Origin of the sequence: Frigoribacterium sp. VKM Ac-2530, assembly GCF_015350835.1 — a bacterium.
Lineage (GTDB): Bacteria > Actinomycetota > Actinomycetes > Actinomycetales > Microbacteriaceae > Frigoribacterium.
Genome location: NZ_JADKSE010000001.1, coordinates 532,571 through 761,206, shown reverse-complemented (window position 1 = coordinate 761,206; position 228,636 = coordinate 532,571). Strand labels below are relative to the sequence as shown.

Annotated in this window: 213 protein-coding genes, 4 tRNA genes, 3 pseudogenes and 1 riboswitch (2 of these 221 only partly in view); of the genes and pseudogenes, 155 read left to right on the top strand and 65 right to left on the bottom strand. The window is 72.6% G+C overall.

From position 1 onward, the window contains the following. From ITJ48_RS16590 to ITJ48_RS03485, 3 genes are all read left to right on the top strand, one after another. Positions 1-254: the 3' portion of a glycoside hydrolase family 16 protein gene (locus ITJ48_RS16590; RefSeq protein WP_194612414.1), read on the top strand. It extends 682 nt beyond the left edge of the window; the window shows 254 of its 936 coding nt (coding positions 683-936); its start codon lies off the left edge, out of view; its stop codon occupies positions 252-254. Positions 255-267: 13 nt separating this feature from the next. After that, positions 268-1,032 (top strand): YqjF family protein, encoded by a 765-nt coding sequence (locus ITJ48_RS03490; RefSeq protein ID WP_194612413.1) that lies wholly within the window; start codon positions 268-270, stop codon positions 1,030-1,032. A gap of 220 nt (positions 1,033-1,252) precedes the next feature. Then, positions 1,253-1,561, top strand: coding sequence for a hypothetical protein (locus tag ITJ48_RS03485; RefSeq protein ID WP_194612412.1), 309 nt, complete (start codon positions 1,253-1,255; stop codon positions 1,559-1,561). Positions 1,562-1,826: 265 nt separating this feature from the next. On the opposite strand, the gene ITJ48_RS03480 is transcribed toward ITJ48_RS03485, so the two are convergent. Together ITJ48_RS03480 and ITJ48_RS03475 are read right to left on the bottom strand one after the other, a co-directional pair. Beyond that, positions 1,827-2,105: a hypothetical protein gene (locus tag ITJ48_RS03480; protein ID WP_194612411.1), complete on the bottom strand. Its 279-nt coding sequence runs from the start codon at positions 2,103-2,105 to the stop codon at positions 1,827-1,829. Positions 2,106-2,169: 64 nt separating this feature from the next. Then, a complete protein-coding gene (locus tag ITJ48_RS03475) occupies positions 2,170-2,721 on the bottom strand; it encodes a hypothetical protein (RefSeq protein ID WP_194612410.1) in 552 nt (183 codons plus the stop codon). 91 nt (positions 2,722-2,812) lie between these two features. On the opposite strand from ITJ48_RS03475, the gene ITJ48_RS03470 reads away from it, so the two are divergent. After that, on the top strand, positions 2,813-3,376 hold the full coding sequence (locus ITJ48_RS03470) for an SMI1/KNR4 family protein (protein WP_194612409.1): 564 nt from the start codon (positions 2,813-2,815) through the stop codon (positions 3,374-3,376). 52 nt (positions 3,377-3,428) lie between these two features. Further along, a complete protein-coding gene (locus tag ITJ48_RS03465) occupies positions 3,429-4,154 on the top strand; it encodes a 3-keto-5-aminohexanoate cleavage protein (protein ID WP_194612408.1) in 726 nt (241 codons plus the stop codon). A gap of 82 nt (positions 4,155-4,236) precedes the next feature. On the opposite strand, the gene ITJ48_RS03460 is transcribed toward ITJ48_RS03465, so the two are convergent. Continuing rightward, positions 4,237-4,536, bottom strand: coding sequence for a hypothetical protein (locus ITJ48_RS03460; protein ID WP_194612407.1), 300 nt, complete (start codon positions 4,534-4,536; stop codon positions 4,237-4,239). A gap of 136 nt (positions 4,537-4,672) precedes the next feature. On the opposite strand from ITJ48_RS03460, the gene ITJ48_RS03455 reads away from it, so the two are divergent. The 5 genes from ITJ48_RS03455 to ITJ48_RS03435 all read left to right on the top strand — a co-directional run bounded on the left by ITJ48_RS03455 (position 4,673) and on the right by ITJ48_RS03435 (position 8,963). Beyond that, positions 4,673-5,326: a phosphoribosyltransferase gene (locus ITJ48_RS03455; protein ID WP_194612406.1), complete on the top strand. Its 654-nt coding sequence runs from the start codon at positions 4,673-4,675 to the stop codon at positions 5,324-5,326. Beyond that, the gene (locus tag ITJ48_RS03450; protein WP_370544759.1) at positions 5,323-6,066 is read left to right on the top strand and encodes a Type 1 glutamine amidotransferase-like domain-containing protein; all 744 of its coding nucleotides are present in this window, start codon (positions 5,323-5,325) and stop codon (positions 6,064-6,066) included. Before ITJ48_RS03455 ends, ITJ48_RS03450 begins: the two co-directional genes overlap by 4 nt. Beyond that, entirely contained in the window at positions 6,063-6,749 is a 687-nt protein-coding gene (locus ITJ48_RS03445) for a uracil-DNA glycosylase (RefSeq protein ID WP_194612405.1), read from the top strand. Before ITJ48_RS03450 ends, ITJ48_RS03445 begins: the two co-directional genes overlap by 4 nt. Before the next feature lie 136 nt (positions 6,750-6,885). Further along, positions 6,886-7,497, top strand: coding sequence for a GNAT family N-acetyltransferase (locus ITJ48_RS03440; RefSeq protein ID WP_194612404.1), 612 nt, complete (start codon positions 6,886-6,888; stop codon positions 7,495-7,497). Positions 7,498-7,529: 32 nt separating this feature from the next. Further along, positions 7,530-8,963 carry an amidase gene (locus ITJ48_RS03435; RefSeq protein WP_194612403.1) on the top strand — a complete coding sequence of 478 codons (1,434 nt, stop codon included), beginning with the start codon at positions 7,530-7,532 and terminating at the stop codon, positions 8,961-8,963. A gap of 79 nt (positions 8,964-9,042) precedes the next feature. On the opposite strand, the gene ITJ48_RS03430 is transcribed toward ITJ48_RS03435, so the two are convergent. Genes ITJ48_RS03430 through ITJ48_RS03410 form a run of 5 tightly spaced genes read right to left on the bottom strand, consistent with a single transcriptional unit; the run spans position 9,043 to position 14,102 of the window. Then, the gene (locus ITJ48_RS03430; protein ID WP_370544758.1) at positions 9,043-9,906 is read right to left on the bottom strand and encodes an ABC transporter ATP-binding protein; all 864 of its coding nucleotides are present in this window, start codon (positions 9,904-9,906) and stop codon (positions 9,043-9,045) included. Next, positions 9,903-10,676 carry an ABC transporter ATP-binding protein gene (locus ITJ48_RS03425; RefSeq protein WP_194612402.1) on the bottom strand — a complete coding sequence of 258 codons (774 nt, stop codon included), beginning with the start codon at positions 10,674-10,676 and terminating at the stop codon, positions 9,903-9,905. Before ITJ48_RS03425 ends, ITJ48_RS03430 begins: the two co-directional genes overlap by 4 nt. Further along, the gene (locus ITJ48_RS03420) at positions 10,673-11,626 is read right to left on the bottom strand and encodes an ABC transporter permease (protein ID WP_194612401.1); all 954 of its coding nucleotides are present in this window, start codon (positions 11,624-11,626) and stop codon (positions 10,673-10,675) included. The genes ITJ48_RS03425 and ITJ48_RS03420 overlap by 4 nt, the downstream gene beginning before the upstream one ends. Continuing rightward, complete coding sequence (locus ITJ48_RS03415) at positions 11,623-12,576, bottom strand: ABC transporter permease (RefSeq protein WP_194612400.1); 954 nt, start codon at positions 12,574-12,576, stop codon at positions 11,623-11,625. Before ITJ48_RS03415 ends, ITJ48_RS03420 begins: the two co-directional genes overlap by 4 nt. Further along, positions 12,573-14,102, bottom strand: coding sequence for an ABC transporter substrate-binding protein (locus ITJ48_RS03410; RefSeq protein WP_194612399.1), 1,530 nt, complete (start codon positions 14,100-14,102; stop codon positions 12,573-12,575). Before ITJ48_RS03410 ends, ITJ48_RS03415 begins: the two co-directional genes overlap by 4 nt. 321 nt (positions 14,103-14,423) lie before the next feature. On the opposite strand from ITJ48_RS03410, the gene ITJ48_RS03405 reads away from it, so the two are divergent. Continuing rightward, entirely contained in the window at positions 14,424-14,873 is a 450-nt protein-coding gene (locus tag ITJ48_RS03405) for an SIP domain-containing protein (RefSeq protein ID WP_194612398.1), read from the top strand. A gap of 92 nt (positions 14,874-14,965) precedes the next feature. Continuing rightward, entirely contained in the window at positions 14,966-15,937 is a 972-nt protein-coding gene (locus tag ITJ48_RS03400) for a siderophore-interacting protein (protein ID WP_370544757.1), read from the top strand. Positions 15,938-15,975: 38 nt separating this feature from the next. Here the strand turns inward: ITJ48_RS03400 and ITJ48_RS03395 are convergent, their stop codons facing one another. From ITJ48_RS03395 to ITJ48_RS03385, 3 genes are read right to left on the bottom strand one after another with little or no spacing between them, the layout of a single operon-like run. Then, positions 15,976-16,797 (bottom strand): SDR family NAD(P)-dependent oxidoreductase, encoded by an 822-nt coding sequence (locus ITJ48_RS03395; RefSeq protein WP_146900030.1) that lies wholly within the window; start codon positions 16,795-16,797, stop codon positions 15,976-15,978. After that, entirely contained in the window at positions 16,794-17,150 is a 357-nt protein-coding gene (locus tag ITJ48_RS03390) for a Fe-S oxidoreductase (protein ID WP_194612397.1), read from the bottom strand. Before ITJ48_RS03390 ends, ITJ48_RS03395 begins: the two co-directional genes overlap by 4 nt. After that, complete coding sequence (locus ITJ48_RS03385) at positions 17,147-18,547, bottom strand: NAD(P)/FAD-dependent oxidoreductase (protein WP_194612396.1); 1,401 nt, start codon at positions 18,545-18,547, stop codon at positions 17,147-17,149. The genes ITJ48_RS03390 and ITJ48_RS03385 overlap by 4 nt, the downstream gene beginning before the upstream one ends. A 171-nt stretch (positions 18,548-18,718) precedes the next feature. On the opposite strand from ITJ48_RS03385, the gene ITJ48_RS03380 reads away from it, so the two are divergent. After that, complete coding sequence (locus ITJ48_RS03380; RefSeq protein WP_123546355.1) at positions 18,719-18,889, top strand: CsbD family protein; 171 nt, start codon at positions 18,719-18,721, stop codon at positions 18,887-18,889. Positions 18,890-19,006: 117 nt separating this feature from the next. Here the strand turns inward: ITJ48_RS03380 and ITJ48_RS03375 are convergent, their stop codons facing one another. The 6 genes from ITJ48_RS03375 to ITJ48_RS03350 all read right to left on the bottom strand — a co-directional run bounded on the left by ITJ48_RS03375 (position 19,007) and on the right by ITJ48_RS03350 (position 25,207). Further along, the gene (locus tag ITJ48_RS03375; protein WP_194612395.1) at positions 19,007-19,828 is read right to left on the bottom strand and encodes a crotonase/enoyl-CoA hydratase family protein; all 822 of its coding nucleotides are present in this window, start codon (positions 19,826-19,828) and stop codon (positions 19,007-19,009) included. Further along, positions 19,825-20,652, bottom strand: coding sequence for an arginase family protein (locus tag ITJ48_RS03370; RefSeq protein ID WP_194612394.1), 828 nt, complete (start codon positions 20,650-20,652; stop codon positions 19,825-19,827). Before ITJ48_RS03370 ends, ITJ48_RS03375 begins: the two co-directional genes overlap by 4 nt. 46 nt (positions 20,653-20,698) lie before the next feature. Then, on the bottom strand, positions 20,699-21,775 hold the full coding sequence (locus ITJ48_RS03365; protein ID WP_194612393.1) for a DUF418 domain-containing protein: 1,077 nt from the start codon (positions 21,773-21,775) through the stop codon (positions 20,699-20,701). Beyond that, a complete protein-coding gene (locus ITJ48_RS03360; protein ID WP_194612392.1) occupies positions 21,772-22,494 on the bottom strand; it encodes a PspA/IM30 family protein in 723 nt (240 codons plus the stop codon). Before ITJ48_RS03360 ends, ITJ48_RS03365 begins: the two co-directional genes overlap by 4 nt. A gap of 130 nt (positions 22,495-22,624) precedes the next feature. After that, complete coding sequence (locus ITJ48_RS16530) at positions 22,625-24,673, bottom strand: TPM domain-containing protein (protein ID WP_194612391.1); 2,049 nt, start codon at positions 24,671-24,673, stop codon at positions 22,625-22,627. A 126-nt stretch (positions 24,674-24,799) separates the two neighbouring features. Beyond that, complete coding sequence (locus ITJ48_RS03350) at positions 24,800-25,207, bottom strand: hypothetical protein (RefSeq protein ID WP_194613422.1); 408 nt, start codon at positions 25,205-25,207, stop codon at positions 24,800-24,802. Positions 25,208-25,289: 82 nt separating this feature from the next. Between ITJ48_RS03350 and ITJ48_RS03345 the strand changes: the two genes are divergently transcribed. Together ITJ48_RS03345 and ITJ48_RS03340 are read left to right on the top strand one after the other, a co-directional pair. Continuing rightward, positions 25,290-26,183, top strand: coding sequence for a DMT family transporter (locus ITJ48_RS03345; protein ID WP_370544756.1), 894 nt, complete (start codon positions 25,290-25,292; stop codon positions 26,181-26,183). A 182-nt stretch (positions 26,184-26,365) separates the two neighbouring features. Next, complete coding sequence (locus ITJ48_RS03340; protein ID WP_192041912.1) at positions 26,366-26,581, top strand: hypothetical protein; 216 nt, start codon at positions 26,366-26,368, stop codon at positions 26,579-26,581. A 137-nt stretch (positions 26,582-26,718) separates the two neighbouring features. Here the strand turns inward: ITJ48_RS03340 and ITJ48_RS03335 are convergent. Then, positions 26,719-26,790: transfer RNA gene (locus ITJ48_RS03335), tRNA-Arg, on the bottom strand. An 88-nt stretch (positions 26,791-26,878) separates the two neighbouring features. On the opposite strand from ITJ48_RS03335, the gene ITJ48_RS03330 reads away from it, so the two are divergent. From ITJ48_RS03330 to ITJ48_RS03220, 23 genes are all read left to right on the top strand, one after another. Further along, positions 26,879-27,568: a pyridoxal 5'-phosphate synthase gene (locus ITJ48_RS03330; protein ID WP_194612389.1), complete on the top strand. Its 690-nt coding sequence runs from the start codon at positions 26,879-26,881 to the stop codon at positions 27,566-27,568. Between the two features lie 94 nt (positions 27,569-27,662). Beyond that, positions 27,663-28,448 carry a gamma-glutamyl-gamma-aminobutyrate hydrolase family protein gene (locus tag ITJ48_RS03325; RefSeq protein WP_228506193.1) on the top strand — a complete coding sequence of 262 codons (786 nt, stop codon included), beginning with the start codon at positions 27,663-27,665 and terminating at the stop codon, positions 28,446-28,448. Positions 28,449-28,544: 96 nt separating this feature from the next. Next, positions 28,545-30,209 carry an arginine--tRNA ligase gene (gene argS, locus ITJ48_RS03320; protein ID WP_194612388.1) on the top strand — a complete coding sequence of 555 codons (1,665 nt, stop codon included), beginning with the start codon at positions 28,545-28,547 and terminating at the stop codon, positions 30,207-30,209. Positions 30,210-30,216: 7 nt separating this feature from the next. Continuing rightward, a complete protein-coding gene (locus ITJ48_RS03315) occupies positions 30,217-30,984 on the top strand; it encodes a DUF2993 domain-containing protein (protein WP_194612387.1) in 768 nt (255 codons plus the stop codon). Between the two features lie 96 nt (positions 30,985-31,080). Next, positions 31,081-32,484: a diaminopimelate decarboxylase gene (gene lysA / locus ITJ48_RS03310; RefSeq protein ID WP_194612386.1), complete on the top strand. Its 1,404-nt coding sequence runs from the start codon at positions 31,081-31,083 to the stop codon at positions 32,482-32,484. 83 nt (positions 32,485-32,567) lie between these two features. After that, positions 32,568-33,902, top strand: coding sequence for a homoserine dehydrogenase (locus ITJ48_RS03305; protein WP_194612385.1), 1,335 nt, complete (start codon positions 32,568-32,570; stop codon positions 33,900-33,902). Continuing rightward, a complete protein-coding gene (gene thrC, locus ITJ48_RS03300; protein WP_123546331.1) occupies positions 33,902-34,984 on the top strand; it encodes a threonine synthase in 1,083 nt (360 codons plus the stop codon). Before ITJ48_RS03305 ends, thrC begins: the two co-directional genes overlap by 1 nt. A gap of 13 nt (positions 34,985-34,997) precedes the next feature. Continuing rightward, positions 34,998-35,951, top strand: coding sequence for a homoserine kinase (thrB, locus tag ITJ48_RS03295; protein ID WP_194612384.1), 954 nt, complete (start codon positions 34,998-35,000; stop codon positions 35,949-35,951). A gap of 260 nt (positions 35,952-36,211) precedes the next feature. Then, the gene (rho, locus tag ITJ48_RS03290; RefSeq protein WP_194612383.1) at positions 36,212-38,509 is read left to right on the top strand and encodes a transcription termination factor Rho; all 2,298 of its coding nucleotides are present in this window, start codon (positions 36,212-36,214) and stop codon (positions 38,507-38,509) included. Continuing rightward, positions 38,509-39,591 carry a peptide chain release factor 1 gene (gene prfA / locus ITJ48_RS03285; RefSeq protein ID WP_123546327.1) on the top strand — a complete coding sequence of 361 codons (1,083 nt, stop codon included), beginning with the start codon at positions 38,509-38,511 and terminating at the stop codon, positions 39,589-39,591. The genes rho and prfA overlap by 1 nt, the downstream gene beginning before the upstream one ends. Then, complete coding sequence (gene prmC / locus ITJ48_RS03280) at positions 39,588-40,475, top strand: peptide chain release factor N(5)-glutamine methyltransferase (RefSeq protein WP_194612382.1); 888 nt, start codon at positions 39,588-39,590, stop codon at positions 40,473-40,475. The genes prfA and prmC overlap by 4 nt, the downstream gene beginning before the upstream one ends. A gap of 38 nt (positions 40,476-40,513) precedes the next feature. After that, on the top strand, positions 40,514-41,191 hold the full coding sequence (locus ITJ48_RS03275) for an L-threonylcarbamoyladenylate synthase (RefSeq protein WP_194612381.1): 678 nt from the start codon (positions 40,514-40,516) through the stop codon (positions 41,189-41,191). Further along, positions 41,188-42,468 carry an MraY family glycosyltransferase gene (locus ITJ48_RS03270; protein WP_370544755.1) on the top strand — a complete coding sequence of 427 codons (1,281 nt, stop codon included), beginning with the start codon at positions 41,188-41,190 and terminating at the stop codon, positions 42,466-42,468. The genes ITJ48_RS03275 and ITJ48_RS03270 overlap by 4 nt, the downstream gene beginning before the upstream one ends. Further along, the gene (locus ITJ48_RS03265; RefSeq protein WP_123546321.1) at positions 42,465-42,890 is read left to right on the top strand and encodes a hypothetical protein; all 426 of its coding nucleotides are present in this window, start codon (positions 42,465-42,467) and stop codon (positions 42,888-42,890) included. The genes ITJ48_RS03270 and ITJ48_RS03265 overlap by 4 nt, the downstream gene beginning before the upstream one ends. Before the next feature lie 240 nt (positions 42,891-43,130). After that, positions 43,131-43,937, top strand: a complete 807-nt coding sequence (atpB, locus tag ITJ48_RS03260; protein WP_123546319.1) for a F0F1 ATP synthase subunit A — start codon at positions 43,131-43,133, stop codon at positions 43,935-43,937. A gap of 71 nt (positions 43,938-44,008) precedes the next feature. Continuing rightward, the gene (gene atpE / locus ITJ48_RS03255; protein WP_043594505.1) at positions 44,009-44,242 is read left to right on the top strand and encodes an ATP synthase F0 subunit C; all 234 of its coding nucleotides are present in this window, start codon (positions 44,009-44,011) and stop codon (positions 44,240-44,242) included. 20 nt (positions 44,243-44,262) lie between these two features. Further along, positions 44,263-44,823: a F0F1 ATP synthase subunit B gene (locus tag ITJ48_RS03250; RefSeq protein ID WP_123546317.1), complete on the top strand. Its 561-nt coding sequence runs from the start codon at positions 44,263-44,265 to the stop codon at positions 44,821-44,823. 2 nt (positions 44,824-44,825) lie between these two features. Continuing rightward, positions 44,826-45,620 (top strand): F0F1 ATP synthase subunit delta, encoded by a 795-nt coding sequence (locus ITJ48_RS03245; protein WP_133737670.1) that lies wholly within the window; start codon positions 44,826-44,828, stop codon positions 45,618-45,620. A gap of 58 nt (positions 45,621-45,678) precedes the next feature. After that, on the top strand, positions 45,679-47,316 hold the full coding sequence (gene atpA / locus ITJ48_RS03240; protein ID WP_194612380.1) for a F0F1 ATP synthase subunit alpha: 1,638 nt from the start codon (positions 45,679-45,681) through the stop codon (positions 47,314-47,316). A gap of 44 nt (positions 47,317-47,360) precedes the next feature. Further along, positions 47,361-48,260, top strand: coding sequence for a F0F1 ATP synthase subunit gamma (locus tag ITJ48_RS03235; protein ID WP_194612379.1), 900 nt, complete (start codon positions 47,361-47,363; stop codon positions 48,258-48,260). 39 nt (positions 48,261-48,299) lie between these two features. Further along, the gene (gene atpD, locus ITJ48_RS03230) at positions 48,300-49,760 is read left to right on the top strand and encodes a F0F1 ATP synthase subunit beta (protein ID WP_192041898.1); all 1,461 of its coding nucleotides are present in this window, start codon (positions 48,300-48,302) and stop codon (positions 49,758-49,760) included. Between the two features lie 2 nt (positions 49,761-49,762). Further along, entirely contained in the window at positions 49,763-50,023 is a 261-nt protein-coding gene (locus tag ITJ48_RS03225) for a F0F1 ATP synthase subunit epsilon (RefSeq protein WP_123546308.1), read from the top strand. 29 nt (positions 50,024-50,052) lie between these two features. Next, positions 50,053-50,868: a peroxide stress protein YaaA gene (locus ITJ48_RS03220; RefSeq protein WP_194612378.1), complete on the top strand. Its 816-nt coding sequence runs from the start codon at positions 50,053-50,055 to the stop codon at positions 50,866-50,868. Here ITJ48_RS03220 and ITJ48_RS03215 read toward each other — a convergent pair. After that, positions 50,838-51,398: a methylated-DNA--[protein]-cysteine S-methyltransferase gene (locus ITJ48_RS03215; protein WP_228506191.1), complete on the bottom strand. Its 561-nt coding sequence runs from the start codon at positions 51,396-51,398 to the stop codon at positions 50,838-50,840. The genes ITJ48_RS03220 and ITJ48_RS03215 overlap by 31 nt on opposite strands. Positions 51,399-51,588: 190 nt before the next feature. On the opposite strand from ITJ48_RS03215, the gene ITJ48_RS03210 reads away from it, so the two are divergent. The 9 genes from ITJ48_RS03210 (at position 51,589) to ITJ48_RS03170 (ending at position 68,339) form a co-directional block, all read left to right on the top strand. Next, positions 51,589-52,164, top strand: coding sequence for an FHA domain-containing protein (locus ITJ48_RS03210; RefSeq protein WP_194612377.1), 576 nt, complete (start codon positions 51,589-51,591; stop codon positions 52,162-52,164). After that, on the top strand, positions 52,161-52,955 hold the full coding sequence (locus ITJ48_RS03205; RefSeq protein WP_370544754.1) for a PP2C family serine/threonine-protein phosphatase: 795 nt from the start codon (positions 52,161-52,163) through the stop codon (positions 52,953-52,955). Before ITJ48_RS03210 ends, ITJ48_RS03205 begins: the two co-directional genes overlap by 4 nt. Positions 52,956-53,138: 183 nt before the next feature. Then, positions 53,139-54,569: a serine/threonine-protein kinase gene (locus ITJ48_RS03200; RefSeq protein ID WP_194612376.1), complete on the top strand. Its 1,431-nt coding sequence runs from the start codon at positions 53,139-53,141 to the stop codon at positions 54,567-54,569. Further along, positions 54,566-60,388 (top strand): Ig-like domain-containing protein, encoded by a 5,823-nt coding sequence (locus tag ITJ48_RS03195; protein ID WP_194612375.1) that lies wholly within the window; start codon positions 54,566-54,568, stop codon positions 60,386-60,388. The genes ITJ48_RS03200 and ITJ48_RS03195 overlap by 4 nt, the downstream gene beginning before the upstream one ends. A 46-nt stretch (positions 60,389-60,434) precedes the next feature. Further along, positions 60,435-61,406, top strand: a complete 972-nt coding sequence (locus ITJ48_RS03190; RefSeq protein WP_123546296.1) for a MoxR family ATPase — start codon at positions 60,435-60,437, stop codon at positions 61,404-61,406. Between the two features lie 50 nt (positions 61,407-61,456). Beyond that, a complete protein-coding gene (locus ITJ48_RS03185; protein ID WP_194612374.1) occupies positions 61,457-62,854 on the top strand; it encodes a DUF58 domain-containing protein in 1,398 nt (465 codons plus the stop codon). Further along, a complete protein-coding gene (locus ITJ48_RS03180) occupies positions 62,851-65,214 on the top strand; it encodes a transglutaminase domain-containing protein (protein WP_194612373.1) in 2,364 nt (787 codons plus the stop codon). The genes ITJ48_RS03185 and ITJ48_RS03180 overlap by 4 nt, the downstream gene beginning before the upstream one ends. A gap of 8 nt (positions 65,215-65,222) precedes the next feature. Continuing rightward, the gene (locus ITJ48_RS03175; RefSeq protein WP_194612372.1) at positions 65,223-67,274 is read left to right on the top strand and encodes a zinc-ribbon domain-containing protein; all 2,052 of its coding nucleotides are present in this window, start codon (positions 65,223-65,225) and stop codon (positions 67,272-67,274) included. Positions 67,275-67,376: 102 nt separating this feature from the next. Then, the gene (locus ITJ48_RS03170; RefSeq protein ID WP_194612371.1) at positions 67,377-68,339 is read left to right on the top strand and encodes a hypothetical protein; all 963 of its coding nucleotides are present in this window, start codon (positions 67,377-67,379) and stop codon (positions 68,337-68,339) included. On the opposite strand, the gene ITJ48_RS03165 is transcribed toward ITJ48_RS03170, so the two are convergent. Then, on the bottom strand, positions 68,320-69,348 hold the full coding sequence (locus ITJ48_RS03165) for an asparaginase (protein WP_194612370.1): 1,029 nt from the start codon (positions 69,346-69,348) through the stop codon (positions 68,320-68,322). The genes ITJ48_RS03170 and ITJ48_RS03165 overlap by 20 nt on opposite strands. A gap of 38 nt (positions 69,349-69,386) precedes the next feature. On the opposite strand from ITJ48_RS03165, the gene ITJ48_RS03160 reads away from it, so the two are divergent. The 20 genes from ITJ48_RS03160 (at position 69,387) to rbfA (ending at position 90,763) form a co-directional block, all read left to right on the top strand. After that, the gene (locus ITJ48_RS03160) at positions 69,387-69,866 is read left to right on the top strand and encodes an OsmC family protein (RefSeq protein ID WP_194612369.1); all 480 of its coding nucleotides are present in this window, start codon (positions 69,387-69,389) and stop codon (positions 69,864-69,866) included. 156 nt (positions 69,867-70,022) lie between these two features. Beyond that, positions 70,023-70,586, top strand: a complete 564-nt coding sequence (locus ITJ48_RS03155; RefSeq protein WP_194612368.1) for an FKBP-type peptidyl-prolyl cis-trans isomerase — start codon at positions 70,023-70,025, stop codon at positions 70,584-70,586. 2 nt (positions 70,587-70,588) lie between these two features. After that, positions 70,589-71,575 (top strand): FKBP-type peptidyl-prolyl cis-trans isomerase, encoded by a 987-nt coding sequence (locus tag ITJ48_RS16585; RefSeq protein ID WP_194612367.1) that lies wholly within the window; start codon positions 70,589-70,591, stop codon positions 71,573-71,575. A 44-nt stretch (positions 71,576-71,619) separates the two neighbouring features. After that, positions 71,620-72,699: a 1-deoxy-D-xylulose-5-phosphate reductoisomerase gene (dxr, locus tag ITJ48_RS03145; protein WP_194612366.1), complete on the top strand. Its 1,080-nt coding sequence runs from the start codon at positions 71,620-71,622 to the stop codon at positions 72,697-72,699. Between the two features lie 129 nt (positions 72,700-72,828). Further along, positions 72,829-74,160 (top strand): site-2 protease family protein, encoded by a 1,332-nt coding sequence (locus tag ITJ48_RS03140; protein WP_194612365.1) that lies wholly within the window; start codon positions 72,829-72,831, stop codon positions 74,158-74,160. Positions 74,161-74,261: 101 nt separating this feature from the next. Further along, entirely contained in the window at positions 74,262-75,410 is a 1,149-nt protein-coding gene (gene ispG, locus ITJ48_RS03135) for a flavodoxin-dependent (E)-4-hydroxy-3-methylbut-2-enyl-diphosphate synthase (protein ID WP_194612364.1), read from the top strand. A gap of 307 nt (positions 75,411-75,717) precedes the next feature. Further along, entirely contained in the window at positions 75,718-76,635 is a 918-nt protein-coding gene (locus tag ITJ48_RS03130) for a MetQ/NlpA family ABC transporter substrate-binding protein (RefSeq protein ID WP_194612363.1), read from the top strand. Positions 76,636-76,716: 81 nt separating this feature from the next. Beyond that, positions 76,717-77,796: a methionine ABC transporter ATP-binding protein gene (locus tag ITJ48_RS03125; protein ID WP_194612362.1), complete on the top strand. Its 1,080-nt coding sequence runs from the start codon at positions 76,717-76,719 to the stop codon at positions 77,794-77,796. Positions 77,797-77,798: 2 nt separating this feature from the next. Then, the gene (locus ITJ48_RS16015; RefSeq protein ID WP_123546270.1) at positions 77,799-78,458 is read left to right on the top strand and encodes a methionine ABC transporter permease; all 660 of its coding nucleotides are present in this window, start codon (positions 77,799-77,801) and stop codon (positions 78,456-78,458) included. 29 nt (positions 78,459-78,487) lie between these two features. Further along, complete coding sequence (locus ITJ48_RS16010; RefSeq protein WP_370544753.1) at positions 78,488-79,522, top strand: AAA family ATPase; 1,035 nt, start codon at positions 78,488-78,490, stop codon at positions 79,520-79,522. A gap of 5 nt (positions 79,523-79,527) precedes the next feature. Then, entirely contained in the window at positions 79,528-80,409 is an 882-nt protein-coding gene (locus tag ITJ48_RS03115; protein ID WP_194612361.1) for a DUF58 domain-containing protein, read from the top strand. Further along, positions 80,402-80,881, top strand: coding sequence for a hypothetical protein (locus ITJ48_RS03110; protein ID WP_194612360.1), 480 nt, complete (start codon positions 80,402-80,404; stop codon positions 80,879-80,881). Before ITJ48_RS03115 ends, ITJ48_RS03110 begins: the two co-directional genes overlap by 8 nt. Continuing rightward, positions 80,872-81,873 (top strand): VWA domain-containing protein, encoded by a 1,002-nt coding sequence (locus ITJ48_RS03105; protein ID WP_194612359.1) that lies wholly within the window; start codon positions 80,872-80,874, stop codon positions 81,871-81,873. Before ITJ48_RS03110 ends, ITJ48_RS03105 begins: the two co-directional genes overlap by 10 nt. Then, positions 81,870-82,934: a VWA domain-containing protein gene (locus ITJ48_RS03100; RefSeq protein WP_370544752.1), complete on the top strand. Its 1,065-nt coding sequence runs from the start codon at positions 81,870-81,872 to the stop codon at positions 82,932-82,934. Before ITJ48_RS03105 ends, ITJ48_RS03100 begins: the two co-directional genes overlap by 4 nt. Next, complete coding sequence (locus ITJ48_RS03095) at positions 82,931-83,755, top strand: hypothetical protein (protein WP_194612358.1); 825 nt, start codon at positions 82,931-82,933, stop codon at positions 83,753-83,755. Before ITJ48_RS03100 ends, ITJ48_RS03095 begins: the two co-directional genes overlap by 4 nt. Positions 83,756-83,822: 67 nt before the next feature. Next, the gene (locus tag ITJ48_RS03090; RefSeq protein ID WP_194612357.1) at positions 83,823-85,586 is read left to right on the top strand and encodes a proline--tRNA ligase; all 1,764 of its coding nucleotides are present in this window, start codon (positions 83,823-83,825) and stop codon (positions 85,584-85,586) included. Positions 85,587-85,738: 152 nt separating this feature from the next. Continuing rightward, positions 85,739-86,725, top strand: a complete 987-nt coding sequence (gene nusA, locus ITJ48_RS03085; protein WP_192041874.1) for a transcription termination factor NusA — start codon at positions 85,739-85,741, stop codon at positions 86,723-86,725. Between the two features lie 178 nt (positions 86,726-86,903). Beyond that, entirely contained in the window at positions 86,904-87,209 is a 306-nt protein-coding gene (locus ITJ48_RS03080; protein WP_123546256.1) for a YlxR family protein, read from the top strand. 95 nt (positions 87,210-87,304) lie between these two features. Further along, entirely contained in the window at positions 87,305-90,112 is a 2,808-nt protein-coding gene (infB, locus tag ITJ48_RS03075; protein ID WP_194612356.1) for a translation initiation factor IF-2, read from the top strand. Positions 90,113-90,208: 96 nt separating this feature from the next. After that, the gene (gene rbfA / locus ITJ48_RS03070; protein WP_194612355.1) at positions 90,209-90,763 is read left to right on the top strand and encodes a 30S ribosome-binding factor RbfA; all 555 of its coding nucleotides are present in this window, start codon (positions 90,209-90,211) and stop codon (positions 90,761-90,763) included. A gap of 22 nt (positions 90,764-90,785) precedes the next feature. Here rbfA and ITJ48_RS03065 read toward each other — a convergent pair whose 3' ends face one another. Further along, the gene (locus tag ITJ48_RS03065) at positions 90,786-91,655 is read right to left on the bottom strand and encodes an A/G-specific adenine glycosylase (RefSeq protein WP_194612354.1); all 870 of its coding nucleotides are present in this window, start codon (positions 91,653-91,655) and stop codon (positions 90,786-90,788) included. A 56-nt stretch (positions 91,656-91,711) separates the two neighbouring features. Here ITJ48_RS03065 and ITJ48_RS03060 point away from each other — a divergent pair, with 56 nt between their 5' ends. The 10 genes from ITJ48_RS03060 to ITJ48_RS03015 all read left to right on the top strand — a co-directional run bounded on the left by ITJ48_RS03060 (position 91,712) and on the right by ITJ48_RS03015 (position 99,867). After that, on the top strand, positions 91,712-92,275 hold the full coding sequence (locus ITJ48_RS03060; protein WP_194612353.1) for a hypothetical protein: 564 nt from the start codon (positions 91,712-91,714) through the stop codon (positions 92,273-92,275). A gap of 35 nt (positions 92,276-92,310) precedes the next feature. Beyond that, a complete protein-coding gene (truB, locus tag ITJ48_RS03055) occupies positions 92,311-93,210 on the top strand; it encodes a tRNA pseudouridine(55) synthase TruB (RefSeq protein WP_194612352.1) in 900 nt (299 codons plus the stop codon). Further along, the gene (locus ITJ48_RS03050) at positions 93,207-93,575 is read left to right on the top strand and encodes a hypothetical protein (RefSeq protein ID WP_133737651.1); all 369 of its coding nucleotides are present in this window, start codon (positions 93,207-93,209) and stop codon (positions 93,573-93,575) included. Before truB ends, ITJ48_RS03050 begins: the two co-directional genes overlap by 4 nt. Before the next feature lie 58 nt (positions 93,576-93,633). Next, positions 93,634-94,071: a hypothetical protein gene (locus ITJ48_RS03045; RefSeq protein WP_123546244.1), complete on the top strand. Its 438-nt coding sequence runs from the start codon at positions 93,634-93,636 to the stop codon at positions 94,069-94,071. Positions 94,072-94,076: 5 nt separating this feature from the next. Further along, positions 94,077-95,012 carry a bifunctional riboflavin kinase/FAD synthetase gene (locus ITJ48_RS03040; protein WP_194612351.1) on the top strand — a complete coding sequence of 312 codons (936 nt, stop codon included), beginning with the start codon at positions 94,077-94,079 and terminating at the stop codon, positions 95,010-95,012. 24 nt (positions 95,013-95,036) lie between these two features. Further along, positions 95,037-96,671, top strand: a complete 1,635-nt coding sequence (locus tag ITJ48_RS03035; protein WP_194612350.1) for an SDR family oxidoreductase — start codon at positions 95,037-95,039, stop codon at positions 96,669-96,671. Beyond that, positions 96,668-96,868 (top strand): hypothetical protein, encoded by a 201-nt coding sequence (locus ITJ48_RS03030; RefSeq protein ID WP_194612349.1) that lies wholly within the window; start codon positions 96,668-96,670, stop codon positions 96,866-96,868. The genes ITJ48_RS03035 and ITJ48_RS03030 overlap by 4 nt, the downstream gene beginning before the upstream one ends. A 104-nt stretch (positions 96,869-96,972) precedes the next feature. Beyond that, positions 96,973-97,557, top strand: a complete 585-nt coding sequence (locus ITJ48_RS03025; RefSeq protein ID WP_123546234.1) for a GDSL-type esterase/lipase family protein — start codon at positions 96,973-96,975, stop codon at positions 97,555-97,557. A 136-nt stretch (positions 97,558-97,693) separates the two neighbouring features. Then, positions 97,694-98,074 carry a DUF6804 family protein gene (locus ITJ48_RS03020; protein ID WP_194612348.1) on the top strand — a complete coding sequence of 127 codons (381 nt, stop codon included), beginning with the start codon at positions 97,694-97,696 and terminating at the stop codon, positions 98,072-98,074. A gap of 161 nt (positions 98,075-98,235) precedes the next feature. Continuing rightward, positions 98,236-99,867, top strand: coding sequence for a stealth conserved region 3 domain-containing protein (locus ITJ48_RS03015; protein ID WP_194612347.1), 1,632 nt, complete (start codon positions 98,236-98,238; stop codon positions 99,865-99,867). 50 nt (positions 99,868-99,917) lie between these two features. Here ITJ48_RS03015 and ITJ48_RS03010 read toward each other — a convergent pair whose 3' ends face one another. Next, positions 99,918-100,403 (bottom strand): NUDIX domain-containing protein, encoded by a 486-nt coding sequence (locus ITJ48_RS03010; RefSeq protein WP_194612346.1) that lies wholly within the window; start codon positions 100,401-100,403, stop codon positions 99,918-99,920. 58 nt (positions 100,404-100,461) lie between these two features. On the opposite strand from ITJ48_RS03010, the gene ITJ48_RS03005 reads away from it, so the two are divergent. Together ITJ48_RS03005 and ITJ48_RS03000 are read left to right on the top strand one after the other, a co-directional pair. Continuing rightward, positions 100,462-101,268 (top strand): oxygenase MpaB family protein, encoded by an 807-nt coding sequence (locus tag ITJ48_RS03005; RefSeq protein ID WP_370544751.1) that lies wholly within the window; start codon positions 100,462-100,464, stop codon positions 101,266-101,268. Positions 101,269-101,505: 237 nt separating this feature from the next. Further along, the gene (locus ITJ48_RS03000) at positions 101,506-104,649 is read left to right on the top strand and encodes a GH92 family glycosyl hydrolase (protein WP_194612345.1); all 3,144 of its coding nucleotides are present in this window, start codon (positions 101,506-101,508) and stop codon (positions 104,647-104,649) included. Positions 104,650-104,742: 93 nt separating this feature from the next. On the opposite strand, the gene ITJ48_RS02995 is transcribed toward ITJ48_RS03000, so the two are convergent. The 4 genes from ITJ48_RS02995 to rplU all read right to left on the bottom strand — a co-directional run bounded on the left by ITJ48_RS02995 (position 104,743) and on the right by rplU (position 107,857). Beyond that, the gene (locus ITJ48_RS02995) at positions 104,743-105,708 is read right to left on the bottom strand and encodes a phosphodiesterase (RefSeq protein WP_192169164.1); all 966 of its coding nucleotides are present in this window, start codon (positions 105,706-105,708) and stop codon (positions 104,743-104,745) included. 217 nt (positions 105,709-105,925) lie between these two features. Beyond that, positions 105,926-107,101 carry an alcohol dehydrogenase catalytic domain-containing protein gene (locus tag ITJ48_RS02990; RefSeq protein WP_194612344.1) on the bottom strand — a complete coding sequence of 392 codons (1,176 nt, stop codon included), beginning with the start codon at positions 107,099-107,101 and terminating at the stop codon, positions 105,926-105,928. A gap of 135 nt (positions 107,102-107,236) precedes the next feature. Beyond that, a complete protein-coding gene (gene rpmA, locus ITJ48_RS02985; RefSeq protein WP_194612343.1) occupies positions 107,237-107,506 on the bottom strand; it encodes a 50S ribosomal protein L27 in 270 nt (89 codons plus the stop codon). Positions 107,507-107,545: 39 nt separating this feature from the next. After that, positions 107,546-107,857: a 50S ribosomal protein L21 gene (gene rplU, locus ITJ48_RS02980; RefSeq protein WP_123546218.1), complete on the bottom strand. Its 312-nt coding sequence runs from the start codon at positions 107,855-107,857 to the stop codon at positions 107,546-107,548. Between the two features lie 88 nt (positions 107,858-107,945). Here rplU and ITJ48_RS02975 point away from each other — a divergent pair, with 88 nt between their 5' ends. Beyond that, positions 107,946-108,620: a hypothetical protein gene (locus ITJ48_RS02975; protein ID WP_194612342.1), complete on the top strand. Its 675-nt coding sequence runs from the start codon at positions 107,946-107,948 to the stop codon at positions 108,618-108,620. Between the two features lie 19 nt (positions 108,621-108,639). Here ITJ48_RS02975 and ITJ48_RS02970 read toward each other — a convergent pair whose 3' ends face one another. The 6 genes from ITJ48_RS02970 to ITJ48_RS02945 all read right to left on the bottom strand — a co-directional run bounded on the left by ITJ48_RS02970 (position 108,640) and on the right by ITJ48_RS02945 (position 117,085). Further along, complete coding sequence (locus ITJ48_RS02970) at positions 108,640-109,092, bottom strand: DUF779 domain-containing protein (RefSeq protein ID WP_194612341.1); 453 nt, start codon at positions 109,090-109,092, stop codon at positions 108,640-108,642. Further along, complete coding sequence (locus ITJ48_RS02965; RefSeq protein ID WP_194612340.1) at positions 109,092-110,633, bottom strand: aldehyde dehydrogenase family protein; 1,542 nt, start codon at positions 110,631-110,633, stop codon at positions 109,092-109,094. The genes ITJ48_RS02970 and ITJ48_RS02965 overlap by 1 nt, the downstream gene beginning before the upstream one ends. A 54-nt stretch (positions 110,634-110,687) precedes the next feature. Beyond that, positions 110,688-112,007, bottom strand: a complete 1,320-nt coding sequence (locus ITJ48_RS02960) for a GAF domain-containing protein (RefSeq protein WP_194612339.1) — start codon at positions 112,005-112,007, stop codon at positions 110,688-110,690. 144 nt (positions 112,008-112,151) lie between these two features. Continuing rightward, entirely contained in the window at positions 112,152-112,487 is a 336-nt protein-coding gene (locus ITJ48_RS02955; protein ID WP_370544750.1) for a TraR/DksA family transcriptional regulator, read from the bottom strand. Further along, positions 112,484-113,506, bottom strand: a complete 1,023-nt coding sequence (locus tag ITJ48_RS02950) for a glutathione S-transferase family protein (RefSeq protein WP_194612338.1) — start codon at positions 113,504-113,506, stop codon at positions 112,484-112,486. The genes ITJ48_RS02955 and ITJ48_RS02950 overlap by 4 nt, the downstream gene beginning before the upstream one ends. Positions 113,507-113,563: 57 nt before the next feature. Further along, positions 113,564-117,085: a DNA polymerase III subunit alpha gene (locus tag ITJ48_RS02945; RefSeq protein ID WP_194612337.1), complete on the bottom strand. Its 3,522-nt coding sequence runs from the start codon at positions 117,083-117,085 to the stop codon at positions 113,564-113,566. A 170-nt stretch (positions 117,086-117,255) separates the two neighbouring features. On the opposite strand from ITJ48_RS02945, the gene ITJ48_RS02940 reads away from it, so the two are divergent. After that, complete coding sequence (locus tag ITJ48_RS02940) at positions 117,256-118,632, top strand: aromatic acid exporter family protein (protein WP_194612336.1); 1,377 nt, start codon at positions 117,256-117,258, stop codon at positions 118,630-118,632. A 180-nt stretch (positions 118,633-118,812) separates the two neighbouring features. Next, entirely contained in the window at positions 118,813-120,177 is a 1,365-nt protein-coding gene (locus ITJ48_RS02935) for a glucose-6-phosphate dehydrogenase (RefSeq protein WP_370544749.1), read from the top strand. Positions 120,178-120,244: 67 nt separating this feature from the next. Here the strand turns inward: ITJ48_RS02935 and ITJ48_RS02930 are convergent. The 7 genes and pseudogenes from ITJ48_RS02930 to ITJ48_RS02900 form a co-directional block, all read right to left on the bottom strand. After that, positions 120,245-122,065 (bottom strand): annotated as a pseudogene (locus ITJ48_RS02930) (glycoside hydrolase family 15 protein); the annotation flags it as partial. Between the two features lie 25 nt (positions 122,066-122,090). After that, positions 122,091-122,777 (bottom strand): nicotinamide riboside transporter PnuC, encoded by a 687-nt coding sequence (gene pnuC, locus ITJ48_RS02925; protein WP_194612333.1) that lies wholly within the window; start codon positions 122,775-122,777, stop codon positions 122,091-122,093. A gap of 70 nt (positions 122,778-122,847) precedes the next feature. Then, a riboswitch (FMN riboswitch) is annotated at positions 122,848-122,987 on the bottom strand. Between the two features lie 55 nt (positions 122,988-123,042). Continuing rightward, on the bottom strand, positions 123,043-123,369 hold the full coding sequence (locus ITJ48_RS02920) for a DUF6504 family protein (RefSeq protein WP_123546198.1): 327 nt from the start codon (positions 123,367-123,369) through the stop codon (positions 123,043-123,045). 73 nt (positions 123,370-123,442) lie between these two features. Beyond that, positions 123,443-124,723 carry a type II toxin-antitoxin system HipA family toxin gene (locus tag ITJ48_RS02915; RefSeq protein ID WP_194612332.1) on the bottom strand — a complete coding sequence of 427 codons (1,281 nt, stop codon included), beginning with the start codon at positions 124,721-124,723 and terminating at the stop codon, positions 123,443-123,445. After that, positions 124,720-125,067 carry a helix-turn-helix domain-containing protein gene (locus ITJ48_RS02910; RefSeq protein WP_194612331.1) on the bottom strand — a complete coding sequence of 116 codons (348 nt, stop codon included), beginning with the start codon at positions 125,065-125,067 and terminating at the stop codon, positions 124,720-124,722. Before ITJ48_RS02910 ends, ITJ48_RS02915 begins: the two co-directional genes overlap by 4 nt. A gap of 97 nt (positions 125,068-125,164) precedes the next feature. Then, the gene (locus ITJ48_RS02905) at positions 125,165-126,217 is read right to left on the bottom strand and encodes an App1 family protein (RefSeq protein WP_192041848.1); all 1,053 of its coding nucleotides are present in this window, start codon (positions 126,215-126,217) and stop codon (positions 125,165-125,167) included. 44 nt (positions 126,218-126,261) lie between these two features. Continuing rightward, positions 126,262-126,984, bottom strand: coding sequence for an SOS response-associated peptidase (locus ITJ48_RS02900; RefSeq protein WP_194612330.1), 723 nt, complete (start codon positions 126,982-126,984; stop codon positions 126,262-126,264). Positions 126,985-127,122: 138 nt separating this feature from the next. Between ITJ48_RS02900 and ITJ48_RS02895 the strand changes: the two genes are divergently transcribed. From ITJ48_RS02895 to ITJ48_RS02875, 5 genes are all read left to right on the top strand, one after another. Further along, the gene (locus tag ITJ48_RS02895) at positions 127,123-127,770 is read left to right on the top strand and encodes a TetR/AcrR family transcriptional regulator (RefSeq protein WP_123546190.1); all 648 of its coding nucleotides are present in this window, start codon (positions 127,123-127,125) and stop codon (positions 127,768-127,770) included. Positions 127,771-127,902: 132 nt separating this feature from the next. Further along, a complete protein-coding gene (locus ITJ48_RS02890; RefSeq protein WP_194612329.1) occupies positions 127,903-128,808 on the top strand; it encodes an ABC transporter ATP-binding protein in 906 nt (301 codons plus the stop codon). Beyond that, positions 128,805-129,533 (top strand): ABC transporter permease subunit, encoded by a 729-nt coding sequence (locus ITJ48_RS02885; RefSeq protein WP_194612328.1) that lies wholly within the window; start codon positions 128,805-128,807, stop codon positions 129,531-129,533. Before ITJ48_RS02890 ends, ITJ48_RS02885 begins: the two co-directional genes overlap by 4 nt. After that, on the top strand, positions 129,530-130,273 hold the full coding sequence (locus ITJ48_RS02880; RefSeq protein ID WP_194612327.1) for an ABC transporter permease: 744 nt from the start codon (positions 129,530-129,532) through the stop codon (positions 130,271-130,273). The genes ITJ48_RS02885 and ITJ48_RS02880 overlap by 4 nt, the downstream gene beginning before the upstream one ends. Beyond that, the gene (locus ITJ48_RS02875) at positions 130,270-131,202 is read left to right on the top strand and encodes an ABC transporter substrate-binding protein (RefSeq protein ID WP_194612326.1); all 933 of its coding nucleotides are present in this window, start codon (positions 130,270-130,272) and stop codon (positions 131,200-131,202) included. Before ITJ48_RS02880 ends, ITJ48_RS02875 begins: the two co-directional genes overlap by 4 nt. A gap of 51 nt (positions 131,203-131,253) precedes the next feature. Here the strand turns inward: ITJ48_RS02875 and ITJ48_RS02870 are convergent, their stop codons facing one another. Then, positions 131,254-131,910, bottom strand: a complete 657-nt coding sequence (locus ITJ48_RS02870) for a DedA family protein (RefSeq protein WP_194612325.1) — start codon at positions 131,908-131,910, stop codon at positions 131,254-131,256. Between the two features lie 52 nt (positions 131,911-131,962). Continuing rightward, positions 131,963-132,811, bottom strand: a complete 849-nt coding sequence (locus ITJ48_RS02865; protein ID WP_194612324.1) for an aminotransferase class IV — start codon at positions 132,809-132,811, stop codon at positions 131,963-131,965. Positions 132,812-132,822: 11 nt separating this feature from the next. On the opposite strand from ITJ48_RS02865, the gene ITJ48_RS02860 reads away from it, so the two are divergent. From ITJ48_RS02860 to holA, 5 genes and pseudogenes are all read left to right on the top strand, one after another. Further along, positions 132,823-134,247, top strand: coding sequence for an anthranilate synthase component I family protein (locus ITJ48_RS02860; protein ID WP_194612323.1), 1,425 nt, complete (start codon positions 132,823-132,825; stop codon positions 134,245-134,247). Positions 134,248-134,351: 104 nt separating this feature from the next. Further along, positions 134,352-136,982, top strand: a complete 2,631-nt coding sequence (leuS, locus tag ITJ48_RS02855) for a leucine--tRNA ligase (RefSeq protein WP_370544748.1) — start codon at positions 134,352-134,354, stop codon at positions 136,980-136,982. A 97-nt stretch (positions 136,983-137,079) separates the two neighbouring features. Further along, complete coding sequence (locus ITJ48_RS02850; RefSeq protein ID WP_194612322.1) at positions 137,080-137,781, top strand: ComEA family DNA-binding protein; 702 nt, start codon at positions 137,080-137,082, stop codon at positions 137,779-137,781. Further along, a pseudogene (locus tag ITJ48_RS16580) lies at positions 137,676-139,604 on the top strand (ComEC/Rec2 family competence protein); the annotation flags it as partial. The gene ITJ48_RS02850 and the pseudogene ITJ48_RS16580, both read left to right, overlap by 106 nt. Positions 139,605-140,303: 699 nt before the next feature. Continuing rightward, the gene (holA, locus tag ITJ48_RS15995; protein WP_314101473.1) at positions 140,304-141,338 is read left to right on the top strand and encodes a DNA polymerase III subunit delta; all 1,035 of its coding nucleotides are present in this window, start codon (positions 140,304-140,306) and stop codon (positions 141,336-141,338) included. A 118-nt stretch (positions 141,339-141,456) separates the two neighbouring features. Here the strand turns inward: holA and rpsT are convergent, their stop codons facing one another. Further along, positions 141,457-141,717 (bottom strand): 30S ribosomal protein S20, encoded by a 261-nt coding sequence (rpsT, locus tag ITJ48_RS02840; protein ID WP_123546174.1) that lies wholly within the window; start codon positions 141,715-141,717, stop codon positions 141,457-141,459. 302 nt (positions 141,718-142,019) lie between these two features. Here rpsT and ITJ48_RS02835 point away from each other — a divergent pair, with 302 nt between their 5' ends. The 5 genes from ITJ48_RS02835 (at position 142,020) to hemW (ending at position 147,661) form a co-directional block, all read left to right on the top strand. Further along, the gene (locus ITJ48_RS02835; RefSeq protein ID WP_194612320.1) at positions 142,020-143,165 is read left to right on the top strand and encodes a pyridoxal phosphate-dependent aminotransferase; all 1,146 of its coding nucleotides are present in this window, start codon (positions 142,020-142,022) and stop codon (positions 143,163-143,165) included. A 73-nt stretch (positions 143,166-143,238) separates the two neighbouring features. Continuing rightward, positions 143,239-143,592, top strand: coding sequence for a DUF4190 domain-containing protein (locus ITJ48_RS02830; protein WP_194612319.1), 354 nt, complete (start codon positions 143,239-143,241; stop codon positions 143,590-143,592). A gap of 230 nt (positions 143,593-143,822) precedes the next feature. Then, positions 143,823-145,676 carry a translation elongation factor 4 gene (lepA, locus tag ITJ48_RS02825; protein WP_194612318.1) on the top strand — a complete coding sequence of 618 codons (1,854 nt, stop codon included), beginning with the start codon at positions 143,823-143,825 and terminating at the stop codon, positions 145,674-145,676. A 3-nt stretch (positions 145,677-145,679) separates the two neighbouring features. Then, complete coding sequence (locus ITJ48_RS02820; protein WP_194612317.1) at positions 145,680-146,432, top strand: DUF1990 family protein; 753 nt, start codon at positions 145,680-145,682, stop codon at positions 146,430-146,432. Positions 146,433-146,434: 2 nt separating this feature from the next. Further along, entirely contained in the window at positions 146,435-147,661 is a 1,227-nt protein-coding gene (gene hemW, locus ITJ48_RS02815) for a radical SAM family heme chaperone HemW (RefSeq protein WP_194612316.1), read from the top strand. Positions 147,662-147,779: 118 nt separating this feature from the next. On the opposite strand, the gene ITJ48_RS16575 is transcribed toward hemW, so the two are convergent. Next, positions 147,780-148,289, bottom strand: a complete 510-nt coding sequence (locus ITJ48_RS16575) for a DUF4870 domain-containing protein (RefSeq protein ID WP_194612315.1) — start codon at positions 148,287-148,289, stop codon at positions 147,780-147,782. Positions 148,290-148,544: 255 nt separating this feature from the next. On the opposite strand from ITJ48_RS16575, the gene hrcA reads away from it, so the two are divergent. From hrcA to leuA, 11 genes are all read left to right on the top strand, one after another. Continuing rightward, complete coding sequence (gene hrcA, locus ITJ48_RS02805; RefSeq protein ID WP_194612314.1) at positions 148,545-149,567, top strand: heat-inducible transcriptional repressor HrcA; 1,023 nt, start codon at positions 148,545-148,547, stop codon at positions 149,565-149,567. A gap of 95 nt (positions 149,568-149,662) precedes the next feature. Further along, positions 149,663-150,778: a molecular chaperone DnaJ gene (gene dnaJ, locus ITJ48_RS02800; protein ID WP_123546158.1), complete on the top strand. Its 1,116-nt coding sequence runs from the start codon at positions 149,663-149,665 to the stop codon at positions 150,776-150,778. A gap of 2 nt (positions 150,779-150,780) precedes the next feature. Beyond that, positions 150,781-151,530: a 16S rRNA (uracil(1498)-N(3))-methyltransferase gene (locus tag ITJ48_RS02795; protein WP_194612313.1), complete on the top strand. Its 750-nt coding sequence runs from the start codon at positions 150,781-150,783 to the stop codon at positions 151,528-151,530. Positions 151,531-151,627: 97 nt separating this feature from the next. Next, positions 151,628-152,032, top strand: coding sequence for an HIT domain-containing protein (locus ITJ48_RS02790; protein WP_194612312.1), 405 nt, complete (start codon positions 151,628-151,630; stop codon positions 152,030-152,032). After that, positions 152,022-153,152, top strand: a complete 1,131-nt coding sequence (locus tag ITJ48_RS02785) for a PhoH family protein (RefSeq protein WP_370544747.1) — start codon at positions 152,022-152,024, stop codon at positions 153,150-153,152. Before ITJ48_RS02790 ends, ITJ48_RS02785 begins: the two co-directional genes overlap by 11 nt. After that, positions 153,149-153,610 carry an rRNA maturation RNase YbeY gene (gene ybeY / locus ITJ48_RS02780; protein WP_192041828.1) on the top strand — a complete coding sequence of 154 codons (462 nt, stop codon included), beginning with the start codon at positions 153,149-153,151 and terminating at the stop codon, positions 153,608-153,610. Before ITJ48_RS02785 ends, ybeY begins: the two co-directional genes overlap by 4 nt. 7 nt (positions 153,611-153,617) lie before the next feature. Continuing rightward, a complete protein-coding gene (locus tag ITJ48_RS02775) occupies positions 153,618-154,934 on the top strand; it encodes a hemolysin family protein (RefSeq protein ID WP_194613311.1) in 1,317 nt (438 codons plus the stop codon). Next, a complete protein-coding gene (gene era / locus ITJ48_RS02770; RefSeq protein WP_228506190.1) occupies positions 154,931-155,869 on the top strand; it encodes a GTPase Era in 939 nt (312 codons plus the stop codon). Before ITJ48_RS02775 ends, era begins: the two co-directional genes overlap by 4 nt. Before the next feature lie 106 nt (positions 155,870-155,975). Continuing rightward, the gene (locus ITJ48_RS02765; protein ID WP_194612310.1) at positions 155,976-157,247 is read left to right on the top strand and encodes a sensor histidine kinase; all 1,272 of its coding nucleotides are present in this window, start codon (positions 155,976-155,978) and stop codon (positions 157,245-157,247) included. Continuing rightward, positions 157,244-157,915 carry a response regulator transcription factor gene (locus tag ITJ48_RS02760; protein WP_194612309.1) on the top strand — a complete coding sequence of 224 codons (672 nt, stop codon included), beginning with the start codon at positions 157,244-157,246 and terminating at the stop codon, positions 157,913-157,915. The genes ITJ48_RS02765 and ITJ48_RS02760 overlap by 4 nt, the downstream gene beginning before the upstream one ends. A 189-nt stretch (positions 157,916-158,104) precedes the next feature. Continuing rightward, complete coding sequence (gene leuA, locus ITJ48_RS02755; protein ID WP_194612308.1) at positions 158,105-159,865, top strand: 2-isopropylmalate synthase; 1,761 nt, start codon at positions 158,105-158,107, stop codon at positions 159,863-159,865. An 86-nt stretch (positions 159,866-159,951) separates the two neighbouring features. Here the strand turns inward: leuA and ITJ48_RS02750 are convergent, their stop codons facing one another. Beyond that, positions 159,952-160,614, bottom strand: coding sequence for a trimeric intracellular cation channel family protein (locus ITJ48_RS02750; protein WP_123546142.1), 663 nt, complete (start codon positions 160,612-160,614; stop codon positions 159,952-159,954). A gap of 34 nt (positions 160,615-160,648) precedes the next feature. On the opposite strand from ITJ48_RS02750, the gene recO reads away from it, so the two are divergent. Both recO and ITJ48_RS02740 read left to right on the top strand, forming a co-directional pair. After that, the gene (gene recO / locus ITJ48_RS02745; protein ID WP_192041824.1) at positions 160,649-161,416 is read left to right on the top strand and encodes a DNA repair protein RecO; all 768 of its coding nucleotides are present in this window, start codon (positions 160,649-160,651) and stop codon (positions 161,414-161,416) included. Then, the gene (locus ITJ48_RS02740) at positions 161,413-162,258 is read left to right on the top strand and encodes an isoprenyl transferase (protein WP_194612307.1); all 846 of its coding nucleotides are present in this window, start codon (positions 161,413-161,415) and stop codon (positions 162,256-162,258) included. Before recO ends, ITJ48_RS02740 begins: the two co-directional genes overlap by 4 nt. On the opposite strand, the gene ITJ48_RS02735 is transcribed toward ITJ48_RS02740, so the two are convergent. Together ITJ48_RS02735 and ITJ48_RS02730 are read right to left on the bottom strand one after the other, a co-directional pair. After that, entirely contained in the window at positions 162,255-162,929 is a 675-nt protein-coding gene (locus tag ITJ48_RS02735) for a hypothetical protein (RefSeq protein WP_194612306.1), read from the bottom strand. The genes ITJ48_RS02740 and ITJ48_RS02735 overlap by 4 nt on opposite strands. Before the next feature lie 32 nt (positions 162,930-162,961). Continuing rightward, entirely contained in the window at positions 162,962-163,924 is a 963-nt protein-coding gene (locus tag ITJ48_RS02730) for a LysR family transcriptional regulator (RefSeq protein WP_228506189.1), read from the bottom strand. 81 nt (positions 163,925-164,005) lie between these two features. Between ITJ48_RS02730 and ITJ48_RS02725 the strand changes: the two genes are divergently transcribed. The 5 genes from ITJ48_RS02725 (at position 164,006) to ITJ48_RS02705 (ending at position 168,903) form a co-directional block, all read left to right on the top strand. Then, a complete protein-coding gene (locus tag ITJ48_RS02725; RefSeq protein WP_194612304.1) occupies positions 164,006-165,070 on the top strand; it encodes an aminotransferase class V-fold PLP-dependent enzyme in 1,065 nt (354 codons plus the stop codon). 132 nt (positions 165,071-165,202) lie between these two features. Continuing rightward, a complete protein-coding gene (locus ITJ48_RS02720; protein ID WP_192041819.1) occupies positions 165,203-166,588 on the top strand; it encodes a glycine--tRNA ligase in 1,386 nt (461 codons plus the stop codon). 451 nt (positions 166,589-167,039) lie between these two features. After that, complete coding sequence (locus ITJ48_RS02715) at positions 167,040-168,005, top strand: hypothetical protein (protein WP_194612303.1); 966 nt, start codon at positions 167,040-167,042, stop codon at positions 168,003-168,005. Then, positions 168,002-168,739, top strand: coding sequence for a DsbA family oxidoreductase (locus tag ITJ48_RS02710; RefSeq protein ID WP_194612302.1), 738 nt, complete (start codon positions 168,002-168,004; stop codon positions 168,737-168,739). The genes ITJ48_RS02715 and ITJ48_RS02710 overlap by 4 nt, the downstream gene beginning before the upstream one ends. Beyond that, the gene (locus tag ITJ48_RS02705; protein ID WP_194612301.1) at positions 168,736-168,903 is read left to right on the top strand and encodes a hypothetical protein; all 168 of its coding nucleotides are present in this window, start codon (positions 168,736-168,738) and stop codon (positions 168,901-168,903) included. Before ITJ48_RS02710 ends, ITJ48_RS02705 begins: the two co-directional genes overlap by 4 nt. Here ITJ48_RS02705 and ITJ48_RS02700 read toward each other — a convergent pair. After that, positions 168,893-169,426, bottom strand: a complete 534-nt coding sequence (locus ITJ48_RS02700) for an aminoacyl-tRNA deacylase (RefSeq protein WP_194612300.1) — start codon at positions 169,424-169,426, stop codon at positions 168,893-168,895. The genes ITJ48_RS02705 and ITJ48_RS02700 overlap by 11 nt on opposite strands. A 15-nt stretch (positions 169,427-169,441) precedes the next feature. Between ITJ48_RS02700 and dusB the strand changes: the two genes are divergently transcribed. The 10 genes from dusB (at position 169,442) to ITJ48_RS02650 (ending at position 181,857) form a co-directional block, all read left to right on the top strand. Continuing rightward, on the top strand, positions 169,442-170,599 hold the full coding sequence (gene dusB / locus ITJ48_RS02695) for a tRNA dihydrouridine synthase DusB (protein WP_194612299.1): 1,158 nt from the start codon (positions 169,442-169,444) through the stop codon (positions 170,597-170,599). Positions 170,600-170,703: 104 nt separating this feature from the next. Next, positions 170,704-171,975 carry a deoxyguanosinetriphosphate triphosphohydrolase gene (locus ITJ48_RS02690; RefSeq protein WP_370544746.1) on the top strand — a complete coding sequence of 424 codons (1,272 nt, stop codon included), beginning with the start codon at positions 170,704-170,706 and terminating at the stop codon, positions 171,973-171,975. 55 nt (positions 171,976-172,030) lie between these two features. Next, complete coding sequence (gene dnaG, locus ITJ48_RS02685; RefSeq protein ID WP_123546118.1) at positions 172,031-173,941, top strand: DNA primase; 1,911 nt, start codon at positions 172,031-172,033, stop codon at positions 173,939-173,941. Between the two features lie 163 nt (positions 173,942-174,104). Further along, positions 174,105-175,730, top strand: coding sequence for an ABC transporter substrate-binding protein (locus tag ITJ48_RS02680; protein WP_194612298.1), 1,626 nt, complete (start codon positions 174,105-174,107; stop codon positions 175,728-175,730). A 127-nt stretch (positions 175,731-175,857) separates the two neighbouring features. After that, positions 175,858-176,937, top strand: a complete 1,080-nt coding sequence (locus ITJ48_RS02675; RefSeq protein WP_369878212.1) for an ABC transporter permease — start codon at positions 175,858-175,860, stop codon at positions 176,935-176,937. Between the two features lie 2 nt (positions 176,938-176,939). Further along, positions 176,940-177,980 carry an ABC transporter permease gene (locus ITJ48_RS02670; RefSeq protein ID WP_370544745.1) on the top strand — a complete coding sequence of 347 codons (1,041 nt, stop codon included), beginning with the start codon at positions 176,940-176,942 and terminating at the stop codon, positions 177,978-177,980. Continuing rightward, entirely contained in the window at positions 177,977-179,725 is a 1,749-nt protein-coding gene (locus tag ITJ48_RS02665) for an ABC transporter ATP-binding protein (protein WP_194612297.1), read from the top strand. The genes ITJ48_RS02670 and ITJ48_RS02665 overlap by 4 nt, the downstream gene beginning before the upstream one ends. Positions 179,726-179,730: 5 nt before the next feature. Next, positions 179,731-180,639, top strand: a complete 909-nt coding sequence (locus ITJ48_RS02660; RefSeq protein WP_370544744.1) for an ATP-binding cassette domain-containing protein — start codon at positions 179,731-179,733, stop codon at positions 180,637-180,639. Next, positions 180,636-181,640 (top strand): NAD(P)-dependent oxidoreductase, encoded by a 1,005-nt coding sequence (locus ITJ48_RS02655; protein ID WP_194612296.1) that lies wholly within the window; start codon positions 180,636-180,638, stop codon positions 181,638-181,640. The genes ITJ48_RS02660 and ITJ48_RS02655 overlap by 4 nt, the downstream gene beginning before the upstream one ends. A 144-nt stretch (positions 181,641-181,784) precedes the next feature. Next, positions 181,785-181,857: transfer RNA gene (locus ITJ48_RS02650), tRNA-Asn, on the top strand. Positions 181,858-181,973: 116 nt separating this feature from the next. Here the strand turns inward: ITJ48_RS02650 and def are convergent. Then, a complete protein-coding gene (def, locus tag ITJ48_RS02645) occupies positions 181,974-182,540 on the bottom strand; it encodes a peptide deformylase (RefSeq protein WP_194612295.1) in 567 nt (188 codons plus the stop codon). 40 nt (positions 182,541-182,580) lie between these two features. Here def and ITJ48_RS02640 point away from each other — a divergent pair, with 40 nt between their 5' ends. The 9 genes from ITJ48_RS02640 (at position 182,581) to ITJ48_RS02600 (ending at position 190,639) form a co-directional block, all read left to right on the top strand. Then, entirely contained in the window at positions 182,581-183,501 is a 921-nt protein-coding gene (locus ITJ48_RS02640; RefSeq protein WP_370544743.1) for a DMT family transporter, read from the top strand. Positions 183,502-183,606: 105 nt separating this feature from the next. Then, positions 183,607-184,848 carry a glycosyltransferase gene (locus tag ITJ48_RS02635; protein WP_370544742.1) on the top strand — a complete coding sequence of 414 codons (1,242 nt, stop codon included), beginning with the start codon at positions 183,607-183,609 and terminating at the stop codon, positions 184,846-184,848. Positions 184,849-184,882: 34 nt separating this feature from the next. Continuing rightward, positions 184,883-184,956 (top strand) — tRNA-Ile (locus tag ITJ48_RS02630). Positions 184,957-185,016: 60 nt separating this feature from the next. Further along, complete coding sequence (locus ITJ48_RS02625; RefSeq protein ID WP_192041807.1) at positions 185,017-185,346, top strand: hypothetical protein; 330 nt, start codon at positions 185,017-185,019, stop codon at positions 185,344-185,346. Positions 185,347-185,425: 79 nt separating this feature from the next. Beyond that, positions 185,426-186,565, top strand: a complete 1,140-nt coding sequence (locus ITJ48_RS02620) for an LLM class flavin-dependent oxidoreductase (protein ID WP_194612293.1) — start codon at positions 185,426-185,428, stop codon at positions 186,563-186,565. A gap of 10 nt (positions 186,566-186,575) precedes the next feature. Continuing rightward, positions 186,576-187,208: an FMN reductase gene (locus tag ITJ48_RS02615; RefSeq protein WP_194612292.1), complete on the top strand. Its 633-nt coding sequence runs from the start codon at positions 186,576-186,578 to the stop codon at positions 187,206-187,208. 117 nt (positions 187,209-187,325) lie between these two features. Then, positions 187,326-188,156 (top strand): DUF1684 domain-containing protein, encoded by an 831-nt coding sequence (locus tag ITJ48_RS02610; RefSeq protein ID WP_194612291.1) that lies wholly within the window; start codon positions 187,326-187,328, stop codon positions 188,154-188,156. A gap of 81 nt (positions 188,157-188,237) precedes the next feature. Next, positions 188,238-189,896 (top strand): bifunctional 3'-5' exonuclease/DNA polymerase, encoded by a 1,659-nt coding sequence (locus ITJ48_RS02605; RefSeq protein ID WP_194612290.1) that lies wholly within the window; start codon positions 188,238-188,240, stop codon positions 189,894-189,896. Between the two features lie 206 nt (positions 189,897-190,102). Further along, positions 190,103-190,639, top strand: a complete 537-nt coding sequence (locus ITJ48_RS02600) for a DUF3145 domain-containing protein (protein ID WP_194612289.1) — start codon at positions 190,103-190,105, stop codon at positions 190,637-190,639. 185 nt (positions 190,640-190,824) lie between these two features. Here ITJ48_RS02600 and ITJ48_RS02595 read toward each other — a convergent pair whose 3' ends face one another. From ITJ48_RS02595 to aceE, 6 genes are all read right to left on the bottom strand, one after another. Then, the gene (locus ITJ48_RS02595) at positions 190,825-192,063 is read right to left on the bottom strand and encodes a beta-ketoacyl synthase (RefSeq protein WP_194612288.1); all 1,239 of its coding nucleotides are present in this window, start codon (positions 192,061-192,063) and stop codon (positions 190,825-190,827) included. A 103-nt stretch (positions 192,064-192,166) separates the two neighbouring features. Continuing rightward, complete coding sequence (locus tag ITJ48_RS02590) at positions 192,167-192,415, bottom strand: acyl carrier protein (protein ID WP_056054313.1); 249 nt, start codon at positions 192,413-192,415, stop codon at positions 192,167-192,169. Positions 192,416-192,495: 80 nt separating this feature from the next. Further along, positions 192,496-193,506, bottom strand: coding sequence for a beta-ketoacyl-ACP synthase III (locus ITJ48_RS02585; RefSeq protein WP_194612287.1), 1,011 nt, complete (start codon positions 193,504-193,506; stop codon positions 192,496-192,498). Beyond that, positions 193,503-194,423, bottom strand: a complete 921-nt coding sequence (locus ITJ48_RS02580) for an ACP S-malonyltransferase (protein WP_194612286.1) — start codon at positions 194,421-194,423, stop codon at positions 193,503-193,505. Before ITJ48_RS02580 ends, ITJ48_RS02585 begins: the two co-directional genes overlap by 4 nt. A gap of 110 nt (positions 194,424-194,533) precedes the next feature. Continuing rightward, positions 194,534-195,733, bottom strand: coding sequence for a CdaR family transcriptional regulator (locus ITJ48_RS02575; protein WP_133738084.1), 1,200 nt, complete (start codon positions 195,731-195,733; stop codon positions 194,534-194,536). A 37-nt stretch (positions 195,734-195,770) separates the two neighbouring features. Beyond that, entirely contained in the window at positions 195,771-198,515 is a 2,745-nt protein-coding gene (gene aceE / locus ITJ48_RS02570) for a pyruvate dehydrogenase (acetyl-transferring), homodimeric type (protein ID WP_194612285.1), read from the bottom strand. 245 nt (positions 198,516-198,760) lie between these two features. On the opposite strand from aceE, the gene ITJ48_RS02565 reads away from it, so the two are divergent. Continuing rightward, on the top strand, positions 198,761-199,234 hold the full coding sequence (locus ITJ48_RS02565) for a peroxiredoxin (RefSeq protein ID WP_123546080.1): 474 nt from the start codon (positions 198,761-198,763) through the stop codon (positions 199,232-199,234). Between the two features lie 88 nt (positions 199,235-199,322). Beyond that, positions 199,323-199,398, top strand: a tRNA-Val gene (locus tag ITJ48_RS02560). 117 nt (positions 199,399-199,515) lie between these two features. On the opposite strand, the gene ITJ48_RS02555 is transcribed toward ITJ48_RS02560, so the two are convergent. Beyond that, the gene (locus ITJ48_RS02555) at positions 199,516-200,001 is read right to left on the bottom strand and encodes a BON domain-containing protein (RefSeq protein ID WP_194612284.1); all 486 of its coding nucleotides are present in this window, start codon (positions 199,999-200,001) and stop codon (positions 199,516-199,518) included. Between the two features lie 334 nt (positions 200,002-200,335). Between ITJ48_RS02555 and ITJ48_RS02550 the strand changes: the two genes are divergently transcribed. The 8 genes from ITJ48_RS02550 (at position 200,336) to ITJ48_RS02515 (ending at position 207,724) form a co-directional block, all read left to right on the top strand. Further along, a complete protein-coding gene (locus ITJ48_RS02550) occupies positions 200,336-201,844 on the top strand; it encodes an AarF/ABC1/UbiB kinase family protein (RefSeq protein ID WP_194612283.1) in 1,509 nt (502 codons plus the stop codon). 87 nt (positions 201,845-201,931) lie between these two features. Then, positions 201,932-202,537 (top strand): DoxX family protein, encoded by a 606-nt coding sequence (locus tag ITJ48_RS02545; protein ID WP_228506188.1) that lies wholly within the window; start codon positions 201,932-201,934, stop codon positions 202,535-202,537. Between the two features lie 47 nt (positions 202,538-202,584). Next, positions 202,585-205,281, top strand: a complete 2,697-nt coding sequence (locus tag ITJ48_RS02540) for a cation-translocating P-type ATPase (protein ID WP_370544741.1) — start codon at positions 202,585-202,587, stop codon at positions 205,279-205,281. Then, positions 205,278-205,988, top strand: a complete 711-nt coding sequence (locus tag ITJ48_RS02535) for a VIT family protein (protein ID WP_194612281.1) — start codon at positions 205,278-205,280, stop codon at positions 205,986-205,988. Before ITJ48_RS02540 ends, ITJ48_RS02535 begins: the two co-directional genes overlap by 4 nt. Positions 205,989-206,058: 70 nt before the next feature. After that, positions 206,059-206,391 (top strand): cupin domain-containing protein, encoded by a 333-nt coding sequence (locus tag ITJ48_RS02530; RefSeq protein ID WP_194612280.1) that lies wholly within the window; start codon positions 206,059-206,061, stop codon positions 206,389-206,391. Positions 206,392-206,535: 144 nt separating this feature from the next. Next, positions 206,536-207,087 (top strand): universal stress protein, encoded by a 552-nt coding sequence (locus ITJ48_RS02525; RefSeq protein WP_194612279.1) that lies wholly within the window; start codon positions 206,536-206,538, stop codon positions 207,085-207,087. Continuing rightward, entirely contained in the window at positions 207,084-207,311 is a 228-nt protein-coding gene (locus ITJ48_RS02520; protein ID WP_194612278.1) for a three-helix bundle dimerization domain-containing protein, read from the top strand. Before ITJ48_RS02525 ends, ITJ48_RS02520 begins: the two co-directional genes overlap by 4 nt. Continuing rightward, entirely contained in the window at positions 207,308-207,724 is a 417-nt protein-coding gene (locus ITJ48_RS02515) for a cytochrome c oxidase subunit 4 (protein WP_194612277.1), read from the top strand. The genes ITJ48_RS02520 and ITJ48_RS02515 overlap by 4 nt, the downstream gene beginning before the upstream one ends. Positions 207,725-207,769: 45 nt before the next feature. On the opposite strand, the gene ITJ48_RS02510 is transcribed toward ITJ48_RS02515, so the two are convergent. Beyond that, entirely contained in the window at positions 207,770-208,051 is a 282-nt protein-coding gene (locus tag ITJ48_RS02510; protein ID WP_194612276.1) for a hypothetical protein, read from the bottom strand. 53 nt (positions 208,052-208,104) lie between these two features. After that, positions 208,105-208,859, bottom strand: a pseudogene (locus tag ITJ48_RS02505) (SDR family NAD(P)-dependent oxidoreductase). A 182-nt stretch (positions 208,860-209,041) separates the two neighbouring features. Here ITJ48_RS02505 and ITJ48_RS02500 point away from each other — a divergent pair. Then, positions 209,042-209,587 (top strand): universal stress protein, encoded by a 546-nt coding sequence (locus tag ITJ48_RS02500; protein ID WP_194612275.1) that lies wholly within the window; start codon positions 209,042-209,044, stop codon positions 209,585-209,587. Further along, positions 209,584-209,949: a hypothetical protein gene (locus ITJ48_RS02495; protein ID WP_194612274.1), complete on the top strand. Its 366-nt coding sequence runs from the start codon at positions 209,584-209,586 to the stop codon at positions 209,947-209,949. The genes ITJ48_RS02500 and ITJ48_RS02495 overlap by 4 nt, the downstream gene beginning before the upstream one ends. 12 nt (positions 209,950-209,961) lie before the next feature. On the opposite strand, the gene ITJ48_RS02490 is transcribed toward ITJ48_RS02495, so the two are convergent. Further along, positions 209,962-210,315, bottom strand: a complete 354-nt coding sequence (locus ITJ48_RS02490; protein ID WP_194612273.1) for a DUF1003 domain-containing protein — start codon at positions 210,313-210,315, stop codon at positions 209,962-209,964. A gap of 514 nt (positions 210,316-210,829) precedes the next feature. Between ITJ48_RS02490 and ITJ48_RS02485 the strand changes: the two genes are divergently transcribed. Next, positions 210,830-211,507: a BON domain-containing protein gene (locus ITJ48_RS02485; protein ID WP_194612272.1), complete on the top strand. Its 678-nt coding sequence runs from the start codon at positions 210,830-210,832 to the stop codon at positions 211,505-211,507. Between the two features lie 76 nt (positions 211,508-211,583). On the opposite strand, the gene ITJ48_RS02480 is transcribed toward ITJ48_RS02485, so the two are convergent. Beyond that, complete coding sequence (locus ITJ48_RS02480; protein WP_194612271.1) at positions 211,584-211,898, bottom strand: SHOCT domain-containing protein; 315 nt, start codon at positions 211,896-211,898, stop codon at positions 211,584-211,586. 114 nt (positions 211,899-212,012) lie between these two features. On the opposite strand from ITJ48_RS02480, the gene ITJ48_RS02475 reads away from it, so the two are divergent. From ITJ48_RS02475 to ITJ48_RS02465, 3 genes are all read left to right on the top strand, one after another. Next, entirely contained in the window at positions 212,013-214,541 is a 2,529-nt protein-coding gene (locus ITJ48_RS02475; RefSeq protein ID WP_370544740.1) for a phosphoketolase, read from the top strand. Between the two features lie 135 nt (positions 214,542-214,676). Then, on the top strand, positions 214,677-215,084 hold the full coding sequence (locus tag ITJ48_RS02470) for a pyridoxamine 5'-phosphate oxidase family protein (RefSeq protein WP_194612270.1): 408 nt from the start codon (positions 214,677-214,679) through the stop codon (positions 215,082-215,084). A 72-nt stretch (positions 215,085-215,156) separates the two neighbouring features. After that, complete coding sequence (locus ITJ48_RS02465; RefSeq protein ID WP_194612269.1) at positions 215,157-215,597, top strand: pyridoxamine 5'-phosphate oxidase family protein; 441 nt, start codon at positions 215,157-215,159, stop codon at positions 215,595-215,597. Between the two features lie 48 nt (positions 215,598-215,645). Here the strand turns inward: ITJ48_RS02465 and ITJ48_RS02460 are convergent, their stop codons facing one another. Beyond that, positions 215,646-216,191, bottom strand: a complete 546-nt coding sequence (locus tag ITJ48_RS02460) for a hypothetical protein (RefSeq protein WP_194612268.1) — start codon at positions 216,189-216,191, stop codon at positions 215,646-215,648. A 171-nt stretch (positions 216,192-216,362) separates the two neighbouring features. Here ITJ48_RS02460 and ITJ48_RS02455 point away from each other — a divergent pair, with 171 nt between their 5' ends. Beyond that, complete coding sequence (locus ITJ48_RS02455) at positions 216,363-217,256, top strand: universal stress protein (protein WP_194612267.1); 894 nt, start codon at positions 216,363-216,365, stop codon at positions 217,254-217,256. Positions 217,257-217,283: 27 nt separating this feature from the next. Here the strand turns inward: ITJ48_RS02455 and ITJ48_RS02450 are convergent, their stop codons facing one another. From ITJ48_RS02450 to ITJ48_RS02440, 3 genes are all read right to left on the bottom strand, one after another. Beyond that, a complete protein-coding gene (locus ITJ48_RS02450; RefSeq protein WP_194612266.1) occupies positions 217,284-217,910 on the bottom strand; it encodes a response regulator transcription factor in 627 nt (208 codons plus the stop codon). Further along, the gene (locus ITJ48_RS02445; RefSeq protein WP_194612265.1) at positions 217,907-219,625 is read right to left on the bottom strand and encodes a GAF domain-containing protein; all 1,719 of its coding nucleotides are present in this window, start codon (positions 219,623-219,625) and stop codon (positions 217,907-217,909) included. Before ITJ48_RS02445 ends, ITJ48_RS02450 begins: the two co-directional genes overlap by 4 nt. Before the next feature lie 152 nt (positions 219,626-219,777). Continuing rightward, complete coding sequence (locus ITJ48_RS02440) at positions 219,778-219,921, bottom strand: SDR family oxidoreductase (protein WP_228506358.1); 144 nt, start codon at positions 219,919-219,921, stop codon at positions 219,778-219,780. Between the two features lie 394 nt (positions 219,922-220,315). Here ITJ48_RS02440 and ITJ48_RS02435 point away from each other — a divergent pair, with 394 nt between their 5' ends. Continuing rightward, positions 220,316-221,902: a Na+/H+ antiporter gene (locus ITJ48_RS02435; protein ID WP_194612264.1), complete on the top strand. Its 1,587-nt coding sequence runs from the start codon at positions 220,316-220,318 to the stop codon at positions 221,900-221,902. A 186-nt stretch (positions 221,903-222,088) separates the two neighbouring features. Here the strand turns inward: ITJ48_RS02435 and ITJ48_RS02430 are convergent, their stop codons facing one another. Beyond that, positions 222,089-222,478, bottom strand: coding sequence for a hypothetical protein (locus tag ITJ48_RS02430; RefSeq protein ID WP_194612263.1), 390 nt, complete (start codon positions 222,476-222,478; stop codon positions 222,089-222,091). Between the two features lie 328 nt (positions 222,479-222,806). On the opposite strand from ITJ48_RS02430, the gene ITJ48_RS02425 reads away from it, so the two are divergent. The 3 genes from ITJ48_RS02425 (at position 222,807) to ITJ48_RS02415 (ending at position 228,329) form a co-directional block, all read left to right on the top strand. Next, complete coding sequence (locus ITJ48_RS02425) at positions 222,807-223,412, top strand: hypothetical protein (protein ID WP_194612262.1); 606 nt, start codon at positions 222,807-222,809, stop codon at positions 223,410-223,412. A gap of 45 nt (positions 223,413-223,457) precedes the next feature. Continuing rightward, entirely contained in the window at positions 223,458-224,861 is a 1,404-nt protein-coding gene (locus ITJ48_RS02420; protein ID WP_194612261.1) for a LamG-like jellyroll fold domain-containing protein, read from the top strand. A gap of 240 nt (positions 224,862-225,101) precedes the next feature. Further along, positions 225,102-228,329 (top strand): hypothetical protein, encoded by a 3,228-nt coding sequence (locus tag ITJ48_RS02415; RefSeq protein ID WP_194612260.1) that lies wholly within the window; start codon positions 225,102-225,104, stop codon positions 228,327-228,329. Between the two features lie 108 nt (positions 228,330-228,437). Here the strand turns inward: ITJ48_RS02415 and ITJ48_RS02410 are convergent, their stop codons facing one another. Further along, positions 228,438-228,636, bottom strand: the 3' portion of a protein-coding gene (locus ITJ48_RS02410; RefSeq protein ID WP_194612259.1) for a GlsB/YeaQ/YmgE family stress response membrane protein. Its footprint extends 83 nt past the window's final position; the window shows 199 of its 282 coding nt (coding positions 84-282); the start codon falls outside the window, past its right edge; it ends in the stop codon at positions 228,438-228,440.

Here is a 228,636-nt window from a genome sequence, read left to right as displayed (position 1 = left end):
TCCGCTTGTCCGACGGCTTCCACGTCTTCGCTGTGACTCGCACCGCCGACGCCGTCACCTGGACGATCGACGACGAGGAGGTGCAGCGCGTCGACCGCGCATCCACGCCGGACGGGCTGCGGTGGGTCTTCACGCAGCCGTTCCACGTGCTGTTCTCCCTCGCCGTCGGCGGCCGCTGGCCGGGCTCGCCCGACGAGACGACGCCCGCTAAGAGCCGCATGGTCGTCGACTGGGTGCGCGCGACGGAGGGGTAGCTAGCGTGGCGTCATGACCGCCTCCCCGCGCGACGCCTCCCCGGTGTCCGCCACCGCGCCTCCTCTGCTCCGTCGCCCCTTCGTGCGTCAGCACTGGGGCGGCCTGGCGTTCGCGCACTGGCGGGTGGAGCCCGAGCGGGTCGCGCCCCTGCTGCCGCCCGGCACCCGGCCCGACGTGCACGGCGGGTCGACGTGGGTCGGGCTCATCCCGTTCCGCCTCTCGGGCAGCGCGTTCGGGCGGTTGCCCGCGGTGCCGTGGGCGGGCTCGTTCCTCGAGACGAACGTGCGGCTGTACTCCGTCGACGACCTCGGCCGCCGCGGCGTCGTGTTCCGCACCCTCGAGGCGCAGAAGCTGCTGCCGGTGCTCGGCGCACAGGCCGGCCTCGGCCTGCCCTACCGCTGGGCGTCGATGACCAGGCGAGAACGAGGAGGCGTCGTCGAGTACGCCTCCCGCCGCCACGGCCCCGGAGCCCGGCCGTCCAGCCGGCTCTCCGTCCGCCCGCTCGCCGACGAGGTGGTCGGCGACCCCCTCGCGGACTTCCTCACCGGCCGGTGGGGCATGCACGTGGCCCGCGGCGGACGCACCCGCTACTGGCCGAACGAGCACGCGGCGTGGACGCTGCGCCGCGCCGAGCTGGTCGACCTCGACGACGAGCTCGTCGCCGACTCGGGCCTGCCCGGGGTCACCGACCGCGCACCCGACTCGCTGCTCTGGTCGGACGGCGTCGACACGGTGTTCGCGCCTCCTGGCGGCCGGTGGGAGGCGCCCCGTGCCTGACCGAGGAAGCACGGCCGCGAGATGATCTTCGAGACGCGAGCCTAGGCAGAGGCCACGGACATGTCGCGGTGCGCCGCCGCAGTGACCTGGGGAGAGACGAGTTCAGATGCTCGAACGCATGCGGCCGGTGATCGGCCTGGTGGTGCTGACGGCATGTGTGCTCGTGTCGGGCTGCGCCGTCCACCGCGATGGTCCGGGGGACACGGACTGCGTTCCGCGGATGAGCGTCTCGTCTGATGAGGTCGTCCGAGGCAAGGTCGTGACGCTCGTCACGGCCGATGTCTGCCAGGTGGCGCTCCCGTCTGGTGGCTGGCGAGTGTCTGCGGGGCACGTGGGCGACGGGACGGCGGTCATCGTCGCCGACACTGACGAGGCACTCGACGGTTCGTTCGAGGTCTCCCTCGAGCTGCCGGCTGACTTCCCGACGGGCGACGCGTGGATCGGCATCGAGAACTGGGACTACTCGACGTGCGACGACGCCGGCAGCTGCGCTGGCCCCTCGACCACCTTCACGGTCCTCGCGGCCTAGCTGTCAGGGAGTCGACGATCGGGTGTTCTGGCTCGCAACCGCCCAGAGGGAGCGGCTGGTAGCCCGCAGCCCGCGGGATCGCCATGCGACGACGGCACCGATCGTCTCCAGTGCTGGTGACCCACGAGCACCCAGCCGAACAAAGCACCATCGTCCGCTGTGGCCGAGTAGACGAACGGGAGCGCGCCAGCGGCGAGCCTGAGCGCGATCGTCCCCAGGGGCAGACGTCGCCGAGGTCGGTCGCCAGTCGCGGCTCCCGCTCCGCTCACCTGGAGTCCTTCTCCCGTGGAGCTGTCGCTTCGTGCCCCGTCCTTCCGCGGACAGCCCGGCGATGTCGGCCTGCCCACCTCGCGAAGAGAACGGCACCGATGAGGAAGGCGACGACGCTTCCCACTAGGAGCGCCCAGCGCCAGGCAGCCGATCCATCGTCCTGGGCGAACTCGAAGAGCAGGATGATCGCGCTGACCGCGACGACGGCGTAGCCCATGCCCGCGAGGCCCTCCCACCAGAGCGGCTTGGCACCCACCGGGGTCCGGTCGTACATACCTGGACCCTAGGCGCAGTTCCGGAACCCCGCTGCTGTCCACCAGGCAGCGCGACCGAACCGATCAGGCGCGCTTGTACAGATCCCGGGCGATGCTGTGCAGCGATGCGTCGAGTGCTCTCCCCACGGTGTCGTCGGTCATGTGGCGCGCATCGACCGGCTCCATGACTGCCGGGTCTCGATCGGTGGCATGGCGAACAGCCGAGGAGACGATCGCGAGGTCGTCACCAGAGACGCGGAACCAGGCCTCGTGCTCTCGCGGTGCACCAGGACCATCGCCGTCCTCGCTCCAGGCGGGCCAGTCGATCCGTCGTGCCCGGACAGCCGACAGAGTCAGTGGGGTCAGCTCTCGCTCCCCGAAGATGCTTCGCCGAAGGAGGCGGAGGTCGTCGGCCCAGCGCAGCAGTTCGTCGACGCCCAGTGGCATGTGATCCGTGAACTCCCGGCGGTCCATGCTCGCGACGACGTCCCGCATCGACAGCTCGACCGTCAGCAGGTCCTGGTCCGACAAGAGGACGACGATCTCGCGGTCCTCGTCCAGTGGCGTTCCGGCTTGGTCATCGGCATCGTCGGCGAGCAGCATCACGAGGGCTTCATCGGGACTGAGGACGTGCATGCGCTCACCTTGGCACGCAGTCGGTCTCATGACCGGCCGGATGTCCGATCGCCGACCGGCTGTCGAACGAGGTCGCACCTATGCTGACCGCGTGTCTGCTGCCGACGTCGTCCAGCTCCTGCGAGAACGACGTGTCGTGCTCGAGAGGGGGCTCTCCGAGCGTGAACTGGCTCGGGCCGAACGCCGATACGGCGTGCGCTTCGCCCAGGACCATCGCGAGCTCCTGCGCTTGGCGCTCCCCGTCGGCGACGGCTGGTTGAATTGGCGGGCAAGAGCAGACGAGGGTGTCCGCAAGGCCGTCCGGTGGCCTCTCGAGGGCATCCTGTTCGATGTCGAGAACGAGGTCTTCTGGCCTGCGTCCTGGGGTGAGCGCCCCGACACCGTCGCGGTGCGCTCCGCGATCGTCGGGCATCACGTCAGCACGTGGCCTCAGCTCGTGCCCTTGTACTCCCACCGGTATCTGCCGGCAGCCCCGTTCGGGCCGGGTGCCCCCGTTCTCTCCGTCCACCAGACGGACGTCATCGTCTACGGCGCGAACCTGCTGGACTACGCGGCCCGCGAGTTCGGCACGACGCGGTCGCTCCCTGTGCCAGACCTCGTGACGGACGGGTTGTCACCGTGGTCGCTCCTGGCCGTCGGGGAGGACGTCCCCTAGGGCGGAGAGGCCCGGCGCGGCGACGCGTGCCGTCGAGGGGTAGACAAGGCGGGTGCCTCATCTCCAGGCGGCCCCGGCCGGTCCTCTCGCGAACACTGCAGTGCCCCGGACCCCCGACGAGATCGCGCGGGAGGCGGCCGCCTGCGTGGCCGCGGGCGCGACGCTCTTCCACCTGCACGCCTACGACGACGACGGTGAGGAGACCCTGGAGGCCTCGCACGTCGCGGCGGTGCTCCGTGCCGTCCGGCTGGCCTGCCCCGGGGTGCCGCTCAACATGACGAGCTTCGCCGAGATCGAGCCCGACCCGTCTCGACGGCTCTCGCTCGTCGCGGCCTGGACCGCCCTGCCCGACCTGGTCGCCGCCAACCAGGGCGAGGAAGGCATCGACGAGCTCAGCGCATCCCTCGTCGACCGTGGGGTCCAGGTCGAGGCCTGCCTGCTGTCGCTCGACGACGCGCACCGTTTCGCCCGCGCTCCCCGGTGGGACCGCTTCGCCCGGGTCGTGATCGAGCCCCTCCTCGACGACGAGGCGGCTGCGCTCGCCCTCGACGAGCAGATGGAGGCGGTCGTGACGGCCGCCGGGATCGGCCTCGAGCAGCTGCACCACGGCATCGGTCCCGCCACGTGGGCGGTGCTCCGCCGGGCTGCGGGGCGGGGTCACGGAGTGCGGGTCGGCCTGGAGGACGTCGACACCCTGCCGGACGGCACGGTCGCGACGTCGACCGTCGCGCTCGTCGCCGCCGCCCGCTCACTCGTCACGGAGGCGCGCAGCCGTTGACGCCTCCTCGGCCGCGCGGTTGGCCGTCGAGGGCGCCGGCGCCCTCGCGGACCGGCGTCGACGGTGGGCTGACGCGTCGTGGTCAGCCGACGTTGTTGTCGGGGTGCAGCGCCTCGAGATCGACGTCGTGGTCGATGATCGCCTGGACGGCCTCCGGGCTCGCGTCGAGCGCCGCCGAGAGGTCCGCGACGGGCACGTGAGCATCGACGGCGTCCTCCAGGGCGGAGACGGCGGCCGCGGCCGCGTCGTGGATGTCCTCGGCAGGGCTGGCGAGGAACGCCTCGACCTCCTCGCGTGCGGCATCGGCGAGGGACCCTTGCTCATCGGTGAGCGCTGCCGCAGTGAGGTCGACGGAGGGCAGTGAGGGGGTGGAGTCGCTCATGAGGCTGATCCTAGAGCTCACCGGCCCGCAGGCGACGTCGCACGACGCGGATCGGCTCGCCGGGGCGCCTCAGGCGCCCGAGTCCCGACGGGCGACGGGCGTCGCCGACTGCGCCACGGCCCGGTACGGTTGCGGGATGGTCTCCTCACCCGACGCCCCGTCCGACCTCGACCCCTCGTCGGCCGGAGGGGCCCCCGTCGCGGTGGAGGACGACGTGGCGGGCGACCCCGACGCCGCCGCTCCTGCCGCAGCCGCCGCCTCCTCTGCCTCTGCCTCTGCCTCCGGTCCCGCACCGTCGGGCGAGCGCGAGGTCCTCGGCTGGCTCGAGTTCGGCGAGGCCGCCCGGCACCTCGCCCGCGACGTCGTCGCGGCCGACTTCACGCCCGACGTGATCGTCGCCGTGGCCCGCGGCGGCCTCGTGCTCGCCGGCGCCATCTCGTACGCCCTCGACACGAAGATGTGCGGGTCGATCAACGTCGAGTTCTACACCGGCGTCGACGAGCGCCTGCCCGAGCCCGTCCTGCTGCCGCCGACGCTCGACGCCCCGGCGCTGGCGGGCAAGCGCGTGCTCGTCGTCGACGACGTCTCCGACTCGGGCCGCACCCTCGCCCTCGTCCGCGACCTGCTCGCCGAGGTCGCCTCCGAGGTGCGCACGGTGTGCCTCTACAGCAAGCCGCAGACCATCCTCGAGCCCGACTTCACCTGGAAGCGCACCTCCCGGTGGATCACCTTCCCCTGGAGCGCCCTGCCTCCCGTGACCCGCGACGCCGGACAGGGGGACGCCTCGTGAGCATCCACCTGGTGGGCGGCGGCTGGGCGCCCGACGAGCCCGGGCTCTACGACCTCTTCGTCGCCGAGGCGGCGGCCCGCGGCCGCGCGGTCGGGCGCGACGTCCCCCGTGTCGGCGTCCTCGTCGTCGTGGCCGACGACTCGCCCTCCGAGGAGTGGCGCACCGGGTTCCCCGCCCTCATCGCGTCCGGCGGCCGCTGCGAGGTCGTCACGACCGTCGTCGAGGCCGGCGACGTCTTCGACACCCGGGTGCTCAGCGACGTCGACGGCCTCGTCGTCGGCGGCGGGCTGACGCCGGCCTACCTCGAGGCGGTGGCTCCGCTGGTCGACCAGGTGCGCCTCCTCGTCAGCGACGGCCTGCCCTACGTCGGGTTCTCGGCCGGTGCCGCCATCGCGGCCGACCGCGCCCTGCTCGGCGGCTGGCTGATCGGCGACGTCCCCGTCTGCCCGCAGGACGCCGCGGAGGACCTCGACGAGGTCGAGCTCGGCGAGGGCCTCGGCCTCGTCGACCTCGCCGTCGACGTGCACGCCGCCCAGTGGGGCACGCTCACGCGCCTCGTCGCCGCGACCGAGGCCGGCATGGTCCGAGGAGGCGTCGCGATCGACGAGCACACCGCCCTCGTCGTCGGGGAGGGTGCGCTGACCGTGCTCGGCCGCGGCAGCGTCTGGCGCGTCGAGCCGCAGGTCGACGAGCAGGGCGACGTCGTCGGCGTGTCCGTCGGCTCGCTGGGCGCGGAGTGATCGCCCGCCCGCTCGCCGACCTGGTCCACCCGAGCTGGGCCGAGGCCCTCGCCCCCGTCGCGCCGCTCGTCGCCGACATGGGCGAGTACCTCCGCGCCGAGGTGCGCGCCGGTCGCGGCTACCTGCCCGCCGGCGAGGCCGTGCTCCGCGTCTTCACGACGCCGCTCGACGAGGTGAAGGTGCTCGTCGTCGGCCAGGACCCCTACCCGACTCCCGGCCACCCGATCGGGCTCTCGTTCGCCACCGCGCCCGACGTCCGGCCCGTGCCGCGCAGTCTCGCGAACATCTACCGCGAGCTGCACGACGACCTCGGCCACCCGCCCGTCGCGCACGGCGACCTCACCTCGTGGGAGCGCAACGGGGTCATGCTGCTCAACCGCGTGCTGACGGTGCGTCCCGGCGAGGCCGGCTCGCACCGCGGCAAGGGCTGGGAGCCCGTCACCCAGCGGGCCGTCGAGGTGCTCGCGGCCCGCGGCGGACCGCTCGTGGGCCTGCTCTGGGGGCGCGACGCGGCCTCGCTGGTGCCGATGCTCGGCGACGTGCCCACCGTGCAGTCCGCCCACCCGAGCCCGCTCTCGGCGTCGCGCGGCTTCTTCGGGTCGCGGCCGTTCAGCCGGGTCGACGAGCTGCTCGTCCAGCAGGGCGGCACGCCCGTCGACTGGCGCCTGCCCGAACAGCCCTGAGGCCGCCGGCGCGATCCAGGAACCCTCGGGCCCCGAGTCCTGCACCGTGCAGGGTCCAGGACTCGCGGTCCCCCCGTTGCGCGACGCAGGACGGATCTTCCTGAATGAGGAGGCGGTGGCGTGCCAGAGTGGGGACGTGCTCGAGGAGGAATACCAGCAAAGGCGGCAGCTGCCCCGGCGACTCCGTCCTGCGCCGACGCCCGAGCCCGAGTTCTCGTTCGAGATCAGGCCGCTCGAGCCCGCCGACCTGCCGTACGTCCGCGAGATCCACTCCCACTACGTCGCGAACTCGAGCGTGACGTTCGACGAGAAGGCCACGACCCTGGCCGAGTGGCGGCGCAAGGCGGCCGTCGGCCAGAAGCTCGGCATGCCGTTCCTCGTGGCGGTCAGCCCGGCCGGCGAGGTGCTCGGCTACGCGCACGCGACGCCGTGGGGCGGCAAGGCCGCGTACCGGTACACGGTCGAGACGTCGATCTTCCTCCGGGCGGCGGCGACCGGTCGGGGGCTCGGTCGAGCCCTGCTGGAGGCGCTGGTCGAGGCCTGCAGGGAGGCCGGCATCCGCGAGATGATCGCGGTCATCGCCGACGCCAAGGCCGACGCCTCGATCGCCCTGCACGCGCGGCTCGGCTTCGTCGAGGTGGGCCGGATGGGCCGGGTCGGCTTCAAGTTCGGCCGCTGGCTCGGCACGGTCACGATGCAGAAGTCGCTGAAGAAGCGTCGCCGTCGCGACGTCGCACCGCGCGCCTGACGGCCGTGCGCCCTGCGCCTAGGCTCGGGGACGTGTTCGAACTCCACCACCTCAGCGCCCAGGAGCAGTGGGACTGGCTCCGCCGCGGCGAGGTCACGCCCCGTGAGCTGACCGACCACTACCTGGCGCGGATCGACCGGCTCGACCCCGGCGACGACGGCGTCGGTGCGTTCGTGGCGGTCGGGGCCGACGCCGCGCGCGACCGGGCCGACGAGCTCGGGCGCGCCGGCCGCAGCACCGCCCCGCTGTGGGGCCTGCCCCTGGCCGACAAGGACCTCACCGACCGCGCCGGCCTGCCGACCGGTCTCGGCTCGCGGCTCTCCCGCGGGCGCGTCGCCGAGCAGGACTCGGAGATCTCCGCGGTGCTGGGCGAGGCGGGCGCGGTCAGCCTCGGCAAGACCGCGACGCCCGAGTTCGGCCTCACCGGCTACACGGAGCCCGTCGTCGGTCCCGTCACGCGCAACCCCTGGCGGCGCGACCTCGGCGCGGGCGGCTCCAGCGGGGGAGCGGCGGCTGCGGTGGCCGCCGGGCTGCTGCCGTTCGCTCCCGGATCGGACGGCGGGGGCTCGATCCGGATCCCCGCGGCCATGACCGGGCTCGTCGGCCTCAAGCCCTCGCGCGGCCGGGTGCCGGCGCAGTCGGGCATCACGAGCCTCGGCGGCCTCGCCGTCGGCGGCCCGATCGCCCGCACCGTCGCCGACGCCGCGATGCTGCTCGACGCCATGGTCTCGCCCGACGGCCGGGCGCCGCGCGACCACTTCGCCCTGCGGGCGCCCGGCTCGCCCGACGGGGCGTGGCTCGGGACCGCCGTCCGCGGCGAGGGACGCTTCCAGCTCGGGGTGCTGACGGCCAGCCCGTGGGACGACGCGTACGACGTCCGGGTCGACCCGCGCCTCCTCGGGGTGCTGCGCGACACCGCCGACCAGCTCGACGCGCTGGGGCACGGTGTGGAGGACGCGACCCTGCCCGGCTCCGGATACCCCGCCCTGTTCCGGACGATCTGGCAGGCCGGCGCGGCGGGCATCCCGGCCGAGACCGACGACGACTTCGCCCTGCTCGAGCCGATGACGGCGTGGCTCGTCCGCCGGGGCCGCGAGCTCCGCGCCCGCGAGCTGGGAGCTGCACTGGCCGGCCTCAGCGCCTTCGAGCAGAGCGTCATCGCGGCCTTCGACCGCTTCGACGCCGTGCTGACGCCGTCGCTCGCCCTGCTGCCGCCGGCCCTCGGCTGGCACGACGCCGACGACCCCGAGCGGGCCTTCGAGCAGCAGTGCCTCGTGTCGCCGTTCACCTCGTTCGTCAACGTCGCGGGCCTACCGGCGATCACTCTGCCGGTGGCCGAGGTCGACGGGCTGCCCGCCGGCGTCCAGCTGATCGGCCGGCCGGGCCGCGAGGACGTGCTGCTCGCGATCGGCGCGCAGCTCGAGCGGCGCCTGCGCTGGCACCGGCGGCACCCCGACTGCTGGTGAGGGGCGCGACCGAGAACCCACTGATTAAGAGTCAGTTGCTTCGCCAGCAAGCGTCTCGGTGAAGGCTCTGTCCCTCCAGTCAGGACCTGTCGAGCGTCGGCACCGACGCGATGAGCCGCTTCGTGTAGTCGTGCTGCGGCTGCCCCAGCACGTCGGCGGTGGCGCCCTGCTCGACGATGCGCCCGCCCTGCAGCACGGCCACCCGGTCGCTGAGGTGCTGCACGAGCCCCACGTCGTGGGAGACGATCAGCAGCGACAGCCCGAGGTCGTCCCGCAGCTCGGCCAGCAGGCCGAGGATCTGCGCGCGCACGGTCACGTCGAGCGCGCTCATCGGCTCGTCGCCGACCAGCAGGTCGGGGCCGTGCACGACGGCACGGGCCAGGGCGACGCGCTGGCGCTGGCCGCCGCTCAGCTCGTGCGGCCAGAGGTCGACGCCCCGGGGATCGAGTCCGACACGGTCGAGCACCTCGGCGACCATGCGCTCGTGGTTGCCCGGCACGTGCAGCAGGCGCAGCGGCTCGGCCACGACGTCGCCGATCCGCATGCGGGGGTCGAGCGAGCTGTACGGGTCCTGCAGCACGACGCCCGTGCGGCGGCGCAGCCAGCGGAGGCGCGACGCACGGTCGGGTCGCACCTCGCGTCCGTCGAACGTCACGGTTCCGGCGGTCGGCCGGTCCAGCGCGAGCAGGATGCGCACCAGGGTCGACTTGCCCGACCCGGACTCGCCGATCAGGGCCACGCTCTCGCCCCGCCCGACGTCGAGGTCGGCCTCGACGAGGGCGTGCCGCACCGGCCCCGGCTGGAACGGCGACCGGCGGGGGAGCGTGAAGGTGCGCGAGAGCCCGCGGCCGCTGAGCAGCGGCCCGGCACCCGCGCCGCCGGCGTCGTGCCGTGCGTCCGTCGCGGCGCCTCCGTCGACGTCCTGTGCGTGCGAGTCGGTCACGGTGCCCTCCAGGTCGTCGCCCGCGTGGCCTCGACGAGGCCGCGCGTCACGGGGTGGGCAGGCGAGCCGAGGAGGCGCGCGACCGGCCCGCTCTCGACCACGCGTCCCCGGGACAGCACCGCCGCCTCCTCGGCGACCTGCGCCAGCACCGCGAGGTCGTGGGTCACGAACAGGAGCGAGGCCCCGCGCTCGTCGACCAGCCGGCGGAACAGCGCGAGCACCTCGGCCTGGGTCGTCACGTCGAGCGCGGTCGTCGGCTCGTCCGCGAGCAGCACGGCCGGGCGGGCGATGAGCGCCGTCGCGATGACGGCGCGTTGCCGCTGGCCGCCCGACAGCTGGTGCGGCCACGAGTCGGCGACCGACTCGTCGAGCCCGACCTCGCCCAGGGCCTCGACGGCCCGGCGGCGCGCATCGGCCCGCGAGACGCGGCCGTGCAGGCGCAGCGGCTCGGCCACCTGACGCCCGATGGTCATGACGGGGTCGAGGGCCGTGCGCGGGTCCTGGAACACGGCCGCGATCGTCGCTCCCCGCAGCGGGGCGAGCTGCCGGTCGGAGAGGCCGACGAGCTCGCGGCCGTCGAGGCGGATGCTGCCCGTCACGACGGCCTGCGGCGGCAGCAGGCCGAGGACGGCGAGCGTCGTCAACGACTTGCCCGAGCCGGACTCGCCGATCAGGCCGAGGCGGGCGCCGTCGGCCAGGTGCAGCGAGACGCCGTCGACGACGCGTCGCCCGTCGATCGTCACGGTCAGGTCGTCGACGTCGAGGCTCACGAGGTCACTCCGGGGGAGGCGGCGGGGGAGTCGGCAGGGTCGGGCGCGGCCCCGGGCGCGGCCCCGGGCGAGGCCGGGGTGACGGGGTCCACGGGCAGGGCGGCACGGCGCCCGCCCCCGCGGAGGCGGGGGTCGGCGGCGTCGCGCACCGCGTCGCCCAGCAGGTTCAGCGCCAGCACGGTCAGCGTGATGGCGAGCCCGGGCCAGACGATCGTCCACGGGTGCACGCCGAGGAACTTCTGCAGGTCCGCGAGGAGGCGCCCCCACGAGGCTGTCTCGGCCGACGCCCCGTAGCCGAGGAACGACAGCCCCGCCTCCGCGAGGATCGACGTCGCCATCGCGAGCGACAGCTGCACGACGAACACCGGCGCGATGTTCGGCAGCACGTGCCGCAGCAGCACCGTCGCGGTCCCGGCGCCCGAGGCGCGGGCGGCGGTGACGTAGTCCTCCCGGGCGACCCGGCGGATCTCGCTGCGGGAGACGCGGGCGATCGTCACCCCGTAGCCGAGGCCGGCGGCGACCACGACGACCCCGAGGGACCCGCCGAACGCCGCGGCGAGGGCCATCGCGACGAGGATGGTCGGGAACGCCACGAGCACGTCGATGAGCACGGCGACCGACTCGCGCACGATCCGGGCGGTCAGCGAGCCGAGGGCGGCGAGGCCGAGCCCGACGACGAGCGCGAGGAGGCCGGCGGAGACGGCGACGACCACGGTGGTGCCGCTCGCCGACATCACGTAGCTGGCGATGTCGCGGCCGACGGCGTCGGTGCCGAACAGGTGCGCGCCCGACGGGGGCAGCCAGGCCGAGTAGGGATCCGTGCGGAACGGGTCGGCCGGGGTCCAGAAGCGGCTGACCGCCGCGGCGAGGGCGACGAGGGCCAGCCAGGCGACGGCCGCCGCGCCCTGGGGTCGGCGCAGCAGGGCGCGCACGAACGAGCCGCGCCTCATCGCTCGACCTCGCGCAGCCGGGGGTCGAGCCGTCGGTGCGCGACGTCGACGAGCAGCCCGACGAACAGGACGATCGCGGTGAGCGTCATCAGCTCGCCCTGGACCTTGGTCAGGTCGCGGCGGCCGACGTCGGTGACGAGCATCCGGCCGAGGCCGGGCAGCGTGAACAGCTGCTCGACGACGACGGCGCCCACCACGAGCCCGACGACCTGCAGGCCGAGCACGCTGACGACGCTGAGCATCACGTTCGGCAGGCCGTGCCTCAGGAGCGCGCGGTCGAGCGTCATGCCCTTGGCCGCGGCGGCGCGGACGTAGTCCTGGTCGAGCGCGCCGATGGCGGCCGACCGGGTGAAGCGCAGCAGCACCGCACCCTCGATGATCCCGATCGTGAGGGCAGGCAGAACGAGCGAGCGGAGCGCCCGCCCGGGGTCCTGCCAGCCGTCGAGGGGCCAGCCCTGGGTGGGCAGCCAGCCGAGCGTGACGGCGAAGAGGGCGATGAGGAGCATGCCGAGCCACACGGCCGGCACCGCGGCGAGCAGCTGCGAGCCGACGCCGACGACGAGGCCGGCCGGTCGGCGGTGCCGGGCGGCCGCCCAGACGCCGGCGGGCACGCCGATCAGGAGCCCGAAGACCAGCGAGAGCCCCGCCAGCGGCAGGGTCACGCCGAGCTTCTCGGCGATCTCGCCGGCGACGGGGCTGCCCGTCACGAGCGACTCGCCGAGGTCGAGGCGCAGCAGCCCGGCGGCCCAGTCGAGGTACTGCGCGACGATCGGCCGGTCGAGGCCGAGCTGCTCGCGCAACGCGGCGACCTGGGCGGGCGAGCCCGTCGTGCCCGCGATCGCCTGCGCCACGTCGCCCGGCAGGAGGCGGAGCGTCGCGAAGATCAGCACGCTCGCGACCACGAGCCCCAGGGCGAAGAGGGCCGTGCGTCCGAGCAGGAAGCGGGTCACTCCGAGACGGCCAGCGCGGACAGGTCGAGGCGGGTGCTGGTGGACGACGTCGGGAAGCCCGTCACGCCGTCGCGCACGGCCGTCAGCGTCGTGGCGGTGTACAGCCACTCGGCCGGGGCGTCCTCCGACACGATCCGGGCGGCCTCGGCGAGCTTCGAGGCGGCGACCTCGGGGTCGGTCGCGGCCAGCGACTCGGCGTACAGCTGCTGGACGGGAGCCGAGTCGTAGCCCCAGTAGTAGGTCGGGTCGGCCCAGTTCGAGAAGTCGTGGGTCTCGGCGTGGTTCACCATGCTCAGCTGGAAGTCGCGCGTGCCGCCGTCGGCGGGCGGCGCGAGCACGTCGTTCAGCCAGGTCGTGAAGTCGACCTGCTGCACCGTCAGCGTGACGCCGACGTCGGCGAGCTGGGTGGTGAGCACGTCGCCGATGGCGGCGGGGTAGAAGTTCGCGTACTCGAGCGTGAGGTCGAGGTCGTCGGCGTGGCCCGCCTCCGCCAGGAGCTGCTTCGCCTGGTCGGGGTCGTAGGCGTCGACGTCGGTCAGGTCCTCGTAGCCGGGGTCGAGCTCGGGGATCGGTCCGCCCTGGTCGACGGCCGAGCCGCCGACGGCCGCGATCAGCGCGTCGTTGTCGACGGCCATCCGGATCGCCTGGCGCACCCGCGGGTCGGTGAAGGGGGCGACCGCGTTGTTGAAGGCGAGGGTGTACTTGTCGGTCGTCTGGCCCTTCTCGACCGTGATGCCGTCGACGCCGTCGAACTGGGAGGCGAGGGTCGCGTCGACCGCCGTCTGCACATCCAGGTCGCCCGAGAGGGTCGCGTTGATCGCGGCCGAGCCGTCCGTCACGTAGCGGAACACGACCCCGGCGACCCCGGCGACGCCGGCCGCCTCGCCCCAGTAGTCGGCGTTCCGCTCGAGGCGCAGGCTGTCGCCCTGGGTCCACGAGGCGAGCGTGAAGGGCCCGGTGCCGTTGGCGGTGGTCGAGAGGTCGTTGGTGGCCGCCTGCTCGAGGACGAGCCCGGCGCGGCCGGTCAGCGCGAACAGCAGGGCCGAGTCGGGCTGCGACAGCGTGAGCACGACGGTGTCGTCGGCGGGGGAGCTGATGTCGGCGACCGAGGCGAGGTCGGCGTGGCCCGCCAGCGACTCGTCGTCGGCGACCTGCTGCAGCGACCACACGACGTCGGCCGCGGTCATCGCGGCGCCGTCGTGGAACGTCACGCCGTCCTGCAGCGTGAACGTGTAGGTCAGGCCGTCCGCGCTGATCGTGTGCTCGCTGGCCAGCACGTCGACGATCTCGTTGTCCTGCGTGCGGCCGACGAGGCCCTGGTAGACGTTGTCGATCAGCACCTGGTCGAGGGCGATGCCCGAGGTGGTGCGGACGTCGAGGTCGGAGGGCTCGAGCACGAGGCCCACGGTGACCGTCGCGTCGGCCCCGCCGCGCGGGGCGTCGGAGCCGCCCGCGGTGCACCCGGCGAGCAGGGCGAGGGAGGCGGCGGCGGCGACCACGGGGACGAGGAGGCGGGAGGGGCGCATGACGGTGGAGGTGCCTTTCGGGAGCGGTTCGGGTCGGCGTGCACCGTCGCTCGTGGCGACCTGCACGCTCCGGTCGAAGGAGGACCGTCGTCGCTTGTGGACGTCGGACCACGGCTGGCACGTCGTCGCTGCCGGACTGACGCGCCGCCCCTCGCCCCCAGGTCGCTGCCGGACCCGTGGACGTCAGAGAATCTACTACACGGGGGTCGGCCCGGCACCGGGCCGCGCGTGCGCCCGTGCGCGGGCGGTGCCTGTGCACCTGCCGCGAGCGCAGGCCGCCGAGTGGCGGATGAGGCAAGCCTCACCTACATTGGGCGGGACATGATCCTCGACTTCGCCGACCCGCCCCTCCCGTACGACGCGATCCGCGTCCTCTTCGCGGGCGACGCCTCCTCGGTCCCCACCCTGCGCGCCATGCTCGCGGCCCTGCCGATCTGCGCTCGGGGCCAGGTGTTCGTCGAGGTCGACACCGCGGCCCAGATCGAGGAGCTGCCGTCGCCCGGCCGCGTCACGGTCACCTGGCTCGCCCGCGACCGTCGTTCGGGCGCGCCCGGCAGCGGGCTCTCCTGCGCGTCCGGCGAGGCGGTCGAGCGGGCCGTGCGCGCGTGGCTCGCCGAGATGTACGTCGACGCCGAAGCGCTGGCCGAGGCCGAGCACCTCATCTGGCTCGGGGGCCCCGAGGGCTTCGCGTGGGACCTGCGCCGCGACCTGCACGACATGGTCTCGCCGCACCGGGGCGTGACCTCCGACCGGGGCGCGACCGCCGTCTGAGCGCGCGCCTCCCCGGCTCGTGGTCGACACCTGTCGTTCGACGTCGAGACGGCTCCCGTCGACTTAGGTAAGGCATGCCTTAGGCTCGACCCGTGACGATCACGACAGAGGCCCCGCCCGAGGCCCGCCCGAAGCCCGCCCACCGCCCGTACCGGGTGCGCGTCGCGGCCCTGCAGGCCCTGAGCCCGCACTTCGTCCGCGTGACCTTCACCGGCGACGACCTCGCCGACTTCGGCGTCGACGGCCTCGACCAGCGGATCAAGCTGGTGCTGCCCCTCGAGGCCACCGGCTACGACACGTTCCCCACCGACGACTGGTGGCCCTCCTGGCGGGCGCTGCCGGCGCACGAGCAGAACGCCTTCCGCACCTACACGGCGCGCGCCGTCCGGCCGCAGCTCCGCGAGGTCGACGTCGACTTCGTCAGCCACGGCGACCAGGGAGCCGCGGCCTCCTGGCTCGCCCGCACCCGCGTCGGCGACGAGGCGATGCTGATCGGTCCCGACGCGACGAGCGGGGTCACCGGCAGCGGCGTCGAGTGGGCGCCCGGTCACGCCTCCACCGTGATGATCGCCGGCGACGAGACCGCCGTGCCCGCCATCTCGTCCATCGTCGAGTCGCTGCCGGCCGACGCCCGGGGGTGCGTGTTCCTCGAGGTGCCGACCGCCGACGACGTGCTGCCGCTGGTGGCACCGCCCGGCGTGACCGTGCACTGGCTGCCGCGGGTCGGAAGCGGGTCGACGGCTGCCGACGCCGCAGCGGACGCTCCCGCCGCCTACGGTGCTCCGCTGCAGACCGCCGTCCGAGCCTGGACGGCCCGCTACGTGACCGCGTGGCACCGCGGCGTCGACCTGGAGGAGGTCGACATCGAGCACGACATCCTCTGGGACGTCCCCCAGGGCGAGGCGCCGCACGGCGCCGCCCTGCAGGGCGAGCTCTACGCCTGGCTCGCAGGCGAGGCCGGCGCGATCAAGGCGCTGCGACGGTTCCTCGTGAGCGAGGTCGGCGTCGACCGCCGCCAGGTCGCCTTCATGGGCTACTGGCGGCTGGGCCGCGCCGAGATGTGACCCGGGGCGGCGTGGATGCCCGCCCCGGGCCGCGCCGCTCAGACCTGAGGGTCGACCCCGACGATCTCGCTCGTCCGGTCCCAGAGCGCCTCGGCCAGCAGGTCGTCCTGCGCGTGCCGGTGCAGCCGGCCGTGCGGCTTGAGCTGGTCGAAGTAGGTGCCGTTCTCGACGCTGACCGAACTCGGGCCCGACAGCTGGATCAGGGGCACGGCGCCCGCGTGGGCCGAGATGCCGTAGTTGCCGTTCGAGAGCACGTTCGCCATCCGCCACATCGGCGACGACGAGCCGAACGACGTCTTGACGATCCCGGGGTGGAACGAGAACGCCTCGAGGCCGGTGCGTCGGGCGAGCTCGCGGACGAACAGGATCGTCTCGATCTTGCTCGTGCCGTACTGGCGCCAGCCGCCGAGCCAGGGCCGCTTCGCCCAGTTCAGGTCGTCGAGCCGGACGCTGCCGAACAGGTTGGCCACGCTGGCCGTCGAGACGACCCGGCCCGAGCTCTCGAGCAGCCGGGGCAGCAGGAGGCGCGTCAGCAGGAACGGCGCCAGGTGGTTCGACTGCAGGATGCGCTCGTGCCCGTCGTGGCTGAGGCCTCGCTCGCTCACGAGGCCGCCCGCGTTGTTGGCCAGCACGTCGATGCGCGGGTACGCCTCGAGCAGCTCGTCCGCGAGGCGGCGCACGTCGTCGAGGCGGTCGTAGTCGGCCAGGAACGCCCGACCGCCGACCTGGTCGGCGACGGCGCGGGTGCGCTCGGCGTTGCGGCCGACCACGGCCACCTGCGCGCCTCCCGCCGCGAGCTCGATCGCCGCCTCCCGGCCGATGCCGCTGCTGGCTCCGGTGATGATCACGGTGCGGGTCATCGATAGCCGCCTTCCTCGAGGCCTGCCTCGATCTCGAACCTGTTCGTCAGCGGGTCGCTGCCGGCCAGGAAGTACAGGAACGGCATCAGCATGCCGTACTTCTGCCACTGCCTCACGTGGACGGCCTCGTGCTGCAGCACGCGGGGGCCGTCGTTGTCACGGGTCAGGTAGACCCGACCGACACAGGTGCCGCCGCGCTTGAACGCCCACCGGGGGAGGCCCCGGCAGACGATCAGGTCGCCGACGACGCGCACCCGGCCGACGCTGAGCGGCACGCCGATCGCGAGCCCGACGGCGGTCGCCCACGCGCAGCCGAGGCGCGAGACCGGCGAGTCGAGGAGGGGGTTCGTCACGGACGCCCGTAGGCGTCGAGCAGGCGCAGCCAGATCTCGCTCACCGTCGGGTAGGCGGGGACGGCGTGCCACAGGCGGTCGATCGGCACCTCGCCGACCACGGCGATCGTGGCGGCCTGGAGCAGCTCGGCGACGTCGGGCCCGACGAACGTCGCGCCGACGATGACCTTGCGGCCCTCGTCCACGACGATCCGGGCGTGCCCTTCGTAGTCGTCCGAGTGCAGGGCCGACCCGGCGACGCCGGCGAGGTCGTAGTCGACGACCTTCACGTCGATGCCCCGCTTCTCGGCGGCGTCCGCGGTGAGGCCGACGCTCGCGACCTCGGGGTCGGTGAACGTCACCTGGGGCACGGCGGCGTCGTCCGCGGTCGCGACGTGTGCACCCCACGGCTCGGTCTTCAGCTCACGGCCGAGTGCACGGGCCGCGATGACCTCGCCGGCGGCGCGGGCCTGGTACTTGCCCTGGTGCGTGAGCAGCGCGCGGTGGTTCACGTCGCCCACGCCGTAGAGCCAGTCGGTGCCGTGCACGAGCAGCGTGTCGTCGACCTGCAGCCAGTCGCCGGGCTCGATGCCGACGTTCTCGAGGCCGAGGTCGGACGTGCGCGGCACACGGCCGGTCGCGACGAGGATCTCGTCGGCGATCACGACGCTGCCGTCGTCGAGGGTGACCTCGACCGTGTCGTGCTCGGTGCGCAGCACGGAGGCAGGGGACGAGCCGACGCGCACGTCGACGCCCCGCTCGGTGAGGGTCTTGCCGACCAGCTCGCCGGCGAACGGCTCCTGGCCGCCCAGCAGGCCGCTGCGGGCGATGACCGTCACGGTCGAGCCGAGGCCCTGGTAAGCGGTGGCCATCTCGAGGGCCACGACGCCGCCTCCGACGATGACGAGGCTCTGGGGCACCGTCTGGGCGCTGGTGGCCTCGCGGCTCGTCCACGGACGCGCCTCGGCCAGGCCGGGGACGTCGGGCAGCAGGGCGGTGGAGCCGGTGGCCGCGACCACGGCGTGACGGGCGGTGTGCACGGTGCCGTCGACCGTCACCTCCTTGACGCCGGTGATGGTGGCGTGGCCGCGGAGCAGGGCGATGCCCGCGCCCTCGACCCAGTCGGCCTGCCCCGAGTCGTCCCAGCCGCTCGTGAACGAGTCGCGTCGGCGCAGCACCGCGGCGACGTCGACGTCGCCGGTCACGGCCTGGGCGGCGCCGCCCACGGCCTTCGCGGCCCGGATCACCGAGGTGGAGCGGAGCAGCGCCTTGGACGGCATGCAGGCCCAGTACGAGCACTCGCCGCCGATCAGCTCGGCCTCGACGAGGGCCACCTCCAGCCCGCTGCGGGTGGCGTAGTCCGCCACGTTCTCGCCGACCGCGCCGGCTCCGATCACGATGAGGTCATAAGTCGTCATGGGTCAGACCGTAGTCCCGGTGTCCTGTCGAGCGCCGGGGGAGCGCCCGGCACCTGCATGAACGATCGCTGTACGGATTCTGAGTACTCCGTGACAGGGGGGGACGTGGCGGGTCCCAGGGCGTACGGTGCTGGAAAAGGCGCAGACAGCGCCGTTAGCGAGGAGGTCACCATGGGACTCGACGACAAGATCAAGAACGCCGCTCAGGACATCGCCGGCAAGGCGAAGGAGGCCATCGGAGACCGCAAGGGCGACGACAGCCTCAAGGCCGAGGGTCAGAAGGACCAGGCCGGCGCGTCCGCCAAGAAGGTCGGCGAGGACGTCAAGGACGTCTTCAAGTAGGTCGATCCGCCTCGTTCTCGAGCCCGTCTCCCCTCAGGGGGAGGCGGGCTCCTGCGTGTCCGGGGCGTGCCACGTCCGTGCCCGCCGTCCGCGCCGGGGAGGGGAGCCGAGGAGGCGTCAGTCGCCCTCGTACTCCGCGGTCGTCCTCGAGAGGAACGCCTCCATGCCCCGGCGCGCGTCGCCGGTCCGCATCAGCCGCACGAGCTCCGACTGCAGCCGCGCCTCCGCGGCGGCGTCGCCCTCGCGCACCGCGAGCCGGGCGTTCGCCAGCGTCGCCTGCACGGCCAGGGGCGCCTGCGCAGCGATGCGGCGGGCGAGCTCGAGGCCGCGGGCGCGGGCCTCGCCCTCGGGGACGACCTCCTGCACGAGCCCGATGCGCCGCGCCTCCTCGGCGTCGAACAGATCGCCGGTGAGCATCCAGCGCATCGCGTCGCCCCAGCCGACCCGGCGGGGCAGGCGGATCGTGGCCCCGCCGAAGGGGAGGATCGCGCGGCTCACCTCGATCTGCCCGAAGCGGGTGCCGACCTCGGCCACGACGACGTCGCTCGCGAGGGCGAGCTCGACCCCGAGCGTGAGGCAGGTGCCCTGCACGGCGGCGACGACGGGCTTCGTGAGCTGACGCCCCTCGACCTGCCAGGGGTGCAGCCCGCCCTCGGGGACGACGTCGAGCCCGTCCTCGCCGACGGCCGGCGCGACGTCCCCGAGGTCGAGGCCCGCCGTGAAGTGCTCGCCGTGGCCGACGAGCAGGCCGACCCGCAGGTCGGGATCGCGGTCGAGCAGCCCGTAGGCGAGCGAGAGCTCGCGGAGCATCCGCAGGTCGGCCGCGTTCCGCTTCTCGGGGCGGTCGAGGCCGATGACGAGCACGTGACCGTCGCGCTCGACGGAGACGCGGGGCCGGTCGTCGCCCACCGCGCCGCCGCTCGCCGCGCCGTCGTTCATCGGGCCAGTGCCCCGACGACGCGGAGGATCGTGCCCATGTCGTCGGCCGCGGCTGCCGCGTCGACGGGGGCGAACGAGCACAGGCCCGCGCCGACGAGCGTGAAGCGCTCCTTGAGGGCGGTGATCGTGGCGATCAGGACGGCCGGGTCGAGGCCGAAGGGGACCGGCTCGAGCAGCCCGTCGAGCGTGCCGGGGTCCAGCACGTCGAGGTCGACGTGCACGTACACCTCGGTGGCACCGGTCGCGGCGACCGCCTCGACCACCTCCTCCGGGGTGAGGTCGAGCGACGACACCGTGCGCACGCGGCGGCTCTCGACCCAGGTGTCCTCGGCGTCGTCGTAGGTGCGGCTCCCGGCCAGGACGATCCGCCCCGGCTCGAGGCGCCTCGCGCCGGGGCCCGCCTCGAGGGCGCCGAGCTCGTCCGTGCCGTCGCCGGTGAGGGCCCGGAGGACCATCCCGCTGAAGGCGCCGCTCTCGCTGGTGCGCGGGCTGTGCAGGTCGGGGTGGGCGTCGAACCAGACGACGGCGGTGTCCGGGCCGAGCGCGTGCTGCACGGCGGCATACTCGACGCCGCAGTCGCCGCCCACGACGAGGGCGGGCGACGCCTCGGCCTCGAGCTCGCGACGGAGGGACGCGGCCACGGCCACGACCGACGAGAACCTGTGCACGCGGGTGCCGAGCGAGTCGCCGGCGCCGACCGGGACCTCGACCAGGGCGGTCGACTTCGCAGGCAGGTCGCCGAGCACGGCGTACGCGCCCTCGGCGAGCCGCATCGCCCTCGACGACGGAGAACCCTGCCACTGCGGGACCACGACGAACCTCATGCGCGTGAGTCTGGCACAGGGCGGTCCGCCGAGCGCCGGGTGGCGCTCATCCCCAGGGCCTGCTCACCCGGGCCACGACGCGCTCGAGCGGCCCTCGGCCGACGAAGCGGCGCCAGAGGACGGCCCAGGCGATCGTGAGGACGACGGCCGCGACCAACCAGCCGAGGGGCAGGCCGTACCGTCCGCCGTCGAGTCGGTAGAGCGTGAAGAGGGGAGCCGTCAGCACGAGGTGCGCCGAGTAGATGGTGAGCGGCTGGCTGCCGACGGCAGCGAGCGGCGAGAGGGCCGTGGCGACGGCTCGTCCGGCCGCCCAGGCCGGCCGGGTGGCGAGCAGCAACAGGCCGACGACGGCGAGGGCCGTGCCGCCCGAGCCCACGATCTCCGCCGGTGCGCCCTCGTGCGCGGCCGGGTCGAGGGCAGGCCACGAGGAGGCGCCCGGCAGCCACCGGGACCCGTAGCCGACGACCGCCGCCACGACGCCCCCGACCAGCAGGACGACCGCCGTGCGCGGCCGCCGCAGGTCGCTCCGCGCGGCGACGAGGCCGACCAGCAGGAACGGCAGCCACACGAGCGCCGGGTACGAGCCGACGAGCAGGGCGTCCTGGGCGAGCCCCACGACCCCTCCCGCGAGAGGGCTGCCGAGGGTCGTCACGGGCACCTGGTCGGCGAGCCACGGGGCGCCGACCGTGACGACCGCGGCCAGCGCGAGCAGGACCGGTCGCGGAGCGAAGAGGACGACGGCGAGCAGCGCGAACATCACGCCGTAGTACGGGAGGATGACGAGCACGTACTCGTTCCAGGCCTGCAGCACGAGGCCGAGCAGCACGAGGACCGCCGCCCGGATCAGCACGGAGCCGACGACCGGGGCGCGGCCGCCTCGGGGCGTGGGGCGTGCGCCGCCCGACGAGAGCCCCAGCGAGATGCCCGCGAGGGTGGCGAACAGGATCGCCGACCGGCCGTCGAAGACCCGCTCGTCGAGCTCGGCCCGCGGCCACATGTGCGCGGCGAACATGCCGAACACCGCCAGCCCCCGCGCGACGTCGACGGCGACGACGCGGGACGCCCCGCCGCCCGGCCGGCGCACGGCGGGAGGCGGGGCGAGGGAGCCGGAGGCGGTGGTCACGCGTCGAGGGCACCCAGCTTCAGGGCGGCGAGGCGTGCGTCGACCTCGGTCTGCTGGTCGAGGTCCTCGAGGCCCTCGAACTGCGCGTCGAGGCTGGACGCGGCGAGCTCCTGCTGGCCGAGCACCTTGGCCTCCTCGCGTCGGACCTTGTCCTCGAAGCGGCCGATCTCGCTCGTGGGGTCGAGGACGTCCATGCTGCCGAGGGCGTCGGCGACCTGCGACTGGGCCGCCGCGGTCTTCGAGCGGGCGACCAGCTCGTTGCGCTTCGAGTCGAGCTGGTCCAGCTTCGACCGCATCCCGGTGAGCCCGGCCTTCAGCTTGTCGACGACGACGGTCTGGGAGGCGATCGTCGGCTCGGCGTCCTTCGCCTCCTTCTCGGACGAGATCTGCTTGCCGAGGGCGACCTTGGCGAGCGCGTCGAACTTGTCGGCGTCGGCGGCGTTGCCGGCGGTGCGGAGCTGGTCCGCCTTGTTGCTCGCCGCCAGGGCCTTCCGCTCCCAGTCGGCGGCCGCGGCGACGTCCTCCGCGTGGTCCTGCTCGAGCAGCCGGAGGTTGCCGATCGTCTGCGCCACGGCCGACTCGGCCTCGGCGATGCTGTTGGTGTAGTCGCGCACCATCTGGTCGAGCATCAGGGCAGGGTCCTCCGCCTGGTCGAGCAGGGCGTTGATGTTGGCGCGGGTCAGCTGTGCGATCCGGCCGAAGATGGACTGCTTCGCCATGGTGGTGTCCTCTCGTGGGTGGTGCGTCGGTCCCGCCGGGCGGCGCCCGGCGGGGAGTCTCGTCGTTGTCGTTGTCGTTGTCGTTGTCGTCGTTGTCTGGGTCGTCGTCCGGGGCGGGAGTCGGACCGGGTCAGAAGCGCCCGCCGCCCGAGCGACGTCCGCCGCCGCCCCCGCCCCCGCCGCCTCCGCCGAAGCCGCCGCCGCCGCCGAAGCCGCCGCCCCCTCCGCTGCGCCCGCCGAAGCCGCCGAGGCCTCCGAGCCCGCCGCTGCCGAAGCCGCCGCCGCGTCCGCCGCCTCCGCCGCCGAGCAGCCCGCCGAGGACGATCCCGGTGACGATGCCGCTCAGGTCGGCCCCGCCGCCTCGTCCCCCACCGCCGCCGAACGGCACGCCCTGCTGGTAGGACGAGACCTCGGCCTGTGCCTCCGACGCGGCCGTGCCGGCGAGCTGGACGGCGAGGTGCGCCTCGCCGAGGGCGCGATCGCGGTCGGAGGTCGCGAGCGAGACGGACGTCGCGAGGTGCCTCTCGGCCTCGGAGAGACGGGTGCGCGGCTGCGGGCCGACCGCGCCGCGTCGGGTCTCGATGAAGTCGCGGGCGGCGCTGATCTGGCTCCGGGCGGTGAGGAGCGCCTGGTCGAGCGCGGCCTGGGCCCTGCGGTCCTTCTCGACGGCGTCGCGGAGGGCGACGAGGGCGGCGTCGATGCGGACGTTCGCGGTGTCGAGGCCGGTCAGCACGGCGAGGGGGTCGTCGGTCTGCGTCTCGCCCAGGGCGACGGCCGCGCGGGCCGCGGCGACGGCGCCGGCGACGTCGACCCCCTCGGGCACCCGGTCGTCGGGGAGCGACTCGGCCGTCGCGACGTCGCGTCGGAGGTCGGCCGAGAGCGCGGCGATCGTCGTGCCCGCGGTGCGCAGGGCCTCGGCCGCCTTGTCGACCGAGCCGACGAGCTGGTCGACCTGGCCGAGCGACTGTCGTGCCGCCCGCACGGACCCCACGGCGTCGCCGGTGTCGCCCCGACCGATCGCCGCGGTCGCCGTGGTGGCGGACTCGTCCGCGAAGTCGAGGAGGCGGTCGGCCTGGTCCGGCGCGTCGGCGACCATCGCCACGGCCCGGGCCGAGTACGTCTGCTGGAGCTGCGTCAGGAGCGCCCGGGCACGCTGCACGTTCTCGCGCCGGCCGGCGACCTCCCCGGGCAGCGCGGCCGCGTCGCGGGGAGCGCGCTCCTCGTCGGCACGGAGGGCGTCGAAGGCCGCCGACTGCTCGTCGAGCGACCGTCCGGCCTCGTCACAGAGCTGGACGATGCGCTCGGTCCACTCGCGACGCTGCTCGGGCGAGTCGGGCACGGAGTCGTCCAGCCGCTGCTGCAGCTCGAAGGCCTCCCGCGCCTGCTCCCTCGCCGCGGTCAGCGCCGCGGCGAACGGGGCGACGGCCTCGTCGCCGAACTGGGCCGCGGCGAAGCCGACCTCCTGTGCGCCGGCGGTCAGCTCGTCGTCGAGGGCGACGAGCAGGGCGGCTGCGCGGCGATCGAGCTGGGCCTGCGCCTCCTCGGCGGAGCGGAAGGCGCGTCGGCGTGCACGGCCACGGACGACGGCGAAGACGACGGCGCCGATCGCGGCGAGGACGACGAGCCCGACGAGCGCCCAGAGCAGCCAGGAGAGATCGGGGCCGGCGGCGTCCTGCCGGATGCCGTCCGCGAGGGCCACGGCCGCCCCTGCCCAGTCCGAGTCCCGCAGCTCGGGCTCGAGGACGTCCGACTGGAGGGACTCCTGCTGGCCGGCGGTGATCGTCGAGCTCGAGGAGACGGAGAGGTCGTAGACCCGGTCGTCGACCGCGACGCTGAGGAGGACGTCGTCCGTGCCGAGCTGGTTGCGCTCCGCCGTGGCGACGCCCCAGGCAGCGCTGTCGGCGGGGGACTCGAAGGAGTCGACGTAGACGACGAACAGGTCGATCCCGGCATCGGCGGAGAGCTGGTCGAGGCTGTCGGTCACCTGCGAGACCTCGGCCGTCGAGAGGACGCCCGCGTCGTCGAGCACGTAGGCGCCGTCGAGGTCGACGGGCGACGACGCCGCGGCCGGCGTCGCGCCGAGGCCGATCGCCCCCACGGCGAGCAGTGCGGCCACGCCGGTGGTGACGGCCCTCCGCACCCCTCGTCGGTCTCGTCGACCCTTCGCGCTGACGGTCACGGTTCTCCCCTCGTCCCGGTGGCTGGAGTCTAGCCACGGGCCCACGGACGGGGGCCGGGCGGGGTGCTCAGGGGGAGGGAGCGGAGCCGTGCCCGACCTGGGGAGGGAGCTCGGCCGGGCGGGAGCTCAGCCGACGAAGAGCAGGACGATCGAGGCGAGGGCGCAGAGGGCGCCGACGCCGATCAGGATCCAGCCCACCGTGCGGAGGGCGCGGCCGTCCTCGTGCGGCGGGTCGAGCCGGGGCCGGGTGGGCCGCCACGGGTCGTAGTGCACCGCGAGCTCGGTCTCGACCGGGGTGTCGACGGGGTGGTCGTCGAACTCCGTCTCGTGCAGCTCGCCCGAGGAGTCCATCCACCTCGCGGTGGCCGCGTGCGCCCAGTCGGGCGCGGGGATGACGACGGCGACGGTCTGCTCCCAGCGGCGCGAGCGCGAGCGCATGACGGTGCCCGCGAGCAGGAAGGGCGTGCCCACGACGAACCCGAACCAGCCGAAGAGCTCCACGACGGGGGAGATCACGGTGAGGGCGTCGGACACCCCTCGATCGTACTGTGGCCGGGCCGCGTGGTCCTGCCGCCCTAGACTCGTCCCGCCCGACGACCCCGGAGACCTGCCGACCGTGACCCGCCCCGCCGCCCTCGAGCGCGTGCCCGCCCCGCTGCTCGCCGTCGCGGCCATCGTCTCGGTGCAGTTCGGCGCCGCCCTGGCCCGCACCCACTTCGACGCCCTCGGCCCCCTCGGCGCGGCGGCGCTCCGCCTCGGCTTCGGCGCCCTCGTCCTGCTGCTCGTGTTCCGGCCGCGCGTCCGCGGCTGGTCGCGCCGCACCTGGCTCGGCGTCGTCCTGCTCGGCGTGGCCCTCGCCGGGATGAACCTGCTGATCTACCTGGCCATCGACGTGGTGCCCCTCGGCGTCGCGGTCACGCTCGAGTTCCTCGGCCCGCTCACCGTCGCCCTCGTGCAGACCCGCCGGTTCGTCGACGCGGCCTGGGCCGTCCTCGCGCTGGCGGGGGTCGTCGTGCTCGGCCTCGACTCGAGCGGGGCCACCCCGATCCTCGGCGTCCTGCTGGCACTCGGGGCGGGCGCTTTCTGGGCGGGCTACATCGTCGCCAACGCCAGCCTCGGGCGGGGCGACGACTCGCTCGGCGGCCTCGCGGTCGCGATGACGGTCGCCGCGGTGATCGTGGTGCCGCTGGGGGCCGGGGACGCGGCCTCGGCCGTCTCGGTCGACCCGAGCCTCCTGCTGGTGTTCCTCGTCGTCGCGGTGCTCACGAGCGCCCTCCCGTACTCGCTCGAGATGGTGGCCCTGCGGCGGCTGCCGACGCGGGTCTTCGGCGTCCTGTCGAGCCTCGGCCCGGCGACGGCCGCGCTCGCGGGCCTCGTCGTGCTCGGCCAGGCCCTGGGGGCGCGCGAGCTCGTGGCCCTCGCCCTCGTGACGGCCGCGAGCGTCGGCGTCACGGCCACCGCGCGCCGTCCTCGTCGCGACGGTCCGCTCGTGGAGCCGCCGCCCACCTGACTCCGTACCCTGCCGTACCCCCGCCGCACCCGTTCGGCCGACGGGTGAGGGGCGGGCGGTCCTGGACTGCCGGGGAGGGGTCGTGGCCGCCTGTACCCCGTTCACGGGGCTGCGCGGGGGCTTCGCGGGGTACTCTCCGGAGACCGGCCTGACCCGAGGCCGGCTGACCTGAGGAGGACATCATGGGTGCTGTTCTTGAGAGGACGTCGCGAGCGGAGGTCGTGCCCCTGGGCGACGGCTTCCACCGGGTGTCCACCCCCACCGCCGGCGTGATCGGCTTCGTGCACGAGACCGAGGGCCGCTTCGAGGTCCTCCGCGGCCGCGTCCGCTCGGCGACCCGTGCCGAGGGCGCCTACCGCACGCTCGACGTCGCCGTCATCGCGCTGACGTACAGCTGAGCCGCGACGAGCGGTCGACCGCCGGCAACGGAGCCGGGGGCCGACCGCCCGCCACCGCGACAGCCCGCCGACACGACGAAGGCCCCGCATCAGCGGGGCCTTCGTCGTTCCCGGCCCGCAGGCCGAGGTGGTGCACGTGCCCCCAGAAGGATTCGAACCTTCGCCCCTGCCTCCGGAGGGCAGTGCTCTATCCCCTGAGCTATGGGGGCCAGGGACGTCGACAAGGCTAGCAGCGATTGCACGCGGTCACGGACGTGGTCGACGGACGCGACGACCGGACGGGAGCAGGCTGGGCCCGTGACCCCTCCCGACTCCGCGCCCGGCGCCTCCTCGTCCTCGTCCTCCTTCCGCGACCGCGTGAGGGGGGCGGCATCGCCGAGCCCCGACGTCCGCGAGCTCGTTCTCTCGTCGACGCCTGCCGACCCGGTCGCGCTGTTCCTCGAGTGGCTCGACGCCGCGGTCGCCGCCGGTGTCGTCCAGCCGCACGCGTTCACGCTGTCGACGGCCTCGACGGCGTCGGGCCCCACGGCCCGCACGCTCCTGCTCAAGGACGTCGACGACGCCTTCTGGTTCACCTCGTCGGCCCTGAGCCCGAAGGGGCGGCAGATCGCCGAGGACGAGCGCGTCGCGCTCACCTTCTTCTGGGCGGCGAAGGGGCAGCAGGTCCGCGTCACGGGCTCGGCGGTCGCCGGGCCCCGCGACGTGGCGGAGCAGGACTTCCGCCACCGGCACCCCGACTCGCGTGCCGTCGCCGTCGCCGTGCCGCAGAGCACGGAGATCGACGACGTGCGCGCGGCCGACGAGGCGCTCGACCGTGCCCGCGCCGAGGTGGAGGCCGACGACGACCTCGTGCCCGACGACTGGACCGCGTACCGCGTCCTGCCGGTGTCGGTCGAGTTCTGGCAGGCCACGACGGGCCGCGACCAGGTGCGCGTGCGGTACGACCGGGTCGGCGACGACTGGCGCCGCGCCTCCCTCTGGCCCTGAGGCAGCGACCAGTTCTGCCGTCGGGCCGACACCGGCGACGTAACGTCGCGACACACGGCTGGTCTGGGCCGCCACCGCCGACGACCATGGAGCCATGACCTCCTCCCTCGTCCGCCCCGGGTCCGCTGCCGTCGTCGCCGCGCGCCCGATGCTGGCCGTGGTCGAGGTGACGGCGCACCGGCCCCACGCTCCGCGGTACCACGCGTACGTCCAGACGCTGAACGAGCGCATCGTCGAGGACGCGATCGCGCTCGGCTGGGACGCCCGGCGTTGCGCCGCGGGCGACCTCGGCGCCGCCGAGCTCCTCCGTGCCACCGACGGCGCCTCCGCGATCGTGATCGCCGGGGGAGAGGACCTCGACCCGGTCGCCTGGGGCGGACGCCGCGGCTACGAGGGAGAGGGTCGGCACGACGAGGAGGCGGACGCCGGCCAGATCGCCCTCGTGCGTCGTGCGCTCGTCCGGTCGACCCCCCTGCTCGGCATCTGCCGCGGGCACCAGGTGATCGACGTGGCGCTCGGCGGCACCCTCGTGCCGCACCTCGACGACGCCGACGGCGCCCACCGGGGCTCGGGAACGGTCGAGAGCCTCATGGTCGACCACGACGTCGAGCTCGCCCCCGGCAGCCGCGTCGCGGCGGCGCTCGGCATCACCACGGCCCGTGTCCGCAGCGCGCACCACCAGGCCGTCGACCGGGTCGGCGAGGGCCTGCAGGTCGTCGCCCGCACCGCCGACGGCGGGGTCGAGGCCGTGGAGCACGAGACCGCGCCGATCACGGGCGTGCAGTGGCACCCGGAAGACCGGGGCGCCGACCGGACGCAGCTGCCGCTCCTCCTGTCCCTGCTGGCGGCCCAGGCCGCCGAGGTGTCCCGCGCCGCCTGACCGCCGCCTCCCGCGCGCCGTCCCGACGACCGCGGCTCGTCCGGTGGTCGACCGTCCCGCCGGTCGCCCCGCGCCCAGCCGGTAAGATCGACGACCGTGACTCCCGCCGAACTCTCCACGTCCCTGCTCGCCGTCGTCGACGGGGTGCTCCAGCGTCGAGGCGTTCCCGCCGACGTCGTCGTGACGCCCGCCGACGTCGTGCTCGAGCGGCCCCGCAACCGCGACCACGGCGACTGGACCACCAACGTGGCGATGAAGTTCGCCAAGCGGGTCGGCGCCTCGCCGCGCGACCTCGCGACCGAGATCGCGGCCGAGCTGGCCGAGGTCGACGGCGTGTCCGACGTCGACGTCGCCGGCCCCGGCTTCGTCAACGTGCGGCTCGACGCGGCCGCCGCCGGCTTGCTCGCGAGGACGATCGTCGAGCAGGGGGCCGAGTTCGGCCGCGGCTCGTACTACGACGGCGTCACGATCGACCTCGAGTTCGTGTCGGCGAACCCCACGGGTCCCATCCACATGGGCGGCGTCCGCTGGGCCGCCGTCGGCGACAGCCTCGCCCGCGTCTTCGAGGCGCAGGGCGCCCGCGTCACCCGCGAGTACTACTTCAACGACCACGGCGGGCAGATCGACCGGTTCGCCCGCAGCCTGGTCGCCCGGGCGCTCGGCGAGCCGACCCCGGAGGACGGCTACGGCGGGCAGTACATCTCCGACATCGCCGACCGCGTCCTCGCGGCGACCGACGTCGACGTGCTCGCGCTGCCGCGCGACGAGGCGCAGGAGGCCTTCCGGGCAGCCGGGGTCGACTTCATGTTCGCCGACATCAAGCAGTCGCTGCACGACTTCGGCGTCGACTTCGACGTCTACTTCCACGAGAACGAGCTGCACGAGTCGAAGGCCGTCGAGCGCGCCGTCGCCCGGCTCCGCGAGCTCGGGCACATCTACGAGGCCGAGGGCGCCACCTGGCTGCGCACCACCGAGTTCGGCGACGACCGCGACCGCGTCGTCATCAAGACGGACGGCGAGGCGGCGTACATCGCGGGCGACCTCGCCTACTACCTCGACAAGCGAGAGCGCGGCTTCGAGCGCAACCTGATCATGCTCGGCGCCGACCACCACGGCTACGTCGGCCGAATGATGGCGATGTGCGCCGCGTTCGGCGACGAGCCGGGCGTCAACCTCGAGATCCTCATCGGCCAGATGGTCAACCTGCTCCGCGACGGCGAGCCCGTGCGCATGTCGAAGCGCGCGGGCACCGTCGTCACGATGGAGGACCTCGTCGACGCCGTCGGCATCGACGCCGGGCGCTACTCGCTCGTGCGCAGCCCGGTGAACAGCTCGATCGACATCGACCTCGACCTCTGGACGCGGCGCACGAACGACAACCCCGTGTTCTACGTCCAGTACGCGCACGCCCGCACGCGGTCCGTGGCGCGCAACGCCGAGGCCGCCGGCGTGACGCGCGAGGCGTTCGACGCTTCCCTGCTCGTCCACGAGACCGAGAGCGCCCTCCTCGGCGCCCTGGCCGAGCTGCCGCGCGTCGTCGTCCAGGCCGCCGAGCTCCGCGAGCCGCACCGGGTCGCCCGCTACGTCGAAGAACTGGCCGGCACGTACCACCGCTGGTACGACAGCTGCCGGGTGACCCCCCTCGGCGACGAGGAGGTGACCGACCTGCACCGCACGCGCCTCTGGCTCAACGACGCGGCCGGGCAGGTCATCCGGAACGGCCTCGGCCTCCTCGGCGTCTCCGCCCCCGACCGGATGTGACGACGAGATGAGCGACGTCGACGACTTCTTCGCCGAGCGGCCCGTCCCGCGCCGCCGTGCCCGGGGCGCCGCCGCCGGTCTGTTCGTGCTGGTCGGCGTCCTGGTGGTGCTCGCGATCCTCGCGGTGGTCGCCGACGTCGTGACCCGCGGCCTGGTCGAGCAGCGCGCCGCAGCCGAGATCTCGACCGCGACCGGCCTCGACGACGTGGCCGTCGACGTCCACGGCACCTCCGTGCTCTGGCAGATCGTGCACGGCTCGCTCGACGACGTGACGCTGTCCTCGGGATCGGCGGGCGACCCCGTCTCGTTCCGGTTCGACGTCAGCGACGTCCCCACCGATCTCGAGGGCACCTCCGGCGCGGTCACGGGCACGCTCTCGGCCGACTCCGCGACGGTGAGCTCGCTCGAGGGCGTCTCGTCCGCCGGCGCGACCGTGACGCTCGGCGACGGCGACATGACCTACGCACGCAGCTTCGACGTGCCCCTGCTCGGACCGGTGCCCGTCGACGTGACGGCCACGCCGGCGATCGCCGACGACGGCCGTGCCCTCGACTTCACCCCGACGCGGGCGTCGCTGCCCGACACCTCCCTGTCGCTCGACCTGACGCCGTTCCTCGGCGACTTCGCCCAGCGCGTCTGCGTCGCCGAGCAGCTGCCCCCGGGCGTGGTGCTCACGTCGGTCGACGTCGAGCCGGGCCGGGCGCAGCTCGGCCTCCGGTCGGACGGGCTGCCCCTGACCCCCTCCGGCCTGGCCGCGAAGGGCAGCTGCAGCTGATGCCGGAGCACCGGCCGCCGCAGGGCTCCGTCACCGACGGCCGCTGTCGCTAGGCTCGTCGTCGTCCCGCCCCTCCCGATCCCCACCGAGGTCCCCGTGTCGCCCAACCCCCTCGCTCCCGACTGGCTGCTCGAGCCCGACGACGTCGACGCGCTCGACCGCTCGGTCTGGTCGCACGGCGCCCTCCGCGGCGACGACGGCGTCGTCGCCGTCGCCGGCGTCGGGGCCACCGAGCTCGTCGCCCGACACGGCAGTCCCCTCTACGTCGTCGACGAGGACGACTTCCGAGGCAGGGCCCGCGGCGCGAAGCAGGCGTTCGACCGAGAGCTCGGACGCATCGGCACCAGCGCGATCGTCTACTACGCGGCCAAGGCGTTCCTGTCCGTCGAGGTGGCCCGCTGGGTCGCCGAGGCGGGCCTGCGCGTCGACATCTGCACCGGCGGCGAGTTCGCCGTCGCCGCGGCGGCCGGCGTCGAGCCCTCGCGCATGGCGTTCCACGGCAACAACAAGTCGCTGGCCGAGATCGACCGCACCGTCGCGGCGGGCATCGGCAACATCGTCGTCGACAACGCGGAGGAGGTGGTGCGGGTCGCCGAGGCCGCGGCCCGTCACGGCGTCGTCCAGTCCGTCCGCGTCCGCGTCAACAGCGGCGTGCACGCCTCGACCCACGACTACCTCGCGACGGCCCGCGAGGACCAGAAGTTCGGCATCACCCTCGCGGACGCGCCCGGCGTGGTCGCCGAGATCCGCCGCCGCCCCTCCCTGCGGTTCCTCGGGCTGCACTCCCACATCGGCTCGCAGATCTTCGGCTCGGACGGCTTCGGCGAAGCCGCCCGCCGGCTCCTGGCCCTCCACGCGGAGCTGCTCGTCGACGGTCCCGTCCCCGAGCTCAACCTCGGCGGCGGCTTCGGCATCGCGTACACGTCGGTCGACGACGCGCGCCCCCTCGACGAGCTCGCCGCCGCGCTGGCCGACATCGTCGCGGCCGAGTGCGCGCGGCTCGGCATCCTGCTGCCCGTGGTCGCCGTCGAGCCCGGCCGGGTGATCGCCGGGCCGTCCGGCACGACCCTCTACACGGTGGGCACGGTCAAGGACGTCGCGGTCACGGTCGACGAGCAGACCGGCGAGACCGCCGTCCGTCGCTACGTCAGCGTCGACGGCGGGATGAGCGACAACGCCCGGCCGGCCCTCTACGAGGCCGACTACTCCGCACGCGTGGTGAGCCGCGCCTCCTCGGCGGCCCCTGCCCTCGTCCGGGTCGCGGGCAAGCACTGCGAGAGCGGCGACCTCGTCGTGCTGGCCGAGTACCTCCCCGCCGACGTCGCTCCGGGCGACCTGCTCGGCGTGCCCGCGACGGGCGCGTACTGCTGGAGCCTCGCGAGCAACTACAACCACGTCGGGCGGCCCCCGGTCGTCGCGGTGCGCGACGGGGCCTCGCGGGTCATCGTCCGCGGTGAGACCGAGGCCGACCTGCTCGCCCGCGACGCTGGCCTCGACTGAGCCTCGCGGCGCTCGTCTCCCGACCACCCCTGCCCCTCAGCTCACGGCGCCCCGACCGGGTCGCCTCCACAGAACGGAACACCATGGACGAATACCGCGACGTGAGGGTCGCCCTGCTGGGCGCCGGATCGGTCGGGTCGCAGGTGGCGCGCCTGCTCCTCGAGCACGCCGACGAGCTGGCGGGCCGTGCCGGCGCCGGCCTGCAGCTGGTCGGCATCGGCGTCCGCGACGTCGACGCGCCCCGCGACGTCGACCTGCCGCGCGAGCTGTTCACCACCGACCTCGAGTCGCTCATCCTCGGGGCCGACATCGTCGTCGAGCTCATGGGCGGGCTCGAGCCGGCCCGCCACCACGTGCTGCAGGCGCTCCTGTCGGGGGCCGACGTGGTCACGGGCAACAAGGCGCTGCTCGCGCACCACGGCCCCGAGCTCTTCGCCGCGGCCGAGCAGGTCGGCGCCCAGCTCTACTACGAGGCGGCCGTCGCCGGCGCCATCCCCATCATCCGACCGCTCCGCGACAGCCTCGCCGGCGACCGGATCCGCCGGATCATGGGCATCGTCAACGGCACGACCAACTTCATCCTCGACCGGATGGACACCGACGGCGACACGCTCGAGGACGCCCTCGCGACCGCGACGGCCCTGGGCTACGCCGAGGCCGACCCGACGGCCGACATCGAGGGCTACGACGCCGCGCAGAAGGCGGCCATCCTCGCCAGCCTCGCCTTCCACACGACGGTGCCCCTGTCGGCCGTGCACCGCGAGGGCATCACGTCCGTGACGCACGAGCAGGTGCAGGCTGCACGCAAGGCCGGCTACGTGGTCAAGATCCTGGCGATCTGCGAACGGCTCACCGACTCCGACGGCGTGGACGGCGTGAGCGCTCGCGTGTACCCCGCGCTCGTCCCGCTCGACCACCCGCTGGCCGCCGTCCACGGGGCGAAGAACGCGGTGTTCGTCGAGGCCGAGGCCGCCGGCGACCTCATGTTCTACGGCGCGGGCGCCGGGGGAGTGGAGACCGCCTCGGCGGTGCTCGGCGACCTCGTGTCGGCTGCGCGTCGACACGTCATCGGGGGCCCCGGCGTCGCCGAGTCCACCCAGGCCGACCTGGCCGTGCTCCCCATCGGCCACGTCGTCACCCGCTACCAGATCACCCTCGACGTCGCGGACCAGCCCGGCGTCCTCGCCGAGGTCGCGACGGTGCTCAGCCAGCACGGCGTCAGCGTCCACAGCGTCGAGCAGACCGGCGGGCTCGAGCCCGGTGCGTCCCGTGACGAGGAGGCGCCCCCCGCGACCGCTACCCTGATCATCGGCACCCACCGTGCCCGCGAGTCCGACCTCGCCGCCACGGTCGTCGCCCTCCGCAACACCGCGGTCGTGAACTCCGTCACGAGCGTCCTGAGAGTCGAAGGAGCCTGATGGCCCACCAGTGGCAGGGTGTCCTGCGCGAGTACGCCGACCGTCTCGACGTGACGGAGGCGACCCCGGTCGTCACCCTCGGCGAGGGCGGCACGCCCCTCATCCCGGCGCCGGCGCTGTCCGCCCGCACAGGGGCGAAGGTGTTCGTCAAGTACGAGGGCATGAACCCGACCGGCTCCTTCAAGGACCGCGGCATGACGATGGCCATCTCGAAGGCGGTCGAGCACGGCGCCAAGGCCGTCATCTGCGCGTCGACCGGCAACACGTCGGCCTCGGCCGCCGCCTACGCCGCGCACGCCGGGATCACCGCGGCGGTGCTCGTGCCCGAGGGCAAGATCGCCATGGGCAAGCTCAGCCAGGCCGTCGCGCACGACGGCCAGCTGATCCAGATCCAGGGCAACTTCGACGACTGCCTCGACATCGCGCGCGACCTGGCCGAGAACTACCCGGTGCACCTCGTGAACTCGGTCAACAACGACCGCATCGAGGGCCAGAAGACGGCCGCGTTCGAGGTCGTCGACGTGCTCGGCGACGCCCCCGACTTCCACTTCCTCCCCGTGGGCAACGCCGGCAACTACACGGCCTACACCCGCGGCTACCGCGAGGACGTCGAGGCCGGCCGGTCCACCCGCCTGCCGCGGATGTTCGGCTTCCAGGCCTCCGGCTCGGCGCCGATCGTGGCGGGCGAGGTCGTGAAGCACCCCGAGACCATCGCGAGCGCGATCCGGATCGGCAACCCCGCCTCCTGGCAGCTGGCCCTCGAGGCCCGCGACCTCACGAACGGCTGGTTCGGGGCGATCACGGACGAGGCGATCCTCGCCGCCCAGAAGATCCTGGCGGCCGAGGTCGGCGTCTTCGTCGAGCCTGCGTCGGCGATCAGCGTGGCGGGCCTGCTCGAGCGCTCCGACGCGGGCGTCGTCCCGGCGGGCGCGACGGTCGTCCTCACGGTCACCGGCCACGGCCTGAAGGACCCGCAGTGGGCCCTCCGTCGCGCCGACGGCTCCGAGGTCACGCCGACGGTCGTCGAGAGCGACACCTCGCGCGTGGCCGAGGTGCTCGGGCTCGTCCCGGCCTCTGCGTGACCGAGGCGTGCTGATGACCCGAGCGGCCGACGTGCGGTCGGTGCTGGTCCGGGTGCCGGCGACCTCGGCGAACCTCGGTCCCGGCTTCGACACGCTCGGGCTCGCCGTCTCCCTCTACGACGAGCTCGTGGTCACCACGACCACGGGCTCGGGCGTCGAGGTGCACGTCGAGGGCGTCGGCGCGGGCGAGGTGCCCACCGACGAGGGCAACCTCGTCGTGCAGGCGATCGCCGCGGCCTACGCGTCCGTCGGCCAGCCGCTGCCGGGTCTCCGGCTCGAGGCCCGCAACGTGATCCCGCACGGGCGGGGCCTCGGCTCGTCGGCCGCCGCCATCGTCTCCGGCGTCGTCGCGGCGAAGGGCCTGCTGGAGGGGGTGGTCGAGTTCTCCTCCGCCGACCTGCTGCGGGTGGCCACCGAGATGGAGGGCCACCCCGACAACGTCGCCCCGGCCCTCTTCGGCGGGCTCACGATCGCGTGGATGACCTCGTCGGGCCCCGCCCACAAGCGCCTCCTGGTGCACCGGGGCGTGTCTCCCGTCGTGTTCGTGCCGGAGTCGACCCTCTCGACGAAGCTCGCGCGCAGCCTCCAGCCCGCGTCGGTGCCGCACGAGGACGCGACGTTCAACGTGTCGCGCTCCGCGCTGCTCGTGGCGGCGCTGATCCAGAGCCCCGAGCTGCTGCTCGCCGCCACGGAGGACAGGCTCCACCAGAGCTACCGGGCGAGCGCCATGCCCGAGACCGACGCGCTGATCTCCCTGCTGCGGGACGCCGGCCTGGCCGCGGTCGTGTCCGGCGCGGGGCCCTCGCTGCTGGTGCTCGGGAGCGACCCCGCGCAGCGTCTCTTCGCAGCGGACCTCGTGGCCGAGCACTCCCTGTCCGACTGGCGTGCCGTCATGCTCGCCGTCGACCTGCGGGGTGCTACAGTGAAGCCGCACCCGGTAGAGAATCAAGATCCCCTGGGCATCTAGCAGCACCTCCTCGGTTCTCGAGTAGGTGCATCGAGTCCCCAGGCTCCTCGATCCCCCCGGGCCGCACATCCCGTAGTGCACATCTCGCAGCGTCCGTCCGCCTGTCTGGCGTACGTGCGCCGCACCTCCGTGAGCTCCTCTGCGCATCCCGCGCAGCGCGCATCCGCGCAGGGCCTGCCGACAGGGCAGACCCCAGGCCACGAGGTGTGACCAGCTCAGCCTCGCGGCTCTCGCGGGGGAGCGGAAGGAACCCAACACCAGTGTCAGACGTCGACATCCGCAACTCTGCGGACACCACCGCCGAACTCAGCGCCATGCGCCTCCCGCAGCTCCAGGCCCTCGCCTCCTCGCTCGGCATCAGCGGTCTCTCCAAGCTCCGCAAGGGCGACCTCGTCGCCGCGATCGCCGCCGTGCAGGCGCAGTCGGCCGGGGGCAGCGCTGCCCCGGTCGAGGCCGCCGAGCCCGTCGTCGCGCAGCCCGTGCTCGACGTGCCCGTCGAGACGGTCGCCGACGCACCCGTCGAGGTCGCCGGCGCCGAGCCGGCCGAGGCCGACCAGGTCGCCGCGGCCGACGAGGCGCCCGTCGCCCCGACCCGTGCCCGTCGCGGCTCGCGACGCGCCACCTCTGCTGCCGGCGCCCCCGCCCAGCGCGGCGCGGGCGACCACGTCAACGGCGGAGAGTCGGGCGTCGAGCCCGTCCTCGAGGCCCCCGCCACGACCCCCGTCGAGGCTCCCGTCGCTCAGGCCGAGCAGGCTCCCGCGGCAGAGGCCGCGCAGGAGGCGCCCGTCGCCGTCGAGCGTCCGTCGCGCAGCCGCCGTGGGTCGCGCCGCGCCTCCGACGCGACCGTCGCCGAGGCTCAGGCCGCGGCGCAGGGCGAGCAGCCCTCCGACTCGACCACGGACCTCGACACGTCCGTCGACGACGCCGAGCGCGCGCAGGGCGACCAGGCTGCGAACGACCAGGCTGCGAACGACCAGGGCCAGGGCGACCAGGCGCAGGGCGACCAGGGCCAGGGCGACCAGTCCGGCCAGCAGGGCGGCGGCCGTCGCAGCCGCAGCCGTGGCCGCGGAGACCGCAAGAACGGCCAGTCCGGCCAGCAGGCCGCGGCCGGCGACCAGCAGCAGGACCGTCAGCAGCAGGGCGGCCAGAAGGCCGATCAGCAGCAGGGCGACCGTCAGCAGCAGGACCGCCAGCAGCAGGACCGTCAGCAGCAGGGCAGCCAGAAGGCCGACCAGCAGCAGGGCGACCGCCAGCAGCAGGACCGCCAGCAGGGCACCGGCCCGCAGCAGCAGCAGCAGGACGAGAACGGCCGCCAGGGCCGTGGCCGTCAGCGTGACCGCAAGCGCGGCCGAGGCGTGCAGACGGACGAGTTCGAGCCCGAGATCTCGGAGGACGACGTCCTCATCCCCGTCGCCGGCATCCTCGACGTGCTCGAGAACTACGCCTTCGTCCGCACGACGGGCTACCTGCCCGGCGCGAGCGACGTCTACGTGTCGCTCGGCCAGGTCAAGAAGTACCACCTCCGCAAGGGCGACGCCGTCGTCGGCGCCATCCGCCAGCCGCGCGAGGGCGACCAGGGCCAGGGCCGCCAGAAGTACAACGCGATCGTCCGGATCGACTCGATCAACGGCCAGCCCGTCGAGGAGGCCGCGAAGCGCGTCGAGTTCGGCAAGCTCACGCCCCTCTACCCCCAGGAGCGACTGCGCCTCGAGACCGAGCAGCAGAAGCTCTCGACCCGCATCATCGACCTCGTGTCGCCCATCGGCAAGGGCCAGCGCGGCCTGATCGTCTCGCCGCCCAAGGCCGGCAAGACCCTCGTGCTGCAGGCGATCGCCAACGCCATCGCGGTGAACAACCCCGAGGTGCACCTCATGGTCGTCCTGGTGGACGAGCGTCCCGAAGAGGTCACCGACATGCAGCGCACGGTCAAGGGCGAGGTCATCGCCTCGACCTTCGACCGTCCCGCCGAGGACCACACGACGGTCGCCGAGCTCGCGATCGAGCGGGCGAAGCGCCTCGTCGAGCTGGGCCACGACGTCGTCGTGCTGCTCGACTCGATCACCCGCCTCGGCCGGGCCTACAACCTGTCGGCCCCGGCCTCCGGCCGCGTGCTGTCGGGCGGCGTCGACTCGTCGGCCCTCTACCCGCCCAAGCGCTTCTTCGGCGCCGCGCGCAACATCGAGAACGGCGGCTCGCTGACCATCCTGGCGACCGCGCTGGTCGAGACCGGCTCCAAGATGGACGAGGTGATCTTCGAGGAGTTCAAGGGCACCGGCAACATGGAGCTCCGCCTCTCGCGCCACCTCGCCGACAAGCGCATCTTCCCGGCCGTCGACGTCAACGCCTCCGGCACGCGTCGGGAAGAGATGCTGCTCAGCCCCGACGAGGTCAAGATCACGTGGCGCCTGCGCCGCGCCCTCGCCGGCCTCGAGCAGCAGAAGGCGCTCGAGATCGTCCTCGGCAACCTCAAGGAGACGCAGTCGAACGTGGAGTTCCTCGTGCAGATCCAGAAGTCGATGCCCGCCAACGGCCACGACGCCGGCCACAAAGACCACTGATGTTCGAGTCGGTGTCCGTGCTCCTCGCGGAGCACGACGACCTCCAGACGCAGCTCAGCGACCCCGCGGTCCACGCGGACGCCGCGCGCGCCAAGAAGATCAACCGCCGCTACGCCGAGCTCAGCCGCATCGTGGCTGCCCACTCGGCGTGGCAGCAGGCGGGCGACGACCTCGAGGCCGCACGGGAGCTCGCGAAGGAGGACGAGGCGTTCGCCGACGAGGTGCCCGCCCTCGAGCAGGGCCTCGACGAGTCCCAGGAGAAGCTGCGGCGCCTCCTGATCCCTCGTGACCCCGACGACGGCCGCGACGTGATCATGGAGATCAAGGGCGGCGAGGGAGGCGCGGAGAGCGCGCTCTTCGCCGCCGACCTCCTGCGCATGTACCTGCACTACGCGGAGGGCATGGGCTGGAAGTCCGAGATGATCCAGAGCGACGACAGCGACCTCGGCGGCTACAAGAACGTCCAGGTCGCGATCAAGTCGAACGCCACGGATCCCTCGCAGGGCGTCTGGGCGCACCTCAAGTACGAAGGAGGCGTCCACCGCGTCCAGCGCGTGCCCGCCACGGAGTCCCAGGGGCGCATCCACACCTCCACGACCGGGGTCCTCGTGTTCCCCGAGGTCGATGAGCCGGAGGAGGTCGACATCAACCAGAACGACCTCAAGATCGACGTCTACCGGTCGTCGGGCCCCGGGGGCCAGTCGGTCAACACGACCGACTCGGCCGTCCGCATCACCCACCTGCCCACGGGCATCGTGGTGGCCATGCAGAACGAGAAGAGCCAGCTGCAGAACCGCGAGGCCGGCATGCGCGTCCTGCGGGCGCGGATCCTCGCGCGTCAGCAGGAGGAGCAGGCCGCGATCGCGTCGGACGCCCGCAAGAGCCAGATCCGGGGCATGGACAGGTCGGAGCGCATCCGCACCTACAACTTCCCGGAGAACCGCATCGCCGACCACCGCACCGGCTACAAGGCGTACAACCTGGACGCCGTGATGGACGGGGCCCTGCAGCCCGTCGTCGAGTCGTGCATCCAGGCCGACGAAGAGGCCCGGCTCGCCGAGATCGGCGACGCCGCGTCGTGAGCGACGCCGTCGCCGACCTCGGGCACGCCCGCACGGTCGACTCCGCCCTCGCGGCGGGGTCGGCCGTGCTCTCGTCGTCCGGGGTGCCGACGCCGGACGTCGACGCAGAGCTGCTGCTCGCCCACGTGCTCGACCTCGGTCGGGGCGTGCTCCGCGCCCGGGTCGTGACCCGGTCCGCCCTGACGGCCGACGCCGCCGGGGCGTTCGCCGCCGCGATCGCCCGGCGCGCCGCCCGTGAGCCGCTCCAGCACATCACGGGCACGGCTCCGTTCCGGTCGATGCAGCTGCACGTCGGGCCGGGCGTCTTCGTGCCCCGGCCCGAGACCGAGGGGGTGGCGCAGCTGGCCGTCGACGCCCTGCGCGCCGCGGCTGAGCCCGCCCCGATCGCGGTCGACCTCGGCACGGGCAGCGGCGCCATCGCCCTGGCCATGGCCACGGAGGTGCCGCACGCGTCCGTCGTCGCGGTCGAGCTCTCGGCCGAGGCGGCCGTCTGGACCCGTCGCAACATCGCCGCGGTCGGCGCCGAGAACGCCCGCCTCGTCGAGGGCGACCTCGCGGACGCCCTGCCCGAGCTCGACGGCACCGTGTCCGTGGTCGCCTCGAACCCGCCGTACATCCCCGTCGGGATGGTGCCGCGCGATCCCGAGGTGCGCCTGCACGACCCCGCGCTCGCCCTCTACGGGGGAGCTGACGGCCTCGACGTCGTGCGCGACCTGTCGGCGACTGCCCTCCGCCTCCTGCGCCCCGATGGCGTGCTCGTCATCGAGCACGGCGAGGCACAGGGAGGCGCCATCCGCGACCTGCTGGACGCCGACGGCTGGCGGTCGACGGCCACGCACCCCGACCTCACCGGTCGCGACCGTGCGACGACGGCGGTGCGCTGACGCCCTCTCCAGGTCGTCCGCACTATCATCGTCAGGTCATGGCCTCCCTCTACGACCTCTCCGTCGACTCCGAGCTGCTCGCCGGCATGCGCCGAGCACGCGGCGCCATCGGCCGGGGCGAGCTCGTCGTCCTGCCCACCGACACGGTCTACGGCGTCGCCGCCGACGCGTTCGACCCCGGCGCGGTGCAGAAGCTCCTCGACGCCAAGGGGCGGGGTCGTCAGTCGCCGCCTCCCGTCCTGATCAAGGGGCAGGACACGCTCGCCGCGCTCACCTCGACGGTCCCCGACGTCGTCAGGCCGCTGCTCGACGAGTTCTGGCCGGGGCCGCTCACCGTCATCTTCCGCGCGCAGGCGTCCCTCAGCTGGGACCTCGGCGACACCCGGGGCACCGTCGCCCTGCGCGTGCCGAGCCACCCGCTCACCCTCGAGCTGCTCGAGGAGACGGGGCCTCTCGCGGTGTCGAGCGCCAACCTCACCGGCCAGGCCGCGGCCGAGACCGCCCAGGCGGCCCTCGACATGCTGGGCGACTCGGTGTCGGTGTACCTCGACGCCGGGCCCGTGGGCAACGGCTGGGAACGACGGCCCGGCGCCAACACCGGCTCGACGATCGTCGACGCCACGGGGGCGTCCGACGGCATCGTCCGCATCGTCCGGCACGGCGTCCTGCCCGACTCCGAGATCAGACGCGTCGTCGGGGCCGACGCCCTCGCGTGAGGTACTACCTGCTCGCGATGGTCATCGCGGCAGTCGTCAGCTTCGTGCTGTCCGTCGTCGTGTGGCGACTCGGCCTCCGCTTCAAGCTCTACCCGACGATCCGTGAGCGAGACGTCCACAAGACGCCGACGCCGCGGCTCGGGGGAGTGGCCATGTGGGCAGGGGTCGTGGTCGCCCTCCTCGCCGCGTGGTTCGTCTTCCCCCTCATCTCCGGCGTCGACTACTTCCGCCTCGTGTTCGCGGACCCCGGCCCGCCGCTGGCGATCCTGGGCGCGGCGACGATCATCGTCGTGATCGGCGTGGTCGACGACCTCTACGACCTCGACTGGATGACCAAGCTCGCCGGCCAGATCATCGCGGCGGGCGTCCTCGCGTGGCAGGGCGTCCAGCTGGTGTCGCTCCCGATCGGCGGCAGCCTCGCCATCGGTTCCCCCTACATGTCGCTGATCCTCACGATCCTCGCGATCGTGCTGGTGATGAACGCGGTCAACTTCATCGACGGCCTCGACGGGCTGGTCGCCGGGGTGACGATCATCGCGAACAGCGTGTTCTTCATCTACAGCTTCGTCATCTCGATCACCATCGGCCAGACCGAGTACTTCAACCTGGCCGCGTTGCTGACGGCCGTCCTCATCGGTGCCTGCCTCGGCTTCCTGCCGCTCAACTGGCATCCCGCTCGGCTCTTCATGGGCGACGCGGGCGCCCTGCTCACCGGTCTCGTGATGGCGACGAGCGCCATCTCCGTGACGGGCCAGATCGACCCGGCCACGATCTCGCGGTCCGCGCTGCTCCCGGCCTTCATCCCGATCCTGCTGCCGTTCGCCGTCCTGGTCGTGCCCCTCCTCGACTTCGGCCTCGCCGTGCTGCGTCGCGTGAGCGCCGGCAAGTCGCCGTTCACGGCCGACCGGAAGCACCTGCACCACCGCCTCCTCGACATGGGCCACTCGCACTTCCAGGCCGTGCTGATCTTCTACTCGTGGACCCTCGTCGTCTCCGTCGGCTGCCTCATGTTCCTCTTCGTCAAGCCCGCCTGGCTCGTCGGCCTCTTCCTCGGCGTCGGCCTCGTCGTCTGCGCTGCCCTGACCCTCGCACCGCTGAGCCGCAGGAAGCGCGTCGAGGTCGCCGTCCAGAGCACCCGCACCGCCGACCTCGCAGCGAGCGAGTCGGGACGCTTCGACCCGCTCGACGAGGCCGCCGGAGTCCTCGACCCGTCCGACACCGACACGGCGCAGAACGCCGTGGTGCCCGAACTGACACCCCCGGAGGAACGCCCATGAACGCCCGATCGATCTTCACCAAGATCCTCACCTACACGGGGTTCCTGGCCCTCGCGATCGCCGTCGTGGGAGGCGGTCTCGGGTACGCCCTCGCCGGGACGGACGGGCTCTGGAGCGCGCTCGTCGGCGTGGCCCTCGCCGTCGTCTTCGCCGGCATCACCGCGGCGAGCATGCTCATCGCGATCCGGTTCCGCCTGGCGGCCTTCTTCGGCATCGTGATGGGCGCCTGGCTGCTCAAGCTCGTCATCTTCGTCGTGCTGCTCGTCCTCGTGAAGGACCAGCCGTTCGTGAACGACGTCGTGCTCTTCCTGGCCCTCGTCGTGTCGATCATCGGCACCCTCGCCATCGACGCCCTGGTCGTCGTCCGCGGTCGCCTCGGCAACGTCAGCGACGCGGTGCTGCCTCCGGCGCCGCAGGACTGACGGGTCCACGGACCACGTCGGCGAGGCCCTCTCGGCCCCGTCCGCGGCGGCGGCCGGGTCATGTTCCTTGCAGGGCATGAAAAGACCGTCGTCGATTCGTGCCAGCGCCGAATACCTTGATAGAGTCATGACCGTTCCCCGGCCGCGATTCTCTGCGGGTTCGGATGACAACCCCACCAATCGTCGCGACACTTCAGGGTGCTCGCCCCGACACAGGAGATAGCGCTGATAGCGAACGCTGTGAACCTGCTCTCCGCTGCCGAGACCGGCCACGGAGACGGGGGATTCCACGCCCCGACTCTTGACGAGTTCTTCCCGTCCGCGATCTTCTTCGAAGGCACCCCCTTCGAGCTGAACCGCATCATGCTGGTCCGCCTCTTCGCGATCGCCGTCATGCTGCTGCTCTTCTGGCTCGCCCTCCGCAAGGGGCGCCTCGTGCCGTCCCGTGGCCAGAGCATCGCCGAGCTCGGCCTCGACTTCGTCCGCGTCCAGATCGTCGAAGAGATCTTGGGCGAGAAGCTCGGTCGAAAGTACCTGCCGCTGCTGGCCGCGATGTTCTTCGGCATCTTCGCGATGAACATCACGGGCATCGTGCCCGGGCTGAACATCGCCGGCACCTCCGTCGTCGCCATGCCGCTGCTGCTCGGCGTCGTCGCGTACGTCATGTTCATCTACGCGGGCTTCCGCGAGGTGGGCGGGGCGACCTTCTTCCGGAACGCGCTGTTCCCGGCCGGTGTGCCGTGGTACATGTACATCCTGTTGACGCCCATCGAGTTCATCAACATCTTCATCGTCCGGCCCATCTCGTTGGCCCTGCGACTGCTGCTGAACATGATGGTCGGCCACCTCCTCCTCGTGCTCTGCTTCGCCGCGACGCACTTCTTCTTCTTCAGCATGAGCGGTGGGTTCATGGCGTTCGGCGCCCTGACCCTCATCGGCGGGTTCGTCATGACCATCGTCGAGATGGCCGTCGCCGTGCTGCAGGCCTACGTCTTCACGCTCCTCGCCTCGGTCTACATCCAACAGGCCGCGTCGAACGAACACTGAGCGTCGAACGAACACTAAGAACGACGGGGCCCGTCGCCTGACGAGCCCCGCCCAACCGGAAGGAAACACAAGTGGACACCACCACGATCCTCGCTGAGATCAACGGCAACATCGCGACCGTCGGCTACGGCCTCGCAGCGATCGGCCCCGGCATCGGCATCGGCATCGTCGCGGGCAAGACCGTCGAGGCCATGGCACGTCAGCCCGAGCTGGCCGGCCGCCTCCAGGTCACGATGTTCCTCGGCATCGCGTTCACCGAGCTGCTGGGCTTCATCGGCCTCGCCGCCGGCTTCATCTTCTCCTGATCAGTTAGGACGACACACCGATGATCGAGACGATCCTCGCGGCCGAGGGCGGTGCTCCCGAAGGGGCTGCCGTCTTCTTCCCCGCCGGTTACGACATCCTCTGGTCTCTCGTCGTCTTCGTGGTCATCGCCGCGTTCTTCGGGATCTTCGCGATCCCGAAGTTCCGCAAGATCCTCGACGAGCGTGCCGAGCGCATCGAAGGCGGCATCGCCCACGCCGAGGCCGCTCAGGCCGAGGCGGCGAAGGCCCTCGACGAGTACAAGAAGCAGCTGGCCGACGCCCGCGCCGAGGCGGCTCGCATCCGTGAGGCCGCTCGCGCCGAGGGCGCCGAGATCCTCGCCGACCTCAAGCAGCAGGCACAGGCCGAGGCCGATCGCGTCACCGCGAACGCCCACGTCCAGATCGAGGCCGAGCGTGCGGCTGCTGTCGCGTCGCTCCGTGCCGAGGTGGGCTCGCTGGCCATCGACCTCGCGTCGGGCGTCATCGGCGAGTCCCTCGCGGACGACGCCAAGGCATCCGCCGTCGTCGACCGGTTCCTGGCCGACCTCGAGGCCGACCAGAACACGAAGGCGGGCCGCTGACGATGGGCTCCATGTCCCGTGAGGCGCTCGGGTCGGCGAGGTCCACCCTCGCCGACCTCGGCGGTGCCGCGGACCTGACGACGGGCGAGCAGGTGCTCGACGCCGGTCGCGTCATCGGCGGCAACGTCCAGCTCCAGGCCTACTTCGCCGACCCCGCCGTCGACGCGGCCACCAAGAAGCAGCTCGTCGACCGCGTGTTCGGTGCCTTCACCGAGCCGGCGCGTGCGCTGGTGCTGTCCGTGGTGGGTCGACGCTGGTCCTCGAAGCGCGATCTCCTCGCGGGCATGGAGGAGATCGGCATCCGTGTCGTCGCCTCCACGATCCCCGACGGCAGCACGATCGCGAACGAGCTCTTCGCCTTCGACGCAGCCGTCCGTTCCGACTCCTCCCTCGAGCTCGCCATCGGCACCAAGCTGAGCGATCCCGAGGCGAAGGCAGGCCTCGTGCAGCGCCTCCTCGGGGGGCGCGCGAGCGAGCAGACGATCACGATCGTCGGCCACCTCGTCCGTCAGCCCCGCGGCCGTCGGATCGGAGAGCTCCTCCGCACGGCAGCCGAGATCGTCTCCGACCAGTCGGACCAGCTCGTCGCCACGGTCACGACCGCGCGCGTCCTCGACGACGCCCACGCGGCCCGCCTCGAACAGGGTCTGTCCCGACAGTTCGGGCGTAGCCTCCGCATCAACCAGGTCGTCGACCCCGCCGTGATCGGCGGGCTCCGCGTCCAGGTCGGCGACGAGGTCATCGACGGGACCGTCGCCACCAAGCTCAGCGCGCTCCGCCTCCAGCTCGCCGGCTAGGCACGCACCCCACACAGACTCGAGGCCTCCTGAAGCCTCGCTACGAATAGGAATCACAATGGCAGACATCAAGATCAGCCCCGATGAGATTCGCGATGCGCTGAAGGACTTCGTGTCGTCGTACGACCCGTCCAAGGCCTCGACGACCGAGGTCGGCTACGTCACGGACGCCGCCGACGGCATCGCGCACGTCCAGGGTCTCCCCGGCGTCATGGCCAACGAGCTCATCCGCTTCGCGGACGGCACGCAGGGCCTCGCCCAGAACCTCGACGAGGACGAGATCGGCACGATCGTGCTCGGCGAGTTCTCCGGCATCGAAGAGGGCATGGAGGTGACCCGCACCGGCGAGGTCCTCTCCGTCCCCGTCGGTGACGGCTTCCTCGGCCGCGTGGTCGACCCCCTGGGTGCGCCCATCGACGGTCTCGGCGAGATCGCGAACGAGGGGCGTCGTGCCCTCGAGCTCCAGGCCCCCGGCGTCATGCAGCGCAAGTCGGTGCACGAGCCCATGCAGACCGGCATCAAGGCCATCGACGCCATGATCCCGGTCGGCCGTGGCCAGCGTCAGCTGATCATCGGCGACCGCCAGACCGGCAAGACGGCGATCGCGATCGACACGATCATCAACCAGAAGGCCAACTGGGAGTCGGGCGACGTCAACAAGCAGGTCCGCTGCATCTACGTCGCCATCGGCCAGAAGGGCTCGACGATCGCGTCCGTGAAGGGCGCCCTCGAAGAGTCCGGCGCCATGGAGTACACGACGATCGTCGCGGCTCCGGCGTCCGACCCCGCGGGCTTCAAGTACCTCGCCCCCTACACCGGCTCTGCGATCGGCCAGCACTGGATGTACGGCGGCAAGCACGTCCTCATCATCTTCGACGACCTGTCGAAGCAGGCCGAGGCCTACCGTGCCGTGTCCCTCCTCCTCCGTCGCCCGCCGGGCCGCGAGGCCTACCCCGGCGACGTCTTCTACCTGCACTCGCGCCTGCTCGAGCGCTGCGCGAAGCTGTCGGACGAGCTCGGTGCCGGTTCGATGACCGGTCTCCCGATCATCGAGACCAAGGCCAACGACGTCTCGGCCTACATCCCGACCAACGTGATCTCGATCACCGACGGCCAGATCTTCCTGCAGTCCGACCTGTTCAACGCCAACCAGCGTCCCGCTGTCGACGTCGGCATCTCGGTCTCTCGAGTCGGCGGCGACGCGCAGCTGAAGTCGATCAAGAAGGTCTCGGGGACGCTCAAGCTCGAGCTGGCCCAGTACCGCTCGCTCGAGGCCTTCGCGATGTTCGCGTCCGACCTCGACGCCGCCAGCCGTCGTCAGCTCGCCCGCGGTGCCCGCCTCACCGAGCTGCTCAAGCAGCCGCAGTACTCGCCGTACCCCGTCGAGGACCAGGTCGTCTCGATCTGGGCCGGCACGAACGGCAAGCTCGACGAGGTCCCCGTGCCCGACGTGCTCCGCTTCGAGCGCGAGCTGCTGGACTACCTCGGCCGCAACACCTCGGTGCTGTCCGACCTCCGCGAGAAGAACGTCCTCTCGGACGACATCGTCTCCGCGCTCGACGCCGGCGTCGACTCCTTCAAGCAGGAGTTCCAGACGGGAGAGGGCAAGCCCCTCGCGTCGGTCGGCACCGAGCAGTTCGAGGCCACCGACGCCGCCGACGTCAACCAGGAGAAGATCGTCAAGGCCAAGCGCTGACGCGCTCGACCGACGATCACGACTGACGAGACAACAGGAGAGTCATGGGAGCCCAACTACGGGTCTACCGCCAGAGGATCCGCTCCGCGCAGACCACGAAGAAGGTCACGCGGGCGATGGAGCTCATCTCGGCCTCGCGCATCCAGAAGGCGCAGGCGAGGATGAAGGCGTCCGGGCCGTACTCGCGAGCCATCACGCGTGCGGTCTCGGCCGTGGCGACGTTCTCGGACGTCGACCACATCCTCACCACCGAGCCCGCGACCGTCGAGCGGGCCGCGGTCGTCGTGTTCACGTCCGACCGCGGCCTGAACGGCGCCTTCAGCTCGAACACGCTGAAGGAGGCCGAGCAGCTGGCCACCCTGCTGCGCGGCCAGGGCAAGGACGTCGTGTTCTACCTCGTCGGCCGCAAGGCGCAGAACTACTTCGCGTTCCGCAAGCGCGACTCGGAGCAGATCTGGACGGGCAACACCGACCAGCCCGAGTTCGCGACCGCGAAGGAGATCGGCGACGCCGTCGTGTCGAAGTTCCTCACCGACGCCTCCGAGGGCGGGGTGGACGAGATCCACATCGTCTACAACCGGTTCGTGAACATGGTCAGCCAGGTCCCCGAGGTCGTCCGGCTCCTTCCCCTCGAGGTCGTCGAGGGCGTCGAGGCACCTGCCGACGACGAGATCCTGCCGCTGTACGACTTCGAGCCCGACGCCACCGAGGTGCTCGACTCGCTCCTCCCGGTCTACATCGAGAGCCGCATCTTCAACGCGATGCTGCAGTCGGCGGCGTCCGAGCACGCGGCTCGCCAGAAGGCCATGAAGGCCGCCAGCGACAACGCGGACACCCTCATCCGGGACTTCACCCGCCTGGCGAACAACGCTCGCCAGGCCGAGATCACGCAGCAGATCTCCGAGATCGTGGGCGGCGCAGACGCCCTCAGCTCGGCCAAGTAGATCTGCCCCCCAGCATCACCATCCGAAGAGAGAGAAGCCATGACTGACACCGCAACCGCGCCGGTCGCGACCGAGTCGGCTCCCGGCGTCGGGCGAGTCGCCCGGGTCACGGGCCCCGTCGTCGACATCGAGTTCCCGCACGACGCCATCCCCGGCGTGTACAACGCGCTCCACACGACGATCACGATCGGCGACACGAGCAGCGAGCTGACCCTCGAGGTCGCCCAGCACCTCGGCGACGACCTGGTCCGGGCCATCGCCCTCAAGCCGACCGACGGCCTCGTCCGCGGCCAGGAGGTCACGGACACCGGGGCGCCGATCTCGGTCCCCGTCGGCGACGTCACCAAGGGCAAGGTCTTCAGCGTCACCGGCGAGATCCTCAACCTCGAGGGCAACGAGCAGGTGGAGATCACCGAGCGCTGGCCGATCCACCGCAAGCCCCCGGCCTTCGACCAGCTCGAGTCGAAGACGCAGCTCTTCGAGACCGGCATCAAGTCGATCGACCTCCTCACGCCCTACGTGCAGGGCGGCAAGATCGGCCTCTTCGGCGGTGCGGGCGTCGGCAAGACCGTCCTCATCCAGGAGATGATCCAGCGCGTCGCGCAGGACCACGGCGGAGTGTCCGTGTTCGCCGGCGTGGGCGAGCGCACCCGTGAGGGCAACGACCTCATCGCCGAGATGGACGAGGCCGGGGTGTTCGACAAGACCGCCCTCGTCTTCGGCCAGATGGACGAGCCGCCGGGGACGCGTCTCCGAGTCGCCCTGTCGGCGCTGACGATGGCGGAGTACTTCCGCGACGTGCAGAAGCAGGACGTCCTGCTCTTCATCGACAACATCTTCCGCTTCACGCAGGCCGGTTCCGAGGTCTCGACGCTCCTCGGCCGCATGCCCTCCGCCGTGGGCTACCAGCCCAACCTCGCCGACGAGATGGGCGTGCTCCAGGAGCGCATCACCTCGACGCGCGGTCACTCGATCACCTCGCTGCAGGCGATCTACGTGCCGGCCGACGACTACACCGACCCGGCGCCCGCCACGACGTTCGCGCACCTCGACGCCACCACCGAGCTGTCCCGTGAGATCGCGTCGCAGGGCCTCTACCCGGCGATCGACCCGCTGACCTCGACCAGCCGCATCCTCGACCCCCGTTACCTGGGCGAGGCGCACTACAACACGGCGATCCGCGTCAAGGCGATCCTGCAGAAGAACAAGGAACTGCAGGAGATCATCGCCATCCTCGGCGTCGACGAGCTCTCCGAGGAGGACAAGATCACCGTCGCGCGTGCGCGCCGGATCCAGCAGTTCCTCTCGCAGAACACGTACATGGCGAAGAAGTTCACCGGTGTCGAGGGCTCCACGGTCCCCCTCAAGGAGACCATCGAGTCGTTCACGGCGATCGCGGACGGCGAGTTCGACCACGTCGCGACGCAGGCCTTCTTCAACGTCGGGTCCATCTCCGACGTCGAAGAGAAGTGGGCTCAGATCCAGAAGGAGAACGGCTGATCGTGGCTGCTCTCACCGTGAGCGTCGTCTCGGCCGACCACGAGGTGTGGTCGGGCGAGGCGTCGTCCATCGTCGCCCGCACCGCCGAGGGTGAGATCGGGATCCTGCCGGGTCACGAGCCTCTCCTCGCGATCCTGGCAACGGGCAAGGTCCGTGTCCGCCTGACCGACGGGTCGACCGTCGAGGCGACCGCAGACGACGGGTTCCTGTCCGTGGAGAACGACACGGTCACGGTCGTCGCGCGCAACGCGCAGCTGGCCTGACACCCGTTCGCATCTCCTCCTGATCCACCGTGCTGTTCCTGCTGCCCCCGTCCGAGACGAAACTCGACGGGGGCAGCGGCACGTCCGGGCTCGACCCCGCGTCCTTGTCGTTCCCGCAGCTGAGCGAGGTCCGGCGTGACGTGACGGACCGCCTCCTCGCCCTCTCGTCCGATCGAGCCGCGATGATGTCCGGCCTCAAGCTCGGCCCGCGTCTCGCCGACGAGGTCGACCGCAACAGGACGGTCGAGTTCTCGCCGACGATGCCCGCCCTGGCGAGGTACACCGGGGTCCTGTTCGACCCTGTCGGGGTCGACGAGCTCGACGAGCCGGGCTGGCGCTGGGCACACCAGCACATCGCCGTCCACTCTGCGTTGTTCGGGCTCGTCCGGGCGGGGGACCACATCCCCGCGTACCGGCTGTCGCACGATTCTCGTCTGCCGGCAGGCTCCCTGCGATCGACGTGGTCTGCCTCCGTGGCGTCCGTCCTGGCCGAGGTCGTCGACTCGGGGGAGTTCGTCGTCGACCTCCGTTCCGAGGGCTACGTCACGCTCGGGCCGGCTCCGCGCCCCGGGTCGGTCTTCGTCCGTGTCGTGTCCGACGCGTCCGGTCGACGTCGAGCCCTCAACCACTTCAACAAGAAGTCCAAGGGGCTGCTCGTCCGCCGCCTCCTCCGGGAGCGCCCCGAGCTCGCTGGGCTGGACGACCTCCTCGCGTGGGCACGGAGGGGCGGCATCGTCCTCGAGCCGTCGACCGAGGGTGAGCTGGTGCTCGTGTCCGAGTCGCTGCTCGGTGCCTCCGGTCTCGGGGCCCCCGATCAGACCACCGGGACCGGCCCGATCCGGTAGACGATGCCCTCGTGGCGCAGCAGCCACTGCTTGGTGGGCACGCCCCGGCCGACCGTGTAGCCGGTGACGCCGCCCGTGCGGCCGAGGACCCGGTGGCACGGGACGAGCAACGGCAGGGGATTCGACGCGACGGCGCCCCCGACGGCCCGCCCGGCCTGCGGGCTCCCGACGGCACCGCCGAGGCGACCGTAGGTCGTCGTCAGCCCCCACGGGACGGCGACGAGCGCCGACCAGACGGACAGCTGGAAGGCGGTGCCCACCGGCCGGACCGGGAGGTCGAACTGACGACGCCGACCGTCGAAGTAGTCGTGCACCTGACGTCGGGCGGCCTCGAGCAGGTCGTCCGAGTGCTCCACGAGCCCGTCGTGCGGCAGGCCTCGTCCGTCGTCCACGAGCACGCGCTCGACGGCGTCCCGTCGGCTCTGGATCTCGATCCGTCCGACGGGCGAGTGGAGCCGCACGAAGCGCACGTCGCCCGGGTCGTCGTGCAGCCCCGGCGCCAGGGGAGGGACGAGGGTGAGGTCGGGCATGGGGGCACGCTACGGAGGTGCGCCCGCGACGACGTGCTCCGCGGTGGCACCTGTGGACGAGGTGAGGCCGGCGGATCCTGGGGAGGGACCACACCAGGAGGAGTGACGCACGGAGGCGGGGGAGCGATCGACCGGTAGCGTTGTCGTGGGGCGTGACGCGCCTCCTCGACGACCGTCTCGTGAGGACACCGTGACCCGACCCGATCCGCACGACGGCGAGGAACTCGACGACACCGTGCTCGACGACACCGTGCTCGTCGAGCGTCGGGCCTCGACGTCGCTGGTCCCCGACGACGACACGGTCGTCCGTCCCCGAGCCGCGACCGTCGACGGGCGCCGCGCCGCCCTGAGCGTGCCCCCGCCTCCGCCGGCCGTCCCGCCCGTGCCGCCCGCCCGTCGGGTGCACGCGCTCCGCGTGGGCGGCGAGGCCCATCGACTCGAGGGCCCCGTCGTCGTCGGCCGACGACCAGCTGCCCCGCGTGTCCCGACCGGTGCCCCGGTCGTCCTCGTCGTCGTGCCCTCGCCGACCGGCGAGGTCTCGAGTAGCCACGTCCGCGTCGAGCAGGTGGGCGCCACCGTCGTCGTCACCGACCTGCGCTCGACGAACGGCACGGTCGTGACGATGCCCGGGCGCCTTCCCGTGACTCTCCGGCAGGGCGAGTCGTCCGTGGCGCTGGCAGGGACCATAGTGGACGTCGGCGACGGCAACCTCCTCGAGATCCTCCCGCCTCCCCGACCCTCAGCCCACGAAGGACCTCGCCCGTGACAGAGCTCGGCCGCCCCACCACCGCCCACCCCCTCGCCGCCGGCGCACCCGGCCTGTCGATCGACTGGGCGGGCGTGACCGACGTCGGACTCCGCCGCGCGCACAACGAGGACAGCTACGTCGCCGAGGCACCGGTCTTCGTCGTCGCGGACGGCATGGGCGGTCACAGCGCCGGCGACGTCGCGAGCGACGCGGTGGTGCGGCGGATCGCGGAGGCGGCGGTCCGGGACAGCCTGAGCACGGACGAGCTCGAGGAGGCGCTGCGGCGGGCGACGGCCGACATCGCCGTGGCCGCGGCCGAGACCGAGCTCGGGGTCGGCACGACCGCCACCGGCGTGTTCCTCTCCGGCGAGGACGGCGAGGCCGAGTTCACGGTGTTCAACGTGGGGGACTCGCGGGTGTACCTCGTCGCCGACGGCGCCCTGCAGCAGATCACCGTCGACCACTCCGTCGTCCAGGAGATGGTCGACGCGGGCCTCCTCCGCGCTGAGGACGCCGAGTCCCACCCCGACAGCAACGTGATCACGAGGGCCGTCGGCTTCGACGTCGACCAGCGTCCCGACTACTGGCGGATCCCCGCCCGTGCCGGCCTGCGCCTCCTCGTCTGCTCCGACGGTCTGACGAAGGAGCTCTCGGGCTCCGACATCGAGCGTGTGCTCGCCGAGCAGCCGGAGTCGCACGCCGCGGCCTCGGCGCTCGTCCGTGCGGCCGTCGAGGCCGGCGGGCGCGACAACGTCACGGCCGTCGTGGTCGACGTCCGGGGTACAGCGACCGAGCTGCCCGAGGCCTAGCCGAGGCCGTCGTCCACAGGCCTCGGGGCGTTCTTCCTCCCCCGAAGTGGGGGAGCGTCGGTCGTCCCCCGTCCGAGCCGAACGGGGCACGGCCCCCGAGGGCCCGACCTACAATGGCGAGGGCCGGCAGCGTGTCGGCGCGTCCCGCGCGGGCGCACGCCGGAGACAGCCGAGGAGGGTGACGTGGCACGACGACTGCCGTCCCCGCCGCCGGTGCTGCCCGGTTTCTCGCACGTCCACGTGCTCGGCTCCGGCGGCTTCGCCGACGTCTTCCTCTACGAGCAGAACATGCCGAGGCGCCAGGTCGCCGTCAAGGTCATGCTGACCGAGGTCGTGAACGACCAGGTCCGCCAGATGTTCCAGGCCGAGGCCAACCTCATGGCCCAGCTGAGCGCGCACCCCTCGATCCTCACCGTGTACCAGGCGAGCGTGTCGGCCGACGGCCGCCCGTACCTCGTCATGGAGCTCTGCTCGTCGTCCCTGAGCGAGCGCTACCGTCGGGACCGCATCCCGGTCGCGGACGTGCTGCGGATCGGCGTCAAGATCGGCAGCGCCGTCGAGACGGCTCACCGGCAGGGCGTGCTGCACCGCGACGTCAAGCCCTCGAACATCCTCATGACGGCCTACGGGCACCCCGTCCTGTCCGACTTCGGCATCGCCGCCTCGCTGAGCGAGAGCGAGCCGCAGGAGGCGGTGGGCATGTCCATCCCCTGGTCGGCGCCCGAGGTGCTCCTCGACGAGACGAACGGCACGATCGAGTCCGAGGTCTGGTCGTTGGGCGCGACCGTGTACTCGCTCCTCGCCGGCCGCAGCCCCTTCGAGATCCTCGGCAGCGACAAGAACGGGGCGTCCGACCTGATCGGGCGGATCGACAAGGCGAAGCTCGCCCCGACCGGCCGCACCGACGTCCCCGCGAGCCTCGAGCGCATCCTCGCCCGGGCGATGTCGAGGCGACCGGAGCAGCGGCAGGCCAGCGTCCTCGAGCTGCTGCGCGAGCTGCAGCAGGTCGAGTCCGAGCTCGGCGTGGGGCAGACCCCGATCGAGGTCGCGGTCGACGACTGGGCCCTCGCGACGGTGGCCGACCTCGAGGACAGGACGCGCCTCCGCGGTGCCGCCCCGGTGCAGTCGACCCGACGTCGCCGCCGTCGCCGTCGCGTGACGGAGGCGCAGGCGGCGGCCGTCCACGGCTCGGGACTCGGGCACAGCAGGGCGGTGCCGCGCAGCACGGGCACCCGACCAGCGCCGCGCAGCCGTCGTGCCCTCGTGCTCGTGTGGTCGCTCGTCGCCGCGGCCGTCGTCGCCATCGGCCTGGGCGCGACGGCCACGCTCGTCCTCGTGCGGGCCACGTCGACCGAGATCCCCCGCGTCACCGAGATCTCGGCCACGGCCGAGGGGTCGTCCGTCGTCTTCACCTGGAGCGACCCGGGTCTCCGCTCGGGCGACGCCTACATCATCTCGACGGGCTCGGACACGAGCCAGCAGACGTCCAACCGCTTCGTGGCCAGCGCCTCCGACACGGGTGAGCAGCTCTGCATCACCGTGAGCGTCAACAGGGCCGGCCAGAGCGGCGAGCCGAGCGGCGAGCAGTGCGCCGTGGCCGGGAGCGGCGAGTGACGCGCCTCGGCGCCTGGGCCCGGTCACGTCGGTCCGCCGTCGCGACCGGCGTGAGCGTGGTCGCCATCACGGCGCTCGTCGTCACCGTGGCCGTGGCCAGTACGGGCTACGAGGCCCAGCGCCTCGATCTCGACGACGGCACGGTCTGGGTGGCGAACGGCTCGCGCACGGCGCTGGGCCGGGCGAACACCGACGTCGCCGAGCTGAACGCTGCCGTCAGGAGCACCGGAGGCGACCTGTCCGTCGCGCAGTCCGCCGACGCCGTCCTCATGGTCGACCGGAGCAGCGCGACCGTGGGCATCGTCGACCCGGCGACCTCGACGATCGGCGAGAGCGTCCCCCTGCCGCCCGACTCGCCCGACGTCCTCCTGTCCGGCGACCGGGCCGTGGTCGTGTCGGGCGGCACGGGCGAGCTGTGGAGCCTGCCCGTCTCCGACCTGGCCACGTTCAGCGCGGAGGAGGACGCCGACCTCAGCCTCGGCGAGGACGCCGTGACGAGCGTCGCCCCGGACGGCACGGTCACCGTTTTCTCGGCCGCCAGCGGCGACGTGTCGCGCGTCGACGCCGGCGACGCCTTCGACGTCGACTCGACCCGGTCGACCTCCCTGACGGGCTCGGGCGAGCACCAGGTCACGAGCGTCGGCACGCACTGGGCGGTGCTCGACGTCGAGGCCGGGCGCCTCGTCGTGGACGGCGACGAGGTCGACCTCTCGAGCTCCGCCGCCGGCGGGCTCGCGCTCCAGCAGGCCTCCGACGAGGGCGACGGCGTCCTGGTGGCGACGAGCACGTCGCTCCTGCGGGTCCCGTTCGACGGGGGCGAGCCGAGCGAGGTCGTCACGGACCAGACGGGGCTGCCCGCACGGCCGGCGGTCGTCGGGTCGTGCACGTACGCGGCCTGGTCGGGCGGCACCGCGTGGAGCGACTGCTCGCGCGCTCGGGGCGGCGTGATGCAGCTCGACGGCGTCCCGGGGGCGGCCGCCCTGGTCTTCGACGTCAACGGTCGTCGAGCCGTGCTCAGCGACCCCGTCGGCGGCAGCAGCTGGGCCGTGCAGAGCCGCGGCCAGCTGATCGACAACTGGGACGAGCTCCTCGACCGCGACGACGAGCAGCAAGAAGAAGAGAACGACACCACCGACGAGCCGCCCGAGCTCGATCCCGACCAGAAGCCCCCGGTGGCGATCGACGACGACCTCGGCGCGCGTCCGGGCCGGGCCAGCACCCTCTCGGTCCTGCTGAACGACTACGACCCCAACGGCGACCCCCTCGTCGTCGACCAGGTGTCCGACCTCGACCCCGCGACGGGCCGCCTCGACGTCGTGAACGACCGTCAGCAGATCCTGCTCACCCTCACGGACGAGGCGACCGGGGCGTTCAGCTTCGACTACACGATCAGCGACGGCCGCGGGGGGACAGCGACGGCGACCGTGACCGTCACCGTGCGCGCGGCCGGCGAGAACAGCCCGCCGGCACAGGTGCGGCGGACCTCGGCCGACGTGTCGTCGTCGGGACGCGTGACGACCTCCGTGCTCGGCGACTGGGTCGATCCCGACGGCGACGCCTTCTACCTGACGAGTGCCGTCGGCGGCGAGGGCGTCTCCTACAAGCCCTCGGGCGACGTCGTCTACCAGGACGCGGGGGCCGGCGCCACGACGCTCGACGTCGGCCTCGTCGTCTCGGACGGCCAGGTCGAGGGCCGGGGGAGCATGACGATCCGCGTCGCCGGGTCGTCGCCGCTCACCGCCGACTCCTTCTCCGTGCAGGCCTACGCGGGCCAGCAGCTCACCGTGCGGCCCCTCCCGTACGCGAGCGGGGGCTCGGGCTCCATCCGGCTCAACAGCGTCCCGGCGAAGAACGGCTCGACCGTCACGCCGAGCTACGAGGCAGGCACGTTCCGGTTCGTCAGCGACGAGGTCCGCACCCACAACCTGGAGTACTCCGTCACCGACGGCGACCAGACCGCGACCGGGACAATCCGGGTCGACGTCCAGTCGCCGCCCGACCCGTCGAGCCCGCCGATCACGACGCCGAAGACGGTCTTCGTCGAGACCCTCAGCACCCAGACGCTCGACGTGGTGGCGACGGACCACGACCCCGCCGGCAACGTGCTGATGGTGACCTCCACCTCCGAGGTGCCGTTGTCGTCCGGCGTCCGCGTCGAGACCCTCGACCAGCGGTACCTGCGCCTGACCCTGGCCGCGCCCCTCGACGACGGGCCGGTCACCTTCACCTACACCGTCACCAACGGCCTGGCCTCGGCCGAGGGCACGGTCACCGTCATCGAGACGCCGCGGCGTTCTCAGACGCAGCCGCCCGTCGCGACCGACGACCAGGTCACCGTGCGCGTCGGCGACGCGATCGACATCGACGTGCTGGCCAACGACGAACAGCCCGACGGCGACGAGATCACCCTCGTGCCCGACCTCGTCCAGGACGTCCCGACGGACGGCGGGCTGCTCTTCGCGTCCGGCTCGGTCCTGCGGTACCTCGCCCCGACGACGCCCGGCAACGTCACCGCCGTCTACGCGGTGGAGGGACTCGACGGTCAACGCGACACGGCACAGGTCACCATCGCGGTGCGGGAGGCCGACGTGGCGACGAACAACCCGCCCGTGCCGCAGACCGTGACGGCCCGGGTCGTCGCGGGCGAGTCCGTCCGCGTGACCGTGCCCCTCGACGGCGTCGACCCCGACGGCGACAGCGTCTCGCTGCTCGGCGTCGGCACGAACCCGGAGAAGGGCAGCGTGACGAGCGTCGGGACCGACTCGATCGAGTACCAGGCCAACGGGACGAGCGCGGGCACCGACACCTTCACCTACACCGTCGTCGACGGCCTGGGTGCCCGGGCCAGCGGCAAGGTGCGGATCGGCATCTCGGCGCGGGCCGACGGCTCCCGCAACCCGATCGCCGTGGCCGACGACGTCACCATGCGGCCCGGCGGCACGATCACCGTGCGCGTGCTCGACAACGACTCGGACCCCGACGGCGGGGCGCTGTCCGTGAGCGGCGTCGAGGCCAACGACGCGGACACGACGGCGGAGGTCGTCGACGGGACGATGATCGCCGTGCGGCCGCCCGCCGCCGAGGGGCAGTACGGACTCGTCTACACGGTCGAGAACGAGCAGGGCGGCTCGAGCTCGAGCTTCGTGACGGTGGACGTCGACGCCGACGCGCCGCTGAACCACCCCGTCGTCGACGACACGGTGCTCGACCTCAGCGACATCGCGGGGCGGCAGTCGGTCGACGTCAACGTCCTGGCCAACGTCTTCTTCGCCGACGGCCCGGTCTCCTCGCTCGGCCTCGACCTCGAGCCCGGCTACGACACGACCTCGCAGATCACGCCGGACCGCCGTGTGCGGGTCACGATCACTGACTCCAGCCAGATCATCCCGTTCTCCGTGTCGCACCCCGACGACCCTGCCGTCCGCACCTACGCGTTCGTCCGTGTCCCGGGCTTCGACGACGCCCTCCCGCAGCTCGACAAGACGGCGCGTGCCCTCACCGTGGTCAGCGGCGACCGGCTGACGATCGACCTCACCCGGTACGTCATCGCGGCCGGCGGCAAGAGCATCCGCCTGACCGGGGACGACTCGGTCATGGCGACGCACGCCGACGGCTCCGACCTCGTGGTCGGCCCGACCACCCTGGCCTACACGTCCGAGGAGCTCTACTTCGGCACGGCGTCCGTCTCGTTCGAGGTGACCGACGGATCGTCCGCGGACGACCCGTCCGGACGCACGGCGACGCTGGTCCTGCCCATCACGGTGACCCCGCGGGAGAACCAGCCGCCGACGTTCACGGGCACCTCCATCGACCTCGAGCCGGGGCAGTCTCGGACCCTCGACCTGCAGCGCCTCACCTCGTACCCGTACCCGGACGACCTCGCGGAGCTCCGCTGGAGCGCGGACGGCCAGGCGGTCCCCGGCTTCGCGGTCAGCGTCTCCGGTCGGGACATCACGATCACGGCCGACTCGGGGACGCCCAAGGGCACCACGCGGGCGCTGCCCGTGTCGGTGGCGGACGCCGTCACGACGGGCCAGGCCGGGGCGATCCGACTGGCCGTGGTCGGTTCGAGCAGGCCCCTGGCGCAGCCCGCGGCCGACACGCAGGCGGTGCGCCGCGGCACGTCGGCCTCGATCGACGTGCTCGCGAACGACCAGGCGACGAACCCGTTCCCCGGCCAGCCCCTGCGGGTCGTCGACATCCGCGGGCTCGGCGGAGGCGGGCTGCCGGCCGGCGTCAGCGTCACGCCGAGCGCCGACAACCGCACCCTCGCCGTCACCGTCGGGCAGTCCGCCCAGCCCGGGGACACCAACCTCCAGTACCGCGTGGCCGACGTCACGGGCGACCCCGACCGATACGTGTGGGGCAACGTGACCATCTCCGTGCAGGACGTCCCGGACGCCCCGGCGGCTCCCGTCCGCACCGGCACGTTCACGGGCGGCCAGCTGACCCTGAGCTACGCCGCGCCCCAGGCGAACAACTCGCCCCTGACGCGCTTCCGCCTCACGGGCACGGGCAGCGCGGGCGGCTCGTACTCGAAGGACTGCGGGCTGACCACGGTCTGCACCCTCACCGACCTCGACCCGGAGCAGACGTTCCGGTTCTCGGTCGTCGCCACGAACGGCCTCGGCGACTCGGCCCCCAGCGCGGCCAGCCCCTCGTACAGCGCCGACTTCGTCCCGGCGGCGCCGACCGGCGTGACGGTGACGCCGTCGTCGACGACGCCCGGGGCGCTCGTGGTGGCTTGGCAAGCAGTACCGAAGCCAGCCCGGGGAACGTCGGTTCTGGCCGCCAACGGTTACGTCGTCGAGTTCACCGGCCCTGTCTCTGGTGCGCAAGCAGTCTCGGAGACGAGCTTCACCATCGCCGGACCCGACAGCCCGTCGGACTACACCGTGAGCGTCTATGCGAGAAACCGCGCCCAGGTCTCGAGTGAGGCTGATTGGGCCAGAAGTGCCGCAGTCACACGGAAGGCGGTCGGAACGCCCGGCGCCTTCGCCGTCAGCGCCCTGGCGAGCGGCAACAGTGTCAGCGTGGGCTGGGATGAGCCGGACGCTCGCGGAGGTTCTGCGCCCACCTACAGCGTGTATCGACAATCACTCGCGCAGGCGGGAGCCACAGGGTGTGATGCGGCGGGCACGCGGTTGCCAAGCGTTACGGGGCGATCTCTAGTCGACACACCGCCCGACGGGGAATGGACGTACACGGTCGTCGCCAAGAACGGCTACTTCTGTTCTGACGCGATGGCTCAGAGCGAGAGCTTGACGCCTCCTGATGCGTCGCAGGGAAGCGTGTCGCTCCAGGCCGTCAATGATCAAGGGCAGATGAAGGCGCAGGTCAACAACCTGGGCGTCACCGGAACGAACATCACTTACAGCTACCGGGTTGATTCTGGCCCCTGGATTGGCGTCGAGAACAGAGATTTCGTGGCCGACCGAGGCGACGGCATCAGCATTGACGTCGAGATTCGAGCTTGCAGAAACGGCGCCACAAGATCCGAGTGTGCTCAACCCACTAGTCCCGTCAAGATCATGCCCGTTTCTACGGGGGTCACAGTTCTGGCTTGCCAGGTGGGCACGCCCGCTACGTTGTCGATTCCGAGCAACGCCGGTGCTGGTGTCGAGTCCATCGACCTCCAGTACCTTTCCCTTACCGGCTGGGGACCGACTCAGAAGATTGCTGAACAGCCCAAGTCGAACGTGCCTGACGGAACAATCGCCATCCGGGTTCACGGGCGGGCGTCGTCCAACGGCGTCGTCGTCGACGACCCTGTCGACTGGAGGCCCAACGCGGTGACGGGCCACTTGTGCTCGCCGTAGTTGTCCGTGCTGACCAGACCACCACCACGAGAGAGACGAACACCGCATGAGCATGACCCCCGAGCAGGCGACCTGGTTCTCCGAGATCTTCGGGCGCCTCGTCGCGAACGTCGACCAGGTCCTCCTGGGCAAGACGTTCGTCGTGCGGCTGTCGTTCACGGCGCTGCTCAGCGAGGGGCACCTCCTGCTCGAGGACTTCCCCGGCACGGGCAAGACGTCGCTCGCCCGCGCCATCGCCCAGAGCGTGCAGGGCACGAGCAACCGCGTCCAGTTCACGCCCGACCTGCTGCCCGGCGACATCACCGGGGTGAGCATCTACGACCAGAAGGCGGGGGAGTTCGAGTTCCACCGAGGGCCGATCTTCTCCAACATCGTCCTCGCCGACGAGATCAACCGGGCCAGCCCGAAGACCCAGTCGGCCCTGCTCGAGGTCATGGAGGAGAGCCGGGTCACGGTCGACGGCGTCAGCCACGACGTCGGCAGCCCCTTCATGGTGATCGCCACCCAGAACCCCGTCGAGCAGGCCGGCACGTACCGGCTGCCCGAGGCCCAGCTCGACCGCTTCATCATGAAGACGTCGATCGGGTACCCCGACCACGCGGCGACCGTCCGGATCCTCGAGGGCTCCGCGACACGGGTCCACGAGGGCAGCCTCAGCCCCATCGTCCAGGCCGGCGTCGTCACCGAGATGGCGCAGCTCGCCCGGACCGTGCACGTCGAGTCGACCATCAGCGACTACGTCGCCCGCCTCGTCGAGGCGACCCGGACCGCCGAGGAGGTGCGGCTCGGCGTCAGCGTGCGAGGCGCCCTCGCGCTCGTCCGCACCGCCAAGACCTACGCCGCCTCCCAGGGGCGCCACTACGTCGTGCCGGACGACGTCAAGGCCCTCGCCGAGCCCGTGCTCGCCCACCGGCTGGTGCTCGACCCCGAGGCGGAGTTCGACGGCGTGACGCCCTCGAGCATCGTCAGCCAGCTGCTGATCGAGACGCCGCCGCCCTCCGAGCGGATCGCCGTGTGAGCGACGCCGGACCAGGCAGCACCGACAGCCGCGCGTGTCGGGACCGCGACGTGTCCCGCGGCCGGACACGCACCCGCGGCGGCCGCACGCAGTCACGGACGGGCTTCGACAGCGGGTTCTCGACGGGGACCCAGGGGCTGTCGAACGCGCGCACCCGCATCGTGGGCGACCGTTCCGGGCCCGTGGCCGACGCGCTCGTGCTCGCCGTGCGCCTCCTCCGCTCGGCCAGGGAGCGGCTGACCCGGGCGTTCCGGGCGGTCTCGGGCGTCGTCACGCCCATGGGCTGGGCCGTGCTCGTCGTGGTGCCCGTCGGCTTCGTCGTCGGCTACCTGCTCGGCTGGCTCGAGCTCGTCGTCGTCGCCTGGGCCGCGCTCGTCGTGCTCGTCGTCGCCGGCCTGAGCCTGATCGGCCGCAACGCGTTCCGCGTGGCGCTCGACATCCCGCACGAGCGCGTCACGGTCGGGGAGCCCGCCTCGGGCAGCGTCGTCGTCGAGAACCCGACCCGCCGCCGCATCCTCGGCGTCTCGGTCGAGATCCCGGTCGGGGCAGGGCTCGCCGAGATCAGCCTGCCCGGCCTCCGCGGGGGCGACAGCGTCACCGAGACCTTCTCCGTCCCCACCCAGCGGCGCGGCGTCATCCGCGTCGGTCCCGTCCGCACCGTCCGCGGCGACGCCGTGGGGCTGGTCCGGCGCGAGCTCGAGTGGACGGGGGTCACGGAGATGTTCGTCCATCCCCGCACCATCGGCATCCCGAGCACGAGCACCGGCCTCATCCGCGACCTCGAGGGCAACCCGACCCGCGACCTCTCGCCGAGCGACATCTCGTTCCACGCCCTCCGCGAGTACCAGCCGGGCGACGAACGGCGCAACATCCACTGGAAGTCGACGGCGAAGACCGGCACCTACATGGTGCGCCAGTTCGAGGAGAGCCGGCGGAGCCACCTCGTCATCGCTCTCAGCCTGGCCACCGCGGACTTCGCCTCCGACGACGAGTTCGAGCTGGCCGTGAGCGTCGCGGGCTCGCTCGGGGCGCGGGCCGTGCGCGACGCCCGCGAGGTGAGCGTCGTCGTCAGCGAGCGCACGCCCGAGTTCGCCAAGCGCAAGACCCTCGAGATCCGGTCGCTGAGCACCCTGACCCGCACGCGACTCCTCGACGACCTCGCGGTCGTGGAGCACGCGGAGTCGGCCCTCGGCATCGTCGACGTCGCCCGTGTGGCCGGCGACCGGGTCGCCGGCGTCTCCGTCGCGTTCCTCGTCGTCGGCAGCACCGCCACCCTCACGCAGCTGCGCTCGGCCGGCCTGCACTTCCCGGTCGGCGTCGAGGCGGTCGCCATCGTCTGCGATCCCGAGGCCGTGCCCGGGATGACGCGCATCAGCGACCTGACCGTCCTCACCATCGGCTACCTCGAGGACCTGCAGAAGTCGCTCGCCCGGGCGGCCGCCACATGACCGGCGCGCAGGCTCCCGCCGCGTCCCGGCCGGGCGATCTCCGGACACGCGTCCGTCGTCCCCGGCTGCGCGCCTCCTTCGTCCTGCTCGCGAGCGGACTGCACGTCGTGGCCCTGCTGGCCGCCGCGGCGGTCTTCTGGCCCGTCTACCAGAGCGCCGAGTTCGTCGTGCTGGCGCTGGTCACGGTGGCGGTCGGCAGCGTGGTCGCCGTCGCCGGGGCCGTGCTGCGGCTCTCGAGCTTCGGGGTGCTGGTGCTCACCGTCGCGGCCTACCTGCTGCTCGGCGTGCCGCTCGCCGTCCCGTCGCAGGCCCTGTGGGGCGTGGTGCCGACGCTCGGCGGCCTGGGCCAGCTCGTCACGGGCACCGCCCTCGCCTGGAAGCAGCTCGTCACGATCACCCTGCCGGTCGGCAGCTACGAGTCCCTGCTCGTGCCCGTGTTCGTCCTCCTGCTGCTGGCGTCCGTCGTGGGGCTGACGACGGCACTGCGGTCGCGCCGGGCTGAGCTCGCGGCCCTCGGCCCCGTCGTCGTCTGGCTTGCCGGCATCGTCCTCGGCCCCGCACAGGCCTTCTTCCCGGTGGTCTCGGGGCTCACGGTGCTCGCCGTCTCGGTGGCGTGGGTGGTCTGGTGGCGCCTCCGTCGTCGTCGGCTCGCCGTCGAGGCGCTGGGGGGAGGCGCAGCGAGCACGCGGGCGCACGGACACGGCTCCGTCGCCGGGAGGGCCGTCGCCGGGACGGTGGTCACGCTCGTCGTCGCCGGAGCCGCGGCCGCGGGCGCCGTGGCCGTCGTCCCGCCCGCGGCGGAGCGCACCGTCGCGCGGACCGTCGTCGTCCAGCCCTTCGACCCCCGCGACGTGGTCAGCCCGCTGACGAGGTTCCGTGTCTACGAGCAGGACCCGACGGTCGACGAGACGCTCTTCGAGGTCGAGGGGCTCGCGCCCGGCCAGCTGCTGCGCCTCGCGACGCTCGACACGTACGACGGCGTCGCGTACACCGTCGGCAGCGACGAGGTGACGAGCGAGTCCGGCTCCTTCGACCGGGTCCCCTCGGTGTTCGACCAGTCGGGGGTGACCGGCCGACAGACCACCCTCGCCGTCACCGTCGACGGGTACAGCGGGGTCTGGCTGCCGACGGTCGGCCAGTTCGAGTCGATCGACTTCGGCGGCGCGACGGCCACCGACCGGCGCGACGCGTTCTTCTACAACGACACGAGCGGGACCGCCGCCGTCGTGGGCGGGCTCGAGGAGGGCGACCGCTACCGGCTGGAGGCCGTGCTGCCCGACCAGCCCGCCGAGGGCGAGCTGGAGGGCCTCACGCCCGGCTCGGCCCGGGTCCCCTCGCCCCGTGCCGTCCCCGACGAGCTGACCGACGCCGTGCAGGAGGCGGTGGAGGGCGTGCAGGGACCGGGCGCCCGCCTGCAGGCCGTGCTCGACCTGCTGGCCGAGGAGGGCTACATCAGCCACGGCGTCGGTGCCGACGAGCCGATCAGCCTGTCGGGGCACGGGTCGGCGCGCATCGCCCAGCTCTTCACGGACCCGGTCATGGTCGGCGACGCCGAGCAGTACGCGACGGCCGCGGCCCTGATGGCCGACGAGCTCGGCTTCCCCGCACGGGTGGTCATGGGCTTCGTGCCGGACGCCGACGAGCTCGCCGACGCGACGGGCCCGGTGCCGGTGCGCGGGGGAGACGTCACCGCGTGGATCGAGGTGGACACGGCCCAGGCGGGCTGGGTCGCGCTCGATCCCGTGCCGGCCGAGCGGCCCATCCCCGAGGACGTCGTGCAGGACCCGAGCGAGGTGTCGCGCCCCGAGTCGGTCGTCCAGCCGCCGCCGCAGGAGCCCCAGGTGCGCGACGACCAGACGCCGCCGCAGTCCGAGCAGGAGGACCCCGACACGCCGCCCGCCTGGTTGGCGGTCCTGCTCGTCGTCGTCCGGGTGATCGGCTGGACGGCGCTCGTCGCCGGGGTGCTCGCGGCGCCGTTCCTGGCTGTGGTGACGGTGAAGCTGCGCCGACGCCGTGCCCGACGTCGTGCTCCCGACGCCGCGTCGCGGATCACGGGCGGGTGGCGCGAGTTCGAGGACGCCGTCGTCGACCACGGCATCGAGACCCCGAGGTCGGGCACGCGGAGCGAGGTCGCCCAGGCGGTCGGCGGGGCCCGGCCGGCCGTGCTGGCCCGCGTCGCGGACCGCGCCGTCTTCGCCCCGACGCCGCCGCCGGACGAGGACGCCGACCGCGTGTGGGCGGCCGTGGCCGACATGCGTCGGTCGCTCGACGCCGACCTGACGCGGTGGCAGCGGGCGAAGGCCGCGGTCTCGCTCCGCTCACTCCGTGGATACCATGGCGGGACACGTCCCGAGCGTTAGAGGTCCCGATGCACTGCCCCACCTGCGACAGCCCGTTGCCCGTCGGCGCCATGTTCTGCGGTGTGTGCGGCCGCGCCGTGACGAGCGCCGACGTCGCCGCAGCGGCCGCACGTCGCGACGAGGACGAGGGCGCAGGCTCAGGCTCGGTCGCGCAGGCCGAGCCGCCGGCGTGGCAGCTGCGTCAGCCTCCGCGGCCCACGACCTCGGGCGACGCGCCCTGGTGGGTCCGCGACCGCCGCGTCGAGCAGGAGCCGGTCGACCAGGCGCCCGTCGGGGCTGCGCCCGACGAGGCCGCACCCGACCGTGATCGTCGGGACGAGCGCTCAGGGGCCGAGCGTCGCGCGGTCGAGGCCGGAGCCGAGGAGGCGCCTCCCGCGTGGATCGTCCCGGCCCGGCCGGTCGAGACCACGGGCGCTGACGCGCCCCTCGTCGACCGCGAAGCCGCGGCCCGTGCACGACAGGACGATCCGTCGTCCGCCGAGCCCTCGACCCAGTCGCCGTTCGAGGTCGCAGAGCCGGCGGCACCGGCACCGGCACCGGCTACTCGGCCTGCGGAGCCCGTGGCGCCGGTGGCTGTTCCGGCGCCCGCGCCCGCCCCTCTGCGTGCGCCCGCTCCGCACGCTGACAACGGTCCGCGACCGACGTCGGCCCCCCTGTGGACGGCGTCGTTCTCGCGGCTGCCCTCCGAGGACGACGTCCCGGCCCCGGCCCCGCACGAGGAGACGCCCCCCGCGGCGCGCCCGGCGGACGAGGGCGTCGCGGGCGAGGCACTCGGCCAGGAAGCCGACCCGCCGGTCGGCGTCCGGCAGGACGGCGCCCGTCCCGAGGGCGGAGGAGTCGTCGGCTCCTCGGCTGCGGCCGACGGGGACGACCCGGGTGACGAGCACGACAGCTCCGCCGCGGGAACGACCGAGACCTCGCCGGCGCAGGACGAGGAGCCGAGACCGACCGATCCCGCGGGCCCCGTCCCCGGGACCGACGACGGCGCTGCCGAGCCCGAGCCCTCTCCCGAGGCCGCACCCCGCCCCGGTCCCGACGCCGCCGAGCCCGGACGTCCGTCCGCAGTCGGCCCCGTGCCTCCGGTGCCCCTCCGTGAACCGGCTCATGCTCCCGACGGCGTGGCCGGCGACACGGCCCCGGTGACCCCGCTGCCCCGGGCCGTCCCCGGCGCCTCCCCGGCGGTCGCGCCGGTGCCGGACGGCGACCCGGTCCCCTTGGTCGAGCCCGGCCAGCAGAAGGTCGTCGAGCACTGCACTCACTGTGGCGCCCTCCTCGACGAGGACGACATCTTCTGCCCCGAGTGCGGGGCCGTGGTGCAGTCGGTGGCGCTGTCCTTCACCGGACCGGTCGCCCCGCTGCCGCCCGAGTGGCGGCCGAGCGCCCCGGCACCCGCACCGGCACCCGCACCGGCACCCGATCCCGAGAACGTCGTCGACGCGGGCGCTGAGGCGACGCCGGTCGTCGACGAGCGCCGTGCCGAGCTGCCGCCCGAGCGAGAGGCCGACCGCCCGACCGCTCCGTCGTCCGAGCCGCCGGTCCAGCCCGGGGCGGTCCCCGGCCGCTGGGCGGGGGCGCCCGGAGGAGACGGCGCGACCGGTCTCCCCGACCTGCCTCCCATGCCGACGGCGGCACCGACGTCGGCCTTGTCGGGTCTCCTCGCCGGTGACGCGCGCTCCCGCCTGGTCACGGACGACGACGTCGACGAGACCCGTCTCGTGAGGAGGGGCCCCGTCGGCACGGAGTACCTCTTCCAGTTCAGCACGGGCGAGAGCGTCACCGTCGACGGCTCCGGCCTGCTCGGACGGGCACCGACGCCGCAGCCGGGGGAGCGGTTCGACCACCTCGTCCGCATCGCCGACCCGGGCAAGTCCGTCTCCAAGACCCACCTCGAGTTCGGGCAGGAGCTCGGGGCCCTCTGGGTGAGCGACCGGTGGTCCGGCAACGGCACCGTCGTGCGGCCCCACGAGCAGCCCGCCCGACGCGTCGAGCCGGGCACGCGCGTGCGCGTGGCCCGGGGCACGAGGGTCGAGATCGGCGAGCAGTTCTTCATCGTGAGCTGACGTCGTGAGCTGATCCCTCCCCAGGCCGTTCGCCGAGCCGAGGTCCGACCTCGGGTCGGGGACAGCCGCCACGCCGGCTGGTCGTCGTGGTGGGCTGGTCCCGTGACCGTCCCCGACACCGCGACCACCTCCTCCTCGCCCGGCGTGGTCGTGGTGCCCTCCCCGTCGCCCGAGCCGTCGCGTCGGGTCCTCTCCGTCGCCGCAGCCCTGATCGCCGGCCTGGCGGTCGGCGGGGCGGGAGCCGCCCGTGGCGAGCTCGACCTCCTCGCCGTCCTCGTGGCCGGGGCGGCGGTGGCCTCCGCACAGGGCCTCGGGGGCCTCGTCCGGCGGCAGACGGCCCGCGCCGCGCGAGACCGGTGGTTCGCGGCCCTCGACGAGACCGAGGCGGTCTGCGACGCCCGGCTCGGCGCGCGTCGTCGCGCCCTGCAGCACCTCTGGCCGACCTCGGCCGACCTCGTGGAACGGCTCCGTCGAGGTCAGGCCCCACCGGTCGTCGGCAGGCGCTCCCTCGTCGTGCTCGGCAGCGGCCGGGTCGACAGCGGGATGGTCCTCGTGGGCGACCACGGTGCGGCCGTCGTGCGCCACGCTCGCACCGAGGCGCTCCGACGGCGCGTCGCCGAGCTCCGCGACGGTCCGCTCTGCGTGGACGCCGCCGGCGGGGTGCACGTGCGCGGCCCGGAGCTGCTGGCCCGGTCCCTCGCGGGCGGCTACCGCGCCCAGCTGCGGCACCGGGGCGCTCCTGACGGCCTCGTGTCCTGGCAGCCGACGGTGGCCGACGAACACGGCGCCGCAGAAAGACGAGCTGCCGAGACCGAGGCCGAGGCCGAGGCCCTGTCAGCGCAGGGCGGAGGAGGTGGTGGCTCCGGCCCGTCCGCCGCCTGCGTCGTCGAGATCTCGCGCCACGGCGCCGTGGCCGTCGTCCGACGCGACGGCACCGCCTGCTCGGTGCCGGTCACTCCGGCGTGGACGTCGGTGCTCGACGCCCCCGACGTCCCTGACGCCCCCGATGTCCCGGACGCCCCTGACGGACGGAGTCGTCAGCGGGTCACGCCCGAGCGGCCGTGAGCTCACCGCTGAGTCGGAGCGAGCCGACGGGGACGCCCCCGCCGAGCACCTTCTCGAGGGTCGCGGAGGTGACGCGGTCGGCGGCGGCCTGCTCCACGACGCCCTGCTCGACGAGGAGGTGCAGGGCGACGAGGGTGCCGGCCCGGACGTTCCCGTCGAGCACCTTGACCGCGACCCCGACGCCGCCGGTGGTCCCCATAACCATGACGCCCTCGGCCCCGAGCTTGGCGAACACGCCGAGCTCGTCGATCGTGACCGTGTTGTCCCGTCCCGGGCCGTCGATCGCCCAGGCGTCGGCGAGCACCGAGCGGACGAGGTGCGCCGCGTCGGGGTCGCGGTCGTCGCGGACGTCGCCCGCCGACCCGGCCACCCGGCCCACCGCCCGGGCGAGGCCCGTGACGGTCGTGGCGAACACGGGAGCGCCGCAGCCGTCGGTCCCGGCGTGGTCCACGACCTCGCCGGTGAACTCGGCGACGGTGTCCCGCACGGCAGCCTGGAGGGGGTGGTCGATCGCGGTGTAGGTGGCCGTGTCCCAGCCCTGCTGGTCGCAGGCGAGGAGGAATGCGGCGTGCTTGCCCGAGCAGTTCATGGCCGCTCGACGGGGCTCGTCGAGCAGGCGGGCGCTGCGGCGGTCGCCGGGCCAGTCGGCGGGGCAGAGCAGGTCGTGCTCGTCGTGGTCGCCGCGGGCGAGCATCGCCTGGACGACCTCGAGGTGGGCGGGGGTGCCCGCGTGGCTGGCGGTCGAGAGCACCGCCTGCGGTCCCTGGAGGTCGACGCCGGCGCGCAGCACGGTGAGCGCCTGCAGCGGCTTGAGGCAGGAGCGGGGGTAGATCGAGGCCCCGACGTCGCCGACCGCGCGCAGCACGGCCCCGTCCGGCCCGACGACGACCCCGGCGCCGAGGTGCCGGCTCTCCTCGAGGCCCGAACGGACGAGGACGGCGAGCTCGACGCTCCCGTCGGCGGTGAGGGGACGGCGCGTGTCGCCGGCGGAGGCGCTCAGGTGGGTCATGATGGGGAGTGTATCGACGCCCCGCCGAGGAGGATCCCGTGCTCGACCACCACTACGCCGTCGACCTCGCCTGGACCGGAGACCGAGGAGTCGGCACGACGTCGTACCGCAGCTACGGTCGCGACGCCACCGTCTCCGCCGCCGGCAAGCTCCACGACATCCAGGGGTCGGCCGACCGCACGTTCCACGGCGACGCCGATCGCTGGAACCCGGAGGAGCTGCTTCTCGCCGCCCTGGCCGAGTGCCACCTCCTCAGCTACCTGCACGTCGCCGCGTCCGCGGGCGTGGTCGTGGTCGCCTACCGGGACTCCGCCGAGGGCTCCATGACGCAGACCGCCGACGGGGGAGGCCGCTTCACGTCGGCCACCCTGCGGCCCGTCGTCACCGTGGCCGACGCGTCGATGGTCGAGCTCGCGGGCACGCTGCACGCCGAGGCCGCCCGCAAGTGCTTCATCGCCGCGTCGGTCGCGTTCCCCGTCGGCCACGAGCCCACGACCCTGGTGGCCGCCGCCTCCTGATCCGGGTCGACGTGCCTCGGCCGTTCAGCAGGCCCTGCGGCGTCGTGGGGCAGAATGACCTGACCCGGCGCCTCGCGACCCGGTCGGCTCCGCGCCGTCCCGGCTCCGCGCCGTCCCGGCTCCGCGCCGTCCCCGCCCCTCGATCGAGAGACTCCCATGCGCCGCTCCCTCTCCCTGCTCGCCGTCCCCGTCCTCGTGCTGGGCCTCGCCTCCTGTGCCTCCGAGGCCAGCACCGGCGACACCGCGACCTCCGCCCCGTCCTCGTCGTCGAGCGCGCCTTCCGACGTGCCCACCCGCGCCAGCGGCGAGGCGCAGGAGCCGCAGGCCGGCTTCCCGACGGTCGAGCTCGACTCCGACGGCCGCCCGACCGTCACCCTGCCCGGCACCGAGGCGCCGACCGAGCTGCAGGTCGAGACGCTGATCAAGGGCGACGGCCCCGTCGTCGAGGACGGCGCCCAGGTCACCGTCCAGTACCAGGGCTCGCTCTGGAAGGACGGCACGGTCTTCGACGAGAGCTGGAAGCGCGGCGAGCCGACCACGTTCGGCACCGACCAGGTGATCCCCGGCTTCGCCGCGGGCATCGTCGGCCAGACCGTCGGCTCGCAGACCGTCGTCGTCATCCCGCCGGCCGAGGGCTACGGCGAGGCGGGCGCTCCCCAGGCCGGCATCGCGGGCGACGACACGCTCGTCTTCGTGATCGACATCCTCGCCGCGAACTGACCGTGACCGTCACCGGTCGCCGCGCGCGCCTCCTCGGCCTGGTCGGGGTGCCGCTCCTCGCGGTCGCCCTGGTCGGCTGCACGGACGACGCGGCGCCCGAGCCGTCGGCCACCACGCCCGGCGCGAGCCCTGCCGCGACCGCCTGCCTCGGCGGCGGCGCCGAGGCGGACTCGGTCGAGGTGTCGGGCGAGGTGGGGCAGAAGCCGACCATCGCGCTCTCCGGCCCCCTGGGCGCGGCGACGAGCCAGCGGGCCGTGGTCTCGCAGGGCACCGGGCCCGAGACCAAGTCCGGCGACGTCGTGCAGGTGGCCGTGACGGTCTTCGACGCGACGACCGGCGCCGAGCTGAGCTCGGCCGGCTACGAGCGCGGCAGCGGCGAGCAGCTCACCATCAGCGCCGACTACTACGTGCCCGGGCTGGAGGCCGCGTTGCTCTGCAACCAGGCCGGCTCCCGCTCGGTCACGGTGGCCAGCGCGGCCGACATGCAGCCGGCCCAGACGGGCACCGCGCCGCCGAACGCCGCGGCAGTGATCGTCGTCGACACGTTCTCGATCGTGCCGACGCGTGCGACCGGCGTCGACCAGCCCGCGCAGCCGGGCTTCCCCGAGGTGGCGCTCGCCGACGACGGCCGTCCGACCGTGACGATCCCCGACGCCGACCCGCCGGCCGACCTGCAGGTCGAGGTGCTGAAGAAGGGCGACGGCGAGGTCGTCCCCGATCCCGCCAACGTGACCGTCCAGTACCAGGGCGTCAACTGGCGCGACGGGAAGGTCTTCGACGAGAGCTGGGGCAAGGGCACCCCGACCCCGTTCTCGACCGCCCAGGTCGTCCCGGGCTTCGCCGCGGCGATGATCGGCCAGACCGTCGGCTCGCAGGTGCTCGTCGTCGTCCCGCCCGCCGAGGGCTACGGCGACGGCGGACAGCCGAGCGCCGGCATCGAGGGCGGCGACACGCTCGTCTTCGTCATCGACGTCCTCGCCGTGGCCTGAGCGGCACCTCCGCACCGGGCCGGGTGCGCCCCTAGGCTGACCGCATGCGTCGCGTCATCCTCCTCGGCTCCACCGGCTCCATCGGCGTGCAGGCGCTCGACGTGGTCGCCGCCCACCCCGACCTGTTCACCGTCGTCGGGCTGTCGGCGGGCTCGAACGCCGCCCTGCTGGCCGAGCAGGCCGCACGCTTCGGCGTCGAGCACACCGCCCTCGGCACCGACGAGTCGGTGGCGCTCGTCCGCGACGTCGAGGCCGACGTCGTCGTCAACGGGATCACGGGCAGCGTGGGCCTCGCGCCGACCCTCGCCGTGCTCGACTCCGGCGCCACCCTGGCGCTGGCCAACAAGGAGAGCCTGATCGTCGGCGGCGACCTCGTGCGCGAGCGCGCGGCACCGGGGCAGATCGTGCCGGTCGACTCCGAGCACTCCGCCATCGCGCAGGCGCTCCGCTCCGGCGACCGCGGCGAGGTCCGTCGCCTGGTGCTCACCGCCTCCGGCGGGCCCTTCCGTGGCCGGACGCGCGCCTCCCTCGCCGACGTCACCCCCGCCGAGGCCCTCGCGCACCCCACCTGGGACATGGGCCGCGTCGTCACGACGAACTCCTCGACGCTCGTCAACAAGGGGCTCGAGGTGATCGAGGCGCACCTGCTCTTCGACGTCGACTACGACCACATCGACGTGACGGTCCACCCGCAGTCGATCGTGCACTCCATGGTCGAGTTCGTCGACGGCTCGACGATCGCCCAGGCGTCTCCGCCCGACATGCGGCTCCCGATCTCGCTCGGCATGGCCTGGCCCGACCGCGTGCCGGGCGTGGGCGTGCCCCTCGACTGGACCACCGCCTCCACCTGGACGTTCGAGCCGCTCGACGACGAGGCGTTCCCCTCCGTGCTGCTGGCCAAGCAGGTCGGCCGTGCGGGCGCGACCTGGCCCGCGGTGTTCAACGCGGCGAACGAGCAGGCCGTCCACGCGTTCCACGACGGCAGGGTCGGCTACCTGGGCATCCTCGACACGGTGCGCGAGGTCGTCGACCGGCACTCGGCGGGGCCGAGCACCCTCGAGGGCGTGCTCGAGGCCGAGCGCTGGGCCCGCGAGGCGGCCGACGCGCTGCTCGCCCGCCGCTAGCGGCCACCGGCCCGCCGATCAGGCATCGGGCACCCGGTCGAGCCGAGGAGGCGCGGGCCCCGACCCCTCACAGCGTCGCCATGGCCGGCGCGGGGCCGGCTCCCCGTCTCGGACGGCTACCCTTGCCCGGTGGAAACCGTCCTGCTCTACCTGCTCGGCATCGTCGTGATCGTCATCGGGCTCGCCGTCTCGATCGCGCTGCACGAGATCGGGCACCTCGTGCCCGCGAAGAAGTTCGGCGTGAAGGTCGGCCAGTACATGATCGGCTTCGGGCCGACGATCTTCTCCCGCCGCCGGGGCGAGACCGAGTACGGCGTCAAGGCGCTGCCGCTCGGCGGCTACATCTCGATGGCGGGCATGTACCCGCCGGCGCGCGAGGGCCAGAAGGGCCGGACGGCGAGCACGGGCTTCTTCCAGACCCTCGTGCAGGACGCGCGCACCGCCAGCGCCGACACGATCGACCAGGGCGACGAGCACCGCACCTTCTACCGGCTGCCCGTCTACAAGCGGGTCATCATCATGCTCGGCGGGCCGACGATGAACCTGCTCATCGCGATCGTGCTCTTCACGATCCTGCTCTGCGGCTTCGGCACGGCGCAGTCGAGCACCACCGTCGGCCTCGTCAACCAGTGCGTGCTGCCCGCCGGGTCGACCGAGACCGAGTGCCCGGCCGACGCCACGGCGGCGCCCGCCTTCGCGGCCGGCATGGAGAACGGCGACCGGATCGTGTCGATCGACGGCGTGGCGGTGGCGGACGGCGACCAGGTGACGAGCGCGTTCCGCGCCGCCCCCGACCAGACGCTCAGCGTCGTCGTCGAGCGGGACGGGAGCGAGCAGACGCTCGAGGTCACCCCGGCGCTCTCCGCACGCCAGGTGCTCGACTCGGCGGGCGTGCCCGTCGTGGGCGACGACGGCGCCCCGGTCACCCAGGAGGTCGGCTTCGTCGGCATCGGCTTCGCGACGGTGACGGTGCAGCAGCCGGTCACCGCCGTGCTGCCGACCGTCGGCACGAACATCGGGCACGTCGCGAACGTCATCGTGCACCTGCCGCAGCGCATGGTCGCCGTCGCCCAGGCCGCGTTCGGCGGGGGAGAGCGCGACGCGAACGGCCCCGTCAGCGTCGTCGGGGTCGGCCGGATGGCGGGCGAGGTGGTCAGCCTCGACACCGTGCCGTTCGTCGACCGGGCCGCGTTCCTCGTGAGCCTGCTCGCGAGCCTCAACGTCGCCCTGTTCGTCTTCAACCTCGTGCCGCTGATGCCCCTCGACGGCGGCCACGTCGCGGGCGCGCTGATCGAGGCGATCCGTCGTGGCTTCGCCAAGCTGTTCCGCCGCCCCGACCCGGGACCCGTCGACACGGCGAAGGTCATCCCGCTCACGTTCGCGGTCGTGATCGTCCTCGGCGGCATGGGGCTGCTGCTCGCCTACGCCGACATCGTGAACCCGATCTCGCTGATCCGTTGACCGGCTCGGCGCCCAGCCCGCGGACGTCCTGACCTGCTGGCCCGCTGGGCGTCCTCGTCTCCGACATCGCGCGCCCAGCGCACGGGTCTACGATCTAAGACGTGCCTGCAGTCAATCTCGGAATGCCGAAGGTCCCCGAAACCCTTGCCCCGCGACGCAAGTCGCGGCAGATCAAGGTCGGCAAGGTCCTCGTCGGAGGCGACGCTCCCGTCAGCGTCCAGTCGATGACCACCACGCCCACCACGAACATCAACGCGACGCTCCAGCAGATCGCCGAGCTCACCGCCTCGGGCTGCGACATCGTGCGCGTCGCCGTGCCCACGCGCGACGACGCGGAGACGCTGCCGATCATCGCGAAGAAGAGCCAGATCCCGGTGATCGCCGACATCCACTTCCAGCCGAACTACGTGTTCCAGGCGATCGACGCCGGCTGCGCCGCGGTGCGCGTCAACCCCGGCAACATCCGCAAGTTCGACGACCAGGTCGGCAAGATCGCGGCCGCGGCCAAGGCCGCCGGCGTCTCGATCCGCATCGGCGTGAACGCCGGGTCGCTCGAGCCCAGCCTGCTGCAGAAGTACGGCAAGGCGACGCCGGAGGCGCTCGTCGAGTCCGCGGTGTGGGAGGCCTCCCTCTTCGAGGAGCACGACTTCCACGACTTCAAGATCTCGGTGAAGCACAACGACCCGGTCATCATGGTCAAGGCCTACCGCCAGCTCGCCGAGCGCGGCGACTGGCCCCTGCACCTCGGCGTGACCGAGGCCGGCCCCGAGTTCCAGGGCACCATCAAGTCGGCGACGGCCTTCGGCATCCTGCTCGGCGAGGGCATCGGCGACACCATCCGCGTGAGCCTCAGCGCGCCTCCGGCGCAGGAGGTCAAGGTCGGACTGCAGATCCTCCAGTCGCTCAACCTGCGCGAGCGCAAGCTCGAGATCGTCAGCTGCCCCAGCTGCGGTCGTGCGCAGGTCGACGTGTACAAGCTCGCGAACGACGTCACCGACGGCCTCGAGGGCATGACGGTCCCGCTCCGCGTCGCGGTCATGGGCTGCGTCGTGAACGGACCGGGCGAGGCCCGCGAGGCCGACCTCGGCGTCGCGTCGGGCAACGGCAAGGGCCAGATCTTCGTCAAGGGCGAGGTCATCAAGACCGTGCCCGAGTCCGAGATCGTCCAGACGCTCATCGACGAGGCCAACCGCCTCGCGGCCGAGATGCCCCCGGGCGAGGTCGGCTCGCCCCAGGTCCTCACGGTCTAGGGCTGATCGCGGGTCGGTCCCCGACCCGAGCGCTCCGAGGAGGCGCGGTGCAGGCTGCGGCCGCACCGCGCCTCCTCCGCGTCTCAGCCTGCCCGCCGCCCCTGACGCGCCGCGCGGACGCTCCGGGTCCCGCCGCCCTCCGTCGACGACGACGCCGTCGCCCTGACCGCTCGCGGAGCCGGTGTGTCGCCGTGTGACGCGCCGATTGTGACCCGGCCCGCCCCGCCGGTCACGATGGAGGGACGCACGGTCGTGGTGCCGGCAGCAGCAGCCGGCGACGTGCGTCGCACCGTCTGAGAGGAACGTCATGTCCGAGGCAACACCCCTGATCGAGGCCCCGAAGAAGAACCGTGGCCGGCTGATCGCGATCGTCGTGGCGGTCGTCGTCGTGCTCGCCGCCGTGGGCGTCGGCATCGCCGTCGCGAACCGGGGCGGAGACGCCGTGCGCATCGGGGTCGTCGGCGCGAGCGACCCGTACTGGGCCACCTTCACGCAGGCCGCCGCCGACGAGGGCATCGACGTCGAGATCGTCGACTTCGCCAACTACGAGCAGCCGAACCCGGCGCTGACCGAGGACGAGCTCGACCTCAACCAGTTCCAGCACATCGTCTACCTGGCCCAGTACGACGTGTCTGCCGACGCGGACCTCGTGCCGATCGGCTCGACGGCGATCTACCCGCTGCCGCTCTACTCGCAGGAGCACACCTCGCTCGACCAGTTCAGCAAGGGCGACACCGTCGCCGTCCCCGACGACGCGAGCAACCTCGCCCGCTCGCTGCTCGTGCTGCAGTCGAACGGCCTGATCGAGCTCAAGGACGGCGGCGACATCTTCTCCGGCCTCGACGACATCGACACCGAGGCGTCGACGGTCACGGTCTCGCCCGTCGCGGCCGACCTCGCCGCGACGTCGCTGCCCGACTTCGACGGCGCGATCATCAACAACGAGTACGCCACCAAGGCGGGGCTGTCGCCTGACACGATCATCGCCCAGGACGACCCCTCCGACCCGGCGTCGCTGCCCTACGTGAACGTCTTCGCCGCTCGCGAGGGCGACGCGGACGACGAGACGTACCAGAAGCTCGTCCAGATCTACCAGGACACGAAGGCCGTCACCGACGGCGTCGTCGAGAACTCGGGCGGCACGGCGCTCACCACGAAGGTGCCCGTCGCCGACCTGCGCGAGTCGCTCGAGCAGACGAAGGAGCTCGTGGAGCAGAACGGCTGACGCCGCCTGCCCCTGCCCGGGCCCGACCCGCTCGCCACGACGGCGCGCGGATCGGGCCCTTCCGACCGTGACGAGGAGACCATGCCCGCCATCACCCTGACCGACGTCGTCAAGACCTACCCGCCCCGCGAGAAGGGCGCTGCACCGCTGACGGCCGTCGACGGCGTCAGCCTCGAGATCGCCGACGGCGAGATCTTCGGGATCATCGGCTACTCCGGCGCCGGCAAGAGCACGCTGGTCCGCCTGATCAACGCCCTCGAGCCGACCACGAGCGGCCGGATCGAGATCGACGGCCGGCCCGTGACCGGGCTGCGCGAGCGCGAGCTGCGCGGCGTACGGGCCGGCATCGGCATGATCTTCCAGCAGTTCAACCTGTTCTCGTCGAAGACGGTCTGGGGCAACGTCGAGTTCCCGCTCAAGGCGGCCGGCGTGCCGAAGGCCGACCACCAGCGGCGGATCAGCGAGCTGCTGCACTTCGTCGGGCTGGCCGACAAGGCCCACGCCCGTCCCGACCAGCTGTCGGGCGGCCAGAAGCAGCGCGTCGGGATAGCCCGCGCCCTCGCGACGTCGCCCGGCGTGCTGCTCGCCGACGAGGCGACGAGCGCGCTCGACCCCGAGACCACGCAGGAGGTGCTGGCCCTGCTCCGGCGGGTCAACGCCGAGCTGGGCATCACCATCGTCGTCATCACGCACGAGATGGACGTCATCAAGTCGATCGCCGACCGCGTGGCCGTGATGGACCGTGGTCGGGTCGTCGAGATCGGACGCACCTTCGAGGTCTTCTCGGCCCCGCGCGAGGCGTCGACGCGGCGGTTCGTCTCCACCGTCGTCGCCGGCTCGCCGGAGGGCGACGACCTCGCGGCGCTCCGCCGTCGCCACGAGGGCCGCCTCGTGACCGTCCGCTTGACCGAGGGCGGCGTCGACCAGCAGCAGGTCTTCGGCGTGCTCGCCCGCCACGGCGTCCGCTTCGAGATCGTCTTCGGCGGCATCGACGAGATCGGCGGTCGGACCTTCGGCACCCTGACCCTGGCCCTCACGGGCGCCGACGGCGACGTCTCGGCGGCCGTCGCCGAGCTCGGGGCCGCGGCGACCGAGCTCCCGGCCTCGCCCACGACCGAGGCCGCGCCCGCCCGGCCGGCCCACGACGCGGAGGCGCGCTGACCATGGACTCCCTGATCGACCTCCAGCCCCAGCTGTGGAAGGCGGCCTACGAGACCGTCTACATCGTCGCCCTGACCCTGCTCTTCGGCGGGCTCGGCGGGCTCCTCCTCGGGCTCGCCCTCTACCTCACCCGCGAGGGCGCCCTCTTCGCGAACCGCGTCGTCTTCGGCGTGCTCAACGTGGTCGTCAACGTGTTCCGGCCGATCCCGTTCATCATCTTCCTCGCTGCCGCACAGCCCCTGGCCCGGGCCGTCGTGGGCACCGGCGTCGGCAACACCGCCATCATCTTCACGTTGTCGCTCGCGGCCTCGTTCGCCATCTCGCGGATCGTCGAGCAGAACCTGCTCACGGTGCAGCCGGGCGTCGTCGAGGCGGCCAGGGCAGCCGGCGCAGGGCCGTTCCGGATCATCGGCAGCATCGTGCTGCCCGAGGCGCTCGGCCCGCTGATCCTCGGCTACACGTTCATCTTCGTCGCGCTCGTGGACATGTCGGCGGTCGCGGGCTACGTCGGCGGCGGGGGACTCGGCGCGTTCGCCCTGCTCTACGGCTACCGGCAGTTCGACCCCGTGGTCACGTGGGGCGCGGTGCTGCTCATCATCGTGCTGGTGCAGCTCGTGCAGTTCCTGGGCAACCACCTCGCGAGGAGGGCGCTCCGGCGGTGACGTCGGACGCCTCGGTTACAGTGGGCCGGGTGACCGACACCTCGACGACGCCCCCGCCTCCCGCCGCGGTCGGCACCCCGATCAGCCCCGCCGACCTCGAGCGTGCCGCCGGTGTCGTCGGTGCCGTGTCGCATGCCTTCTCGCGCAAGGTGGTGGGCCAGACCGGCCTCCGCGACACCCTGCTGATCGCGCTGATCACGGGCGGGCACGTTCTGCTCGAGAGCGTCCCCGGGCTGGCCAAGACGACCGCGGCGGCGACGCTCGCGCAGTCCGTCGAGGCGAGCTTCACCCGCATCCAGTGCACGCCCGACCTGCTGCCGAGCGACATCACCGGCACCCAGATCTACGACGCGCAGAAGTCGACCTTCGTGACGCAGCTCGGCCCCGTGCACTCGAACTTCGTGCTGCTCGACGAGATCAACCGCTCGAGCGCGAAGACCCAGAGCGCGATGCTCGAGGCGATGCAAGAGAGGCAGACGAGCATCGGCGGCACCGTCTACCCGCTGCCCCGGCCGTTCCTCGTGCTCGCCACGCAGAACCCGATCGAGCAAGAGGGCACGTACCAGCTGCCCGAGGCGCAGCTCGACCGGTTCCTCCTGAAAGAGGTGCTCGACTACCCGTCGCCCGCCGAGGAGGCCGAGGTCATCCGGCGCATCGAGGCCGGCGTCTACGACGAGCAGCAGGTCGACGCGCCGACCGGCGTCTCGCTCGAGGACGTCGTGTGGCTGCAGGAACTCGCCAAGCGCGTGTACGTCGACGCGTCGATCGTCAACTACATCGTCCAGCTGATCTACGTGACGCGGCACCCGCAGCAGTACATCCCCGGCAGCCTCGCCGACTACGTCCAGTTCGGCGCGAGTCCCCGGGCGAGCATCGCGTTCATGCAGGCCGCGCGGGCCCTGGCCCTGCTGCACGGCCGCGACTACGTCATCCCGGAAGACGTGAAGCACCTGCGGCACGGCGTGCTGCGCCACCGCGTCATCCTCGGCTACGAGGCCACGGCCGACGACGTGGCCCCCGAGACGATCATCGACGCCGTCTTCGCCTCCGTGCAGACCCCCTGACGACCGTGGCGAGCCTCCTCCTCCGGGTGCGCACGAAGATGTCCCTGTTCGCGCACCGCCGCACCCTCGACCTGCTCGAGGGCGGCTGGGCGTCGGTCCACCACGGCCGCAGCCACGACTTCGACGACCTCCGGGCCTACGTGCCGGGCGACGAGGTGAAGGACATCGACTGGAAGGCCACCGCCCGTCACGGCGAACCGCTGGTCAAGCGCTACGTCGCCAGCAGGAGGCGGTCGCTGGTCCTCGTCGTCGACACCGGTCGCAACATGGCCGCGACCGCCGCCAGCGGCGAGACCAAGAAGGACATAGCGATCATGGCGGCCGGGGCCCTGGGCTACATCGCGTCCCGCCACGGCGACGTCGTCTCGCTCGTCGCCGGCGACGAGGGCGGCACCGTCGCCCTCCCCGCCGGCGCGACGGAGGCCCATCTCGAGCGCCTCCTCCGCCAGGTCGACCGTCGCGTCTCGCTCGACGCGCCCCGAAGCGACCTCCGGAGCGTCCTCGACTGGGTCGCCCGCGGCGTCCGCCGCCGGTCGATCCTCGTCGTGGTGACCGACGACGTCGTCGTCGACGCCGAGCTGGTGCGGCTCCTCCGACGGTTGCGCGCCCAGCACGAGATCGTCTGGGTCACGGTCGGTGACGCCGACCTCATGACGCGGTCCGGCCACGCCGGGGACGTCTACGACGTGCAGGAGGTCACGGCCCTCCCGGCTTACCTGCGCGAGAACGCGGCACTGCGCCGCGCCTTCGACGAGTCGTCCGAGCGGCGCACGGACGACGCCGGGCGGCAGCTGCAGGCCCTCGGCATCAGCAGCGAGAGGCTGTCGAGCCAGGCGGCCGTGGTGCCCGGGCTCTTCACCCTGATGGAGAAGCACCGCCGTGCTTGACGACAGGGGCTTCTTCGGGCCGTACCAGTACCCGCTCTGGGTCCTGTGGCTGGTGCTCGGGCTCGTCCTCCTGGGCCTCGTCGCGGGGTGGATCGTCTTCGTGCTGCGATTCTCGGCGCGGCGGCTGCCCCCGTCGGCCCGCCGGGCGGCAGCAGCCGCGGTCGTCGACCTGCCCTCGGTCCGGCTCCGCTACCTCGGCCTGATCGACGAGGTGCAGGCCGCCTCCCGCGACGGCCGTCTCGGCGAGCGGGCGGTGCACAGCCGACTCAGCCTCCTGCTCCGGTTCTTCGTCCACGAGACGGCGGGCGCCGACACGCACGTGATGACCCTCGCCGACCTGCGCGAGGCCGACCTGCCCCGCGTGGCCGACGCCGTCGAGCAGTGGTACCCGCCGGCCTTCGCCCAGCAGCACCCCGGCGACCCCGAGCAGGCCGCCGAGACCGCCCGCGAGGTGGTGCGCTCGTGGTCCTGATCTGGTGGTGGGCCCTGCTGGCCGCCCTCGTCGTCGCCGGGCTCGGCGCCTGGCTCTGGCTCGTCCTGCGACGCCGCGAGCGCGCACGACTGCGCCGCGCCGGCACTCCCGTCGCCCACAGCGAGCGCCTGACGGAGCTGCCGGTGTACCGCCGGCTCGTGGCGCGCTACCGTGCGGCGCTCGGGGGCGCCCTCGTCCTCGTGATCGCCCTCGCCGGGCTCGGGGCCCTGTTGATCGCCCGGCCGGGCACGGTGCAGGTCGTCGAGCCGCCCTCCTACAAGCGCGACATCGTGCTCTGCCTCGACGTCTCGGGGTCGATGACCGAGGTCGACTCCCAGATCGTCTCGACCTTCGCGGAGCTCGCGTCGGGCCTCGACGGCGAGCGGATCGGGCTGACCCTCTTCGACAGCTCGTCCGTGCAGGCGTTCCCGCTGACCGACGACTACGACTTCGTCGCCGAGCAGCTGAGCCAGTACCGCGAGTCCTTCGACAGCGCGGGCGAGGACGGCACGCGGTACTGGTCGGGCACCGACCTCGGGCAGGGCGCCTCCCTGATCGGCGACGGCCTCGCCTCCTGCGCCCTCAGCTTCGACGGGGGCAGCGAGAGCACCCGGCCGAAGTCCATCGTGCTCGCGACCGACAACTACGTGAACGGCGCGGCCCTGCTGACGCTCGACGACGCGGGGCAGCTCGCGACCGACCGCGGCATCCGGGTCTACGCGCTGAACCCCGCGGACTACTCCGACGACGCCGTCGCGGACGAGGTCGCCGGCGAGCTGCGCACCGTCGTGGAGTCGACCGGCGGCGCGTACTACGCGCTCGACGGCGCGACGACCGTGGCCGAGATCGTGCAGCGGATCGACGACCAGGAGGCGGGCCTCTTCACCGGGACGCGCCGCCTCGTCACGACCGACGCCCCGCAGGCCGCCGTCATCGTCGCGCTCCTGCTCGCCGCGGCCTCGTTCGTGCTGCTCTGGCGGGTGCGGCTGTGACCGCGGCGACGGCGGCGCTGCCCGCCGCGATCGTGCTGCAGCCCGTGCTCCCGTGGTGGCTGCTCGTCGTCGTCGGCGTCGTGCTGCTGGGCTTCGTCGGATGGCGGGTCGTCGCCGAGCGGGGCGACCGCCGCCTCCTGCGCAGCTGGGTCCGCCGTCTCGTGGTCGTGGCGCTGCTGCTCGTCGTCGCCGTGCGCCCCGGCGTGCCCGGCGGCAGCGCCCAGGCGTCGACGGCGGCGCTCAACGTGTTCTTCGTCGTCGACACCACCTCCAGCATCGCGGCGGAGGACTGGGACGGCGACCGCCCGCGGCTCGAGGGCGTCCGGAGCGACGTCGACGCGATCGCGAGCGAGCTGGCCGGCGCCCGCTTCTCGCTCATCTCGTTCGACAGCACCGCCGTGCTCCGCACCCCGCTGACCGACGACGCCGCGGCCGTCGTGACCGCGGCCTCCGTGATGAACCAGGAGATCACCTACTACTCCAGCGGCAGCAGCATCACCGAGGCCTCCGACCTGCTGGCCGAGCGGCTGCAGGAGGCGCGCGAGGCCGACCCCGAGAGGGCGAACGTCGTTTACTACCTGGGCGACGGAGAACAGACGGCCGACGAGGCGCCCGGCTCGTTCGCGGCGGCCGCGGCGGACGTCGACGGGGGAGCCGTGCTCGGCTACGGGACGGCCGCGGGCGGGCGCATGAAGGTCTTCGACGGGTACGGCGACGCCTACAGCAGCACCGAGTACATCAAGGACAGGACGCAGCCGGGCGAGCCGGACGCCCTCTCGGTGATCGACGAGGACGCCCTCCGCACGATCGCCTCCCAGCTCGGCGTCGACTACGTGCACCGGGAGGCCGACGCGGGCGTCGAGGCCGTCGTCGCCGACGCGCGCGACGGGGCGGTCGCCTCGGACGAGGGCCGTGCCGAGGCCGTCGTCGACCTGTACTGGATCGCCGCCGTCCCGCTGTTCCTGCTCGCCCTGGTCGAGGTGGCCGTCGTCGCCCGCGCCCTCGCCGAGATCCGCGTCCGGCCCCGGGCCGACCGTGCACCCGGAAGGACGTCGTCGTGACCGACACCCTCGCCCCGCCGCCCGTCGACGACCGCGACCGGCAGGGTGCCACGGAGCCGACCCTCGACCAGTACCGTCGCCGGCTCCGACGCCGGATGTTCCTCTGGTCGGCCCCTGTCGTGCTCGTGGTGCTGCTCGTGGCCCTCAAGCTGCTCAGCCTCCCGCTCTTCGCGGGCCTGACGCAGCACGCCTACGACGGCCGGGCCTACGAGCGCGCCGCCTCCCTGACCGCGCCCCTCGGCGTCGCCAACGTCGTCGAGCCGTGGGTGCACCACTTCGACCGCGGCACGGCGTGGGCGAGGGTCGGGGTGCTCGACGTCGCCCGGCAGGAGCTCGTCACCGCGCTCGACCTCGCGCCCGAGGGGGACGAGACGGTCTCGTGCGTCATCCGCACCGACCTCGTGCTCGTCATCGAGGCCCAGGGCGACGCCGCGCTGCTCGAGCTGCGCTACGCCGACGCCGAGCAGCTCTACGAGCTGGGGCAGGCGACGATCGCCGAGGCTCCCGAGGGCTGCTTCCAGCCCCCGGACGACCCCCAGCAGCCCGACACGTCGCAGCCCCTCGACGAGGCCCAGGGCAGGCTGGGCGAGAAGCAGCAGCAGGCCGAGGGCGGCGACGAGGGCGACCCCTCGGGAGGCGACGGCTCGGATCCCGGGCAGGGCGGCGGCGAGGACGAGGGCGACGCCGGCGCGGGCGGCACCGACCCGCTCGACCAGCTGCAGCAGCAGGGCGACGAGAGCCAGCAGGAGCGTCAGCAGGACACCGACCGCGAGAGGTACTACGAGCAGGCGCCGGGGGAGTACGACGGCAAGCCCTGGTGACCGTGACCGGGTCGAGCCTCGGGGCACCCGGCCTCGGCCCCTCCGGGCACGCCCCTATGCTGGGCGGGTGTCCACGCGCCTCTCCCAGCTCTTCGTCCGCACCCTCCGTGAAGATCCCTCCGACGCGGAGGTGACCAGCCACCGCCTCCTCGTGCGGGCCGGCTACATCCGCCGCCAGGCGCCCGGCGTGTTCGCCTGGTTGCCCCTCGGCCTCCGGGTCAAGGCCAAGATCGAGGCCGTCGTCCGCGAGGAGATGACCGCCGCCGGCGCCCAGGAGGTGCACTTCCCGGCCCTGCTGCCGCGCGAGCCCTACGAGGCGACCGGTCGGTGGACCGAGTACGGCGAGGGCATGTTCCGGCTCAAGGACCGCAAGGACGCCGACTACCTGCTCGCCCCCACGCACGAGGAGGCCTTCACGCTCCTGGTGAAGGACCTGTACTCGTCGTACAAGGACCTCCCGCTGACGCTGTTCCAGATCCAGGACAAGTACCGCGACGAGGCACGGCCCCGTGCCGGCCTGCTGCGCGGCCGCGAGTTCACGATGAAGGACGCCTACTCGTTCGACGCGAGCGACGCCGGGCTCGAGGCCAGCTACCAGCTGCAGCGCGACGCCTACGAGCGGATCTTCACGCGTCTCGGCCTCGAGTACGTCATCGTCCAGGCCGACGCCGGCGCGATGGGCGGCTCGCGCTCCGAGGAGTTCCTGCACCCCACCGAGGTCGGCGAGGACACCTTCGTCCGCACGGCCGGCGGCTACGCCGCGAACGTCGAGGCCTTCACGACGATCGTGCCCGAGTCGATCCCCCTCGACGGGCTCGCCGAGGCCGTCGCCCTCGAGCCCGCCGACACCCCGACCATCGCCGGGCTCGTCGAGCAGCTGAACGACTCGCACCCGCGCGACGACGGCCGTCCGTGGACCGCCGGCGACACCCTCAAGAACGTCGTCGTCGCCCTGACCCACCTGGACGGCACCCGCGAGGTCGTCGTCGTCGGGCTCCCCGGTGACCGCGACGTCGACATGAAGCGCCTCGAGGTCGCCTTCGCCCCGGCCGAGGTCGAGGCCGCCGGCGACGCCGACTTCGCGCGTCACCCCGTGCTCGTCAAGGGCTACCTCGGACCGCAGGTGCTCGGCAGCGAGTCGGACTCGGGCATCCGCTACGTCGTCGACCCGCGCGTCGTCGAGGGGTCGGCGTGGGTCACGGGCGCGAACGCCCCCCGCCTGCACGTCTCCGGTCTCGTCGCCGGTCGCGACTTCGCCGCCGACGCCGTGATCGAGGCCGCGCAGGTCCGCGAGGGCGACCCGGCCCCCGATGGCTCCGGTCCCATCGAGACCGCCCGCGGCATGGAGATCGGCCACGTGTTCCAGCTCGGCCGCAAGTACGCCGAGGCCCTCGGCCTCAAGGTGCTGGACGAGAACGGCAAGCAGGTCACCGTGACGATGGGCTCGTACGGCATCGGCGTGACGCGCATCCTCGCGGTGATCGCCGAGGCGAACAACGACGCCAAGGGCCTCGTCTGGCCCGCCAACGTCGCGCCGTTCGACGTGCACGTCGTCGCGACGGGCAAGGACCCGGTCGTCTTCGAGGTGGCCGAGGCGCTCACCGCCGAGCTCGAGGCGCACCGCCTCGACGTGCTCTACGACGACCGCCCCAAGGTCTCGCCCGGGGTCAAGTTCGGCGACGCCGAGCTGCTCGGCGTGCCGCAGATCGTCGTCGTCGGCCGCTCGGCGGGCGAGGGCGTCGTCGAGCTGTGGGACCGCCGCACGGGCGAGCGCACGCCCGTCCCGGTGGCCGAGGCCGTCGCGGCCCTCTCGGCTCCGCGCGCCTCCTGACGTCGTCGGCCCGCGCCTCCTCGTGTCCCGTCGGACGCAGGAGGCGCGGGCCGCGTCCGGTGCTCCGCCCCCGTCGCACTCGGGTACCGTAGGGGGATGCTGTGCGCGCCACCGTGCGCTCAGCCTGAAGATCTGAACAGTGGAGGCCCTCAGTGGACATCGACCTGAGCGTGCTGCGTCTCATGGAACGCGAGCGCGAGATCCCCTTCGAGGAACTCGTGGGCATCATCGAGCAGGCCATCCTCACGGCCTACCTCAAGCACACCGACCAGCCCGAGAGCCGCGTCCCGGCGGCCCGGGTCGAGCTCGACCGCAAGACCGGGCACGTGTCCGTCTTCGCCATCGAGCGCGACGAAGAAGGCGAGGTCGTCGGCGAGTCCGTCGACAGCCCCAGCGACTTCGGCCGCATCGCCGCCTTCGCGGCCAAGCAGGTGATCAACCAGCGCCTGCGCGACATCGGCGACGACAAGGTCCTCGGCCAGTTCAAGGGGCGTGAGGGCGACATCGTCGCCGGCGTCATCCAGCAGGGGCCGAACCCCCGCATGGTGCACGTCGACCTCGGCACGATCGAGGCCATCCTGCCCCCCGAGGAGCAGGTGCCCGGCGAGAAGTACGACCACGGCACGCGCATCCGCGTCTACGTCACCGGCGTCAGCAAGGGCACGAAGGGGCCGCAGATCACCGTCTCGCGGACGCACCCCTCCCTCGTCCGCAAGCTCTTCGCGCTCGAGGTCCCCGAGATCGCCAGCGGCGTCGTCGAGATCGTCTCCCTGGCCCGTGAGGCCGGGCACCGCACCAAGATCGCGGTGCGCGCGACCGAGCCCGGCGTCAACGCCAAGGGCGCGTGCATCGGCGAGATGGGCGCGCGCGTCCGCGCCGTCCAGACCGAGCTCGGCGACGAGAAGATCGACATCGTCGACTACTCGAGCGACCTGCCGGTCTTCGTCGCCAGTGCGCTGTCCCCGGCCAAGGTGTCGTCGGCCTTCGTCATCGACCAGGCGACCAAGGCCGTCCGGGCCCTGGTGCCCGACTACCAGCTCTCGCTCGCCATCGGCAAGGAGGGGCAGAACGCTCGTCTCGCTGCGAAGCTCACGGGCGCGCGCATCGACATCCAGCCCGATTCGATCCTCGAGGACTAGGTCTGGATGTCGATGCGCGCGCCGGGTCGACGACGCGCCAGCGTCGGCGGTCCGGTCCTGTGCCTGACCCGTCCAGCCCGATTCGATCCTCGAGGACTAGACGACCTCGACGCCGGGGGCGACGGCGCACCACGCCGTTCGCCCCGGCGTCTCCCGTCCGCCGACCCGAGGGGGTAGAGTGGTACCCGTAAGAACGTGCATCGGTACTCGAGCGCGCGCTCCACGGTCCTCACTCGTGAGGGTCGTCGCCCGTGACGGACGCCTGGTGGTCGACGAGACCGCCACGCTGCCCGGGCGGGGCGCGTGGTTGACGCCTTCGATGGACGCGTTCGAGTCGGCAGTGAAACGCAGGGCCTTCCGCCGTGCGCTCCGCCTCGACTCCGAGCCCGACACCGAGCAGCTCCGCGACCACCTGATGCGGCTGCAGACCGATGTGCACACCCCGAGTTCCACCACGACCACTGGCCACGACAGAACAGGCTGACAGGCACATGGACAACTAATGAGCGGCTCGAAATGAGACCCGTCCAGAACTGACGGCTCCCTCCTGACCGGGAAGGGGCCCGAGACAGGAGAACTGTGGCTAAACCACGCGTACACGAGATCGCCAGCGAGCTGGGGATCGACAGCAAGACAGCACTAGAGAAGCTCAAGGAGATGGGCGAGTTCGTCAAGGGACCGTCCTCCAGCGTCGAGCCCCCCGTGGCCCGCAAGCTGCGCCAGGCGTTCGCCGGCGCCGCTGCCGCGCCCAAGGCCGGCGCCGCGCCTGCCGCGAGCCCGAAGGCGTCGGCTCCCGCCGCCTCCTCCGCACCGAAGCCCGGCGGGCCCCGTCCTGCCGCACCCAAGCCTCCCGTCGCCGAGCAGCCCGCTGCTCCCGTCGAGGCCCCGGCCGCCGCTGACGACACGGAGGCGACACCTGCCCCCGTCGCGCCGCTCACCGTCGCCGAGCGCCAGGCCAAGGCCGAGGCCGAGCGTGCCGCGGCCGCGGCCGCCAAGGAGTCGGGCACGGCTCCCGCCGAGTCCGACGCTCCCGCCGAGGCCGGCGCGTCCGCGCCGAAGCCCGGCGGTCCCCGTCCCGGCGCCCCCCGCCCCGGCAACAACCCCTTCGCCAGCAACCAGGGCATGGGTCGCCCGAGCGCGCCCCGTCCCGGCGGCTCCGGCGCCGCGACCAGCATGCCCCGCCCCGGCGGAGCAGCAGGCCCGCGCCCGATGGCTCCTCGTCCCGGTGCTCCTCGTCCGGGCGCTCCGCGTCCCGGCGTCGGCGCCAGCCCCCGCCCGAACGGCTTCGGCCAGCGCCCCGCGGGTGCCGGCGGTCGTCCCGGCGGTGCCGGCGGCGGCTTCCAGCGTCCCGGCGGCGGTGCCCCCGGCGCGGCCGGCGGCTTCCGTCCCGGCTTCGGCGCTCCTCGCCCTGCGGGCGGCGGCGGCGGTGGCCGCGGTCGCGGCCCCGGCGGCGGCACGGCCGGCGCGTTCGGTCGCGGCGGCGGCAAGAGCAAGGCACGCAAGTCGAAGCGGACCAAGAGGGCCGAGTTCGAGATGCGCTCCGCCCCGTCGCTGGGCGGCGTCAGCGTCCCCCGCGGCGACGGCAGCACGATCGTCCGTCTGCGTCGCGGCGCGTCCATCAGCGACTTCGCCGACAAGATCGACGCCAGCCCCGGCAACCTGGTGACCGTCCTCTTCCACCTGGGAGAGATGGCGACCGCCACGGAGTCGCTCGACGACGCCACGTTCCAGGTGCTCGGCGAGGAGCTCGGCTACCGCATCCTCGTCGTCTCTCCCGAGGACGAGGACAAGGAGCTGCTCGAGGGCTTCGACATCGACCTCGAGCAGGAGCTCGAGGACGAGGACGAGGACGTGCTGCAGGTCCGCCCGCCCGTCGTCACGGTCATGGGCCACGTCGACCACGGAAAGACCCGTCTGCTCGACGCGATCCGCAACGCCAACGTCGTCGCCGGCGAGGCAGGCGGCATCACGCAGCACATCGGTGCCTACCAGGTCTGGGCGCCCCACGAGGGCGTCGAGCGCGCCATCACCTTCATCGACACCCCGGGCCACGAGGCGTTCACCGCCATGCGTGCCCGCGGTGCGCAGGTCACCGACATCGCGATCCTCGTGGTCGCGGCGGACGACGGCATCATGCCGCAGACGGTCGAGGCGCTGAACCACGCCCAGGCTGCCAACGTGCCGATCGTCGTCGCGGTCAACAAGATCGACAAGGAGGGCGCGAACCCGGCCAAGGTGCGTCAGCAGCTGACCGAGTACGGCCTCGTCGCCGAGGAGTACGGCGGAGACGTGATGTTCGTCGACGTGTCCGCACGCGACAACAAGAACATCGACGCGCTGCTCGAGGCCGTCCTCCTCACGGCCGACGCCGGTCTCGACCTGCGGGCGAACCCGGACAAGGACGCTCGTGGAGTCGCCATCGAGGCACGTCTCGACAAGGGCCGCGGCGCCGTCGCGACCGTGCTCATCCAGTCGGGCACCCTGCGGGTGGGCGACGCGATCGTCGCGGGAACGGCCTACGGCCGAGTCCGCGCGATGATGGACGAGAACGGCGACACCGTCGACGAGGCCTTCCCGAGCCGTCCCGTGCTCGTGCAGGGGCTCTCGAGCGTCCCCCGTGCCGGCGACACCTTCCTCGTCACCGAGGAGGACCGCACGGCTCGTCAGATCGCCGAGAAGCGCGAGGCCGTCGAGCGCAACGCGTCGCTGGCCAAGGCCCGCAAGCGCATCTCGCTCGAGGACTTCACCCGTGCTCTCGAAGAGGGCAAGGTCGAGGCGCTCAACATCATCATCAAGGGCGACGTGTCGGGTGCCGTCGAGGCGCTCGAGGAGTCGCTGCTCAAGATCGAGGTGGACGACAGCGTGCAGCTGCGCATCATCCACCGCGGCGTGGGCGCCGTCACCGAGAGCGACGTGAACCTGGCGACCGTCGACAACGCGGTCATCATCGGGTTCAACGTCCGACCGGACACGAAGGCCCGCGAGCGTGCTGCCCGAGAGGGCGTCGACGTGCGCTTCTACTCGGTCATCTACGCCGCCCTCGAGGACATCGAGAACTCGCTCACGGGCATGCTCAAGCCCGAGTTCGAGGAGAAGCAGTCCGGTGTCGCCGAGATCCGCGAGATCTTCCGCTCGTCGAAGGTCGGCAACATCGCCGGTGTCATCGTGCGGTCGGGAACGATCACGCGGAACGCCCGTGCCCGTGTCATCCGCGAAGGCGTGGTGGTCGGCGACAACCTCGCCATCGACTCGCTGCGTCGCTTCAAGGACGACGTCACCGAGGTCCGCACGGACTTCGAGGCCGGCATCGGCCTCGGAAAGTTCAACGACATCCAGATCGGCGACGAGATCGAGACCATCGAGATGGTCGAGAAGCCGCGGGGCTGACGCCCGGCGACGCATCGTCAGAGGCCCCGCCACGACCACGGTCGGGGCGGGGCCTCACCCCTCTCGCCCCCGGGCGAACAGCAGAAGGAGCAACGAATGGTCGACGCACAGCGTGCCCGCAAGATGGCCGACCGCATCCACGAGATCGTGGCGCGGCGGCTCGAGCGCGGCATCAAGGACCCGCGCCTCGGGTTCGTGACCATCACCGACGTCAAGGTGACGGGCGACCTGCAGCACGCGTCCGTGTTCTACACGGTCTACGGCACCGACGAGGAGCGCAGCGACACCGGCGCCGCCCTCAAGTCCGCCACCGGCATGCTGCGCAGCGAGGTCGGCAAGAACATCACGGCCCGACTGACCCCGAGCCTCGAGTTCATCCTCGACGCCCTGCCCGAGAACGCGGCGTCCATCGACCGCCTCCTGCAGGAGGCGCGCCAGCGCGACCAGGACAGCCAGACCGTCGCGGCCACGGCCGAGTACGCCGGCGACGCCGACCCCTACGTCAAGCCCCGCGACGAGGACGACTACGACTACGACGACGACCTCGACGACGACGACACCGACGAGGTCGTGCCGGTCGTCGACGAGGCCGACGTCGAGTCGGGCGCCGTCGACGACGGCACGGCGGAGCCGGACGGTTCGACCCGCTGACCCGACCCGACTGCCCGGGCGCCTAGCTCGGCAGCGACCAGCCCTCGTCGGCCGAACCCGTGACCAGCCCGTCACGGAGGAGGCCGGCGAGGGCTCTGTCGCGCTGCTCGGCGTCGGGCCACACCCTGGCGACCTCGTCGCCCGTGACGGGCACGTCGCTCGCCCGGAGCTCGGCCATGACCAGCCCGCGCACCTGGCGGTCGGACCCGGCGAAGGCCGCCTGGCGGCGCAGGGGAGGGCCGGCGTGCTCCGGCCGGCCGGCCAGCACCCACGCGCACTGCGCGACCAGCGGGCACTCGTCGCAGCGCGGCGACCGCGCCGTGCAGACGAGCGCGCCGAGCTCCATCACCGCGGCGCTGGTCACCCGGGCGTCGGCGAGGTCGACGGGCAGCTGCGACTCCATCAGGGGCAGGTCGCGGCGCGCGTTCGGCGCCCAGGGCTCGGCCAGGCCCTCGACGGCGCGCGCGAGCACCCGGCGCACGTTCGTGTCGACGACCGGGTGCCGGTGGCCGTAGGCGAACACCGCGACGGCCCGGGCGGTGTAGTCGCCCACGCCCGGGAGGGCCAGCAGCTCCGGCACGGTCTCGGGCACGACGCCGCCGTGCCGCTCCGTGATGACGACGGAGGCGGCGTGCAGGGCGAGTGCGCGGCGCGGGTACCCGAGGCGGTCCCACGCGCGCACCGCCTCCGAGGCGGGGGAGGCGGCGAGGTCCGACGGCGTCGGCCAGCGCTCCAGCCACTGCTCCAGCCGGGGGACGACCCGCACGACCGGTGTCTGCTGCAGCATGACCTCGCTGACGAGGGTGCCCCAGGCGGTGAAGCCGGGGCGGCGCCAGGGCAGGTCGCGCCCGTGCTCGCGGAACCACGACGAGACGGCGGGGGCGATGGTCACCGGACGATCCTACGGGCGCTCGGACCGCTGTCGGCGGCCCGGCCTAGGGTGACCGCATGACGACTCGTTGGGCCCCCGCCAAGAAGGACACGCTGCGCGCTCTCGCGACCGAGATCCTGCACAACTACTCGAGGGGCCGGGCGTTCGTCGCCGTCGACGGTCCCGCGGGTGCCGGCCAGTCGGCCTTCGCCGACGACCTCGCGGCCGCCCTCGTCGAGGCGGGCCACGCGGCCTTCCGGGCGTCGGTCGCCGACTTCGGGAGGCCCCGGGGCAAGGGAGGCGCGGTCGCCGACGGCGAGCCCGCCCCGGTCGACGGGGCGCTCCTGCGCCGTGTCCTCGTCGAGCCGTTCCGGCTCGGCGGCAGCACCGCGTGGGTGCCCGCGGCGTTCGACAGCGCCTCGCAGCGCGAGGTCGAGCCCCGCTGGGTGACCGGCCCCGACGACGCCCTGCTCGTCGTCGACGGCGAGGCGCTCGGGCGCCCCGAGCTCGCCGGGCTCTGGAACTACACGGTCTGGGTCACCCCGGGCGGCGGCCGCGGCGGCCTGCGGGCCGTCGCCACGGCGGTCGTCGACGTCTCCGACCCCGAGCACCCGCGCCGCGTGTTCGACGACGCGTGCTGAGCCTCGGCCCGGGCACGGTGCGGTAGCGTCGTCGCGTGAACAGCGGCATCCTCCTCGTCGACAAGCCGCAGGGCATCACCAGCCACGACGTGGTCGCCCGTGTCCGCAAGGCCGCCGGCACCCGCAAGGTCGGCCATGCCGGCACGCTCGATCCCCTCGCCACGGGTCTGCTCGTCCTCGGCCTCGACTCGTCGACCCGGCTCCTCACGTTCCTCGTGGGGCTGGACAAGACGTACGAGGCGACGATCCGGCTGGGCGTCTCCACCGCCTCCGACGACTCTGAGGGCGAGGTCGTGGCCACCGCCGACGCGTCGGGGGTGAGCGACGCGGCGGTGGACGCCGGCATCGCCGACCTCACCGGGCCGATCAGCCAGGTGCCGACCACGGTCAGCGCCATCAAGGTGGGCGGTCGTCGTGCCTACGACCTGGCTCGCGAGGGCGTCGAGGTCGAGCTGAAGGCGCGTGACGTGGTCGTCTCCGAGTTCGTCGTGCTCGACCGGCGCGACGCCGTCGTCGACGGCACGGCCGTCCGTGACCTCGACGTCCGGGTCAGCTGCTCGTCGGGCACCTACGTGCGGGCCCTGGCCCGCGACCTCGGCGGCGCTCTGGGCGTCGGCGGGCACCTCACCGCGCTGCGGCGCACGCGGGTCGGCTCGTTCGACGTGGCCGACGCCGCGGTGCTCGAGGGCATCGAGGTCGCGCCGGCCCTCCTGGCTCCCACGGCCGTCGCCTCCTCGCTGTTCCCCGTCTGGTCGATGACGGCCGACGAGGCGGTCGACCTCGGCCACGGCAAGCGGCCCGCGACCGGCCGCGCCGACACCGAGGGCCCCGTGGCCGCGGTCACCGCCTCGGGCGACCTCGCCGGGCTGGTCTCGGTGCGCGGCGGCCGTGCCGTGACGATCGTCAACTTCCCGACCGACGAGGTGCGCGCGTGATCGAGTGGTTCACCTGGGCCCAGGTGATCGTGGCCTGCGTCGCCGGCCTGGTGTGCCTCGTGGCCGGCTTCTCGGGCAAGCTGCCGAACGACATCACGGTCGGCGCCACGGCGCTCGTGCTGCTGCTGCTGCTCGTGCAGCTGGTGGTCGCGATCGTCGCGCCGTTCGCGGGCAACCCGCCGACGGGCAACGTCGTCGAGTTCTACATCTACCTCGTCTCGGCGATCCTGCTGCCGCCGCTCGCCGTCGTCTGGGCGCTCGTCGACCGCACCCGGTGGAGCAACCTCGTGCTCGCCGCGGCCGTCTTCGCGGTCGCGGTCATGGTCTACCGCATGCTGCAGATCTGGACCGTCCAGGTCGCGTGACGGGCGCCTCCTGCGCCCTGGCGCCGGCGCACAGCCGCGCGCCATATCCTTGTCGGTGATGGTCACTCAGAAGTCTTCTCGTGCGGTCGGCGTCGGCCGGGTCCTCATCGCGGTGTACGCGGTGCTCGCCCTGGCGGCGACCGGCCGGTCCGTGTTCCAGATCCTCGAGCAGTTCGACGAGGCGCCGCTCGCGTACACGCTGAGCGCCCTCGCCGCCGTGGTCTACATCGTCGCCACCGTGTCGTTGATCCGCCGCGGACGCACCTCGTACGCCGTCGCCTGGGCGACCATCTCGTTCGAGCTCGCGGGCGTGCTGATCGTCGGCCTCGTGACCGTGCTCGACCCGGAGCTGTTCCCCGACGACACCGTGTGGTCGTGGTTCGGCCGCGGCTACGGCTTCGTCCCCCTCGTCCTGCCCGTGCTGGGCATCCTCTGGCTGCTCCGCTCCCGGCCCGCCGTCGCCGCCGAGGCGGACGCCGCCGACCGGACGGAGTAGCTCCCGTGCAGTTCTGGGACGCCCTCGCCGACGTGCCCGCCGACCTCGGCCCGACCGCGGTGACGATCGGCAAGTTCGACGGCGTGCACGTGGGGCACCGCGCCGTGATCGACCTTCTCGAGCAGGTGGCGGCCGAGCGCGGCCTCACCTCGGCCGTCGTCACCTTCGACCGGCACCCCCTCGCCGTGCTGCAGCCGGGCTCCGTGCCGCGGTCCCTCGTGAGCAACCGCCAGAAGCGCGAGCTGCTCGAGGCCGCCGGGGTGGCCGCGACCCTCATGCTCACCTTCGACGACGAGCTCCGCAGCCTCACGCCTGCGCAGTTCGTCGACCGCATCCTCGTGGGCGCCCTGCACGCCCGCGTCGTCTTCGTCGGCGACGACTTCCGCTTCGGCGTCCGGGGCAGCGGCACGGTCGACACCCTGCGCGAGCTCGGCGCGGAGCGGGGGCTCGAGGTCGTGTCGATCGACGACGTCCGTCTCGGGGGCGGGCGCCGCGCCTCCTCGACCTGGATCCGGGAGCTTCTCGAGGCCGGCGACGTCGCGCGCGCCGGCGAGCTGCTCGGCCGGGAGCCGGCCGTCCGCGGGATCGTCGTGCACGGCGAGCAGCGCGGTCGCGAGCTCGGCTTCCCGACCGCCAACCTCGCGCCCGACAGCGAGGGCTACGTCCCGGCCGACGGCGTCTACGCGGCCCGGGTGCTGGTCGGCGACACGACCTATCCCGCTGCCGTCTCGGTGGGGCACAACCCGACCTTCGAGGGCGTGCCCGAGAAGCAGGTCGAGGCCCACCTGCTCGACGTCTCGATGGACCTCTACGGCCAGGAGCTGACGGTGATGTTCGTCGACTGGGTCCGCGGCAACGTGGCCTTCGAGGGCATCGACGCGCTGATCGAGCACATCCGGGCCGACGTCGTCCGCACGCGCGAGGTGCTCGGCCTGTCCTGAGACCGGCGGCGTACCGTCGTCGACATGCCTGCTGAGAACGACCCGACGACGACCGCGCCCCCCGAGGCGCCCGTGGCCACCGACGTCACCCGCGACACGGACCAGGCGGTCTCCCGCCGCCGCGTGCTCGTCACCGGGGCCACCGGGTACATCGGCGGACGGCTCACCCCGCGCCTCGTCGAGGCGGGGGCCGACGTCCGCGTGCTCGTCCGCTCGCCCGAGAAGCTCGTCGACGTGCCCTGGGCCGGCGACGTCGAGGTCGTCCAGGGCGACCTGACCGACCCCGAGTCCGTCCGCCTCGCCCTCGACGGCGTCGAGGTGGCGTACTACCTCGCCCACGCCATGGGCAGCAAGGGAGACTTCGAGCGGGCCGAGGCCGAGGCCGCCCACGTCTTCGCCGACGCCGCCCGCGACGCCGGGGTCAGCCGCATCGTGTACCTCGGGGGCCTGCACCCCGACGGGGAGCTGTCGAAGCACCTCCGGAGCCGCCGCGACGTGGGCGACGTGCTCCTGGCGAGCGGCGTGCCCACCGTGGCCCTCCAGGCCGGGGTCGTGATCGGGTCCGGCTCCGCGTCCTTCGAGATGATCCGCCACCTCACCGACGTGCTGCCCTACATGCCCGCGCCGAAGTGGGTCCGCAACCACATCCAGCCGATCGCCGTGCGGGACGTGCTGCACTACCTGATCGGCTCCGCCGACGTGCCCGCCGACGTCAACCGCACCTTCGACATCGGCGGGCCCGACGTGCTCCGCTACGGCCAGATGATGAACGGCTACGCCCTGGAGGCGGGCCTCGCGCAGCGCCCGATCGCCTCCCTGCCCGTCTTCACGCCCTGGCTCGCCTCGCAGTGGGTGAACCTCGTCACGCCGATCCCGCGCGCCCTCGCGATCCCGATCATCGCCTCCCTGCAGTACGACTGCGTGGTGAGCGAGAGCGACATCGACGACGTCGTGCCGCCGCCCGCCGAGGGGCTACTGCGCTACCGGGCCGCCGTGCGGCTGGCCCTGCAGCGCGAGAAGGACGGCGAGGTCGAGACGAGCTGGCAGGACTCGTCCGTCGCCGGCGCCCCCAGCGACCTGCTCCCGAGCGACCCCGACTGGTCGGGTCACACGGTCTACACCGACGACCGCGAGACCGACTCGACCGCGTCGCCGGAGGCGCTCTGGCGTGTCGTCGAGGGCATCGGCGGGGAGAACGGCTGGTACTCGTTCCCGCTCGCCTGGGCCGCCCGCGGCTGGATGGACCGGCTCGTCGGGGGAGTGGGGCTCCGTCGCGGGCGGCGCAGCGCGACGTCGCTCCGGGTGGGCGACGCGCTCGACTGGTGGCGCGTCGAGACGCTCGAGCGCGGCAGGCTGCTGCGGCTGCGCGCCGAGATGAAGGCGCCGGGCGGGGCGTGGCTCGAGATGCGCGTGACCCCGCGCGAGGGCGGCGGCTCGCACTACCGCCAGCGCGCCGTGTTCTTCCCGCACGGGCTCGGCGGCCGGCTGTACTGGTTCGCCATCCTGCCGTTCCACGGGGTGATCTTCAGCGGCATGCTGCGTCGGATCACGGCGACCGCCGCCCGCGACGCCGCGGGCCCGGGCTCGGGCTCGGAGAGCGCTGCCGGTGCCGGCACCGGAGCCCACGTGGCGTCCGAGGTCGCCGCGGCCCGGTCGTGACCCTCGCGGCCGTCCTGGCAGCGACGCCGACCCCGCTCTACCCCGCGGAGGCCGGTGCGGGGTCGCCGGTGCCCCTCTGGCTCGGCGTGGCGTTCGGGGCGCTCGTGGTCGTGGTCTCGTTCGTCGTGCTGCTGCCGAGCGTCCGGCACGCACTCGACCGGATCGCCGCCCGGCGGCCGCGGCGCTTCCGCCGCTGAGCAGGGCGCGGGTCGTGCGCAGCCGGTGAGCGGTACGCTTCCCCGAGACGACACGCCGGGGGCCGTCCGGCCCCTCGGCACATCGACACCACCCGGAGGTACCCATGGCGCACGGCGAGAGACTGGTCTTCGTCGGAGACAGCACGACGGCAGGCGGCGACTGGTCGGCCTGGTTCCCGGACGACGACGTCGTCGCCCTGGGCCGCGACGGCGACACCACCGCGAGCCTGACGGAGCGCCTCGACGAGGTCGTCGCGGCGCGTCCCGACTCCGTCGTGCTCCTCATCGGCAACGAGGACTTCACGGCCCGGCGCACCGTCGAGCAGGTCGTCCGCGGCGTGGAGTCGCTCATGGTGACGATGCGTCGCGAGCTGCCGGGCACGCGCCTGCTGCTGCAGTCGATCCTGCCGCGCACCGCCGACCAGGCGCCGCGCATCCAGGACGCCAACCGCCACCTCCGCCAGTTCTCGTCGACGGTCCGGGCCCAGTGGCTCGACCTGTGGCCGGCACTGGCCGACGAGTCGGGCGAGGCGCTCCGCCCCGAGTTCACCACCGACGGCGTGCACCTGAGCGACGAGGGCTACCGTGCCTGGGTCGCCGAGCTCCTGCCCGGGCTGGAGCGCCTCCGCGGCGAGCCGCCGATGAGCCGACCGCTCACGGTGCTGCACGTCCCCTACGACATCGACTGACGTCCTCAGCCCGGCCTCGACGCCCCCTCGACGACTCGTCGTCCCGGGGGCGTCGCCGCGTCCAGGGCGCGTCGCGACGCCCGTCGCTAGGCTCTCCCGGGCACGATCGTGCCCGACATCGACGAGAGGCGGCTCCGTGCCCACGCCCCAGGCCCCCGATTTCCTCCGCCCGGCCCTCGCGCCCGGCCTGCTCGGCGCCGTCGTGCTCACGGTGGGGGCTTTCCTGCTCGACTCCGACACCTTCACGGTCGTGCGCTACGTGGTCGCCATCCTCGCCCTCATCATGGCGGTCTTCGCCTGGCGCGGCCGGGCCTGGTGGGCGGTCGCGCTGCTCGCCGCGATCGCGGTCCTCTGGAACCCGGTCGTCGTCGTGCCCCTCAGCGGTCAGCCCTGGGCCGCGATGCAGTTCGCCGCCGCCGTCGTCTTCATCGTCGCGGGCGTCCGCACCAAGGTGCCGAACGCCGAGGCGGGCCGCGGCGCCGGAGGCGGTCGTCCCGGCCCCGGACGGCGTCGCTGACCGCCCTGCACGCCGCATCCTCCGCCACCCGCCAGCACCCCTGCACGCGGCCCGCTCCGCGGACCGCCAGCACCCCTGCACGCGGCCCGCTCCGCGGACCGCTAAATTGGGTGTCGACGTGCACGAGCCTGCCCGAGGCGAGCACAGGGAGTTGAGCCTAGATGGTCACCGAGATCACCGGAACGACGGAGAGTCCGCTCCTGACGCCCCGTCCCCGAGCCGGTGGTCTGGACCGCGACGACGTCGTGGTCCGCAAGGGCCAGTTCACGCTCCTCAACGGCCACCTCACCCCGCAGCAGTCGATGATCGAGGATCTGCTCTTCATCCGTCGGGTGCTCGACGAGGCCGAGGTCCCCTTCCTGCTGGTGCGGGGCAACGACGTCCGTCCCGTCATCGCCGTCGACACGGTGCACCGTGACGCCTTCGCCGACGCGATGACCGCGGCGGCCGCGACCGAGCCGTTCTACGCCAAGCCCCCCAAGGGCCAGGCCGTGCTCGTGTCCGAGGGTGGCCTGCTCGACGACGACGAGCGGATCTTCCGCCTCTACCGTCCGCGCGTCGAGCCCATCGGCCGCCTGCGCTACGGCGCCGGCACCGCGGTCCAGGTCGAGTTCTGGGTCCTCACGGACGACCAGATCCTCGTCCCGGTCGAGAACGCGCTCATGCGCACCGACCTGCCGCGCTCCGAGGCCGTGGAGGAGACCGTCGAGCGCTACGGCATGCAGTGGCCCACGCTCGCCCACATGTTCGACGACCACGCCACCGACATCACGTTCGACGTCGACATCGTCTTCTCGTGGGTCGACGGCAACTCCGTCGAGTACCAGCGCGCCCGAGCAGCCCGCGCGAACGGCCACGTGGTGGGCGAGGGCGACGACGCCCCCGCGCGGTTCCGCCAGATCGACGAGCTCAAGTACGCGCTCCGCTCGGTCTACATGTTCGCGCCGTGGGTGCGGAACATCTACATCGCGACCGACTCGCCCGTGCCCGAGTGGCTGGGCGACCACCCCCGGGTCCGCGTCGTCCGCAGCGAGGAGTTCTTCTCCGACCTCTCCTGGCTGCCGACCCACAACTCGCAGGCCGTCGAGTCGCAGCTGCACCACATCGAGGGCCTCAGCGAGCACTTCCTCTACTCGAACGACGACATGTTCTTCGGTCGTCCCGTCGCGCCGTCGATGTTCTTCTCGCCCGGCTCGGTGTCGAAGTTCATCGAGGCCGACACGCGGATCGGCCTCGGGCTGAACAACCCCGAGCGCAGCGGCTTCGAGAACGCCGCCCGGGTCAACCGTCGCCTCCTGCAGCAGCGCTTCGGGCGGGTCACGACGCGTCACCTCGAGCACACCGCCGCACCGCTCCGCCGCAGCGTCCTCTTCGAGATGGAGCACGAGTTCGCCGACGACTTCGCCGCCACGGGCGCCAGCCCGTTCCGCGCGAAGGAGAACATCTCGGTCACCAACTCGCTGTACCACTACTACACGCTGATGACCGGCCGGGCGATCGTGCAGGAGAACGCGAAGGTGAGCTACGTCGACACCACGATGGTCTCCGGTCTCGCGTCGCTGTCCGAGGTGCTGAAGAAGCGCTCGTTCGACTTCTTCTGCCTGAACGACGGCAGCTTCCCCGAGGTGACCGACGAGGAGCGCACCGACACGGTGACCGACTTCCTCGAGCGCTACTTCCCGTTCGCGGCGCCGTGGGAGCAGGCCGAGATGGACCGGGTCGCCCGCGAGGCGGCAGAGCAGGAGCGACGCACGCTGCGTGCCGGTGGCCCGCAGGGCAGCATCGAGTCCTAGGAGGCGGGCGTCGCGCCGGCAGGACCGCCGACGTCCCCCCGGCGCCGGCCTCAGCCCCGGAGCTCGCCCGCCGCGGTGAACCGGGCGCCGGGCTCGTCCGAGAGGCCCGCGTCGATCCTGCCGCGCATCTCGTCGCTGATCGGCGGGAGCGCGTCCCGGGGGAACCACCGCGCCTCCGTGTTCTCGCCGTCGGCCGGGGCGGGCTCGCCCGAGACCCAGCGCAGGGCGAAGGTGTGGTCGAGGTAGCTCGCCTGGTCGCCGTTCGGGTAGGTGACGACCCCGGTGACGCCGACGCCCGCGAGACGGACGGGCTCGGCCGTCACGTCCGCCTCCTCGAGCACCTCGCGGGCGGCCGCGTCGGCAGGGTGCTCGCCCGGGTCGACGATCCCGGTGACCGGCGTCCACGCCCCGGTGTCCGTTCGGCGGACCATGAGCACGTCGTCGCCCTTCGTCACGACGGCGGTGACGCCCGACAGCCAGAGCGGCGCGGTGCCGACGGCCTCGCGGAGGGACAGGACGAAGTCGGGGGTGGCCATGCCGAGAGCCTAGCGAGGCGCCGGCGGCCTCCCCGGGCGGCCGCCCTAGGCTGGCCCGGTGCACGAGGACCAGGTGAGGCGGGGCCGCGACGTGCGCGGCATCCGCGACATGGCGGGGGAGGCCCTGCTGCTCGGCGCGGGCGGACGCGCCATCCTGCTCCAGCTCGCGTGCCCGGGCGTCGGCCACGGCGTCGCCGAGCACAGCGACTTCGTCGACCGGCCGCTGCAGCGCCTGCACGGCACGATGACCTACCTCTACGCGATCGTCTACGGCAGCGAGGAGGAGTCGGCGGCGGTGCGCCGTCTCGTCGACCGGGCGCACGCACCGGTCCGGAGCGACGCCTCCTCGTCCGTGGCCTACGACGCGCACGACCCGCAGCTGCAGCTCTGGGTCGCCGCGACGCTCTACGACTCGGCGATCGACCTGTACGAGCGCGTCTACGGCCCCGTCGCGGCGTCCGAGGCCGTGTACCGCGACTACGAGCGGGTGGGGACCGCCCTGCAGCTGCCCCCGGGGGCCTGGCCCGCCGACCGGGCGACCTTCCGCGCCTGGTGGGACGCGCGTCTCGGCGAGCTCGTCGTCGACGACGTCTCGCGCGACGTGGCGCACCAGCTGCTGCACCCGCGGGCCGTGCCCCTGGCGCTGCGGCTCGCCATGCCGCTCGCCCGGCTCGTGACGACGGGGCTGTTGCCGGATCGCCTGCGCGAGGCGTTCCGGCTCCCGTGGGGGCCCGTCCGGGCCCGCGCGTTCGGCGGGGTGCTGCTGCTCTGCCGCCTCGTCGTGCCGCGGCTGCCGGCTCGCCTGCGGCACGTGCTCCGCGACCACTACCTGCGCCGGCTGCGCGCGTACCTCGCCCGCGGCTGAGCCGGACGAGACGGCCGCGGGCCGCCCGGGAGGGCCGGCGACCCGCGTCTGCCGTCCCCGTCGGCGTACCCCGACGGGTCTCGTCCGGGGTACGTCTCGTGGTAGACAAGTCACGCCCTCCCGCTGTCGGCCCCGTGCCGTGCCGCCCCGTGACGTCGTCGTCCGGTCGGGTGCACGCCGACGTGCACCCGGGCGAGCAGGAGGCGCGGACCGTTCGTCGAGGAGGACAACGCCCCCATGCCCCACCCGATCACCCCCGCCCCGGGACGACGTCAGGGTCGTTCCCCCTCACCGTCCGGCTCCCGCCCGCACGGCCGTCGCGTCGCCGCGGCCCTCACCGCCCTCGCGGTCGCCGTCGGCGGAGGCGCCCTCACGGGCCTCGCCGCCGTGCCGGCCCAGGCCGCTCCCGCCCCGGGGGTCGGCGTCTCGGCTCCCGACACGGGCCTGTCGGCGCTCGTGAACCCCTTCGTCGGCACCGAGAGCGAGGGCAACGCGTTCCCCGGCGCCACGGCGCCGTTCGGCATGGTGCAGCTCAGCCCCGACAACACGAACTCGTACGCTTCGACGTCGTACAGCAAGGACGCCGGCGAGGTCTGGGGCTTCAGCCACCAGCACGTCAACAGCGCCGGCTGCCCGGCCGCGGGCGAGGTGCTCGTCACTCCGAGGGCAGGCGACGCGCCCGTCACCGAGCGGTCGGCGATCGCCCTGAAGGACCAGGCGACCACCGAGCAGGCCTCGGCCGGGTACTACACGGCGCTCCTCGCCGACGACGTCGAGGTCGAGCTCACCGCGTCGACACGCGTCGGCGAGCACCGCTACACGTTCCCCGAGGGCGCCACGGGCTCCGTCTCGGTCAACGTGGGCCAGACCCTCCGTGACGCCGGCGCCAGCAGCGTCACGTGGGTCGACGACCGCACCGTGGAGGGCTGGGTCGACAACGGCGGCTTCTGCGGCGGCACCGACGACTCCGTGCGGTACTTCTTCAGCGCCGAGTTCGACCGTCCTGCCGCGACGCACGGCACGTGGGGGACGGACGGCACCTTCGTGCCCGCGTCCGAGGCGAGCGCCGTGGACGTCGGCCTGAACGGCGCGGCCGCGACGTTCGACACGACGACCGACCGGACGGTCGAGCTGAGCGTGGGCGTCTCGTTCGTCGACCTCGACGGAGCCCGGGGCAACCGCGTCTCCGAGACCACCGTCGACGGCGAGCGTCTCGGCTTCGACGCCGTGCGCGCCTCGACCGCGGCGGAGTGGGACGACGCGCTCGGCCGCTTCGACGTGACGACTGAGACCGAGGGGCAGCTCCGGGTCTTCTACACCCAGCTCTACAAGAGCCTCCTGTCCCCGACGATCGGCAGCGACGTCGACGGCCGCTACCTCGGCATGGACCTCCGACAGCACGTCGCCGACGGGTGGACCTACTACCAGCGCTTCTCCCTCTGGGACACCTACCGCACGCAGGCGACCCTGCACGCCCTCTTCGAGCACGACCGGGCGGAGGACGTGGTCCGGTCGATGCACCGCGCGAGGATCGAGGGCGGCTGGCTGCCCCGGTGGTCGCTCGGCGCGCTCGAGACGAACATCATGGCCGGCGACCCGGTGTCGCCCTGGCTGGCGGAGAACTTCGCCCTGGGCACGGTGCCCGACGACATCCACGACGAGCTCTGGGGCTTCCTGACGGAGAACGCGACCACCGCGCCCCCGGCGGACGTCGCCTCCGTGGGCCGCCAGAGCGCCGAGTTCTACCTCGCGAACGGGCACGTGCCCTGGTACGCCGAGAACGGCGGCGGCCTCGGCGGGCAGTTCGAGGAGTACCGCCACGGCGGCTCGGCGACGATGGAGTTCGCCCTCGCGGACGCGGCGATCGGCGCGGCCGCGCAGCGCCTCGGCAAGGACGACGAGGCGGCGCCCTTCCTCGAGCGGGGACGCAACTGGCGCACGCTGTGGAACCCCGACGTCGAGCTGACGGGCGGCTTCACCGGCATCGTCAACGCCGTCGGACCCGACGGCACGTTCAACTCGGCGCCTGAGCTCGCCGAGGTGCAGGAGTCCGGCTTCCACGAGGGCACGCCCTGGCACTACCAGTGGATGGCGCCGCAGGACGTCCCCGGCCTCGTCGACGCCATGGGCGGTCGTGAGGCGTTCCTCGCGCGCCTCGACCAGTACGTCGACCTGCCGGCCCTGCGTGCAGCGCCCGGCGTCTCGCCGGCGAGCTGGGCCGAGGGCGGCAGCGACTACTACTCGAGCATCGGCTACAACCCCGGCAACGAGCCCATGCTGGTCGACCCGTGGCTCTACGACTTCGTCGGCGAGCCCGCGAAGGTCAACGACGTGCTCGCGGCGAACCTCAACCGGTTCCCGGACACCCCCGGCGGAGGCGTCGGCAACGACGACCTCGGCACCCTCTCGTCCTGGTACGTGCTGGCCTCGCTCGGCATGATGCCGGTCGAGCCCGGCTCCGGCATCATGGCGGTCAACGCGCCGCGGGTGCTGGCGGCGACGATCACGCTCGACGACGGCGCGCAGGTCTCGGTGTCCGCGCCCGCCGCCTCCGGCGACTCGCCCCGCTACGTCCGCGGCCTCAGCGTCGACGGCGTGCCGCAGACGCGCACCTGGTTCGACGCGACCGACCTGCAGGACGGCGCCGAGCTGGTCTTCGACCTCGCCTCGTCGCCCGAGGGCCTCACCTGGGGCACCGGGCCGGACGACGCCGTCCCGAGCGTGTCGGCCCCCGACCAGGCGGAGCTCGCCCTCGCTCCGGTCGGCGCGCAGCCCGTGCCGGCCGAGGTGGGCAGCACGGTCGAGCTGCGACTCGCCCGTGCGTCGCTGACCCCGGTCACGCCGGCCTTCCCGGAGTCGTCCGGCGTCACCCCGACGCCGGCCGTGCTCGCGGCCGAGGCCACCGCGATGGAGGCGCAGGTCGAGTGGGACGACGGCGTCGCCGCCCCGGCCACGGTCGTCCCCGACGGCGACACCTGGCTCGTGACGACGACCCGGGCCTTCGACGTGGCGGGCGTGCGCACCGCGACGGTGACGGTCTCGAGCTCGGCAGATCTGCCGGCGTTCGCGCCCGTGCCCTTCGCCTCGGCCTCGATCACCGTGCCCGTGTCGGTCGCGGCCGCCCCGGTGCTGCCCGGCGACCCGCCCGGCGGCGGGGGAGACGGCGCCGGCCAGGGCCCGGGTGCCGTGCCCGGGTCGCCCGTCGGCGGCGGCGTCGACGGGGCCGACGGCTCGTCGTCGACCCTCGCCGACCGCGGGGCCCTCGCCTTCACGGGAGCGGGCCCCCTCGGGGCGCTCGTGGCGGCGGCGGTGACGGCGCTCCTCCTCGGCGCCCTGCTCGTGCGTCGGTCGTGGCGTGCCCGGCGGCTCACCACGCGCTGACCGGCCCTGTCGACTGACGCTGACGACGACGCCGCCCCCGGGAGACCGGGGGCGTCGTCGTCGTCGTCGGGCGGCCGTACGGGCCGCGCGTCCTCAGAGGGTGTCGATCGGACCCGTCAGCGCGAGGTCGCGCACGATCGGCACGGGCGCCGTGTCGGTGCGGCGGTGCCGGGGCGCGGCGGGCTCGATGCGGACGCCGGCGACGGCGAGGCGCTCCGCCGTGGACTCGGCCGAGACCGGCTCGCCCACCGTGTCGTAGGTGCCCATCGGCACGACCGAGTGCACGACCGTGTCGCGGTACAGGTGCACGAGGTTGAACGACTGCGCACCGTCGCGGCCGCGGGTGCCGCCCAGGCGCGAGTTGAGGTCCTGGGTGTAGCAGGTGGCGGAGGCGACGCTCACGGGGACGCCCGCGAACATCGCCGTCGTCGAGTAGTGCAGGTGGCCGGCGATGATGGTGCGCACGTCGCTGCCCTCGATCACCTCGGCGAGCGAGGCCTGGTCGCGCAGCTCGACGAGCACGCTGAGGTCCTGCACGGACGGGACGGGCGGGTGGTGCATGGCGATGACCGTGCCGTCGGGGGCGGGCGTGCTGAGCTCCTCGGCGAGCCAGTCGAGCTGGGCGCCGGTGAGCTCGCCGTGGTGGTGCCCGGGCACGCTCGTGTCGAGCGTGATGACCCGGAGCCCGTTGACGTCGTAGACGAGGTCGACGGGCCGGTCGGAGGGGAGCTGCCCGAAGAGCTGCTCGCGGAACGCCCCGCGCTCGTCGTGGTTGCCCATCGCCCAGATGAGCTGGGCGCCGAGCCGCTCGGCCGCCGGCTCGAGCAGTGCCCGGAGCTTGCGGTACGCCTCCGGCTCGCCCTTGTCGGTGAGGTCGCCCGTGAGCACGATCGCCTCGGGACGGACGCCGGACGCCTCGATCTCGCGGACGATCTGGCCGAGGCGGGCCTCGCTGTCGACGGCCCCGTAGAGGGGCCTGTCGCCTCCGACGAGGTGCGTGTCGCTCAGGTGCAGGACGAAGTGATCGGGCCGTGGGTGCTCGGCCGTCCGGAGATCCATGAGTTCTCTCATTCGATGTCACCGACGGGGGCCTCGGGATCGGGACCCTCGTTGTGTGTTCGACACCAGTCCATCATCCGGTGGCTCCGTGTGGGGTGAACGGACCTGCGTGTTCCGGTGAACGGTGGGCGAACTCAGGGCCGGACCCGAGGCCGGGGGCGCAGGAGGCGCCTCCTCGGCTCTCGGGCCCGGCCCGGTGAGCGGATGGTGCGGTCGGTCAGGGCTTGAGGACGACCTTGATGCAGCCGTCCTCCTTCTTCTTGAAGATCTCGTACATCTCGGGCGCCCGGTCGAGGGGCACCGGGTGCGTCGTGAGGTCCTCGGTCCCGAGCGGGTCGGACGGGTCCTCGACGAGGGGCATCAGGGTGTCCATCCACTGGTGGACGTTGCACTGGCCCATGCGGATGGTGATCTGCTTGTCGAAGAGCGTGAGGAACGGCGTCGGGTCGGCGGTGCCGCCGTAGACGCCGCTGAGCGAGACGGTGCCGCCGCGGCGGACGACCTCGAAGGCCAGGTGCATGGCGCTGAGGCTGTCGACGCCCGCCTTCTGCATCAGGGCCTGGCCGACCTTGTCGGGCAGCGCTGCGGCGAACTTCTGCACCATGCTGACGCCGCCGTGGTCGTGGGCCTCCATGCCGACCGCGTCCACGACCGAGTCGGGCCCCCGGTCGTCGGTCATGCCCTTGATGACGTCGGCGACGTCCTTCGTGAGGTCGAGCACCTCGACGCCGTGGCGCTCGGCCATCGCGCGGCGCTCGGGCACGGGGTCGACGCCGATGACGCGGAAGCCCTTGTGCACGCCGATGCGCGAGGCGAACTGGCCGACCGGGCCGAGGCCCAGGACGACGACGGTGCCGCCCTCGGGCACGTTCGCGTACTCCACGCCCTGCCAGGCGGTGGGGAGGATGTCGCTGAGGAACAGGTAGCGCTCGTCGGGGAGGTCGTGGCCGACCTTGACGAGGTTCGCGTCGGCGAGCTTGATGCGCAGCTGCTCGGCCTGGCCGCCGGGGACCTGGCCGTAGAGCTTCGTGTAGCCGTAGAGGGTGGCGCCCGAGCCGTACTCGGTGACCTGGGTGGTCTCGCACTGCGAGAAGAGGCCGCGCTGGCACATGAAGCACTCGCGACAGGCGATGACGAAGGGGACGACGACGCGGTCGCCGACCTGGATGCGCGAGACGGCAGAGCCGACGGCGGTCACGACGCCCATGGTCTCGTGGCCGAGCACGTCGCCCTTGTCGAGGTAGGGGTCGAAGACGTCGTACAGGTGCAGGTCGCTGCCGCAGATCGCGGCGGACGTGACCTTGATGATCGCGTCGGTGGGATCGACGATGGTGGGGTCGGGCACCTCGGTGACGGCGACGTCGGCGATGGACTGGTAGGTGAGAGCCTTCATCCGTCCCGTCTACGCCGGGGGACCGGGAGCGCCCTGGACCGGGAGGGTACAAGGCGGGGGGACACGACGACGGCGACCGCCCCCGTGAGGGGACGACCGCCGTCGGGCGGTGCCGCGCGTGCGCGGGACCGGGTGCTACGCGTCGACCGCGACCTGGGTCGCGACGATGTTGACGACCTTGCGGCCGCCCTTGGTGCCGAACTCGACCGCGCCGGGGGCGAGGGCGAACAGGGTGTCGTCACCGCCACGACCGACGTTGGCGCCGGGGTGGAAGTGGGTGCCGCGCTGGCGGACGATGATCTCGCCGGCGAGGACGACCTGGCCGCCGAAGCGCTTCACGCCGAGGCGCTGTGCGTTCGAGTCGCGGCCGTTGCGGGTGGACGATGCGCCCTTTTTATGTGCCATGTGGTGTCAGCTCCTGGGATGTCTTCGTTGTCGCCGGTGCTACTTGGTGGTGATCGAGGTGATCTTGACGCGGGTCAGGTCGGCACGGAAGCCCATGCGACGCTTGTAGCCGGTCTTGTTCTTGTAGTTCTGGATGACGATCTTCGGGCCGCGGAGGTCGTTGAGGACCTCGCCCTCGACGGTGACCTTCGCGAGGTCGTCGCCGGTGAGGATCGTGTCGCCGTCGACGTGCAGGACGGGGACGAACGAGACGGTGTCGGATGCCGAGGCCTTGAGGCGGTCGACGGTCAGGATCGTCCCGACCTCGACCTTCTCCTGACGGCCGCCGGCGCGCACGATTGCGAATGCCATGGGAACTCCTGGGAAGATTGGGGTGTGACGTCCGGATCGCCGGACGACGTCGCGCTGCCGCTCGGGCAACTTGGATAGTCTTTCACAAATGTCACGACCGATCAAACTTCGACGCCCGCCGCAGTTCACGGCCGAGATCGTCGACGACGCCCGGGGGCGCCTCGTCGACCTGCTGGCCGACCTGCACGCCCTCACGTCCGACCACGGCGACGACATCGAGGTCTGGGGCTCCGCCGTCACGGCGGCGGGCTGGGAGATCGCGAGCCTGGGGCAGTGGCTGGCCCTCGAGGGGGAGGCGGTCCTGCTGCTGGGCGGCGCCTCCTACCCGGAGATCGCCGAGCACCAGGGCACCAGCGCGTCGGCGGTCCACGGCCGGGTCGGCCGGTCGCTGACGCTCGCCCCGTACGCCCAGGCCGCGGGGCCCGACGGAGCCACGACGCGGGTCACCGCCGAGGGGCTGGCGCAGGCCCGCGTCGAGTACGCCGCCGAGGCCGCGGACGACCCGGCCTCGGCCGGCGACGGGCAGCAGGACCCTGCCCGCAGCTCGTCCGGCGACTCGCTCGCGGAGCGGCTGCCCGAGGTGCTCCGCGCCGGGGCCCTGCGCACCACCGCGATCGTCGAGGCGCTGCCGGGCTATCGCCGCTCGAGCGTGCTCTCGACCCTCTCGGTCCTGGCGCGGCAGGGCGTCATCGTGCGGACGGGCCACGGCGTCTACGCCCTGCCGCCCGCCGAGGGCGGGACGGCAGCGGCGCAGACGCCGTAGACCTGCGGGGTCCTCTCCGTCAGCTCCCCGGGACGAGCCCCAGGGCGGTCTGCTCGGCGTCGTCGAGCATGCGCGACCGGATCAGGAACCGGCGCCCCTCGGGCGACTCGACCGAGAACCCGGCGCCCCGGCCCGCGACGACGTCGATCGTGAGGTGGGTCCACTTCCAGTACTCGAACTGGCTGCGCGACATGTAGACCTCGATCGGGTCGAGACCGTCGACGTGCAGGTCGCCCAGGTGGACGTCGACCGCGCCGACCCGGAAGAAGCCCACCGGGTAGCACATCGGCGACGAGCCGTCGCAGCAGCCGCCCGACTGGTGGAACATCAGGGGGCCGTGCTTGGCCGTGAGGTCGACGAGGAACGCCGCAGCCTCTGCCGAGACGTCGACCCGGGAGGGCAGGGCGACCGCCTCGGGTGCCGGGGCAGGGTCGGCCGGGCCGACCCGCGCCTCCTTCGCTGCGGTGTCCATCAGAAGAAGCCCATCGGGCCGTCCGCGTAGCTGACCAGCAGGTTCTTCGTCTGCTGGTAGTGGTCGAGCATCATCTTGTGGTTCTCGCGCCCGATGCCGGACTGCTTGTAGCCGCCGAACGCCGCTCCCGCGGGGTACTGGTGGTAGGTGTTCGACCAGACGCGGCCGGCCTGGATGTCGCGGCCGGCCCGGTAGAGCTGGGCGCCGTTGCGGCTCCACACCCCGGCGCCGAGGCCGTAGAGGGTGTCGTTGGCGATCTTGATCGCGTCGTCGTAGTCGGAGAAGCTCGTGAGGCTGAGGACCGGGCCGAAGATCTCCTCCTGGAAGATGCGCATCGAGTTCCTGCCCTCGAAGATCGTCGGGTTCACGTAGTACCCGTCGGTGAGGTCGCCGCCGAGGTCGGCGCGGTCGCCGCCGAGCAGCAGCGTCGCGCCCTCCTGCTTGCCGATGTCCATGTAGCTGAGGATCTTCTCGAGCTGGTCGTTCGAGGCCTGCGCGCCGATCATGGTGTCGAGCGAGAGGGGGTCGCCCTGCTTGACCTTCTTGACCCGCTCGATGCCGTCGGCCGTGAACTGGTCGTAGATCGACTGCTGCACGAGCGCCCGCGACGGGCAGGTGCAGACCTCGCCCGAGTTGAGGTTGAAGAACGAGAAGCCCTCGAGCGCCTTGTCGTAGAAGTCGTCCTGCTCGTCGGCGACGTCGGCGAAGAAGACGTTCGGGCTCTTGCCGCCGAGCTCGAGCGTGACGGGGATGAGGTTCTCGCTCGCCATCTGCATGATGAGCCGGCCCGTGGTCGTCTCGCCGGTGAAGGCGATCTTGCGGATGTTCGGGTGGCTGGCCAGGGGAGCGCCGGCCTCGACGCCGAAGCCGTTGACGATGTTGAGGACGCCGGCGGGCAGCAGGTCCTTGATCAGGTCCATGAACACGTGGATCGACGCAGGGGTCTGCTCGGCCGGCTTCAGCACGACGCAGTTGCCCGCGGCGAGGGCGGGGGCGAGCTTCCACACCGCCATCAGCAGGGGGAAGTTCCAGGGGATGATCTGGCCCACCACGCCGAGCGGCTCGTGGAAGTGGTACGCCACGGTGTCGCCGTCGATCTCGCCGGTCGAGCCCTCCTGGGCGCGGATGGCGCCGGCGAAGTACCGGAAGTGGTCGATCGCCAGCGGGACGTCGGCGGCCAGCGACTCGCGGATCGGCTTGCCGTTGTCCCAGGTCTCGGCGACGGCGAGCATCTCGAGGTTCGCCTCCATCCGGTCGGCGATCTTGTTGAGGACGATCGAGCGCTCGGTGATGGTGGTGCGCTTCCAGGAGTCGAAGGCCCGCCACGCGGCCTCGACGGCGCGGTCGACGTCCTGCGCGTTGCCCCGGGCGACCTCGGTGAAGGGCTTGCCGTTCACGGGGCTGGGGTTCTCGAAGTACTGCCCGCTGGCCGGGGCGACGTACTCGCCCCCGATGAAGTGGTCGTAGCGGGCCTCGAAGTGCACGGCGGCACCCGGCTGGCCGGGCTGCGCGTAGGTGCTCGGGGGAGTGGTGACGGTCATGGCTGTCCCTTTCGACGACGGTGTCGGAGGCCACGGATCGCGCGGCCCGTGGGGTCAGGGTAGGTCGGCCGACGTTGCGTCCCGTTGCGCGTCCCGACCCGCTGCGGGACCCGCGACGGGACCGTCGTCGAGAGTCGAGACGAGACCGGCCCGGCGGGGCGACCGGGGCGGCAGCAGCCGCAGCAGCTCGCGGCGGGCCTGCTCGTCGTCGGCGCCCTGGGCGGTGGCCACCCACTGCAGCAGCACGTCGACCGAGCCGGAGGTGCGCAGGGACTCCCCGAGGTGTCGCGCCAGCTCGCCGCGGAGGCTCTCGACGCCCGGGGCCGACGAGCCCGGCAGCACCGGGCCCGTCGCGGCGTGCAGGGCGGCACGGTGCGCCCCGCGGTCGAGCAGGTGCACGACCTCGTCGGCGTCCGTGGCCAGTGCTGTCGGCAGCCGGTACGGCCGCGACGTCGGCACGAGCGTGGGGGCGACCGCCTCGAGCACGTGGCGGAGCCGGACGAGCTCGGGCCGCAGGGTGCCGACCGCGCCGCGCTCGCCCCAGATCGCGTCCGCCAGCGCCCCGGCCGACCATCCCTCGGGCCGAGCGGCGAGCAGGAGGAGGAGCTCGGAGTGCCGGGCGCTCAGCGTCGTGGCGGTCCCGCCGGCGTGGAGCACCGCCTCGTCACGGCCGAGCACGTCGAGCCGCGGTGGCCGCGGCGTGCGCGTCGGCGTCCAGCGGGTCGGCGTCGGCGTCGGTGTCGAGCGGGCTCGAGGAGGGCGGACGGTGCGCGTCCTCGAGAGCGCGAGCTCCGCCTCCATCGCGGCGACCGTCGCGCGCAGCAGCGGCAGGGTCTGCTCGCCGGCGGCGCGGTCGTCGCCGGTGATGTCGACCACGCCGATGAGCCGCCCGTCGGCGGGGTCGTGCACGGGGACGGCGGTGCAGCTCCACTCCTGGACGAGGTGCGAGAAGTGCTCGGGCCCCCTGACCTGCACGCCGCGGTCGAGCTCGAGGGCGGTGCCGGGCGCGGACGTGCCGACCCTCGACTCGGCCCAGCCGGCCCCGGCGACGAAGAGCATCGACTCGGCCCGGCGTCGTGCCTCGCGGTCGCCCTCGACCCAGAGCAGCCGGCCGCGTTCGTCGCCGACGGCGACCAGCAGGCCGCTGCCCTCGACGTCGTCGAGCAGGAGGCGCTGGACGACCGGCAGCAGCAGCGCGAGCGGGTGCTCGCGACGCCACGAGGCCAGGTCGTCGTCGGGCAGCTCGAGCACGGGGAGCGCGTCGGGGTCGACGCGCTGGTCGGCGGCCCGCTGCCAGGACGCCGCGAGCAGGAGCCGGCGTGCGGCCCCGCGGGACGCACGAGCGGTCGGCGGGTCGGGTCTCGCCGCTGCCATGTCGCCCCTCGTCGTCGAGCGGAGGCGTCGGCAGGGCCGTCGGGCCCGGCACCGTCGCCGTGGTGCCGCCAGCGTACGTCGCGGCTGCTCGCGGCGGAAGGGCCGCGGACCCCGTCGCCCGGCCGACGGCACAGGAGGCGCGGGTCAGCGGGCGCAGTCGATGCAGAGGCGGGCGGTGGGCCGGGCCTCGAGCCGCGCCTCGCCGATCCGCGCGGCGCAGCGCTCGCAGCGGCCGAAGGTGCCGTCGGCGAGCCGGCCGAGCGCAGCCTCGGCGTCGGCGGCGCGCTCGAGGGTCGAGCGGCGGACGGCGTCGAGCTGCGACCGTTCGTAGGCGATGGTCGAGCCCTCGGGGTCGTGCTCGTCGTCGACGTTGGCTCCCTCGCGGGCCTCGGCCACCGCCTCCATGTCGCGCAGCAGTCGCTCGGCCAGCGCGAGCGCCTCGTCGCGGGTCCGGCGGAGAGGCTCGGTCGGGTCGGTCACGCGACGAGCGGCGGCACCCGCTCGCCCTCGGGCGGCGCGGCCGGGGGAGTGCCGTCGCCGAACGGCCGCCCGCCGAGCTGCTCGCGACCGTGCTCGGTCAGCCAGCCCGACGGGTCGGGACCGGCCGGGACGATCCCCGTCGGGTTGATGTCGCTGTGCACCACGTAGTAGTGCGCCTTGATCTGGGCGAAGTCGATCGTGTCGCCGAAGCCGGGCGTCTGGAACAGGTCGCGGGCGTAGGCCCAGAGCACCGGCATCTCGGTCAGCTTCGAGCGGTTGCACTTGAAGTGGCCGTGGTAGACGGCGTCGAAGCGGGCGAGGGTGGTGAAGAGGCGGATGTCGGCCTCGGTGATCGTGTCGCCCACGAGGAACCGCTGCCCCGCGAGGCGCTCGGACAGCCAGTCGAGACGCTCGAAGAGCGTGCGGTACGCCCGCTCGTAGCTCTTCTGCGAGCCGGCGAACCCGGCGCGGTACACGCCGTTGTTCACGTCGCGGAAGACCACGGCGTTCACCTCGTCGATCTCGGCGCGCAGGTGCTCGGGGTAGAGCTCGGGCGCACCCTCACGGTGGTGCTCGGCCCACTCGGTGGCGAAGTCGAGGGTGATCTGCGGGAAGTCGTTGGTGACGACCTTGCCGGTCGGCACGTCGACGATCGCGGGCACGGTGATGCCCCGGGCGTAGTCGGGGGTGCGGGCGAAGAACGCCTCCTGCAGGCGCTCGATGCCGAGCACGGGGTCGCGGCCGTCGGGGTCGAGGTCGAAGGTCCAGCTGCGTGCGTCGTGGGTCGGCCCGGGCAGGCCGAGCGAGATGACGCCCTCGAGGCCGAGGAGGCGGCGCGAGATGACGGTGCGGTTGGCCCAGGGGCAGGCGCGGGCGGCGACGAGCCGGTAGCGGCCCGCCTCGACGGGCCAGCCGTCGACGGCGTCGCGCGTGATCCTGTCCTCGATGTAGTTCGTGTCGCGGGTGTACTCCTGGCCGGGCTCGACGTACGTGCCCTTCGCCTGCTGCTCGTCGCTCATGCTCGCCACCCTACGCAGACGCGTCCGAGAGCCTCGCCGGGAGGTTCGCCGGGAGCCTCACGCGGACGCGTCCGAGAGGTCGGGCAGCTCGTGCCCCTCGGGTGCCGCTCCCGCCGCTGCCCGGCCCGCCTGCCAGTCGCGCCACATCGCCTTGAGGTCCCAGGCGGCCTCGGCCTCGAGCGAGATGCCGCGCTCGCCGGTCCGCCTGGTCCGCCCCTGGATCAGCAGCAGCTTCGTGCCGAACAGCAGCGGCCCCGATCTCGCCTGCGCCTCCTCGAAGAACGTCGCGTCGGCGCAGCCCGTGCCGTCGTCGACGCTGATGAACACGACCCGCTTGCCGCTGCGCATCGGCGGCGTCTGGGTGGCGATCCGGATGCCCGCGACGAGCACGGTGGTGCCGTTCCAGTGGTCGCGCAGGTCGGCGGCCCGGACGACGCCGAGGTCGTCGAGCATCGGGCGGTAGCTCTCGATCACGTGCTCGCTGACCTCCATCGACAGGATGTCGAGCTCGTCGCCCACCCTCTCGCGCAGGCTCACGTCGGGGGTGCCTGTGGGCACCTCCGCCGAGTCGTCGACCGAGAAGTCGAGCTGGTTCTGCACGTCGGAGGCGCGTGGCCGTGCGGTGCGCTGCGTCAGCGACCGCACACGGGCGAGCACGTCGCCCCTCGTCCGCCCGGGGCCGGCCAGGGAGTCGAGCGCACCGACCTGCGCCAGCCGCTCGATCAGCCGCCGCGACGGCGTGGCCCGCTGCCAGAAGTCGGTGATCGACTCGTAGGGCCGGCCCACGACGACGCGGGCGAGCTCGGAGTCGCTGATGCCGTGCACGTCGGAGAGCGACAGGCGGATGCCGAGGTCGCCGGGGCGGCTGGGCGCGATCGGCGTCGCCGGGGCACGCACCCGCTCGACCCTGTAGACGTCGGTCGACGCGTTGACGTCGAGCGGCAGCACGGGCACGCCCATGCGTCGCGCCTCGGTCAGCAGCAGCCGCTTCGGGTACATCCCGGGGTCGTGGGTCAGCACCCCGGCGAGGAACTCCGCCGGGTAGTGGGTCTTGAGCCAGGCGGTCTGGTAGGTGGGCAGCGCGAACGCGGCGCCGTGCGCCTTGCAGAAGCCGAAGGAGCCGAACCCCTTGAGCACCGCCCAGATCTTGTCGACCTGGGCGTCGGTGAACCGCCTCCTGCCGTCGTCGTCGACGTTCCCGGTCGTGCGCCTGCGGAACTCGACCTCGAGAGCGTCGTCCTGGCCCTTGCCCATGTGCCGGCGGATCTCGTCGGCCTCGGCGAGCGAGACCTCCATCGTCGCCTCGAGGATGCGCAGCACGTGCTCGTGGTAGATCACCACGCCGTAGCTGTCGTCGAGGAACGGCGCGAAGCTCGGGTGCAGGTAGTCGGGCCGCTGGAACCCGTGCTTCGTGTCGAGGAACGGCGCGACCATGTTGCCCTTCATCGGGCCGGGGCGGAACAGCGAGATGTCGGCGATCAGGTCGCTGTAGCGGTCGGGCTGCATCTTGCCGATCAGCTCGCGCTGCCCGGGGCTCTCGATCTGGAACATGCCGAGGGTGTGGGTGGTGCGGATCGCCTCGAAGGTGGGCTCGTCGTCGTGCGGGATCTCGTCGAGCTCGACCCGCCCCTGCCGGTTCACGTAGGGCACGTCGACGGCGAGTCCGCCGGCCAGGGCGGCGCGGCCGCCGTTCACCCGCTCGATCTCGTCGAGCGCGTAGGCCATCGAGCTCTGCATCCGGACCCCGAGCACGTCGAGCTTCAGCAGGCCCGCGTCGTTCATGTCGTGCTTGTCGAACTGGCTCATCGGCAGCCCGATGCCGCTCGGCTGCACCGGGGTCGTGCTGAGCAGGTCGGAGTCGCCGAGGATCACCCCGCACGGGTGCATCGAGATGTGCCGGGGCAGCCGGTCGAGCCGCTCGGTCAGGTCGACGAGCAGGTCGATCTGGCCGTTCTGGCGGGCGAGGTCGGCGATGGCCCGCAGCTCGGGCTTCTCGGCCATGGCGGTGCGGAGGTCGCGGGCGTTCGAGCGCCAGACGTTGTTCGCGACGAGGTCGATCTGGTCGTCGTCGAGCCCGAGGGCCTGGCCGGCGTCGCGCACCGCCCCCCGGCCGCGGTAGGTCGACTGCATCGACATGAGGGTGACCCGGTTGCTGCCGTAGCGGTCGAAGATCGCCCGGTAGATCTCGTGCCGCCTGGCCGACTCGACGTCGATGTCGATGTCGGGCAGCGTCTCGCGCTTGTTGCCGAGGAACCGCTCGAACAGCAGGTCGTGCTCGATCGGGTCGACGTTCGAGATGCGCAGCAGGTAGGTGACGAGGCTGCCGGCGCCCGACCCGCGCGCGGCGTTCCGCACCCGCATGTCGCGCATCAGCGCCGAGACGTCGGCCACGGTGAGGAAGTAGCTGGCGAAGCCGAAGCCCGTGATGATGCCAAGCTCGTAGCGCATCCGCTCGTCGACGGTGCGGCGGAGGGCCTGGTCGGCGTGGCCGAAGCGCTCGGTGACGCCCGCCTCGGCCCTGCGGAACAGCACCTGGTCGGGATCGCCGTCGACGCCGATGGCGCTGAGCTCGGGCGTCTTCGGCCGGCGCCAGCGCAGGTCGGCGTCGGGGTCGAGGCGGCAGCGGTCGGCGAGCCGCTCGGTCTCGGCCAGCATCTCCTCTGCGGCCCGACGGGGGCACGAGGAGGCGTCGGCGACGAGGGTCGCCAGCGCGCGCATCTCGTCGCCCGGCTTCAGCGACGCCTGGGCGTTCGGCTGCGGAGTGAACGCCCCCAGAGGGGCCAGGTGCCCCGCCGAGTCGAGCACGTCGGCTGTGACCGCACCGTCGGGGTCGAGGTAGCGCACCGCGTTGGTCAGCACGGCGGGCACCCCGACGTGCTCGGCCAGCTCGAGCATGCGCGCCGCGTGCCGCACGCTGCGGCTCTCGCCCGGCTCGGTGAGGTGGCAGACGACCTCGACGGCCACGCCGCCGGGCAGCTCGCGCGCCCAGGCGGCCAGCGACGCCGCCGCGGCCGTGTGCCGGCCCTCGGCCACCAGCCGCCCCACGTCGGAGTCGGGCCCGAGCAGCACCGTCGCGTCGGCGCCTTCGTCGCCGCGCAGGAACGCCCGCAGTCGTGACCGCGGGATCGTCGCGACGCTGTTCGCGCTGCCGCTCACCCGCCTCGTCGCCCGGCCGTGCGCCGCGCTGATCAACCGGCAGAGAGCCGCCCAGCCCGCACCCGGACGGCCCCCGCCCGCCCCGTGCGCGAGCACCACGATCCGGTCGACCGAGGAGGCGCCCGCCCTGCCCCCGGGACCGGCGCCCGCCGACGCGCCCCCCGCCTCCCCGGCGCCGCCGCCCCCGCGGCCGCCCTCGTCGGCCGTGTCGTCGACGCAGCCGAGCTCGACGCCCACGATCGGGTCGATGCCCGCCGCCCGGCAGGCGCCGATGTGCCGGATCGCCCCGTAGAGGCCGTCGCGGTCGGTGATCGCCAGCGCGTCCGCGCCGTGGGCGGCGGCGTGCTCGACGAGCTGCGCCGGCGGCGTCGTGCCGTAGTGCGCGCTGAACGACGACGCCACGTGCAGGTGGGTGAAACGCATCGTGCTGCCTCGGTGCTTCTCTCGTCGGACCTCCCGGCCGAGGTCGGTTCGAACGTGTGTTCGACGAGTGTACGTCGCCCCGGCGGGGCGCGACGACCCGGACCGCGACCGGACCCCGTCCCGCACGTCGACGCCGGGCGGCGACCGCGCCCTGCTGTCATCATCGTCAGATGCCCGACCGACGAGCCGCCGCCCAGGACCCCGCCCGGACCGCCTCCCGGTGGACGCGGACGCTGCTGGCCCAGCCGCGCCTCCTCATGGCCGCGAAGGGGGCGCTCGCCGCGGCCCTCGCCTACTGGATCGCGCCCCACGTGCCCGGCGTGGCCGCCGAGTACCCCTACTACGCCCCGCTCGGGGCCGTGCTGGCCCTCTGGCCCACCGTCAAGACGTCGCTCAAGCAGGGGCTGCAGACGATCCTCGGCCTCGTGATCGGGGTGCTGCTCGCGACGACGGTGTTCGCCCTGCAGGAGGGGCAGCCCGGCGTGCTGGCCGTGGCGCTCGTCGTCGGCCTCGGCACGCTCATCGCGGGGATCCGCTGGCTCGGCGCGGGCCGCGACTGGGTGCTGACCGCCGGCCTCTTCGTGCTGCTGCTGGGCGGGGCGAACGCCGAGGACTACTCCACCGGCTACGTCGTGCAGATCGGCGTGGGCGTCGCCGTGGGCGTCGTCGTCAACCTCGTCCTGGTGCCGCCGCTGTACACCGGTCGGGCCGAGCGCCGGCTCCGGCTCGTGCAGGCGTCGCTCGCCGACCGTGCCGACGACGTCGCCACCGTGTTCGAGGCGGACTGGCCGATCGAGGACGACGACTGGGAGCGGCGCGTCGCCGTCCTGCCGAGCACCCTGCGGCACGTCCGCGACGCCGTCCAGTACGCCGACGAGTCACGCCGCCTCAACCCGCGCCGGCTGCTGCGCCGCCGCGACCTCGCCTCGGAGTACGCCGACCTCGTCGTCTTCGAGCGGGTGGGGTTCCACCTGCAGGACCTCGCCGAGGTCTCCGGCATCCTCGGTCGCCGGATCGGTCGGCAGATCGGCATCGTCGACGACCTCGCCCCCGTCGTCGCCCGTGCCGTCCGCAGCGTCGGAGAGGTGATCAGGAGGCGCGGCGGCGACGACCGGGACGCCTTCGTCACCGCCCGCCGCGACGTCGAGGAGCTCTGGCGGGCCATCGACACGCACCGCGAGCTGCCGACGGTCGCCACCAGCGGCGGCGTCTCGGTCGCCGTCTCGCTCGGACGGATCATCGCCGCGCTCGACCCCGACGACTCGACGGCTCCCCGCCCCGACGACGAGGCGGTCGGCGACCTGGACGGCGACGGCGACGTCGACGCCGACGACGCCGCCGCAGAGGTCGGCGGCACCACGAGCACCGGCCCCGTCGACGACCCCACGGCGCCCCGCGACACCGCGCCGCGCGACAGCGAGCGACGCCAGGAGGCGCAGGGCCCGGCCGCCGACGGCGTGGCCGCAGACGACGAGACCGCCGACGACGAGACCGCCGACGACGGGCCCGCCGACGGCGAGGCGGAGGACGCTGCCCGCGAACGCTGACGGCGTCCCACGCCCCGGCGCAGTACGGTGGGGGAGGCATCGTCGCCGAACGCCCTGCCGCGCCCTGCGCCGGTCTCGCGGATGCCCCCACGGCGTGCCGCGACCCCGTCCCTGCCCGGCAGCCCGTACCCCTCACACACCGAGCGGCGATCCGTCGCCGCCTTCACGGAAGCCGTACCTGTGACAGACACCACCACCCTCATCATCCTCGGAGCCTCGGGAGACCTGACCGAGCGCCTCCTCCTCCCTGGTCTCGCGAGCCTGCTCAAGAGCGACCGCGGGGTCGACGTGCAGCTGATCGGCACCGGCCGCAGCGAGCGCAGCGTCGACGAGTGGGACGACGTCGTGAAGACGGCGTTCAACGGCGACGCGGGCAGCGACCTCGCCAAGAAGACCCTGGCGTCCAGCCAGTACATCCAGGGCGACCCGACCACGGTCGAGCACCTGAAGGCCCTCTTCGAGGCGTCCGAGGGCACGCCCGTCATGTACTTCGCGCTGCCCCCGGCGATCAGCACCAAGGTGATCCAGGCGCTCGCCGAGATCGACCTGCCCGACGGCCTCCGCCTCGCCCTCGAGAAGCCCTTCGGCTCCGACGAGGCGAGCGCGCGCGAGCTCAACGCCGAGCTGCTCAAGATCGTGCCGGAGGAGCGCATCCACCGCACCGACCACTTCCTCGGCCGCGCGACCGTGCTCAACATGATCGGCCTCCGCTTCGCCAACCGCCTCTTCGAGCCGGTCTGGAACAGCGAGAACATCGAGAAGGTCGAGATCTTCTACGACGAGGTCCTCGGCCTCGAGGGCCGCGCGCAGTACTACGACAAGGCCGGCGCGCTGATCGACATGATCCAGAGCCACCTGCTGCAGGTGCTCGCCGTCATCGCGATGGACGCCCCGTCGAGCATCGACTCGGTCGAGCTGCGCAGCGAGATCGCCCGCGTCCTGCGCGCCACCTGGGTCAAGGGCGGCGATCCCGTCGCGTCGAGCCGTCGCGCGCAGTACGCGGCCGGCACCATCGACGGCAAGGATGTGCCCGCCTACGCCGACGAGGACGGCGTCGACGTCGAGCGCCAGACCGAGACCCTGGCCGAGGTCGAGTTCGAGGTCAAGACGCGCCGCTGGGCGGGCGTGCCGTTCATCCTCCGCTCGGGCAAGGGCATGACGAAGATCCGCAAGGAGGTGCTGATCACCTTCAAGCCGGTGCCCGCGCTCCCCGAGGGGCTGAACGGCGCCTCGACCCCCGACACGCTGCGGATCGAGATCAGCCCCGAGACGATGGAGCTCGGCGTCACGACCAACGGGTCGGGCAACCCCTTCGACCTCGAGAAGTCGACGATGTCGGTCACCCTGGGCAAGCCCGAGCTCACCCCCTACGGCGAGGTGCTCAGCGGCATCTTCCACGACGACCCGACGCTGTCGATCCGCGGCGACGTCGCCGAGCGCTGCTGGGCGATCGTCGCCCCGGTGATCGACTCCTGGAAGGCCGGCGACGTGCCGCTCGACACCTACGCGGCCGGCTCGACCGGCCCGTCGGACTGGCCCGCCTGAGCCTCGACGCTCCTGCAGCCGACGGCCGCCCCGCTCCTCGAGCAGGGCGGCCGTCGTCGTCTCCGTCTCAGGCGGGGGAGGAGGTCCGGGCCTGGGGCGGTGCCTGCTGCTGCGCCTTCGCGATCGCGTCCGCGGCACGGACGAGGGCCAGGTGCGAGAGCGCCTGGGGCGTGTTCCCGACGTGCCTGCCGGTCGCGACCTCTACCTCCTCCGACAACATGCCGACGTCGTTGCAGTAGCCCACGAGGCGGTCCATCAGGGCCACCGCGTCGTCGACGCGGCCGGACGCCGCGTACTGCTCGGCCAGCCAGAACGAGCAGGTGAGGAACGGGTTCTCGGCGCCGCTCAGCCCGTCCACGCCGCTCTCGGTGCGGTACCGCCGCAGCAGGCCGTCGTGCAGCAGGTCCGCCTCGATCGCCGCGACCGTGCCGAGCATCCGCGGGTCGTCGGCGGCGACGAACCCGACCTGGGCGAGCTGCAGCAGCGAGGCGTCCACCTCCGACGTGCCGTAGTACTGCGTGAAGGTGCCGCGGTCGGCGTCCCAGCCCTTCGCCTCGATCTCGGTGCGCACCTCGTCGCGGAGCGCCCGCCACCGGTCGACGGGGCCGTCGAGGCCGAACTGCTCGACGCCCTGGATCGCCCGGTCGAGGGCCGCCCAGATCATCGCCCGCGAGTGCGTGAAGTGCTGCAGCTCGCCCCGGATCTCCCAGATGCCGTTGTCCGGCCGGGTCCAGTTGTCCTCGACGTACTGCATCAGGGCGCGCTGGAGCGGCCAGGAGTACTCGGTCTCCTCGACGCCGAGCAGCCGGGCCTCGTGCAGGGCGACCATCACCTCGCCGAAGATGTCGCCCTGGTACTGCTTGTAGGCGGCGTTGCCGATGCGGACGGGGGAGGCGCCCCAGTAGCCGGGCAGCTGGCCGAGCTCGCTCTCGTGCAGGTAGCGCTCACCGGCCAGCCCGTACATGATCTGCACGTCGGCCGGGTCGCCGGCGATCGCCCGGAGCAGCCAGCCGCGCCACCGGTCGGCCTCCTCGGCGTAGCCGTGCAGGATGAGCGCCTGCAGGGTCATGGAGGCGTCGCGCAGCCAGACGTAGCGGTAGTCCCAGTTCCGTGAGCCGCCGAACTGCTCGGGGAGGCTCGTCGTCGCGGCCGCCACGATGCCGCCGGTGTCCTCGTTCGTGAGCGCGCGCAGGATGAGCAGCGACCGGTGCACCTCCCGTTCGTACACGGGGGGAGCGGTGCACCGGGCGGCCCACTGCTGCCACCACGTGACCGTCTCGTCGATCCGGGCCGTCACGTCGATCGCGGTGGGCGGCTCCCGGTGCGAGGGGTACCAGGTGAGGCTGTGGTCGACGGTCTCGCCGGCCGCGACCTCGAAGTCCGCCTCGTGGGTGTGGTCGGTGGCGGTCAGGCGCGGGCCCCGGACGACGACCGCGTCCGGCCCCGCCGTGGCGACCAGGGCGGTCCCGTCGGCCTCGGGCACCTGGCGCACCCAGGGCACGGCCGTGCCGTAGCCGAAGCGGATGGCGAGGTCGACGTGCATCGTCACCGTGCCGGAGACGCCGGTCACGCGCCGGACCACGTCGGCCCGTCGGTCGCCGTACGGCATCAGGTCGGTGACCTCGACCACCCCGGTGGGCGTGGTCCAGGTCGTCACGAGCACGAAGGTCCCGTCGACGTAGCGTCGTGTCGACGTGGCGGCGGCGTCGCGGGGGGCGACCAGCCACCGGCCGGAGTCGTGGTCGCCGAGCAGGGCGCCGAAGGTCGACGCCGAGTCGAAACGGGGCAGGCAGAGCCAGTCGATGCTGCCGTCGGTGCCCACGAGGCATCCGGTGTGCAGATCGCCGATGAGCGCGTAGTTCTCGATGGCCAGGGGCATGGGCACATCCTGCCAGCGGCGGCTCTGCCAGGTCTCAGCGCTGCAGCGTCGGGTCGGGCCAGAGCGTCTCGACCAGCGGCTTCCGGCGACGGGCGCGCGCCCACACGAAGAAGCCGACCAGGGTGAAGGCGCCGTAGAAGACGTACATGAGGCCGGAGGCGTAGTAGCCGGCGCTGAAGAGCAGGGGCGTCCCGACGAGGTCCACCGCGACCCAGATCAGCCAGAACTCGACCCAGCCCTTGGCCATGCCCCAGGTGGCGAGCAGCGAGCCCGTGAAGATCCAGGCGTCGGCCCACACCGGCTCGTACGAGCCGAGGGCGCTGAAGACGGGAGTGAGGACGGCGGTGCCGCCGAACAGGGCCACGACGAGCACGACCCGGTTCTTCGCGCCGGCCCAGCGGGGCTCGACAGGTGAGCTCGCGCCTCCGTCGCGGGAGCGGCTCCAGCGGTACCAGCCCCAGATGGACACCGCGATGAACATCACCTGGCGCCCTGCCTGGCCGAGGAGGTTCACCGGGTTCGGGGTGTCGAAGACGGCCCCGAGGAACACGGTGAACAGCAGGGCGTTGCCCACGATGCCGACCGGCCAGGCCCAGACCTTGCGGCGCATGCCGCCGAGGGCGCTCAGCAGCCCGAAGACGTTGCCGATCACCTCGCGCCACAGGATGGTCTGGTCGCCCAGCACGAGCTGCGCGTCGAACAGCCAGCGGATCAGGGTCATCGGGTCCTCCTCGTCGGTGACGACGCCGTGCGTCGTCGGATCGGGGAGGCGCGACCGCAGGCGCGATCGACGCTCGCTTCTCTCATCCAGACTTTACTGTCGGCTCCAGAATTGCCCCTCGCAGGGCTGTCACTGGATCAGCCTCTCGGTGTCGAGAGGGTCGCGGGCTGTCACCGCCGGTACGGAATCACACCGTCCCCGAAGCACTCGTGAGAACGAGTCTGGCACCCCGGGCATTCCCGGGAGGACCGAGCGTCTCGCGGCGTCACGCGAACAGCTGCTGCTCGACCCGGTCGTCGAACACGCCGAGCAGCAGCCACGAGCCGTCGGCGCCGTCGCAGGCGAGGTCGAAGGTGCCGTCGACCCGGTGCGCCCCGTCGGTCAGCGGGAGGGCGTCGACCCGCCAGACCGGCAGCTCGAGCAGCGCCTCCCCGGCGCCCCGGGGCGCCCTGGCCGCCGACCGCCACCACTCGCGGCGGGTGACCCACCGCTCGGGCGGGCTCACCACGCCGTAGACGACCCCCCGCCAGACGAACCGCAACGGCGCCCCGCCCTCGGTCGTCTCGACCGGCACCGCTTCGTCGACCTTCATGCCGCCTCCTCGTTCGAATGTGTGTTCGAACACGAGTGTAGGTCGGCCCCCCGACATCGGCCAGGGGCCTCCGTCACCAGGGCAGCAGACTCTCCTGCACGTGCCGGGCGACGCGCCCCGGCACCCCGGCCTCGTCGGCGAAGCCGCGCCAGCCGGCGACCGCGTCGTGCACCTCCGCCACGATGTCCGAGGCGCCGGGCACGAGGTGGCGGTCGGCGAGGCGCATCACGTCCGCCTCGGCAGGGTCGCGCCACACGCCGTCCACCCCCATCAGGTGCTGGTAGGTGAACCGGCCCGTCGGGTTGTGCGCGAACGTCACGTCGTACGCCGGGGCCAGCTCCCACGACGACGACGCCGACCGGAGCAGGAACGACGTGTTCTTCGTGTGGTCGTCGTTGTTCGCCGCCAGCACGTTGAACACCATGCGGCGGAACGCCTGCGGCAGCGCCTCCCGCCCGACGACGCGGGTCGCCACGTCGAACAGCTGCCCGTAGTCGTGCACCTGCCGCTGACGGAAGTCGAGGTGCGCCGTGCCGCAGAGGGTCACCGTGTGCGCCTTGCCCGACGGCAGCCGGTCGAAGCGCCGGGTCATGAAGTGGGCCCGCTCGCCCTCCTCGAGCAGCCGGCACTCGGCCATGTCGATGCCGGCCGCCCCCGCCATCGCCGAGTACGCCAGCTCCACCCTGCCCGACGAGTCCCCCTGCCCGAGCTCCGAGTCGGCGCCCATGCCGTCGAGCTTCAGCAGCCAATGCTCGAACCCCTCGGGAGCCGGCAGCTGACCGGACCGGACCTCGCCGGTCTCGCGGTCCCACGCGACGACGGCCTTGGCCCGGGCCCCTCCTGCCGACGTCCCCACCTGGATCAGGGAGCGGATCGCCGACTCGTTCTCCCGGTCGTTCGAGAACTCGGCGTCGAGCACGCTCCGCGCACCCGCGACCAGGTCGCTCAGCTCGACCGCGCTCGCGGTCCGGTGACGCGGCCCGCGGGACGGCCGGAACTCGAGGGCGCCCATCGCTCGGTCCGCCATGTACGCCAGCCTGTCGAGCGGCGTCGCCGCCCCGCGCCCGACGCCCTGCCGCGCCAGCCACGCGTCGATCACGGCGTTCCCGAAGTCGTCGGGCAGCGCGTCCGCCAGCAACGCGGGGAGGCGGTGGAACGTCGCCTCCGGCAGCTGCGGGAACACATGGCGGCGCCGACGGACCGGCATGGTCAGCGGGGCGAGCTCGACGCCCCGCGCCGCCCACTCGGGGTAGTACTCGAACACGTACGCACCGAGCGCGGGGTCGAGGGCGACCGCCCCGACCCGTTCGCCCCAGGCCGTGACCTCGACCGCCTGGACCGGCACCCAGCTCACGACCCGCTGCTCCCGCGCGGCGCCCGTGGCCGGTACACGCGACGACGCGGGGCCGGGTCGGCCGACCGGAGGACGTCGATGGGGCTCACGGCGCTCGCCGGGGCCAGGGCGTCGAGGGCGTCCTCGGCGCCGAGTGCCCGCAGCACGCGCACCAGGGTGGAGAGGGTGCTCCCGCGGCCGTTCTCCAGCGACTGGAGGGTGCTGGTCGAGAGGTCGGCCCGGCGTGCCAGGGAGATCTGGTCGAGCCCGGCGTCCAGTCGCGACGCCCGCACCTGGCTGCCGATCCGCGCCTCCCACTCGTCGGTGGACCGCACGGGGGAATCGGGGAAGGGCTGATCCATCATGGTCCTCCTGTACGTGGATTTCCGATCATAAGAGCCATACCGCATCCTGACAACCGGATTTCTCGTCATAGCAGGACGGCAACTCCTCGCGAGCAGCTCAGGGCGTCCGGGCGGTGACGACCCCTGCCTCCGTCAGCTGGTCCCAGAGGCCGGCGCCGTCCGGCGCGGACACCCAGGCGACATCGGTGCCCTGCGCGTGCTCCGACCGGGACCGCCCTCCGGCCAGCACGGCCTCGCTCGGCGACAGCTCGCGGATGGCCACCGCGGCCACGTTCTCGGGGTGGTCGTGCAGGAACCGGCCGTACAGCTCCTCGTCGTGCTGTCCGTCGTCGCCGACGAGCAGCCACCGCACCTGCGGGAACTCCTCCGCCAACCGGTCGAGCGAGCCCTGCTTGTGGAGTCGCCCGCTCCGGAAGAAGCGGTCGTGCGTGGGACCCCAGTCCGTCAACAACAGGGGGCCGCTCGGGTAGAGGTTCCGCGAGAGGAACCGCGAGAGCGTGGGGGCGACGTTCCAGGCACCCGTCGACAGGTAGACCACCGGGCAGCCTCCTGAGGACGCGTGCAGCCGTTCGTACAGGACGGCCATGCCGGGCACCGGCCGCCGAGCGTGCTCGTTGAGGACGAAGGTGTTCCACGCCGCGAGCAGGGGCCGCGGCAGCGACGTCACCATGACCGTGTCGTCGATGTCCGAGACGATGCCGAAGCGCGCGTCGGGGTCGATCACCGCGACCGGCGCCTCCACCGGGAGGGAGCCCTCGGTCGTGATCGTCACGACGTGCCAGCCCGGCGCCAGGTCGGACTCGAGCCGCACGTCGAGGACGCCGCCGCGGTCCGTGGTCACCGTCTGCGTCCGTCCGCCGATGGTCACCTCGACGACCGCGTGCTCGACCGGCACGCTCGTGAAGCTGCGCCAGCCGCGGACGTTCGCGCGGTCGGCGCCGTCGAGGGTGCCGGTCCGCGTGAGCAGCACGCGCGACAGGACGCGGACCCACCCGCTCGAGCCGTAGCCCGTGTACGGCACGATCGTCGGACGAAGGCCGCGCTTGCGGGCCCGCTTCTCGCGGAACCGGTGCACGGAGTTCTCGATGCGCGCCGCCCGGTGCAGGAGGGGCTCGACAGCGGCCGGGGCCGGCTTTCGGATGTCGGGCATCCGGTCATCCTCGCACGGTCGACCGACCGTGCGCCCTCGCGGCGTCACACGGGCAGCAGCAAGGAGGGGGAGTCGTTCGTGACCGAGCCGACGTCGGGGGAGACCTCGTGCACGACGAGCCGCGCGGCGATCTCGTCGGACAGCCCCGCCACGCCCTGCAGCAGGTCGTCGTCGCCCTCGGCCTCCGGGTCGAGCCAGTCGTCCATGACGTCGGCGCCGACGAGCACGGGCATCCGGTCGTGGACGGCCGCGAGCGGACCCGAGGAGGCGCGGGTCAGCACGGTCGTGGACAGCAGCCACCGGGACGGCGACCCCACCTCGGCACCCGGGTCGCGCCACCACTCGTAGAGCGCCGCGAACAGGACGACCTCGTCGTCGGGGAGCCGCACGGCGACGGGGCGCTTGCTCCCGTCGGGCAGCGCCTGCCACTCGTACCAGCCCGTCGCCGGCACGAGGGCCCGCCGTGAGGCCAGGGCCTCGCGGAACATCGGCTTCTCGGCGGCCGTCTCGGACCGTGCGTTGAACACCGGGGGGCCGACCGGACCGTCGGAGCCGGCCGGGACGAGGCCCCACCGAGCGGCGGCGAGGCGGCGCACGGGAGGCCCGCCCGCGTCGTCCCCGCGGGGCGCCGCGTCGATCAGCACCGTCACCGGGCGGGTCGGAGCGATGTTCCAGGAAGGGTCTGGGAGACTGTCGCCCGAGACGTCGACGTCGAACAAGGGCACCAGGTCGCTCGAGGCACGCGCCATCACGAATCGTCCGCACATGCGCACCATTCTCCCGGCTGCGACCGACATCGGTCGACGAGGTCGCCCTGACGCCCCCCTCAGGACCCTGACCCGCCGGTCACGGACCGCACCGCACGCACCACGTCGCCCCGGCGACGCCGCACGAAGGAGAACCCCTTGCTCGTCACCGACGTCCACGACGCACTGCCCGGGGGTTCGTCGCTGCTCAGGAACGAGCCCGTGCAGGCTCGCAGCTCCGCGCGGCTCACCGGCCTCCTCGACGCCGCCGCCGCGATCATCGACGAGATCGGCTACGAGCGCCTGACGACGGCGATGGTCGCCGAGCGGGCCGGCGCCTCCATCGGCACGGTCTACCGGTACTTCCCCGACCGCATCGCGGTGGTCGACGCCCTCGCGCTGCGCTGCGTGCAGCGCCTGACGAACCGGGTGGCCGACACCCTCGACGCCGACGGGGCGGCCGACTGGCGCGGCGCCGTCGACATCGTGATCGACTCCAAGGTCGAGCTCTACCGGAACGAGCCCGGCTTCCGGGCCATCCGCTTCAGCGACGCTCCCGACGCGGGCTCGCCGCAGGCCACCTCCTCGCTCAGCCCCTTCGCCGAGGCCGTGCTCGGGATGTTCGAGCAGCGCTTCGGCGTCGTCCGCGACGCCGACTCCGAGCTCGCCGTGCAGGTCGTGGTCGAGATCGGCGTCTCGCTCCTCGCGCGGGCGTTCCTCGCCGGCGGCGACGGCGACGCGCGCTTCGTGGACGAGTGCCGTCGCGTGTCGAAGTCCTACCTCGAGGCGCACCTCACCCTCGCCTGACGCGTCGCAGGGCCCCGCACGGTCCGTTCTGCGAAACGGACGAGGCAGGGACGGCCCTCATCCGTCGTCGTGTGGTTCAGTGTCGGGACTGGCAAGTGTCGATTCGTGCTGCCCACGAGGAATGAGCCACCCATGATCGAGTTCACCTCGGTGACCAAGCAGTACCCCGACGGCACCCTCGCCGTCGACGACTTCAGCCTCGTCATCCCGTCACGCAAGACCACCGTCTTCGTCGGGTCGAGCGGCTGCGGCAAGACCACCATCCTCAGGATGATCAACCGCATGGTCGACCCGACCAGCGGGTCGATCGAGATCGACGGCGACGAGATCGGCGGCCTCGAGCCCGTGGGGCTCCGCCGGAGCATCGGCTACGTGATGCAGAACTCGGGCCTGCTGCCGCACCGCCGGGTCGTCGACAACATCGCGACCGTCCCCGTGCTCAAGGGCGTCTCCAAGAAGGAGGCGCGGAGCCGGGCCCTGGAGCTGATGGACACGGTCGGGCTCGACCGCTCCCTCGCCGACCGCTGGCCGAGCCAGCTCAGCGGCGGCCAGCAGCAGCGCGTCGGCGTCGCCAGGGGCCTCGCCGTCGACCCGAACATCCTCCTCATGGACGAGCCCTTCGGCGCCGTCGACCCGCTCGTGCGGGCCGACCTGCAGCGTGAGCTCGTCCGGCTGCAGCGCGACCTCGACAAGACGGTCGTGTTCGTCACGCACGACATCGACGAGGCCTTCCTGCTGGGCGACCAGGTCGTCATCCTCGAGAAGGGCGGCAAGATCGCCCAGAAGGGCTCGCCCGCCGACATCCTCTCCGACCCGGCCAGCGACTTCGTGGCCGACTTCGTCGGCTCCAACCGGGGCAAGCGGGCCCTGCACATCGAGCAGACCGCCACCGGTCAGGTCGTCGTCGACGACGAGGGCCGTGCGACCGGTGTGCTGACCGCACCCGGCTCCGTGCCGGGCGCGAGGCACGCGACCCCGAGCGAGGCCGGTGCCGTCCAGGCTCCGGGTGCCCCGGCGCAGGGTGGGCACGCGTCGTGAACTGGATCTGGTCGAACGCCGACTACATCTGGGACAAGACGCTGGTGCACCTCGCCCTCAGCGTGCCTCCGGTCGTCCTCGCCTTCGTCATCTCGCTGCCGATCGGCTGGCTCGCGAACCGCTACCGCGTCTCCCGCGGCATCCTCACGGTCGCTGGCCTGTTCTACGCGATCCCGTCGCTGCCCCTCTTCGTCGCCCTGCCCGCCCTCGTCGGCACGTCTCTCCGGAGCCCCGTCAACATCGTGATCGGGCTGACGCTCTACGGGGTCGCGCTGATGGTCCGCTCGGTCGCCGACGCCCTGGGCGCCGTCGAGGTCGACGTGCGCCAGTCGGCCACGGCCGTGGGCTACTCGAGCTGGCAGCGCTTCTGGCGCGTCGAGTTCCCCCTGGCAGGCCCCGTCATGCTCGCCGGCCTCCGGGTCGTGGTCGTCAGCACGGTCAGCCTCGCCACCGTCGGCGGCGTGCTGGGCGTCAACGGCCTCGGGCTGCTCTTCATCGACGGCTTCCAGCGGGACATCCCCGAGGAGATCCTCGCGGGCATCGTCATCACCATCGTCATGGCGCTCGTGCTCGACGGGCTGCTCGTCCTCCTCGGCCGCGCGCTGATGCCGTGGAGCCGCCCCGGCAGGCCGCGCCGCGCCTCCTCGAGGCGGTCGTCGGGCCGCTCGTCCGAGACCGGTGCCTCCTCGCCCCGGTCGCCTCGTCGAGAGGCGGTCCGCTCGTGAACTTCTTCGCGGAGGCCTTCGCGTTCATCGGCGACGGCAGCAGCTGGGTCGGCCCGAACGGCATCCCCGCCCGCCTCGGCGAGCACCTCTGGTACTCGGTCGTGGCGGTCGCCCTGGCGTCGATCGTCGCGATCCCCGTCGGCTTCGCCATCGGCCACACCGGTCGGGGGCGTGCGATCGCGGTCGCCGTGTCGGGGGGCGCCCGGGCGCTGCCCACCTTCGGCGTCATCACGCTCATCGCCGGCTGGGTCGGCATCGGCCTCACGGCCCCGATGACCGCGTTCGTCATCCTCGCGATCCCGTCGGTGCTCGCCGGTGCCTACGCGGGCTTCGAGGCCGTCGACCGCTCCACCGTCGACGCCGCCCGTGCCGTCGGCATGACCGAGTGGCAGATCGTCACGCGCGTCGAGGTGCCCCTCGGGCTGCCCCTGCTGATCGGCGGGATCCGCTCGGCGGTGCTGCAGGTCGTCGCGACCGCGACGCTCGCGACCATCGTCGGCTCCGGCGGCCTCGGCAGCTACATCATCACCGGCCTGCGCGCCAACGACTACGGCACGATGCTGGCCGGCTCGATCCTCGTGATCGTCCTCGCCGTGGCCCTCGAGGTCGTCTTCTCCGTCGTCCAGCGACTCGTCGTCCCGGCAGGCGTCACCGCCGGGCGCCCCACCGACTCCCGCGCGCGCGTCGCCCGACGCGCCCCGGGCACCGCAACACCCCTCCAGGAAGAAGGAACACAGTGAACAACACAGCGAAGAAAGGCCGGCTCACCGTTCTCGGCGCAGTCGCGATCGGGGCCGTGGTGGCCCTGGCAGGGTGCTCGTCGAGCGACCCTCTCAGCAGCGGCTCCGACGACACGGCGTCGTCCTCCGACGCCCTCGTGATCGGTTCGCAGCAGTACTACTCGAACAAGATCATCGCCGAGCTCTACGCCCAGGCGCTCGAGGACGGCGGCTACACGGTCGACCGTCAGTACGACATCGGCCAGCGCGAGGTCTACCTGCCCGAGCTCGAGAGCGGCAGCATCGACGTGTTCCCCGAGTACTCCGGCAACCTGCTGCAGTTCTACGACGCCGAGACGACGGCCAAGACGCCCGATGAGGTCGAGTCGGCCCTCGACGACGCGCTGCCCGACGGCCTCACCAGCCTCACCGCCGCCGAGGCGACGGACCAGGACAGCTACAACGTGACGAAGGAGTTCTCCGAGGAGAACGGCATCACGAGCCTGGCCGACCTCAAGGACTACTCCGGCTCGATCGCCCTCGGCGCCCCGCCCGAGAACGTCGACCGTCCCTACGGCCCTCCCGGCCTGAAGAGCATCTACGGCGTCGACGTCACCTCGACCCCGATCGACGACGGAGGCGGCCCGCTGACGGCCAAGGCGCTGTCGGACGGCAGCGTCCAGATCGCCGACCTCTACTCGGCCAGCCCGCTGATCGTCGAGAACGACTTCGTCACCCTCGACGACCCCGAGAACATGATCCTGCCGCAGAACGTGGTGCCGATCGTCTCGGACAAGGTCGACCAGGGCGCCCAGGACATCATCGACGCGGTGGACGCGGCGCTGACCTCGGCCGACCTGCAGGAGATGAACTCGAAGAGCCAGACCGACAAGGAGTCCGAGGGCACCATCGCCAAGGACTTCCTCGAGAGCAAGGGGCTCGTCGGCTGACCAGCGACGAGCACAGGAGGGGCCGGCACGCACGTGCCGGCCCCTCCGTCGTCAGACGGCGTCGTCGTCCGGGTGGGCCATGTGCTTCTCCTCGCGCCGGTGCACGAGCCGCTTGACGAGCAGCACGACCACGGCGAACGCGACCACGATGCCGACGAAGACGTAGCCGGCGCCGTGCAGCCGGTCGGCGAGCTCCCGGTAGCTGCCGGCGGCGGCCGCGCCCACCGACACGTACGCCGTCGCCCAGAGGAGGCAGGCCGGCGTCGTCCAGGCCAGGAACGTCCGGTAGCGCATCGGGCTCGTGCCCACGGTCAGGGGGATGAGCGAGTGCAGCACGGGCAGGAAGCGCGACACGAAGACGGCGATGCCGCCGCGTCGGGCGAGGTAGTTCTCGGCCCTGACCCAGTTGTGCTCGCCGAGGCGTCGGCCGAGACGGCTGCGCCGGATCGCCGGGCCGAAGTGGCGCCCGAGCGCGAAGCCGATGCTCTCCCCGGTGAGCGCGCCGAGCACGAGGGCGACGACGAGCGAGGCGAACTCGACCGGGCCGACCACCGCGGTCGCGGACACCACGGCCACGGTGTCCCCGGGCACGAGCAGCCCGAGCAGCACGCTCGTCTCCAGCACCATGGCGAGGCCGGCGAGCAGGGTCCGGAGGAGCGGGTCGACCGACTGCACGAGGTCGAGGAGTCCTGTCAGCACGTCGTCCACCCGGGTGATCCTATTCATCGGCGGCCGGGAGCCCCCTGGTCCCGCAGGTCGGTCAGGACCTCGCCGGGAGCGGGCGGCGCAGGGCGTCGAGGCGGGCCTGCCACGTGGCGAGCCGCCCCGGCTGCTCCGCCGGGGAGGGGCCGTCGACCCACCCGGAAACGATGCGGACGCCGTGCAGCGCGCTGAGCGACCAGATCTCGGCGCCGTCGAGCTCCGCCGGCGTCGACCGGTCGTGCAGCACGTCGACGCCGAGCACGGCGGCGAGGGTGAGCACGGTGCGCGAGGTCACGCCGGGCAGGCGGGGCAGGTCGTCGGCCGGCGTGCAGAGCGAGTCGCCGCGCCACCAGACGAGCGAGCTCCACGCTCCCTCGACGACGTGGCCCTCGGGGGAGAGGATCACCGCCTCCTCCGCTCCGCGGGAAGCGGCCTCCGACCGCACGTCCCCGAGGGCGGCCAGGTCGGGGCCCTTGACGAGGGGCGACGTGCGGGGGTCGCGGGCCGCGGTCGCCACGCGCACCGATCTCGTGCGGTCGGGAGCGGTCCGCAGCCGGGCCCTCAGCTCGGGTGCCCCGGCGGCGGAGTCGCGGACCAGCTCGACGCGGGGGAACCAGGCGCCGTCCCGCGGCAGGCGGTCGACGACCGCGCCCCAGAAGGCCTCGACGTCGTCGTCGTCGGCGACCAGGCCCGTGGCCGCCACGGACGACGTGAAGCGGTCGCGGTGCACGTCGAGGGCGCGGACGGCGCCGTCGAGCACGAGCCACGAGTCGGCGACGAGCACGTCGGGGGGCGACGCCGTGGGCCGATCCGCCCTCGACGCCGTCGGTGCCATCGGAGCCGTCGACTCCGCGGGCGACGATGCGAGCTCGCCCCCGCGCCACAGGAGGGTCTCGCCGGGGCTCATACACTCAGGGTATGCGCCTCCCGGTCCACCGTCGTCCGCTCGCGTGGCGCGACCCGGAGGCCGTCGTGCTCGCCCTCGCCCGCACCGGCGACGTCGTGTGGACCGACGCGGGCCCCGGTGCCTCGTCGGGGCGCTCGGTCGTCGCCTGGGGCCCGGCGCTCACCGCCACGGGCCCCGACGACCTGGCTGTCGCGTGGGCCGAGCTCCGGGCCGTCCTCGCCGGTCCCCGAGGCGACGCCGATCCGCTCGGGCCCGCCGGCTGGCTCGGCTACGGCGTCGGGACCTGGCTCCTCGACCGGGACGCGACCGTCGGCGTGGGCCGGGGCGCGCCTCCCTCGGTCACGGCCGGGCTCGCGCCCGACCCCGACGCCCCCGCCGACCTCGCGCTGCTGCTGACCGACCGGGCGCTGGTCTTCGACCACGGCGACAGGACGGTGGAGGCGGTGGTCCTGGGCGACGACCGCTGGCTGTCGGCCGTCGCAGCGGCCTGGCGCGACGTCCCCGAGGGCGACCCCGGGCACCCGGCCGAGCCCACGGCGCCGTCACGCCCCGCCGTGCGTCAGCACGACGACGACGCCTACCTCGCGCTCGTCGAGCGCTGCCAGCAGGCCATCACGGCGGGCGACGCCTACGTGCTCTGCCTCACGACGACGACCACGGTCGAGGGCGACGTGGACGACCTGGCCGTGTACCGGAGGCTGCGCCGGTCCTCTCCGGCCCCGCACGCCTCCTTCGTGCGGATCGGGCCCACGTCGGTCCTCGGGGCGTCGCCCGAGTCGTTCCTGCGGGTCGACGCGCACGGAGCGGTCTCGTCGTCCCCGATCAAGGGGACCCGACCGCGGTCGGCGGACCCGGCGGTCGACGCCTGCGCCGCCGCCGAGCTCGGGGCCGACGAGAAGGAGCTCGCCGAGAACCTGATGATCGTCGACCTCGTGCGCAACGACCTCACGCGCGTCGCGGCGCCCGGCACCGTCGCGGTGGCCGAGCTGTTCTCCGTCCGCTCCTACCGCCACGTGCACCAGCTCGTGAGCACGGTGACGGCCGTCCTGGCCCCGGGGCGCACCGCCCTCGACGTCGTGGAGACGGCCTTCCCCGCGGGCTCGATGACCGGCGCGCCGAAGCGCCGGGCCGTGCAGCTGCTCGCCGCCTGGGAGGGGCGACCGCGCGGCGTCTACTCGGGGGTCGTGGGTCACCTCGGCCTGGACGGCTCCGCCTCGCTCGCCATGGCCATCCGGTCGATCGTCGTCGAGCGCGCGACGTCGCGACGGCCCGGCCGTGCGAGCGTCGGCGCCGGGGGAGGCATCACCGCGTCGTCGGTGCCGTCCGTCGAGCTCGAGGAGGTGCGGCTCAAGGCGGCCGCCCTGCTGCGCGCCCTCGACGCGGTTGCGGAGGGCGCCTCCTCGGCTCCCGCCGTGCCGACGCGTCCCGTGCCCTGACGAGACGGTCGGCCCGCTACCCTGGACGACGGACCGCCCCGCGCGTGCGCCCCTCAGGGCGCCCTCGGGCCGTCCGCCTCCCCACCGCAGCGATTGAGAGTCCCGTGGCCCACGAGCACGACACGACACCGTCCGCCGACCAGGCGTCCACCACCCCGGCGTCCGAGACCCCGGCCCCCGCCGAGGGCGAGACGGAGCGCGCCTACGACCCTGCCCGCCTGCAGCGGAAGTGGCAGGCGATCTGGGAGGAGGCGAAGCCCTTCGCCGTCGACCCGGACGACGTGCGGCCGCGCAAGTACATCCTCGACATGTTCCCGTACCCCTCGGGCGACCTGCACATGGGGCACGCCGAGCAGTACGCGCTCGGCGACATGGTCACGCGCTACTGGCGCCAGCAGGGCTTCAACGTGCTGCACCCGATCGGCTGGGACAGCTTCGGCCTGCCCGCCGAGAACGCCGCCATCAAGCGCGGGGTCGACCCCCGCGAGTGGACCTACGCGAACATCGAGCAGCAGAAGCAGAGCATGAAGCTCTACGCGCCGTCGTTCGACTGGGACCGCGTGCTGCACACGAGCGACCCCGAGTACTACAAGTGGAACCAGTGGCTGTTCCTGCAGATGTACGACAAGGGCCTCGCGTACCGCAAGGACAGCTGGGTCAACTGGGACCCGGTCGACCAGACCGTGCTCGCGAACGAGCAGGTCCTCGCCGACGGCACGTCCGACCGCTCGGGCGCCGTCGTCGTCAAGAAGAAGCTGACGCAGTGGTACTTCAAGATCACCGACTACGCCGACCGCCTGCTCGACGACCTCAACCAGCTCGAGGGCCACTGGCCGACCAAGGTGCTGAACATGCAGCGCAACTGGATCGGCCGGTCGATCGGTGCCGACGTGCACTTCGAGATCGAGGGCAGGGAGGAGCGGGTCACGGTCTTCACGACCCGTCCCGACACCCTCTGGGGCGCCACCTTCATGGTCGTCGCGCCCGACTCCGACCTCGCGGCCGAGCTCGTCGCCGACGCGACCGACGACGTGAAGGAGACCTTCGCCTCCTACCTGGTCGAGGTGCAGAAGGCGACCGAGATCGAGCGCCAGTCGAGCGAGCGCCCGAAGACCGGCGTGCCCCTCGGGCGCGTCGCGGTGAACCCGGTCACGGGCGACCCGATGCCCGTCTGGGCCGCGGACTACGTGCTCGCCGACTACGGCCACGGCGCCGTCATGGCCGTGCCCGCGCACGACCAGCGCGACCTCGACTTCGCCCGCAAGTACGACCTGCCGGTCCGCGTCGTCGTCGACACCAACGCGCCCGTCACGGGCGTCATCCCCAAGCTGCAGCTGGACGAGGACGGCCAGGCGATCCTGCCCGACGACCTGCCCGACCTCGACCCGGCGTCGACCGGAGTCGCCCTGACCGGCGAGGGCCGGCTGATGAACTCGGGGCCGCTCACGGGCCTGAGCAAGTCGAACGCGATCAAGCGCGTGGTCGAGCTGCTCGAGCAGTCGGGTTCCGGCAAGGCCGCGAAGACCTACCGACTCCGCGACTGGCTCATCTCGCGTCAGCGCTTCTGGGGCACGCCGATCCCGATCGTGCACGGCGCCGACGGCGTCGAGGTGCCCGTGCCCGTCGACCAGCTGCCCGTGCTGCTGCCGTCGACCGAGGGCCTCGACCTCAAGCCCAAGGGCAGCTCGCCCCTGGGCGCTGCGACCGACTGGGTGAACGTGCCCGACCCGCGCGACGGCTCGCCCGCTCGCCGCGACGCCGACACGATGGACACCTTCGTCGACAGCTCGTGGTACTTCCTGCGGTTCCTCGACCCGACCGACTCCGAGAGGGCCTTCGACCCGGCCCAGGCGAGCAAGTGGGCCCCCGTCGACCAGTACGTGGGCGGCGTCGAGCACGCCATCCTGCACCTGCTCTACGCGCGCTTCATCACCAAGGTGCTCTTCGACCTCGGCCACGTCGACTTCACCGAGCCGTTCAGCGCCCTGCTGAACCAGGGCATGGTGCTGCAGGACGGCGCGAAGATGAGCAAGAGCAAGGGCAACGTCGTCAGCCTGTCCGACGAGATCGCGAAGCACGGCGTCGACGCGATCCGCCTGACGATGGCGTTCGCCGGCCCGCCCGAGGACGACATCGACTGGGCCGACGTCTCGCCGGCAGGGTCCGCGAAGTTCCTCGCCAGGGCGTTCCGGCTGGCGACCGACGTCGACAGCCCGCGCGACGTGGTGTGGGCCGAGGGCGACCAGGCTCTGCGCCGGGTCACCCACCGGTTCCTCGCCGAGGCCCCCGGGCTCAGCGAGGCGTTCAAGTACAACGTCGTCGTCGCCCGCCTGATGGAGCTCGTCAACGCCGTCCGCAAGACGATCGACAGCGGCGCCGGCGCCGCGGACCCCGCGGTCCGCGAGGCGACGGAGACGGTGGCCCTCGGCCTCTCGCTCTTCGCGCCCTACACGGCGTCGGAGATGTGGGAGCTGCTCGGCTACGACGGCGTCGGCGTCGCCCACTTCGGCTGGCGCCGGGCCGACCCGACCCTGCTCGTCGAGACCAGCGTCACGGCCGTCGTGCAGGTGAACGGCAAGGTCCGCGACCGTCTCGAGGTCTCGCCCAAGATCACGTCCGACGAGCTCGAGGCCCTGGCCCGCGACTCCGCCGCGGTGCAGCGCGCGGTCGGCGACAAGCAGATCGTGAACGTCGTCGTCCGGGCGCCGCGCCTCGTCGCCATCGCGGTGAAGTAGCCGACTCGCTCCTCCCCGTCGCCGACCGGCCGTCCTGGTTCCCCAGGGCGGCCGTCGTCGTCTGCGGGAGCCGCAGCGCTCCTCCTACGGTCGGCGGATGGTCGTCGACTTCCGCTCCGCGCCCGACCCGGCGGCCCCCCGCGGGCCGCGCTGGCGCCTCGGCGTCGGGGCCGTGGTGGTGCTCGTGCTGGCGGTGCTCGCGGTCACCGTCGCGGTCTCGGCGACGGCGTCCCGAGGAGGCGCGGGCGAGACCGCGATCACGTCACGGCCGACGCCCGCCTACGGGTCGTCCGGGGCGGTCGACTCGTCGGCGGCGCCTGGTGCACCCGGCTCCCCGGTCTTAGTCCACGTGCACGGCAGGGTCGCGCTGCCGGGGCTCTACGAGCTCGCGTCGGGGGCACGCGTCGTCGACGTCGTCGCGGCCGCGGGGGGCTTCGCCGACGACGCCGAGCAGGGCGCGGTCAACCTGGCCCGGCCCCTCGTCGACGGCGAGCAGCTGTACGTGCCGGCGGTGGGGGAGGCGGGCGCGGCCGGGCCCGGCGCGGGTGCGGGTGCGGGGGCGGGTGCGGGCTCCGCGGCGGGCGGCGGCGCCTCTGGGCCAGGGGCAGCTCTCGTCGACCTCAACTCTGCCGACGCCGCTGCGCTCGAGACGCTCCCCGGGGTAGGGCCCGCGACCTCGGCGGCGATCCTCGAGTGGCGGCGGCAGAACGGCGCGTTCCGGTCCGTGGACGACCTGCTGGGCGTCACGGGCATAGGGGAGAAGACCCTGGCGAAGCTCTCCCCGTTGGTCACCGTGTGAGGGCGCCGACGCAGGTCGACGTCCGCTGGGCGGTGCCGGCGGGCTCGTCCTGGGCCGTGCTCGTCGGGGTCCTGCCCAGGCCCGACCTGCACGTCGCGGTGAGCGTCGTGCTCCTCCTCGTCGGAGCCGGCGCCCTGGTCGTCGCCGTCGTGGTCGGGCGACGAGATCGGCGCGCGCGGCCCTCGGCGTCGGGAGCGCCGTCGGCGTCAGGTGGGCAGCCGGCCTCGGGGTCGGCGGGTTCCCGCGTCGTCCCGGCCTCGGCGCTGGTCGCGCTCGTGGCCCTCGTCGCGGGGCTCGTGCTGGCGGGGGCGGCCGCGCGGCAGCAGGTCCGCTACCCGGAGTCGCTCGTCGCCCTGTCGGGCCACGCCGCCGAGCTGCACGGCACGGCGAGGGGCAGGGTGGCGTCGGGCACGCGAGCCGTGCAGGTGACGGTGCGCGAGGTCGTCGTGGCCGACGAGGTCGTGTGGCGAGGTCGGGCGTCGTTCCTCCTCCTCGGGCCGCGGGTCGCGGAGGGGTCGACGGTCGAGGTGGGGCAGGAGCTGTCCGCCCGCGTCTCTGTCCTCCCCGTCGAGCCGGGCGACGACGTCGCCTTCGTCGCGGCCGTGCGCGGCCAGGTCGTCGCGGGGGCGCCGCCGTCCGGGGCGGCGGGCCTCGCCGACTCGGTCCGCTCCGACCTCCGCGGCGTGACGGCGGAGCTGCCGGGCGACGGCGGCAGCCTCCTGCCCGGGCTCGCCGTGGGCGACACGTCCGCCGTCGACGACGAGCTCGACGACGCCATGAAGGCGTCCTCCCTGTCGCATCTGACGGCCGTCTCCGGGTCGAACTGCGCCGTGCTGGTCGCGCTCGTCATGCTCGTCGGCGGCGCCCTCGGAGTGCCACGGCTGGCGCGCCTCCTGCTCGCGGCGGTCCTGCTCCTCGCGTTCCTCGCGCTGGTCACCCCCGAGCCCAGCATCGTCCGCGCCTCGGTCATGGCGCTGGTCGTGCTCGGCCACCTCGCGGCGGGCCGGCCCGTGTCGGGACTGCCCGTCGTCTCGCTGGCGGTCTCGGGCCTGCTCCTCGTGGACCCCTGGCTGGCTCGCGACCTCGGCTTCGCCCTCTCGGTGCTCGCCACGGCGGGTCTCGTGGTGCTGGCGGCGCCCCTCGCCGACGCGTTCGCCCGGTTCCTGCCGCGGCCGGTGGCGGCCGTGCTGGCCGTGCCCGTCGCCGCGCAGCTCGCGTGCCAGCCGGTGCTGCTGCTCCTCGACCCCCGGGTGGCCGTGCACGGCGTCGTCGCGAACGTGCTGGCCGAGCCGGCCGCGCCCCTGGCGACCGTGGGGGGCCTCGTCGTGTGCGTCACCGCCTCCTGGGCACCGGGCTTCGCCGAGCTCGTCGCACGGGCCGCGTGGGTGCCGGCCACGTGGATCGGCGCGGTGGCCCGCTCCGTCGCGTCGTGGCCGTTCGCCCGGGTGGAATGGCCCGGCGGGACCACGGGCGTCGTGCTCCTGACGGGCCTGACCGTCCTCGTCGCGGGGGCGGTGCTGGCCCGGTCGGGCGGGCGGCTGCGGCGGGTCGTGGTCCTCCTGCTCACCGGTGGGCTCGTGGTGGGGGGCGGCGTGGTCGCGGGCGTCCGCACGGGGGAGCGCAGCGCCGTTCCTGCCGACTGGGCGATCGCGCAGTGCGACGTCGGGCAGGGCGACGCGGTCCTCGTTCGGAGCGCCGGCCAGGTGGCCCTCGTCGACGTGGGCGACGACGAGGCCGCGCTCGGCGGCTGCCTCCGCCGGTTCGGGGTCGACCGGATCGACCTCCTCGTGCTCACGCACTTCGACGCGGACCACGTCGGAGCCGTCGACGTGGTCACGGGTCTAGTGGGTCGCGCCCTGGTCGGGCCGACGGCGAGCCCCGACGACGAGCGCATCGTCGACGACCTGGCCGGCGGCGGTGCGGAGGTCGTCGAGGTCGCGGCCGGCGTGGGGGGAGTCCTCGGCGAGCTCGGCTGGTCCGTGCTCTGGCCGGTGCGGGCGGACGCGGCGGGCAACGACGCGAGCGTCGTCACCCTGTGGCGGCCCCTGCCCGGCTGCCGGACGGGCTGCCTGTCGCTCCTCGACCTCGGCGACCTCGCCGAGGCGCCGCAGCGTCGCCTCCTCTCGTCGTCGGGCGAGGCCCTCTCGGGCGTCGACGTTGTGAAGGTGTCCCACCACGGATCCGCCGACCAGCACGCGGGTCTCTACGCGGCCGCCCGGGCCTCCGTCGGGCTCGTCGGGGTCGGCGCCGACAACGGCTACGGGCACCCGCGACGAGAGGCTCTCGACATGGTCGAGGAGGCGGGCGCCGAGGTCACGAGGACCGATCTCGACGGCGACGCCGCGGTCGTCGTCGACGACGCGGGCGGCGTGCGGCTCTGGCGCCGACACGCCGCTGCGGGCCACGCGCCGTCCGACGACCCGTCGGCCGCGGGGGCCGCGGGGGCCCGGACGCCGGCGGCGTCGGGGGAGGCCGTTACGCTGGGAGCCGGGCGCCCCAGGCGTCCTCGACCGAGGAGGACCGTGGCCGCGAGAACCACCGGCAAGACGACGAAGAAGGCGAGCGTCGCCGTCGACCAGGTCCCCTGGCACGCGATCCGCCCGGCACCGGTCGTCCTCGTCAGCGGGCCCGAGCAGTTCCTCGCCGAGCGTGCCGTCCGGCAGCTCCGCGACCAGCTCGTCGCCGAGGACCCGAGCCTCGAGGTCCACGACCTCGAGGCCGACCACTACCAGCCCGGCGAGCTCATCACGCTCGCGAGCCCGTCCCTGTTCGCCGAGCCGCGCCTCCTGCGCGTGGTGTCGGTCGAGAAGTGCACCGACGCGTTCCTCGCCGAGACGCTCCGCTACCTCGAGTCGCCGGCCGACGACACTTACCTCGTGCTGCGGCACGGCGGGGGAGTGCGCGGCAAGAAGCTGCTCGACACGATCCGCGCGGGCGTGGGCGGCGGCGTCGAGGTCGTCTGTGCCGAGCTCAAGAAGGACACGGAGAAGCACGACTTCGCCGCGGGCGAGTTCCGGTCGGCGCGGCGACGTGTGTCGAGCGGCGCGCTCCGCGCGCTCGTGACGGCGTTCTCCGACGACCTCGCCGAGCTCGCCAGCGCCTGCCAGCAGCTGATCTCCGACGCGGCGGACGAGATCACGGAGGCGACGGTCGAGAAGTACTACGCCGGCAGGGTCGAGACGAACGCCTTCAAGGTGGCGGACGCGGCCATCGCGGGGCGCCAGGGCGAGGCGCTCGTGCTGCTGCGGCACGCCCTCTCGTCGGGTGCCGACCCTGTCCCCGTCGTGGCGGCCTTCGCGATGAAGATCCGCACCATGGCGAAGGTGCAGGGCGTCTACGGCCCGTCCGGCCAGCTCGCGTCGCGCCTCGGCATGGCGCCGTGGCAGGTCGAGCGAGCTCAGCGCGACGTCCGTGGCTGGAGCGAGGACGGCCTGGGCCGCTGCATCGAGCTGCTCGCCGAGACGGACGCCGCGGTCAAGGGCGCGCAGCGCGACGCGATCTACGCGCTCGAGCGGATGGTCACGACCGTGGCCACCCGGGGGGCCGTCGGTCGCTGACCTGCTGACCTCCTGACCTGCTGACCTGCTGACCTGCTGGCCGGCGGAACGCGAAGGGCCCCGTCTCGGTCGAGACGGGGCCCTTCGCAGCGAGCGCGATGCGCTCAGGGAGTCAGGCTCAGAGAGCGCCGACCTGCTTCGCGATCGACGACTTGCGGTTCGCGGCCTGGTTCTTGTGGATGACGCCCTTGCTGGCGGCCTTGTCGAGCTTCTTCGACGCGAGGGCCAGCGATGCGGTCGCCTTGTCCTTGTCGCCGGCGACGATGGCCTCGCGCGCGGCGCGGACGGCGGTCTTCAGCTCGCTCTTGACGGCCTTGTTGCGGTCCTGGGCCTTCTTGTTGGTGCCGATGCGCTTGATCTGCGACTTGATGTTCGCCACGTTCGCTACTTCCTGTTTCGTGTGTCGGGGCTGTCGGCACCAGGATGCGGCGCCGTGCCCGGGGGACGGTTCTGTGAGGTGGTGCTGCGAGCCGACCGGGAGGAGACGCGCTCTCCCCGGACTGCCGCCGGTGGTGCCACCGGAGCGGCTCTCGGCTGCGTTCGCGATCCGTCACGTCAGACGTTCCGCGCAAGCCAACAGGCAACGTTACCAGCACGTCGCCCGACTCTCAATGATAGGGCGTCCCCGACGGGCGGCGGTGACCCGGCGGGAGGGCGTGTCGCCCGTAGTACGGTGCCGTCATGCCGTCGCTCGCCCCGCACATCGCGTCCGTCCCCGCCTCCGGGATCCGCCGGGTCTTCGAGCTCGCCGCCGGCCTGGACGACGTCGCGATGCTGGTCATCGGCGAGCCCGACGTGCCCGTTCCGCACCACGTCGGCGACGCGGCCCGCCGTGCCTGGTCGGAGGACCGCACCGGCTACACGCCGAACGGCGGCATCGCGCCCCTCCGCGAGGCCCTCGTGGCCAAGCTGGCCCGCGAGAACGACCTGCACGTCGACGTGGAGCAGGTCTGGGTCACGGTCGGGGCCACCCAGGCGCTCTACCAGGCCATGGGGCTCGTCCTCGCGTCGGGCGACGAGGTGCTCGTGCCCGACCCCGGCTACACGACGTTCTCGATGAACGCGCACATGCTCGACGCCGTCCCCGTGCCGTACGCCCTCTCGGCCGGCGACGGCTTCCTGCCCGACCTCGACCAGCTGGAGGCGGCCGTCACGGACCGCACCCGAGCCGTCGTCGTCAACTCGCCGTCCAACCCCCTCGGGGTCGTCTGGCCGCGCGAGGTGCTGCAGGGGCTGCTCGACCTGGCCGCCCGACACGACCTGTGGGTGATCAGCGACGAGGTCTACGAGTACTTCACCTACGGGACGCCGCACGTGAGCATCGCCTCCCTCGACGCCGACGACCGCGTCTTCAGCGCGTTCTCGCTGAGCAAGACGTACGCCATGACCGGCGTGCGCGTCGGCTACCTGGTGACGCCGCGTGGCCTCGCCCCGACGATGCGGACGGTCCAGGAGGCGATGATCAGCTGCGTCGCCGAGCCCGACCAGCACGCGGCCCTCGCCGCCGTCACCGGCGACCACGGACCGGTGTCCGAGGCCCGCGAGCACTACCGCCAGAACCTCGAGCTCGCCACGGCGCTGCTCGCCGAGCGCGGCATCGCGCACCTCGACCCGCAGGGCGCCTTCTACCTCTGGATCGACGTGAGCCACGCGTCGCAGGGCGACGTCGCCGGCTGGGCCGAGCGCTTCCTGCTCGAGCAGCGGGTCGCCGTCGCCCCGGGCAGCGCCTTCGGCCGTTCCGGCGAGGGCTGGATCCGGATCTGCCTCGCCGCGGCTCCCGAGGTGATCCAGCGCGGGCTCCGGGCCCTCCCTGCACCCGGCGCCTGACGGGGACGCCCCCGCCTCGATCCGGGGGTCTGCCCCCTTCAGGCGGGCCGCGCCTCCTTCGTAGGCTCGGGGCATGACGAACACCGCTCCGACCATCCCGCCCGTCGCCGCGCACACTGCGGCCCCTGCCGCTCCCGCCGCTCCTGCCGCCCCCGCGGCGGCCGGCGGACTCCACTCGCCGCTGAGCCTGACGAGCCTGGTGCTCGGGATCGCGTCGGTCGCGCTGAGCTTCACCTTCGTCGTGCCGATCGTCGGCGTCGTCCTCGGCGTCCTCGGTCGCCGACGCGAGCCCGAGGGCCGCACGATGGCGCTGATCGGCATCATCTCGTCGGCCGTGATGCTGCTCGGCAGCGTCGTCCTCCTCGTCGTCGGGCTGCTGGCCGCGGTCCCGATCGGCCTGCTCGGCCTGTTCCAGTACGTCGGCTGACGCCTCCTCGTCAGCTGACGCCTGCTCGTCAGCTGACGCCTGCTCGCCAGCTGACGCCTGCTCCGTCGGGCCGCGCCTCGTGTCGGCAACTCCTGACGGGTGCGCCCAGAGCCGCCGGCAGCGCCGTCCCGGCGACGGTGCAGTGCGCACAGCAGGAGTTGCCGACACGGTTCCCGAGCGCGACGTGGGAGAATCGAGGCGACAACCGCCCGCCACCCCCTGAGGACCGTGTGAGCCCCCTAGCAACCCGTGCACTCGAGCCGGCGAAGAGCGCGCCCGAGCACATCCGCAACTTCTGCATCATCGCGCACATCGACCACGGCAAGTCGACGCTCGCCGATCGCATGCTGGGCATCACCGGCGTCGTCGAGGACAGGGCGATGCGCGCCCAGTACCTCGACCGCATGGACATCGAGCGCGAGCGCGGCATCACGATCAAGAGCCAGGCCGTGCGCATGCCCTGGGAGCGCGACGGCCAGACCTTCGCCCTCAACATGATCGACACGCCCGGCCACGTCGACTTCAGCTACGAGGTCAGCCGGTCGCTCGCGGCGTGCGAGGGCGCCATCCTCCTCGTCGACGCGGCGCAGGGCATCGAGGCCCAGACGCTGGCGAACCTCTACCTGGCGCTCGAGAACGACCTCGAGATCATCCCGGTCCTCAACAAGATCGACCTGCCGGCGGCCGACCCGGAGAAGTACGCGGCCGAGCTCGCGAGCCTCATCGGCGGCGACCCCGCCGACGTCCTGCGCGTCAGCGGCAAGACGGGCGTCGGCGTCACCGAGCTGCTCGACCGCGTCGTCGACCGCATCCCGTCGCCGACCGGCGACTTCGACGCCTCGCCGCGCGCGATGATCTTCGACTCCGTCTACGACAGCTACCGCGGCGTCGTGACCTACATCCGCATGATCGACGGCACCCTGCACCCGCGCGAGAAGGTGCAGATGATGTCGACGAAGTCGACGCACGAGATCCTCGAGATCGGCGTCTCGTCCCCCGAGCCGACGCCGAGCCAGGGCCTCTCGGTCGGCGAGGTCGGCTACCTGATCACCGGTGTGAAAGACGTGCGGCTCTCCAAGGTCGGCGACACCGTCACGACCTCCGCCAAGCCCGCCACGGAGGCGCTGGCCGGCTACGTCGAGCCTCTCCCGATGGTCTACTCGGGCCTGTACCCGATCGACGGCAGCGACTACCCCGACCTGCGCGAGGCCCTCGACAAGCTGAAGCTGTCCGATGCGGCCCTCGTCTACGAGCCCGAGACCAGCGTCGCGCTCGGCTTCGGGTTCCGCTGCGGGTTCCTCGGGCTGCTGCACCTCGAGATCATCACCGAGCGCCTCGAGCGCGAGTTCGGCCTCGACCTCATCACCACGGCGCCGAGCGTCGTCTACGAGGTCACCACCGACGACAAGCAGACGGTGACGGTCACCAACCCGAGCGAGTTCCCCGGCGGCAAGATCGCCAGCGTGAGCGAGCCGATGGTCAAGGCGGCGATCCTCGCCCCGAAGGACTACGTCGGCGTGATCATGGAGCTCTGCCAGCAGCGCCGGGGCGCCCTGCTCGGCATGGAGTACCTCGGCGAGGACCGTGTCGAGATCCGCTACGCGATGCCCCTCGGCGAGATCGTCTTCGACTTCTTCGACAGCCTCAAGTCGAAGACGGCCGGCTACGCGAGCCTCGACTACGAGCCCACCGGCGACCAGGAGGCCGACCTGGTCAAGGTCGACATCCTGCTCCAGGGCGAGCAGGTCGACGCGTTCAGCGCCATCGTCCACCGCGACAAGGCGTACGCGTACGGGGTCCTCATGACCGGTCGCCTCCGCGAGCTCATCCCGCGACAGCAGTTCGAGGTCCCCATCCAGGCCGCCATCGGCGCCCGCATCATCGCGCGCGAGAGCATCCGCGCCATGCGCAAGGACGTCCTCGCGAAGTGCTACGGCGGCGACATCAGCCGCAAGCGCAAGCTGCTCGAGAAGCAGAAGGAGGGCAAGAAGCGCATGAAGACCATCGGTCGCGTCGAGGTGCCCCAGGAGGCGTTCATCGCCGCCCTGAGCGGCGACACCGAGGCGAAGAAAGAGAAGAAGTAGCCGATGCGCCGCTCGACCCACGCCGAGACCCACACGACCTACGGCGAGGTCGGGGCGACGCAGGCGCCCGACCTCATGCAGTACCCGCCGAAGGGCTTCCGCCCCGCCGAGTACCGCACCAGGGTCGGCCACGGCGACGCCCGCTTCGAGGCGGCGTGGATCGCCACGATGACCTGGAAGATCCAGGAGCGCAGCGGCATCGAGGTCCACGTCGACTCGGTTCCGCCCGTCGAGGAGGGCGGCTACCACCCCGTCACGTTCGACGACGACGGAGTCCCCGTCGACCCGGCGCACTGGGAGCAGGGCCGCGACGAGTCCCGCTTCGCGCCGGACGGCACGCCGTTCCTCACCGCGGGCACGACGGCGACCCTGTCCATCTCGGCCTACGGCCGCAGCGTGCAGGCGCCCGTCCGGGTCGTCTACGTCGTCGACGAGCCGAAGCGCAAGGGCTTCGCCTACGGCACGCTCGACGGCCACCCGGAGAGCGGCGAGGAGAGCTGGGTCGTCGACCAGACCGACGACGGCTCCGTCTGGCTGTCGATCCGCTCGTTCTCCCGCCCCAGCACCTGGCGCTGGAAGCTCGTCGAGCCCTTCATGCGTCGTCAGCAGGCGACGTACACGCGTCGCTACCTGCGCGCCCTCAGCCTCAGCGAGCCCGACGTCCCCGCCGAGGCCGACGTCGACCTCGAGGCAGCCGCCGAGGCGGCGCACGACGACGAGATCCGCGAGCCCGGCTCGCGCCGGTCGGGCGACTGACGGTGCCCGGAGCCCTTCCCCTCGGCGACCCTGCGCCCGTCGACGGCTCGCTGCCGGCCTCGGTGGTCGACGGCGTCGCCGACCGCAACTTCGGCGTCTACCTGCACGTGCCCTTCTGCCGGGTGCGCTGTGGCTACTGCGACTTCAACACCTACACGGGCGACGAGCTGCGCGGGGCCCGGCGCGACGACTACGCGCAGGAGGCGGTGGACGAGGTGCGCCTCGCCGGTCGCGTCCTCGAGGGCGCCGGGCTGCCTCCTCGTCCGGTCTCGACCGTCTTCTTCGGCGGCGGCACGCCCACGATGCTGCCGCACTCCGACCTCGCCGCGATGCTCGCGTCGGTCGTCGACACCTGGGGGCTGGTCGACGGCGCCGAGGTGACGACGGAGGCGAACCCCGACTCGGTCGACGCCGAGTACCTCGAGGCGCTGGCGGCCGCCGGCTTCACGCGCGTCAGCTTCGGCATGCAGTCCGCGGTGCCGAGCGTGCTCGCGACCCTCGAGCGGACGCACGACCCCGAGCGCGTGCCCCTCGTCGTGCGCTGGGCGCGCGACGCCGGGCTCGACGTCAGCCTCGACCTCATCTACGGCACGCCCGGCGAGACGCTCGACGACTGGTCCCGGTCGCTCGACGTCGCCCTCGAGCAGCAGCCCGACCACCTGTCCGCGTACTCGCTGATCGTCGAGGACGGCACGAAGCTCGCCCGGCAGATCCGCCGCGGGGAGGTGGCCCAGCCCGACGACGACACCGCCGCCGACATGTACGAGCTCGCCGACGACCGGCTCGCCGCCGCGGGCTACGGCTGGTACGAGGTGAGCAACTGGGCGCGCGACGAGCAGCACCGCTCGCGCCACAACCTGTCGTACTGGCAGGGCCACGACTGGTGGGGCGTCGGCCCGGGCGCGCACAGCCACGTCGGCGGGGTCCGCTGGTGGAACGTCAAGCACCCGGCCGCCTACGGCCAGCGCATGGCCGCGGGGGAGTCGCCGGGCGCGGGCCGCGAGACCCTCGACGCCGAGACGCGCCGGGTCGAGCGGGTGCTGCTCGCCGTCAGGATGCGCGAGGGCCTGCCCACCTCCGACCTCGATCCCGAGGGCCGTGCGGCCGTCGCGGGGCTGATCGCGGACGGCTGGGTCGAGGGGCGCGAGGCGCTGGCCGGTCGGGTCGTCCTCACGCGCACGGGGCGGCTCATGGCCGACGCCGTGGTCCGTCGGCTGCTGCCGGTCTGAGCCCGACTCGTCCCGGGCCCGGCCCGTCCTCGGCGCGCCCGCCGAGCGACGTCCTGCCGGGACGACGCGAGGCGCGCCTCCCGAGCGGGAGACGCGCCTCGACGACGGGCCGGGCGGGCTACGCCTTGATGAACTCGATGCTCAGCGGGTACTTGTAGTACTCGCCGCGGTTTGCGGCGAGGGCCGCGAGGATCCCGAAGACGATCACGAGGACCGCCGCGACGAACGTGATCACCAGGCCGATGCCGAGGAACGACGTCGCACCTCCGATGACGTACGCGATGACCATCGTCAGCTGGAAGTTGAGCGCGACGCGGCTGTGCTCGCGGACGAACGGGCCGCGGTCCTTGAGGACGAGGTAGCCGACCAGGGGCGCGACGAAGCTGAGCAGGATGCCGCCCACGTGGATCAGCGTGGCCCAGAGCTTCTCGTCCTCGGGCCGCAGGGGCTGCGGAGGCTGCGGGGCGCCGTAGCCGGGCTGCTGCCCGTAGCCGGGCTGCTGCGGGCCGGGCTGACCCGGCTGCTGCCCGTAGCCGGGCTGGCCCTGGCCGGGCTGGCCCTGACCGGGCTGCTGGCCCCAGCCGGAGCCCTGCGGGTCGTTCGGCTGGGAGGGAGGGGTGTCGGTCATCTGCTCACCTGTTCGTCGTCGTGGGCCCGACCGGGTCGAGGCGAACGGGCGCATCGCGGGTGGTCGGTGCTGGCCGCCCGGCCGGACGAGGTGGTCCGGCGGGCGTCACGGCGAGCATAGGGCAGGAGGTGCGGGTCGAGTAGGCCTCGCGGGCCGCGTGACGTAGGATTGGCAGTCTGGCAGGACGAGTGCCAGCGAGCTCGGGTCGTCGTCGTGACGTGCCCCGCCGCCGGCCGTGCGAGAGGGAGGTGCGTCGTGGTCTCGGAACGTGGTCTCGAGGTGCTGCGCGTCATCGTGCACGACTACGTCGCCTCCCGCGAGCCCGTGGGCTCGAAGTCGATCGTCGAGCGTCACCACTTCGGCGTCTCGGCCGCCACGATCCGCAACGACATGGCGCTCCTCGAAGAAGAGGAGCTGATCGCGGCGCCGCACACCTCGTCGGGCCGGGTGCCGACCGACAAGGGCTACCGCCTCTTCGTCAACCACCTCGCCGACCTGCGTCCGCTGAGCAGCGCGCAGCGGCAGGCGATCGAGACGTTCCTCGGCGACTCGGCCGACCTCGACGAGGTCCTGGGCCGCACGGTCCGCCTCCTGTCCCAGCTGACGAACCAGGTGGCACTGGTGCAGTACCCCTCGTTCTCGCGGGCGCGCGTGCGGCACGTCGAGCTGGTCAGCCTGGCCGAGCGCCGCGTCATGACCGTGCTCATCACCGACACGGGGCAGGTCGAGCAGCGGCTCGTCGAGCTGCCCGTCGTCGTCGACGACGAGTTCCTCGCCGAGCTCCGCCGGGCCCTCAACGCCGCGGTGGGCGGCACCGAGCTGAGCGCGGCCGCCGCGCTGCTCGGCGACCTGCACGAGGGCTTCCGCCCTGAGCAGGCCGTCGTGGTCGGCGTCGTCGTCGCCAGCCTGGTCGAGCAGCTCGCCGCCGGTCGTCAGGAACGCCTCGTGATGGCCGGCGCGGCCAACCTCGTGCGCACCGGCGACGACTTCAGCGGCGACCTCTACCCCGTCCTCGAGGCGATCGAGCAGCAGGTGGCCCTGCTGCGCCTCTTCGGCGAGATGCAGCTCGACGCGGTCGACGTGGCCGCGAGCATCGGACGGGAGAACGCCTCCTTCGGCCTCTCGCAGGCGTCCGTGCTGGCGAGCGGGTACACCTCGACGGGCAGCGAGGTCGCGCGCCTCGGCGTGCTCGGCCCGATGCGCATGGACTACTCGACCAACATGGCCGCCGTGCGTGCGGTGGCCCGTTACCTGTCGTCGCTGCTCTCCGAGCGCTGACGACCCGCACCTCCCCGGCCCTGCGCGACCGCGCCGCGCCCCCTGACCAGCCCCCACGAGACCACCCCCCAGACACCAGAGGCAGACGAGAACAAGTGGCAGATCATTACGACGTGCTCGGAGTCGACCGGTCGGCGACCCCCGACGAGATCAAGAAGGCGTACCGCAGGCTCGCGCGCGAGCTGCACCCGGACGTCAACCCCAGCCCCGAGGCCTCCGAGCGCTTCAAGGACGTCACGCACGCCTACGACGTGCTGAGCGACCCGCAGCAGCGCGAGCGCTACGACCTCGGCCCCCAGGCCGGGTTCGGCGGCGGGGGCGGCGGCGCGGCGGGCTTCGGCGACATCTTCGACGCGTTCTTCGGAGGCGGAGGAGGCGGCGGCCAGCGACAGGGCCCGAGGTCGCGTCGCGAGCGCGGCCAGGACGCCCTGCTGCGCCTCGAGGTCGACCTCGAGGAGATCGTCTTCGGCACCACCCGCGACATCGAGGTCGACACGGCCGTGCTCTGCGAGACCTGCAACGGCTCGTGCTGCGCGCCCGGCACGTCGCCCCAGACCTGCGACATCTGCCACGGCTCCGGCCAGATCCAGCGCACGGTCCGGTCGCTGCTCGGCAACGTCATGACGTCGAGCCCCTGCGGCACCTGCCGCGGCTACGGCACCGTCATCCCGAACCCGTGCCCCACCTGCCAGGGCCAGGGCCGGGTCCGGGCACGCCGCACCATCCCCATCGACATCCCCGCGGGCGTCGACACGGGCATCCGGCTGCAGCTGCCGAGCCAGGGCGAGGTCGGCCAGGCCGGCGGCCCCAACGGCGACCTCTACCTCGAGGTCAAGGTGCGCCACCACGACATCTACAGCCGCGACGGCGACGACCTGCTCGCGACGCTCGAGGTCCAGATGGCCGACGCCATCCTGGGCACCGAGACGACCCTGCACGCGCTCGACGGCGAGGTCGAGATCGAGCTCAAGGCCGGCACCCAGAGCGCCGACGTCATCACGATCCGCGACCGGGGCATCACGAAGCTCCGCGGCACCGGGAGAGGCGACCTGAAGATCGGCGTGCAGGTGGTGACGCCGACCAAGCTCAGCCACAAGGAGCGGGAGCTCATCGAGAAGTTCGCGGCCGGACGCCGCTCGGCGGCGCCCGAGCTCTCGCAGTTCCAGCAGGGCCTGTTCGGCAAGCTCCGCGACCGGTTCCTGCACTTCTGATCGTGGCCCACTTCTACCTGGTCGACGACCTGACGGACGCGTCCGTCGGGAGCACCGTCGTGGTCGAGGGGCAGGAGGCGCGGCACGCGGTCACGGTCAGCCGGGTCCGGGTCGGCGAGTCGCTCGCCCTCGGCGACGGGCGCGGCACGTCCGTGCGCGGCGAGGTCGTCGAGGCGACGGACTCTCGGCTCGCGCTGGTCGCCGCCGAGGTGACCCGTGTCGAGCGACCGGGGACCCGGCTGGTGCTCGTCCAGGCGCTGGCCAAGGGAGACCGCGACGAGCTCGCCGTCCAGGCCGCGACCGAGCTGGGCGTCGACGAGGTCGTGCCGTGGTCCGCTGCTCGCAGCGTCTCGCGCTGGGAGGGCGCCAAGGTGGCCAAGGGCACGGCCCGGTGGCGCTCCATCACGCGGGAGGCGACGAAGCAGGCGATCCGGCCCTGGGCCCCCGTGGTCTCCGAGCTGTCGACGACGAAGCAGGTCGCGGCGCGCGCCGCGGACGCCACGACGCTCGTGCTCGTGCTCGAGCCGAGCGCCGAGCGGGCGCTGTCCGACGTCGTCGTCGAGGGCGGGGGAGGCGCGCCGTCGTCGGTCCTGGTGGTGGTCGGCCCCGAGGGCGGCATCTCGCCCTCGGAGCTCGAGCTGCTCGGGGCGGCGGGCGCCGTGCCGGTGCGGCTCGGCGACGCCGTGCTGCGCACCTCCACCGCAGGGCCCGCCGCCCTCGCGGTCCTGAGCGTGCGGCTGGGGCGCTGGTAGGCGCCGGGTCGTCGGCGGGGGCCGTGGCGCCGTGCCGGCGCTGAGGGCTGTGCCGCTGGTGGGGGCCGTGTCGGCGGCCGCGACTACCATGGGACGCATGTCCGAGTCAGAGCCAGCACCGACCGAGGTGTCCGTCTTCAGCCGCATCATCTCACGCGAGATCCCGGCCGACGTGGTCTTCGAGGACGACTCGGTGATCGCCTTCCGCGACATCGCGCCGCAGGCGCCGTTCCACGTGCTCGTCGTGCCCACGACGTCGCGTCACCGCGACGTCGTCGAGCTCGCGGCCGCCGACCCCGCCCTGCTCGCCCACATCGTGTCGACGGCCTCCGCGCTCGCCTCCGACCCGGCCCTCCTCGGCGACGAGGTCGTGGCGGCCTCGGGCGGCACGGGCGAGTTCCGACTGATCTTCAACACCGGCGCCTCCGCCGGCCAGACCGTGTTCCACGTGCACGCCCATGTGCTCGCAGGCCCCCTCGAGGAAGGCTCCCTTGCCCACTAGCGAGACCCGCTCCACCGACCCTCAGCCCGCAGGCGAGGGCACCACGCGCGTCGACCTCACCGTCGACGGCGTCGCCATGGTCCAGCTGCTCGGTCCCCAGGACCGCCTGCTGCGCACCGTCGAGAAGCAGTACCCCGACGTGCGCGTGCTCGTCCGGGGCAACGAGGTCGCCCTCGAGGGCCCGACCGCGTCCGTGAGCCGGGCCCGGGTGCTCGTCGACGAGCTCGTCGGGCTCGTCCGCGGGGGCCACGACCTCGCACCGGCCGAGGTCGAGACGTCCGCGAAGCTGCTCGACTCGGGGGCGGCGGCCCCCTCCGACGTCTTCGGCCAGCCCATCGTCTCGAGCCGCGGCAAGGCCGTGCGTGCGAAGACCCTCGGGCAGAAGCAGTACGTCGACGCCATCGACCAGCACACGATCACGTTCGGCATCGGCCCCGCAGGCACGGGCAAGACCTACCTGGCCATGGCGAAGGCCGTCCAGGCCCTGCAGCGTCGCGAGGTGCAGCGCATCATCCTCACGCGCCCCGCGGTCGAGGCGGGCGAGCGGCTCGGCTTCCTGCCCGGCACGCTGACCGACAAGATCGACCCGTACCTGCGTCCGCTCTACGACGCGCTGAACGAGATGATGGACCCGGAGATCGTGCCGAAGCTCCTGGCGGCGGGCACCGTCGAGGTGGCGCCCCTGGCGTACATGCGCGGCCGGACGCTGAACGACGCGTTCGTCGTGCTCGACGAGGCGCAGAACACGACGCCCGAGCAGATGAAGATGTTCCTCACGCGCCTCGGGTTCGGCTCGCGGATGGTCGTGACCGGCGACGTGACCCAGGTCGACCTGCCCACCGGGGCCAGCGGCCTCCAGCTCGTCACCCGCGTGCTCGACGACATCGACGACATCCACTTCGCCCGGCTGACCAGCGACGACGTAGTCCGGCACACCCTCGTCGGCCGCATCGTCGACGCCTACACGACCTACGACGCCGAGCGGCAGGCCCAGCGGGCCGAGCGGCAGGAGGCGGCGAGCACCTCCGTGCCGACCGGCCCGGTCGGCGACGGCGCGAACCGGACCGAGCGCCGGTCGTCCGCGAGCCGCGACCGGCTCCCGAAGAGAGGCACCCGATGAGCATCGAGGTCAACAACGAGTCCGGCCTCGAGGTCGACGAGGCGGCGATCCAGCGCCTGGCCACGTTCGCGCTCGACCAGATGCACGTGCACCCCGAGGCCGAGCTCGCGATCGTCTTCGTCGACGAGGCGGCGATGGAGCAGCTGCACGTCCAGTGGATGGACGAGCCGGGTCCGACCGACGTGCTGAGCTTCCCGATGGACGAGCTCCGTCCCGGCACCGAGGACGAGCCCACGCCCGCGGGCCTGCTCGGCGACATCGTGGTCTGCCCGCAGGTCGCGGTCGCCCAGGCGGCCACGGCGGGCCACAGCCCCCTCGACGAGATGCTGCTGTTGACCTGCCACGGTGTGCTGCACCTCCTCGGCTTCGACCACGCCGAGCCCGACGACGAACGCGAGATGTTCGGTCTCCAGCGCGAGATCCTCGCCGCGTTCGCCGGCGCCGACGAGAGACGGTGACGCCGTGATGGTCACCGTGTTCGTCATCGTGGCCGTCGTGCTCGTCGTCCTCGGGGGGCTGCTCGCGGCCGTCGACGCCGCGCTCGGCGTGCTGAGTCGGGGCGACCTGCTCGAGGAGGCCGAGTCCTCGCCCCGCAGCAGCGCCTCGCTGTCCGCGGTCGCCGCCGACGTCGGTGCCCACGTCAACGCGGTCAACTTCACGCGGGTGGTCGCCGAGACGTCCGCTGCCGTCCTGGTCTCGCTCTCGTTCGCGTTCACGGTCGAGCACTGGTGGCTCGCCCTGCTGTTGTCGGCCTTGATCATGACCCTCGTCTCGTTCGTGCTCGTCGGCTCCAGCCCGCGCAGCGTGGGCCGGGCGCACGCCCGGGGCCTGGTCGTCGCGACCGCGGGCCTCGTCCGGGGCCTCCGCGTCGTGCTCGGCCCGCTCGCCGACGCCCTGGTCGCGATCGGCAACAGGGTCACGCCGGGCCGGCCCCGCAGCGCGTCGTTCTCGTCCGAGGAACAACTGCTCAGCATGGTCGACGAGGCCACCGAGCTCGACGTCCTCGAAGAGGACGACCGTGAGCTGATCCACTCGATCTTCGAGTTCAGCGACACGGTGGTCCGCGAGGTCATGGTGCCCCGCACCGACATGGTCACCATCGAGTCGACGGCCTCCGTCCGCTCCGCGATGAGCCTCTTCCTGGGTCGCGGGGTCTCGCGGGTGCCGGTCGTCGGCCGCGACAGCGACGACGTCGTCGGGGTCGTCTACCTCCGCGACCTCGCCCGGCGCCTGCACGAGCACGCCGGCGCCGACGACGCCGCGGTGGCCGACCTCGCACGCCCCGCCGTCTTCGTGCCCGAGTCGAAGAAGGCCGACGACGCGCTCCGACAGATGCAGCTCGACAAGAACCACCTCGCGATGGTCGTCGACGAGTACGGCGGCATCGCCGGTCTCGTCACGCTCGAGGACCTCATCGAAGAACTCGTCGGCGACATCAGCGACGAGTACGACCGCACCGTCGCCGAGCACCGCGAGATCTCCCCGGGGGTCTACCGCGTCAGCGCACGGCTGGCCGTCGACGAGCTCGGCGACCTCTTCGGCATCGAGCTCGACGACGACGACGTCGACTCCGTCGGCGGCCTCCTCACGAAGCAGCTCGGACGCCTGCCCGAGAAGGGCTCGACCGTCACCGTCTCCGGGCTCGTGCTCACGGCCGACCGCACGGAGGGGCGACGTCGCGACCTGCAGACGGTCCTCGTCGAGCGCGACCCTGCCCTGGTCTCCGCCCAGGCGGCCTTCACCGACCCCGATCCCGTCCCCTCCCCGAGAGAAGCACCATGACGACCACCGGCGACGACTCCGTCCTGCCTCCCATGCCGACCGCCGGCCCCGACCACCGTGCGGGCTTCGTCTCGTTCGTCGGGCGGCCCAACGTCGGCAAGTCGACCCTGACCAACGCGCTCGTCGGCGAGAAGGTGGCCATCACCTCCTCGAAGCCCCAGACGACCCGGCGGGCCATCCGCGGGATCGTGCACCACCCCGCCGGCCAGCTCGTGCTCGTGGACACCCCCGGCATGCACCGGCCCCGCACCCTGCTCGGCGAACGCCTCAACGACGTGGTGCAGACGACCCTCGGTGACGTCGACGTGATCGGGCTCTGCATCCCGGCCGACGAGAAGATCGGTCCCGGCGACAAGTTCATCAACGAGCAGCTGGACGCGTTCCCGCGCGCCAAGAAGGTCGCCATCGTCACGAAGACGGACACGACCTCGCGACCGGCCGTGGCGGAGCAGCTCCTCGCGGTGAGCCGGCTGCGCGACTGGGAGGCGATCATCCCGCTGTCGGCCCTCGGCGACGTGCAGCTCGACGTCCTCGCCGACGAGCTCATCAAGCTCATGCCGCTGTCGCCTGCGCTCTATCCTGCGGACGCCGTGACCGAGGAGGTCCTCGAGGACAGGGTCTCCGAGTACATCCGGGAGGCGGCGCTCGAGGGCGTCCAGGACGAACTCCCGCACTCCCTCGCGGTCACCATCGACGACATGGTCCAGCGCGACGACAAGGACATCCTCGAGATCTACGCGAACCTCTTCGTCGAGCGCGACAGCCAGAAGGCCATCGTCATCGGCAAGGGCGGCGCGAGGCTGCGCGAGGTCGGCGCGCGGGCACGGGCGCAGATCGAACCGCTCGTCGGCCATCAGGTCTTCCTGTCGATCCGGGTCAAGGTCGCGAAGGACTGGCAGCGAGACCCGAAGCTGCTCGGCCGGCTGGGCTTCTGACCCCCGGTGCGCGCCCGTCCCTCCACAGGATGATCCGGGTCGGCCGCTGGTCGTCGGGACGTCCGCGGTCGACCCGGACGGCCCGTCCGCGCCCTACGCTCGTCGGATGAGCTTCCGCCGCCTCGCGCCCTACCAGGTCGTCGTCGACGTCTCGGCGGCCCTCCTGCTCGGGTTCGTCTCCCTGCTGTTCCTCGACGGCGACCTCCCGGGCGGCCTGGTCGTGCTCGGCATGGTCGTCGCCGCGTCGATCCGGCGGCTGTCCCCGTCGCTCGCGTTGACGATCGCCTGGGCCGTCGCCCTCGGCGAGATGGTGTCGCTGTCGACGCCGGGCATCAGCAACCTCGCCGTCTGCGCCGTGCTCTACTCCGTCGCCGCCTACGGCAGCGAGCGGGCGAAGTGGGCGGGTCTCGGGTCCGTGGCCCTCGGCGCGATCTCGGGCACCTTCTACGTCTCGTTCGTGCAGACGTCGCTCTTCGGCATCGACTACAACGTCTACGGCATCACCGACGTCGTCCGGATCCTCCTGCAGCTCGGCATCACGTTCCTCGGCTTCCTCGGTCTGCTCGGCCTCCCGTGGGCAGCAGGCCTCCTGACCCGGGCGCGGTCCACCGCGAGGGTGAGCCGTGAGGCACAGCTCACCGCCGAGCGCGAGACGGCCCGGGCCGAGGGCGACGCCGCCCGGGCCGAGCGCGAGGCGGCACGGGCCGAGCGCGACATCGCCGTCGAGCAGGAGCGCAACCGGATCGCCCGCGACATGCACGACGTCGTCGCCCACTCGCTCGCCGTCGTGATCGCCCAGGCGGACGGCGCCCGCTACGCCGCGAGGGTCGATCCCACGAGCGTCGACGAGGCGCTCCAGACCATCGCGGGGACCGCCCGCGAGGCGCTCGGGGATGTCCGTGTGCTGCTGGGGCAGCTGCGGCACAGCCAGGGCGAGGCGCCGCAGCCCGCGCTGGGCGACCTCGACCGCCTCCTCGACCAGATGCGCGGCTCAGGTCTGCAGATCGACCACCGCGTGCACGGCGAGCCCCAGCAGCTCGGCACCAACCGACAGCTCGCCGTGTTCCGCATCGTCCAGGAGTCGCTGACCAACGCGCTCCGGCACGGGTCGCGTGACGCTCCGGTCGGCCTGTTCTTCGACTGGCGCTACGACGCCCTCCACCTGGTGGTCTCCAACGTGGTCCGGCCGGTCACCGAGCCCGTCGACACGAGGGCGACGGGCGAGATGCGCCGCGGCGGCCACGGTCTCGACGGGATGCGCGAGCGGGCCACGCTGGCCGGCGGGTCGCTCACCACCCAGGACGCCGACGGACGGTTCGTCGTCCACGCCATCGTGCCGACTCTGGCGCTCACTCAAGAAGTAGGGATGATCCGATGACCACCACGATCCGCGTCGCCCTGGTCGACGACCAGGCGCTCTTCCGGGCCGGCATCAAGATGCTCGTCGGCTCCCAGCCCGACCTCGAATTCGTCGGCGAGGCCAGCGACGGCGAGGAGGGGGTGGCGATGGTCGCCGAGGCACGTCCGGACGTCGTCCTCATGGACATCCGGATGCCCGTGATGGACGGGATCGCCGCGACGAGCGCCGTCCTGGCCGAGGCCGAGGCCGCGGCTCGACGCCCGCCGCGCATCATCGTGCTCACGACCTTCGACCTGGACGAGGCGGCGACCCGGGCCATCAGGGGCGGCGCGAGCGGCTTCGTCCTCAAGGACGCAGACCCCGAGTTCCTGCTGGCCGCGATCCGCACCGTCCACGCGGGCACCGCCGTGATCGCGGCGTCGGCCACGCGGGAGCTCTTCGAGCACTTCGACGGCCGCTCCTCCCGGGCGGCGTCGATCCCGCCCGCGTTCGGCACCCTGACCAGTCGTGAGCGGGACATCTTCGACCTCGCGGCCCGGGGGCTCAGCAACTCGGAGATCGCCGGGCGCGAGTTCCTCAGCGAGGCGACGGTCAAGACGCACATCAGCCGGGTGCTGTCGAAGCTGTCCCTGCGTGACCGGGTCCAGCTCGTCGTGTACGCGTACGAGCACGGCATCGCCGAGTAGCGGCGGTCGACAGGGCTCGTCCGTCACGGACCGGGCTCGGGTGCTAGATTCGCCTCGTGCTGTTCGGTCTGCTCCTCCTTAGCTGCCGCGACGAGTCCTGACCCAGGCCTCCCTCGTCGCGGAGTTCGTCGTCGGCCGACACCATCCACGCGCTGAGGCCCCGTCGTCGGGGCAGAGAAGACCTGAGTCATGAAGAACGCACAGATCCCGTCGGGGATGCCGATCCACAAGTACCGCCCGTTCCACGAGCAGATCGCGGTCGACCTGCCCGATCGCACGTGGCCCTCCCGTCGCATCACCGAGGCCCCCCGCTGGTGCGCCGTCGACCTCCGGGACGGCAACCAGGCGCTCATCGACCCGATGAGCCCCGAGCGCAAGCGCATCATGTTCGACCTGCTCGTCGGCATGGGCTACAAGGAGATCGAGGTCGGCTTCCCGAGCGCCTCGCAGACCGACTTCGACTTCGTCCGCAGCCTGATCGAGACCGGCGCGATCCCCGACGACGTGACGATCCAGGTGCTGACCCAGGCACGTGAGCACCTGATCGCCCGCACCTACGAGGCCATCGCCGGTGCGAAGCAGGCCATCGTGCACCTCTACAACTCGACGAGCGTCCTGCAGCGGGACGTCGTCTTCCGCACCGACCGGCAGGGCATCGTCGACATCGCCCTCGAGGGCGTCCGGCTCTGTCGCGCCGCCGAGACGACCATCCCCGAGACGGCCGTGTTCTACGAGTACTCGCCCGAGAGCTACACCGGCACAGAGCTCGACTTCGCCCTCGACATCTGCAACCAGGTCATCGAGGCCTTCGACGCGACCCCTGAGCGCCCCGTCATCGTCAACCTGCCGGCCACCGTCGAGATGGCGACCCCGAACGTGTACGCCGACTCGATCGAGTGGATGCACCGCAACCTCGCGCGCCGCGACAGCGTCATCCTGTCGCTCCACCCGCACAACGACCGCGGCACGGGCATCGCCGCCGCCGAGCTGGGCTACCTGGCCGGTGCCGACCGCATCGAGGGCTGCCTCTTCGGCAACGGCGAGCGCACCGGGAACGTCGACCTCGTCGCGCTCGGCATCAACCTCTTCACGCAGGGCATCGACCCCCAGATCGACTTCAGCGACCTCGACAAGGTCAAGCGCACCGCCGAGCACTGCAACCAGCTGCCGGTGCCGGAGCGCAGCCCGTGGGCGGGCGACCTCGTCTACACGGCCTTCAGCGGCTCCCACCAGGACGCCATCAAGAAGGGCTTCGAGGCGATGGCCGCCGAGGCGGAGGCGACGGGGACGAGCGTCGACGACCTCGTCTGGGCGGTTCCCTACCTGCCGGTCGACCCGAAGGACCTGGGCAGGAGCTACGAGGCCGTCATCCGCGTCAACTCCCAGTCGGGCAAGGGCGGCGTCGCCTACCTGCTCAAGGCCGACCACGCGATCGACCTGCCGCGCAAGCTGCAGATCGAGTTCAGCGGGGTCGTGCAGGCGCGCACCGACGCCGAGGGCGGCGAGATGTCGAGCGCCCACATCTGGACGATCTTCCAGGACGAGTACCTGCCCGCGCCGATCGACGACGACAAGTGGGGCCGGTTCGAGCTGACGCGGACGGGGACGTCCAGCGACATGGGAGGCGTGACGTCGCTCGACGTCGACCTCCGCGTGGGCGACACGGTCGAGTCGACCTCCGGCCGGGGCAAGGGCCCGATCGACGCCTTCATCCAGGTCCTCGCCGACCACGGGGTGCGCGTCGAGCTCTACGACTACGTCGAGCACACCCTCAGCGCGGGCGGCGACGCCCAGGCCGCGGCGTACGTCGAGCTCGACGTCGACGGGACGCGCCTCTGGGGCGTGGGCATCGACGCCGACATCTCGACGGCGTCGCTGAAGGCCATCGTCTCGGCGGTGAACCGCGCCGTCCGGCGGACCACGACGGTGCGCGAGCTCGCCACCGCCTAGCCCGCGGCAGGTCGGCCCCCGGGCCGGCCTGCCACGGCCCGGCGGGCGACGGCGCGTCGGAGCACTCGGCGTCGGGCAGGCCGACGTCAGCGCGGTCGACGCCAGCGCGGCAGCCGGCTCAGGGCGCGCTGCTCGGGCAGGGTCCAGCCGAAGCGCACGGCCAGCAGACGGATCACCAGGGTGACGGACGTCCCGATGATCGCGGAGAGGGCCACCGGGGCCCCGACCGACACAAGCACGACCAGCACGACGGTCCCGGCGGCGGCGGCCACGGCGTAGAGCGACCCGACGTGCATCATCGCGATGGTCAGGTTCATCAAGAGGTCCCGCAGCACCGAGCCCCCGACCGCGGAGATCACCCCCACGAACACGGCGGGGATCTCGGGCAGCCCCAGCGCCAGGGCCTTCGTCGAGCCGATCGCGCCGAACAGGCCGATGGTGAGGGCGTCCAGGGCGGTGATGAGCCCCGCGAGGCGGTGGAACAGGCGCTGGAGCGCCATCCCGACGAGGGCGGCGGCCACGGCCACGAGGAGGTACCAGTTGCTCGACATGGCGCGGGGCACCTGTCCGAGCAGCACGTCGCGCAGGATGCCGCCGCCGAGCCCGGTGGCGATGCCGATGATGGCGACCCCGAGCAGGTCGAGGCGCCGGTCCTTGAACTCGGAGGCGAACATGGCGCCCTGCAGGCTGCCGACCCCGACGGCGAGGAGGTCGGCCCACAGGGGGATGGCGAAGGCCGTGGCGTGCATCCTGCACTTGTACCACGCGTGGGATCATGGCCGAGTGCCCGTGTACCGAGATGAATGCGTCGTGCTGCGCACCCACAAGCTGGGTGAGGCGGACCGCATCCTCACCATGCTCAGCCGCCAGCACGGCAAGATCCGGGCCGTGGCCAAGGGGGTCCGGCGCACCGGGTCGAAGTTCGGCTCGCGTCTCGAGCCGATGATGGTGGCGGACGTGCAGCTCTACGAGGGCCGGTCGCTCGACGTGGTGACGCAGGCCGAGTCGCTGGGCTCCTACGGTGCCCTGATCGCCGCCGACTACGCGAGCTACACGGCCGGGAGCGTCATGGTCGAGACGGCCGACAAGCTGACCGACGCCGAGGCAGGCCTGCAGCAGTACCTCCTCCTCGTCGGCGCCCTGCGGTCGCTGAGCCGGCGGGAGCACGCCCCCCAGCTCACCCTCGACTCCTACCTGCTCCGCGCGCTCAGCATCGCCGGCTGGTCGCCGAGCTTCGGCGACTGCGCCGTGTCGGGCGCCCCGGGGCCGCACTCGGCGTTCGTGGTGCAGCTCGGGGGAGTGGTGGCCGACGAGCACGCGCCTCCGGGGGCTCCGCGACTCGCGCCTCCTGCGCTCGGGCTGCTCTCGGCGCTGCTGACCGGCGACTGGGAGGCGGCCGACGCGACCCCGGACGCGACCCGCAACCAGGCGAGCGGCGTCGTCGCCGCGTACACCCAGTGGCACCTCGAGCGCGGCCTCCGCTCGCTCCAGCACATCGACCGAGAGCCCGGCCGGGCACTGCCCGCCGCCGCGAGGGAAGGCACCCCGTGAAGAAGACCCACCGCGACGCCGTCGACTGGCGCCCCGTCGACTGGACGGGCCTGTACCCGCCCGAGCTGCCCCGGGGCGCCGTTCCCGAGCACGTCGCGATCGTCATGGACGGCAACGGGCGGTGGGCCAACGCGCGGGGCCTGTCCCGGGTCGAGGGCCACAAGCAGGGCGAGGCCTCGCTGCTCGACGTCGTCGCGGGCGCCATCCAGCTCGGCGTGAAGCACCTGAGCGTCTACGCCTTCTCGACCGAGAACTGGAAGCGCTCGCCCGACGAGGTGAAGTTCTTGATGGGCTTCAACCGCGACGTCCTGCACCGGAGGCGCGACCAGCTGAACGCGTGGGGCGTGCGCGTCCGGTGGGCGGGCCGCAGACCGCGGCTCTGGGGTTCCGTGATCAAGGAGCTGCAGTACGCCGAGGAGCTCACCCGGGGCAACGACGTGCTGACCCTCACGATGTGCGTCAACTACGGCGGCCGCACCGAGATCGCCGACGCCGTCCGCGCCATCGCCGAGGACGTGGCGGCGGGTCGGATCAAGCCGTCGGGCGTCAGCGAGAAGCTCATCCAGCGGCACCTGTACGCGCCCGAGCTGCCCGACGTCGACCTCTTCGTCCGGAGCTCGGGCGAGCAGCGGACGAGCAACTTCCTGCTGTGGCAGTCGGCCTACGCCGAGATGGTGTTCCTCGACCGGCTCTGGCCGGACTTCACGAGGACCGACCTGTGGGAGGCGGTGGTCACCTACGCCAGGCGCTCTCGTCGCTTCGGCGGGGCCGTCGACGCGCCGACGTCGACAGAGGCCGGTGGCACAGCAACGGGCCCGGGCACCAGCGGCACCACGGCCTAGAACTGGATGTTCGCGCCGAGGAAGATCCGCTCGGCGGGCCAGAGGAACTGCAGGGTGAGGGGCCCGTCGGCGGGCCGGTGGAACCAGGCGTTGGCGAACACGGCCGACTCGCCCGGCAGCAGGTACCAGGTCGCCGCGTCCGCCGGGAAGGCCGACTCGAGCGTCGTCGAGTAGCCGGCGTCCGTCAGCAGGTCCTGGCCCGCGAACACGTCCTGCTGGGCGAGGTCGTTGCCGTAGGCGGAGTAGTCGGCGCTGAGGTCGGTGAGGTCGAGCCGGCGCTGCGAGTTGTTGGCCAGCACGTAGGCGGTGGCCTCGACGGTGGTGCCGGCGGGGTAGGGGTCGCTGCCGTCGGGCCGCGCGTAGATGGAGGGCGCCGTGGTCGTCAGCGTGCCGACGCTGTAGACGTAGATCGTGAGGTCCTTGTAGTTGACCTGGTTGAGGAGCGCGCCGCCCGGCGCCAGCTCGTCGGGCGACGCGCCGCCCGTGCCGCCGGTGCCCGGTGCGCCCGTGACCTGGGGCTGGGGCGCCTGGGTGGCCGTGCCGCCCAGGCCCGAGCCGTCGTCGACGCCGCCCTGGCCGACCGGCTGGAGGGTCGTGAGGTCGGGGAAGCAGGCGGTGAGGCCCACCAGCACGACGGCGGCGAGGCCGACAGCGGTCAGTCGTCTCTTCACGGAGCGGGCACCCTTCGTCTCGTCCGGTCAGCCTAGCTCGGGCCGCCGACGGCGCCCTGCGGCCCGACCGCCTCGAGGCCGTGCCGGTCCGGCAGCACCGCGGCCACCGCCTCCGTGAGGACACGGATGCTGGGCACCCGACGTGCCCCGCGGCGGTGCGCGACCGCGATCAGCCGCGACACGGACGGGGGCAGGGTGACGACCCGCACCTCCTCGGGGATCGCCGCCGACTGCAGCGACAGGCCCGGCAGCAGCGCGATCCCGAGGCCCGCCGCGACGAGGCCGAGCACGGCGAGCGCGTTGTCGGTCTCGAGGACGATGTCGGGCGCGAAGTCGGCGGCCGCGCAGGTCGCGAGGAGGTGGCCACGGCAGCGCGGGCAGCCGCCGATCCACCGCTCGGCGTGCAGCGCGCCGAAGTCGTCGCCCTCGACGAACGGGTGGGCGCGGGGCAGGACGAGCACGGTGCGGTCGACGAACAGCGCGGTCTCGCGGAGCGACTCGGGCGCGTTCTCGCGATCGGTGGCGGCCCGACCCGCGTGGCGGAACACCACCGCGGCGTCGACGGCTCCGTCGCGCAGCAGCGTCAGCGCCTCGGGCGGCTCCGCCTCGACGTAGTCGACCTGCAGTCCGGGGTGGCTGGTGCGCAGCCGCGACAGCACGTCGGGCACGAGCGTCGAGGAGGCGCTGGGGAAGCCCGCGAGCCGCACCCGTCCCGAGGTCGCGCCGCCGAGGTGGTCGAGCTCCTGGCGCGCCGCGTCGAGGGCGGCCTGGACGTGGACGGCGTGCTCGGCCAGGCGTCGCCCGGCCTCGGTCAGCTCGACCCCGCGGCCCGCCCGCAGCAGCAGCGGGTGCCCCACCCGGGCCTCGGCCCGTCGCAGGTGCTGGCTCAGGGCCGGCTGGCTGTAGCCCAGCTCGGCGGCGGCGGCTGTCACCGTGCCCGTGTCGGCGACGGCGCGCACGATGCGGAGGGTCAGCAGATCGAGGTCGTCGGTCATCCTCGAACGATAACGCGACGTTATGGGTGACGTCGCCATCCTGGTCTTGTCGTGCTTCGGCGAACAGCCCAGTCTGGGGCGATGCCCGACACGACCAGCATCCTGACCGTCCCGGAGGCGGCCTCGCGCTTCGCGAGCGGCACCGGGTACCTCGCCGCGTGCACCATGGGGCTGCCCCTGGCCGAGACGCTCGCGGCCCAGCGCGACGACCTCGACCGCTGGGCCACCGGGTCCCGCTCGCCCGTCGCCTACGGGGACGTCGTCGAGCAGGCCAGGGCCTCGTACGCCCGGCTGGTGGGCGTTCCCGTCACGAGCGTCGCCGTCGGCTCGCAGACCTCGGCCATGGTCTCGGTGGTCGCCGCGGCCGCGCCCGACGGCGCCGAGGTCGTCTGCGTCGACGGGGACTTCAGCTCGGTCGTCTACCCGTTCCTGCAGCAGGCGCACCGGGGCGTGACGGTGCGCAGCGTCCCGGTCGACGAACTGGCGGAGGCGGTCGGGCCCGCGACGTGGTGCGTGGCGTGGTCGGCCGTCCAGTCGGCCACCGGCGTCGTGGCCGACGACGCGAGGATCCGCGCCGCGGCTGCGGCCCACGGCGCCCTCACCGTCTGCGACGTGACCCAGGCGGCGGGCGTCCTGCCGGTCGACGCCTCCGCGTGGGACGTCTCGGTCGGGCACGCCTACAAGTGGCTCTGCTGCCCTCGGGGCGCCGCCTTCATGACCCTGTCCGAGCGTGCCCGGGCGGAGCTGCGGCCCGTGCAGGCCGGCTGGTACGCGGGCGACTCGGTCTGGTCGTCCTGCTACGGGCCCGCGATGCAGCTCGCCCACGACGCGCGTGCCTTCGACGTGTCGCCGGCCTGGCCGGCCTGGCCGGGGGCCGCGGCGGCCCTCGAGACGTTCGCCCGCCTCGACCCCGCCGAGACCTGGGCACACGCCAGCCGGCTCGGCGACGAGCTCTGCCGACGGCTCGACCTGCCCGAGCAGCACCAGGCGATCGTCACGTGGACGGACGTCGACGGCCGGGCCGCCACCGCGATGGGGGAGGCGGGCCTCACGGTCTCCGCCCGGGCCGGTCGCGTGCGGGTCGCCTTCCACCTCTGGAACACGGCCGAGGACGTGGAGGCGGTCGTCGCCTCCCTGGGACGCTGACCCGGCCGGTCGAGGCGTCGGGGCTCGTCCGGGCGCCCGGCCGGGGCGGGCCGAGCCGCCCGCGCGGCTAGAGTTGCCGGGTACCTCGACCGCCGGGCCCCGAGCCCGGACCGATCCTCTGGAGCACACCCCGTGGCAGCACCCAACCGTCTCGATTCCGTCATCGCCCTGGCCAAGCGCCGCGGGTTCGTCTTCCAGTCGGGCGAGATCTACGGCGGGTCCCGGTCGGCCTGGGACTACGGGCCCCTCGGCGTCGCGCTCAAGGAGAACATCAAGCGCCAGTGGTGGCAGACCATGGTGCAGGGCCGCGACGACGTCGTCGGGCTCGACTCGGCCGTCATCCTGCCGCGCCAGGTGTGGGAGGCCTCGGGGCACGTCGAGGTGTTCAGCGACCCCCTGGTCGAGTCGCTGCACACCCACAAGCGCTACCGCGCCGACCACCTCCTCGAGGCGTACGAGGCCAAGCACGGCCACCCGCCCGAGAACGGCCTCGCCGACGTGCGCGACCCCGAGACCGGGCAGCCCGGGTCGTGGACCGAGCCGCAGAACTTCTCCGGCCTGCTCAAGACGTTCCTCGGGCCGGTCGACAACGAGCAGGGCATGGCGTACCTCCGGCCCGAGACGGCCCAGGGCATCTTCACCAACTTCGACAACATCCTGCAGTCGTCGCGCATCAAGCCGCCCTTCGGCATAGGCCAGATCGGCAAGAGCTTCCGCAACGAGATCACCCCCGGCAACTTCATCTTCCGCACGCGCGAGTTCGAGCAGATGGAGATGGAGTTCTTCGTCGAGCCCGGCAGCGACGAAGAGTGGCACCAGTACTGGATCGACGCCCGCTTCCAGTGGTACGTCGACCTCGGCATCGACCCCGAGAACCTCCGCCTGTACGAGCACGCTCCCGAGAAGCTCTCGCACTACTCGAAGCGCACCGTCGACATCGAGTACCGCTTCCGCTTCGCCGGCGGCGAGTTCGGCGAGCTCGAGGGCGTCGCGAACCGCACCGACTACGACCTCAGGACGCACGCCGCCGCCTCCGGCAAGGACCTGTCGTACTTCGACCAGGCGAAGAACGAGCGCTGGACGCCGTACGTCATCGAGCCGGCCGCCGGCCTCACCCGGTCGCTCATGGCGTTCCTCGTCGACGCGTACACCGAGGACGAGGCGCCCAACGCGAAGGGCGGCGTCGACAAGCGCACCGTGCTGAAGCTCGACCGCCGCCTCGCGCCGATCAAGGTCGCCGTGCTGCCCCTGAGCCGCAACGAGCAGCTCTCGCCGATGGCGCGCGGCCTCGCCGCGGACCTCCGGAAGTACTGGAACATCGACTTCGACGACGCCGGGGCGATCGGTCGTCGCTACCGTCGCCAGGACGAGATCGGCACGCCGTTCTGCGTCACGGTCGACTTCGACTCGCTCGAGGACGACGCGGTGACGGTCCGCGAGCGCGACACGATGGAGCAGCAGCGCATGCCCCTGTCGGCGCTGCGCGGGTACCTCGCGGAGCAGCTGCTCGGCGCCTAGCGCCCGTCCCGGCCTGCCGGGCCTGCCCGGCCCCCCGGGCCGCGGCCCCGCCGCTGGTCGGCAACTCCTGACCGGTGCTCCGACACCGTCGCACTGGGCGGTGTCGCGTGCGGCTGCCCGTGCTCGTCGCAGGAGTTGCCGACGCAGGCTGCTCCGCGGCCTGCACGGCGCACAGCCTGCACGACCGCTGCTCGTGGGCCCGGGCTGCCGGTGCGCCGCCCACGGTCGGCAACTCCTGATCTGGGGCGCCCGAGGGGCTGTGGTGCCGCAGGTCGGTGCTCCCTGCGTCGCGTTCTCCAGGAGTTGCCGACGTGCACGGGATGGCCCGAGCGCCGGGCGCCTGCACACAGCGTCGCGGGTGGGTCCTCCCCGCCGCCGAGCGGTGGTCGTCTCGTCCACAGGCTGGCCCGCCACCCCGGCGCGCGAGCACATGGGCGACCATCCTCGGGGCATGACGACGATCCGAGAGCTGGTGGCCGCGGCCGGCGGGCTGCTGCACAAGCGCGACCTCGTCGGCCACGGTGCCACCGACAGGCACCTCACGGCTGCGGTGCGCGCGCGGGACGTCCGGCGACCGCGGCGCGGGTGGTACTCGACCTGGCCGTCCACCGACCCGAGGTTCGTCGCCGTCGCGGTCGGAGGGAGGCTGACCGGGGCAGCCGCGCTCGCCCTCCTGGGCGCGTGGGCCTGGGATCGCCGTCCCCCCGACGTCGTCGTTTCCGTGCCCCGCAGCGCGTCGCGCCTGCGGCGCCGCCGCGGCGTGCGCGTCGTGTGGGACGGAGGGGACGTGGTCGATCGGGGCGGGACCGCGACCGTCGACGCCCGCGACGCCCTGGCTCGCGCCGTGGTCGAGGCGCCCTCCTTCGAGGACGCGGTGGTCCTCGCCGACTGGGCCAGGTCCGTCGAGCTGATCGGCGAGGCGGACGACCGGGCCGTCCTCGGGCGTCATCGACCGGACGCGTCGGGGCTGGCCGACTGGAGCGACGAGGGCGCACAGAGCATCCTCGAGAGCGCGGCGGGCACTCGCCTGCGCCTGGCGGGCCGCGTCGTCGAGCGTCAGGTCGTCGTGGGGCCGCGAGGCGAGGCGGTCGACCACGTCGTCGACGGGACGGCGTCGCTCGAGACGGACGGTCGCGAGCACCACGCCGACCACTTCGAGCGGGATCGCCGGAAGGACCTCCTGACGATCGCGGCCGGGTTCGTGCCGTGCCGGGTCAGCTACCGGCAGGTGCGCGAGGAGTGGGCGGCGGTGCAGGAGGCGGTGGACCGGCTCGTGGGCCTCGCCGGCGGCCCGCCGCCCTCCGGTCGCCCCGAGGCGCGGCTGCCGCGCGTGCTGGGCGCGAGGGGCCGCCGCCGCTGGAGGCTGGGGCGTGACCCGGGAATGCCTCGGACCCGCACCGACTTTGCCCTGTCGTGACCGACACGACCGCCGCCTCCTCGCCCCGCTCCACCGCCCCGATCAAGGTCGACGTCTGGAGCGACATCGCCTGCCCGTGGTGCTACATCGGCAAGCGCAAGTTCGAGGACGCGGCATCGCGTTTCGACGGCGAGGTCGAGGTCGAGTACCACTCCTTCGAGCTGTCGCCCGACACCCCCGTCGACTTCGAGGGCGACGAGGTCGACTTCCTCGCGAAGCACAAGGGCATGCCGGCCGACCAGGTGCGCGGCATGCTCGACCAGGTCACCGGCGTCGCCGCCGAGGTCGGGCTCGCCTACGACTTCGGGTCGCTGCACCACACGAACACGGTGAAGGCGCACCAGCTCCTGCACTTCGCGAAGGCGCGCGGCCTGCAGCTCGAGATGACCGAGCGGCTGCTCGCCGCCTACTTCGTCGAGGGCCGTCACGTGGGCCGCGTCGCGGACCTCGGCGAGCTGGCCGCCGAGGTCGGCCTCGACCGCGACGAGGTCGTCGCGGCCCTCGAGTCCGACCAGCACCTCGCCGACGTGCGTGCGGACCAGCAGCAGGCGCAGGCGTTCGGCATCACGGGCGTGCCCTTCTTCGTGCTCGAGGGCAAGTACGGGATCTCGGGTGCCCAGGCGCCCGAGGCGTTCCTCGGCGCCCTGCAGCAGGTGCAGTCCGAGCTGGCAACGGCCAGCGGCACCGTGTCATCGCCGGACGTGGCCGCTACCGGGACGGACGCCGTCCGATGAGCCCGTTCGCCATGCTCGGCGACGCGGACGCCCTCGCGTGCGAGGGCGACTCGTGCCTGCTGCCGGCGGCGGTCGCCACCGTCGGCGCGCTGATCCCGAGCGCCTCGCCGGTCGACGTCCGGCGCGAGGCGGCCCCGGCCCCGGAGGCGGCGGTCAGTCGCTGATGTCGGCCACGGTCGCGGAGTACGCCGCGATGAGCTCGTCGGCCTCGACGAACGCGCTCAGGCCGTGCCCGCCGGCGCCCATGGCCACCCGACGCCCGACGATCCGCTCGTCGGCCACGACGGGCCAGGCGGTCGAGCTGCCGACGGGAGTGATGGTGCCGCGCTCGAAGCCCGTCGCGTCGAGGGCGACCTCGGCGGCAGGCATCGAGAGCTTGTTCACCCCGACGACGGTCCGCAGCTTGCGCCACGAGATCTGTCGGTCGCCGGGGACGAGCGCGAAGAGGAACGATCCGTCGTGCCGCTTCACCACGAGGCTCTTGACGACCGAGGCCGGATCGACGCCCAGCAGGGCCGCCGCCGCCTCGAGGCTGTCAGCGGCCGGGCGCGCGACGATCTCGACGGCGAGGCCGCGTTCGGCGGCGTCGGCGAGGAGGCGCTGCGTGCCTCGCCCCTGCACGTCGCCCGGCCCCGTGGCGCCGTCCACACGCGAACCGTCGGAGGCTGTCGGGGCAGGATCGCTCATGGGAGAATCGTACCGATGACCACCACCACCCTGCCTTCCCCCGGCCTCTCGATCGGACCGATCGACGTGGCCTCGCCCGTCGTGCTCGCGCCGATGGCCGGCATCACCAACACGGCGTACCGCCGCCTGTGCCGCGAGCACGGCGCCGGCCTCTACGTCAGCGAGATGATCACGAGCCGCGCCCTCGTCGAGCGCACGCCCGAGTCGATGCGGCTGATCACGCACCACGAGAGCGAGACGCCCCGCAGCATCCAGCTCTACGGCGTCGAGCCGAACACCGTCGCCGAGGCGGTCACCATGCTGGTCGCCGAGGACCGCGCAGACCACATCGACCTCAACTTCGGCTGCCCCGTGGCGAAGGTCACGCGGCGCGGCGGGGGAGCGGCCCTCCCCTGGAAGATCGGGCTCTTCCGCGAGATCGTCGAGCGAGCGGTGAAGGCCGCGGGCGACGTCCCGCTGACCGTGAAGATGCGCAAGGGCATCGACGACGAGCACCTCACCTACCTCGAGGCGGGCCGGGCGGCCGAGGGCGCGGGGGTCGCGAGCGTCGCGCTGCACGCCCGCACGGCCTCCGAGTACTACTCGGGCGAGGCCGACTGGTCGGCGATCGCGAAGCTCAAGCAGACGGTCACGAGCGTGCCCGTGCTCGGCAACGGCGACATCTGGTCCGCGGCGGACGCTCTCCGCATGGTCGACGAGACGGGCTGCGACGGCGTCGTCGTCGGTCGGGGCTGCCTCGGGCGCCCGTGGTTGTTCGGCGACCTCGCGGCCGCGTTCCGCGGCGAGGAGCAGAAGGCCGAGCCGGCTCTCGGCGAGGTCGCCGCCGCTTTCCGACGGCACGCCGAGCTCCTGGTCGAGTTCTACGACGGCGACGAGCCGCACGCCTGCCGCGACATCCGCAAGCACGTCGCGTGGTACTTCAAGGGCTACCCCGTGGGCGGCGACACGCGGGCCGCCCTGGCGGCCGTCGAGTCGCTGCAGCAGATGGACGACCTGCTGGCGACCCTCGACGCGGAACAGCCGTACCCCGGCGACGCGGCCGAGGGGCCGCGCGGTCGCGCCGGCAGCCCGAAGCGGCCCTCGCTGCCCGACCGCTGGCTCGAGAGCCGTGAGCTCGACGAGGCGTTCCGCGGCGAGCTCGTCGCGGCCGAGCTGCACCACAGCGGGGGCTGAGGCGTGCCCTCCTCGACCTCCGTCCGTCCCCCCTCCTCGATCGCGAGCGCACCCGCCACAGCGCCAGCGGCCGCACCCGCACCCGTCAGCCTGAGAGGCCCCCGGTGACCACTGCCTCCCTGCAGGGCGTCGGCGTCGAGTACGCCCCCGCCGACTCCGAGCGCTGGCTGCCCGAGCAGCACTCGAACCGCCGGAGCGACTTCGCCCGCGACCGAGCACGTCTCCTGCACTCGAGCGCGCTCCGGCGCCTCGCCGCCAAGACGCAGGTGCTGAGCCCGACTGCCGGGCTCGACTTCGCCCGCAACCGCCTGACGCACTCGCTCGAGGTGGCGCAGGTCGGCCGCGAGCTCGCGACGAGCCTCGGGCTCGACCCCGACGTCGTCGACACCGCGTGCCTGGCCCACGACCTGGGCCACCCGCCCTTCGGGCACAACGGCGAGCGGGCGCTGAACGAGTGGTCCTCGGGCATCGGCGGGTTCGAGGGCAACGCCCAGACCCTCCGCCTGCTGACCCGCATCGAGCCGAAGGTCATCGACGCGACGGGCCGCAGCTTCGGCCTCAACCTCACCCGCGCGAGCCTCGACGCGAGCTGCAAGTACCCGTGGCCGGCGGCGCAGGGCGTCCCCGACCCCAGCGGACGCATGAAGTTCGGCTTCTACGACGACGACACGGCCGCCTTCGACTGGCTGCGGGCCGGTGCGCCGAGGCGTCGCCGCTGCATCGAGGCCCAGGTGATGGACCTCTCCGACGACATCGCGTACTCGGTGCACGACTTCGAGGACGCCGTGGTGAACGGCTACGTCGACGTGTCGAGCCTGGGGTCGCCCGACGGCCACGAGGCCCTGGTCACGGCCATGCACGCGTGGGTCGGCGGCGAGCTCAGCCGGGACGAGCTCGAGGAGGCCTTCGACCGCCTCCGCCGCCAGCCCTTCTGGCTCCGGTCCTACGACGGCGGCCGTCTCGATCAGGCCCGCCTCAAGAACCTGACGAGCCAGCTGATCGGCCGCTTCGCCGGCTCGGCCACGCAGTCCACGCGCGAGTCGTACGCCGAGCAGTCCCTGATCCGGTTCAGCGCGAGCATGGTCATCTCTCCCGACGTGATCGGCGAGATCGCCGTGCTCAAGGGCATCACGGCGGCCTTCGTGATGACGCAGGGCCACCGGCAGCCGATCTACGAGCGTCAGCGCGAGGTCCTCACGACCCTGTCCGACGCCCTCTGGGCGACGGGCGACTCCGAGCTCGACCCCGGCTTCCGTGCCGACTGGGCCGTCGCGGACGACGATGCCGGCAGGAGGCGCGTGGTCGTCGACCAGGTCGCCTCCCTGACCGATCAGAGCGCCGTCAGCTGGCACGACCGTCTCGTCGGCGCACGATGACGGGTCCTGTGAGGCGTCACGCCACCCGGCCCGAGCTCCGAGGAGGGACCGTCCCGTGCCCGGCCTGATCAAGCGCGACGACATCGACGAGGTGCGGTCCCGCACGAACATCGCCGACGTCGTCGGCGACCACGTCACGCTCAAGGGCGCCGGCGTCGGCTCGCTGAAGGGTCTCTGCCCGTTCCACGACGAGCGCAGCCCGAGCTTCCACGTCCGTCCCCAGGTCGGCCGGTACCACTGCTTCGGCTGCGGCGAGGACGGCGACGTCTACAGCTTCGTGATGAAGACCGACCACACGACGTTCCAGGAGGCGGTCGAGCGGCTCGCGAGCCGCATCGGCTTCACGCTCCGCTACGAGGACGGCGGCAAGGCGAGCGACCACGGCGGCCGTGCGCGCCTCATCGCCGCGAACGAGGCCGCCCGGGAGTTCTTCGCCCAGCACCTCACCGCTGCGGACGCGGACCCGGCCCGTCGGTTCCTCGGCGAGCGCGGTTTCGACCCTGCGGCGGCCGAGCGCTTCGGCGTGGGGTTCGCCCCCAAGTCGTTCGACGCCCTGCGCTCGCACCTCAAGGGCGCGGGCTTCGCCGACGAGGAGCTCGTCACGGCCGGGCTGCTGAGCCAGGGCGACCGCAGCCCCTACGACCGGTTCCGGGGCCGTCTCGTGTGGCCGATCCGCGACGTCACCGGGTCGACCATCGGGTTCGGGGCCCGGCGCCTCCTCGACGACGACAAGGGCCCCAAGTACCTCAACACCCCCGAGACGCCGATCTACCACAAGTCGCAGGTGCTCTACGGTCTCGACCTCGCCCGTCGTGACATCGCGAAGGGCAAGCAGGTCGTCATCGTCGAGGGCTACACCGACGTCATGGCGTGCCACCTCGCGGGCGTGACGACCGCCGTGGCGACCTGCGGCACCTCCTTCGGCGTGGACCACATCAAGCTGCTGCGGCCGATGCTGGGCGAGAGCGCGGGGCACGACCTCTCGGCGCTCGGCCAGGTCGTCTTCACGTTCGACCCCGACGAGGCCGGCCAGAAGGCCGCGTCCCGGGCCTTCGCCGAGGAGCAGCGGTTCCAGACGCAGACGTTCGTCGCCCTGCCGCCCGAGGGGCTGGACCCCTGCGACCTGCGGCTCGCGAGGGGGGACGACGCCGTCCGCCGCATGATCGACACCCGTCGACCGATGTTCGAGTTCATGATCCAGCGCAGCGTCGTGGGGTTCGACCTCGAGACGGTCGAGGGCCGGGCCAGCGCGGTGCGGGCAGCAGCACCTGCCGTGGCGTCCATCCGCGACAACTCGATCCGCCTCGGCTACGCGCGGTTCCTCGCGAAGGCGGTCGGAGAGGACACGGAGAGCGTGGTCGAGGTCGTGACGTCCGTGATGCGCCAGGCGCAGGCCGTCGCGGCGGCACCGCGTGCCCTGCCGGCCAACGCCTCCGAGGGGCGTCAGTCGATCACGAGCCTGCCGCCCCTGCCCGAGGAGCCGGCCGGCCCCAGCCTCATGACGCTGCCCGGCGACCTGACGACGCGCACCGAGCGCGACGCGGTCATGGCCATGCTGCAGCACCCCGACGCCGTGGGCTTCGAGCTGATGAGGCGAGCGGTCCAGGCGCGTCTCGAGACCACCTCGCTGGCGGTCGTGCGCGACGCCATCGGGGCGAGCCTCGACAAGTTCGGCGACGCCTCCTGGCTCGACGTCGTGCTCGACCAGACGCCCGCGCCGTTCGACGCCCTGGCGAAGGAGCTGGCGGTCGCGCCGATCCCGGAGCGTCAGGACAGGGAGATCACGACCTACTGCCGCGGCATCGTCGTCTCGATCGTCGAGCGAGACCTGATCAGGGAGAAGTCGGAGCTGATGGGCCGGTCGTTCCGCACGGACGTCAAGACCGACCCCGACAAGTGGCGCGAGATCCAGGTGCAGCTCGCCGCCCTCGAGGTCGAGCGGAGAGCGCTCACCGCCGAGCAGTGAGGCGATCGGACCACGTGGCAAACTTCGTTGCGAGTTTGTAAACGATCGCCTATCGGTTGCAGCCGAGAGCTGACTGTGTGTTACCAATAGCTACCCCCCGTGCACTGTCGCACCCACAGCTGCGGCCTCGGGGTCCCTGCACACAGAGAAAGAGGCAACCGGAATGACATCCGACTCCAGGCTCAACCGCCGCGTCCTCGCCGTCATGGGAGGAGCAGCCGCCACGGCCCTCGTCCTGGCCGGCTGCGCGTCCGGCGGCGACGCGGCCGACGACGCGCTCAACGGCATCAGCGTCGGCACCACCGACGTCATCACCTCCCTCGACCCGGCCGGGTCGTACGACAACGGCTCGTTCGCGGTGCAGAACCAGGTCTTCGGGTTCCTCATGAACTCGCCCTACGGCAGCCCGGACGTCGAGCCCGACCTCGCCGAGTCGGCCGAGTTCACCGACCCGACCACCTACACGGTCACCCTCAAGGACGGCCTGACGTTCGCCAACGGCAACGCGCTGACCTCGAGCGACGTCAAGTTCACCTTCGACCGCCAGCTGGCGATCGCGGACGACAACGGCCCCTCGTCGCTGCTCGGCAACCTCGCCGGCACCGAGGCCCCCGACGACAAGACCGTCGTCTTCACGCTGAAGGGCGCGGACCAGACCTGGCCGCAGATCCTCTCGAGCCCCGCCGGCCCCATCGTCGACGAGGACGTCTTCTCGGCGACCGGCCTGACCACGCCGGACGAGATCGTGGAGGGGAACGCCTTCTCCGGCCAGTACACGATCACCGACTACTCCGAGAACGAGTCGATCCAGTACGCGGCCAACGAGTCCTACGACGGCGTGCTGGGCGCGGCGAAGACCGACTCGGTCACCGCCACCTACTACACGGAGGAGACCGACCTCAAGCTCGCCGTGCAGGAGGGCGACGTCGACGTCGCGAACCGCAGCCTGAGCCCGACCGACCTCGCCGACCTGGCGAAGGACGACTCGCTGACCGTGCACAACGGCCCCGGCGGCGAGACCCGCTACATGGTCTTCAACTTCGACACGATGCCCTACGGCGCGACCCAGCCCGACGCCGACGCGGCGAAGGCCCTGGCCGTGCGCCAGGCCGTCGCGAGCGTCGTCGACCGCGAGGCCCTCGCCAAGGAGGTCTATAACGACACCTACACGCCGCTCTACTCGGTCGTCCCCGACGGCCTGACCGGCGCCACCAAGCCGCTCGAGTCGCTGTACGGCGACGGCCAGGGCGGCCCCGACGCCGACGCCGCGACCGCGGCGCTGTCGACGGCCGGCGTGGACGTGCCCGTCCAGCTCGACCTGCAGTACAGCCCCGACCACTACGGCGCGTCGAGCGACGAGGAGTACGCCCTCATCAAGACGCAGCTCGAGGCGTCCGGCCTGTTCACCGTGAACCTGCAGTCGACCCTGTGGGACACCTACTCCACCGAGCGGCGCCAGGACGCCTACCCGGTGTACCAGCTCGGCTGGTTCCCCGATTTCTCGGACGCCGACAACTACCTGTCGCCGTTCTTCGTGAAGGACAACTTCGTCGGCAACCACTACGACTCGGCGGCCGTCCAGGCCCTCCTGTCGCAGGAGATCGCCGAGGGCGACGAGACGGCCCGCACCGCGCTGATCGGGGACGTCCAGGACGCCGTCGCCGCCGACCTGCCGACGCTGCCGCTCCTCCAGGGCACGCAGGTCGTCGTCTCGGCCAGCGACGTCCAGGGCGTCGACGACACGCTCGACTCGTCGTTCAAGTTCCGCTACGGAGCGCTCAGCCGCTAGTCGGCAGGACGACCGCCACACGGCACGACGACGAGGGGTGCTCCGCCCACGGGCGGGGCACCCCTCGCGTCCGCCTCCGTTCCACCCAGAAAGGCACATCGACGTGACAGTGCTCACCGGCGACCAGATCGCCCCCGAGCGGCCCGCCCCGGCGGCCCCCCGACGACGCCGTGCAGGCGGCGGAGGCGGTGGTCTCGGACGCTACCTGGTGGTCAGGGCCGTCCTGATCATCCCCACCGTCTTCATTCTCGTCACGCTGGTGTTCTTCCTGATGCGCGTGGTCGGCAACCCGATCACCGCCTCGGTGGGCGACCGCCTGACGGAGGCGCAGCTCGCCGAGCGCCTCGCCGCGGCCGGCTACGACCGGCCGATCATCGTCCAGTACGTCGAGTACCTCGGCCAGATCGTGCGCCTGGACTTCGGCACGACCGCCACGGACAACCGCCAGATCAGCGACATCATCGTCACGTACGGCGCCGCGACCCTCGAGCTCGTGATCTACGCGCTCATCGTCGCGCTCGTGATCGGCATCCCGCTCGGCATGCTCGCCGCCTACCTCCGCGACCGCTGGCCCGACGCCGTGCTGCGCATCCTCGCGATCTTCGCCTACGCGACGCCCGTCTTCTTCGCGGGCCTGCTGCTCAAGCTCACCTTCTCGGTCTGGCTCGGCTGGCTCCCGCTGAGCGGGCGCGCCGACACCCGGATCGCGATCGCGCTGGGGCGCATCGAGAACCCGACGGGGATCTACATCCTCGACGCGCTGCGGCTCGGCAACTCGACGATCACGCTGAACGTGCTCAGCCACGCGGTGCTGCCCGCCCTCACGCTGGGCCTGCTCACGGCGGGCATCTTCCTCCGCCTGGTGCGGACGAACGTCATCGGCACGCTCGGCTCCGAGTACGTGGACGCCGCGCGCTCGCGTGGCGTCTCCGAGCTGCGTCTGGTGCGGAAGCACGCGCTCAAGCCCGCGCTGATCCCGATCATCACCGTGATGGGCCTGCAGATCGCGATGCTGCTCGGCGGCTCGGTGCTCACCGAGACGACCTTCGGCTGGCGCGGCCTCGGCTTCCAGCTGCAGCAGTACCTGTCCGCCCGCGACTTCGTCGCCGTGCAGGGCATCGTCGCCGTGCTCGCCGTCATCGTCGCCGTCACGAACTTCCTGGTCGACGTCATCGCGGCCCTCATCGACCCGAGAGTGAGGTACTGACCGTGTCGACCACCACCTCCGGCGTCCTGTCCGACCGGCACGAGCCCCTCTGGAAGCGCCTCCCGATCGTCGCCCACGTGCGCCGCTCGGTCGGCCTGCAGCGCGGCATGCTCGTCGCCGGCATCGTCATCTGCGTCGCGTTCATCGTGCTCGCCGTCTTCGCCCCGCTCATCGCGCCCTACGGCTACGGCCAGCTCAGCGACGACGCGGGCACGTTCGCGCGCCAGGCCGCGCCCTCGGCCCAGCACCTCTGGGGCACCACGGTCGGCGGCTACGACGTCTTCAGCCGTGTTGTCTGGGGCACCCGGACGGCGATCTCCGTCGTCGTCGTCGCGGTCGTCCTCTCGATCGTCCTCGGCGTCGTCCTCGGCCTCGTCTCCGGCTACCTCGGCGGCTGGGTCGACCGCGTGCTCGTCGTCGTGGCCGACGCCGTCTACGCGTTCCCGTCGCTGCTGCTCGCGATCGTCGTCTCGATCGTCATCAGCGGCGGCCAGTCGAGCCTCTGGGGCGGCATCCTCTCGGCGGGCATCTCGATCACCGTCGTGTTCGTGCCCCAGTACTTCCGGGTCGTCCGCGCCGAGGCCGTCCGGCTCAAGTCCGAGGCGTTCGTCGAGTCCGCCAAGGTCGTCGGCAGCAGCACGCCGCGCATCATGTTCAAGCACGTGCTCCGCAACGCGACCCGCAGCCTGCCGCTCATCCTCACGCTGAACGCGTCGGAGGCGATCCTCACCCTGGCCGCGCTCGGCTTCCTCGGCTTCGGGATCGGCCCGACGTCGGCCGCCGAGTGGGGCTACGACCTCAACCGCGCGCTCAGCGACACGGCGAGCGGCATCTGGTGGACGGGCGTGTTCCCCGGAGCGGCCATCGTCCTGATGGTGCTCGGCATCACCCTCGTGGGCGAGAGCCTGAACGACCTGGCCGACCCGCGCCTCCGGACGCGTCGTCGGGCCGGTCGCGGCAAGAAGGCAGGGCGCAGCGGCGCCGGCAGCACGACGACCACGACGACCGCAGCGCCGGTCGAGCCGCAGGAGGCGACAGCATGACCACCGGACCGCTCGACCAGGGCGCACAGGCCGCCCCGCCCGTCCGCCACGCCGCCCACGACGTCGCCCGCGACGAGCGCGACGTGGCCGTCGGCATCACCGACCTCCGCGTGACGTTCGCGACCGACGGCGGCGACGTCGCGGCGGTCCGCGGCGTGACCCTCGACGTGCGCGCGGGCGAGGTGCTGGCGATCGTCGGGGAGTCCGGCAGCGGCAAGTCCGTGACGGCGAAGACGATCCTGCGCCTCCTGCCCGAGACGGCGGTCGCCTCCGGTGCGGTCGTGCTCTCGGGGAAGAACGTGCTCGAGATCGGCCGCGGCGCCGTGCGCGAGATGCGCGGCACCGAGGTCGCGATGGTCTTCCAGGAGCCGTCGACCGCCCTCAACCCCGTCTACACGGTGGGCTGGCAGATCGCCGAGGGCATCCGTGCCCACGGCAAGGTCGGCCGGAAGGAGGCGCGGGCGAGGGCCGTCGACATCCTGCGGAAGGTGGGCATCCCCGACCCCGAGACCCGCGTCGACTACTACCCGCACCAGTTCTCGGGCGGCCAGAAGCAGCGCGTGGTCATCGCCATGGCGCTCGTGCTGAACCCGTCGGTCATCGTCGCCGACGAGCCGACGACCGCGCTCGACGTGACCGTGCAGGCCGAGATCCTCGACCTGCTGCGCCGCTGCCGCGACGAGTTCGGCACCGCCATAGTGCTGATCACCCACAACATGGGCGTGGTGGCCGACCTGGCCGACCGGGTGGCCGTGATGTACCAGGGCGAGGTCGTCGAGCAGGCGACCTCGGAGGCGCTGTTCGCGTCGCCGCAGGACGACTACACGAAGCGTCTCCTCGGCAGCGTCCCCGTGCTCGAGCCGCGCGGCGCGCAGGTGCAGGCCGGCGAGGCCGACCGCGACGTCGTCGTGCGCGCGACGGGCCTCGAGATCGAGTACCCGGGCCGTCTCGGCCGCGGCGGGTTCCGGGCCGTCAAGGGCGTCGACTTCTCGATCGCGAAGGGCGAGGTGCTCGGCCTCGTCGGCGAGAGCGGCTCGGGCAAGACCACCATCGGTCGTGCCATCGCCGGCCTGACCAAGGTGACCGGCGGCTCCCTCGAGGTGCTCGGCGTCGAGATGAACGGCGTGCACGAGCGCGAGTTCAAGCCGCTGCGGGCCGACATCGGGTTCGTCTTCCAGGACCCGGCGTCGAGCTTCAACCCGCTGCTGACCATCGCCGAGTGCGTGGCCGAGCCCCTCATCGTGCACGGCCGTGCCGGCGACGCGCGCGCCGCGCGGCCGCGCGTCGACGAGCTGATGGAGGCCGTCCAGCTGCCCAAGGCGTTCGGGGACCGCTACCCGCACGAGCTCAGCGGCGGGCAGCGCCAGCGTGCGAGCCTCGCCCGGTCCCTGGCGCTCGAGCCGAGCCTCCTCATCGCCGACGAGCCGACGAGCGCACTCGACGTGTCGGTGCAGGCACGCGTGCTCGAGCTCTTCCGCGAGCTGCAGGCCGACCTCGGCTTCGCGGCGCTGTTCATCAGCCACGACCTCGCGGTCGTGAACATGCTCGCCGACCGCATCGGCGTCCTCTACCACGGCGACCTCGTCGAGAGCGGGCCGAACGACCAGGTGCTGGGCGCCCCCGAGCACCCGTACACCCAGCGGCTGCTCGCCTCCTTGCCCGTGCCCGACCCTGCCGAGCAGGCGGCGCGTCGGCGCCGGCTGGCCGAGCTCGACGCGCGCGCGGCGTCGGGCGAGGTAGCGTGACGCGGGTGAGCCCCGAACTCGACCTGGACCGCCCCGTCGCGACGGACGACCTCTCGCTGACCTACCCGGCGCGTGCGGGCCACCCGGCGCTGCGGGCGGTCGACGGGGTGACCCTCGACATCCGGGTCGGCGAGATCGTCGCCGTGCTGGGGGAGAGCGGCTCCGGCAAGTCGACCCTCGCGCTGGCCGTGGCCGGCCTCGTCGGCAAGGGCCGTCCGCCGGAGGGGCGTCCGCAGATCAGCGGGGGAGCGGCGAGCGTCTTCGGCCTCGAGCTCACGCGGGCGAGCGCCCGACGTCGCGGCCGGCTGTCGTCGGTCGTCGGCTACCTCGCGCAGGACGACGGCGAGGCCCTCAGCCCCGACCTGACCGTCGGCGAGGCCATCGCCGAGCCGATCTACCTGCGTGACCGGCACTTCGACCGACGCGAGGCGGGGCGTCTCGTGACGGCGCTGGTCGACGCGGTGCACCTCCCGCTCGGCACGATGCTCAAGCAGACCTGGGAGCTCAGCTCGGGTCAGCGCCAGCGCGTGGCCCTGGCGCGGTCCCTCGTGCTCGAGCCGCGGCTCCTCGTGGCGGACGAGCCGGCGCGCGGCGTCGACGTGCTCGTACGGCAGGCCGTGCTCGACGTCATCAAGAACCTGCACGCCGACCGCCAGTTCTCGGCGATGGTCGTCACGTCGAGCGTGTCCGAGGCGCGGGCGATCACCGACCGCGTCGCCGTCATGCGCGGCGGCCGCCTCGTCGGCCTCGGCCAGATCGACACGGTCCTCCGCGACGGGGTCGACCCCTACGTCAAGGTGCTCTCGACGACGACGCCGATCGACGTCATCAGGCCGGACGAACGGGAGCGCGGCGAACGGGAGCGCGGCGACCGGGAGCGCGGCGACCGCGGGCGCGACGAGCGGCGACCGTGACCACAGGAGGCGCGCGCGGCCACCGGGCAGCGGCCGCCGAGGCCGCCGACCTGCCTGCCGACCGCCGCCCTCGCCCCGGCGCCGTGAGCATCGGCCCGCGCGGCTCGTCGGTCTTCGAGGACGCCGTGCACGAGGCGGGCGGCGAGCTCGTCCCGCTCGGCCCGGACACCCGGGGCCTCATCTGGCTCTCGTACCGCGATGTCGCCGGCCTCGAGGCCGCCCTCGCTGAGCACCCGGGCATCGAGTGGGTCCAGCTGCCCTGGGCCGGGGTGGACGCGTTCTCGGGAGTGCTCGAGGCACATCGCGACCGGGCGCTGCCGCTCTGGACGAGCGCCAAGGGGGCGTACGCCGAGCCGGTCGCCGAGCACGCGCTCGTGCTGCTCCTGTCGCTGTTGCGCGTCGTGCCCTCGCGGGTGCTGGCGTCGACGTGGCAGACCGAACAGCGGGGGATCTCGCTCTACGGCCGGCACGTCGTGATCGTCGGCGCGGGGGGCATCGCGCGCGAGCTGGTGCGCCTCCTTGCTCCGTTCGAGGTGCGGGTGACGATCGTGCGCCGAACGGCGGACCCGGTCGAGGGCGTCGAGCGGACCGTCAGCGTCGACCTGCTCGACGAGGTGCTCCCCACCGCCGACGTCGTCGTGGTGGCGGCCGCCGCGACCCCGGGCACGGCCCGGCTCTTCGACGCTCGCCGGCTGGCCCTCCTCCCGTCCCGTGCCGTGTTCGTCAACGTCGCCCGGGGGAGCCTCGTCGACACCGACGCCCTCGTCGCCGCCGTCCGCGCCGACCGGCTCTGGGGTGTCGGCCTCGACGTCACCGACCCGGAGCCGCTGCCGGACGGCCACCCGCTCTGGCGCGATCCTCGGGTCGTCGTCACGCCGCACCAGGCGGACACGCCGGAGATGACCGCGCCCCTGCTCGCCGGTCGCATCCGCCACAACGTGCGGGCCCTCGCGGGCGAGGGGCACTTCGTCGGAGTCGTCGACCCGGTCGTCGGCTACTGAGCCGCCAGGCCGTCCGGGCCGCTCGGGCCTGACCGTCGAGGAGGCGCGCGACGCGCCCGGCGGTCACCTCGTGTTCAGAGACGGCCGAGACATGCGCTAGTGTTGTGTCCGCTGTCAGGGACTCCGGTCCACGTCAGCTGCCATTCCTCGATAGCTCAATTGGCAGAGCAGCCGGCTGTTAACCGGCAGGTTGTTGGTTCGAGTCCAACTCGGGGAGCGAAGGCCCAGCGGCTCCACCCGCTGGGCCTTTTCTCTGTCCTCGACGGCTCTCTGCCGGGGAACCCGTCCCTCGTCGGACGGGTCCTTCCTCGTTCCCGGTGAGCGCCTCCGGCGTCAGTCGTCGAGGTGGTCGACGCCCGGCAGCCAGGTCTGGCCCGGCACGCCCCAGCCCGACTTCTTCACGCTCTTCGCGGCGGCCTTGTGCAGCGGCTGCTCGAGGCGGTCGGCGTAGAGCACGCCGTCGAGGTGGTCGTACTCGTGCTGGAAGATGCGCGCCAGCCAGCCGTGCGCCTCGATCTCGTACTCGTCGCCGTCGAGGTCCGTCGCGCGGAGCAGCACGCTCTCGGCCCGGCGCAGCGGGAACCGCTCGCCCGGGATCGAGAGGCACCCCTCCGACTCGTCGTCGTCGTCGAGGGGCTCGATGTCGAGCGGGCTCTGCCAGAGCGTCGGGTTGATCGCGACGCCGCGCCAGGGCTCGCCGTCGTCGTCGACCCAGGAGTACACGAAGAGGCGGAGGCCGACCCCGACCTGCGGGCCGGCGAGGCCCACGCCGGGCGCGGCGTCCATGGTCTCGAACATGTCGGCGACGAGCGTGCGCAGGTCGTCGTCGACGACCTCCACCTCGGCGGCTCGGGCGTGGAGGACGGGTTCTCCCGTGATGGTGATGGGTCGTACGGCCATTCGCCCAGACTATCCAGCGCGCTGCCGCTACCGTGTCACCGTGAGCGCTGACCTCGGGGACCTGACCGCCCAGGTGTCGTTGACCCCGTACCAGGCGCTGGGCATCCCCATCGCCCTCGTCGGCGCGGTCTTCCTCTCGATCGGCGCGCAGCTGCAGAGCCGCGGCGTCGAGAAGGTCGAGCGGCGTCTCGGGGCGGCACAGAGCGGCATGAGCGTGCGCCAGGTGGTCGCGCTGGTCGGCAGGCCGTCCTGGGTGGCCGGCACGCTCCTCCTCGGACTCGCCGTCGTCTTCCAGCTCACCAGCCTCAACATCGCGCCCCTCCTCGTCGTGCAGCCCCTCGGTGCCGTGGCGCTCGTCGTCACCGCCGTCGTCAACGCCCGCGTGACCAAGCAGCGGCTGAGCGCGAAGGTGAAGAGGTCGATCGCGCTCTGCGTGGGCGGCATCGGGCTCTTCGCGACCGTCGCCGCGTTCGCCGCGACCGAGTCGCCGATCACCACCCGACAGCTGATCACGGTGCTCGTCCTGCTGCTGGTCGTGGGGGCCGTGCTGGCCGCCGCCTTCGTCGTGCTGCGCCACCGCCGGAACGTCCTCTTCTACGTGATCGGCGCGGGCGTCCTCTACGGCTTCGTCGCGACCCTCGCCAAGGTGGTGCTGAACCGGATCACGTCGGGCACCTTCGACTGGCTCGAGGTCGTCTGCATCGTCATGCTCGTCGCGGCGGCGGTGCTCGGCGGCTACTTCGTGCAGAACGCGTACTCGTCGGGGTCGCCCGACCTCGTCATCGCGGGCCTGACCGTCGTCGACCCGATCATCGCGGTCACCATCGGGATCGTCGTGCTCGGCGAGGCGGCCACGGCGCCGCCGATCGCCGCCGTGCTCTTCCTGGTGGCGGGGGCCGTCGCGGTCGCCGGCGTCTTCCAGCTCGCCAAGCACCAGCCGCAGAAGAAGAGGGTCAGCTGAGCTACCGTGGTCGACGCGGGTCGCCGGGCGTCCGGTTCTCCGGCCCGCTGTCCCGCCTCCTCCTGCACCCGGGCCCGACCATCCCTCACGACAAGGACTGACCACGTGACCGACGCCCACGGACCGACCGATCCGAGCGACACCGCAGCCTGGGCCGACGCGCCGAGGCTGACCGTCCTGATCGCCGCCGACACGTTCCCGCCCGACGTCAACGGCGCCGCGAACTTCGCCGAGCGGCTCGCCGTCGGCATGGCGGCCCGCGGCCACGACGTGCACGTGCTGGCCCCCGCCGCCAGCCGCAAGCACGGCACGTTCCTCGAGCAGCACGCCGGAGTGACCCTGACGGTGCACCGGCTCTACTCGACCCGCTGGCCCCTGCACGACTGGCTGCGCTTCGCGACGCCGTGGCGGGCCGAGGCGAACGCCGAGCGCGTCATCCGCCAGATCCGGCCCGACGTCGTGCACATCCAGTCGCACATCGTGATCGGCCGCGCGGTGGTCCGGGTCGCGAACCGCCTGGGCATCCGGGCCGTGGCGACCAACCACTTCATGCCCGAGAACCTGCTCGAGCACACAGGGCTGCCGCATGCGCTTCGGGCCACGGCCGTGAAGTGGGCCTGGGCCGACGCGAGCCGCACCTACCACCGCGTCGAGTCGATGACCACGCCGACCGACAAGGCCGCGCGGTTCCTCGAGAAGGCCATCGACGTCGAGGGCGTGCTCGCGGTCTCGTGCGGCATCGAGGCGTCGAACTACACCGCCCGCGACGACCGCCCCGAGGGCAACCGCGTGGTGTTCGTCGGACGCGTCACGGCCGAGAAGCAGATCGACGTGTTGCTGCGCGCGATGACGCTGATCGACCCGGCGCTCGGGAGCACGCTCACGATCGTCGGCGGCGGCGACCTGATGCGGCACCTGCAGCAGGTCAGCGTCGAGCTCGGCCTCGCCGGCCGCGTCACCTTCGCCGGCTACCTGTCGGACGCCGAGCTGCGCCGCACCCTCACCGACGCCACCGTGTTCGCGATGCCCTCGATCGCCGAGCTGCAGAGCATCGCGAGCCTCGAGGCGATGGCCTCGGGCCTGCCGATCGTGGTCGCGGACGCGATGGCCCTGCCGCACCTGGTCGACGACGGCGGCAACGGCTGGTTGTTCCGCCCGGGCGACAGCGCCGACCTGGCCGAGAAGCTGACGCGGGTCCTCACGGCCCCCGACGACGAGTACCTCGCGATGCGGCGTGCCAGCCTCCGGATGATCGAGGGGCACGACATCGAGCGCACGCTCAACGTCTTCGAGGGCCTGTATCGTGGGCAGCCGGTGGCTCCCACCACCGACGTCGTCTCGTCCTGACCTCGCCCCCGGGTGCAGGTCGGGCCGGCGACACGGGGCGGTAGCTCAGCCGGTTAGAGCAGTCGACTCATAATCGATCGGTCACGGGTTCAAGTCCCGTCCGCCCTACTGCTGTGCCGGAGCCGCGCCTCCCAGCCGTCCCGCTCGACCTTCTGGCAGCATGGCCGGATGTTCTTCAGCAAGAGCGCCGGCCCCGACGACGGGGACGACTCGCTCGCGTCCGTCGGCACCGAGCCGCGCATGGGCGTCGGGGCGCAGGTCTACGTGCTCGACTCCGACGAGGACCCGACGTCGCCGTGGCCCTGGGGGCCGACCGGCGTCGTCATGCGGGCCGGAGGCTCGGCGTGGCAGGGCGTGTCGGCCATCGGGGGCTCGGCGCGGACGTGGTGGGTCGAGTTCGACTCGCCCCAGCTCGACCGGGACGGCGACGGGCCGGTGCAGAGCGCCCAGGTGGCCGAGCGCTTCCTGCGCCTGGCGCCGCCGATCGCGCCCCGCTGACGCGGCCGGGAATAGTCCCGCCCGAGAAGTCGTTCACCCAACTACATGCAGACGCATGAACTAGATCTGAGGTGAGACCATGCAGTTCGGAGTCTTCTCCGTCGGCGACATCACGGCCGACCCGACCACCGGCCGGGTGCCGACCGAGCACGAGCGCATCAAGGCGATGGTGACCATCGCCCAGAAGGTCGAGGAGGTGGGCCTCGACGTCTTCGCGGCCGGCGAGCACCACAACCCGCCCTTCGTGAACTCGAGCCCGACCACCCTGCTCGCGACGATCGCGGCGACGACCGAGCGCATCCAGCTGAGCACGGCCACCACGCTCATCACGACGAACGACCCGGTGAAGATCGCCGAGGACTTCGCGATGCTGCAGCACCTCGCCGACGGTCGCGTCGACCTGACCCTCGGCCGCGGCAACACCGGCCCGGTCTACCCGTGGTTCGGCAAGGACATCCGCCAGGGGATCAACCTGGCCATCGAGAACTACGCCCTGCTGCGCCGCCTCTGGACCGAGGACGTCGTCGACTGGAAGGGCCACTTCCGCACGCCGCTCCAGGGCTTCACCGCGACGCCCCGTCCGCTCGACGGCGTCGCCCCGTTCGTCTGGCACGGCTCGATCCGCAGCCCGGAGATCGCCGAGCAGGCCGCGTACTACGGCGACGGCTTCTTCGCCAACCACATCTTCTGGCCGGCCTCGCACACGAAGCAGATGGTCGAGCTCTACCGCAGCCGCTTCGAGCACCACGGCCACGGCCGTGCCGACCAGGCCATCGTCGGGCTCGGCGGGCAGGTCTTCATGGCCAAGAACTCGCAGGACGCGAAGCGCGCCTTCCGCCCGTACTTCGACGAGGCCCCCGTCTACGGCCACGGCCCGAGCATGGAGGACTTCACGAGCCAGACCCCGCTCACCGTCGGCAGCCCGCAGGAGGTCATCGACCGCACGCTCGGCTTCCGCGAGTACGTCGGCGACTACCAGCGTCAGCTGTTCCTCATCGACCACGCGGGCCTGCCCCTGCAGACCGTCCTCGAGCAGCTCGACATCCTCGGCGAGGAGGTCGTGCCCGTGCTCCGTCGCGAGTTCGCGTCCCGTCGTGCCGCGGGCGTCCCCGACGCGCCGACGCACGCCTCCCTCGTGGCGGCGGCCGCCGCCTCCGCCGCGACCTCGTCCGTCACGTCCTCGGTCATGGCCGACGCCGCGTCCGTCCCGAGCCTGTAGGAGGCGCCCCGTGAGCACCAGGAAGATCGTCGTCCTCTCGGCAGGGCTCGGCCAGCCCTCCTCCACCCGGCTCCTCGCCGACCGTCTCGCCGAGGCGAGCGCCCGGGCCCTGCTCGACCAGGGCTCGCCCGCCGAGTTCCGGGTCGTCGAGCTCCGTGACCACGCCCACGACGTCGTCGACGCGATGCTGACGGGGTTCCCGTCGGAGGCGCTGGCCGACGTGCTGGCGGCCGTCGGGGCCGCGGACGGGGTCGTCGCCGTCACGCCCGTCTTCACGGGCTCCTACAGCGGCCTGTTCAAGTCGTTCTTCGACGTGCTCGACAACACGGCCCTGACCGGCACGCCCGTGCTGATCGGCGCGACGGCGGGCACGGCACGGCACTCGCTCGTCCTCGACCACGAGCTGCGCCCGCTCTTCTCCTACCTGCGTGCCGTCGTCGTGCCCACCGGCGTCTTCGTCGCGGCGGAGGACTGGGGCGCCGGCGACGCGACGACCACGGGCCTGCCCGAGCGCGTGACGCGCGCGGCGGACGAGTTCGCCGCGCTGGTCTCCCTGCGGCACACCGAGCGCCGCGACCCGTTCGCCGACGTGGTCTCGTTCGAGGAGCAGCTGGGCCGCCTGGGCGTCCCGGACGACATCTGACCCGCGCACCGGGCCGAGCAGTCCTGGACCTCGCCGTGCCGCAGGGCGCGCGGCCCCGGACGGGTCGATGATGGTCACGCCCGGCGCGGCGACCCGCGCGCACCCCGAGGAGGACGCATGACCGACACCCGCAGCCCCGCCGACGAGCTCGCCCGGTTCCACGAGGCCAGGCGCGTCCGCGCCGTGAGCCCCCGGGGCCCCCTGGCGCTCGTCAACACGCAGTGGGTCGACTCTCCCCAGCCCGTCTGGGGCGTCGCGGGCACCTGGGCCCCGGCACCCGACGGCCTCGCGGGGCTCCTCGTCACCGCGACGGCCGCTGACGGCGTGCAGCTGGACGGCGAGGTCGTGGACGGCACCGTGCTCGTCGCGGGCGACGACGCGGTGACCCCGAGCGCGGTGCGGTTCTCCGACACCCTCTCCGGGACCGTCATCGCGAACGACGACAGCTCGAGCTGGGGGCTGCGCGTCTGGGACGCGGACTCCGAGGGCATCCGTCGGTTCGGGTCGATCGACTCGTTCGAGCACGACCCTGCCTGGGTGGTGACGGCCGACTTCGTCCCCACCGAGGACGGCACGCAGGTCGACATCCGGCACCAGGCGGACCTCGACCTCAGCCGCCCGAAGCCCCTACCCGGGCTCATCCGGTTCTCGCTCGACGGCGTCGAGCACGAGCTCGCCGCGTTCCCCAGCGGCTCCGGCGACCGCCTGCAGCTCGTCTTCGGCGACGCGACGAACGGCGAGAGCACCTACTCGGTCGGCCGCTTCCTCTTCCCGACCCCCGGCGACGACGGCACGATCGTGCTCGACTTCAACCAGGCCGTGCTGCCTCCCTGCGCGTTCTCCTACGCCTTCAACTGCCCGATCCCGCCCCCGCAGAACCGGCTGGCCGTGCCGATCGAGGCCGGCGAGAAGAACGTGCTCGACCGAGACGGCGCACTGCTGCACTGACGGCGTGGCCGGGCCCGACGGAGCAGGGAGGATCCGGGGCCGCGGGCGCGCCCTGGCGCCCCGGGGTGGGATGATCGACGGATGTTCGTGCTCGCCCGTCGCCTCGCCGACGGCGACGTCGAGCTGACGACGTGGCGCCGTCCCGCCCCCGACCTGGCCCTGGTCGCGGCGGACGTCGAGGTCGTCGCCGACGCCGACCTGGTCGACGCCGTCCGGAGGCGCGAGTCGGGCCCCGAGGGCGCGGCGGGCCCTCGCTGGGTCTGGGACGACACCCCGCGGTGGTACCCGCGCCTCCTCGAGGCGGGCGTCCGCGTGGCGCGATGCGTCGACCTGCGGCTCTGCCACGCGCTGCTGCGGTCGGCCGTCGCGACGGCCGGGGCGGAGCTGCACGGGGCGCCCCGCGGCCCGTGGGACGTCCCTCAGGGGGTGGACGGCCCCCGCGACGGGCTCTTCGACGTGCTGCCCGAGTCGCTGCCCGACCCGGCGGGGGAGTTCCTCCGCCAGCGGGCGGCGATCGAGACGAGCCCGGAGCGGGCACGACTCGAGCTGCTGACGACCGCCGAGTCGACGGGCGCGCTGATCGCCGTCGAGATGCGGCACCACGGCGTGCCGTGGTCGGCCCGCGTGCACGACCGCGTCCTCCGCGAGGCGCTCGGGCCGCGGCCTGCTCCGGGAGAACGACCGGCGCTGATGCGCACCGACCTCGACGAGGTGCGCAGCCGGCTCGACGCCCCCGACCTCAACCCCGACTCGCCCGCCGAGCTGGTGCGCGCGCTGAACTCCGCCGGCGTCCACGTCACCTCGACGACCAAGTGGGAGCTCGAGCGTCACGACCACCCCGCCGTCGAGCCCCTGCTGCGGTACAAGAAGCGGCAGCGGCTGCTCGTCGCCAACGGCTGGGCCTGGCTCGACGCCTGGGTGCGCGACGGGCGTTTCCGGCCCGACTACGTGCCGGCCGGCAGCGTCACCGGCCGCTGGGCCACGAGCGGGGGAGGCGCCCTGCAGCTGCCGAGGGCCGTCCGGGCCGCCGTCGTGGCCGACCCGGGCTGGAAGCTCGTCGTCGCAGACGCCTCGCAGCTCGAGCCGCGCATCCTCACCGGCCTCTCCGGCGACCGCGCGATGGCGGCGGCGGGCCAGGGCGACCTCTACGAGGGCATCGTCGCGAGCGGCGCGGTCGCGAGCCGGGCCGAGGCGAAGGTCGCCATGCTCGGGGCGATGTACGGGGCGACCCAGGGCGAGAGCGGGCGGCTCGTGCCCCGGCTGGCGCGACGGTTCCCGCAGGCGATGTCCCTGGTCGAGACCGCCGCCCGCACCGGCGAGCAGGGCGGCGTGGTCCGGACGCTCCTCGGGCGGACCTCTCCGTCGCCGAGCGACGCCGCCGCGGACGAGCTGCCGCCCGAGATGCCCCGCGCCGAGGTCGGGCGCGACGCCCGGTCGTGGGGGCGCTTCACCCGCAACTTCGTCGTGCAGGGCACGGCGGCCGAGTGGGCGCTCTGCTGGCTGGGCGCCTTCCGGCAGGCGCTGCACGACCGCTTCGGCGACCGCGGCGACGACGCCCCGCACCTCACGTTCTTCCTGCACGACGAGGTCGTCGTGCACGCGCCGGCGGACACGGCCGACGAGGTCGCGGTCCTCGTCGTCGAGGCGGCCGCTGCCGCGGGCCGGATGCTGTTCGGCGACGCCCCGGTGCGGTTCCCGCTGACCGTGGCCGTCGTCGACGACTACTCGCAGGCCAAGTAGGAGGCGCGGGCGGCTCCCGGGGGCGCCCCTGCCGCCTCCTCGTCGCCCGTCTCGTACTGCCCGGCGGGGCAGGCCGGGCCGATTGCCAGCCGTTGCACGGTTGTGACGTCCAGGGAGCACGTGTCATGATCGACCCAGCGGACCTAGGTCCGCCCACAACCGAACACGCACGAGAGCACGCACACGGTCCACGTGTCCACAGGTCGATGGGGAAGTCGCACCTAACGGATGGAGGAATCGTGGCTGCTGCAACGGCTAGGGGAGTGCTCTTCGTGCACTCGTCCCCTCGTGCACTGTGCCCGCATGTCGAGTGGGCGGTCGGTCGTGCCCTCGGGCACGCCGTGAACTTCGCCTGGGTGGCGCAGCCGGTCTTGTCCGGCGCCCAGCGGACCGAGTTCTCCTGGCAGGGCGACGAGGGTGCCGGCGCGCGCATCGCCTCCGCCCTCCGCGGCTGGGAGCACCTCCGGTACGAGGTGACGGAGGATCCCGGCGTCGAGAACGACGGCGGGCGGTGGATGCACACGCCCGACCTCGGGGTGTTCTTCGCGCAGACCGACACGGCGGGCAACACCGTCGTGCCCGAGGACCGGATCCGCTACGCCATGGACATCGCCGGCTCGAACGTGCTCGAGCTGCACCGCGAGCTGCGGCTCGCCCTCGGCCAGGCCTGGGACGACGAGCTCGAGCCGTTCCGCTACAGCGGCGAGGGCAACCCCGTCGTCTGGCTGCACAAGGTCGGCTGACATCGGCAGCTGGCGTCCGTCGCTGACCGCGGTCGCTGGCCTCGGTCGCCGGCTTCGGTGCCTGACGTCGGTCGTCGACGTGGGTCGGCTGGCCTCCCTGCACCCGCACGACGCGACGAAGGCCGGTGACCCCGTGGGGACACCGGCCTTCGTCGTGCCCGGCGCGGAGGCGCGGGCGGGGTGGGTCAGACCGAGCGGAACGCGACGACCGCGTTGTGCCCGCCGAAGCCGAACGAGTTGCTGACGGCGACGATCTCGCCGTCGGGCAGCCGGCGCGGCTCGCCGACGACGACGTCGAGGTCGATCTCGTCGTCCATCTGCGTCACGTTGATCGTCGGGGGAGCGAGGCGCTCGTGCAGCGCCTTGACGGTGAACAGCGCCTCGATGGCTCCGGCACCGCCGAGCAGGTGACCCGTCGACGCCTTGGTCGCCGACACGATCAGCTTCGAGGTGTGGTCGCCGAAGACCCGCTTGATCGCGTGGTACTCGGCGATGTCGCCGACGGGCGTGCTGGTCGCGTGCGCGTTGACGTGCACGACCTGGTCGCGCTCGACCCCGGCGTTCTCGAGCGTCGCGATGACCGCACGGGCGGCACCGGTGCCCTCGGGGTCGGGGGCGGTGATGTGGTACGAGTCGCTCGTGACCGCTCCGCCGATCAGCTCGGCGTAGATGCGGGCGCCGCGGGCGAGCGCGTGCTCCTCGGTCTCGAGGACGAGCGCCGCGCCTCCTTCGCCGAGGACGAAGCCGTCCCGGGTGACGTCGTACGGGCGGGAGGCGGTGGCCGGGTCGTCGTTCCGCTTCGACAGGGCCTGCATGGCCGCGAACGAGGCGAGCGGCATCGGGTGGATGGCCGCCTCGGAGCCGCCGGCCACGGCGATGTCGGCGAGGCCCGACTGGAGGTGGTCGTAGGCCATGGCGATCGACTCGGTGCTGGAGGCGCAGGCCGAGACGACCGTGCGGGCGCCGGCGCGCGCGCCGAGGCTCATCGAGATCGCGGCGGCAGGACCGTTGGGCATCAGCATCGGCACGGTCATCGGCAGGACGCGACGCGGGCCCTTCTCGCGGAGGGTGTCCCACGCGTCGAGCAGGGTCCAGACGCCGCCGATGCCGGTGGCCCAGTCGACGATGAAGCGCTCGGGGACGACCTCGGGCGAGCCGGCGTCGGCCCAGGCCTCGCGCGCGGCGGTGAGGGCGAACTGGCTGGACGGGTCGAGGCGCTTGGTCTCGCGGCGGTCGAGCACGTCGGCCGACGGCACCTTGGCCTGGCCGGCGATGGTGACGGGCAGCTCGTACTTGGCGACCCATTCCTGCTCGAGGGTCGTGATGCCGGACTCGCCCGCGAGGAGCGCGTTCCAGCTGTCGACGGCGGTGCCGCCGAGGGGGGAGGTGCCACCGAGGCCGGTGACGACGATCTTCTTGGTCATGACGATTCTCCTGGAGAGACGATGCGTCCCTCGGCAGGCGCGGAGCCCACGAGGGGGGACGGAGAGGCCCGGTCGCCCCGAGGGGAGACCGGGCCGTCGACGTCTAGTCCTGTGCCTTGGTGATGAAGGTGACGGCGTCGCCGACGGTCTTGAGGTTCTTGACCTCTTCGTCGGGGATCTTCACGTCGAACTTCTCCTCGGCGTTGACCACGATGGTCATCATCGAGATGGAGTCGATGTCCAGGTCGTCGGTGAACGACTTGTCCATCTCGACGGTGTCGGTCGCGATGCCCGTCTCGTCGTTGACGAGCTCGGCCAGGCCGGCGAGGACTTCTTCGGTGGACAGTGCCATGGTGTGTTCTCCTTGAGGGGGTGTCGTGGTGACCGGGGTAAAGCCTATACAGGGCGGCGGCGGCGAGCCGTCGCGGCGCGCTACGGGAGGACGACCACCTGAGCGCCGAACACGAGCCCCGCACCGAAGCCGATCTGCAGCGACAGGCCGCCGCTGAGCTCGGGGTGCTCCTCGAGGAGGCGGTGGGTCGCGAGCGGGATGCTGGCGGCGGACGTGTTGCCGGTGGTCGCGATGTCGCGGGCGATGACGACCGTGTCCGGCAGGCCGAGCTGCTTGGCGAACTCGTCGACGATGCGCATGTTGGCCTGGTGCGGCACGAACGCGGCGAGCTGGTCGCTCGTGACGCCGGCCTGCTCGAGGGCCTGCTTCGCGACCTTGACCATCTCCCACACGGCCCAGCGGAAGACGGTCTGGCCCTCCTGGCGGAGGGTCGGCCAGGCGACCTCGCCGGCACCGGCGCGGTACTCCTGCATCGTGTTCGTCATGCGGATGGCGTCCCACTTCGAACCGTCGCTGCCCCACACGGTGGGAGCGATGCCGGGGGTGTCGCTCGCGCCGACGACCGCCGCGCCCGCCCCGTCGCCGAGGAGGAACGAGATGGTGCGGTCGGTCGGGTCGATGAAGTCGCTGAGCTTCTCGGCCCCGACGACGAGCACGTACTCGGCCAGGCCGGACTTCACGAAGGAGTCGGCCTGGGCGATGCCGTAGGCGTAGCCGGCGCAGGCGGCCGAGATGTCGTAGGCGGCGGCCGGGTTCGCGCCGATCTTCTCGGCGAGCAGCGAGGCGACCGAGGGGGTCGCGACGCCGCCGCTGATGGTCGAGACGAGCACGACGCCGATCTGGTCGGGTCGGATGCCCGCCTTGGTGATCGCCTCGTTCGCGGCGGCCTCGGCGAGGTCGACGACGTGCACCTCGGACGACGCCCGCACGCGCGTCACGACGCCGGTCCGCTGCTGGATCCACTCGTCGCTCGAGTCGATCGGCTCCACGATGTCGGCGTTCGGCACGACCTGGTCGCCCCGGGCGGCGCCGATGGAGAGGATGCGCGTGTACTCGGCGCCGTGCTGCTGCTTGAGCTGGGGGGTGGTCATTCTGCTCCCTCGAGGAGGTCGACGGCGGCCTGCAGGTCGTCGGGGGTCTTCACCGCGACGGAGGGGACTCCGCGCAGCGCACGCTTGGCGAGGCCGGTGAGGGCGCCCGCAGGGGCGAGCTCGACGATGCCGGTGACGCCGGCGTCGGCGAACGAGGTCATGACGGCGTCCCACCGGACCGGCGAGGACACCTGGCCGACGAGCAGCTCGACGAAGCGGGCGCCGGAGTCGACGGCGCTGCCGTCGGCGTTCGTCCAGAGCCGCAGGGTCGGGTCGGAGGCGGTGACCGAGGAGGCGGCGGTGCGGAGGCGCTCGACGGCCGGCTCCATGAAGCGGGTGTGGAACGCCCCGGCGACCTGCAGCGGCACGACCCGGCTCTTGGCGGGCGGCTCCGCCGCGAGTGCGGCGAGGGAGCTCAGCTCGCCCGCGACGACGACCTGCCCGCCACCGTTGTGGTTCGCGGCGGTGAGCCCCAGGGCCTCGAGGCGGGCGGCCAGCTCGGCCTCGTCCCCGCCCAGGACGGCGCTCATGCCGGTCTCGACCAGCGACGCGGCCTCGGCCATGGCGCGGCCGCGCTCGGCGACCAGGCGGACGGCGTCGTCGTCGGTCAGCACGCCGGCGACCGCCGCCGCGGTGAACTCGCCGACGGAGTGGCCGGCGACGCCGCCGACCCGGCTGCGGTCGACGCGGGAGAAGAGTGCACGGACCGTGAGCAGCCCGGCGGCGACGATGAGCGGCTGGGCCACCGCGGTGTCGCGGATGGTGTCGGCGTCGGACGTCGTCCCGTGGGCGACGAGGTCGACCCCGGCCGACTCGGACAGCGACTCGAGGAACTCGCGCTGGGCGCCGTCCTCCAGCCAGGGCTCGAGGAATCCGGGGGACTGGGAGCCCTGTCCGGGCGCTACGACGACGATCACTCGACCATCATGCCAACGACGTGTCCCGTCCGTGTGGAGCAACTCGACCAAAGATCGGCGTGGACACTGTGGATCACCACAGCCGCGACCCACAGCCGCGACCGCAGCGGTCAGCGTCGTCGGGGCGTCTGCCCGTCCGTGTCGGCGATCGACCCGAGGATGAGCGCCGACTGCAGCACGATGGCCTCCCGCGAGCCGGTGGCGTCCCAGCCGATCACGTCGGACACGCGCTTGAGGCGGTAGCGCACGGTGTTCGGGTGCACGAAGAGCTCGCGTGCCGTGGCCTCGAGCGACCGACCGTTGTCGAGGTAGCACCACAGGGTCGTGAGCAGCTCGGTCGAGTGCGTCTTGAGCGGCTTGTAGATGCGGTTGACGAGGGTCGAGCGGGCGAGGGGGTCGCCGGCGAGGGCGCGCTCGGGGAGCAGGTCGTCCGCGAGAACCGGACGAGGCGCGTTCCGCCACGACCGGGCGACGGCGAACCCGGCGAGGGCGGCCTTGGCGCTCTGGGCCGCCTCGACGAGGCTCGGCACCTCGTGCCCGAGCACGAGGTGCCCGTCGCCGAAGCCGGGCTCGAGGGCCGAGGCGATGTCGGTGAACGGGGGCTGCGAGGTGGACACGCCGTTCTCGTCGGTCTCCTGCTCGGCTCGACCGATGACGAGCACCAGCCGGCTGCCCTGCACGCCGATCAGGACGTCGGCGTCGAGGTGCCGCGCCGTGCGGCGGAGCTGGTCGACGTCGAGCATGCGCGGGGCCGTGCCGACCAGCACGGACACCTCGCCGTGGCCGTGCCAGCCGAGCGCCGCGATGCGGCTCGGCAGCTCGTCGTCGTACTCGCCCCGCAGGATCGAGTCGACCACGAGGGCCTCGAGCCGGGCGTCCCAGAGGCCGCGCGCCTCGGCGGCCCGGGCGTAGACGTCGGCCGAGGCGAAGGCGATCTCCCTCGAGTACAGGAGGATCGCCTCCCGCAGGCTGTCGTCGCCGTCCTTGACGCGTTCTTCGACCACCTCGACCGTGACCCGGATGAGCTGGAGGGTCTGCTGGAGGCTGATGGAGCGGAGCAGCTCTCGCGGGGCCGCGCCGAACACGTCGGCGGCGATCCACGGCGTCGACCGGGGGTCGTCGAACCAGCTGATGAAGGAGGTGATGCCCGCCTGGGCGACGAGCCCCACCGCCGACCGGCGGCCGGGCGGCATGTCGCCGTACCAGGGGAGCGTCTCCTCCAGCCGCTTGATGGTCGCCGTCGACAACTCGCCGGACACCGTCCGCAGCCACGCGAGCGTTCGCTCCTTCGTGGCCGCGGACGGCTCCATCGGCGAGGCCGGGACCCGCTCGGCGCTCACGCGGTCGTCAGCTCTCCCCGCCGGCGGTGCCGCTGGTGCCGGCCGTCACGTCGTGCAGCTGGTAGCGGTCGATCGCCTGCTGGACGACGCTGCGGTCGACGTCGCCGCGCCGGGCGAGCGCCTGCAGCGTGCGGACCACCATGGAGGGACCGTCGATCTTGAAGAACCGACGTGCCGCCGCACGGGTGTCCGAGAAGCCGAAGCCGTCGGCGCCGAGCGTCAGGTAGTCGCCGGGCACGTACTCGCGGATCTGGTCGGGCACGGCCGCCATGAAGTCGGACGTCGCGATGACCGGCCCCTCGGAGCCCTGGAGCTTCTCGGTGACGTAGGGCGTGCGGGGCTCGGCGCTCGGGTTGAGGAAGTTGTGCTCCTCGGCCTCGAGACCGTCGCGGCGCAGCTCGTTCCACGAGGTGACGCTCCACACGTCGGCGGCCACGTTCCAGTCGTCGGCGAGCAGCTGCTGGGCCTCGAGGGCCCAGCGGACGCCGACGCCCGAGGCGAGCAGCTGGGCACGCGGACCGAGGTTCTCGGCGGCCTTCAGCTTGTAGAGGCCGCGCACGACGCCGTCGACGTCGAGGTCGTCCGGCTCGACGGGCTGCTGCATCGGCTCGTTGTAGACGGTGATGTAGAACATGACGTTCGGGTCGTCGTGCGACGGGGTGCCGTCGTCGTTCTTCCCGTACATGCGGTCCATGCCCGCCTTGACGATGTGCCCGAGCTCGTAGCCGTACGCCGGGTCGTACGAGACGACGGCGGGGTTGGTCGAGGCGAGCAGCAGCGAGTGGCCGTCCGCGTGCTGCAGGCCCTCGCCGGTCAGCGTCGTGCGGCCCGCCGTGGCGCCGATGATGAACCCGCGGGCCATCTGGTCGCCCGCGGCCCACATGGCGTCGCCGGTTCGCTGGAAGCCGAACATCGAGTAGAAGACGTAGACCGGGATGAGCGGCTCGCCCTGCGTCGAGTACGACGTGCCCACGGCGGTGAAGGCCGCGAAGGCGCCGGCCTCGTTGATGCCGACGTGCAGGAGCTGGCCCTGGGGGCTCTCCTTGTAGGCCAGCAGCAGCTCGCGGTCGACGGACGTGTAGTGCTGCCCGTTGGGGTTGTAGATCTTCGACGTCGGGAAGTACGCGTCCATGCCGAAGGTGCGCGCTTCGTCCGGGATGATCGGGACGATGCGGTGGCCGAAGTCGGGGGAGCGCAGCAGGTCCTTCAGCAGGCGGGCGAAGGCCATCGTGGTGGCCACCTCCTGCTTGCCTGACCCCTTGCGGACGACGTCGTAGGACTTCGCCTCGGGGACCGCGATCTCGGTGTACTTGCTGCGGCGCTCGGGCACGTAGCCGCCGAGGGCGCGTCGGCGCTCGTGCAGGTACTGGATCGCCTCGTCGCCGTCGCCCGGGTGGTAGTAGGGCGGCAGGTACGGGTCCTCGTCGAGCTGCGCGTCGCTGATCGGGATGCGCATCTCGTCGCGGAACTGCTTGAGGTTGTCGAGGGTGAGCTTCTTCATCTGGTGGGTCGCGTTGCGGCCCTCGAAGGCCGGGCCGAGGCCGTAGCCCTTGACGGTCTTCGCGAGGATGACGGTGGGCTGGCCCTTGTGCTCGGAGGCGGCCTTGAAGGCCGCGTAGACCTTCTTGTAGTCGTGGCCGCCGCGCTTGAGGTTCCAGACCTGGTCGTCGGTGAAGTCCTTCACGAGCTCGAGGGCGCGCGGGTCGCGGCCGAAGAAGTTCTCGCGGACGTACGCGCCGCTCTCGGCCTTGTAGGTCTGGAAGTCGCCGTCGGGCGTCGTGTTCATCAGGTTGAGCAGCGCGCCCTCCGTGTCGCGGGCGAGCAGGTCGTCCCACTCGCGGCCCCAGACGACCTTGATGACGTTCCAGCCGGCACCGCGGAAGAAGCTCTCGAGCTCCTGGATGATCTTGCCGTTGCCGCGCACCGGGCCGTCGAGGCGCTGCAGGTTGCAGTTGATGACGAAGTTGAGGTTGTCGAGGCCCTCGTTGGCCGCGACCTGGAGCTGGCCGCGGCTCTCGACCTCGTCCATCTCGCCGTCGCCCAGGAACGCCCAGACCTGCTGGTCGGAAGCGTCCTTGATGCCGCGGTTGGTGAGGTACTTGGCGACCTGCGCCTGGTAGATCGCGTTGATCGGCCCGAGGCCCATCGACACGGTCGGGAACTGCCAGAACTGGGGCATGAGCCGGGGGTGCGGGTACGAGCTGAGGCCGCCGGTGTGGTGCGACTTCTCCTGGCGGAAGCCGTCGAGCTGGTCGGTGCCGAGGCGGCCCTCGAGGAACGCGCGGGCGTACATGCCGGGGGAGGCGTGGCCCTGGAAGAAGACCTGGTCGCCGCCGCCCGCGTGGTCCTGGCCGCGGAAGAAGTGGTTGTAGCCGACCTCGTAGAGGGCGGCCGACGAGGCGTAGGTCGAGATGTGGCCGCCGACCGAGACGCCGGGGCGCTGGGCGCGGTGCACCGTGACGGCCGCGTTCCAGCGGATCCAGCGGCGGTAGCGGCGCTCGAGCTCTTCGTCGCCGGGGAACTCGGGCTCGTCCTCGGTGGCGATGGTGTTCACGTAGTCGGTCTTGGGGACCATCGGCACGCCGAGGTGCAGCTCGCTCGAGCGAGACAGCAGGCTCTTCATGATCTGACGTGCGCGTTCGTGGCCCTGCGCCGCGACGAGGGAGTCGAGCGACTCCCTCCACTCGGCGGTCTCCTCGGGATCCTGGTCGGTCGTGTCGACCGTGTACGGATCCTGATCGTTTACCGTCACCCTTGACCTCTATCACTCGTGTGTGGTGGACAACAGCCGCCGCCCCACGGGGGCGCACGGCGGTCAGCTCGACGCGGCTCGGGTCCCGGGTCGTCGTCGCGCACTGACCTGGCGAGTCTAGTTGGCTCCGCCGACGGAGGCTCGGCACGCCCTGGGAGAACGTCCTCGCGCGCGGCCGACAGAGGCGTAACATCGCTCCTCGTGTTGACGTCGGTCGCCCGGACCGGCGCGGAAGGAACGTGCTCATGGCGCTGGAGAACGACATCCAGGCTCCCGACTTCGATCTGCCGAACCAGTTCGGCGAGCACGTGCGCCTGGCGGACTACCGCGGCGTGCGCCCCGTCGCCCTCGTCTTCTTCCCGCTGGCCTTCTCCAGCACCTGCACCGCCGAGCTCTGCACGCTCCGCGACAACCTGGCGATGTTCCAGGACGCCCGCGTCGAGCTGATCGGCATCTCCGTCGACTCGAAGGCGACCCTGCGGGCCTTCGCCGAGGAGGAGGGCTACGACTTCACCCTCCTGGCCGACTTCTGGCCCCACGGCGAGGTGTCGAAGGAGTACGGAGTGTTCCTCGAGCACAAGGGCTTCGCCACCCGCGCGACGTTCCTCATCGACGTCGACGGCGTCATCCGCGAGCACTTCCTCACCGAGCCCGGCCAGGCACGCTCGCTGGCCGACTACCGCGCCGCGCTCGACCAGCTCACGTCCGTCCCGGCCTGACTCGCCGTCAGGGCTGGCCCGCAGGAGGCGCCGGTCGCGTCTGCTTCGCGATAACCTGTCTCCTGCTCGCCCGGCCCGCCCGGCGCGAGGGCCTTTAGCTCAGTTGGTAGAGCGCCACGTTTACACCGTGGATGTCATCGGTTCGAGCCCGGTAGGGCCCACCAGAAGAAACGCTGGTCCAGACCCTGTTCCCGCGCGCAAGATGCGATTCGGTCCTGCACAGGTCGAAGCGATGTCGGTGTGGTGTCGGTGAAGCGTCAGGGCCTGCCGCAGACCGATCCTCAATCAGGTCTCACTTCGAGATCGCTGTCGATGCGGTCCACTCCCGGCAAGATCCTGACGAGCGCCTCTACCTCGTGGCGCTCCGTGAACGATCGCACGTGTCCCCACGTACTCGCGGTCCCTTCGCCGTCGACGGCTACGTGGATGTGCTCGGCGCGAGAGAGAGCCTCAGCGACGAGCGCGTGGCGCACGGCTCTTTCTGCGTCGGAATCGGCTCGCGGCCGTGCGATGTCGAGGTGCACGACGACCCTGGGTACGCCAGGGACGTCTGCGACGACGAGACGTGCACCAGTCACCTGGTGAGACCATTCCACCGTGCCGGACACGACCACTCGGGTTCCCCCCTCCTCGACCTCTACCTCGACGGCATCGACGGGGAAGCCGCGCCACCGACGTAGAGCCCGTCGGACACGGCGGGCAGCCTCCTCGCCCGCGAGCACGGGGCAAGAGTCGGGAAAGGCGGAGGGAACGCGAGTCGTCGTCATCGACCGAGCTTGCGGGAGCGACGCTGCCGTTGCGAGGGGCGATGGTCCCGACGAACGGCGACGTGCCCGGCCGGGTGACCTTCGGCCCTGTTCCGAGTCGCCCGTCAGTTCTAGGGTGGATCTCCTGGGTGGTGGCGCGGACGCGGACGGCCTTCGTGGACCGCCCGGCGTCCCATGCCGCGCTGGCGAACGAGGAGGCCTTCCGATGGCCCACCCGACAGAGGCAGCTGCCACGACGGCGCCTGCCGCACCTGCCTCTCACGGTTCCCGATCGCGTCAAGCTGCAGGGATCCTCGCGCGGCACGGGATCGACTCGCTTCGCACCCCCTCCGCCGTGGAGCTGCGGCTGACCCTCGAGGAACTGGGACCGACGTTCATCAAGCTGGGGCAGCTGATGTCGACCCGACCCGACCTGCTGCCGCCCTCGTACATCGACGAACTGGGGCGCCTCCTCAGCTCGTCGGCCCCCGTCGCGGGTGCCGTGATCGTGCAGGTCGTCGAGGAAGAGCTCGGGATGCCGATCGAGGACGCCTTCGCCTCCTTCGACGTCGAGCCGCTCGCGGCGGCGTCCATCGGCCAGGCGCACGTCGCGACGCTCCGGGACGGCACGTCCGTCGTGGTCAAGGTCCGCAAGCCCGGGGCGGTGGAGACGATCCGTCTCGACGTCGAGATCCTCCGCACCCTCGCGGCTCGCGCCTCCCGCGTGTCGACGTCGGCGAGGGACCTCGACCTGGAGGGCCTCGTCGAGTCCTTCAGCAGGACGCTCCTCGACGAGTGCGACTACTCCCGTGAGGCCGACAACGCGGAACGCTTCGCGAACGACTTCGCCGACACGCCCGGCGTCCACATCCCGAGGGTGTTCCGCGCACTGTCGACGTCGCGCGTGCTGACGATGGACCGGCTGTCGGGCCTCCGCGTCGACGACGTCGACGGCCTGGACGCCGCTCACATCGACCGGAACAGCGTCATCACACGGTCGATCGACGTGATCGTCGCCATGGTCTTCGACAACGGCTTCTTCCACGCCGACCCGCACCCGGGAAACCTCTTCGTCGAGGCCGACGGGCGGATCGGGCTCATCGACTTCGGCATGGTCGGCGTCATCGGCGACGACGACCGGCGGCTGCTCGTCGCCCTGTTCGAGGCGCTGGTCGCCGCGGATGCGGACGCCCTGGCCCGTGCGCTCCGCTCGCTCGCTCCGGCCGGTGACGCTGCGCCGTCACTTGCCCTCCGACGCGACCTCGGCTCGTTCATCGCGGACTACCACGGTCGCCGCCTCGAGGACGTCCAGGTCGGCGCGCTCATCGGCACCCTGCTCGGCATCCTGCGCCGTCACCACCTCCGCGTCCCGCCGACCGTCGCCCTCCTGCTGAGGATGCTCACCGTCGTCGAGGGAATCGGCCTTCGACTGGACCCGGCGTTCTCCCTGGGGAGCTCGCTCCGGCCGGCGGTCGAGAAGCTGATGGTCGAGGCTCGTTCGCCGGCCGCCCTGCTCGACCGGGCACGGTCGTCGGGCCGGCAGCTCTGGCGTCTCGGCCGGGCGCTGCCCGAGAACGTCGACGAGCTGATCCGGACGCTGAACGGCGACGGTCTCGAGATCCACCTCCGCGCCCGGGAACTCGCCCCGCTCGTCACCCGCCTCGAACGGACGGGCGACCGGTTGGTGGCCGGCCTCGTGGTGTCGGCCCTCATCACGGGGATCGGTTCCCTCGCCTCCGGGCCCCGCGGCATCGGGTGGCGCGGCCCGCTCGCCAAGGTCGGCATCGGCACGATCGGAGCGCTCGGCACCTACCTGGCGGCGACGAGCCTGGGGCGGTCGCTCGGCGGCGACCGACGGTCCTAGTCACGGGACCTCCGCCTCTGCCGGGTGCCGCTGCCGTCAGCCAGCCTCATCTCGTGGCCGCACGGCCCCACGACGAAGGGCAACCCCATGACCGACTCCGCGACTCCTCTGCGCGTCATCCCCGGTGCTGCGCCGCGCTGGGCGAACCACCCCGCCGAGACGACGACGGCTGCGTCGACGGCCCACGGCACGACGCTCGGGGGCAGGCGCGCCCTCGCCGTGCTCCGTCTGGCGACCGGGTTCATCTTCCTCTGGGCGTTCCTCGACAAGACGTTCGGCCTCGGCTTCTCCACCCCCGCCGCACGAGCCTGGGTGGCCGGCGGGACGCCGAGCCAGGGCTTCCTGCTCAGCGACGGCGTCGTCGGCCCGCTCAAGGGCTTCTTCACCGCGGTCGCGAGCCCGGCGAGCGACATCCTGTTCCAGCTCGCCATGCTCGGCGTCGGCGCTGCCGTCATGCTCGGCATCGGCCTCCGGGTCAGCGCCGTCGTCGGCAGTGTCCTCATGGTGGCGATGTACCTCGCCGAGTGGCCCTTCGGCGCCAACGCCGCCTCGACGAACCCGCTCGTGGACTACCACATCATCTACGGCCTCGTCCTGGTCGCCCTCGCCGTCCTCGCCGCCGGTGACACCTGGGGCGTCGGAGCCCGCTGGCGTCAGCTGCCCCTGGTCCGCCGTCTCCCGTGGCTCGTCTGATGGGCGATCAGCCCCAGGCGTCCGGAGGTGCCACCAGCGTTCTGCTGGTGGCACCTCCGTACGCCGCTACCGTCGCCGAGGTGCTGGACGCGCACGACGTCGACGAGGGCGGACTCAGCGTCGAGGACGCCGCGCACCGCCTCGAAGAGGACGGCCCGAACGGTCTCCCCGCCGAACGACGCCCCCATCCCGTGATGACCTTCCTGAAGCAGTTCCACGACGTGCTGATCTACGTCCTCCTGGCCTCGGCGATCATCACCTTCGTCGTCGGCGACTGGATCGACGCGGTCGTGGTCCTCGCTGTGACGGTGATCAACGCCGTCGTCGGGCTGGTCCAGGCCGGCCGGAGCCAGCGGGCCCTCGACGGCATCCGGGCGATGCTGTCCCTCACCGCGACTGCTCGACGCGGCGGTCGTTGGGTCACGGTAGAGGCTGCGGATCTCGTCGCGGGCGACGTGATCCGGGTCGAGCCCGGCGACAAGGTCCCCGCCGACGCGCGGCTCATCGACGCCCACACCCTCCAGGTCGACGAGTCCGCGCTGACGGGAGAATCGGTCCCCTCCGACAAACGACTCGACGCGGTCAGCCGCACCAGCGGCGTCGGCGACCGGGTCGACATGCTGTTCTCCGGGACCCACGTCACCGCAGGCACCGGCACCGCCGTCGTCACCGCGACCGGCCTGGACACCGAGATCGGCCGCATCCACGCCCTCGTCACCGGCACGGCGAGCACCACGACGCCGCTCACGCGTCAGCTGGCGACCTTCAGCATGCGGATCACGCTCCTGATCCTCGCCGTCGCGGCGGGCATGCTCGCGATCGGACGCCTCGTCCACGACCGTGACCTCGCCGAGCTCGTGCCCGCGACCATCAGCTTCGCCGTCGCCGCCGTCCCCGAGGGCCTCCCTGCCCTCGTCACCATCACCCTCGCCCTCGGCGTCCGCCAGATGGCGTCCCACAACGCCATCGTCCGCAAGCTCACCGCGGTCGAGACCCTCGGTTCCGTCACCACGATCTGCACCGACAAGACCGGCACCCTCACACGCAACGAGATGACCGTCCGGACCGTCGTCACCCCCGTCAGCACCTTCGACGTCTCGGGCCTCGGCTACGCACCGCACGGCGACGTCACGACACGCTCCTCCGCCCACTCGTCCGACACGAGCCTCCTGGCCGTCGTCGAGGCGTTCGCCCTCTGCAACGACGCGCACGTGATCGAGTCGGACGGCGCCTGGAACGTCGTGGGCGACCCCACCGAGGGCGCCCTGACGGTGCTGGCGGTGAAGGCGAAGGTCGACACGCACGGCGCGACCCGGCTCGCGGTCGTCCCGTTCTCGGCCGAGTCGAAGTCGATGGCCGTCCGCTCGAGGAGTCTGGACGACCGCACGCACATGTTCCTCAAGGGCGCCCCGAGGGTGGTCCTCGACGCGTGCAGCCACGAGGTCGACGGCGACGGCCGACTCCGTCCGATCGATCGGGCAGGTTGGACGGCCACCGTAGACGACCTGAGCTCGAGGGGGCTCCGGGTCCTCGCTGCGGCACGGTCGGCCGAGACCGCACCGACGGCGACGCTCGTCGAGGGCGACTACGCGTCGGGCATGGTGTTCCTCGGCGTCGCCGGCATCGTGGACCCGCCCCGAGCCGAGGCCGTGGACGCCGTCGCCACGATGCACGGGGCAGGCGCGCGGGTGAAGATGATCACGGGCGACCACCCCGGCACGGCCCTCGCCATCGCGACCGAGATGGGCATCGCGGCAGCCGGAGCGCCCGTCCTCACCGGCTCCGACGTCGAGGGGATGACCGACGCCGAGCTCGCTGACCGTGCCCCTGGCGTCGACGTGTACGCCCGCACCAGCCCCGAGCACAAGCTGCGCATCGTGGCCGCCCTGCAGTCACGAGGCGAGACCGTGGCCATGACCGGTGACGGTGTCAACGACGCCCCGGCCCTGCGACGGGCGGACGTCGGCGTCGCGATGGGCATCAAGGGGACCGAGACGACGAAGGAGGCGGCCGACATCGTCCTCGCCGACGACGACTTCGCCACCATCGGCCATGCGATCGAGGAGGGACGTCGCATCCGCGACAACCTGCAGAAGTCCGTCCTGTTCCTCCTGCCCACGACCTCGGCGCAGGCTCTCGTGGTGCTCCTCGCGGTCCTCGTGGGCTTCACCCTCCCGCTGCAGGCGACACAGATCTTGTGGGTGAACCTCATCACCGCGGTCACGCTGTCGCTCGCCCTCGCCACCGAGCCCGCCGAGCCCGGGATCATGGCCCGTCCGCCGACGAAGCCCGGGCGGGGGATCCTCGACCGCAGTTTCATCGGGCGCATCGTCTGGGTCAGCGCGCTCATCACCGCAGCGACGATCGGGGTGTTCTTCTTCGAGACCGGACGCGGCGCCTCCGCCGCCGAAGCTCAGACGACCGCCGTGACCATGCTCACCCTCGGTCAGCTCGCCTTCCTGTTCAGCTGCCGGTTCCTGCGGGCCTCGAGCCTCCGGCCGGCCGTGCTCCGAGGGAACCGTGCCGTGTGGGTGTCGGCCGGGGTGCTCGTGACCCTGCAGCTGGTGTTCGTCTACGCCCCGTTCATGCACCCGTGGTTCCACTCGGCACCCCTCGGTGCCCGCGAGTGGGCCTCCACAGCCGCGATCGCCGCCCTGATCTTCCTCCTCACCGAAGCCGGCAAGGCCCTCGAACGCGCGCGCCACAGGTCACGGCAGCTCCGCCCGTCCGCGCACCCCTCATGACGCACGTCGACGCCGAGACCGCTCACCGCGGCGGGCGGTCCCAGCGCATGAACTGGCTCCGAGCAGGGGTGCTCGGGGCCAACGACGGCATCATCTCGACCGCCGGCCTCGTGGTGGGCGTGGCCGCGGTGGGAGTCAGCCGCGAACCGATCGTGGTCGCCGGCATCGCCGGGCTCGTCGCCGGCGCCGTGTCGATGGCCCTTGGCGAGTACGTGTCCGTCAGCGCTCAACGGGACAGCGAACGCGCCCTCCTCGCCGAGCAACAGGCAGACCTCGCAAGGGACCCCGAGAAGGAGTGCGCAGAACTGGCCGCGATCTACCGGCACAAAGGCCTGTCCGGCGACACGGCACAGCGGGTCGCCGAGGAACTCACCGCCCACGACGCCTACGCCGCCCACGTCGACGCTGAGCTCGGCATCGACCCCGATGAGCTCACGAACCCGTGGCACGCAGCCCTGGCCTCCGCGGTGGCCTTCACCGTCGGAGCCGTCTTCCCGCTCGTGGCGATCCTGCTCGCGCCTGACGCGTCCCTCGTGCCCGTCACGGTCGTCGTCGTCATCGTCGCCTTGGTCGTCACCGGGACCATCAGCGCCGCCCTCGGCGGCGCGAAGCGGACGACCGCCGCGCTCCGCCTCGTCGCCGGAGGCGCCGCGGCGATGGCGGTCACCTGGTCGATCGGACAGCTGCTCGGCCTCGCCACGGCATGAACGAGCGCACTCCGACACCCGAAGGTCGTCCCGCTCGATTCCTCGACACGACCACGAACGGAACACCGTCATGCAGAAGACGTCACCGACAGCCCTCGCCCGCCACGAGCTGACCGAAGCACTCGCCTCTCCCCACGGACGCAGCGCCCGGACGGTCTTCGGCGGACACGAGCACCAGCTCCGTCAGACGTTGATGGCGCTCCGGGCCGGGGAGCAGCTCAGCGAGCACGTCAACCCGGGAGAGGCAACCGTGCAGGTCATCTCCGGACGCGTGTCGCTCCGGAGGGGAGACGTGTCCTGGAACGGGTCGACAGGAGACCTCCTCACCGTGCCCGACGGCCTGCATTCCCTTGACGCCGTTGAGGACTCCGTCGTCTTGCTCACGGTCGTCAAGGCACCTTGAGCAGCCCCACATCCACACCGAGGTAGCCGCGGGACGTTGTCCTCTACTGGTCGAACCACACCTCGGCGAAGCTCGACACCAGGGTCAGTGGACCCCGTTGCCCGGGTGATCCGGGTGACCTGCACGACCAGCGAAGGACACCCCATGGACCAGACGACCTCGACACGCACCGCCTCTGTTCCTGCCCCGGTCTCGACCTCACCGTCGCGGCACGTCGAGACGTACCCGCTCGGCGACCCACGCCTCCTCGGCATCGAACCGGGCAGCATCGTCGTCGGCCACGACGGCTCACCAGGCGCCGACGCCGCCCTCGAGGTCGCCCTCGGCCTCGCGGACGACCTCGGCGTGCCCATCGCCGTCATCCGCACCTGGAGCATCTTCGACGCCCCCAACCCGGCCGGGTTCACGTTCGGGTACGCGTCGTCGTTCCCCGAGCTCGCGACGGCCGTGCAGAAGGCCCTCGGCGAGGACACGGCCGCAGCGACGGCACGGCACCCCGACCTGCGACCTCAGCTGCGCGAGGTCCGCGACGTGCCCGAGGAGGCGCTGCCCCGCCTGTCCGCCGGGGCCCGGATGCTGGTCATGGGCAGCCGGGGGCTGGGCTCGGTCCGGTCGGCGCTGCTCGGGTCCGTGAGCGCCAGCTGCGTCCACCGAGCGACCTGCCCCGTGCTGATCGTCCCGCTGCACCGCTCATGACGACCCTGGCCGACACCCGGTCGGAGCACGGGCGAGCGACGCTCGTCGCCGGCGTGTCCGCCGTGCTCGAGACCCGCTTCCCCCTCACGACGCTGCAGCACGTGCGCGACGTCGTGGGCGAGAGCCACGACGCGATCGTCGGCACGGGGGTGCCGATCCGGGCGTTCCTGCCCAACGTCATCGAGCACCGCGCCCGCGCGCGGCTCGTCGCCGAGGAACGATGAAGGTCATCGGCAACGTCCTGTGGTTGATCGGAGCCGGGTTCATCGCGCTCGACGGGGTCTACCTCGTGTGGTCCCTCCAGGCGGGGAACCTCGAGACGAACGGGCTGCTGACGATCGGCCTCTCCGGTGTGTTGTGCCTGTTCCTGGCCTTCTACTTCAGCCGTGTGCTGCGGGCGGGCGGTCCCGTCCTCCTGCCGGAGGACCGCATGGACGCCGACACCGACGACGGGGACCCGGAGATGGGATTCTTCAGCCCCCACAGCTGGTGGCCGATCCTCCTTGCCGCTGCATGCGGCCTCATCTTCCTGGGACTTGCCGTGAGCGCCTGGATCTGGATGCTCTCTGCCCCCTTCCTGCTGGTCGCTCTCGTGGGGTGGGCCTTCGAGAACTACCGGGGCCAGTTCGCCCACTGAGACCCTGCACCTCACCGGAGACTTCGGACCAGCTCCAGGAAGTCGTCAGCGGTCTCCTTCGGAGAGGGCCGCCCGGTCGTCCGCCGAGGACTCACGATCCCTCTTGGCGTCGGCTCGGTCGTGGGCCGCCTCTCGCCTCTCGCCCTGGCCGGCGTAGGAGCCGGTCGTGTCGGTGAACGCCTCGAGATCAGCGACCCGTGCGCGTTCGTCGGAGACGGCGTCCCGCCTCGTGGCTGCGTCATCTCTCTCTGTGGCGTCGTCGAGGACTTTCTTCACCCTGTCGCCACGCTCGTCTTCGCCTGACCTGTCCGAAGTCGTCATCGCCACAGACAACTCCTCGGCGCCGCCCCCCGCAAGGGGGCGACGTCCTCAGGGACGGATCACTGGGCTGTGTAGCCGCCGTCGACGAGGTGGTAGCTGCCGGTGATGAACGACGCGGCATCCGAAACGAGGAACGCGACGAGGGCCGCGACCTCGTCCGGCTCGCCCAGCCGCCCGAGCGCGTGCTTGGCGCTTAGTGCGGACAGTGTCGCCTCGTCGAGGGCGTCGGTGACGAGGGGCGTGCGGATGAAGCCCGGTCCCACCGAGGTCACCCGGACCTTCTGCGCCGCGTACTCGAGGGCCGCGTTCTGGGTGAGCCCGAGGATGCCGTGCTTGGCGGTGACGTAGCCGGACGCTCCGGGGAACCCCACGGACCCGAGGATGGAGGCCATGTTCACCACGGCTCCGCCGCCTGCTGCGGCGATCGCGGGAAGCTGCTGCTGGAGGCCGAAAAAGACCGAGTTGAGGTTGATGTCGATCACTCGGCGCCACCCGTCGAGGGACATGTCGCCGACCGAGGCCGACTCGCCGGAGATGCCGGCGTTGTTCACCGCGATCCGGAGCGGTGCGAGTGCCGTGGCCGCGTCGACGCTGGTCCGCGCGAAGTCGGGGTGGGCGACGTCGCCCGTGAGGGCCTCGGCACACCGCCGTCGCGGCGGATCTCGTCGACGACGGCCGCGGCGCCGTCTCCGTCGAGATCGGCCGCGACCACGGCAGCCCCGTTCGCGGCGAGGAGGAGGGCGATCGCACGGCCGATGCCGGAGCCGGCCCCGGTGACGATGGCGGATCGGTCGCTGACGTCGTAGCTGGGCATGGTGTCTCCTGAGGGTCGAGGCCGGGACGAGTGAGCAGATCGCTCACGGATGCGGCCCAGCAGGGGGAGTCTCGCGGCACGGGCTCCCGTCCGACAGGGCAGGAGGTCCTGCGTACCGGACATGCGCCTCCCATCGGACCTTCGACCCTGCTGCTCGGCGCCAGCCGGTGCGACCGTGGAGCATGACCACTCAGACGAACCACCTCTCCGCCGAGCACGACTCTCGGCCCGTCGTCGTCGGCTACGACGGCTCCGCGTCCGCGGGCTCCGCCCTGGACCGCAGCATCTCGATGGCACGGGCGCTCGGCGTCCCGCTCCGCATCGTCTCGACCTGGCAGTACCCGACCTCGTACGGGGGATACCCCCTGAGTGGCTGGACGCCCGAGGAGGACGCCAGGATCATGATCGATGCGGCCCTCGTCACCCGTTTCGGCAGCGACGTCCCGACGTGGGTCTCGTCCGAGACCGTGGAGGGCGGCGCGGCCCGGGTGCTCATCCGAGAGAGCCGGGACGCGCAGATGCTCGTCGTCGGCAGTCGCGGACACGGCGGCTTCGTCGGCCTGTTGCTGGGCTCCGTCAGCTCGGCCTGCGCCGAGCACGCCTCGTGCCCCGTCCTGGTGATGCACGCCCCGCCCGTCGACCACGACGACGCGATCGACGCCGGCGCCGAGGCACTGGGCGACGGCAGCCGCACCTCGGACCAGCTCGCGGGGGCGACGACCTCATGACCGACGTCGCCACCGCCGTCGCCCACCACGACGACCCCCTCACCGCTCGCACCCGAGCCGTGACCCGGTCGACGGGCCAGCACCCGGGCGACTGGGGCCGCGCCGTCTCGTTGGCGCTGGAGTACCTCGCGACTCAGGTCGCGTTCCGCGACGGCGTCCCCGAGGACCACGTGCTCGAGGGTCGGGACGTGCTGCTGCAGGCCGTCCCGAGCGACCACGGCGTCGAGATCGTCGTGGAGCTCGCGGCCGACCGCGTCGGTCACCTCGACGACGGCGGCTGCGACGACCGCTCCGCCGCAGCGGAGCGGCGGCTGCGGGACTCCGTCGGCTACGCGCCGGGCAGGGACCCCCGCGCCTCCTGAACCGGAGCGGCGTCACGCCCTCGGAGCCACGGGCTCCGGGGGCGCGACCGTGCGCTCGGACGACGCGAGCACCCGGTGCAGGTCGGCGATCATCGCGAGCTGCCGGGTGTTGATGTCGAGCAACAGCTCGATGTCGATCTTCGCCGCCGCGTTGGTGTCGAAGTCGTGCTGGGCCAGGGCTGCCGAGATGGCGTCCTGACGCTTGGCCGCGATCAGGAGGATCGCCCCCTGCAGGCCGGCGAGCATGCTCAGCAGCAGGTTCAGCAGGATGTACGGGTAGTCGTCCCACCCCCGCCAGAACGAGTTGAGGGCTGCCCAGACCAGCATGAACGCGATGAACCCGCCCACGAAGGTCCAGCTGCCCATGACGTTCCGCAGCCTGTCGGCGGCACGTTCGCCTCGAGTCAGCGTCGATCGTTGCGCCTGGTGCCACGTGAGACGGGGCAGCGCCCGCGCGCTCCCGGCAGCGAAGTCCGAGAACGCGCGGCGGCCGCGTCGGGTGAGGTTCACCGGCGCAAGGTGGCGTCGAGCGAGCGATGAGCGACGTGGCGCTCTCCGAGGACTGTCACTTCTGCTGCCCGCACGGTGGGACCTCCCGAATCTGGACCGTGAGGTAGTGCTGGGCCGGGTCGGCTCGGACACGCCACGGCGTCTGACCTGTCGAGCCTGTCGTGTCGTCCTTCCTTGCTCCAGAGGCCAACGTCCCTCTTCGTGACTGCATTTCTCCCTGGGGACCAATGGCACTGCCGGGCGTGCCGTGGGCCTTCGACACTCGGACCACACGACGGGCTCATCGGCCCGCCGCCGTCCGTCTCGGACGGAATCTCGCGCATCAAGAACTGCAGGAGGCGCCACACGGCGCCCCGAGGAAGAAGTCACCATGACCAACACCGTCCTCACCACCCCCACCACCGACCACGAGATCCGCGACGCCGTCCAGGCCGAGCTCGCATGGACCCCCGACGTGGTCGACGCGGGCATCGGTGTCGCCGTCGTCGACGGCACCGTCACCCTCTCCGGCCAGGTCAGCGACTACGCCGCCCGGGGCGCCGTCACCCGTGCCGCGTTCCGCATCGCCGGCGTCACCACGGTCGTGGACGACCTCGTCGTCCACCCCGGGTCGTACGCCTGGCAGGTCACCGAGACGGACATCGCCAAGGACGTCGACCAGGCCATCGGGACGATGTCGACGCTGCCGGGGATCGTCAGGGCCGACATCCGCCAGCACACCGTCACCCTCACCGGGCAGGTCCAGTGGGAGTTCCAGCGGAAAGCAGTACGCCGTGCCGTCGCCGCCGTGCGGGGCGTCACCTTCGTCGTCAACGACGTCACGCTCCTGGCCCGCCCTTCCGCCGTCGGCACCGAGCAGGACATCCGCGCCGCGCTCATCCGGAACGCGACCGTCGACGCCGAGCACGTGACCGTTTCCGTGGCGGGCACGACCGTGACGCTCACCGGCCGGGTCCGCTCCTGGACAGATCGGAAGCAGGCCGAGACCACCGCGTGGTCCTCGCCCCACGTCGCCCACGTCATCAACGACATCACCCTCGGACGCTGAGCCCGAGGCGGGCATGACGACGAGACGGCCCGGGTGGGTGCTCGGGCCGTCTCGTCGTGCGTCTCACCGGTGACGGTCAGCGTGCCTCCGGTGCACGCCGCAGCGCGTGCCGGCGAGCCAGGAACTCCGCTTCGTCGATCTCGCCTCGGGCCAGCAGCTCGGCGAGGATCAGCTCGTCGCCGTGCAGCGCGACGGGCGCCCGGGGCGGGTCGTGCGACTCTCGCCGACGGCCTGCGCCGATGTCGCGGAGCGTCACCACGAGGACCACCACGGCAGCCGCGACCACCAGCAGCACGATGATCGCCCCGACCACCAGCAACCACTGCCACCACTCCGCCCCGCCCGCCATGCCGCCCATGCCGCCGTGACTCCCGTACCAGTCGTGCATCATCTGCGCACCTCCTCCAGGCAGGGTCCGCTCTCCGAAGGTGGACGACCAGTGCCGATGGTCCCCACGGGACGTTCGGCACTGGGCCGGCGGCTGCTCACCCGCGACGCTGAGGGCATGACCCTCACGCCCCCGCGCATCGACCCCGTCGACGTCACCCAGCACGACCGCACGTCGACGCCGTGGCCGCGGATGCCCCTGGCACCGTTGACGCCCGAGGGGCTCGCGCAGCTCGACGCCTGGTGGCGGGCGGCCAACTACCTCTCGGTCGGGCAGATCTACCTGCTCGACAACCCCCTCCTGCGGGAGCCGCTGACGCGCGACCACGTCAAGCCGCGCCTCCTCGGCCACTGGGGCACCACCCCGGGGCTGAACTTCGTCTACGCCCACCTCAACCGCGTCATCCAGCAGCGCGGCCTCGACGCGATCTACATCGCGGGTCCCGGCCACGGCGGCCCCGGCGTCGTCGCCAACACCTACCTCGAGGGCACCTACGGCGAGGTCTACGACGGTATCGACCAGACCGAGGAGGGCCTGCGGAAGCTGTTCCGCCAGTTCTCGTTCCCCGGCGGCATCCCCAGCCACGTCGCCCCCGAGACGCCCGGGTCGATCCACGAGGGCGGCGAGCTCGGCTACTCGCTGGCGCACGCCTACGGTGCCGTCTTCGACAACCCCGAGCTGCTCGTCGCGACCGTGGTCGGCGACGGCGAGGCCGAGACCGGCCCCCTGGCCACGAGTTGGCACGGCACCTCGTTCGTCGACCCGCTCCGCGACGGGGTCGTCCTGCCGATCCTCCACCTCAACGGCTTCAAGATCGCGAACCCGACCGTGCTGTCCCGCATGCCCGAGGCGCAGCTGCTCGAGCTGATGCGCGGCTACCGGTACACGCCCCACCTCGTCTCCGGCGGCTTCGACGGAGAAGACCCCCTGGCGGTCCACGTCCGCTTCGCCGAGACCCTCGACCGGGTGCTCGACGAGATCGCCGACATCAAGGAGGCGGCCCGCGAGAACGAGGCCGCTCGCGACGACCTCATCGGCACCTCCGTCGACAGCCGCCCGGCGTGGCCAATGATCATCCTCCGGACGCCGAAGGGCTGGACCTGCCCCGCGATCATCGACGGTCACCCCGCCGAGGGGAACTGGCGCTCCCACCAGGTCCCGCTGAAGGACGCCCGCGACACCCCCGAGCACCTCGCCGTCCTCGACGGCTGGCTCCGGTCGTACCGACCGGAGGAGCTCTTCGACGCCACCGGTGCGCCCGTGCCCCTCGTCACGAGCCTCGCCCCGGTCGGCGACGCGCGCATGAGCGCCAACCCCGTGGCGAACGGTGGCCTCCTGCGTCGCGAGCTGCGCCTCCCCGACTTCCGCGACTACGCGGTCGACGTCCCGTCGCCCGGTGCGACCCTCAGCTCGGCCACGGCGGTGCTCGGTGCCTGGCTGCGCGACGTGATCGTCGCGAACCCCACGAACTTCCGCATCTTCGGCCCCGACGAGACCGCCTCGAACCGGCTGCAGGCCGTCTTCGAGGTGACCGACAAGCAGTGGGACTCCGGCTACCAGGCCATCGACCTGCTCGACAACGACCTGGCCCGCACGGGCCGCGTCGTCGAGGTCCTCAGCGAGCACCTCTGCGAGGGGTGGCTCGAGGGCTACCTGCTGACCGGTCGCCACGGGCTGATGAACTCGTACGAGGCCTTCATCCATGTCGTCGACTCCATGTTCAACCAGCACGCGAAGTGGCTGAAGACCTCACGGCAGATCCCGTGGCGTCGCCCGATCTCGTCGCTGAACTACCTGCTCAGCTCGCACGTCTGGCGCCAGGACCACAACGGCACCTCCCACCAGGACCCGGGCTTCATCGACCACGTCGTCAACAAGAAGGCCGACGTGGTCCGGGTCTACCTCCCCTTCGACGCGAACACGCTGCTCTCGACCTGGGACCACTGCCTCCGCAGCGTCGACTACGTCAACGTCGTCGTCGCCGGCAAGCAGCTCGCCCCGAACTGGCTGACCATGCAGGAGGCGGTGGCTCACTGCACCCGTGGGCTCGGCATCCTGGAGTGGGCCGGCACCGAAGAAGCGGGGCTCGAGCCGCACGTCGTCCTCGGCTGCGCGGGCGACGTCCCCACCCTGGAGGTCCTCGCCGCGGCGTCGATCCTGCGGCGGGAACTGCCGTGGCTGCGCGTGCGGGTCGTCAACGTCGTCGACCTGATGCGGCTGCAGAGCGAGGGGGAGCACCCGCACGGCCTCTCCGACGCCGAGTACGACGCGCTCTTCCCGGCGGAGGTGCCCGTGGTGTTCGCCTACCACGGCTACCCGTGGCTCATCCACCGGCTGACCTACCGCCGGGCGGGGCACGACCAGCTGCACGTGCGCGGGTTCATCGAGGAGGGCACGACCACGACACCGTTCGACATGGTCATGCTCAACGACCTCGACCGGTACCGCCTCGTCATGGACGTCATCGACCGCGTGCCCGGGCTGTCGGCGCACAACGGGCCTCTGCGCCAGCAGATGCAGGACGCCCGCCTGCGAGCGAGGGCGTACACGCGTGAGCACGGCGAGGACCTGCCCGAGGTCGCGGACTGGGCGTGGGAAGGCCCTCGCGGGACGTTGTCCCCTGCCGTCGACGACACACGTGCGTGAGGCTCAGGACATGGACATGTACCTCCCTTCAGCAGGCGCCGACACCGCGACGCAGCCCTTCGACGTCGCCCTCCTCCTGGCCGAGCTCGAGCGGTCCCTGCCTCTCGGCACGGCACCTCGGGGGCGGTGACCGCCGTGTACGGACGCGAGGACCTGGTCGAGGAGATGACCCGGGACGACTGCTGGAGGCGGCTGCGGCGGACGCACCTCGGCCGACTCGCCATGGGCCACGGCCCCGGCATCGAGATCTTCCCGATCAACTACACCGCCGACGGGCAGACCGTCTACCTCGCGACGTCCGTCGGCACGAAGACGGCCATGGTGGGCGTCTCGCCCTGGGTCGCCTTCGAGATCGACGGGGCCGACGACGGCTGGACGTGGAGCGTCGTCGTCAAGGGCCCCCTGCGACGGCTCGTGCGCTCGGCCGACCTCGAGGTCGCGGGCGAGCTGGGACTGCGCTCCGCTGCCCCGGGGGTGAAGGACCAGCTCATGAGCATCGACGCGACGTCCGTCACCGGGCGCCGCTTCCGTTCCGCGCTCTGATCTCCGCGGCGGGGGTCCCCGGCGGGACCATGGACCCTGTCGGGCCGGCCGGGTGCCTCGCAGACTCGGACGATGACCACGAACCCGTACCTCCAGCGCAGTCCCGAGCTCGACATCTCGACCGTCCCCGAGAAGATCGGCGTCGACGAGTGCTGGCGCCTCCTGGACTCGAGCACGGTGGCGCGACTCGCTGTGGTCGATGACCTCGGCCCCGACATCTTCCCGATCAACTACCTGGTGAGTTCCGGGGCCCTGTTCTTCCGAAGCGCTCCGGGCAGGAAGATCATCAGCCTGACCCGACGGCCGGAGGTGGCGGTCGAGATCGACGGGACGGAGGGCGGCAAACGGTTCAGCGTCGTGGTCCGCGGCACGGTCCGTCGCCTGGACGACGAAGCGAGGATGCACGAGTCGGGCGTGCTGGGCCTCGCGACGATGACCGCCTCGACGAAGTGGAACTACTTCGAGGTCACGCCTCGCAGCGTCGAGGGGCGGCTCTTCCGCACCAGCTACTGACGACCGTCCTGCGGACCGGCCGCGACACGGGGGCCGGTGCCTTCGTCGTCAGGGGCGCCACGGCGAGACCGTGATCGGCACGGTCGTCGTGGTCGGGGCGCTGAGGAGACGCAGTGCGGACGGCAGGTCGTGCCTGCCGTCCGAGCACCTGACGTGCTGGTGGCGACGATCGTCCACGATCAATGCCGTCGGCATGAGGACGGCGACCGTGAGCACGTCACCAGGACGGAGGTGCCAGGCCTCGCCCGGGGTCGCGACGGCCTGGAAGACCCCACGGGGCGCCGCCTCTTCCCACGACGTCACGAGATCGGCGACCTCGTCCTCGGGGGTCTCGACGAACGTCAGCACCACGCGGTTGCCCATGGCGATCCCCGCGGCCACGTGCACGGTGACGAGCTCGGCTGAGCACCCCGTGCCGCAGGCGAGGAGCACGACGCCGAGGGCGGCACGGCAGGTGAGCTCGACGCGATCCTCGAGCACGACGAGGTGGCCCGCAGCCACGTGGGCGCCAGCAAGCCGCGCTTCTTCGAGGTGTGTCTCGACGGCGTCCACCGCGGTCGATGGTCGGGGCCGGGGGAGCAGCGTCGTGGTCATGTGCTCAACCTCGTTGACCGTGTCCCCGGCCTGAAGTGCCGAACGTCCCGGTGCTCGTGACGGGACGTTGGGCACTGCCGGGGCAGCAGTGCCCGACGCAGACTCGTGATCACGCAGGGAGACGCTCGACAGCAGAGCGGTGTCGAGCGTCGCCGACAGGGAGAAGCACACGTGCACAAGCTGACCATCGCCGCCACGGACGGCCGGGGGGCTGCGGCGGCTGCGGCCGACTGGGCTGCCGCCCGCGCCGTCACGTCGGGAGGCGGGCTGCTCCTGGTCCGCGTCGTCGAGGCGACAAGACACGACACCGATGCTGACGTCGAGCGGCTCCTCGCCGCAGCACGGCCAGCCGTGCGGGCAGAGGCCGATCGGCTTCGTACGGCGAGGCCAGGCCTGGACGTCGTCGTCGAGGTGGTCGCGGGCGACCCGGGGGAGGTGCTCCGCGCCCTGTCGTCGCCGACGGCGGTGCTCGTCCTCGGCGCGGAGGCCCACGACGGTCGGGGCGCCTCCCTGCGGGAACGCGTCGTCTCCACCGCTCTCGGGCCCGTCGCGGTGGTGCCTGAGCCCGGGGTCGACGATGACGAACGGCACGGCATCGTCGTCGGCGTCGACGGGACCGACTCGTCGCTCTCCGCCCTCGCCTTCGCGGCCGACGAGGCCATGAGGTGGGGCGAGCCCCTCGAAGCGGTCAACGCCTGGCTCGACGTCCTCACCCCGACGCAGGTCGGCTTCATGAACATCGCACCGGTTCCGCGGACGGGCTCGGCAGCTCTCCGCGAGGTCGACCCTCAGACCAGTCTGCTGCGATCACGGCACCAGGCCTTGCTGCACGAGGCCGTCTCGACCGTCCTCCGGGCACACCCCGGTCTCGTCGTCACCGAACGCGTCGTGCAGGGAGAGGCGAGCCGGGTGCTCCAGCAGGTCTCGCGGTCTCGGCGCCTGCTCGTGGTCGGGAACCACGGACGTCGCCGGATCGCCCGGTTCCTCCTCGGCTCAGTCAGCCACGCCGTCGTCCTGGCCGTCACCGGCCCGACCGTCGTCGTCCAGGCGGCCGACGAACGGTAGCCTCGCCCTCGTTGCACCGCCGGCGTCTCAGTCCTTCCGGAGGGTCGCTCCGTAGACGGCTGCCTGGGTGCGTCGCTCCATGCCGAGCGCGCGCAGCAGCCCCGACACGTAGTTCTTGACGGTCTTCTCGGCGAGGCCGAGCACCTCGCCGATCTGCCGGTTGGTCATGCCCTCGGCGATGAGCTCGAGGACGTCGTGCTCGCGCTTCGAGAGCGCGATCTCAGGCGTGTGCGGGCCGTCGGTGATGGACGCGACGACACGACGGGACATCTGGGGGTCGACCAGCAGCTTGCCCGCCGCGACCTGGCGGATCGAGTCGATGAGGCGATCGCCGCGGATGTCCTTCAGGACGTACCCGGCTGCGCCGGCGAGGACGGCGGCGACGCTGGCTTGGTCGTCGTCGAACGCGGTCAGCATGAGGCACCGGATGTCGGGGTGGGCGGAGAGGACGTCGCGGCAGAGGTCGATGCCGCTGCTGTCGGGCAGCCGGACGTCGAGGACGGCGACGTCGGGGAGGGTCGCGGCGATCCGCACGAGGGCCTGGGCGGCGGTGCCTGCCTCGCCGACGACCTGGAGGTCGTCGTGGGAGTCGATCAGGTGAGCCACGCCAGAACGGACGACCTCGTGGTCGTCGACCAGGAACACGCGGGTCACGACGTGCTCCTCGGGGGTGTGACGACCGTGGTGTTCGCGGTCCAGGTGAGCACGGTGCCTCCTTCTGGGCGCCTCTCGGCGACCATCGTTCCCTGCCACTTCGCCGCGCGCACGGCCAGGTTGGCCAACCCGCTGTCGTCGCGGCCCGACGGCAGGCCGATCCCGTCGTCGGTGATCTGCACCTCGACGTGGTCGTCGGCGACGGTCACGGTGACCGCCACCCGGATCGCCTCGGCGTGGCGGGCGACGTTGCTGAGGCCTTCGCGGACGACGGCGATGACGTCGTCGACGACTTCGTCGAGCACCATGAGGTCGAGAGGGCCGGCGAAGGCGAGCCGCGGGGTCGCCTCGAAGACGGGGCTGAGCTCGGCGAGGAGGTCGATGACGCGATGGCGGAGTGACGAGCGGCCCGCGCGCCGCGGGGGAGCGAGGGCGAAGATGGCGGTGCGGATCTCCGCGATCGCGGCGTCGAGCATGTCGACGTGCCGTTCCAGCTGCGTCGCCGTGGCGTGGTCCACTCCGGACCGGAGAGATGCCTGCATGTCGAGGCCGGCGGCGAAGAGGCGCTGGATGACGTGGTCGTGCAGGTCGCGGGCGATGCGACCGCGGTCCTCGACGCGCTCCAGGCGCGTGCGGTCGCGCCGGACCTCCGCGATGTCGATCGCGAGGGTCGCCTGGCGCGAGAAGTCGGTGATCATCTCGATGTCCGCGGTTGAGAATCGGGCGCTCCCTGCCGCCCTCGAGACGATCAGGGCGCCGTGCGCCGTGTCCGCTGTCTCGAGCGGGACGGCGATGGTGGGGCCGAGGAGCAGGGGCCGGCCGGCGACCTCGGCGACCGTCTGCATGGTGGCGACGTCGAGGGTCTCGTGAGTCTGCAGGGCCCGGCCGGAGAGGGTTCCCTCGGCGGGGACGACGAGGCCCTGCAGATCGTCCGCCAGACGGCCTCGTGCCGTGTCGACGATGACGGTCGTCGTCGTCGCTGGCAGGACGACGCACACCAGATCCGCGCCGGCGAGTGTCACGACCCGATCGGCGAGGAGCCCGAGCGGAGCCGTGGCGTCATCGGAGAGGAGTGCCGTGGCGATCTCGGTCGACGCGGCGGCCCAGGCCTGACGCCGCTTCGTCTCGGCGAACAGTCGAGCGTTGTCGATGGCGACACCTGCCGTGCCGGCGAGGGAGGACAGCAGCTCCTCGTCCTCGGCCGTGAAGTCGCCGACCGCCTTCTCCGCGAAGTAGAGGCTGCCGAACAGCTCGCCTCGAACTCGGATGGGCACGCCGAGGAACGACTCCATCGGCGGGTGGCCCGCGGGGAAGCCTCCAGAGCGCACGTCTCCCGACAAGTGGGCGGACCGGACCGTCGCGCCCTCGGTCAGCACGGCGCCGAGGAGGCCGTGCCCCTCGGGCAGCCGGCCGATCCGCGCGACGAGCTCGTCGGACATGCCCGTGTGGACGAACTGCTCGAGGCCCCCCTCGGGCGACATGACCCCGAGCGCGCCGTAGCGGGCCCCGACGAGGTCGACGGCGGCCCTCACGAGGGTGGACAACACGGTCGGCAGGTCGAGTTCCCCGACGACGACGCGATTGGCCTTGAGGAGGCCGCGGAGGCGCCCCTGCGTCTCCGAGACCCGTCGAGCGCTGGACACGAGGGTCGACAGGGCGGCGTCGAGCTCGGTCCGGGGGCCGTCGGGGAAGGCGAGTCCGTGCGGTGGTGTCATGCGATGACTCCCTCTCGGCGTCGACCAGCGAGTCGCGACGGATCGTGGCGTCCTGTCACGCTCCCGAGCGGGGTCTGGGCCGGGTGGCCCACCATAGGGGGTGGACGACGACGCCGCGAGGATCTGGACTCGACGACGGACGAGGGGCCGGGTCACCCGTGCGGGACGCCTGCCGTGAGTCCGCCGTCGATGACGAATTCCGCACCGGTGATGTAGGCGGCTTCCTCCGATGCGGGATACACGATCAGGTGCGACACCTCCTCGGGCGCGGCTGCGCGGTTCAGCGGGATCTGCAGCTGCGACGCCGTGATCCCCGCCGTCAGGGGAGTCGGATGCCGAGGAACGTCGTGGGCGCCCCGCTGGCCGCTGCGGCCACGGTGGTGTGGGCGGTGCTGTTGCTGGCCACGTTCCCGATCGGGGCCTGCTCCCTAGGCCGGCTCCTCTTCCGCGGCGTTCAGCGCCCTGTGCTCGTGGCGCTGTTCGGCGGCGCCGAGTGGTCGAAATCGCCCTCGTCCATCTGCTCTCCCGGGACGAGACGATCGACATCCGTCCCGTCACCCGGGAGGCCACGGAGGGAGGTCCCTGAAGTACCCGTCACACAGGCACTGTCAAGGCGTGTCAGGCGGCCCGGGAACCGAGTTGTGTCGGGTGCGCGGGTCACCAGGGCCCGCTCGTCTGTGAGGAACCACCGTGCTCGGTCTCGAGATCGTCGTCGTGCTCGGCGCCGCCGTGCTCATCTGCAGCGGCCTGGCGAGTCGCCTGCACGTCGCCCCGCCGATCCTGTTGCTCGCGAGCGGGATCCTGCTCGGATTCGTGCCCGCCCTGCGCGAGGTGCAGCTGCCGCCCGAGGTCGTGCTCTTCCTCTTCCTCCCGGCGCTGCTGTTCTGGGAGAGCCTCACGACGTCGCTGCGCGAGATCCGGGCGAACCTCCGGGGCATCGTGCTGACGAGCACGGTGCTCGTCGTGGCGACGGCGGCCGCGGTGGCGACCGTCGCGCACCTCCTCGGCATGCCGTGGGGTCCCGCCTGGGTGCTCGGCGCTGCCGTCGCCCCGACCGACGCGACCGCCGTCGGTGCCTTCACGAGGTCGCTGCCGCGGCGCACGGTGACGACGCTGCGCGCCGAGAGCCTGGTGAACGACGGCACCGCGCTCGTCATCTACGGGCTGGCGGTGGCGGTCGTCGTGGGCGAGGACGAGGCGACGCCGCTGCGGATCAGCTGGCTCGTCCTGCTCGCCTACGGGGGAGGCGTGCTCATCGGGCTGGCACTGGCCTGGGCGGTGAAGCGCGTCCGGGCACGCCTGGACGACCCGCTGCAGGAGACGGTGATCACCATCCTGACCCCGTTCGTCGCCTACCTCGTCGCCGAGTCGGTCGAGTCGTCCGGCGTCCTGGCGGTCGTCATCGCGGGCCTGGCGCTGAGCCAGGCAGCACCGCGACGGGACCGCGCCGCGACACGGCGCCAGTCGGACGCGTTCTGGAGCCTGTCGACCTTCTTGCTCAACGCCTCCTTGTTCGTGCTCGTGGGGCTCGAGCTGCAGACGGCGGTCCGGGGACTGGACGGGCGACTGGTCGCCACCGGCGTCCTGTCGGTGGTCGTCATCAGCGTCACGCTGATCGCGGTCAGGATCGCGTTCCTGTTCGTCGCGGCGTACACGATCCGGGCCGTGGACCGGCGGCCGCAGCAGCGCCTCCGGCGGGTGAGCGACCGGGCACGGGTCCTCAGCGGGCTGTCCGGGTTCCGCGGAGCGGTGTCGCTCGCGGCGGCGCTCGGCGTGCCGCTCGTGCTCACGACCGGCAACGACTTCCCCGACCGCGACATGATCGTCTTCGTCACCTCCGGCGTCATCGTGGTCACGCTCGTCGTTCAGGGGCTGCTGCTGCCCGCCGTCGTCCGCTGGGCGTCGCTGCCCGAGGACACCGGCGTCGTCGAGGAGCGCCGTCTCGCCGAGACCACCGCAGCCGAGGAGGCGCTGGACGCCCTCGCCGAGGTCGCCCGCGACCTCGAGGTGGACCAGGAGGTCGAGGACCGTGCCCGCGAGGAGCAGGAGGCGCACCTGCGCGTCGTCGAGGCCGGCGACGTCTCGGCCGAGGAGGACGACGACGTGCGCCGCGACCAGCAGTACCGGGAGCTGCGGCTCGAGCTGCTGCACCGCAAGCGCGGCACCGTCGTCCGTCTCCGCGACGAGGGGCGGATCGACGACACGGTGCTGCGCCAGGTGCAGGCGAGGCTCGACGCCGAGGAGGTGCGGCTCGCCCCGGGCGAGCTGTCCGACTAGGGCAGGAGACCCGGGCCCTCTCACGGACCCTGGCTCGCTGCCGAGGGTGTCTATCTCGAATTCGAGAGCGATCGGACCGCGGATCACCGGCGAACCGGTTCGGGGGAGCGACTGAGGCACTGATCTCTCTCGCTTTGCGGCAGGTCGCTCCAGACGACGTCATGTCGACGTCGTCTGCCACCGTCGTCACTGGCGCATGAGCTCCTCGTGCACGGCGGGGAACATCTCGCGAAGCCGGTCGACGTCGACCACGTCGCTCCCCGTGGGGAGGTCGGCACCCGTCAGCTCTCGTGCCTCGGCCATGGCGGCCCTCTCGTCCGATGTCGGCGAGCGCAGCACGCCGAGGGATCGCAGCCAGGTCCACAGCTCGATGAACGACTCGGTCGGGTAGCCCTTGAAGTCGTCGCGGGCCCAGGCCCATGCCTCGTGTCGGCGTGCACGGAACGGCAGCCTCGCCCTGACGTGCTCAGGGACATGGCGCAGGACGCGAGGGTCGGCGGACGAGTTCCGGACCTCGCGCTCGAAGTAGGCGAAGGCGACGTCGTCGACGCCCTCCGGCAGGTGTCGGTCAATCACGGTGAGGGGCTCCCGTTCTCGAGTTCGGGTGGTCTGCGACAAGCCGTGCCGTCACGGCGTCCGCCGGCACGAGTTCGTCGCCAGCTCCAGTGTGGCCTCGAGGGGACGACGTACGCAGAACGAGTGTCGGCGCTGGGCCGCGTGGCGGAGGAGGCGCAGAAAGGCGCGGGGTACAGCGGCATCCCCATCTTTGGGGACACCCGACCCCTTACCGCCCTGGCGACCCGTCGGTACCGTCACGTCATCGGCACCGTGCCGACCCTCGCGAGTCCCTCCCCGACCGGCACCACCGGGGGCTCCCGAGGCGCTACCCGAGAGACCTCCCGACATGTCCCGAACGATCAGCCGCGCCCGCTGGACGCGCCGTGCCCGCTGGGCAGCCCTGCCCGTCGCCGTGATCGCCTCCGGCGCGATCATCTCGACCGCCTCGTACTCGGCGTTCTCCGCCACCACGTCGAACCCGACCAGCAACTGGTCGACCGGCACCGTCCAGCTCTCGGACGACGACTCCGACGTCGCCCTGTTCTCGGCGTCGGGCCTGAAGCCGGGCGACACGGGGACCAAGTGCATCACCGTCACGTCGAAGGGCACCCTGCCGTCGGCGGTCAGGCTCTACGGCACCTCGGCCACGACGACGAACTCGCTCTCGTCCTACCTCGACCTGCGCATCGTGCAGGGCACCGGCGGGTCGAGCGCGTCGTGCGACGGGTTCACGCCGGTGACCCAGGACGCCCAGGTCTGGTCGGGCACGCTCGCGGACTTCGCGGGGCAGCGCACCGGCTACGCGACCGGTGCGTCGACCTGGTCGCCGTCGGGCACCGCCCCCGAGTCGCGCTCGTTCCAGTTCACCTACACGCTGAGCTCGGCCACCCCGAACACCGGGCAGGACTCCCGTGCTGCCCTCGCCTTCACCTGGGAGGCCCAGACCCGCTGACCCGTGGTCGACCCCGGTCGACCACCGAGAGCGGGAAGCTCTGTCATGACCACGACCACCACGCTGCAGCACGGTCGCACTGCCTTCTCCTTCTGGGGTGCCCTGTGCGTCGCGACGTGTGCGCGGGTGGTCCTCACGACGGCCGTGTGCCTCCTCCTCTGGGCAGCCGTGCCGGCCCTCTGGGGCTGGTCGCCGACGACCGTGGTGTCGGGGTCGATGGCGCCGACGATCGTCGCGGGCGACGTCGTCGTGGCGATGCCCCTCGGTGCCGACGAGCTCGTCCCCGGGCAGGTCCTGCTCGTGGACGACCCCGACCGACCGGGCGAGCTGCGGCTGCACCGGCTGGTCGAGAGCACCGCCGACGGGCTCCGGCTGCAGGGCGACGCCAACGCGGCGGCCGACTCGAGCCCGGTCCCTGTCGAGGACGTCCACGGCGTGGGCGTCCTGCTCGTGCCCGCGGTCGGCTCCCCGATGCTCTGGCACGGCGGCGACCGTGTGGCCGGCGGCCTGCTGGCGTCGCTGGTCGTGCTGATCCTGATCGCCCTGACCCGACTCGAGCCGAGGGACGGCGAGGACGTGGTCGACCCACTCGGCCCGTCCCGCCATCGTGCGCGTGCCCCGATGACCACACGGGCCTGGGCAGCCAGGGCGTCGGGGACTGTGCTCGCCGTCGTCGGCGGCGTCGCCGTCCTGGTGCTCGTGGTGGGCTCGAGCCACTCCGCGTTCGCGGGCACGACCTCGACGGCGAGCAGCCTCGCCACGTCCCGTTTCGCCTGCCTCGACCGCCCGGTCGCCGCACAGGCGCACTTCGCCTACCAGTACAACGACGGCGTCGGGACGTCGCTGCGGGACAGCAGCGGCAACGGGCGGGCGGGCACGCTCACGCAGGGCGCGGCCATCCAGAGCGGGAACTGCGCGTCCGGCGCGAGCCCGTGGCTGACGCTCGACGGGGTGGCAGGGCAGGTGACGACAGCGGAGCGGCTGCGGGCCCCCCAGGTCTTCTCGATCGAGACGTGGTTCCGGACGACGACGACCTCCGGCGGCAAGCTGGTCGGCTTCGGCAACAGCCAGGCGGGGGCGTCGACCCAGTACGACCGGCACCTCTACCTCACGAACCGGGGCACCCTCGTCTTCGGCGTGTACAGCGGCCAGCAGTACACGATGTCGAGCACCGCCTCCTACGCCGACGGGGCGTGGCACCTCGCCACCGTCACCCTCGACGGGTCCGGCATGGTCATGTACGTCGACGGGACACAGGTGGCGTCCTCGCCGCAGAACGCGGCGGAGAACTTCCTGGGATGGTGGCGCATCGGCTACGACACGGTGGGCGGAGTCTGGCCCGAGGCGCCGTCCAGCCCGCACTTCCGAGGTGACCTCGAGAACACGACGGTCTACGACGTCGCTCTGTCGGCCGCCGACGTGACTGCGCACCACGCCGCCGGCCGCTGAGGCAGGACACGACGGCACATCGTCCGCGGCGTCGACGTGGGCGCGATCCCGTGCTGCCGTGAGGCTGCGTTTCAGGGCCGTTACGACGGTGTTTAAGTTGTATACAAAGGCCCGTCCGTACCTGTGGATCGCCCCTATGGTTCCTCTGGATCCACCCTGTTCGGTTCGTCGGAGAGCACGCCGCCCACGTCCCGGGGTGGACGACCCGTCCCGCTCCTTCCCCTCTGAAACAGGAGATCCGTGCCCTCGTCATCCTCTCGGCCTGCCCGCAGGCCTGCTTCCCGCCCCCTCGGCGACCGACCGCTCGACCGCCTCTGGAGGCGCGTCGCCGTCGCCACCACGCTCTGCGTCGCCGCGGGCACCCTGGCGCTCGGCGCGCCCGCCTCCGCCGCGCCCCCGGCCGTCACCGTCCTCGCCCAGGGCGCGGACTGGTCCGTCACCCCGGCCGCGGGCGGCTTCGTCGTCACCAAGACCCTCGACGTCCCCGTCGAGCAGCGCAGCGCCGCACCGACGTTGTGGGCCGACGGGGTGGAGCTCGGCGTCGCGACGCAGAGCCTCGACGGTCTCACCCTCACCGTGGTGACGGCCGCCGGAGCCGCGGCCACCGCCTCCTCGGTGGAGCTCGGCTGGAGCGGCGAGGCCGACCCGGCCGGCTCCTCCGCGGGATCGGCCCAGCGACGGCAGACCGCTCCGGCGCCCACGCCCGTGCCCGACGACGAGGCGGCCTCGCGCCTCCTCGACGCCGACCCGACCGCCCTCGGCGCCTTCGCGACCGAGCGCCTCGACTACGACCTCGGAGACGAGGCGGCGGAGATCCGCGGCTTCGGCCGCCTCGGCGAGATGCGCGCGTCCGTCACGATGCCCGTCGGCGCCGCGGGGGAGCGGCCCGTCGTCATGTACCTGCACGGGCGGCACACCTCGTGCTCGGGCGGCACCCGCAACCCGCTCGCCTGGCCCTGCAGCCCCGACCAGGTCGACGTCGAGAGCTGGCTCGGCTACCAGGCGTCGGCCGAGGTGCTCGCCAGCCAGGGCTACGCGGTCGTCTCGATCTCGGCCAACGCGATCAACGCCCTCGACGGCACGCTGTCCGACGACAACGGCGCGGTCGCCCGTGCCCAGCTCATCCTCGACCACCTGGCCTTGCTCGAGCAGGCGAACACCGGGACGGCGCCCGGGCTCAGCCCGGCGCTGGCCGGGCGTCTCGACCTCGACCACGTCGGCCTGATGGGCCACTCGCGCGGCGGTGACGGCGCCGTGCGCGCCGCCCTGCTGAACGCCGAGCTGCCCGAGCCCTTCGGCATCGAGGCCGTGCTGCCGCTCGCCCCGACCGACTTCGGCCGCATGACGCTGCCCGACGTGCCCATGGCCGTGGTGCTCCCGTACTGCGACGGCGACGTGTCGAACCTCCAGGGCCAGCACTTCTTCGACGACTCCCGGCTCGCCTACGGCGACGACGTGCTGCGCTCGTCGGTGCTCGTGATGGGCACGAACCACAACTTCTTCAACACGACGTGGACGCCCAGCAAGTACGCGTTCTCGGCCAGCGACGACTGGGCCGCGCAGGACCGCCAGCAGCTCGACCCCGACTGCGGCTACGGCACCGCGCCCGCGCGCCTCAGCGACGACGAGCAGTACGCGGCAGGCACCGCCTACCTGTCCGCCTTCTTCCGCCTGACCATGGGCGGCGAAGAGCAGTTCCTGCCCATGTTCGACGGCTCCGACGAGGTGCCTGCCTCGGCCGGCCGCGCCGACGTGCGCGTCACCGCCTCGCAGCCCGCCTCGACCCGCCTCGACGTGCAGACGTTCGCCACGCCCGACCCCGCCGTGCGCGTGGCTGGTGCCGGCACCTATTCCTGGTGCGCCAGCCTCGCCGGTCGCCCCGTGCCCGGCACCCAGCCCTACTGCGCGACCTCGTTGCTGTCCGCACAGGTGCCGGACTTCACCCCGGCGAACTTCGCGCCGTCGGTCCCCACCACCCCGTCCCTGCGCTTCACCTGGACCGAGCCCGCCTCGGCGACGGCCGCGCCTGCGGAGCTGCGTGTGCCGATGCCCGGCGGCTCGACGGACGTGACCGGCTTCGAGCAGCTCTCGTTCCGCGTCAGCCCCGACGAGACGGTGGCCGCCCGCGCTGATCTGGTCGTCACCCTCGTCGACGGCCAGGGCGGCTCGGCGAGCCTGCCCGCGTCGGAGTTCGGCGACGCCCTGCAGGTGCTCCCCGGCACGCGCGCGCCGCTCCGCAAGATGCTGATGCAGCAGCTCGAGATCCCGGTCGCGTCGTTCGCGGGCGTCGACCTGGCCGACGTGCGAGAGGTGCGCTTCACGGCTCCGCGCGTGGCAGGCGGCGCCCTGCTCAGCGACCTGTCCTTCCTCGGGGCGCCGACCGTCGGCACCGCCGCCGTGTCGACGCGTCCGTTCCTCTCCGTGCCCGACGTGTCGACAGAGGAGGGCGACGGCCTCGGGTCGGTGGACGTCCCGGTGCTGCTGAGCCGCGCCTCCGACGCCCCGACCACCGCCTGGTTCAGCGCGATCGGCACGCCGAGCGGCAAGGTCGACGTCGCCATGCGACCGCTGACCTTCGCCCCCGGCGAGACCTGCAAGGTCGTGACCGTGCCCACGACGGGCGACCACGCTTCGAGCCCGACCGCCACCACGCGCTTCCGGGCGACGATCTCGAACACGCAGGAGGGCTCGACCATCGGCGACAGCTTCGGCTGGGTGACGGTGCGCGAGGACGACGCAGTCGTCACGCCGGCGACGCCCGCGGTGCCGGCCGCGGTGCTGCAGATGGCCCCGGCCGTCGGTGTCCAGGGCGACGCGTGCGCCGAGGCGCAGGCTGAGGCAGGCACGCTGACGGTGTCCGACGACGTCGTCCAGCAGGGGCAGTCGCTGACCATCTCGGGCTCCGGCTACCGGGTCGGCGAGGCGGTCGCGGTGACCATCGCCCCCGAGGCCGACCCGGCCGTCGGTGCGCCGACGGTCTCGGTCGTCGACGCGGGCGAGCGCCTCGTCGAGACCGTGATCGCCGACTCCGCCGGCTCGTTCGCGCTGGTCAGCGCGATCGCGCCCGACGCGCCCGAGGGCGTCCGCACGGTCAGCGCGCTCGGGGCAGGCTCAGGCCTGGTCGCCACGGCGAGCTACCGGGTGGGAAGCGAGGCCGTCGTGCCTGTGCCCGGCACCCCTGCCGCACCCGGTGAGCCGGTCGTGCCCGGCGCGGGCAGCGGCGCAGGAGGCGCGGCACCGGTCGTCCCCGCCGCGTCCGGCGCGACGCCGATCGGGGCCGGGTCGGGGGCGAGCGCCTCGGGCTCCGACCTGGCCTACACGGGACCCGGTCTCGTCACGGGCGTGCTCCTCGCGCTCGCGCTGGCGCTGCTCGGCCTGGGAACCGCCGCGGTCCTGTCCCGGCGACGGGCCTCGCTGGCACCCGCGCTCGTGACGGGCTCGCCCAGGGAGAGAGTCCCGGGGGACTGACGACGGGCCCCGGACGGAGGAAGGCCCCGTCGCGCAGCTGCGCGACGGGGCCTTCCTCCGTTCAGCAGCAGATGCCGCCGGGGCGGCAGGCTCAGCGGGGCCGAGGACTCAGCGGCGAGCGGTGCTGCGGCGTCCCGAGACGGCGACCCAGATCGCCAGGACGACGATCGCGCCGATGATCGAGCCGATGATGCCGGCGGGCTGGAAGAAGCCGTCGGTCGGGTCGTGCTGGAACAGCAGGAAGCCGAGGAACCCGCCGACGAACGAGCCGATGACGCCCAGGAGGATCGTCATGGCGATCGAGAGG

Excerpts from the sequence above, each read along its gene's own strand:
- ITJ48_RS03490 (WP_194612413.1), top strand. The coding sequence starts at position 268 with ATGACCGCCTCCCCGCGCGACGCCTCCCCGGTGTCCGCCACCGCGCCT.
- ITJ48_RS03485 (WP_194612412.1), top strand. The coding sequence starts at position 1,253 with ATGAGCGTCTCGTCTGATGAGGTCGTCCGAGGCAAGGTCGTGACGCTC.
- ITJ48_RS03480 (WP_194612411.1), bottom strand. The coding sequence starts at position 2,105 with ATGTACGACCGGACCCCGGTGGGTGCCAAGCCGCTCTGGTGGGAGGGC.
- ITJ48_RS03475 (WP_194612410.1), bottom strand. The coding sequence starts at position 2,721 with ATGCACGTCCTCAGTCCCGATGAAGCCCTCGTGATGCTGCTCGCCGAC.
- ITJ48_RS03460 (WP_194612407.1), bottom strand. The coding sequence starts at position 4,536 with ATGAGCGACTCCACCCCCTCACTGCCCTCCGTCGACCTCACTGCGGCA.
- ITJ48_RS03455 (WP_194612406.1), top strand. The coding sequence starts at position 4,673 with ATGGTCTCCTCACCCGACGCCCCGTCCGACCTCGACCCCTCGTCGGCC.
- ITJ48_RS03420 (WP_194612401.1), bottom strand. The coding sequence starts at position 11,626 with ATGAGGCGCGGCTCGTTCGTGCGCGCCCTGCTGCGCCGACCCCAGGGC.
- ITJ48_RS03410 (WP_194612399.1), bottom strand. The coding sequence starts at position 14,102 with ATGCGCCCCTCCCGCCTCCTCGTCCCCGTGGTCGCCGCCGCCGCCTCC.
- ITJ48_RS03405 (WP_194612398.1), top strand. The coding sequence starts at position 14,424 with ATGATCCTCGACTTCGCCGACCCGCCCCTCCCGTACGACGCGATCCGC.
- ITJ48_RS03395 (WP_146900030.1), bottom strand. The coding sequence starts at position 16,797 with ATGACCCGCACCGTGATCATCACCGGAGCCAGCAGCGGCATCGGCCGG.
- ITJ48_RS03385 (WP_194612396.1), bottom strand. The coding sequence starts at position 18,547 with ATGACGACTTATGACCTCATCGTGATCGGAGCCGGCGCGGTCGGCGAG.
- ITJ48_RS03380 (WP_123546355.1), top strand. The coding sequence starts at position 18,719 with ATGGGACTCGACGACAAGATCAAGAACGCCGCTCAGGACATCGCCGGC.
- ITJ48_RS03375 (WP_194612395.1), bottom strand. The coding sequence starts at position 19,828 with ATGAACGACGGCGCGGCGAGCGGCGGCGCGGTGGGCGACGACCGGCCC.
- ITJ48_RS03370 (WP_194612394.1), bottom strand. The coding sequence starts at position 20,652 with ATGAGGTTCGTCGTGGTCCCGCAGTGGCAGGGTTCTCCGTCGTCGAGG.
- ITJ48_RS03360 (WP_194612392.1), bottom strand. The coding sequence starts at position 22,494 with ATGGCGAAGCAGTCCATCTTCGGCCGGATCGCACAGCTGACCCGCGCC.
- ITJ48_RS03340 (WP_192041912.1), top strand. The coding sequence starts at position 26,366 with ATGGGTGCTGTTCTTGAGAGGACGTCGCGAGCGGAGGTCGTGCCCCTG.
- ITJ48_RS03325 (WP_228506193.1), top strand. The coding sequence starts at position 27,663 with ATGACCTCCTCCCTCGTCCGCCCCGGGTCCGCTGCCGTCGTCGCCGCG.
- ITJ48_RS03315 (WP_194612387.1), top strand. The coding sequence starts at position 30,217 with ATGAGCGACGTCGACGACTTCTTCGCCGAGCGGCCCGTCCCGCGCCGC.
- ITJ48_RS03305 (WP_194612385.1), top strand. The coding sequence starts at position 32,568 with ATGGACGAATACCGCGACGTGAGGGTCGCCCTGCTGGGCGCCGGATCG.
- thrC (WP_123546331.1), top strand. The coding sequence starts at position 33,902 with ATGGCCCACCAGTGGCAGGGTGTCCTGCGCGAGTACGCCGACCGTCTC.
- thrB (WP_194612384.1), top strand. The coding sequence starts at position 34,998 with ATGACCCGAGCGGCCGACGTGCGGTCGGTGCTGGTCCGGGTGCCGGCG.
- prfA (WP_123546327.1), top strand. The coding sequence starts at position 38,509 with ATGTTCGAGTCGGTGTCCGTGCTCCTCGCGGAGCACGACGACCTCCAG.
- ITJ48_RS03275 (WP_194612381.1), top strand. The coding sequence starts at position 40,514 with ATGGCCTCCCTCTACGACCTCTCCGTCGACTCCGAGCTGCTCGCCGGC.
- ITJ48_RS03265 (WP_123546321.1), top strand. The coding sequence starts at position 42,465 with ATGAACGCCCGATCGATCTTCACCAAGATCCTCACCTACACGGGGTTC.
- ITJ48_RS03250 (WP_123546317.1), top strand. The coding sequence starts at position 44,263 with ATGATCGAGACGATCCTCGCGGCCGAGGGCGGTGCTCCCGAAGGGGCT.
- ITJ48_RS03245 (WP_133737670.1), top strand. The coding sequence starts at position 44,826 with ATGGGCTCCATGTCCCGTGAGGCGCTCGGGTCGGCGAGGTCCACCCTC.
- atpA (WP_194612380.1), top strand. The coding sequence starts at position 45,679 with ATGGCAGACATCAAGATCAGCCCCGATGAGATTCGCGATGCGCTGAAG.
- ITJ48_RS03235 (WP_194612379.1), top strand. The coding sequence starts at position 47,361 with ATGGGAGCCCAACTACGGGTCTACCGCCAGAGGATCCGCTCCGCGCAG.
- atpD (WP_192041898.1), top strand. The coding sequence starts at position 48,300 with ATGACTGACACCGCAACCGCGCCGGTCGCGACCGAGTCGGCTCCCGGC.
- ITJ48_RS03215 (WP_228506191.1), bottom strand. The coding sequence starts at position 51,398 with ATGCCCGACCTCACCCTCGTCCCTCCCCTGGCGCCGGGGCTGCACGAC.
- ITJ48_RS03190 (WP_123546296.1), top strand. The coding sequence starts at position 60,435 with ATGAGCATGACCCCCGAGCAGGCGACCTGGTTCTCCGAGATCTTCGGG.
- ITJ48_RS03180 (WP_194612373.1), top strand. The coding sequence starts at position 62,851 with ATGACCGGCGCGCAGGCTCCCGCCGCGTCCCGGCCGGGCGATCTCCGG.
- ITJ48_RS03175 (WP_194612372.1), top strand. The coding sequence starts at position 65,223 with ATGCACTGCCCCACCTGCGACAGCCCGTTGCCCGTCGGCGCCATGTTC.
- ITJ48_RS03165 (WP_194612370.1), bottom strand. The coding sequence starts at position 69,348 with ATGACCCACCTGAGCGCCTCCGCCGGCGACACGCGCCGTCCCCTCACC.
- ITJ48_RS03155 (WP_194612368.1), top strand. The coding sequence starts at position 70,023 with ATGCGCCGCTCCCTCTCCCTGCTCGCCGTCCCCGTCCTCGTGCTGGGC.
- dxr (WP_194612366.1), top strand. The coding sequence starts at position 71,620 with ATGCGTCGCGTCATCCTCCTCGGCTCCACCGGCTCCATCGGCGTGCAG.
- ITJ48_RS03130 (WP_194612363.1), top strand. The coding sequence starts at position 75,718 with ATGTCCGAGGCAACACCCCTGATCGAGGCCCCGAAGAAGAACCGTGGC.
- ITJ48_RS03125 (WP_194612362.1), top strand. The coding sequence starts at position 76,717 with ATGCCCGCCATCACCCTGACCGACGTCGTCAAGACCTACCCGCCCCGC.
- ITJ48_RS16015 (WP_123546270.1), top strand. The coding sequence starts at position 77,799 with ATGGACTCCCTGATCGACCTCCAGCCCCAGCTGTGGAAGGCGGCCTAC.
- rbfA (WP_194612355.1), top strand. The coding sequence starts at position 90,209 with ATGGTCGACGCACAGCGTGCCCGCAAGATGGCCGACCGCATCCACGAG.
- ITJ48_RS03060 (WP_194612353.1), top strand. The coding sequence starts at position 91,712 with ATGACGACTCGTTGGGCCCCCGCCAAGAAGGACACGCTGCGCGCTCTC.
- ITJ48_RS03045 (WP_123546244.1), top strand. The coding sequence starts at position 93,634 with ATGGTCACTCAGAAGTCTTCTCGTGCGGTCGGCGTCGGCCGGGTCCTC.
- ITJ48_RS03035 (WP_194612350.1), top strand. The coding sequence starts at position 95,037 with ATGCCTGCTGAGAACGACCCGACGACGACCGCGCCCCCCGAGGCGCCC.
- ITJ48_RS03025 (WP_123546234.1), top strand. The coding sequence starts at position 96,973 with ATGGCGCACGGCGAGAGACTGGTCTTCGTCGGAGACAGCACGACGGCA.
- ITJ48_RS03015 (WP_194612347.1), top strand. The coding sequence starts at position 98,236 with ATGGTCACCGAGATCACCGGAACGACGGAGAGTCCGCTCCTGACGCCC.
- ITJ48_RS03010 (WP_194612346.1), bottom strand. The coding sequence starts at position 100,403 with ATGGCCACCCCCGACTTCGTCCTGTCCCTCCGCGAGGCCGTCGGCACC.
- ITJ48_RS03000 (WP_194612345.1), top strand. The coding sequence starts at position 101,506 with ATGCCCCACCCGATCACCCCCGCCCCGGGACGACGTCAGGGTCGTTCC.
- ITJ48_RS02995 (WP_192169164.1), bottom strand. The coding sequence starts at position 105,708 with ATGGATCTCCGGACGGCCGAGCACCCACGGCCCGATCACTTCGTCCTG.
- ITJ48_RS02990 (WP_194612344.1), bottom strand. The coding sequence starts at position 107,101 with ATGAAGGCTCTCACCTACCAGTCCATCGCCGACGTCGCCGTCACCGAG.
- rpmA (WP_194612343.1), bottom strand. The coding sequence starts at position 107,506 with ATGGCACATAAAAAGGGCGCATCGTCCACCCGCAACGGCCGCGACTCG.
- rplU (WP_123546218.1), bottom strand. The coding sequence starts at position 107,857 with ATGGCATTCGCAATCGTGCGCGCCGGCGGCCGTCAGGAGAAGGTCGAG.
- ITJ48_RS02975 (WP_194612342.1), top strand. The coding sequence starts at position 107,946 with ATGTCACGACCGATCAAACTTCGACGCCCGCCGCAGTTCACGGCCGAG.
- ITJ48_RS02970 (WP_194612341.1), bottom strand. The coding sequence starts at position 109,092 with ATGGACACCGCAGCGAAGGAGGCGCGGGTCGGCCCGGCCGACCCTGCC.
- ITJ48_RS02965 (WP_194612340.1), bottom strand. The coding sequence starts at position 110,633 with ATGACCGTCACCACTCCCCCGAGCACCTACGCGCAGCCCGGCCAGCCG.
- ITJ48_RS02960 (WP_194612339.1), bottom strand. The coding sequence starts at position 112,007 with ATGGCAGCGGCGAGACCCGACCCGCCGACCGCTCGTGCGTCCCGCGGG.
- ITJ48_RS02950 (WP_194612338.1), bottom strand. The coding sequence starts at position 113,506 with ATGAGCGACGAGCAGCAGGCGAAGGGCACGTACGTCGAGCCCGGCCAG.
- ITJ48_RS02945 (WP_194612337.1), bottom strand. The coding sequence starts at position 117,085 with ATGCGTTTCACCCACCTGCACGTGGCGTCGTCGTTCAGCGCGCACTAC.
- ITJ48_RS02940 (WP_194612336.1), top strand. The coding sequence starts at position 117,256 with ATGCCCGACCGACGAGCCGCCGCCCAGGACCCCGCCCGGACCGCCTCC.
- pnuC (WP_194612333.1), bottom strand. The coding sequence starts at position 122,777 with ATGACCCTGATCCGCTGGCTGTTCGACGCGCAGCTCGTGCTGGGCGAC.
- ITJ48_RS02920 (WP_123546198.1), bottom strand. The coding sequence starts at position 123,369 with ATGAAGGTCGACGAAGCGGTGCCGGTCGAGACGACCGAGGGCGGGGCG.
- ITJ48_RS02910 (WP_194612331.1), bottom strand. The coding sequence starts at position 125,067 with ATGATGGATCAGCCCTTCCCCGATTCCCCCGTGCGGTCCACCGACGAG.
- ITJ48_RS02905 (WP_192041848.1), bottom strand. The coding sequence starts at position 126,217 with ATGCCCGACATCCGAAAGCCGGCCCCGGCCGCTGTCGAGCCCCTCCTG.
- ITJ48_RS02900 (WP_194612330.1), bottom strand. The coding sequence starts at position 126,984 with ATGTGCGGACGATTCGTGATGGCGCGTGCCTCGAGCGACCTGGTGCCC.
- ITJ48_RS02890 (WP_194612329.1), top strand. The coding sequence starts at position 127,903 with ATGATCGAGTTCACCTCGGTGACCAAGCAGTACCCCGACGGCACCCTC.
- ITJ48_RS02865 (WP_194612324.1), bottom strand. The coding sequence starts at position 132,811 with ATGAGCCCCGGCGAGACCCTCCTGTGGCGCGGGGGCGAGCTCGCATCG.
- ITJ48_RS02860 (WP_194612323.1), top strand. The coding sequence starts at position 132,823 with ATGCGCCTCCCGGTCCACCGTCGTCCGCTCGCGTGGCGCGACCCGGAG.
- ITJ48_RS02850 (WP_194612322.1), top strand. The coding sequence starts at position 137,080 with ATGGTCGTCGACTTCCGCTCCGCGCCCGACCCGGCGGCCCCCCGCGGG.
- ITJ48_RS02835 (WP_194612320.1), top strand. The coding sequence starts at position 142,020 with ATGCCGTCGCTCGCCCCGCACATCGCGTCCGTCCCCGCCTCCGGGATC.
- ITJ48_RS02830 (WP_194612319.1), top strand. The coding sequence starts at position 143,239 with ATGACGAACACCGCTCCGACCATCCCGCCCGTCGCCGCGCACACTGCG.
- ITJ48_RS02820 (WP_194612317.1), top strand. The coding sequence starts at position 145,680 with ATGCGCCGCTCGACCCACGCCGAGACCCACACGACCTACGGCGAGGTC.
- ITJ48_RS16575 (WP_194612315.1), bottom strand. The coding sequence starts at position 148,289 with ATGACCGACACCCCTCCCTCCCAGCCGAACGACCCGCAGGGCTCCGGC.
- ITJ48_RS02790 (WP_194612312.1), top strand. The coding sequence starts at position 151,628 with ATGTCCGAGTCAGAGCCAGCACCGACCGAGGTGTCCGTCTTCAGCCGC.
- ybeY (WP_192041828.1), top strand. The coding sequence starts at position 153,149 with ATGAGCATCGAGGTCAACAACGAGTCCGGCCTCGAGGTCGACGAGGCG.
- ITJ48_RS02775 (WP_194613311.1), top strand. The coding sequence starts at position 153,618 with ATGGTCACCGTGTTCGTCATCGTGGCCGTCGTGCTCGTCGTCCTCGGG.
- era (WP_228506190.1), top strand. The coding sequence starts at position 154,931 with ATGACGACCACCGGCGACGACTCCGTCCTGCCTCCCATGCCGACCGCC.
- ITJ48_RS02765 (WP_194612310.1), top strand. The coding sequence starts at position 155,976 with ATGAGCTTCCGCCGCCTCGCGCCCTACCAGGTCGTCGTCGACGTCTCG.
- ITJ48_RS02760 (WP_194612309.1), top strand. The coding sequence starts at position 157,244 with ATGACCACCACGATCCGCGTCGCCCTGGTCGACGACCAGGCGCTCTTC.
- leuA (WP_194612308.1), top strand. The coding sequence starts at position 158,105 with ATGAAGAACGCACAGATCCCGTCGGGGATGCCGATCCACAAGTACCGC.
- ITJ48_RS02750 (WP_123546142.1), bottom strand. The coding sequence starts at position 160,614 with ATGCACGCCACGGCCTTCGCCATCCCCCTGTGGGCCGACCTCCTCGCC.
- ITJ48_RS02730 (WP_228506189.1), bottom strand. The coding sequence starts at position 163,924 with ATGACCGACGACCTCGATCTGCTGACCCTCCGCATCGTGCGCGCCGTC.
- ITJ48_RS02725 (WP_194612304.1), top strand. The coding sequence starts at position 164,006 with ATGCCCGACACGACCAGCATCCTGACCGTCCCGGAGGCGGCCTCGCGC.
- ITJ48_RS02715 (WP_194612303.1), top strand. The coding sequence starts at position 167,040 with ATGACGACGATCCGAGAGCTGGTGGCCGCGGCCGGCGGGCTGCTGCAC.
- ITJ48_RS02705 (WP_194612301.1), top strand. The coding sequence starts at position 168,736 with ATGAGCCCGTTCGCCATGCTCGGCGACGCGGACGCCCTCGCGTGCGAG.
- ITJ48_RS02700 (WP_194612300.1), bottom strand. The coding sequence starts at position 169,426 with ATGAGCGATCCTGCCCCGACAGCCTCCGACGGTTCGCGTGTGGACGGC.
- dusB (WP_194612299.1), top strand. The coding sequence starts at position 169,442 with ATGACCACCACCACCCTGCCTTCCCCCGGCCTCTCGATCGGACCGATC.
- ITJ48_RS02680 (WP_194612298.1), top strand. The coding sequence starts at position 174,105 with ATGACATCCGACTCCAGGCTCAACCGCCGCGTCCTCGCCGTCATGGGA.
- ITJ48_RS02665 (WP_194612297.1), top strand. The coding sequence starts at position 177,977 with ATGACCACCGGACCGCTCGACCAGGGCGCACAGGCCGCCCCGCCCGTC.
- def (WP_194612295.1), bottom strand. The coding sequence starts at position 182,540 with ATGGCCGTACGACCCATCACCATCACGGGAGAACCCGTCCTCCACGCC.
- ITJ48_RS02625 (WP_192041807.1), top strand. The coding sequence starts at position 185,017 with ATGTTCTTCAGCAAGAGCGCCGGCCCCGACGACGGGGACGACTCGCTC.
- ITJ48_RS02620 (WP_194612293.1), top strand. The coding sequence starts at position 185,426 with ATGCAGTTCGGAGTCTTCTCCGTCGGCGACATCACGGCCGACCCGACC.
- ITJ48_RS02610 (WP_194612291.1), top strand. The coding sequence starts at position 187,326 with ATGACCGACACCCGCAGCCCCGCCGACGAGCTCGCCCGGTTCCACGAG.
- ITJ48_RS02605 (WP_194612290.1), top strand. The coding sequence starts at position 188,238 with ATGTTCGTGCTCGCCCGTCGCCTCGCCGACGGCGACGTCGAGCTGACG.
- ITJ48_RS02600 (WP_194612289.1), top strand. The coding sequence starts at position 190,103 with ATGGGGAAGTCGCACCTAACGGATGGAGGAATCGTGGCTGCTGCAACG.
- ITJ48_RS02595 (WP_194612288.1), bottom strand. The coding sequence starts at position 192,063 with ATGACCAAGAAGATCGTCGTCACCGGCCTCGGTGGCACCTCCCCCCTC.
- ITJ48_RS02590 (WP_056054313.1), bottom strand. The coding sequence starts at position 192,415 with ATGGCACTGTCCACCGAAGAAGTCCTCGCCGGCCTGGCCGAGCTCGTC.
- ITJ48_RS02585 (WP_194612287.1), bottom strand. The coding sequence starts at position 193,506 with ATGACCACCCCCCAGCTCAAGCAGCAGCACGGCGCCGAGTACACGCGC.
- ITJ48_RS02575 (WP_133738084.1), bottom strand. The coding sequence starts at position 195,733 with ATGGAGCCGTCCGCGGCCACGAAGGAGCGAACGCTCGCGTGGCTGCGG.
- ITJ48_RS02565 (WP_123546080.1), top strand. The coding sequence starts at position 198,761 with ATGGCGCTGGAGAACGACATCCAGGCTCCCGACTTCGATCTGCCGAAC.
- ITJ48_RS02555 (WP_194612284.1), bottom strand. The coding sequence starts at position 200,001 with ATGACGACGACTCGCGTTCCCTCCGCCTTTCCCGACTCTTGCCCCGTG.
- ITJ48_RS02545 (WP_228506188.1), top strand. The coding sequence starts at position 201,932 with ATGACCGACTCCGCGACTCCTCTGCGCGTCATCCCCGGTGCTGCGCCG.
- ITJ48_RS02535 (WP_194612281.1), top strand. The coding sequence starts at position 205,278 with ATGACGCACGTCGACGCCGAGACCGCTCACCGCGGCGGGCGGTCCCAG.
- ITJ48_RS02530 (WP_194612280.1), top strand. The coding sequence starts at position 206,059 with ATGCAGAAGACGTCACCGACAGCCCTCGCCCGCCACGAGCTGACCGAA.
- ITJ48_RS02525 (WP_194612279.1), top strand. The coding sequence starts at position 206,536 with ATGGACCAGACGACCTCGACACGCACCGCCTCTGTTCCTGCCCCGGTC.
- ITJ48_RS02520 (WP_194612278.1), top strand. The coding sequence starts at position 207,084 with ATGACGACCCTGGCCGACACCCGGTCGGAGCACGGGCGAGCGACGCTC.
- ITJ48_RS02515 (WP_194612277.1), top strand. The coding sequence starts at position 207,308 with ATGAAGGTCATCGGCAACGTCCTGTGGTTGATCGGAGCCGGGTTCATC.
- ITJ48_RS02500 (WP_194612275.1), top strand. The coding sequence starts at position 209,042 with ATGACCACTCAGACGAACCACCTCTCCGCCGAGCACGACTCTCGGCCC.
- ITJ48_RS02495 (WP_194612274.1), top strand. The coding sequence starts at position 209,584 with ATGACCGACGTCGCCACCGCCGTCGCCCACCACGACGACCCCCTCACC.
- ITJ48_RS02490 (WP_194612273.1), bottom strand. The coding sequence starts at position 210,315 with ATGGGCAGCTGGACCTTCGTGGGCGGGTTCATCGCGTTCATGCTGGTC.
- ITJ48_RS02485 (WP_194612272.1), top strand. The coding sequence starts at position 210,830 with ATGACCAACACCGTCCTCACCACCCCCACCACCGACCACGAGATCCGC.
- ITJ48_RS02480 (WP_194612271.1), bottom strand. The coding sequence starts at position 211,898 with ATGATGCACGACTGGTACGGGAGTCACGGCGGCATGGGCGGCATGGCG.
- ITJ48_RS02475 (WP_370544740.1), top strand. The coding sequence starts at position 212,013 with ATGACCCTCACGCCCCCGCGCATCGACCCCGTCGACGTCACCCAGCAC.
- ITJ48_RS02465 (WP_194612269.1), top strand. The coding sequence starts at position 215,157 with ATGACCACGAACCCGTACCTCCAGCGCAGTCCCGAGCTCGACATCTCG.
- ITJ48_RS02460 (WP_194612268.1), bottom strand. The coding sequence starts at position 216,191 with ATGACCACGACGCTGCTCCCCCGGCCCCGACCATCGACCGCGGTGGAC.
- ITJ48_RS02445 (WP_194612265.1), bottom strand. The coding sequence starts at position 219,625 with ATGACACCACCGCACGGACTCGCCTTCCCCGACGGCCCCCGGACCGAG.
- ITJ48_RS02425 (WP_194612262.1), top strand. The coding sequence starts at position 222,807 with ATGTCCCGAACGATCAGCCGCGCCCGCTGGACGCGCCGTGCCCGCTGG.
- ITJ48_RS02420 (WP_194612261.1), top strand. The coding sequence starts at position 223,458 with ATGACCACGACCACCACGCTGCAGCACGGTCGCACTGCCTTCTCCTTC.